The 219911-nt window shown below is 68.2% G+C and carries 242 protein-coding genes, 1 tRNA gene and 1 other RNA gene (1 of these 244 cut by a window edge); 126 read left to right on the top strand and 118 right to left on the bottom strand.

The window, feature by feature from the left end; all coding sequences use genetic code 11:
- Positions 1 to 62: 62 nt before the first annotated feature.
- Complete coding sequence (locus tag ACFVMC_RS11905) at positions 63 to 668, top strand: Uma2 family endonuclease (protein ID WP_379209541.1); 606 nt, start codon at positions 63 to 65, stop codon at positions 666 to 668.
- A gap of 9 nt (positions 669 to 677) precedes the next feature.
- Here ACFVMC_RS11905 and ACFVMC_RS11900 read toward each other — a convergent pair whose 3' ends face one another.
- On the bottom strand, positions 678 to 1805 hold the full coding sequence (locus tag ACFVMC_RS11900) for an epoxide hydrolase family protein (RefSeq protein ID WP_379209307.1): 1128 nt from the start codon (positions 1803 to 1805) through the stop codon (positions 678 to 680).
- 87 nt (positions 1806 to 1892) lie between these two features.
- On the opposite strand from ACFVMC_RS11900, the gene ACFVMC_RS11895 reads away from it, so the two are divergent.
- Complete coding sequence (locus tag ACFVMC_RS11895; RefSeq protein ID WP_379209305.1) at positions 1893 to 2900, top strand: helix-turn-helix transcriptional regulator; 1008 nt, start codon at positions 1893 to 1895, stop codon at positions 2898 to 2900.
- Between the two features lie 54 nt (positions 2901 to 2954).
- On the opposite strand, the gene ACFVMC_RS11890 is transcribed toward ACFVMC_RS11895, so the two are convergent.
- Together ACFVMC_RS11890 and ACFVMC_RS11885 are read right to left on the bottom strand one after the other, a co-directional pair.
- The gene (locus ACFVMC_RS11890; RefSeq protein WP_379209303.1) at positions 2955 to 3911 is read right to left on the bottom strand and encodes an electron transfer flavoprotein subunit alpha/FixB family protein; all 957 of its coding nucleotides are present in this window, start codon (positions 3909 to 3911) and stop codon (positions 2955 to 2957) included.
- A gap of 111 nt (positions 3912 to 4022) precedes the next feature.
- Positions 4023 to 4808, bottom strand: a complete 786-nt coding sequence (locus ACFVMC_RS11885; RefSeq protein WP_379209301.1) for an electron transfer flavoprotein subunit beta/FixA family protein — start codon at positions 4806 to 4808, stop codon at positions 4023 to 4025.
- A 217-nt stretch (positions 4809 to 5025) separates the two neighbouring features.
- Between ACFVMC_RS11885 and ACFVMC_RS11880 the strand changes: the two genes are divergently transcribed.
- From ACFVMC_RS11880 to ACFVMC_RS11870, 3 genes are read left to right on the top strand one after another with little or no spacing between them, the layout of a single operon-like run.
- Entirely contained in the window at positions 5026 to 5823 is a 798-nt protein-coding gene (locus ACFVMC_RS11880) for a class I SAM-dependent methyltransferase (protein WP_379209299.1), read from the top strand.
- Positions 5820 to 7409: a 1,4-alpha-glucan branching protein domain-containing protein gene (locus ACFVMC_RS11875; RefSeq protein WP_379209297.1), complete on the top strand. Its 1590-nt coding sequence runs from the start codon at positions 5820 to 5822 to the stop codon at positions 7407 to 7409. Before ACFVMC_RS11880 ends, ACFVMC_RS11875 begins: the two co-directional genes overlap by 4 nt.
- Positions 7406 to 8668 (top strand): glycosyltransferase family 4 protein, encoded by a 1263-nt coding sequence (locus ACFVMC_RS11870; RefSeq protein WP_379209295.1) that lies wholly within the window; start codon positions 7406 to 7408, stop codon positions 8666 to 8668. The genes ACFVMC_RS11875 and ACFVMC_RS11870 overlap by 4 nt, the downstream gene beginning before the upstream one ends.
- On the opposite strand, the gene ACFVMC_RS11865 is transcribed toward ACFVMC_RS11870, so the two are convergent.
- From ACFVMC_RS11865 to ACFVMC_RS11855, 3 genes are read right to left on the bottom strand one after another with little or no spacing between them, the layout of a single operon-like run.
- Entirely contained in the window at positions 8665 to 9318 is a 654-nt protein-coding gene (locus ACFVMC_RS11865; RefSeq protein ID WP_379209293.1) for a hypothetical protein, read from the bottom strand. The two genes, ACFVMC_RS11870 and ACFVMC_RS11865, sit on opposite strands and share 4 nt — an antisense overlap.
- A 52-nt stretch (positions 9319 to 9370) precedes the next feature.
- On the bottom strand, positions 9371 to 9922 hold the full coding sequence (locus tag ACFVMC_RS11860) for a DUF1697 domain-containing protein (protein WP_379209291.1): 552 nt from the start codon (positions 9920 to 9922) through the stop codon (positions 9371 to 9373).
- Between the two features lie 39 nt (positions 9923 to 9961).
- Positions 9962 to 10711 (bottom strand): acyltransferase, encoded by a 750-nt coding sequence (locus ACFVMC_RS11855; protein WP_379209289.1) that lies wholly within the window; start codon positions 10709 to 10711, stop codon positions 9962 to 9964.
- Between the two features lie 135 nt (positions 10712 to 10846).
- Between ACFVMC_RS11855 and ACFVMC_RS11850 the strand changes: the two genes are divergently transcribed.
- Entirely contained in the window at positions 10847 to 12154 is a 1308-nt protein-coding gene (locus ACFVMC_RS11850) for a PQQ-binding-like beta-propeller repeat protein (RefSeq protein ID WP_379209288.1), read from the top strand.
- A 21-nt stretch (positions 12155 to 12175) separates the two neighbouring features.
- Here the strand turns inward: ACFVMC_RS11850 and ACFVMC_RS11845 are convergent, their stop codons facing one another.
- The 3 genes from ACFVMC_RS11845 to ACFVMC_RS11835 all read right to left on the bottom strand — a co-directional run bounded on the left by ACFVMC_RS11845 (position 12176) and on the right by ACFVMC_RS11835 (position 15228).
- Positions 12176 to 13369: a class I SAM-dependent methyltransferase gene (locus tag ACFVMC_RS11845; protein ID WP_379209286.1), complete on the bottom strand. Its 1194-nt coding sequence runs from the start codon at positions 13367 to 13369 to the stop codon at positions 12176 to 12178.
- 4 nt (positions 13370 to 13373) lie between these two features.
- Positions 13374 to 14339 carry a class I SAM-dependent methyltransferase gene (locus ACFVMC_RS11840; RefSeq protein ID WP_379209284.1) on the bottom strand — a complete coding sequence of 322 codons (966 nt, stop codon included), beginning with the start codon at positions 14337 to 14339 and terminating at the stop codon, positions 13374 to 13376.
- A 121-nt stretch (positions 14340 to 14460) separates the two neighbouring features.
- On the bottom strand, positions 14461 to 15228 hold the full coding sequence (locus ACFVMC_RS11835) for an enoyl-CoA hydratase-related protein (RefSeq protein ID WP_379209282.1): 768 nt from the start codon (positions 15226 to 15228) through the stop codon (positions 14461 to 14463).
- A gap of 83 nt (positions 15229 to 15311) precedes the next feature.
- On the opposite strand from ACFVMC_RS11835, the gene ACFVMC_RS11830 reads away from it, so the two are divergent.
- Entirely contained in the window at positions 15312 to 16139 is an 828-nt protein-coding gene (locus ACFVMC_RS11830; protein ID WP_379209280.1) for a GNAT family N-acetyltransferase, read from the top strand.
- Positions 16140 to 16143: 4 nt separating this feature from the next.
- Here the strand turns inward: ACFVMC_RS11830 and ACFVMC_RS11825 are convergent, their stop codons facing one another.
- The 6 genes from ACFVMC_RS11825 to ctaD form a co-directional block, all read right to left on the bottom strand.
- Positions 16144 to 16914 (bottom strand): NUDIX hydrolase, encoded by a 771-nt coding sequence (locus ACFVMC_RS11825; protein WP_379209539.1) that lies wholly within the window; start codon positions 16912 to 16914, stop codon positions 16144 to 16146.
- Between the two features lie 125 nt (positions 16915 to 17039).
- The gene (locus ACFVMC_RS11820; RefSeq protein ID WP_379209278.1) at positions 17040 to 17873 is read right to left on the bottom strand and encodes an ABC transporter ATP-binding protein; all 834 of its coding nucleotides are present in this window, start codon (positions 17871 to 17873) and stop codon (positions 17040 to 17042) included.
- Between the two features lie 363 nt (positions 17874 to 18236).
- On the bottom strand, positions 18237 to 19004 hold the full coding sequence (locus ACFVMC_RS11815) for an aminoacyl-tRNA hydrolase (protein WP_379209276.1): 768 nt from the start codon (positions 19002 to 19004) through the stop codon (positions 18237 to 18239).
- Positions 19001 to 19450, bottom strand: a complete 450-nt coding sequence (locus ACFVMC_RS11810; protein WP_379209274.1) for a protease inhibitor I42 family protein — start codon at positions 19448 to 19450, stop codon at positions 19001 to 19003. Before ACFVMC_RS11810 ends, ACFVMC_RS11815 begins: the two co-directional genes overlap by 4 nt.
- Positions 19451 to 19539: 89 nt before the next feature.
- Positions 19540 to 20775, bottom strand: coding sequence for a phosphoserine phosphatase SerB (serB, locus tag ACFVMC_RS11805; protein WP_379209272.1), 1236 nt, complete (start codon positions 20773 to 20775; stop codon positions 19540 to 19542).
- A 122-nt stretch (positions 20776 to 20897) separates the two neighbouring features.
- Positions 20898 to 22637, bottom strand: coding sequence for a cytochrome c oxidase subunit I (ctaD, locus tag ACFVMC_RS11800; RefSeq protein WP_379209270.1), 1740 nt, complete (start codon positions 22635 to 22637; stop codon positions 20898 to 20900).
- A 286-nt stretch (positions 22638 to 22923) separates the two neighbouring features.
- Here ctaD and ACFVMC_RS11795 point away from each other — a divergent pair, with 286 nt between their 5' ends.
- The 3 genes from ACFVMC_RS11795 (at position 22924) to ACFVMC_RS11785 (ending at position 25895) form a co-directional block, all read left to right on the top strand.
- Positions 22924 to 23718 (top strand): VOC family protein, encoded by a 795-nt coding sequence (locus ACFVMC_RS11795; protein ID WP_379209268.1) that lies wholly within the window; start codon positions 22924 to 22926, stop codon positions 23716 to 23718.
- Positions 23719 to 23787: 69 nt separating this feature from the next.
- Positions 23788 to 24867 (top strand): ABC transporter substrate-binding protein, encoded by a 1080-nt coding sequence (locus ACFVMC_RS11790; protein WP_379209266.1) that lies wholly within the window; start codon positions 23788 to 23790, stop codon positions 24865 to 24867.
- An 8-nt stretch (positions 24868 to 24875) separates the two neighbouring features.
- Positions 24876 to 25895 carry a TIGR03617 family F420-dependent LLM class oxidoreductase gene (locus tag ACFVMC_RS11785; protein ID WP_379209264.1) on the top strand — a complete coding sequence of 340 codons (1020 nt, stop codon included), beginning with the start codon at positions 24876 to 24878 and terminating at the stop codon, positions 25893 to 25895.
- Positions 25896 to 25901: 6 nt separating this feature from the next.
- On the opposite strand, the gene ACFVMC_RS11780 is transcribed toward ACFVMC_RS11785, so the two are convergent.
- Entirely contained in the window at positions 25902 to 26774 is an 873-nt protein-coding gene (locus ACFVMC_RS11780; protein ID WP_379209262.1) for a glycosyltransferase family 2 protein, read from the bottom strand.
- A gap of 277 nt (positions 26775 to 27051) precedes the next feature.
- Here ACFVMC_RS11780 and nrdF point away from each other — a divergent pair, with 277 nt between their 5' ends.
- Positions 27052 to 28014, top strand: coding sequence for a class 1b ribonucleoside-diphosphate reductase subunit beta (gene nrdF, locus ACFVMC_RS11775; RefSeq protein ID WP_379209260.1), 963 nt, complete (start codon positions 27052 to 27054; stop codon positions 28012 to 28014).
- A 55-nt stretch (positions 28015 to 28069) separates the two neighbouring features.
- Here nrdF and ACFVMC_RS11770 read toward each other — a convergent pair whose 3' ends face one another.
- The 4 genes from ACFVMC_RS11770 to ACFVMC_RS11755 all read right to left on the bottom strand — a co-directional run bounded on the left by ACFVMC_RS11770 (position 28070) and on the right by ACFVMC_RS11755 (position 31070).
- On the bottom strand, positions 28070 to 28492 hold the full coding sequence (locus ACFVMC_RS11770; protein ID WP_379209258.1) for a hypothetical protein: 423 nt from the start codon (positions 28490 to 28492) through the stop codon (positions 28070 to 28072).
- Entirely contained in the window at positions 28489 to 28740 is a 252-nt protein-coding gene (locus tag ACFVMC_RS11765; RefSeq protein ID WP_379209256.1) for a hypothetical protein, read from the bottom strand. The genes ACFVMC_RS11770 and ACFVMC_RS11765 overlap by 4 nt, the downstream gene beginning before the upstream one ends.
- Positions 28741 to 28892: 152 nt before the next feature.
- A complete protein-coding gene (gene mgtE / locus ACFVMC_RS11760; RefSeq protein ID WP_379209254.1) occupies positions 28893 to 30275 on the bottom strand; it encodes a magnesium transporter in 1383 nt (460 codons plus the stop codon).
- 285 nt (positions 30276 to 30560) lie between these two features.
- Complete coding sequence (locus ACFVMC_RS11755) at positions 30561 to 31070, bottom strand: hypothetical protein (RefSeq protein WP_379209252.1); 510 nt, start codon at positions 31068 to 31070, stop codon at positions 30561 to 30563.
- Between the two features lie 117 nt (positions 31071 to 31187).
- Here ACFVMC_RS11755 and ACFVMC_RS11750 point away from each other — a divergent pair, with 117 nt between their 5' ends.
- From ACFVMC_RS11750 to ACFVMC_RS11710, 9 genes are all read left to right on the top strand, one after another.
- Positions 31188 to 31895 (top strand): IclR family transcriptional regulator, encoded by a 708-nt coding sequence (locus ACFVMC_RS11750; protein WP_379209250.1) that lies wholly within the window; start codon positions 31188 to 31190, stop codon positions 31893 to 31895.
- Positions 31896 to 32159: 264 nt separating this feature from the next.
- Complete coding sequence (locus tag ACFVMC_RS11745) at positions 32160 to 33236, top strand: ABC transporter substrate-binding protein (protein WP_379209248.1); 1077 nt, start codon at positions 32160 to 32162, stop codon at positions 33234 to 33236.
- On the top strand, positions 33233 to 34093 hold the full coding sequence (locus ACFVMC_RS11740; RefSeq protein ID WP_379209246.1) for an ABC transporter ATP-binding protein: 861 nt from the start codon (positions 33233 to 33235) through the stop codon (positions 34091 to 34093). Before ACFVMC_RS11745 ends, ACFVMC_RS11740 begins: the two co-directional genes overlap by 4 nt.
- On the top strand, positions 34086 to 34964 hold the full coding sequence (locus tag ACFVMC_RS11735) for an ABC transporter permease (protein ID WP_379209244.1): 879 nt from the start codon (positions 34086 to 34088) through the stop codon (positions 34962 to 34964). The genes ACFVMC_RS11740 and ACFVMC_RS11735 overlap by 8 nt, the downstream gene beginning before the upstream one ends.
- 17 nt (positions 34965 to 34981) lie before the next feature.
- Complete coding sequence (locus ACFVMC_RS11730; RefSeq protein ID WP_379209242.1) at positions 34982 to 36322, top strand: LLM class flavin-dependent oxidoreductase; 1341 nt, start codon at positions 34982 to 34984, stop codon at positions 36320 to 36322.
- Positions 36323 to 36396: 74 nt separating this feature from the next.
- The gene (locus ACFVMC_RS11725) at positions 36397 to 37533 is read left to right on the top strand and encodes an MFS transporter (protein WP_379209537.1); all 1137 of its coding nucleotides are present in this window, start codon (positions 36397 to 36399) and stop codon (positions 37531 to 37533) included.
- Entirely contained in the window at positions 37530 to 39101 is a 1572-nt protein-coding gene (locus ACFVMC_RS11720; protein WP_379209240.1) for an FAD-dependent oxidoreductase, read from the top strand. The genes ACFVMC_RS11725 and ACFVMC_RS11720 overlap by 4 nt, the downstream gene beginning before the upstream one ends.
- Positions 39098 to 39424 carry a 4Fe-4S binding protein gene (locus ACFVMC_RS11715; protein WP_379209239.1) on the top strand — a complete coding sequence of 109 codons (327 nt, stop codon included), beginning with the start codon at positions 39098 to 39100 and terminating at the stop codon, positions 39422 to 39424. The genes ACFVMC_RS11720 and ACFVMC_RS11715 overlap by 4 nt, the downstream gene beginning before the upstream one ends.
- A 53-nt stretch (positions 39425 to 39477) precedes the next feature.
- Positions 39478 to 40470, top strand: coding sequence for an LLM class F420-dependent oxidoreductase (locus ACFVMC_RS11710; RefSeq protein ID WP_379209237.1), 993 nt, complete (start codon positions 39478 to 39480; stop codon positions 40468 to 40470).
- 70 nt (positions 40471 to 40540) lie between these two features.
- On the opposite strand, the gene ACFVMC_RS11705 is transcribed toward ACFVMC_RS11710, so the two are convergent.
- From ACFVMC_RS11705 to glp, 3 genes are read right to left on the bottom strand one after another with little or no spacing between them, the layout of a single operon-like run.
- Positions 40541 to 40969: a molybdenum cofactor biosynthesis protein MoaE gene (locus tag ACFVMC_RS11705; protein WP_379209235.1), complete on the bottom strand. Its 429-nt coding sequence runs from the start codon at positions 40967 to 40969 to the stop codon at positions 40541 to 40543.
- Positions 40962 to 41978, bottom strand: a complete 1017-nt coding sequence (moaCB, locus tag ACFVMC_RS11700) for a bifunctional molybdenum cofactor biosynthesis protein MoaC/MoaB (protein WP_379209233.1) — start codon at positions 41976 to 41978, stop codon at positions 40962 to 40964. Before moaCB ends, ACFVMC_RS11705 begins: the two co-directional genes overlap by 8 nt.
- A gap of 34 nt (positions 41979 to 42012) precedes the next feature.
- Positions 42013 to 43218, bottom strand: coding sequence for a gephyrin-like molybdotransferase Glp (gene glp / locus ACFVMC_RS11695; RefSeq protein ID WP_379209232.1), 1206 nt, complete (start codon positions 43216 to 43218; stop codon positions 42013 to 42015).
- A gap of 158 nt (positions 43219 to 43376) precedes the next feature.
- Here glp and moaA point away from each other — a divergent pair, with 158 nt between their 5' ends.
- The 4 genes from moaA (at position 43377) to ACFVMC_RS11675 (ending at position 46785) form a co-directional block, all read left to right on the top strand.
- Positions 43377 to 44435, top strand: a complete 1059-nt coding sequence (gene moaA / locus ACFVMC_RS11690) for a GTP 3',8-cyclase MoaA (protein ID WP_379209230.1) — start codon at positions 43377 to 43379, stop codon at positions 44433 to 44435.
- Entirely contained in the window at positions 44428 to 44670 is a 243-nt protein-coding gene (locus ACFVMC_RS11685; RefSeq protein WP_379209228.1) for a MoaD/ThiS family protein, read from the top strand. The genes moaA and ACFVMC_RS11685 overlap by 8 nt, the downstream gene beginning before the upstream one ends.
- Before the next feature lie 100 nt (positions 44671 to 44770).
- A complete protein-coding gene (locus ACFVMC_RS11680; protein ID WP_379209226.1) occupies positions 44771 to 45487 on the top strand; it encodes a YciI family protein in 717 nt (238 codons plus the stop codon).
- Positions 45484 to 46785, top strand: a complete 1302-nt coding sequence (locus tag ACFVMC_RS11675; protein ID WP_379209224.1) for an RNA polymerase sigma factor — start codon at positions 45484 to 45486, stop codon at positions 46783 to 46785. The genes ACFVMC_RS11680 and ACFVMC_RS11675 overlap by 4 nt, the downstream gene beginning before the upstream one ends.
- Before the next feature lie 7 nt (positions 46786 to 46792).
- Here ACFVMC_RS11675 and nadE read toward each other — a convergent pair whose 3' ends face one another.
- Both nadE and ACFVMC_RS11665 read right to left on the bottom strand, forming a co-directional pair.
- Positions 46793 to 47617: an ammonia-dependent NAD(+) synthetase gene (gene nadE / locus ACFVMC_RS11670; protein WP_379209222.1), complete on the bottom strand. Its 825-nt coding sequence runs from the start codon at positions 47615 to 47617 to the stop codon at positions 46793 to 46795.
- Positions 47618 to 47623: 6 nt separating this feature from the next.
- Positions 47624 to 48238, bottom strand: a complete 615-nt coding sequence (locus ACFVMC_RS11665; RefSeq protein ID WP_379209536.1) for a TetR/AcrR family transcriptional regulator — start codon at positions 48236 to 48238, stop codon at positions 47624 to 47626.
- A gap of 141 nt (positions 48239 to 48379) precedes the next feature.
- Here ACFVMC_RS11665 and ACFVMC_RS11660 point away from each other — a divergent pair, with 141 nt between their 5' ends.
- The 4 genes from ACFVMC_RS11660 (at position 48380) to nrdE (ending at position 52239) form a co-directional block, all read left to right on the top strand.
- Positions 48380 to 48952 (top strand): NAD(P)H-dependent oxidoreductase, encoded by a 573-nt coding sequence (locus tag ACFVMC_RS11660; protein WP_379209220.1) that lies wholly within the window; start codon positions 48380 to 48382, stop codon positions 48950 to 48952.
- 416 nt (positions 48953 to 49368) lie between these two features.
- Positions 49369 to 49602 carry a glutaredoxin-like protein NrdH gene (gene nrdH / locus ACFVMC_RS11655; protein ID WP_379209218.1) on the top strand — a complete coding sequence of 78 codons (234 nt, stop codon included), beginning with the start codon at positions 49369 to 49371 and terminating at the stop codon, positions 49600 to 49602.
- A gap of 37 nt (positions 49603 to 49639) precedes the next feature.
- Positions 49640 to 50095, top strand: coding sequence for a class Ib ribonucleoside-diphosphate reductase assembly flavoprotein NrdI (nrdI, locus tag ACFVMC_RS11650; protein ID WP_379209216.1), 456 nt, complete (start codon positions 49640 to 49642; stop codon positions 50093 to 50095).
- A 62-nt stretch (positions 50096 to 50157) separates the two neighbouring features.
- Positions 50158 to 52239 (top strand): class 1b ribonucleoside-diphosphate reductase subunit alpha, encoded by a 2082-nt coding sequence (gene nrdE / locus ACFVMC_RS11645; protein WP_379209534.1) that lies wholly within the window; start codon positions 50158 to 50160, stop codon positions 52237 to 52239.
- Between the two features lie 284 nt (positions 52240 to 52523).
- Here nrdE and ACFVMC_RS11640 read toward each other — a convergent pair whose 3' ends face one another.
- The 4 genes from ACFVMC_RS11640 to ACFVMC_RS11625 all read right to left on the bottom strand — a co-directional run bounded on the left by ACFVMC_RS11640 (position 52524) and on the right by ACFVMC_RS11625 (position 55920).
- A complete protein-coding gene (locus ACFVMC_RS11640; RefSeq protein WP_379209214.1) occupies positions 52524 to 52649 on the bottom strand; it encodes a hypothetical protein in 126 nt (41 codons plus the stop codon).
- A gap of 111 nt (positions 52650 to 52760) precedes the next feature.
- Positions 52761 to 53816 carry a CobW family GTP-binding protein gene (locus ACFVMC_RS11635; RefSeq protein WP_379209212.1) on the bottom strand — a complete coding sequence of 352 codons (1056 nt, stop codon included), beginning with the start codon at positions 53814 to 53816 and terminating at the stop codon, positions 52761 to 52763.
- Between the two features lie 151 nt (positions 53817 to 53967).
- Positions 53968 to 55305 carry an N-acetylmuramoyl-L-alanine amidase gene (locus ACFVMC_RS11630; RefSeq protein ID WP_379209210.1) on the bottom strand — a complete coding sequence of 446 codons (1338 nt, stop codon included), beginning with the start codon at positions 55303 to 55305 and terminating at the stop codon, positions 53968 to 53970.
- Positions 55306 to 55440: 135 nt separating this feature from the next.
- Entirely contained in the window at positions 55441 to 55920 is a 480-nt protein-coding gene (locus tag ACFVMC_RS11625) for a sigma-70 family RNA polymerase sigma factor (protein WP_379209208.1), read from the bottom strand.
- Positions 55921 to 56137: 217 nt separating this feature from the next.
- Here ACFVMC_RS11625 and ACFVMC_RS11620 point away from each other — a divergent pair, with 217 nt between their 5' ends.
- Together ACFVMC_RS11620 and ACFVMC_RS11615 are read left to right on the top strand one after the other, a co-directional pair.
- Positions 56138 to 56506: a hypothetical protein gene (locus ACFVMC_RS11620; RefSeq protein WP_379209206.1), complete on the top strand. Its 369-nt coding sequence runs from the start codon at positions 56138 to 56140 to the stop codon at positions 56504 to 56506.
- A gap of 18 nt (positions 56507 to 56524) precedes the next feature.
- The gene (locus ACFVMC_RS11615) at positions 56525 to 57268 is read left to right on the top strand and encodes an SDR family oxidoreductase (RefSeq protein WP_379209205.1); all 744 of its coding nucleotides are present in this window, start codon (positions 56525 to 56527) and stop codon (positions 57266 to 57268) included.
- Positions 57269 to 57428: 160 nt separating this feature from the next.
- Here ACFVMC_RS11615 and ACFVMC_RS11610 read toward each other — a convergent pair whose 3' ends face one another.
- Complete coding sequence (locus ACFVMC_RS11610) at positions 57429 to 57866, bottom strand: DoxX family protein (protein WP_379209203.1); 438 nt, start codon at positions 57864 to 57866, stop codon at positions 57429 to 57431.
- A gap of 99 nt (positions 57867 to 57965) precedes the next feature.
- Between ACFVMC_RS11610 and ACFVMC_RS11605 the strand changes: the two genes are divergently transcribed.
- Together ACFVMC_RS11605 and ACFVMC_RS11600 are read left to right on the top strand one after the other, a co-directional pair.
- Positions 57966 to 58535, top strand: a complete 570-nt coding sequence (locus tag ACFVMC_RS11605) for a TetR/AcrR family transcriptional regulator (RefSeq protein WP_379209201.1) — start codon at positions 57966 to 57968, stop codon at positions 58533 to 58535.
- A gap of 20 nt (positions 58536 to 58555) precedes the next feature.
- A complete protein-coding gene (locus ACFVMC_RS11600) occupies positions 58556 to 58906 on the top strand; it encodes a hypothetical protein (protein ID WP_379209199.1) in 351 nt (116 codons plus the stop codon).
- Between the two features lie 6 nt (positions 58907 to 58912).
- On the opposite strand, the gene ACFVMC_RS11595 is transcribed toward ACFVMC_RS11600, so the two are convergent.
- Both ACFVMC_RS11595 and ACFVMC_RS11590 read right to left on the bottom strand, forming a co-directional pair.
- Entirely contained in the window at positions 58913 to 59638 is a 726-nt protein-coding gene (locus ACFVMC_RS11595) for a sensor domain-containing protein (protein WP_379209197.1), read from the bottom strand.
- A 70-nt stretch (positions 59639 to 59708) separates the two neighbouring features.
- Positions 59709 to 60539 carry a helix-turn-helix transcriptional regulator gene (locus ACFVMC_RS11590; RefSeq protein ID WP_379209195.1) on the bottom strand — a complete coding sequence of 277 codons (831 nt, stop codon included), beginning with the start codon at positions 60537 to 60539 and terminating at the stop codon, positions 59709 to 59711.
- A 233-nt stretch (positions 60540 to 60772) separates the two neighbouring features.
- On the opposite strand from ACFVMC_RS11590, the gene ACFVMC_RS11585 reads away from it, so the two are divergent.
- Positions 60773 to 61660, top strand: a complete 888-nt coding sequence (locus ACFVMC_RS11585; protein WP_379209193.1) for an NmrA/HSCARG family protein — start codon at positions 60773 to 60775, stop codon at positions 61658 to 61660.
- Positions 61661 to 61665: 5 nt separating this feature from the next.
- Here ACFVMC_RS11585 and ACFVMC_RS11580 read toward each other — a convergent pair whose 3' ends face one another.
- From ACFVMC_RS11580 to ACFVMC_RS11560, 5 genes are read right to left on the bottom strand one after another with little or no spacing between them, the layout of a single operon-like run.
- Positions 61666 to 62562, bottom strand: coding sequence for a TIGR03619 family F420-dependent LLM class oxidoreductase (locus ACFVMC_RS11580; protein WP_379209191.1), 897 nt, complete (start codon positions 62560 to 62562; stop codon positions 61666 to 61668).
- Positions 62559 to 63650 (bottom strand): ABC transporter ATP-binding protein, encoded by a 1092-nt coding sequence (locus ACFVMC_RS11575; RefSeq protein WP_379209189.1) that lies wholly within the window; start codon positions 63648 to 63650, stop codon positions 62559 to 62561. Before ACFVMC_RS11575 ends, ACFVMC_RS11580 begins: the two co-directional genes overlap by 4 nt.
- Positions 63647 to 64462: a molybdate ABC transporter permease subunit gene (modB, locus tag ACFVMC_RS11570; RefSeq protein ID WP_379209187.1), complete on the bottom strand. Its 816-nt coding sequence runs from the start codon at positions 64460 to 64462 to the stop codon at positions 63647 to 63649. Before modB ends, ACFVMC_RS11575 begins: the two co-directional genes overlap by 4 nt.
- Before the next feature lie 58 nt (positions 64463 to 64520).
- A complete protein-coding gene (gene modA / locus ACFVMC_RS11565) occupies positions 64521 to 65285 on the bottom strand; it encodes a molybdate ABC transporter substrate-binding protein (RefSeq protein WP_379209185.1) in 765 nt (254 codons plus the stop codon).
- Positions 65286 to 65287: 2 nt separating this feature from the next.
- On the bottom strand, positions 65288 to 65716 hold the full coding sequence (locus ACFVMC_RS11560) for a molybdopterin-binding protein (RefSeq protein WP_379209532.1): 429 nt from the start codon (positions 65714 to 65716) through the stop codon (positions 65288 to 65290).
- Between the two features lie 153 nt (positions 65717 to 65869).
- Between ACFVMC_RS11560 and ACFVMC_RS11555 the strand changes: the two genes are divergently transcribed.
- From ACFVMC_RS11555 to ACFVMC_RS11525, 7 genes are all read left to right on the top strand, one after another.
- The gene (locus ACFVMC_RS11555; protein ID WP_379209183.1) at positions 65870 to 67231 is read left to right on the top strand and encodes a glutamine synthetase family protein; all 1362 of its coding nucleotides are present in this window, start codon (positions 65870 to 65872) and stop codon (positions 67229 to 67231) included.
- Positions 67212 to 67943, top strand: a complete 732-nt coding sequence (locus ACFVMC_RS11550) for a gamma-glutamyl-gamma-aminobutyrate hydrolase family protein (RefSeq protein ID WP_379209181.1) — start codon at positions 67212 to 67214, stop codon at positions 67941 to 67943. Before ACFVMC_RS11555 ends, ACFVMC_RS11550 begins: the two co-directional genes overlap by 20 nt.
- Positions 67940 to 69301, top strand: a complete 1362-nt coding sequence (locus ACFVMC_RS11545; protein WP_379209179.1) for an aldehyde dehydrogenase family protein — start codon at positions 67940 to 67942, stop codon at positions 69299 to 69301. The genes ACFVMC_RS11550 and ACFVMC_RS11545 overlap by 4 nt, the downstream gene beginning before the upstream one ends.
- 10 nt (positions 69302 to 69311) lie before the next feature.
- A complete protein-coding gene (locus ACFVMC_RS11540) occupies positions 69312 to 70076 on the top strand; it encodes a 3-oxoacyl-ACP reductase (RefSeq protein WP_379209177.1) in 765 nt (254 codons plus the stop codon).
- A gap of 50 nt (positions 70077 to 70126) precedes the next feature.
- A complete protein-coding gene (locus tag ACFVMC_RS11535; RefSeq protein WP_379209176.1) occupies positions 70127 to 70348 on the top strand; it encodes a hypothetical protein in 222 nt (73 codons plus the stop codon).
- 84 nt (positions 70349 to 70432) lie between these two features.
- Positions 70433 to 71836, top strand: a complete 1404-nt coding sequence (locus ACFVMC_RS11530; protein ID WP_379209174.1) for an apolipoprotein N-acyltransferase — start codon at positions 70433 to 70435, stop codon at positions 71834 to 71836.
- Between the two features lie 236 nt (positions 71837 to 72072).
- Positions 72073 to 73506, top strand: a complete 1434-nt coding sequence (locus ACFVMC_RS11525) for an MFS transporter (RefSeq protein WP_379209172.1) — start codon at positions 72073 to 72075, stop codon at positions 73504 to 73506.
- On the opposite strand, the gene ACFVMC_RS11520 is transcribed toward ACFVMC_RS11525, so the two are convergent.
- Complete coding sequence (locus ACFVMC_RS11520) at positions 73500 to 74987, bottom strand: bifunctional phosphatase PAP2/diacylglycerol kinase family protein (RefSeq protein ID WP_379209170.1); 1488 nt, start codon at positions 74985 to 74987, stop codon at positions 73500 to 73502. The two genes, ACFVMC_RS11525 and ACFVMC_RS11520, sit on opposite strands and share 7 nt — an antisense overlap.
- 128 nt (positions 74988 to 75115) lie before the next feature.
- Between ACFVMC_RS11520 and ACFVMC_RS11515 the strand changes: the two genes are divergently transcribed.
- Positions 75116 to 75559, top strand: coding sequence for a nuclear transport factor 2 family protein (locus tag ACFVMC_RS11515; RefSeq protein ID WP_379209168.1), 444 nt, complete (start codon positions 75116 to 75118; stop codon positions 75557 to 75559).
- Between the two features lie 58 nt (positions 75560 to 75617).
- Here the strand turns inward: ACFVMC_RS11515 and ACFVMC_RS11510 are convergent, their stop codons facing one another.
- Positions 75618 to 75947, bottom strand: a complete 330-nt coding sequence (locus ACFVMC_RS11510) for a transglycosylase family protein (RefSeq protein ID WP_379209166.1) — start codon at positions 75945 to 75947, stop codon at positions 75618 to 75620.
- A gap of 327 nt (positions 75948 to 76274) precedes the next feature.
- Positions 76275 to 77183, bottom strand: a complete 909-nt coding sequence (locus tag ACFVMC_RS11505; RefSeq protein ID WP_379209164.1) for an NADP-dependent oxidoreductase — start codon at positions 77181 to 77183, stop codon at positions 76275 to 76277.
- 144 nt (positions 77184 to 77327) lie between these two features.
- Between ACFVMC_RS11505 and ACFVMC_RS11500 the strand changes: the two genes are divergently transcribed.
- Together ACFVMC_RS11500 and ACFVMC_RS11495 are read left to right on the top strand one after the other, a co-directional pair.
- On the top strand, positions 77328 to 77519 hold the full coding sequence (locus ACFVMC_RS11500) for a hypothetical protein (protein ID WP_379209162.1): 192 nt from the start codon (positions 77328 to 77330) through the stop codon (positions 77517 to 77519).
- 84 nt (positions 77520 to 77603) lie between these two features.
- Positions 77604 to 78374, top strand: a complete 771-nt coding sequence (locus ACFVMC_RS11495; RefSeq protein ID WP_379209161.1) for an SDR family NAD(P)-dependent oxidoreductase — start codon at positions 77604 to 77606, stop codon at positions 78372 to 78374.
- A 9-nt stretch (positions 78375 to 78383) separates the two neighbouring features.
- Here ACFVMC_RS11495 and ACFVMC_RS11490 read toward each other — a convergent pair whose 3' ends face one another.
- The 5 genes from ACFVMC_RS11490 to ACFVMC_RS11470 all read right to left on the bottom strand — a co-directional run bounded on the left by ACFVMC_RS11490 (position 78384) and on the right by ACFVMC_RS11470 (position 82938).
- Positions 78384 to 79181 carry an RNA polymerase sigma factor SigF gene (locus tag ACFVMC_RS11490; RefSeq protein WP_379209159.1) on the bottom strand — a complete coding sequence of 266 codons (798 nt, stop codon included), beginning with the start codon at positions 79179 to 79181 and terminating at the stop codon, positions 78384 to 78386.
- Positions 79171 to 79605, bottom strand: a complete 435-nt coding sequence (locus ACFVMC_RS11485; RefSeq protein ID WP_379209157.1) for an ATP-binding protein — start codon at positions 79603 to 79605, stop codon at positions 79171 to 79173. The genes ACFVMC_RS11490 and ACFVMC_RS11485 overlap by 11 nt, the downstream gene beginning before the upstream one ends.
- Positions 79606 to 79676: 71 nt before the next feature.
- Positions 79677 to 80498, bottom strand: a complete 822-nt coding sequence (locus ACFVMC_RS11480) for a hypothetical protein (RefSeq protein WP_379209155.1) — start codon at positions 80496 to 80498, stop codon at positions 79677 to 79679.
- 249 nt (positions 80499 to 80747) lie between these two features.
- On the bottom strand, positions 80748 to 81959 hold the full coding sequence (locus ACFVMC_RS11475; RefSeq protein ID WP_379209154.1) for a serpin family protein: 1212 nt from the start codon (positions 81957 to 81959) through the stop codon (positions 80748 to 80750).
- A 10-nt stretch (positions 81960 to 81969) separates the two neighbouring features.
- A complete protein-coding gene (locus tag ACFVMC_RS11470) occupies positions 81970 to 82938 on the bottom strand; it encodes a DNA polymerase domain-containing protein (protein WP_379209152.1) in 969 nt (322 codons plus the stop codon).
- A 132-nt stretch (positions 82939 to 83070) separates the two neighbouring features.
- Between ACFVMC_RS11470 and ACFVMC_RS11465 the strand changes: the two genes are divergently transcribed.
- Both ACFVMC_RS11465 and ACFVMC_RS11460 read left to right on the top strand, forming a co-directional pair.
- Positions 83071 to 83739: a hypothetical protein gene (locus ACFVMC_RS11465; protein WP_379209150.1), complete on the top strand. Its 669-nt coding sequence runs from the start codon at positions 83071 to 83073 to the stop codon at positions 83737 to 83739.
- Positions 83740 to 83835: 96 nt separating this feature from the next.
- Complete coding sequence (locus tag ACFVMC_RS11460; RefSeq protein WP_379209148.1) at positions 83836 to 84207, top strand: plastocyanin; 372 nt, start codon at positions 83836 to 83838, stop codon at positions 84205 to 84207.
- A 2-nt stretch (positions 84208 to 84209) separates the two neighbouring features.
- Here the strand turns inward: ACFVMC_RS11460 and ACFVMC_RS11455 are convergent, their stop codons facing one another.
- The 3 genes from ACFVMC_RS11455 to ACFVMC_RS11445 are packed head-to-tail and all read right to left on the bottom strand — an operon-like array spanning position 84210 to position 85356.
- Positions 84210 to 84470, bottom strand: a complete 261-nt coding sequence (locus ACFVMC_RS11455; RefSeq protein WP_379209147.1) for a hypothetical protein — start codon at positions 84468 to 84470, stop codon at positions 84210 to 84212.
- A 25-nt stretch (positions 84471 to 84495) separates the two neighbouring features.
- Positions 84496 to 85008 (bottom strand): DUF1990 family protein, encoded by a 513-nt coding sequence (locus ACFVMC_RS11450; RefSeq protein WP_379209531.1) that lies wholly within the window; start codon positions 85006 to 85008, stop codon positions 84496 to 84498.
- A gap of 15 nt (positions 85009 to 85023) precedes the next feature.
- Positions 85024 to 85356, bottom strand: coding sequence for an MmcQ/YjbR family DNA-binding protein (locus ACFVMC_RS11445; RefSeq protein ID WP_379209145.1), 333 nt, complete (start codon positions 85354 to 85356; stop codon positions 85024 to 85026).
- Positions 85357 to 85390: 34 nt separating this feature from the next.
- On the opposite strand from ACFVMC_RS11445, the gene ACFVMC_RS11440 reads away from it, so the two are divergent.
- From ACFVMC_RS11440 to ACFVMC_RS11425, 4 genes are all read left to right on the top strand, one after another.
- On the top strand, positions 85391 to 85894 hold the full coding sequence (locus ACFVMC_RS11440; protein WP_379209144.1) for an NUDIX domain-containing protein: 504 nt from the start codon (positions 85391 to 85393) through the stop codon (positions 85892 to 85894).
- A complete protein-coding gene (locus ACFVMC_RS11435; RefSeq protein WP_379209142.1) occupies positions 85894 to 86352 on the top strand; it encodes an SRPBCC family protein in 459 nt (152 codons plus the stop codon). Before ACFVMC_RS11440 ends, ACFVMC_RS11435 begins: the two co-directional genes overlap by 1 nt.
- A gap of 26 nt (positions 86353 to 86378) precedes the next feature.
- A complete protein-coding gene (locus ACFVMC_RS11430; RefSeq protein ID WP_379209140.1) occupies positions 86379 to 86921 on the top strand; it encodes a YaeQ family protein in 543 nt (180 codons plus the stop codon).
- Positions 86922 to 87152: 231 nt separating this feature from the next.
- Positions 87153 to 87356: a DUF397 domain-containing protein gene (locus ACFVMC_RS11425; protein ID WP_379209139.1), complete on the top strand. Its 204-nt coding sequence runs from the start codon at positions 87153 to 87155 to the stop codon at positions 87354 to 87356.
- Positions 87357 to 87443: 87 nt separating this feature from the next.
- Here the strand turns inward: ACFVMC_RS11425 and ACFVMC_RS11420 are convergent, their stop codons facing one another.
- Positions 87444 to 88055 carry a hypothetical protein gene (locus ACFVMC_RS11420; protein ID WP_379209137.1) on the bottom strand — a complete coding sequence of 204 codons (612 nt, stop codon included), beginning with the start codon at positions 88053 to 88055 and terminating at the stop codon, positions 87444 to 87446.
- A gap of 162 nt (positions 88056 to 88217) precedes the next feature.
- Here ACFVMC_RS11420 and ACFVMC_RS11415 point away from each other — a divergent pair, with 162 nt between their 5' ends.
- The 5 genes from ACFVMC_RS11415 (at position 88218) to ACFVMC_RS11395 (ending at position 91800) form a co-directional block, all read left to right on the top strand.
- A complete protein-coding gene (locus tag ACFVMC_RS11415; protein WP_379209135.1) occupies positions 88218 to 88721 on the top strand; it encodes a hypothetical protein in 504 nt (167 codons plus the stop codon).
- Positions 88722 to 88724: 3 nt separating this feature from the next.
- Positions 88725 to 89711, top strand: coding sequence for a hypothetical protein (locus ACFVMC_RS11410; RefSeq protein ID WP_379209134.1), 987 nt, complete (start codon positions 88725 to 88727; stop codon positions 89709 to 89711).
- A 46-nt stretch (positions 89712 to 89757) separates the two neighbouring features.
- Positions 89758 to 90189, top strand: coding sequence for an XRE family transcriptional regulator (locus tag ACFVMC_RS11405; protein ID WP_379209132.1), 432 nt, complete (start codon positions 89758 to 89760; stop codon positions 90187 to 90189).
- A 240-nt stretch (positions 90190 to 90429) separates the two neighbouring features.
- On the top strand, positions 90430 to 91146 hold the full coding sequence (locus ACFVMC_RS11400) for a hypothetical protein (RefSeq protein ID WP_379209130.1): 717 nt from the start codon (positions 90430 to 90432) through the stop codon (positions 91144 to 91146).
- Between the two features lie 78 nt (positions 91147 to 91224).
- Positions 91225 to 91800: a GNAT family N-acetyltransferase gene (locus ACFVMC_RS11395; protein WP_379209129.1), complete on the top strand. Its 576-nt coding sequence runs from the start codon at positions 91225 to 91227 to the stop codon at positions 91798 to 91800.
- Here ACFVMC_RS11395 and fdxA read toward each other — a convergent pair whose 3' ends face one another.
- Positions 91801 to 92139, bottom strand: coding sequence for a ferredoxin (gene fdxA, locus ACFVMC_RS11390; RefSeq protein ID WP_379209128.1), 339 nt, complete (start codon positions 92137 to 92139; stop codon positions 91801 to 91803). It abuts the gene before it with no gap.
- A gap of 131 nt (positions 92140 to 92270) precedes the next feature.
- On the opposite strand from fdxA, the gene ACFVMC_RS11385 reads away from it, so the two are divergent.
- The 3 genes from ACFVMC_RS11385 to ACFVMC_RS11375 all read left to right on the top strand — a co-directional run bounded on the left by ACFVMC_RS11385 (position 92271) and on the right by ACFVMC_RS11375 (position 95841).
- A complete protein-coding gene (locus ACFVMC_RS11385) occupies positions 92271 to 93191 on the top strand; it encodes a LysR substrate-binding domain-containing protein (RefSeq protein WP_379209127.1) in 921 nt (306 codons plus the stop codon).
- Between the two features lie 43 nt (positions 93192 to 93234).
- The gene (locus tag ACFVMC_RS11380) at positions 93235 to 94437 is read left to right on the top strand and encodes a hypothetical protein (protein ID WP_379209125.1); all 1203 of its coding nucleotides are present in this window, start codon (positions 93235 to 93237) and stop codon (positions 94435 to 94437) included.
- Between the two features lie 66 nt (positions 94438 to 94503).
- Positions 94504 to 95841 carry a hypothetical protein gene (locus ACFVMC_RS11375; protein ID WP_379209124.1) on the top strand — a complete coding sequence of 446 codons (1338 nt, stop codon included), beginning with the start codon at positions 94504 to 94506 and terminating at the stop codon, positions 95839 to 95841.
- A 1-nt stretch (position 95842) separates the two neighbouring features.
- Here ACFVMC_RS11375 and ACFVMC_RS11370 read toward each other — a convergent pair whose 3' ends face one another.
- The gene (locus tag ACFVMC_RS11370) at positions 95843 to 96514 is read right to left on the bottom strand and encodes a L,D-transpeptidase (RefSeq protein WP_379209122.1); all 672 of its coding nucleotides are present in this window, start codon (positions 96512 to 96514) and stop codon (positions 95843 to 95845) included.
- Between the two features lie 161 nt (positions 96515 to 96675).
- Between ACFVMC_RS11370 and ACFVMC_RS11365 the strand changes: the two genes are divergently transcribed.
- The 9 genes from ACFVMC_RS11365 (at position 96676) to ACFVMC_RS11325 (ending at position 104818) form a co-directional block, all read left to right on the top strand.
- On the top strand, positions 96676 to 97542 hold the full coding sequence (locus ACFVMC_RS11365; RefSeq protein ID WP_379209120.1) for an alpha/beta fold hydrolase: 867 nt from the start codon (positions 96676 to 96678) through the stop codon (positions 97540 to 97542).
- Between the two features lie 197 nt (positions 97543 to 97739).
- Positions 97740 to 98594 (top strand): alpha/beta hydrolase family protein, encoded by an 855-nt coding sequence (locus ACFVMC_RS11360; RefSeq protein WP_379209118.1) that lies wholly within the window; start codon positions 97740 to 97742, stop codon positions 98592 to 98594.
- Between the two features lie 81 nt (positions 98595 to 98675).
- Complete coding sequence (locus ACFVMC_RS11355) at positions 98676 to 100244, top strand: phenylacetate--CoA ligase family protein (RefSeq protein ID WP_379209117.1); 1569 nt, start codon at positions 98676 to 98678, stop codon at positions 100242 to 100244.
- Positions 100241 to 100684 carry a hypothetical protein gene (locus ACFVMC_RS11350; protein WP_379209115.1) on the top strand — a complete coding sequence of 148 codons (444 nt, stop codon included), beginning with the start codon at positions 100241 to 100243 and terminating at the stop codon, positions 100682 to 100684. The genes ACFVMC_RS11355 and ACFVMC_RS11350 overlap by 4 nt, the downstream gene beginning before the upstream one ends.
- On the top strand, positions 100681 to 101757 hold the full coding sequence (locus tag ACFVMC_RS11345) for a hypothetical protein (RefSeq protein WP_379209113.1): 1077 nt from the start codon (positions 100681 to 100683) through the stop codon (positions 101755 to 101757). Before ACFVMC_RS11350 ends, ACFVMC_RS11345 begins: the two co-directional genes overlap by 4 nt.
- Positions 101754 to 102737, top strand: coding sequence for a hypothetical protein (locus tag ACFVMC_RS11340; RefSeq protein ID WP_379209112.1), 984 nt, complete (start codon positions 101754 to 101756; stop codon positions 102735 to 102737). Before ACFVMC_RS11345 ends, ACFVMC_RS11340 begins: the two co-directional genes overlap by 4 nt.
- A gap of 17 nt (positions 102738 to 102754) precedes the next feature.
- On the top strand, positions 102755 to 103738 hold the full coding sequence (locus ACFVMC_RS11335) for an ABC transporter substrate-binding protein (protein ID WP_379209110.1): 984 nt from the start codon (positions 102755 to 102757) through the stop codon (positions 103736 to 103738).
- A gap of 74 nt (positions 103739 to 103812) precedes the next feature.
- Positions 103813 to 104205 (top strand): hypothetical protein, encoded by a 393-nt coding sequence (locus ACFVMC_RS11330; RefSeq protein WP_379209108.1) that lies wholly within the window; start codon positions 103813 to 103815, stop codon positions 104203 to 104205.
- Between the two features lie 43 nt (positions 104206 to 104248).
- Positions 104249 to 104818 (top strand): DUF4822 domain-containing protein, encoded by a 570-nt coding sequence (locus ACFVMC_RS11325; protein WP_379209107.1) that lies wholly within the window; start codon positions 104249 to 104251, stop codon positions 104816 to 104818.
- Between the two features lie 39 nt (positions 104819 to 104857).
- Here the strand turns inward: ACFVMC_RS11325 and ACFVMC_RS11320 are convergent, their stop codons facing one another.
- Positions 104858 to 105487: a TetR/AcrR family transcriptional regulator gene (locus ACFVMC_RS11320; RefSeq protein WP_379209105.1), complete on the bottom strand. Its 630-nt coding sequence runs from the start codon at positions 105485 to 105487 to the stop codon at positions 104858 to 104860.
- A 126-nt stretch (positions 105488 to 105613) separates the two neighbouring features.
- On the opposite strand from ACFVMC_RS11320, the gene ACFVMC_RS11315 reads away from it, so the two are divergent.
- The 4 genes from ACFVMC_RS11315 to ACFVMC_RS11300 all read left to right on the top strand — a co-directional run bounded on the left by ACFVMC_RS11315 (position 105614) and on the right by ACFVMC_RS11300 (position 110244).
- Positions 105614 to 106975 (top strand): lipase family protein, encoded by a 1362-nt coding sequence (locus tag ACFVMC_RS11315; RefSeq protein WP_379209103.1) that lies wholly within the window; start codon positions 105614 to 105616, stop codon positions 106973 to 106975.
- Positions 106976 to 107023: 48 nt separating this feature from the next.
- Positions 107024 to 107500 carry a MarR family winged helix-turn-helix transcriptional regulator gene (locus tag ACFVMC_RS11310; RefSeq protein WP_379209102.1) on the top strand — a complete coding sequence of 159 codons (477 nt, stop codon included), beginning with the start codon at positions 107024 to 107026 and terminating at the stop codon, positions 107498 to 107500.
- Positions 107501 to 107549: 49 nt separating this feature from the next.
- Complete coding sequence (locus tag ACFVMC_RS11305) at positions 107550 to 108977, top strand: MFS transporter (protein WP_379209100.1); 1428 nt, start codon at positions 107550 to 107552, stop codon at positions 108975 to 108977.
- Between the two features lie 211 nt (positions 108978 to 109188).
- Entirely contained in the window at positions 109189 to 110244 is a 1056-nt protein-coding gene (locus tag ACFVMC_RS11300; RefSeq protein WP_379209099.1) for an SGNH/GDSL hydrolase family protein, read from the top strand.
- A 22-nt stretch (positions 110245 to 110266) separates the two neighbouring features.
- On the opposite strand, the gene ACFVMC_RS11295 is transcribed toward ACFVMC_RS11300, so the two are convergent.
- The 3 genes from ACFVMC_RS11295 to ACFVMC_RS11285 form a co-directional block, all read right to left on the bottom strand.
- Positions 110267 to 111487, bottom strand: a complete 1221-nt coding sequence (locus ACFVMC_RS11295) for a cytochrome P450 (RefSeq protein ID WP_379209097.1) — start codon at positions 111485 to 111487, stop codon at positions 110267 to 110269.
- 70 nt (positions 111488 to 111557) lie between these two features.
- Complete coding sequence (locus tag ACFVMC_RS11290; protein ID WP_379209095.1) at positions 111558 to 112307, bottom strand: peptidylprolyl isomerase; 750 nt, start codon at positions 112305 to 112307, stop codon at positions 111558 to 111560.
- 297 nt (positions 112308 to 112604) lie between these two features.
- Positions 112605 to 113234 (bottom strand): TetR/AcrR family transcriptional regulator, encoded by a 630-nt coding sequence (locus ACFVMC_RS11285; protein WP_379209093.1) that lies wholly within the window; start codon positions 113232 to 113234, stop codon positions 112605 to 112607.
- 103 nt (positions 113235 to 113337) lie between these two features.
- Between ACFVMC_RS11285 and ACFVMC_RS11280 the strand changes: the two genes are divergently transcribed.
- Positions 113338 to 114267, top strand: a complete 930-nt coding sequence (locus ACFVMC_RS11280; protein ID WP_379209092.1) for a zinc-binding dehydrogenase — start codon at positions 113338 to 113340, stop codon at positions 114265 to 114267.
- Between the two features lie 25 nt (positions 114268 to 114292).
- Positions 114293 to 114649 carry a hypothetical protein gene (locus ACFVMC_RS11275; RefSeq protein ID WP_379209090.1) on the top strand — a complete coding sequence of 119 codons (357 nt, stop codon included), beginning with the start codon at positions 114293 to 114295 and terminating at the stop codon, positions 114647 to 114649.
- A 2-nt stretch (positions 114650 to 114651) separates the two neighbouring features.
- On the opposite strand, the gene ACFVMC_RS11270 is transcribed toward ACFVMC_RS11275, so the two are convergent.
- Complete coding sequence (locus ACFVMC_RS11270; RefSeq protein WP_379209088.1) at positions 114652 to 115656, bottom strand: alpha/beta fold hydrolase; 1005 nt, start codon at positions 115654 to 115656, stop codon at positions 114652 to 114654.
- Between the two features lie 67 nt (positions 115657 to 115723).
- On the opposite strand from ACFVMC_RS11270, the gene ACFVMC_RS11265 reads away from it, so the two are divergent.
- Positions 115724 to 116305 (top strand): helix-turn-helix domain-containing protein, encoded by a 582-nt coding sequence (locus ACFVMC_RS11265; protein ID WP_379209086.1) that lies wholly within the window; start codon positions 115724 to 115726, stop codon positions 116303 to 116305.
- Between the two features lie 14 nt (positions 116306 to 116319).
- Here the strand turns inward: ACFVMC_RS11265 and ACFVMC_RS11260 are convergent, their stop codons facing one another.
- On the bottom strand, positions 116320 to 120411 hold the full coding sequence (locus ACFVMC_RS11260; protein ID WP_379209084.1) for a hypothetical protein: 4092 nt from the start codon (positions 120409 to 120411) through the stop codon (positions 116320 to 116322).
- 23 nt (positions 120412 to 120434) lie between these two features.
- On the opposite strand from ACFVMC_RS11260, the gene ACFVMC_RS11255 reads away from it, so the two are divergent.
- The 8 genes from ACFVMC_RS11255 to ACFVMC_RS11220 all read left to right on the top strand — a co-directional run bounded on the left by ACFVMC_RS11255 (position 120435) and on the right by ACFVMC_RS11220 (position 126033).
- Positions 120435 to 120731, top strand: a complete 297-nt coding sequence (locus ACFVMC_RS11255; RefSeq protein ID WP_379209082.1) for a hypothetical protein — start codon at positions 120435 to 120437, stop codon at positions 120729 to 120731.
- Positions 120732 to 120811: 80 nt separating this feature from the next.
- A complete protein-coding gene (locus tag ACFVMC_RS11250; RefSeq protein WP_379209529.1) occupies positions 120812 to 121966 on the top strand; it encodes a helix-turn-helix domain-containing protein in 1155 nt (384 codons plus the stop codon).
- Positions 121967 to 122027: 61 nt separating this feature from the next.
- Positions 122028 to 122582 carry a nuclear transport factor 2 family protein gene (locus tag ACFVMC_RS11245; protein WP_379209080.1) on the top strand — a complete coding sequence of 185 codons (555 nt, stop codon included), beginning with the start codon at positions 122028 to 122030 and terminating at the stop codon, positions 122580 to 122582.
- A 35-nt stretch (positions 122583 to 122617) separates the two neighbouring features.
- Positions 122618 to 124285 carry an AMP-binding protein gene (locus tag ACFVMC_RS11240; protein ID WP_379209078.1) on the top strand — a complete coding sequence of 556 codons (1668 nt, stop codon included), beginning with the start codon at positions 122618 to 122620 and terminating at the stop codon, positions 124283 to 124285.
- A gap of 116 nt (positions 124286 to 124401) precedes the next feature.
- Entirely contained in the window at positions 124402 to 125352 is a 951-nt protein-coding gene (locus tag ACFVMC_RS11235) for a DUF6928 family protein (RefSeq protein WP_379209076.1), read from the top strand.
- Positions 125342 to 125551: a hypothetical protein gene (locus tag ACFVMC_RS11230; protein WP_379209074.1), complete on the top strand. Its 210-nt coding sequence runs from the start codon at positions 125342 to 125344 to the stop codon at positions 125549 to 125551. The genes ACFVMC_RS11235 and ACFVMC_RS11230 overlap by 11 nt, the downstream gene beginning before the upstream one ends.
- Positions 125552 to 125559: 8 nt before the next feature.
- On the top strand, positions 125560 to 125772 hold the full coding sequence (locus ACFVMC_RS11225; RefSeq protein ID WP_379209072.1) for a hypothetical protein: 213 nt from the start codon (positions 125560 to 125562) through the stop codon (positions 125770 to 125772).
- 54 nt (positions 125773 to 125826) lie between these two features.
- Positions 125827 to 126033 carry a hypothetical protein gene (locus ACFVMC_RS11220; RefSeq protein ID WP_379209070.1) on the top strand — a complete coding sequence of 69 codons (207 nt, stop codon included), beginning with the start codon at positions 125827 to 125829 and terminating at the stop codon, positions 126031 to 126033.
- Between the two features lie 63 nt (positions 126034 to 126096).
- Here the strand turns inward: ACFVMC_RS11220 and ACFVMC_RS11215 are convergent, their stop codons facing one another.
- On the bottom strand, positions 126097 to 126741 hold the full coding sequence (locus ACFVMC_RS11215; protein WP_379209068.1) for a hypothetical protein: 645 nt from the start codon (positions 126739 to 126741) through the stop codon (positions 126097 to 126099).
- 154 nt (positions 126742 to 126895) lie between these two features.
- Between ACFVMC_RS11215 and ACFVMC_RS11210 the strand changes: the two genes are divergently transcribed.
- Positions 126896 to 130021 (top strand): BTAD domain-containing putative transcriptional regulator, encoded by a 3126-nt coding sequence (locus tag ACFVMC_RS11210; RefSeq protein ID WP_379209066.1) that lies wholly within the window; start codon positions 126896 to 126898, stop codon positions 130019 to 130021.
- 127 nt (positions 130022 to 130148) lie between these two features.
- On the top strand, positions 130149 to 130631 hold the full coding sequence (locus ACFVMC_RS11205) for a GtrA family protein (RefSeq protein WP_379209064.1): 483 nt from the start codon (positions 130149 to 130151) through the stop codon (positions 130629 to 130631).
- A gap of 12 nt (positions 130632 to 130643) precedes the next feature.
- On the opposite strand, the gene argS is transcribed toward ACFVMC_RS11205, so the two are convergent.
- From argS to ACFVMC_RS11175, 6 genes are all read right to left on the bottom strand, one after another.
- Positions 130644 to 132407, bottom strand: a complete 1764-nt coding sequence (argS, locus tag ACFVMC_RS11200; protein WP_379209063.1) for an arginine--tRNA ligase — start codon at positions 132405 to 132407, stop codon at positions 130644 to 130646.
- Entirely contained in the window at positions 132407 to 133630 is a 1224-nt protein-coding gene (locus ACFVMC_RS11195) for an MFS transporter (protein ID WP_379209061.1), read from the bottom strand. Before ACFVMC_RS11195 ends, argS begins: the two co-directional genes overlap by 1 nt.
- Before the next feature lie 97 nt (positions 133631 to 133727).
- Positions 133728 to 134198, bottom strand: a complete 471-nt coding sequence (locus ACFVMC_RS11190) for a hypothetical protein (protein ID WP_379209059.1) — start codon at positions 134196 to 134198, stop codon at positions 133728 to 133730.
- Positions 134199 to 134362: 164 nt separating this feature from the next.
- A complete protein-coding gene (locus ACFVMC_RS11185; RefSeq protein ID WP_379209057.1) occupies positions 134363 to 135271 on the bottom strand; it encodes a dioxygenase in 909 nt (302 codons plus the stop codon).
- Between the two features lie 183 nt (positions 135272 to 135454).
- A complete protein-coding gene (locus ACFVMC_RS11180) occupies positions 135455 to 136429 on the bottom strand; it encodes a GlxA family transcriptional regulator (RefSeq protein ID WP_379209055.1) in 975 nt (324 codons plus the stop codon).
- A 293-nt stretch (positions 136430 to 136722) separates the two neighbouring features.
- Positions 136723 to 138027, bottom strand: a complete 1305-nt coding sequence (locus ACFVMC_RS11175; protein ID WP_379209053.1) for a DoxX family protein — start codon at positions 138025 to 138027, stop codon at positions 136723 to 136725.
- Between the two features lie 108 nt (positions 138028 to 138135).
- Between ACFVMC_RS11175 and ACFVMC_RS11170 the strand changes: the two genes are divergently transcribed.
- Positions 138136 to 138423 (top strand): DUF1905 domain-containing protein, encoded by a 288-nt coding sequence (locus ACFVMC_RS11170; protein ID WP_379209052.1) that lies wholly within the window; start codon positions 138136 to 138138, stop codon positions 138421 to 138423.
- Here the strand turns inward: ACFVMC_RS11170 and ACFVMC_RS11165 are convergent, their stop codons facing one another.
- A complete protein-coding gene (locus tag ACFVMC_RS11165; RefSeq protein ID WP_379209050.1) occupies positions 138424 to 139512 on the bottom strand; it encodes a sensor histidine kinase in 1089 nt (362 codons plus the stop codon).
- Positions 139505 to 140176, bottom strand: a complete 672-nt coding sequence (locus ACFVMC_RS11160) for a response regulator transcription factor (RefSeq protein ID WP_379209048.1) — start codon at positions 140174 to 140176, stop codon at positions 139505 to 139507. Before ACFVMC_RS11160 ends, ACFVMC_RS11165 begins: the two co-directional genes overlap by 8 nt.
- 87 nt (positions 140177 to 140263) lie before the next feature.
- On the opposite strand from ACFVMC_RS11160, the gene ACFVMC_RS11155 reads away from it, so the two are divergent.
- Entirely contained in the window at positions 140264 to 140800 is a 537-nt protein-coding gene (locus ACFVMC_RS11155; RefSeq protein WP_379209046.1) for a M15 family metallopeptidase, read from the top strand.
- Positions 140801 to 140803: 3 nt separating this feature from the next.
- Here ACFVMC_RS11155 and ACFVMC_RS11150 read toward each other — a convergent pair whose 3' ends face one another.
- Positions 140804 to 141259: a nuclear transport factor 2 family protein gene (locus ACFVMC_RS11150; RefSeq protein ID WP_379209044.1), complete on the bottom strand. Its 456-nt coding sequence runs from the start codon at positions 141257 to 141259 to the stop codon at positions 140804 to 140806.
- Positions 141256 to 141888 (bottom strand): TetR/AcrR family transcriptional regulator, encoded by a 633-nt coding sequence (locus ACFVMC_RS11145; RefSeq protein WP_379209043.1) that lies wholly within the window; start codon positions 141886 to 141888, stop codon positions 141256 to 141258. Before ACFVMC_RS11145 ends, ACFVMC_RS11150 begins: the two co-directional genes overlap by 4 nt.
- 185 nt (positions 141889 to 142073) lie before the next feature.
- Here ACFVMC_RS11145 and ACFVMC_RS11140 point away from each other — a divergent pair, with 185 nt between their 5' ends.
- The 4 genes from ACFVMC_RS11140 to ACFVMC_RS11125 all read left to right on the top strand — a co-directional run bounded on the left by ACFVMC_RS11140 (position 142074) and on the right by ACFVMC_RS11125 (position 145730).
- A complete protein-coding gene (locus ACFVMC_RS11140; protein WP_379209041.1) occupies positions 142074 to 143351 on the top strand; it encodes a C39 family peptidase in 1278 nt (425 codons plus the stop codon).
- 180 nt (positions 143352 to 143531) lie between these two features.
- Positions 143532 to 143855, top strand: a complete 324-nt coding sequence (locus ACFVMC_RS11135) for a hypothetical protein (protein ID WP_379209039.1) — start codon at positions 143532 to 143534, stop codon at positions 143853 to 143855.
- Positions 143856 to 144278, top strand: a complete 423-nt coding sequence (locus ACFVMC_RS11130; RefSeq protein ID WP_379209037.1) for a PIN domain-containing protein — start codon at positions 143856 to 143858, stop codon at positions 144276 to 144278.
- 57 nt (positions 144279 to 144335) lie between these two features.
- Positions 144336 to 145730, top strand: a complete 1395-nt coding sequence (locus ACFVMC_RS11125) for a serine hydrolase (RefSeq protein ID WP_379209035.1) — start codon at positions 144336 to 144338, stop codon at positions 145728 to 145730.
- A 12-nt stretch (positions 145731 to 145742) separates the two neighbouring features.
- Here the strand turns inward: ACFVMC_RS11125 and ACFVMC_RS11120 are convergent, their stop codons facing one another.
- Both ACFVMC_RS11120 and ACFVMC_RS11115 read right to left on the bottom strand, forming a co-directional pair.
- Positions 145743 to 146666 carry an NAD-dependent epimerase/dehydratase family protein gene (locus tag ACFVMC_RS11120; RefSeq protein WP_379209033.1) on the bottom strand — a complete coding sequence of 308 codons (924 nt, stop codon included), beginning with the start codon at positions 146664 to 146666 and terminating at the stop codon, positions 145743 to 145745.
- A complete protein-coding gene (locus ACFVMC_RS11115) occupies positions 146663 to 147052 on the bottom strand; it encodes a hypothetical protein (RefSeq protein ID WP_379209031.1) in 390 nt (129 codons plus the stop codon). Before ACFVMC_RS11115 ends, ACFVMC_RS11120 begins: the two co-directional genes overlap by 4 nt.
- Before the next feature lie 146 nt (positions 147053 to 147198).
- Here ACFVMC_RS11115 and sigJ point away from each other — a divergent pair, with 146 nt between their 5' ends.
- Positions 147199 to 148065 carry an RNA polymerase sigma factor SigJ gene (gene sigJ, locus ACFVMC_RS11110; RefSeq protein WP_379209029.1) on the top strand — a complete coding sequence of 289 codons (867 nt, stop codon included), beginning with the start codon at positions 147199 to 147201 and terminating at the stop codon, positions 148063 to 148065.
- Between the two features lie 164 nt (positions 148066 to 148229).
- Here sigJ and ACFVMC_RS11105 read toward each other — a convergent pair whose 3' ends face one another.
- The 5 genes from ACFVMC_RS11105 to ACFVMC_RS11085 all read right to left on the bottom strand — a co-directional run bounded on the left by ACFVMC_RS11105 (position 148230) and on the right by ACFVMC_RS11085 (position 150955).
- Complete coding sequence (locus ACFVMC_RS11105; protein WP_379209027.1) at positions 148230 to 148673, bottom strand: type II toxin-antitoxin system VapC family toxin; 444 nt, start codon at positions 148671 to 148673, stop codon at positions 148230 to 148232.
- On the bottom strand, positions 148670 to 148900 hold the full coding sequence (locus ACFVMC_RS11100) for a ribbon-helix-helix domain-containing protein (protein WP_379209025.1): 231 nt from the start codon (positions 148898 to 148900) through the stop codon (positions 148670 to 148672). The genes ACFVMC_RS11105 and ACFVMC_RS11100 overlap by 4 nt, the downstream gene beginning before the upstream one ends.
- A 360-nt stretch (positions 148901 to 149260) precedes the next feature.
- Positions 149261 to 150118 carry a helix-turn-helix domain-containing protein gene (locus ACFVMC_RS11095; protein WP_379209023.1) on the bottom strand — a complete coding sequence of 286 codons (858 nt, stop codon included), beginning with the start codon at positions 150116 to 150118 and terminating at the stop codon, positions 149261 to 149263.
- Entirely contained in the window at positions 150115 to 150645 is a 531-nt protein-coding gene (locus tag ACFVMC_RS11090) for a DUF6879 family protein (RefSeq protein ID WP_379209021.1), read from the bottom strand. Before ACFVMC_RS11090 ends, ACFVMC_RS11095 begins: the two co-directional genes overlap by 4 nt.
- Positions 150626 to 150955 carry a hypothetical protein gene (locus ACFVMC_RS11085; RefSeq protein ID WP_379209019.1) on the bottom strand — a complete coding sequence of 110 codons (330 nt, stop codon included), beginning with the start codon at positions 150953 to 150955 and terminating at the stop codon, positions 150626 to 150628. Before ACFVMC_RS11085 ends, ACFVMC_RS11090 begins: the two co-directional genes overlap by 20 nt.
- A 188-nt stretch (positions 150956 to 151143) precedes the next feature.
- Here ACFVMC_RS11085 and ACFVMC_RS11080 point away from each other — a divergent pair, with 188 nt between their 5' ends.
- Both ACFVMC_RS11080 and ACFVMC_RS11075 read left to right on the top strand, forming a co-directional pair.
- Positions 151144 to 151389 (top strand): helix-turn-helix transcriptional regulator, encoded by a 246-nt coding sequence (locus ACFVMC_RS11080; RefSeq protein WP_379209527.1) that lies wholly within the window; start codon positions 151144 to 151146, stop codon positions 151387 to 151389.
- 92 nt (positions 151390 to 151481) lie between these two features.
- Positions 151482 to 151727 (top strand): hypothetical protein, encoded by a 246-nt coding sequence (locus ACFVMC_RS11075; RefSeq protein ID WP_379209017.1) that lies wholly within the window; start codon positions 151482 to 151484, stop codon positions 151725 to 151727.
- A 417-nt stretch (positions 151728 to 152144) separates the two neighbouring features.
- Here the strand turns inward: ACFVMC_RS11075 and ACFVMC_RS11070 are convergent, their stop codons facing one another.
- The 3 genes from ACFVMC_RS11070 to ACFVMC_RS11060 are packed head-to-tail and all read right to left on the bottom strand — an operon-like array spanning position 152145 to position 154796.
- The gene (locus ACFVMC_RS11070) at positions 152145 to 154103 is read right to left on the bottom strand and encodes an ATP-binding protein (RefSeq protein WP_379209015.1); all 1959 of its coding nucleotides are present in this window, start codon (positions 154101 to 154103) and stop codon (positions 152145 to 152147) included.
- Positions 154100 to 154525, bottom strand: a complete 426-nt coding sequence (locus ACFVMC_RS11065) for a hypothetical protein (RefSeq protein WP_379209014.1) — start codon at positions 154523 to 154525, stop codon at positions 154100 to 154102. Before ACFVMC_RS11065 ends, ACFVMC_RS11070 begins: the two co-directional genes overlap by 4 nt.
- A 49-nt stretch (positions 154526 to 154574) precedes the next feature.
- On the bottom strand, positions 154575 to 154796 hold the full coding sequence (locus ACFVMC_RS11060; RefSeq protein ID WP_379209012.1) for a helix-turn-helix domain-containing protein: 222 nt from the start codon (positions 154794 to 154796) through the stop codon (positions 154575 to 154577).
- A 129-nt stretch (positions 154797 to 154925) separates the two neighbouring features.
- On the opposite strand from ACFVMC_RS11060, the gene ACFVMC_RS11055 reads away from it, so the two are divergent.
- Both ACFVMC_RS11055 and ACFVMC_RS11050 read left to right on the top strand, forming a co-directional pair.
- Positions 154926 to 155441, top strand: a complete 516-nt coding sequence (locus tag ACFVMC_RS11055; RefSeq protein ID WP_379209011.1) for a hypothetical protein — start codon at positions 154926 to 154928, stop codon at positions 155439 to 155441.
- Between the two features lie 14 nt (positions 155442 to 155455).
- Positions 155456 to 156631, top strand: a complete 1176-nt coding sequence (locus ACFVMC_RS11050) for a tyrosine-type recombinase/integrase (protein WP_379209009.1) — start codon at positions 155456 to 155458, stop codon at positions 156629 to 156631.
- Between the two features lie 121 nt (positions 156632 to 156752).
- Here the strand turns inward: ACFVMC_RS11050 and ACFVMC_RS11045 are convergent.
- A tRNA-Ala gene (locus ACFVMC_RS11045) sits at positions 156753 to 156825 on the bottom strand.
- A 257-nt stretch (positions 156826 to 157082) separates the two neighbouring features.
- Here ACFVMC_RS11045 and ACFVMC_RS11040 point away from each other — a divergent pair.
- Genes ACFVMC_RS11040 through ACFVMC_RS11030 form a run of 3 tightly spaced genes read left to right on the top strand, consistent with a single transcriptional unit; the run spans position 157083 to position 159204 of the window.
- Complete coding sequence (locus ACFVMC_RS11040; protein WP_379209007.1) at positions 157083 to 157847, top strand: hypothetical protein; 765 nt, start codon at positions 157083 to 157085, stop codon at positions 157845 to 157847.
- A gap of 56 nt (positions 157848 to 157903) precedes the next feature.
- Positions 157904 to 158275: a type VII secretion target gene (locus ACFVMC_RS11035; RefSeq protein WP_379209005.1), complete on the top strand. Its 372-nt coding sequence runs from the start codon at positions 157904 to 157906 to the stop codon at positions 158273 to 158275.
- A complete protein-coding gene (locus ACFVMC_RS11030) occupies positions 158272 to 159204 on the top strand; it encodes a hypothetical protein (protein ID WP_379209003.1) in 933 nt (310 codons plus the stop codon). The genes ACFVMC_RS11035 and ACFVMC_RS11030 overlap by 4 nt, the downstream gene beginning before the upstream one ends.
- On the opposite strand, the gene ACFVMC_RS11025 is transcribed toward ACFVMC_RS11030, so the two are convergent.
- The 5 genes from ACFVMC_RS11025 to crcB (ACFVMC_RS11005) form a co-directional block, all read right to left on the bottom strand.
- The gene (locus tag ACFVMC_RS11025; RefSeq protein ID WP_379209002.1) at positions 159201 to 159941 is read right to left on the bottom strand and encodes a DsbA family protein; all 741 of its coding nucleotides are present in this window, start codon (positions 159939 to 159941) and stop codon (positions 159201 to 159203) included. The genes ACFVMC_RS11030 and ACFVMC_RS11025 overlap by 4 nt on opposite strands.
- Positions 159942 to 160008: 67 nt before the next feature.
- Entirely contained in the window at positions 160009 to 161418 is a 1410-nt protein-coding gene (locus ACFVMC_RS11020) for an MFS transporter (RefSeq protein WP_379209000.1), read from the bottom strand.
- Between the two features lie 19 nt (positions 161419 to 161437).
- Positions 161438 to 163081, bottom strand: coding sequence for a phosphoglucomutase (alpha-D-glucose-1,6-bisphosphate-dependent) (gene pgm, locus ACFVMC_RS11015; RefSeq protein WP_379208998.1), 1644 nt, complete (start codon positions 163079 to 163081; stop codon positions 161438 to 161440).
- Positions 163082 to 163128: 47 nt separating this feature from the next.
- Complete coding sequence (gene crcB, locus ACFVMC_RS11010) at positions 163129 to 163491, bottom strand: fluoride efflux transporter CrcB (protein ID WP_379208996.1); 363 nt, start codon at positions 163489 to 163491, stop codon at positions 163129 to 163131.
- A 55-nt stretch (positions 163492 to 163546) separates the two neighbouring features.
- Positions 163547 to 163987, bottom strand: coding sequence for a fluoride efflux transporter CrcB (gene crcB, locus ACFVMC_RS11005; RefSeq protein ID WP_379208994.1), 441 nt, complete (start codon positions 163985 to 163987; stop codon positions 163547 to 163549).
- Between the two features lie 156 nt (positions 163988 to 164143).
- Between crcB (ACFVMC_RS11005) and ACFVMC_RS11000 the strand changes: the two genes are divergently transcribed.
- From ACFVMC_RS11000 to ACFVMC_RS10975, 6 genes are all read left to right on the top strand, one after another.
- Positions 164144 to 165439 carry a lipase family protein gene (locus ACFVMC_RS11000; protein ID WP_379208992.1) on the top strand — a complete coding sequence of 432 codons (1296 nt, stop codon included), beginning with the start codon at positions 164144 to 164146 and terminating at the stop codon, positions 165437 to 165439.
- A 58-nt stretch (positions 165440 to 165497) separates the two neighbouring features.
- Positions 165498 to 166172, top strand: coding sequence for a TetR/AcrR family transcriptional regulator (locus ACFVMC_RS10995; protein ID WP_379208990.1), 675 nt, complete (start codon positions 165498 to 165500; stop codon positions 166170 to 166172).
- A 50-nt stretch (positions 166173 to 166222) separates the two neighbouring features.
- Positions 166223 to 167521: a D-arabinono-1,4-lactone oxidase gene (locus ACFVMC_RS10990; RefSeq protein WP_379208989.1), complete on the top strand. Its 1299-nt coding sequence runs from the start codon at positions 166223 to 166225 to the stop codon at positions 167519 to 167521.
- A 108-nt stretch (positions 167522 to 167629) separates the two neighbouring features.
- Positions 167630 to 168532: an oxygenase MpaB family protein gene (locus ACFVMC_RS10985; protein ID WP_379208987.1), complete on the top strand. Its 903-nt coding sequence runs from the start codon at positions 167630 to 167632 to the stop codon at positions 168530 to 168532.
- Positions 168533 to 168760: 228 nt separating this feature from the next.
- Positions 168761 to 169171, top strand: coding sequence for an arsenate reductase ArsC (locus tag ACFVMC_RS10980; RefSeq protein WP_379208986.1), 411 nt, complete (start codon positions 168761 to 168763; stop codon positions 169169 to 169171).
- 50 nt (positions 169172 to 169221) lie between these two features.
- Complete coding sequence (locus ACFVMC_RS10975; protein WP_379208984.1) at positions 169222 to 169611, top strand: VOC family protein; 390 nt, start codon at positions 169222 to 169224, stop codon at positions 169609 to 169611.
- Between the two features lie 4 nt (positions 169612 to 169615).
- Here ACFVMC_RS10975 and ACFVMC_RS10970 read toward each other — a convergent pair whose 3' ends face one another.
- Both ACFVMC_RS10970 and ACFVMC_RS10965 read right to left on the bottom strand, forming a co-directional pair.
- The gene (locus ACFVMC_RS10970; RefSeq protein ID WP_379208982.1) at positions 169616 to 170326 is read right to left on the bottom strand and encodes a DUF6597 domain-containing transcriptional factor; all 711 of its coding nucleotides are present in this window, start codon (positions 170324 to 170326) and stop codon (positions 169616 to 169618) included.
- 30 nt (positions 170327 to 170356) lie between these two features.
- Positions 170357 to 170833 carry a hypothetical protein gene (locus tag ACFVMC_RS10965; RefSeq protein ID WP_379208980.1) on the bottom strand — a complete coding sequence of 159 codons (477 nt, stop codon included), beginning with the start codon at positions 170831 to 170833 and terminating at the stop codon, positions 170357 to 170359.
- Between the two features lie 469 nt (positions 170834 to 171302).
- On the opposite strand from ACFVMC_RS10965, the gene ACFVMC_RS10960 reads away from it, so the two are divergent.
- Positions 171303 to 172250 carry a threonine/serine dehydratase gene (locus tag ACFVMC_RS10960; protein WP_379208978.1) on the top strand — a complete coding sequence of 316 codons (948 nt, stop codon included), beginning with the start codon at positions 171303 to 171305 and terminating at the stop codon, positions 172248 to 172250.
- Positions 172251 to 172253: 3 nt separating this feature from the next.
- Here ACFVMC_RS10960 and ACFVMC_RS10955 read toward each other — a convergent pair whose 3' ends face one another.
- The 5 genes from ACFVMC_RS10955 to aztB all read right to left on the bottom strand — a co-directional run bounded on the left by ACFVMC_RS10955 (position 172254) and on the right by aztB (position 178268).
- The gene (locus ACFVMC_RS10955; RefSeq protein WP_379208977.1) at positions 172254 to 172550 is read right to left on the bottom strand and encodes a hypothetical protein; all 297 of its coding nucleotides are present in this window, start codon (positions 172548 to 172550) and stop codon (positions 172254 to 172256) included.
- A 270-nt stretch (positions 172551 to 172820) separates the two neighbouring features.
- Positions 172821 to 174113, bottom strand: coding sequence for a glycosyltransferase 87 family protein (locus ACFVMC_RS10950; protein WP_379208975.1), 1293 nt, complete (start codon positions 174111 to 174113; stop codon positions 172821 to 172823).
- A 102-nt stretch (positions 174114 to 174215) separates the two neighbouring features.
- Complete coding sequence (aztD, locus tag ACFVMC_RS10945; RefSeq protein WP_379209525.1) at positions 174216 to 175364, bottom strand: zinc metallochaperone AztD; 1149 nt, start codon at positions 175362 to 175364, stop codon at positions 174216 to 174218.
- A gap of 19 nt (positions 175365 to 175383) precedes the next feature.
- Complete coding sequence (aztC, locus tag ACFVMC_RS10940; RefSeq protein ID WP_379208973.1) at positions 175384 to 176301, bottom strand: zinc ABC transporter substrate-binding protein AztC; 918 nt, start codon at positions 176299 to 176301, stop codon at positions 175384 to 175386.
- Positions 176298 to 178268: a zinc ABC transporter permease AztB gene (gene aztB / locus ACFVMC_RS10935; protein WP_379208971.1), complete on the bottom strand. Its 1971-nt coding sequence runs from the start codon at positions 178266 to 178268 to the stop codon at positions 176298 to 176300. The genes aztC and aztB overlap by 4 nt, the downstream gene beginning before the upstream one ends.
- Positions 178269 to 178316: 48 nt before the next feature.
- On the opposite strand from aztB, the gene aztA reads away from it, so the two are divergent.
- Together aztA and ACFVMC_RS10925 are read left to right on the top strand one after the other, a co-directional pair.
- Positions 178317 to 178988: a zinc ABC transporter ATP-binding protein AztA gene (gene aztA / locus ACFVMC_RS10930; protein ID WP_379208969.1), complete on the top strand. Its 672-nt coding sequence runs from the start codon at positions 178317 to 178319 to the stop codon at positions 178986 to 178988.
- Between the two features lie 14 nt (positions 178989 to 179002).
- A complete protein-coding gene (locus ACFVMC_RS10925) occupies positions 179003 to 179371 on the top strand; it encodes a hypothetical protein (protein WP_379208968.1) in 369 nt (122 codons plus the stop codon).
- 121 nt (positions 179372 to 179492) lie between these two features.
- Here the strand turns inward: ACFVMC_RS10925 and hutG are convergent, their stop codons facing one another.
- The 4 genes from hutG to ACFVMC_RS10905 form a co-directional block, all read right to left on the bottom strand.
- Positions 179493 to 180470: a formimidoylglutamase gene (hutG, locus tag ACFVMC_RS10920; protein WP_379208966.1), complete on the bottom strand. Its 978-nt coding sequence runs from the start codon at positions 180468 to 180470 to the stop codon at positions 179493 to 179495.
- Between the two features lie 164 nt (positions 180471 to 180634).
- Positions 180635 to 181819: an imidazolonepropionase gene (hutI, locus tag ACFVMC_RS10915; protein WP_379208964.1), complete on the bottom strand. Its 1185-nt coding sequence runs from the start codon at positions 181817 to 181819 to the stop codon at positions 180635 to 180637.
- A gap of 3 nt (positions 181820 to 181822) precedes the next feature.
- Positions 181823 to 183505: a urocanate hydratase gene (gene hutU / locus ACFVMC_RS10910; RefSeq protein ID WP_379208963.1), complete on the bottom strand. Its 1683-nt coding sequence runs from the start codon at positions 183503 to 183505 to the stop codon at positions 181823 to 181825.
- Positions 183506 to 183537: 32 nt separating this feature from the next.
- Positions 183538 to 184977, bottom strand: coding sequence for a purine-cytosine permease family protein (locus ACFVMC_RS10905; RefSeq protein ID WP_379208961.1), 1440 nt, complete (start codon positions 184975 to 184977; stop codon positions 183538 to 183540).
- A gap of 140 nt (positions 184978 to 185117) precedes the next feature.
- On the opposite strand from ACFVMC_RS10905, the gene hutC reads away from it, so the two are divergent.
- A complete protein-coding gene (gene hutC, locus ACFVMC_RS10900; protein ID WP_379208959.1) occupies positions 185118 to 185861 on the top strand; it encodes a histidine utilization repressor in 744 nt (247 codons plus the stop codon).
- Between the two features lie 54 nt (positions 185862 to 185915).
- On the top strand, positions 185916 to 186851 hold the full coding sequence (locus tag ACFVMC_RS10895; protein ID WP_379208958.1) for an ADP-ribosylglycohydrolase family protein: 936 nt from the start codon (positions 185916 to 185918) through the stop codon (positions 186849 to 186851).
- On the opposite strand, the gene ACFVMC_RS10890 is transcribed toward ACFVMC_RS10895, so the two are convergent.
- From ACFVMC_RS10890 to ACFVMC_RS10880, 3 genes are read right to left on the bottom strand one after another with little or no spacing between them, the layout of a single operon-like run.
- On the bottom strand, positions 186852 to 188396 hold the full coding sequence (locus ACFVMC_RS10890; RefSeq protein ID WP_379208956.1) for a tripartite tricarboxylate transporter permease: 1545 nt from the start codon (positions 188394 to 188396) through the stop codon (positions 186852 to 186854).
- Positions 188396 to 188992, bottom strand: a complete 597-nt coding sequence (locus ACFVMC_RS10885) for a tripartite tricarboxylate transporter TctB family protein (RefSeq protein ID WP_379208954.1) — start codon at positions 188990 to 188992, stop codon at positions 188396 to 188398. The genes ACFVMC_RS10890 and ACFVMC_RS10885 overlap by 1 nt, the downstream gene beginning before the upstream one ends.
- Complete coding sequence (locus ACFVMC_RS10880; RefSeq protein WP_379208952.1) at positions 188989 to 189966, bottom strand: Bug family tripartite tricarboxylate transporter substrate binding protein; 978 nt, start codon at positions 189964 to 189966, stop codon at positions 188989 to 188991. Before ACFVMC_RS10880 ends, ACFVMC_RS10885 begins: the two co-directional genes overlap by 4 nt.
- 174 nt (positions 189967 to 190140) lie before the next feature.
- Between ACFVMC_RS10880 and ACFVMC_RS10875 the strand changes: the two genes are divergently transcribed.
- The 7 genes from ACFVMC_RS10875 to ACFVMC_RS10845 all read left to right on the top strand — a co-directional run bounded on the left by ACFVMC_RS10875 (position 190141) and on the right by ACFVMC_RS10845 (position 196174).
- Positions 190141 to 191700, top strand: a complete 1560-nt coding sequence (locus ACFVMC_RS10875) for an ATP-binding protein (protein WP_379208951.1) — start codon at positions 190141 to 190143, stop codon at positions 191698 to 191700.
- On the top strand, positions 191697 to 192368 hold the full coding sequence (locus tag ACFVMC_RS10870) for a response regulator (protein ID WP_379208949.1): 672 nt from the start codon (positions 191697 to 191699) through the stop codon (positions 192366 to 192368). The genes ACFVMC_RS10875 and ACFVMC_RS10870 overlap by 4 nt, the downstream gene beginning before the upstream one ends.
- Before the next feature lie 125 nt (positions 192369 to 192493).
- Positions 192494 to 193381, top strand: a complete 888-nt coding sequence (locus ACFVMC_RS10865; RefSeq protein WP_379208948.1) for an esterase/lipase family protein — start codon at positions 192494 to 192496, stop codon at positions 193379 to 193381.
- A gap of 60 nt (positions 193382 to 193441) precedes the next feature.
- Positions 193442 to 194260, top strand: coding sequence for an SDR family oxidoreductase (locus ACFVMC_RS10860; protein WP_379208947.1), 819 nt, complete (start codon positions 193442 to 193444; stop codon positions 194258 to 194260).
- Positions 194261 to 194354: 94 nt separating this feature from the next.
- Positions 194355 to 194725: a transfer-messenger RNA gene (ssrA, locus tag ACFVMC_RS10855) on the top strand.
- Positions 194726 to 194840: 115 nt separating this feature from the next.
- Entirely contained in the window at positions 194841 to 195359 is a 519-nt protein-coding gene (locus tag ACFVMC_RS10850; RefSeq protein WP_379208946.1) for a helix-turn-helix domain-containing protein, read from the top strand.
- 452 nt (positions 195360 to 195811) lie between these two features.
- Complete coding sequence (locus ACFVMC_RS10845; RefSeq protein ID WP_379208945.1) at positions 195812 to 196174, top strand: cupin domain-containing protein; 363 nt, start codon at positions 195812 to 195814, stop codon at positions 196172 to 196174.
- A 120-nt stretch (positions 196175 to 196294) separates the two neighbouring features.
- Here ACFVMC_RS10845 and ACFVMC_RS10840 read toward each other — a convergent pair whose 3' ends face one another.
- The gene (locus ACFVMC_RS10840; RefSeq protein ID WP_379208944.1) at positions 196295 to 196873 is read right to left on the bottom strand and encodes an excalibur calcium-binding domain-containing protein; all 579 of its coding nucleotides are present in this window, start codon (positions 196871 to 196873) and stop codon (positions 196295 to 196297) included.
- 213 nt (positions 196874 to 197086) lie between these two features.
- On the opposite strand from ACFVMC_RS10840, the gene ACFVMC_RS10835 reads away from it, so the two are divergent.
- The gene (locus ACFVMC_RS10835; protein WP_379208942.1) at positions 197087 to 198850 is read left to right on the top strand and encodes an exonuclease domain-containing protein; all 1764 of its coding nucleotides are present in this window, start codon (positions 197087 to 197089) and stop codon (positions 198848 to 198850) included.
- 120 nt (positions 198851 to 198970) lie between these two features.
- On the opposite strand, the gene ACFVMC_RS10830 is transcribed toward ACFVMC_RS10835, so the two are convergent.
- The gene (locus tag ACFVMC_RS10830; RefSeq protein WP_379208940.1) at positions 198971 to 199336 is read right to left on the bottom strand and encodes a hypothetical protein; all 366 of its coding nucleotides are present in this window, start codon (positions 199334 to 199336) and stop codon (positions 198971 to 198973) included.
- A 227-nt stretch (positions 199337 to 199563) separates the two neighbouring features.
- Between ACFVMC_RS10830 and acpM the strand changes: the two genes are divergently transcribed.
- Both acpM and ACFVMC_RS10820 read left to right on the top strand, forming a co-directional pair.
- The gene (gene acpM, locus ACFVMC_RS10825; protein WP_379208938.1) at positions 199564 to 199869 is read left to right on the top strand and encodes a meromycolate extension acyl carrier protein AcpM; all 306 of its coding nucleotides are present in this window, start codon (positions 199564 to 199566) and stop codon (positions 199867 to 199869) included.
- 3 nt (positions 199870 to 199872) lie between these two features.
- A complete protein-coding gene (locus ACFVMC_RS10820) occupies positions 199873 to 200307 on the top strand; it encodes an SRPBCC domain-containing protein (RefSeq protein ID WP_379208936.1) in 435 nt (144 codons plus the stop codon).
- 3 nt (positions 200308 to 200310) lie between these two features.
- Here ACFVMC_RS10820 and ACFVMC_RS10815 read toward each other — a convergent pair whose 3' ends face one another.
- The 6 genes from ACFVMC_RS10815 to ACFVMC_RS10790 all read right to left on the bottom strand — a co-directional run bounded on the left by ACFVMC_RS10815 (position 200311) and on the right by ACFVMC_RS10790 (position 203014).
- Entirely contained in the window at positions 200311 to 200646 is a 336-nt protein-coding gene (locus ACFVMC_RS10815) for a hypothetical protein (RefSeq protein ID WP_379208934.1), read from the bottom strand.
- A gap of 91 nt (positions 200647 to 200737) precedes the next feature.
- A complete protein-coding gene (locus ACFVMC_RS10810) occupies positions 200738 to 201244 on the bottom strand; it encodes a hypothetical protein (protein ID WP_379208932.1) in 507 nt (168 codons plus the stop codon).
- Complete coding sequence (locus ACFVMC_RS10805) at positions 201241 to 201711, bottom strand: F0F1 ATP synthase subunit B (RefSeq protein ID WP_379208930.1); 471 nt, start codon at positions 201709 to 201711, stop codon at positions 201241 to 201243. The genes ACFVMC_RS10810 and ACFVMC_RS10805 overlap by 4 nt, the downstream gene beginning before the upstream one ends.
- 6 nt (positions 201712 to 201717) lie before the next feature.
- Positions 201718 to 201978, bottom strand: coding sequence for an ATP synthase F0 subunit C (gene atpE / locus ACFVMC_RS10800; protein WP_379208928.1), 261 nt, complete (start codon positions 201976 to 201978; stop codon positions 201718 to 201720).
- A gap of 44 nt (positions 201979 to 202022) precedes the next feature.
- Positions 202023 to 202745, bottom strand: a complete 723-nt coding sequence (gene atpB / locus ACFVMC_RS10795; protein ID WP_379208926.1) for a F0F1 ATP synthase subunit A — start codon at positions 202743 to 202745, stop codon at positions 202023 to 202025.
- Positions 202742 to 203014 carry a hypothetical protein gene (locus tag ACFVMC_RS10790; RefSeq protein WP_379208924.1) on the bottom strand — a complete coding sequence of 91 codons (273 nt, stop codon included), beginning with the start codon at positions 203012 to 203014 and terminating at the stop codon, positions 202742 to 202744. Before ACFVMC_RS10790 ends, atpB begins: the two co-directional genes overlap by 4 nt.
- 212 nt (positions 203015 to 203226) lie before the next feature.
- On the opposite strand from ACFVMC_RS10790, the gene ACFVMC_RS10785 reads away from it, so the two are divergent.
- Both ACFVMC_RS10785 and ACFVMC_RS10780 read left to right on the top strand, forming a co-directional pair.
- Positions 203227 to 204570: an acyltransferase gene (locus ACFVMC_RS10785; protein ID WP_379208922.1), complete on the top strand. Its 1344-nt coding sequence runs from the start codon at positions 203227 to 203229 to the stop codon at positions 204568 to 204570.
- Positions 204567 to 205232 (top strand): class I SAM-dependent methyltransferase, encoded by a 666-nt coding sequence (locus ACFVMC_RS10780; protein ID WP_379208920.1) that lies wholly within the window; start codon positions 204567 to 204569, stop codon positions 205230 to 205232. The genes ACFVMC_RS10785 and ACFVMC_RS10780 overlap by 4 nt, the downstream gene beginning before the upstream one ends.
- Here the strand turns inward: ACFVMC_RS10780 and smpB are convergent.
- From smpB to prfB, 9 genes are all read right to left on the bottom strand, one after another.
- The gene (smpB, locus tag ACFVMC_RS10775) at positions 205229 to 205702 is read right to left on the bottom strand and encodes an SsrA-binding protein SmpB (protein WP_379208918.1); all 474 of its coding nucleotides are present in this window, start codon (positions 205700 to 205702) and stop codon (positions 205229 to 205231) included. The two genes, ACFVMC_RS10780 and smpB, sit on opposite strands and share 4 nt — an antisense overlap.
- 54 nt (positions 205703 to 205756) lie before the next feature.
- Positions 205757 to 205969 (bottom strand): hypothetical protein, encoded by a 213-nt coding sequence (locus tag ACFVMC_RS10770; protein ID WP_379208916.1) that lies wholly within the window; start codon positions 205967 to 205969, stop codon positions 205757 to 205759.
- 101 nt (positions 205970 to 206070) lie between these two features.
- Positions 206071 to 207135, bottom strand: coding sequence for a metallophosphoesterase (locus tag ACFVMC_RS10765; protein ID WP_379208914.1), 1065 nt, complete (start codon positions 207133 to 207135; stop codon positions 206071 to 206073).
- Between the two features lie 155 nt (positions 207136 to 207290).
- On the bottom strand, positions 207291 to 209174 hold the full coding sequence (gene recQ / locus ACFVMC_RS10760; protein WP_379208912.1) for a DNA helicase RecQ: 1884 nt from the start codon (positions 209172 to 209174) through the stop codon (positions 207291 to 207293).
- A gap of 141 nt (positions 209175 to 209315) precedes the next feature.
- Positions 209316 to 210218 carry a permease-like cell division protein FtsX gene (gene ftsX / locus ACFVMC_RS10755; protein WP_379208910.1) on the bottom strand — a complete coding sequence of 301 codons (903 nt, stop codon included), beginning with the start codon at positions 210216 to 210218 and terminating at the stop codon, positions 209316 to 209318.
- Positions 210218 to 210907: a cell division ATP-binding protein FtsE gene (gene ftsE / locus ACFVMC_RS10750; RefSeq protein WP_379208908.1), complete on the bottom strand. Its 690-nt coding sequence runs from the start codon at positions 210905 to 210907 to the stop codon at positions 210218 to 210220. Before ftsE ends, ftsX begins: the two co-directional genes overlap by 1 nt.
- Before the next feature lie 50 nt (positions 210908 to 210957).
- Entirely contained in the window at positions 210958 to 211170 is a 213-nt protein-coding gene (locus ACFVMC_RS10745) for a hypothetical protein (protein ID WP_379208906.1), read from the bottom strand.
- Positions 211151 to 212002: a mechanosensitive ion channel family protein gene (locus ACFVMC_RS10740; protein WP_379208904.1), complete on the bottom strand. Its 852-nt coding sequence runs from the start codon at positions 212000 to 212002 to the stop codon at positions 211151 to 211153. Before ACFVMC_RS10740 ends, ACFVMC_RS10745 begins: the two co-directional genes overlap by 20 nt.
- Positions 212003 to 212191: 189 nt before the next feature.
- Positions 212192 to 213304 (bottom strand): peptide chain release factor 2, encoded by a 1113-nt coding sequence (gene prfB, locus ACFVMC_RS10735; protein ID WP_379208902.1) that lies wholly within the window; start codon positions 213302 to 213304, stop codon positions 212192 to 212194.
- 99 nt (positions 213305 to 213403) lie between these two features.
- Between prfB and ACFVMC_RS10730 the strand changes: the two genes are divergently transcribed.
- Together ACFVMC_RS10730 and ACFVMC_RS10725 are read left to right on the top strand one after the other, a co-directional pair.
- Positions 213404 to 214357, top strand: coding sequence for a helix-turn-helix domain-containing protein (locus ACFVMC_RS10730; RefSeq protein WP_379208900.1), 954 nt, complete (start codon positions 213404 to 213406; stop codon positions 214355 to 214357).
- Between the two features lie 54 nt (positions 214358 to 214411).
- On the top strand, positions 214412 to 215095 hold the full coding sequence (locus ACFVMC_RS10725) for a DUF998 domain-containing protein (protein ID WP_379208898.1): 684 nt from the start codon (positions 214412 to 214414) through the stop codon (positions 215093 to 215095).
- A gap of 4 nt (positions 215096 to 215099) precedes the next feature.
- Here ACFVMC_RS10725 and ACFVMC_RS10720 read toward each other — a convergent pair whose 3' ends face one another.
- Complete coding sequence (locus tag ACFVMC_RS10720; protein ID WP_379208896.1) at positions 215100 to 215957, bottom strand: helix-turn-helix domain-containing protein; 858 nt, start codon at positions 215955 to 215957, stop codon at positions 215100 to 215102.
- Between the two features lie 170 nt (positions 215958 to 216127).
- On the opposite strand from ACFVMC_RS10720, the gene ACFVMC_RS10715 reads away from it, so the two are divergent.
- The 3 genes from ACFVMC_RS10715 to hisN are packed head-to-tail and all read left to right on the top strand — an operon-like array spanning position 216128 to position 218036.
- Complete coding sequence (locus ACFVMC_RS10715; protein WP_379208894.1) at positions 216128 to 216703, top strand: NADPH-dependent FMN reductase; 576 nt, start codon at positions 216128 to 216130, stop codon at positions 216701 to 216703.
- A 50-nt stretch (positions 216704 to 216753) separates the two neighbouring features.
- Complete coding sequence (locus ACFVMC_RS10710) at positions 216754 to 217197, top strand: hypothetical protein (protein ID WP_379208893.1); 444 nt, start codon at positions 216754 to 216756, stop codon at positions 217195 to 217197.
- 56 nt (positions 217198 to 217253) lie between these two features.
- Positions 217254 to 218036 carry a histidinol-phosphatase gene (gene hisN / locus ACFVMC_RS10705; RefSeq protein WP_379208891.1) on the top strand — a complete coding sequence of 261 codons (783 nt, stop codon included), beginning with the start codon at positions 217254 to 217256 and terminating at the stop codon, positions 218034 to 218036.
- Here hisN and ACFVMC_RS10700 read toward each other — a convergent pair.
- Entirely contained in the window at positions 218033 to 218545 is a 513-nt protein-coding gene (locus ACFVMC_RS10700) for a GNAT family N-acetyltransferase (RefSeq protein ID WP_379208889.1), read from the bottom strand. The genes hisN and ACFVMC_RS10700 overlap by 4 nt on opposite strands.
- Positions 218546 to 218727: 182 nt before the next feature.
- On the opposite strand from ACFVMC_RS10700, the gene ACFVMC_RS10695 reads away from it, so the two are divergent.
- On the top strand, positions 218728 to 219636 hold the full coding sequence (locus ACFVMC_RS10695) for an SMP-30/gluconolactonase/LRE family protein (protein WP_379208888.1): 909 nt from the start codon (positions 218728 to 218730) through the stop codon (positions 219634 to 219636).
- Here the strand turns inward: ACFVMC_RS10695 and ACFVMC_RS10690 are convergent.
- Positions 219633 to 219911 carry the 3' end of an ArnT family glycosyltransferase gene (locus tag ACFVMC_RS10690; protein ID WP_379208886.1) on the bottom strand. It continues 1152 nt past the right edge of the window, so the window shows 279 of its 1431 coding nt (coding positions 1153-1431); its start codon lies off the right edge, out of view; the stop codon is at positions 219633 to 219635. The genes ACFVMC_RS10695 and ACFVMC_RS10690 overlap by 4 nt on opposite strands.

The raw sequence follows: 219911 nt of genomic DNA, 5'->3' as shown, positions 1-219911 counted from the left end.
CGCCCAGCCTGCCATCCCCCCCACCGCGCACCGTGGAGCCGAGTAGCCTCTGGACTGTGACGATGACCAACCCGGACGATGGACGGCGATGCAGCGCCGAGGAGTTCCTGACTGCTGAACCCGACGCCTTCAGCAGCGCCTTCGGCGACGTCGAGATCGTGGACGGCCTGGTCGTGCAGTTGATGTCTCAGACCGAGGCGCACGATACCGTGGTTCGCCGGTTGGCATCGGCCCTGGAAGATGCCCGAACCACAAGCGATCCCTGTATGCGCGTCTCGTCCGATGTCGCGGTCCGCTTTCCCGATACCGAGGATTCGCGTCCGGATCATCGACTCAACGTCCGCTACCCAGACATCTATATCCGGGACTGCGAGCCGTATGACGTCAACGCCGTGCGTGATCACATCATGCTGGTGGTAGAGGTCGTGTCCAAGAGCACCGCGGACACCGACACCGGCATCAAGCGTCAACTTTATGCTCGCGCAGGCATTCCGGTGTATCTCATCGTCCATTTCGCGAAGGACTGGGAGACGATCGACCGGATCGAGGAGTACCGGCTCGACTGGTCCGGAATGCGCTACATGCCGCACCAGGTGCATCGCATTGCCCTCGTCCTCGAGCAGCCTGTCACCCTGGCGGTCACCTTCGATCAGTTGCAGCGACTCTGACGTCGCAGCTCAGCGCAAGGGGCCGAAGAACTTTCGCAGGTCGGATACCACGTCGTCGGGGGCTTCCATGGACGGGAAATGCAGGGCGTGGGGGAATTCGGTCCAGTGGGTGCCGGCGGAGGTGGGTAGTACGCGTCGGACGGTTTCGTCGGCGCCGAAGACCGCGTAGCCCTCGGGAACCGTTGTGGGGCCGCCCCATTCGGTGGCATGGGCCTGGTCGTAGAGGGTGTGCGCGGCGGTCGCGCCGGAACCGGTGAACCAGTACAGGCCGACGGTGGTCAGCATCAGGTCGCGATCGATCGGCAGGCTGGTCCACTCGTCGAATTTCTCGGCGATCCAGGCCAATTGAAGCACCGGGGAATCCACCAGCCCGTAGCCGATGGTCTGCGGCCGGGTGTTCTGGATCGCCAGATAGCCGTTCCCGTCCTGCTCGAATTCCGCCATCCGGCTCAGGATGAGCTTGTCGATCGGGTCGTCGGCGTCGAGCCGGTCGGCCATCCCGGGCAGGAATGTGGCCACATTGGCGGCGGTGAGCGGATCGGTGACGGTGTGGACGCCGAGCACATGCGCGTCATCCAGGCTCGCGACCATCCCGGAGATTCCGGCGCCGATATCACCGCCGTGCACGCCGTACCGCTGGTAGCCCAGGCGATGCATGAGTTCGATCCAGGCGCGCGCGGTGCGGCCCATCGTCCACCCGGTGGCGCTGAGCGGGCTCGACAGCCCGTATCCGGGCAGCGACGGCGCGACGACATGGAAGGCGGGCGCACCGGTCGGCGGATCGACCAGCGCATCGATCATGCCCAGGAATTCCACGAACGAACTCGGGTAGCCGTGACTCAGGAGCAGCGGCGTCGCATCGGCGCGCGGCGACTCGACATGCAGGAAGTGGATGTGCTGGCCGTCGATCTCGGTGCGGAACTGGGGGTAGGCGTTGATCTTCGCTTCCTGTGCCCGCCAATCGAATCCGGTCCGCCAGTAGTCGGCCAGCTCCCGCATGGTGTCGCGGGTGATGCCGCGCTCGGCTCCGGTCCCGGGCACCTGCTGGGCCCAGCGGGTCCGTGCCAGCCGGTCGTGCAGATCGTCCAGGTCGGCCTGGGGGATCTCGAGGCGGAAGGGGCGGATGGCGTTCGACATCGTGTTCTCCGATCGTTCGGGCTGATACGACGACGGTAGGATCAATCGCGGAAGGGTTCGTTCCGCAATACGAGGTGGAATCGAAGAGTGTTGGAAACCTCGGCGCGCCTGCTCCGCCTGCTCTCCCTCCTCCAGGCCAGACCGGACTGGACCAGTGGCGAACTGGCCGAACGGCTCGAGGTCAGCACCCGCACCATCCGCAAGGACATCGAGCGGCTGCGCGAACTCGGCTACCCGGTGCAAGCCCGTCCCGGAGTCGCGGGCGGCTACCGGCTCGGCGTGGGCGGCGCCCTGCCCCCGCTACTGCTCGACGACGACGAGGCCGTGGCCGTCGCGATCGGATTGCGCACGGCCGCGGGCGCTTCCCTCGCGGGCATCGAGGAGACCGCGCTGCGCGCGTGGACCAAACTGGAGCGGATCCTGCCCGCCCGCCTGCGCCATCGGGTGAGTGCCTTCGGCTCGCACACCCTGCCGGTGCCCAGCCGCCGGCCACGCGTGGATCCGGAGATCCTGACCGTGCTCGCCACGGCCTGCCGCGACCAGCAGCGGCTGCGCTTGGACTACCGCGCCCACTCCGGCTCCGAATCCCGCCGGGTGGTCGAGCCGTATCGGCTGGTCAGCCATCTGCAACGCTGGTATCTGGTGGCCTGGGATCTGGACCGAAATGATTGGCGCACCTTCCGAGTCGATCGCCTCACGCCGAAAACACCTGCCGGACCGCGCTTCTCGCCGCGACAGCTGCCTCCCGATCACGTGATCAGCTCGCAGGTGGAACGCGGTGTGGGCGAGGCGGTCTGGCGGTTCCGCGCTCGGGTGATCGTGCATGCCCCCGCCGAGTACATCCGGGGGCGACTCCCCATCCCGGCCGACATCGAAGTGCTGGACGAGAATCGGTGCGCCTTCGAGCCGGGCTCCGACGATCCCCTGCAACTCGCCGCATACCTGGGCATGCTCGACGCGGACTTCGAGGTGAGCGATTCCCCCGAGCTGGCGGCGGCGCTGCACACCCTCGCCGAGCGCTACCGGCGCGCCGCTTCCCCCGAAACACCCACGCCCCCGGGCTCTTCCGAGCACCGAGCTGGTCGGTCGAACTGACACGAACGGCCCCGGCCTCTTGCGAGACCGGGGCCGTTTCGAGTGACGAAACCGTCAGCCCTTGTGGGCCTTCACCGCTTCGGTCAGCTGCGGGGCGACATTGAACAGGTCGCCCACGATGCCGTAGTCCGCGATCTCGAAGATCGGGGCCTCTTCGTCCTTGTTGACCGCGACGATGGTCTTCGAGGTCTGCATGCCGGCCCGGTGCTGGATGGCGCCGGAGATGCCGAGCGCGACGTACAGCTGCGGGGAGACCGTCTTACCGGTCTGACCGACCTGGAACTGGCCCGGGTAGTAGCCCGAGTCGACGGCGGCACGCGAGGCGCCGACGGCGGCACCCAGCGAGTCGGCCAGCGCCTCGACGACCGCGAAGTTGTCGGCGGAACCGACACCACGGCCACCGGAGACGACAATGCTCGCCTCGGTGAGCTCCGGACGGTCACCGGCGACGACCGGCTCACGCGAGGTCACCTTGACGACGCCCTCGTCCTGCGCGGGGACCTCGACGGTCACCTTCTCGCCCGCACCCGCGGCCGCGGTGGCCTCGACGGCGCCCGGGCGCACCGAGATCACCGGCACGTCGCCGGTGGCCTTGGCGTCGACGGTGAACGCGCCACCGAAGATGGAGTGCACGACGGAGCCGTCGGACTTGACGTCGATGACATCGACCAGCAGGCCGGAGCCGATGCGAGCCGCCAGGCGACCCGAGACTTCCTTGCCTTCGGCGGTGGCGGCGACGATCACGGCGGCCGGGGAGACCGACTCGACCAGACCGGCCAGCACGTCGACCTTCGGGGTCACCAGGTAGTTGTCGACATCGTCGGACTCGGCGATGTAGATCTTCGCGGCGCCCGCGGCGGCCAGCGCGTCGGCCAGCTTCTCGCCGGTGCCGGCGGTGCCGGTCACCACGGCGGCGGGCTCACCCAGCGCGGACGCGGCGGTGAGCAGTTCGGTGCTGACCTTCTTGATCGCACCGTCGGCGTGCTCGACGAGCACAAGTACTTCTGCCATTTGTGTTCTCCTGTGTCTGATCGGCAGTGTTCGCTACGCCCTGCGTGGTTACGCTCCGCTACCTCCTCCGGGCGCTGAGCTCACACTGCGGCGCAGTCTCGGCCGGGCGAATCAGATGATCTTCTGACCGACGAGGTACTGGGCGATCTTGGTGCCGCCGTCGCCTTCGTCGGCGATCTTCTCGCCGGCGGTGCGCGCGGGCTTCGGGGTGGCGGCGGTGACCGCGGTGCCCGAGTTCGCCACACCCACGGTGGACGGGTCGACACCGAGGTCGGCCAGCGTGAAGGTCTGCACTTCCTTCTTCTTCGCGGCCATGATGCCCTTGAAGGACGGGAAGCGCGGCTCGTTGATCTTCTCGGTGACCGAGACGATGGCCGGGAGGGTCGCCTCGAGCTTGAAGACGCCCTCGTCGGTCTCGCGCTCGCCGGTGATCTTGTCGCCGTCGACGACGAGCTTGCGCAGGTGGGTCAGCTGCGGCAGGCCGAGGTACTCGGCGATGATCGCGGGGACCGCACCGGCGCGGCCGTCGGTGGCCTCGTTACCGGCGATGACCAGCTCCACGCCTTCGACCTGGCCCAGCGCGCTGGCCAGCACCCAGGCGGTCTGCACGGCGTCGGAGCCGTGGATCGCCGGGTCGTTGATGTGGATGGCCTTGTCGGCGCCCATGGACAGCGCCTTGCGGATGGCCTCGGTGGCGCGGTCCGGACCGGCGGCCAGCACGGTGACCTCGCCGCCCTGCGCCTCTTTGATCAGCAGCGCCTCTTCGACGGCGCGCTCGTTGATCTCGTCCAGGACGGCGTCGGCGGCTTCGCGGTCGAGGGTGTAGTCACCATCGGTCAGCTTGCGCTCGGACCAGGTGTCAGGAACCTGCTTGATGAGTACGACGATGTTCGGCATCGGTCTTCGTCGACCTCCTGTTCTGGGGGCGTATATCCGGGTGGTCGCACGAGCTGAGCCGTACGTCCAATGAGTAGCTCGGGCGTGACATTACCCTACGTTAAGTTACTCGTGGGTAACTTAACCGACCAGCTTTCGCAACTATCCTCCCCAGCGCTGGGGACGCAACCTCCGGCCGCAGGTATCGGCCATTTTCGGCTCGACTAACGTCAGGACGATGAGCGAGGCTGTGATCCCTGCCGCACTATCCGAGGATGCTGCGTCCCCTGCTGTCGACCCGCTGCCGCTGACCGGCGAGCGCACCGTCCCCGGCATCGCCGAGGAGAACTACTGGTTCCGCAGGCACGAGATCGTCTACGCCCGCCTGCTCGACCGCTGCGCCGGAAAAACCGTGCTGGAAGCCGGATCCGGCGAGGGGTACGGCGCGGACATGATCGCGGGGGTCGCCGCCGAGGTGACCGGCCTGGACTACGACACCAGCGCGGTCGAGCACGTGCGAGCGCGCTACCCGCGGGTGAAGATGATCCAGGGCAACCTCGCCGACCTGCCGCTGGCGGACGCCTCGGTCGACATCGTGGTGAATTTCCAAGTCATCGAGCACCTTTGGGATCAGAGCCAGTTCCTGCGGGAATGCCTGCGGGTACTGCGCCCGGGCGGCGAACTGCTCATCAGCACGCCGAACCGGATCACCTTCTCCCCGGGTCGCGACACTCCGCTCAACCCGTTCCACACCCGCGAACTCAACGCCGCCGAGCTGACCGAACTGCTGGTCGACGCCGGATTCGAGGTATCGCTGATGACCGGCGTGCACCACGGCCCGTCCCTGAAAGCCCTGGACGCCAAACACGGCGGGTCGTTCATCGACGCGCAGATCGAGCGCGCCCTGGCCGGCGAGCCCTGGCCCGCCGAGCTGACCGCCGACGTCGCCGCGGTCACCATCGACGATTTCGCGATCGCCCCCGAGGACATCGACGCCAGCCTGGATCTGCTCGCCATCGCGGTGAAGCCGGCGTGAACGAGCAGGTCCCCGGCCAGTTCTCACTGGTGCTGCACTCCCATCTGCCGTGGCTGGCGCATCACGGACGCTGGCCGGTCGGCGAGGAGTGGCTCTATCAATCCTGGGCGGCCACTTATCTTCCCGTCGTCGAAGTACTGAGAACACTTGCGGCCGAAGGACGTTCACACCTGTTGAGCCTGGGCATCACCCCGGTACTGGCGGCGCAGCTGGACGACCCGCACTGCCTGGCGGGCATGCACCACTGGCTGGGCAACTGGCAGCTGCGCGCCGACGAGGCCGCCATGGCGGGCAACGTCGCGCTCGGGCGGCACGAACATCGGCTCGCCGCAACGGCTCTGGCCGAATTCGAGCAGCACTGGCGGCACGGGGCGGCGCCGGTGTGGCGGCAGCTCGTCGACGCCGAGACCATCGAGCTACTGGGCGGGCCGCTGGCGCATCCGTTCCAGCCGCTGCTGGATCCCCGGCTGCGGCAATTCGAGCTGGCCGAGGGGCTGGCCGACGCGCGGCAGCGCTGGGGTCACACCCCGAGCGGGATCTGGGCTCCGGAATGCGGCTTCACCCCCGGCATGGAGGTCGAATACGACGCCGCCGGTGTGACGCATTTCATGGTCGACGGCCCGTCGCTGCGCGGCGACAGCAGCCTCGGGCGACCGGTCCGCGACTCCGATGTGGTGGCGTTCGGGCGCGATCTGCATGTCAGCTATCGGGTCTGGTCGCCCAAATCCGGCTATCCCGGACACGGCGCCTACCGTGATTTCCATCACTATGATCACGCCACCGGTCTCAAACCCGCCCGGGTCACCGGCAAGACGGTGGCCGGTCCGGACAAGGCGCCCTACGATCCGGAGCTCGCGGCCGCGGCCGTAGTGCGCGATGTCGACGACTTCGTCCAGACGGTGCGCGACCGGCTGATCGCCGAATCCGCGCGAATCGGCCGTCCGGCCCTGGTCGTGGCCGCTTTCGACACCGAACTGTTCGGGCACTGGTGGCACGAGGGGCCGCAGTGGCTGGCCCAGGTCCTGCGCAAACTGCCCGAGGCGGGCGTGCGGGTCGGCACCCTGGCCGACGCCCGCGCCGACGGCTTCGTCGGCGAGCCGGTCCAGCTGGCCGATTCGTCCTGGGGATCAGGCAAGGACTGGCGGGTGTGGGCCGGCGATCAGGTCAGTGACCTGGTCGAACTCAATGCCGACATCGTCCGCCTGACCCTGGACACCATCGACAAGATGCGCGCCGGCGCGAGCGGTCCGGCGCTCCGGGACCCCGTCGCCGACCAGTTGCTGCGCGAGGCCATCCTCGCCGTGCAGAGCGACTGGGCCTTCATGGTTTCCAAGGACTCCGCGGCCGGGTATGCCCGGGACCGGGCCCATCAGCACGCCCACGCGGTCCGCGAAATCGCGGCCGCCGTCGGCGCGGGCCAACTCGCCAAAGCACACGGTTTGGCGGCAGGATGGGGTGCGGCCGACGGAGTCTTCCCCGGACTGGATGCCAGACGACTCGAGACCGTCGCGCCGGAACAGGCCCTCGCTGTCGGTTCGGAAGACAGCTTCGCGGAACCAGGCTCCGCCTCAGAAGGACTTACATGAAGATCTTGATGGTGTCGTGGGAGTACCCGCCGGTCGTGGTCGGCGGGCTCGGACGCCACGTGCATCACCTGGCTACCGAACTGGCCGCCGCCGGCCACGAGGTGGTCGTGCTCTCCCGACGCCCCTCCGGCACCGACTCCAGCACCCACCCCACCCACTCCTACGTCGCCGACGGTGTTCTCGTCGTCGCGGTCGCGGAGGATCCGCCGTGCTTCGACTTCGGCGAAGACATGCTGGCCTGGACCCTGGCCATGGGCCACGCCATGGTGCGCGCGGGCGTCGCGCTCGGCAAACCCGGCATCGGCGAGGGCTGGACCCCAGATGTGGTGCACGCACACGACTGGCTGGTCGCGCACCCGGGCATCGCGCTGGCCGAGTACTACGACGTGCCGCTGGTCTCGACCATCCACGCCACCGAGGCCGGGCGGCACAGCGGCTGGGTCGCGGGCCGGGTCAACAAGCAGGTGCACTCGGTCGAATGGTGGCTGGCCAACGAATCCGACGCGCTGATCACCTGCTCGACCTCCATGCAGGAGGAGGTCGAGCGACTCTACGGCCCCGAACGGATCCCGATGACGGTGATCCGCAATGGAATCGACGTGGGCGCCTGGGCTTTTCGGCCGCGCGCGCCCCGCAGCGGCCCGCCCCGGTTGCTCTATGTGGGCCGCCTGGAATACGAGAAGGGCGTGCAGGACGCGATCGCGGCGCTGCCCCGCATCCGCCGCGCGCATCCCGGCACTACGCTGACCGTCGCCGGTATCGGCACCCAGTTCGACTGGCTGCGCGAACGCGCCCGCGTGCACCGGGTGGCGCGCGCGGTCACCTTCGCCGGACAGCTGGACCACTCCGAACTGCTGAGTTGGTTGCACGGCGCCGACGCGGTGGTGCTGCCCAGCCGCTACGAGCCCTTCGGCATCGTCGCGCTCGAGGCCGCCGCCGCGGGCACCCCGCTGATCACCTCCACCGCGGGCGGTCTGGGCGAGGCGGTGATCGACGGCGTCACCGGAGCCTCGTTCGAACCCGCCGACGTCAACGGCCTGGTGGAGGCGGCCTGCGCCACCCTGGCCGACCCCGCCGCCGCCCAGTCCCGCGCCTACGCCGCCCGCGATCGGCTGACCGCCGACTTCGCCTGGGATGTCGTGGCCGCGGAAACCGCGCAGGTGTACCACTCGGCCAAACGCCGGGTCCGCAATCCGCTCGGACGGCCGGTCATCGTGGAACGTCCGCTGCCGGAACGGGATCCGAACAACCCGGTCTAGCGCTGCGCCAAGCCCGCGGCCAGTTCGCGGGCGATGGACTCGGCCGCGGTCCGGCGAGCCGTCAGCTCCAGCGGTACGCCGGGCGCGTCCGCTCCGCTCGGAATGACCATGACCAGCATGTTCCCGAGCCGGAACATGACCGCGGCGCTCTTGCGGTCGAACGAGTCCCAGGCGAAGCCACCATCGCCGAGATCGGCGAAATGCTGTGTATTGTCCTGTACCCGTTCGGTTCCGGCCAAACGTTCGGTCGCCTCGCCGACCGGATCGGCGCGGCGGGTGCCGCGCTGCGCGGCCGTCTCGTAACGGTCGAAACTCAGCTTCACCTGCCGCCAGGTGAGCGTGCCATCCCCCGGATCGCCTGTCCGGTAATCGATCTCGCACACCAGCTGCTCGTAGTCGCGGTAGGAATCCCACTCGGGGTCGCCGACCTGTTCCGGCTGCCGCACCGCCACCGCGGGATCGTAGAGCGGACCCGCGAACGCGGCCAAGCCGCCGCGCACCGAGTCGATCGCCTGCGCGCAGGTGACCGGCATGGCCGAATACCGCGGTTCGGGATAGTCCGCGCCGAGACCGACAACCGAACACCCGGTCGCGAATACGGTCAGGACGACCGGCCCGAGCCGGACGATCGGCCGTCTGTGCGGGGTCATCGAGGCCACACCTTCCCGGCGGCGCCCACCACTGTCCTCATGGAACCGCTTCCTACCCTAGGCTTTCCAGCTTCTTCACGATGCGCTGGACGGTGAGCCAGGTCCGGGTGGTGATGTCCTTGCCGTAGGTCTTGTCCAGCCAGGACATGAAATCCGGGGTCTTGCCCGGATCGCTGTTGTCGATGACGGCGAGGAAGACGCGGGCGGACTTGTCGAAGCCGACGACCTGGACCAAGGGGTCGGGCTGGTCGGGCAGTTTCACCGGGACCTTCGTACCGTCCTTGAGGAAGGTGGCGGTGAGGTAGGTACCGCGGCCGTGGGTGAGACCGGGAAACGGGTCGCTGTCCAACAGCTTTCGCAGCTCGTCGTGGCTGCGGATGATGGTGCCGCCGCCGATACCGAGCTCGGCGATCAACGCCTGCTGAACGCGCTCCTCCAGCTCGGATACCTCGGATTCGGCGCTGTGGAACACGATATTGCCGCTGGCCAGGACCGAGGCCACCCGCTCGAAGCCGAGCCGCTCGAAGACTCCGCGCAGCTTGTCGTTTGCCATATTCGGGTTGCTGGGCATGATCCCCCGCAACAGCGCCGCGTATCCGGTCATGCGCCGACCGTACCCGGCTGCACCGACAGCACCGAGAACCTACGCCTCCTGGGCGATGCCGTTCTTCTTGCGCTCGATGTCCTCCAGCGCGGCAAGGTACTTCGCTCGCTCCTCCGCGCCCGCCTCCCAGGCCGCCTTGCGATTCTTGACCACCTTCGCGGGCGCGCCGACGGCGATGCCGTAATCCGGGATCTCACCCTTGACCACCGCGTGCGCGCCGAGCACACAGCCGCGGCCGACACGCGTCTCCCGCAGCACCGTCACCTTGGCGGCGATCCAGGTGTCGGGACCGATCCGGACCGGGCTCTTCACGATGCCCTGATCCTTGATCGGCAGGGTGATGTCGTCCATCTTGTGGTCGAAGTCGCAGATGTAGCACCAGTCCGCGACCAGCGTGGACTCGCCGATCTCGATATCGAGGTAGGTGTTGACGACATTGTCCTTGCCGAACACCACCTTGTCGCCGATGCGCAGCGAACCCTCGTGGCAGCGGATGGCGTTGCCGTCGCCGATGTGCACCCAGCGCCCGATCTCCATCCGGCCCAGTTCGGGCGTCGCGTGGATCTCCACGCGCTTGCCCAGGAACACCATGCCGCGCAGCACGATATGCGGATTGGTCAGCCTGAACTTGAACAACCGGTAGTAGCGGACCAGATACCACGGCGTATACGCCTTGTTGGCGAGCACCCAGCGCAGCGAGGCCACCGTCAGAAATCGCGCCTGCTGCGGATCCCGGCGGCGCGAACCCCGCCACCGTGAGCGCAACGGTGCGCCCCACATGCTCGTCACGATCCGTCTCCCGTCGTGTTCGCAGGGCCGGGCCCTGGTCGTCCATCGGCTGACAGCTTAATGGGGTGCGAAGCAACCCCGGTCGGCTACCGACTACTCTTGCGTGCGGCCATCGACCCGAGGGGAGAAAACCAGGTGCGTACGCGATCCCGGATGCATGCGATGGCCGTGCTCGCCGCCATCGGCGCGGTGACGATCACCGGCTGCGGCACCGACATCGACGACATCACGGTCGGCTCGGGCTCCGGCTGGACCGCCGCGTACCACGACAGCCGCAACAGCGGCGTCTCCCCGGTGGCCGGGGCCCGCAAGGTGACACTGGACTGGACCAGGCCCGCGGGCGGGCCGATCGAGCGGCCCGTCACCATCGGGCCCGAAGGGCAGATGTTCCTGACCGCCCGCACCTCGACCACCTGTGTTCTGCTCTCCTTGCAGATGCCCACCGGCCGCAAACGCTTCTGCAGCAACGAACTGGGCTCCATCGCGATCGCCGCGCCCACGGTGGTCGACGGCGCCACCAACGTCTATGTCGGTGACGACGACGGCGTGTACTCGCTGAACTATCTCGGCCAGCCGCGCTGGCGCACACCGGTTTCGGGCGTGCCGATGTCGATGCAGTTCACCGGTGACGGCAATCTGCTCACCATCACCCAGTCCGGCCAGGTCGACGTGCTCAGCCGTCAGACCGGCGCGCGAGTGGTCTCCTCGCTGCAACTGCTCGGCGAACCCGACTTCCTGGAACTGCCCGGGTTGGTCCGTCCCGCCGCGGGACAGGGCTTGCAGGACTGCGGCACCGGCGGGCCCTACTGCCCGGTCGCCAATATCTCCGCCGTCGACGCCGCCACCGGTCGCTTCTACGTGACGCTGTGGAAGCCGGGAACCCCGAACTCGGCCCTGCTCGCGATGCGGTACGGCGACGGCAAGGTACGGCAGGAGTGGATCGCCGAGATGCTCATCGAGGGCAGCGCCACCAGCCCGGCACTGTCTGCCGACGGCGACACCGTCTACGTGGGCGACAACACCAAGCGGCTCATCGCGGTCGACACCGCCGACGGGCGCACCAAGTGGGTGCACACCCTGGAATGGGCGCCCCGCGGCGGTATCTCGGTCTCCGACGCCGGGCTGATCATCCCGGCCGGCGACGACGGCCACCTCATGGCCCTGCGCGATAAGGGCGATACCGTCGAGATCGTGTGGGAGCGCAAGGATCTGCGCTTGCGCGGCAACCCGGTGCAGACCGCGGGCGGGGTCGGCTACACCACCGCCGCCATCGGCGACGGCCTCAACCTCATCACCTTCGACACCGAAACCGGCAATACCGAGGACTCCGATCCGCTGCCGAACGCCCAGGGCACCACCACCGGCACCTCGGTCGGCCCGAAGGGCGAGGTCGTCATCGCCACCCGGATCGGCGAGGTCTTCACCTTCGAACCGGAGCAGTAGACCCGCTACCGGCCGATCGCCTCATCGGGCGCGGTGAGCGGTGCACAGGAAAGCGGTTCCCGCACGGCCGATTCGGGTGAGGATCAGCGTGAAGGTTTGCGCGCCACGAAGTTTGAGGCGTTTACGCAGGGCGTCGGGGTCGATGTCGACGCCGCGCACCAGGATCTCGAGAGCTCCGCAGTCCCGGCGAGCGAGTTCCTGACGCAGGGACTTCTCGCGGAGTTCGAGGCGGTCGAGGATGCGGAAACCGCGCAGGCCCGCGGGGACCTGATCGCCGGTGAGGTAGGCGATCTGCGGATCCAGTTGCCAGAGGCCGTGTTTCGCGGCGTAGTGGCGGACCAGACCGGCGCGGACGATCGCACCGTCGGGATCGACGATCCACTCGCCGGGCGCACGGACCGGGATATCGTCCGGTTCGGCATCGGTGAGGATGAGCGGGTCACCGTTCGTGGACAGCACCGTGGCGCGGCGGGTCACGCCGGGTTCGGCCAGACCGGGTGACCACAGGCAGGCCTCGCGGACCGCGCCGTCCAACGAGACGACCTCGACCTCACCCGTCCAGTCGAGCGTGTCGAAATCCAGTCCGGGAGCGCACTTCACGGCGATATCGCGACCGGAGTAGGCCGCCAGGAGATCGGGCAGCGGCGGTTGCAGCTTGGCCGGATCATGGGTGCGACGGCCGTCGGCGCGGCGGGCCGGATCCGCGATCACGACGGTCTCGCGACTGACCGGCACCAGGGCGTCCGCCTGCGCCACCAGCAGATTTCGCGGCAGAGCCGACCGCGTGGACGCGCGGCTCAGGTTGTGCGCCGCCATCGACAGGCGCACGTCGTCCAGATCGGAGCCGATCACCGCCGGGCACACCCGCGCCAGTTCGGCCAATTCCGCTCCGATGGAACAGGTCACGTCGTGCACGGCCCGCCCCGCCAACCGCCGCGCGCGAGCGCGCGCCACCGGCGACGGCGTGGCCTGCTGCAACGCGTCGTCGGTGAACAGCCACTCGTCCGCCCCGGAGAGTTTGGCGGCGGCCTTGCGGCGCAGTCGCACCGTCTCGATCAACGCGGGGGCGTATCCCCCGTGGTCGCGACGCACCCGTTCGAGGTCGCGCAGGTGCGTCGCGGGCGTCAGCTCCAGCCGATCCACCTCCGCCAGCGCGGCGCTACCGGCCGCACCGGTCAGGAAGGCGACGTCCGCGCGGCCGAAGCCGTACCCCACCTACTCAGGCCGGCTTCACGCCGGTGATCATCGCGTTGTAGAAGAACTGACGCGGCACCACGTGCTTGAGCACCTTGTCGTCCAGCTTGCTCAGCGCCAGCCATGCCTTGTACTGGGCCATGCGGTAGCCCATGGTCAGCTTCTCGTCGGGCACCGCGGCCTCGAAGGTACGCACCGGCCAGCCCCACAGCGCGGCCGCGAACTCCTCGGTGGTGGCCTTGACGTCGATCGCGCCGGCCGAGGAGGCCATCGCCTCCAGCTCGCGCGGATCGAAGGTGTGCAGGTCGACGACCGCCTCGAGCGCCGCGGCGCGCGAGGACTCGTCCAGCTCGGTCTGCGGACGCCGCCAGCCCGACAGGAACGGCAGCTTGGTGACCTCGGTGGTGAGCTTCCAGGTGGCCTGGCCGAGCTTGCGGGCGTAGAAGTTGCCGACGGTGGTGGGCTCGCCGGCGAAGACGAAGCGACCGCCCGGCTTGAGCACGCGCAGGCACTCCTTCAGCGCTAGTTCCACATCGGGGATGTGGTGCAGCACGGCGTGACCGCAGACGAGGTCGAAGGTGTTGTCCTCGTACGGGATGGTCTCGGCGTCGGCGACCCGGCCGTCCACGTCCAGGCCCAGGTGCTGGGCGTTGCGCAGCGCGACCTTGACCATGCCCGGGGACAGATCGGTGACCGAACCGGATGTGGCGACGCCGCCCTGCATCAGGTTCAGCAGGAAGAACCCGGTACCGCAGCCCAGCTCGAGCGCCCGCTCGTAGGGCAGCGGAGCCGGGCCGACCGCGGCGTCGAACCGGCCGCGGGCGTATTCGATACAGCGCTCGTCATAGGAAATGGACCATTTGTCGTCGTAGGTCTCGGCTTCCCAGTCGTGGTAGAGGACCTGGGCGAGCTTTGTGTCCTTGAGCGCTGCTTCGACCTCGGCCTCGGTGGCGTGCGGGTTCGGCGCGGGGTCGTCGGGGCGTACCGTCATGGTCGGGTAGCCTACCCAAATCCCCAGATGAGGCCAGCAATCGGGCTACCGAATCAGCGCCCGGCCAAACTGAAACCTGTTCCTATCTGCGGCTCTGTCGCAGGCCAGCGGGCCCGCCGTTTCAGCGACCGACGAAAGTGGCCGAGCCCGGACCATCCGCGAGACAGGTCGCGGTGCCGATGCGGGCGTCCTCGGTGTCGAACAGCTCGGCCCATTCCACCCGCGCTCGATCCAGGCCGTGCGGGCCCGCTTCGAAGACCGCCTTGGCCGCGGCCAGCGCCCGGGTCGGGCCCTCGATGAAACGCCGCGCCCAGGCCATGGCGGCATCGAAGACCGTGTCCGGCGCGACCACCTCGTCGACCAGCCCGAGCGCCTTCGCCTCCGCGTGCTCGACGAAACGACCGGTGTAGACCAGATCCTTGGCCGGGCCCGGGCCGATCAGCAGCGCCAGGCGGCGGATACCGGCGAGCGGGATCAAACCCGATTCGATCTGCGGCAGACCGAGTTTGACGTTGTCGCCGATGATCCGGCGGTCCGCGCCCAGCGCCAGTTCCAGTCCGCCGCCCAGACAGTAGCCGCTGATCGCCGCCACGGTCGGCTGCGGCACCCGCGCCAGACAACCCAGCCAGCCCTGCACGTCGGCGGCCAGCGCGGCCGCCTGCTCCGAACTCAGCCCGGACAGTTCGGCGAGCTCGTCACCGGCGCTGAACACCCGCTCGTCGCCGTAGACGACCAGCGCCGCGACCCGCGGATCCGCCGCCGCCACGGCGGCGGCCTCGGCCACCTCGCGGATCAGCTGCACGCTGACCCGGTTCATCGGCGGGCGGTTCATCCGCAGCACCGCCACGCCCCGCGCGGCGGGCAGCTCGAGGGTCACGAATTCGGCCATGAGACGCAACCTACCGCCCGCCGCTCGCACCACCATGCGCGCATCCCGCGACAAGAACCGCCGCGCGCGGTAGAACGGCGTTGATGACCACCACGATTCGGCCTACCCAGCCGCTACAGCACGACGCGGACGGCACCCGTTCCCGCGCCTACGACGTGTGCGTGAACCGCCACCGCGTCGGTCTCGTCCGCATCGCGACAATGCCCCGCTACGGGTCCGGCGTCGGAACCATCCGCGCACTGCGCATCGACCAGGCCGAGCGCCGCAAGGGCCGGGGCGCGATCGCCGTCCTCGCCGCCGAGGAGGTGCTGCGCGAGTGGGGATGCACCCAGGTCACGGTCACCATCCCGGCCGACGCCGAGGCGGGGTCACGCCTGTACACGGCGCTCGGCTATCGAGAACGCAGCCGCAATATGCGCAAGCAACTCGCAGCCGCGCCACCGGAGTTGCGCGCTGCCGATCACCCCCGGCCGATGACCGACACCGAGTTCGCGACCTGGCAGCGCGTGGAACTCGAGGAGTACACGCAGGACTGGATCGACCGCGGGCTCGCACCGGAGCAGGCGCGTGCCAAGGCCGAGGCCGACGACCTCGAACTGCTGCCCGACGGCCAGGCCACACCGGACACCTGGTTCCGGATGCTGGAGCACGGCGGCACGCCCGTCGGCCACATCTGGGTGGCACACCGGAATTCGAGCGGTGCGTACGTCTACGACGTGAAGGTCGAACCGGCGTATCGCGGGCACGGCCACGGGCGCGCCCTGATGCTGGTGGCCGAGCGGCTCGCCCACATCGCGGGGGCGAGCACACTCGGACTGCACGTGTTCGCGGGGAACACCCCGGCGATACGACTGTACGAATCGCTCGGATACGAGGTGACGCAGTACAGCCGATACAAGGTGCTGGCGTGAGTGGTCAGTCGCGGTGCGAGCCGCGGAGTTTGCGCTGGTCCGGCAGATCGGCGAAATAGCGCTTGTTGTCCGGGAAGTGCAGGACCTGGGCCCCGTCGGTCCGGGTCAGCTCCGGCATGATCGGCTCGATGACCACGTCGGCCGCGAGAATCTCCGCGGTGGTGGCGAAGCGGCTGAGGGCATCGAGCTGCGACCAGGTCGGGGGCAGCAGGATGTCCTCGCCCGCGCGCCAGCGGTCGAGCGCCTGCGCCGGTGTCCGCCATTGGACGTCGGCGGCTTCGGAGGTGGCCCCGTCGGCGAGCTGCCCCTCGGGCAGCACGGCGACGAAGAAGCGGGTGTCGTAGCGGCGCTGCTCGACCACCGGGGTGATCCAATTCGCCCACGGCAGCAGCAGATCCGCGCGCAGCACCAGCTCCGATTCGGCCAGGAACGCGGCCAGCGAGAGCTCCCGGCGTTCCAGCTTGCCGCGCGCGTCCCGGTAGGCGGTGGTGTCGGAGACGACGCTGTCCGCGGTCGGACCGGCCAGCAGCACACCGCATTCCTCGAACGTCTCGCGCACCGCCGCGCACACCAGCGCCTTGGCGCGCGGTTCGGTGGTCTGGAAACGCGCGGCCCACCAGGCCGGTTCGGGGCCGGACCAGGCGATGTCGGCGGTACCGTCGGACGGGTCGACGCCGCCGCCGGGGAACACCGTCATCCCGGCGGCGAAGGCCATGGCGCCGACGCGGCGCTGGAGAAACACCTCGGGGCCCGCCGCGCCGTCGCGCACCAGCATCACCGTCGATGCGTCCTTCAGCGGCACCGCAGAATTCTCACTCACCTTTGCACCCTAACGCGCGCTTGGTTCGACCGTGCGTGCGCGTGACCCGCCGGTCAGCGACGCGACGGTCAGCGCGAGCCTCAGCGATGGCGGTGCCGGCCCGCGCGCCGGGCCCGGCGCGCGAAATAGCGCCCGTCCACGCGGTTCAGCGCGATCTTCTGCCGGAACGCGTCACTGAGATTCTCGGCAGTCAGCACATCGTCGAGCAGACCCTGCGCGACCACCTCGCCCTCGTTGAGCAGCAGGCCGTGGGTGAAGCCCGGCGGGATCTCCTCCACGTGATGGGTGACCAGCACCATGGCGGGCGCGTCCGGGTCGGCCGCCAGATCGCCCAGCCGCTCCACCAGTTCCTCGCGGCCGCCCAGATCCAGCCCGGCCGCGGGCTCGTCCAGCAGCAGCAGCTCCGGGTCGGTCATCAGGGCGCGGGCGATCAGGACCCGCTTGCGCTCCCCCTCGGACAGGGTGCCGTAGCTGCGATCGGAAAGGTGTTCGGCGCCCAGGCTTTCCAGCATGTCGATGGCGCGGTCGGTGTCGACGTCGTCGTAGCGTTCCCGCCAGCGGCCGAGCACCGCGTACCCGGCCGAGACCACCAGGTCGCCGACCTTCTCCTCGCGCGGCACGCGGCTGGCGATGGCGGCGGAGGAGAGTCCGATCCGTGGACGAAGTTCGGAGACATCGGTTTTGCCGAGTATCTCGCCGAGCAGGTGGGCCTGTCCCGCCGTGGGGTGCAGTTCGGCGGCGGCCATACGGAGCAGTGAGGTCTTGCCCGCGCCGTTGGGTCCGAGGACGACCCAGCGTTCGTCGAGCTCGACCTGCCAGGTGACCGGACCGACCAGGGTATGGCCTGAGCGTCGGACGGTCACATCGGTGAAATCAATGAGCAGATCGGGATCCGGTTGCGGCACGCGCTCCATCTTGGCCCAAATGCGTGGCGGATGTCCGACCGACCCACGCCGGACGGAGCGAGCGCGGTACCAGGTTGCGTCCGTGCGGGATCCGCGCGCGAGTGCTCAGCCGAGCCGGACGCGGCCGATCGGCGGGTGGGCTGGAACGGAACATGCGGGCGACGAGCAGGGCCAGCGGCAGGGACAACACCGCCCACCCGGCAAGAATCAGTATCAACGTGTTCATGACGACGTGTCCTCCGAACCTGCATGGACCCCGACTGCCAGTGGCACGGCCCTGTTCGGAAACATTTACCCAGATTTGGGAGAGCCACACTCGACGTTCCGGGGATTAATCGGACAAAACACCTGAAAGTACAGTGACGCCGGGGTTTACCACCCGGCCGCGGGCACCGCGATCACCGTCAGCGAACCCGGAGCGACCTCGGTGAACCCCGCGTCGCGCACCGCCACCGCCGTGCCCGCCGCGACCAGGTCCGAGAGCTCCCGCCAGCGCGCCGGGTCGGCCTCGCGGACCGCGCAGTGGAATTCGCGCTCCCGCCACCGCCGGACCAGATCACCCGACAGCGCACCCGCCAGCAGCATGCTCGCGTGCCCCACCTGCGCCGCGGCCTTGCCGACCGTCATGCCCAGGGCCGAATTCACCCACAGCACCGGCAGATCCGGATCGGCCGGGCCGGGCTCGTCCGGCTCGAGATCGGTGCCGCCGATCTGCAGGCGCTTGATCCGCGGATCGACCTCGCGCACCGCACTCGGCGCCAGGGCGCGCGCCTGCGCGCCGTCGACCTCCACCGTGACGCCGTCGACCTCGTTCGCGGCCAGCCACTGCGCCCCGCGCGCCCGCCGGGCCACCTTGCGGATCCGCGACCGCTTCCAGGCGAGATACCGCGGCTCCCAAGTACCTTCGGGTCCGACCCGCGGATCCAGGCACAGCGCGACCACCGCGGTCGCCGCCGCGGCCAGCAACGCGCTGCGCGGCGGCGGATCCGCCTTCGGCAGGTGCAGCACCATCTGCATGGCCTGCACCTGATCCGGATCGGCCGGATCACCGGCGCCGCCGTAACCGCGCGCCAGCTCCGCGTGCCGGACATCGAAACCCGCGTCCGGTACGGCTAGTTCGGACTCCACCGGAAAATTCATCCCTGCACCACCAACGCCAGCGAAAATGTGCGCGCCGGGTCCGCGCCCGGCTCCCACGGCCGTCGATACTCCATCGTCAACCGCGTCACCCCCGCCGCGTCCGCGGCGAAGGTCCACAGCTCGGTCCCCGGCGTACCCGGCATAACCGGTTGATCGGAGACATATTCCCGTTCCCCGAGCGGGCGCACCACGTTCTGGTCGAGCGCGGTGAGCTGCCACCCGTAACCGGTGGACGGATTCGACGCCAGCCGCACGGTCAGCCGCTGCCCGACGCGCAACGTGCGTTCGCCGCCACTGTCGGCTTCGGTGACCGTCACGATATCTCCTTGCGGCACAGAAGTTTCCGATGCCGTGCCGGTCACCGAAGGCGGAACGTCGCCGTCCTCGCCCGAACCGCACCCGGCGAGGGACAGACCCAACAGCAGCACCACCAGGGAATTGCGCACCGCGCCTCCGTTCACCGAATGACCGACGCTGTCGAGCCTACCGCCGCGACAAAGGAGTTACCCTCGGGCAAACTCGTGTCGGCGACCGGTCAGGTCCCGACCAGCGGCACCCGGCGGACACCGCCGTCGCGCGCGTCGGCCGCCTCCACCTCGTCCCGGGTGACACCGAGAATGAACAGCACCGCATCCAGATACGGGTGCGACAGCGCCGCATCCGCGACCTCACGCAACGCCGGCTTCGCATTGAAGGCGACACCGAGCCCCGCCGCGTTCAGCATGTCGATATCGTTCGCGCCGTCGCCGACCGCGACGGTCTGCTCCATCGGCACACCCGCCTCGGCCGCGAACTTGCGCAGCGCGGTGGCCTTGAAGGCGCGGTCCACGATCTCGCCCACCACCCGGCCGGTCAGCTTGCCGTCCTTGATCTCCAAGGTATTTGCCTGCACGAAATCCAGTTCGAGCTCATGCGCCAGCGGCTCGATGACCTGCCGGAAACCACCGGAGACCACCCCGCAGCGGAAACCGATGCGGCGCAGGGTCCGAATCGTGGTGCGCGCGCCCGGAGTCAGCTCGATCCGCTCGGCGACCTGATCGATCACCGACTCGTCCAGCCCGGCCAGCGTCGCCACCCGCTGGCGCAGCGACTCGGCGAAATCGATCTCGCCGCGCATGGCCGCCTCGGTGACCTGACGGACCTCTTCCTCGACACCGGCGTGCGCCGCCAGCATCTCGATCACCTCACCCTGGATCAACGTGGAATCGACATCGAACACGATGAGCCGCTTGCCCCGGCGGGCCAGCCCGGCCCGCTCCACCGCGACGTCGACCTCCTCGGCGACCGCGACCTCGGCGAGCGCGGTCCGCAGCCGCGAATCGGTGTCCGCGCCGGTATCGGTGGCGGTGACCATCAGCTCCATGCCGGTGACCGGATAGTCCGCGATCCCGCGAATGGTGTCGATATTCGCGCCCAGGGTGGCCAGTTGCCGCGAGACCGCGCTGAACGCCCGCGCGGTCACCGGCGCGCCCAGAATGACCACGGCGTGCGTCGACATCGGCTGCCGGCCGATCGCCGCGCCCACCTCCACATCGACCTGCATGCCGACGGTGTTCATCGCCTCCTCGAGCTCGTCCTGCAGCGCCTCGGGATCGTTCGGGCAGGTGATCAGCACGCCGAGGGTGAGCCGGCCGCGGATCACCACCTGCTCCACATCCAGCAGGCTCACCTGATGCCGCGACATCGCCGCGAGCAGGACGGATGTCACGCCCGGCCGGTCGGGTCCGGTAACGGTGACGAGAACGGTGGTGTCAGCCAAGTCCTGCTCCATATGTGTGTGCCCTCCCTGTGCCGCGTCGCCGTTGTCGCCAGAACGTTCGGGGGTAACCAGGTCGTCAAACGAGTGTGCACCCGCTGGGTGACCAGCAGGTGCACACGTCGTCGTTCTGAATACTACTTAGTAGCTAAGGTGTCCTCGGTAACCGCGTGCGCGTGCTTACCGGAACCCCAGCCCACATGCGCTTCGGCGCGCATGCGCTCGACCATGTGCGGGTAGTGCAGCTCGAAGGCCGGACGCTCGGACCGGATGCGCGGCAGCTCGTAGAAGTTGTGCCGCGGCGGCGGGCAGGTGGTGGCCCACTCCAGCGAATTGCCGTAACCCCACGGATCGTCCACCGTGACGACCTCGCCGTACCGGTAGCTCTTGAAGACGTTCCAGATGAACGGCAGCATCGAGGCGCCCAGGATGAACGCGCCGATCGTGGAGATCGTGTTGAGCGCGGTGAAGCCGTCCGAGGGCAGGTAGTCGGCGTAGCGGCGCGGCATGCCCTCGGCACCCAGCCAGTGCTGCACCAGGAAGGTGGTGTGGAAGCCGATGAAAGTGGTCCAGAAGTGCCACTTCGCCAGGCGCTCGTCCAGCATGCGGCCGGTCATCTTCGGGAACCAGAAGTAGATGCCGGCGAAGGTGGCGAACACGATGGTGCCGAAGAGCACGTAGTGGAAGTGCGCGACCACGAAGTACGAGTCGGTGACGTGGAAGTCCAGCGGCGGCGAAGCCAGGATGACACCGGACAGACCACCGAAGAGGAAGGTGACGAGGAAGCCGATGGAGAACAGCATCGGTGATTCGAACGTCAATTGACCTCGCCACATGGTGCCGATCCAGTTGAAGAACTTCACACCGGTCGGTACCGCGATCAAGAAGGTCATGAACGAGAAGTACGGCAGCAGCACGGCGCCGGTGGCGTACATGTGGTGCGCCCACACCGCGATGGACAGAGCGGCGATACCGAGCGTCGCGTAGACCAGCGTGGTGTAACCGAAGATCGGCTTGCGCGAGAACACCGGGTAGATCTCGGAGACGATGCCGAAGAACGGCAGCGCGATGATGTACACCTCGGGGTGGCCGAAGAACCAGAACAGGTGCTGCCACAGCAGAACACCGCCGGTGGCCGGATCGTAGATGTGACCACCCAGGTGACGGTCGACGGCCAGGCCCAGCAGCGCGGCGGTCAGCAGCGGGAAGGCCAACAGGACGAGCACGGCGGTGACGGCGATGTTCCAGGTGAAGATCGGCATCCGGAACATCGTCATACCGGGGGCGCGCAGCACGACGACCGTGGTGAGCATATTGACACCACCCAGGATGGTGCCCAGACCGGACACGGCCAGGCCCATGATCCACAGGTCACCGCCGACGCCGGGCGAGTGCACGATGTCGGTCAGCGGCGAGTAGGCAGTCCAGCCGAAGTCGGCGGCGCCGCCGGGGGTGATGAAGCCCGCCGTGGCCATGGTGCCGCCGAACAGGTACAGCCAGTAGCTGAACGCGTTCAGACGCGGGAATGCCACGTCGGGGGCGCCGATCTGGAGCGGCAGAATGATATTGGCGAAGCCGAACACGATCGCGGTCGCGTAGAACAGCAGCATGATCGTGCCGTGCATGGTGAACAGCTGGTTGAACTGCTCGGCCGACAGGAACTGCATACCGGGGCGGGCCAGCTCGGTGCGCATCAGCAGCGCCATCAGGCCGCCGACCATGAAGAAGGTCATGGCGGTCACCAGGTACATGGTGCCGAGGACCTTCGGGTCGGTCGTGGTGATGGCCTTGTAGATGAACGAACCCTTCGGCCCGGTCCGAGCCGGATACGGCCGAGTCGCTTCCAACTGGACTGGCTGGGGCTCTACCGCAGTCACTGATCCTCCTGAAGGTGCCTTTAGGTCGCTCCGCAGGCTCCGCTGCTCGCATCCGTCCGGAGTAACCCTCCGGCATCCGGACAGACGACAGTTCGCTTGCGCTCCTGAGATCGTAAACCGTGCTGCCGCAGGGGTCCGCACGGGTCCTACTCTGTGTCGTATTTCGTTGACCGCCGCGACTGCACCGTGGGCCGTCGCACCTCGTCTGGCGTGCGACGATGATTTCCGGCGAGGTCAGCCGTCTCTATTCGCAGAGTGTTCCACCACTGAACAGGAGATTGCGCCAATGACTCACCCCAAGCCGGGCGACCCGATCTGGGTCGACCTCTACACCGCCGATCCCGACGCCAGCATCGCCTTCTACGGCGAACTCTTCGGCTGGACGGCCCTGCGCGCCGAGGATTTCGGCGGCTACATCACCTTTCAGAAGGACGGCAAGGCCGTCGGCGGCGGCATGGGCAAGACCGAGGACGGGATCGACGGCCCGGATCAGTGGACCGTCTATCTGTCCTCCCCCGATGCCCGCGCGACCGCCGAGAAGGCGAAGGCGCACGGCGGGACCGTGGTCGTGGAGCCGATGGACGTCGGCGATCTCGGTGTGATGGCCGTGCTCGGCGATATCGGCGGCGCGGGCGTCGGCATCTGGCAGCCGGGCACCCACCGTGGAATCGAGACCGCCGCCATGGTCGAGGGCGGCAAGTGGCGGGACGCGGCGGGCGCGCCGTCGTGGTTCGAGCTGCACACCCGCGCCTACGAGGCCGCGCTGGACTTCTACCGCGACGTGTTCGGCTGGGACGATGTGTTCCCGATGCCGGAGGCGCCCGGATTCCGCTACAGCACCATCCATTCCACCAGCCCGATGTACGGCGGCGTGCTGGACGCGACCGACATCCTGCCCGAGGGCGTGCCGGGCGGCTGGTCGGTGTATTTCGGCAGCGACGATGTCGACAAATCCGTCGCCAGAGTGGTGGAGCTGGGCGGCTCGGTGGTCGCGCCGGCGATGGACACCCCGTACGGCCGCATGGCCACCGTCACCGACGTGACCGGCGCGCGCTTCAATATCGGCGGCGACGCGGCCTGAACAGCCGCCGGTCGCGCCCGGGGTCCGGCCCGCGACCGGCCTCGCCGGAGCCCATGTACCCTCTCCGGCATGCCGGTGAGCGTCGTGGATCGCACCCGAAACCCTGTCGGATACCGCCCTTCCCGCAGGCCGCGCCGACGCGCCGGGCTGCTCGGCGCGCTGGCGGCGGCCGCGTTGATCGCGGGCTGCGGCACCCCGGACGACGCGAGCTCGATCGTCCGCACCACCACGAATATCGCCGGTGCGGGCGTGGTCGGAGTGGAACGCGACACCACCCGCACCTGCCCGCTGCCGAGCACGCCCGATCAGTCGAGCGGCACCCGCGCGGTCACCCACGCCGCCGGGCAGACCCAGGTCCCGGCCGACCCGCAGCGCATCGTGGTGCTGTCCACCTCGGCACTGGACGCGGCGTGCGCGGTCGGGCTGTGGGAGCGCGTGGTCGGCGCCGTCACCCTCGACGGACCGCGCGCGCAGCCGCAGTATCTCGGGTACGGGGTCCTGGAGATTCCGAGCGTCGGCGCGTCCGGCCACCCCGATCCCGCCAAGATCGCCGAACTGCGCCCCGACCTCATTCTCGGTGACATGTCTTCCGGCACTTCGGGTTTCGCGGCGCTCCAGCAGATCGCCCCGACCGTCCTGGTCGGATCCGACGCGGGCTGGCAGGCCGAATTCCTGGGCTACGCCACCGGTTTGAACCGCGCGGCGGCCGCCGAGCACGCCCTGGCCGACTACCGCGCCGAGGCCGAGAGCACCGGGACCGAGATCGCCGCCGCCCAATCGCAGGCGTCGGTGGTGCGCTTCGACGAGGACACCATCCGGATCCAGGGCAACGACAGCTTCAGTGGCCAGGTCCTCGCCGACGCCGGGGTGCAGCGCCCGGCGGCGCAGCGCGCCGCCTCCCGCGAGGTACCCGTGGCCGAGCTCGAACCGGTCGAGGGCGACATCATCTACGTCATATTCGGTGGCGAGGCCGGTAAGGCCTTCGGCGAGAAGACGCTGCGCTCCGACGATTTCAAAGAACTCGGCGCTGCCAAGGACAAGCGGGTGTTCGCGGTCGAGGACTCGGTCTGGCACGGCGCGGGCCTGACCGCCGCCCGCGCGATGCTCACCGATCTGCGCAACACGTTGAACGGGTTCGTCACCGACTGAGTCCCGCTGTGGAGATCGTCACCTCGTTGCCCGCCGACACCCACCTGGCGCAGGTAGCGTCGCGGATCCGGCGGATCGAAGCGCTCGGGTTCGATACCGTGCACATCTCGGAGACGGTGCACGACCCGTTCGCGGTGTGCGCGCTCGCGGTGGAGCACAGCACCCGGCTGACCGTGCGCACCAGCATGGTGGTGGCGTTCCCGCGCAGCCCGATGCTCACCGCCTGCGCCGCCTGGGATCTCGCGCGCTTCTCCGGCGGACGTTTCCAGCTCGGCATCGCTTCGCAGGTCCGCGGCAATATCGTGGGGCGGTACTCGGTGCCGTGGGCCGACCCGGTCGCGCGGCTCGGTGACTACGCCGACGCCCTGCGCGCCATCTTCACCGCCTTCCAACACGGCACACCGCTCGACTATCACGGCAGCCACTACACCTTCACCCGCCTGCAACCGTATTTCGATCCGGGGCCGCTGCCGGTGGCGGCGCCGACGGTGTGGCTCGGCGGGGTCAACCGCCGCATGTGCGAGCTGGCGGGCGCGGTCGCGGACGGGTTCGTCGCGCATCCCACGGGATCACATCCGCGCACGCTCACCGAGCAGGTGCTGCCCGCCCTGGTCACCGGCGCGGCCGCCCGTGATCGCGGGCTCCCGCGAATCATCGTGGTGCCCAAGGCGATCACCGGTCGCGACGACGCCGCGGTGGCGGCCGAGCGGCAGGCGGTCCGCAAGGAACTCGCCTTCCTCTACGCGACGCCCGCCTATCGCGGCACCCTGGACCGGCTCGGCCTCGGCGACACGGCGACCGCGCTGGCCGGCGCGGCCGCCGACAAGCAGTGGGACCGGCTGCCCGAGCTGCTCACCGACGAGATGCTGGCGGCGCTGGTCCCCGAGGCCACCTACGCGGACCTTCCCGATGTTCTTGCCGAGTGGTATCGCGGCCGGTGCCAAGGTCTTTCGCTCGCGATACCCCGAGATCCGGACGACGACAACGCATTCCGCACCATGCTCGATCGACTGCGCGCGATCGACTGACTCGGATCAGCTGCCGCGCCGCGCCCGGATCGTGGTGCGCAGGGCCGCGCTCGCACCGCGCACCACCAGCCCTGCGGCGACCAGGGGCGCGAGAACCAGCCACGGCGAACGCCGGTGATAGTCACAGTAGAAGCGCAACGCGCTGCGATGGTGGGTACGGATCTTGCGCAGCGGCGCGTGCCGCATGCTGCCGCCCTCCCGGTGGCGGATCCGCACACTCGGGTCCAGCACCACCCGCCAGCCGGCGCGATGCAGATCCAGCGCCATCTTGGTCTCCTCGAAGTAGAGGAAATAGCGGTCGTCCATGCCGTCGACGGAGTCGAAGGCGCCGCGCCGGAACAACATGCAGCAGCCCGAGATCCAGTCGACGTCGCCGACGTCGCCGCCGGGTTCCCCGAAATAGGCGCGGGAGGCCGGGTTGCCCGGCCAGACGCCGCCGAGCAGCGCGTGCGCGGCCCCGGTCAGCGGGGACGGGAACCGGCGGCCGCTCGGATACGGCGTCCCGTCCAGCCGCGTGATCCGCGGCCCGATCATGCCGATCCGGTAGTCCGCACTCGCGGTCTCCACCAGCGCGGCGATCGACCCGGGATCGAGCCGGGTGTCCGGATTCGCCACCAGCAGCCATTCCGCATCGCTGTGTGCCGCGCCCTGATTGATCGCCGCCGACAAACCGACATTGCCGGTATTGCGGATCACCCGGCCGCCGAAATCCTCGACGATCGCGGCGCTCTCGTCGGTCGAGCCGTTGTCGACGCAGATCACGTCCAAGGTGTAGGGCTCGACCGCGGCGGGCAGCGACTCCAGCAGCGGCGGTAGATCCTCGGCGGACTGGTAGGTCACGAGAATCAGGCCGACCGTCTTGTCGTCACGGCGAGACATGCGGGCGAACCTACCAAACACCGGCGGAAGCGCTGTCCAGATGCCTTTACGCCGACGCACCGGACCGCTGCCTTCGAGCTCACGCCCGTACCGCACAATAGGGAGCCGCACTCGGTGCCCGCCACCGAATTGAAGCCAGACGATAAGCGCCGCTATGACACAAGGTGTTGTGCTGCATGGACTTGTCACCCACTAGGAGTAGTGTTTCAGTGCGAGGAACTCTGGACAACAGCGTGCTCGGGCAGTGTTGATTTCAACAGAAAGGCGTGGAGGCAGGATGAAGGTCATCGATCGGGTTACCGCCATCAACTGGAATCGGGTTCCCGACGAGAAGGACGCCGAGGTGTGGGACAGGCTGACCGGCAACTTCTGGCTGCCCGAGAAGGTCCCGGTCTCCAACGACATCCCCTCGTGGAACACCCTCACCCCGGACGAGAAGCAGTTGACCATGCGGGTTTTCACCGGCCTGACGCTGCTGGACACGATCCAGGGCACCGTCGGCGCGGTGAGCCTGATCCCCGATGCGCTGACCCCGCACGAGGAGGCGGTGCTCACCAATATCGCCTTCATGGAATCGGTGCACGCGAAGAGCTACAGCTCGATCTTCTCGACCCTGTGCTCCACCCGCGAGATCGATGACGCGTTCCGCTGGTCCGAGGAGAACCGGAACCTGCAGCGCAAGGCCGAGATCGTGCTCGAGTACTACAACGGTGACGATCCGCTCAAGCGCAAGGTGGCCTCCACGCTACTGGAGTCCTTTCTGTTCTACTCCGGCTTCTACCTGCCGATGCACTGGTCCTCGCGGGCCAAGCTCACCAACACCGCCGACATGATCCGCCTGATCATTCGCGACGAGGCCGTGCACGGCTACTACATCGGCTACAAGTACCAGCGCGGACTGGAGCTGGTGTCGGCCGCCGAGCGCGAGGAACTCAAGAACTACACCTTCGAGCTGCTGTTCGAGCTGTACGACAACGAGGTCGACTACACCCAGGATCTCTACGACGAGGTCGGCCTCACCGAGGACGTCAAGAAGTTCCTGCGCTACAACGCCAACAAGGCCCTGATGAACCTCGGCTACGAGGGCCTGTTCCCCAAGGACGAGTGCGAGGTCAACCCGGCCATCCTCTCCGCCCTCTCCCCCAACGCCGACGAGAACCACGACTTCTTCTCCGGCTCGGGCTCGAGCTACGTCATCGGCAAGGCAGTCAACACCGAAGACGAGGACTGGGAGTTCTGACCCGAACACCACGAAGGCCCCGCTCCCCCAGCGGGGCCTTCGCCGTAACGTCACTTCAGTTCTCGGGCCCTCGGCCCTCAAGAATCCGCAGAACCTGGGACATACCCGTCGCGAGCTTGCTGACATCCGACTTCAACGTGCCCACATCCGACTTCAACGTGCCCACATCCGACTTCAACGTGCCCACATCCGACTTCAACGTGCCCACATCCGACTTCAACGTGCCCACATCGGATTCGATCGACCCGAGACGTCCGTTCATCGAATCCATCGATATCTTGATCGAGGCCAGCCGAGTGACGATCGGAATACCTTCGAGTGTGTCGCTCAGGTTGCCGCCGATACTGTCCCGAATGCCAGCGATTCCCCCATGCACCTTGTCGAACTCTTCGCAGATGAGCGTCATAGTGTAACTATTCCGCACAGAGTTCAGTTCAAGCTGATTTTCGAACCACGGCTCCGGGGCTCCGTCGATCACGCGTCAACCTCCCAGTTGTACTGACGAAGGCTGTCGCTGCGCCTGACGATAACGCTAATCGCTGCCTGTACCTCGCGGATCACAGCTCGGAGGGTCGGCCGGGAGTCCCCTTCTTCCAACTGCCGGTACAGGCTGAGCAACTTCTTCTGTAGTTCGTCGAACGCCTGGTTGTCGATCCGGTCCCGAAACGCCAGCAACTTCTCCACCTCGGCCAGCCGCTGCGCCTCGGACTTCTCGCTGCCACTCATGGTCAAGCCCTCCTTCATCCGGGTGACGCTTCGAACAGATGCCCGAAACAATAGCCGGTCGACGTGGACTAGGCCACGACATTGGCCAATGTTCACCGTGGGTGAACTGGACGCCGAGAAAGTTTGCTGGAGAAGGGATTTCAGCAAATCGGTCAGATGCCGAGGACCAGTTTCGCGGTGCTGAAGTAGATGATCAGGCCGGTGGCGTCGACCAGGGTGGTGACCATGGGGGCGGAGACGACGGCGGGGTCGATGCGGAGCTTCTTGGCCAGCAGGGGCATGGTGCCGCCGATGGTCGCGGCCCACCCGCAGATCAGGATCAGGGTGATGGCGACGACCACGGCGATGCCGGGACCGACGAACAGCGCGGCGATCACCAGGCCCGCGGCGGCGAGCAGCGCACCGAGGGTGAGGCCCACCCGACATTCCCGCCAGATCACCTTCAACAGATCCGAGACCCGGACCTCCCCGACGGCGAGCGCGCGGACACAGGCGGTGGCGGCCTGAGCGCCCGCGTTGCCGCCCGCGCCGATCAGCAGCGGAATGAACAACGCCAGGTGCGCGGCCTGTTCGAGCGTGCCGGAGAAGAAATCGGTGACGCTGACGGTCAACGTCGCCGCGAACAGCAGCAGCATCAGCCACAGCGCGCGGTAGCGCGCCAGCTGGAAGACACCGGCCGCCATGTAGTGCCCCTCCCACGGCGCAGAACCGGCCTGGCGGGCCACGTCCTCGCTGTCGGCGGCCTCGATCACCTCGACCGCGTCATCGATGGTGAGCAGACCGACCAATCTGTCCTCGCTGTCGACCACCGGCAGGTTGATGTCGTTGGTTTCGCGCATCAACCGGGCGGCCTTCTCCGCGGAATCGGTGGCGCGCGCGAACGCGGGTTCGGTCACGACCAGCTCGGACACCATCGCGCCGGGCTCGGCGAGCACCAGTTCCCGCAGCTCCACGATGCCGGTCAGGCGCCGCCCACCGTCGACCACGGGCAGCGTGTACACGGTTTCCGCGCCCGTACCCTTGGCGCGCACGACCGCCAGCGCCTCGGCCACCGACAGATTGCGCGGCAGCGCCACGACCTCGGGTGTCATGTACTGCCCGGCCGACCCCTCGGGGTAGCCGAGCAGGGACGCGGTCATCCGCCGTTCTCGCGGGCTGAGCCCCGCGAGCACCTTCTTGGCGACCTTCGCGGGCGCTTCGCGCAGCATGCGGGCGCGGTCGTCCGGGGCCATCTCCTCGACGAGGTCGCGGAAGGTCTGGTCCCGCAATCCCTGCAGGATCTGCTGCTGGTCGACCGGTTCGAGTTCCTCGAACACGGTCAGGGCCGCGTCCTTGTCGAGCAACCGGAACGCCATGCCGGCCTGGACGGCGTCCATCCGGGCGAGCTGGTCGGCGATGAGGTGCGGTGGGTGATTCTCGAGCCACTCCTGGGCGGCGTCGACACGGTGCGTGTCGACGATGTCCTGGAGACTCTCGACCGGGGTGGGCAGGTCGAGCTGCTGCGGGCGTGCTTCGATCAGATCGGTGTGCGACATGGGTGTTCCTCGCGCGGGCGGGAGTGTGAGCTGAGTGGTCGACTACTTCACACCGCGAGGCGCGCGCCCCGGCCGTCGCTACTGGATCACAGCAGGCAAGGGGGCGGCGCCGCGCGGCCTTCGACTCGGAGGTTCACTGCGCATGGCGACCCACCTCCTGCTTGTCGTGCCGCGAATTCGTACGGCTTCGCTACCCCTGCTGGAAAACCTTGACCGGACGCGAATGCGTCCCTGAGAAGGATACATGGCGCGGCGGGTCCCGCTCACCATGTCGGCGGACCACACTCAGCCGGGCATTGTCGCCAGGATCGCCGATTCGGCATCTCCCCAGGTGAGGACGTGCTCGACCCAGTCCGGCGCTGGTTCGGACTGCACGCCGAAAAGATATAGGTGCGGTACGAGTCCGCGCAGCGCGCGATGCACGTCGATCCGGTCGTCGATCATGTGGGTGATGCCCAGCTCGGCGCAGTGCACCGCCTTCTGCGCCCGTTCCAGACAGAACCGCACATTGCCGCGCGGCACCCCGGTCCGGTCGTAGAAGTCGTGCTGGTCGAGCCACTGCCGGGTGCGCTGCTGCACGCGCGGCCCGCATTTGGAGATCACCCACACCTGCCCGTCGAACCGGGCGGTCAATCGGGCCAGGACGTCGAATGCGCCGGGGCTGGGCGGAGTTCGCATCGCCGCGGTGAACCCCCCGCTCAGGAACACCGTATCGGCGTCACCCGGCCGTAGCGCCGCTCCTTGGATCACTCGGCCGAAATCCACACCGAGCCTTTGTATTTCCTGTGTTGTCATCTGCTCCCACTATCGCCCGCGCGTATTCGGAACGCCAGTGAATTCTCGGTGCCAGCATTTGGTGCAGGCGGCGTCGAACCCTTGTCGGCCGGACCGGCGGACGCCGAGAATAGCGCCATGACCAGCACCGATCAGCCACGTTCGGGGTCGCAGGCCGTCGAACGAGCCATTCATCTGCTCCATTGCTTCGAAGGCGACGACCCGGAATTCTCGCTGAGCGAGCTGGCCCATCTGGCGGGTGTGCCGGTGAGCACCGCGCACCGGCTGGCCCAGGCGCTGGTGCGCGGCCGGCTGCTGGAGCAGGATCCGGCCACCGACCGGTATCGGGTGGGTCAGGGCCTGGCGACACTGGCACGCCCCGCACTCGACCGGTTGGGTATCGATGCCGCGGCACCGCACATGTACGCCCTAGCCGCCGGGATCAAGATCACGACCAGTCTCAGCGTCGTCGACGCGGGTGACGCGGTCACGATCCTGCACGCGCGTCCGCCGGTGCTGTTCTGTCACCACCAGGTGCCCCGGCCCCGCCAGCCGCTGCGCTCCAGCGCCACCGGGCATGCCCTGCTCGCCTACGCAGCCACCGGTTTCGACCGGGTGCCGGATCTGGATCTGGTGCGGCGCAAGGGTTTCGCCGTGGCAGACATCGACGAGGACGATCCGCTGCGCTCCATCGCGGTGCCGGTGTTCGGGCCGGGCAGGCAGGTGTGGGGCGCGTTGAGTGTGCAGGCGCGCTCCGCCCGCCTGACCGATGGGCTGGTTCGCGAGATCTTGCCCGCCATACAGCATTTCGCGGCCCGCATCGGCGCCGAATTGCACTCACGGTGATTTTCACAATGTGGAATGGCCGTTGTCCGGCGCCCATCGCGCCCACACCATGAAGACCACACCCAGCACATCGATTCAGATCATGGACGTACCCACGTGTCGACACCCACCGCACTGATCCGCCGCCGCGCGGTCGACCTCATGCGTGTCCCGCACGGAATCTGTCGCGGCTGACGCTCCGCTCTCGCAGAAACCTCAGCTGACCCTGGCCGCCGCATGCCCTTTTCGCCTGCGCGCCAAGTTTTTCCATTCGAAGGAACACCCATGCGCTTCACCGCACACCGGCGACGACACCGTGCGATCGCCGCCACCCTGGCCCTGCTCACCAGCGTCTCCGTGCTCGCCGCGTGCGGGAAGTCCGATGCCGTCAAGACCTCCGACGGCAAGACGGTCCTGCGCTACCAGGGTGCTACCGGCCAGGTGCAGCCGTTCGAGCTGGCCGCCGATCTGGGCTATTTCACCAAGATCGCCTTGCAGTGGGAAGGCGACACCACCAGCGGTCCGGCCAATATCCAGGCGGCGGCCACCAACCAGGTCGAGTTCGGCAGCGCGTTCAACGGCGCGGTGGTCAAACTCATCGCGGGCGGGGCGAAGGTCACCTCGGTGCTCAGCTCCTACGGCTCCGACGACCAGACCTTCAGCGGGTACTACGTCCGCGACGATTCCGGCATCAAGACCGCGCGCGACCTGATCGGCAAGAAGGTGGCCGTCAACACCCTCGGCGCGCACCACGAGTTCATCACCCGGGAGTGGCTGCACAAGGAAGGTTTGACCGAGGCCGAGATCAAGCAGGTGCAACTGCTGGTGGTGCCGCCGGCCAACACCGAGGACGCGCTGCGCAAGGGACAGGTCGAGGTCGGCACGCTGGGTCAGGTGTTCCGGGATTCCGCTCTCGAACGCGGCGGAATCCACCCGCTCTACACCGACACCGCCATCTTCGGGCAGGCCGCCTACGGCACCTACGTGTTCCGCGATCAGTTCCTGGCCCAGAACCGCGACGCGGTAGCCGATTTCGTGCAGGGTACCGCCCGGGCTACCCGGTGGCTCCAGCTCACACCGCGCGACGAGGTGCTGGCTCGCTTCACCTCGATCATCCAGAAACGCGGCCGCAACGAGAACACCGACCTGCTGAAGTACTGGAAGAGCTCCGGCTTGCCGACCCCCGGTGCGGTGGTGCAGGAGAAGGAGATTCAGGTCTGGCTGGACTGGCTGGCACGCAATGGCGAATTGAAATCGGGCCAGCTGAAGGCCGCCGACCTGTTCACCAACGAGTTCAACCCGTATGCCAACGGCACCTATCAGCCCACCAGCGGCCCGACCGGTGAGGCGGTGGCGAAATGAGCGTCACCACAACGAAACTCGCGATCGACCGGGTGAGCAAACGCTTCCCGGTGCGCGGCTCGAACGACACCTTCACCGCGCTCGAGGACATCACACTGGAGGTCCGCACGGGTGAGTTCCTGGTTCTGGTCGGCCCCAGCGGTTCGGGCAAGTCGACCCTGTTGGATCTGCTGGGCGGGCTGACGAAGCCGAGTTCGGGCGAGATCCGATTGGACGGCGTACCGATCACCGGCCCGGGACTGGACCGCGGCATCGTCTTCCAGCAGTACGCCCTGTTCCCGTGGCGCACCGCCCGGGCCAATATCGAATTCGGCTTGGAGGCCAAGGGTCTGCCTCGCCGTGAGCGCCGCGCCCGCGCCGAGGAGTACCTCGATCTGGTCGGGCTCACCGGATTCGGTGATCGCTACCCGCACGAGCTTTCCGGCGGGATGAAGCAGCGCGTGGCGATCGCCCGCAGCCTCGCCTTCGACCCCGAGGTGCTGCTGATGGACGAGCCGTTCGCCGCACTCGACGCCCAAACCCGGGAGTCGTTGCAGGACGAGCTGTTACGGATCTGGCGGACCACCGGCAAGACCATCCTGTTCATCACCCACGGCATCGACGAGGCGGTGTATCTCGGACAGCGGGTCGCGGTGCTGACCTCCCGGCCCGGCCGGGTCAAGGCGGTGCTCGAGATCGATATCGCCCACGACGGCGGCGAGGACATCCGCTCCACCGAGGATTTCCGCGCCCATCGCCACCGGATCTGGTCCCTGCTGCGCGGCGAGGTCGAGCGCGCCCAGGGCCTGGAGCTCGAATCCCGCACCGAGAGCTCCGCTTCCGTCGCATCCCGCACCGAAAGGCCGAGCCATGTCTAGCGCAGTGGAACTCGTCGAACCGCCCGTCCGCACGGATGTCGCCGAGACCTATCGCCCGCCCCGAACCCGTACCGCCACAGCGATTCCGCAACTGCTCCGCCGGTCCGCGACACTGGCGTGGCGGGTGAGCAAACCGACACTGGCCATTGCGGCTCTGCTGGTGCTGTGGGAGCTCGCCCCCGCCGCCGGCCTGGTGGACGAGGTGTTCCTACCGCCGTTCAGCACGGTCGCCGAGGCGTTCGCCGAGCTGGTACGCAGCGGCGAGATGTGGAATCACGTCTCCACCAGTCTCACTCGCTCGGTGAGCGGATTCGGTATCGCACTGGTGATCGCGGTGCCGCTGGGTATCGCGATCGCCTGGTACAAGCCGGTCTCGGAACTGCTGAACCCGATTCTGGAGCTGTTCCGCAATACCGCCGCGCTGGCGTTGCTCCCGGTGTTCGTGCTCATCCTGGGAATCGGTGAGACGTCCAAGGTCGCGCTGGTCGTCTACGCCAGCTCGTTCCCGATCCTGCTCAACACCATCACCGGTGTCCGCACCGTCGACCCGCTACTGGTGAAATCCGCTGTGTCCCTGGGCCTGACACCGGTTCGGCTGTTCCAGAAGGTGATCCTGCCCGCCGCCGTCCCGTCCATCTTCACCGGTCTGCGCATGGCCGCTGCGAGCTCGATCCTGGTGCTGCTGGCCGCCGAAATGGTGGGTGCCCGAGCCGGTCTCGGCTATCTGATCACCGCCGCGCAGCAGAACTTCCAGATCCCGAACATGTACGCGGGCATTCTCGCCATCTCCCTGCTCGGGCTGGCCTTCAACGGCCTGCTGGTCACTCTCGAACGCCGCTTCTCGCGCTGGCGCGTCCCGTCCAACTCCTGATATCCGAAGGAATCTCCATGTCTGGCAAGCAGTTCCATCTCAACGCGTTCCTGATGGGTGTCGGCCACCACGAAGCCGCCTGGCGGCACCCGCGCACCGACGCCCACGCGGTGCTCGATGTGGCCCATTTCCAAGAACTCGGCCGTATCGCCGAGCGCGGCAAACTCGACTCGGTGTTCTTCGCCGACGGGCTCGCGGTCGGCCCGCGGATCAAACGCAACACCCTGGCGGTGTTCGAGCCGGTGACGCTGCTGGCCGCCATCGCCGCCGCCACCTCCCGGGTGGGACTGATCGCGACCGCGTCCACCACCTACAACGAACCCTTCAACCTGGCCCGCAAATTCGCGTCCCTGGACCACATCAGCGGCGGCCGGGCGGGCTGGAACATCGTCACCTCGGGCAGCGAGGAGGAAGCGTTCAACTTCGGCTACGACGCGATTCCCGAGCACGCCCGCCGCTACGAACGCGCGCAGGAATTCGTGGATCTCGCGGTACAGCTGTGGGACAGCTGGGAATCGGAGGCCGTCGTGCTCGATGAGCACGAGGGTATCTTCGCCGACCCGGCCAAGGTGCACACGCTCGACTACGCGGGCCCGCGCTTCAAGGTGCGCGGCCCGCTGAACTCCCCGCGCAGCCCGCAGGGGCGGCCACTGCTGGTACAGGCCGGATCCTCCGAGGCCGGAAAGGAATTCGCGGCCCAGTACGCCGAGGCCGTGTTCACCGCACAGCGCACGCTCGAGGAGGGGCAGGCGTTCTACCGCGACCTGAAGTCGCGGCTGACCAAGTACGGCCGTTCCGCCGATGACCTGAAGGTGCTGCCCGGCCTGGTTCCCTATATCGCCGACACCGAGGACCAGGCCAGAGCGCTGGAGCAGGAATTCACCGACCTGATCTCCCCCGATTACGCCCTGAGTCAGCTCTCGCGCCTGCTCGGCGTCGATCTCACCGAGCACGCCCTGGACGCTCCGCTGCCGCCGCTGCCCCCGGTCACCGAGATCGAAGGCGGCAAGAGCCGGTTCCTGCTGGTCAAGGAACTCGCCGAGAACGAGAACCTGACGGTGCGCCAGCTGATCGGCAAGCTCGGCGGCGGGCGCGGGCACCGCTCGTTCGCGGGTACCCCGGCGCAGATCGCCGATGAACTCCAGGCCTGGTTCGAGGGTGGCGCCGCCGACGGCTTCAACATCATGCCGCCGTTCCTGCCGGGCGGGCTGGAGGATTTCGTGGACCGGGTGGTGCCGATCCTGCAGGAGCGCGGCCTGTTCCGCACCGACTACGAATCCGACAGTCTGCGCGGGCATTACGGTCTCACCCCGGTGGAAAGCCAGTTCGCGGTAGTGCGCACCGAAGCGAGCGCGTGAGTTCCCAGCCGATCGATTCCCTGCGCCCGCTGGTGTTCACGGTCTACCTGCCCACCGTGGCGCGGGGTATCGGAATGGGCGCGGCGGCGCCGGTGATGACGCTGGCCGCCGTCGACCTGGGCGCGTCAACAGCCGTGGCCGGGCTGGCGGTGGCGCTGGTCGGCCTGGGCCAGGTGCTCGGCGGCATTCCGTCCGGACAGTTGGTGGCCAGGCTGGGCGAACGCGCCTCGACGATCTGGGGCACCGCGGTCGGCCTGACCGGGGTGCTGCTGTGCCTGCTGGCACCGAACGTGGTGGTGCTCTGCGCGGGCCTGCTGATCACCGGATTGTCCAATGCCGTCTGGGGACTGGGGCGGATGACCTACCTGGCCGAGGCCGTCACCCTGGACCGCAGGGCCCGCGCCATGTCACTGTTCGGCGGGGCCATGCGGCTGGGGTTCTTCCTCGGCCCACTGCTCGGTGCGGGCGCGATTCTCGCCGTCGGCATCCGGGGCGGCTTCGTGGTGCAGTTCGTGGCCTTTCTGGTGGCCGGATGGATGTTGGCCCGAGTGCCGCTGCCCGCCGGTGCGCTGTCCGAGCCGATCGCGACCGCCCCGATCTCACTACTCGGCGTGGTACATCGGCACCACCTGGTCCTGTGCACTCTGGGCGCGGGGTCGCTGCTCATGGGCGCGGCCCGCGCGTCGCGGGAGGTGATCCTGCCGCTGTGGGCACACCACATCGAGATCGACGCCGCCACCGCGAGTGCGCTGTTCGGCCTGGCGGCCGCGCTCGAGCTGGTCTTCGCCTACCCGGCGGGACATCTGATGGATCGCTTCGGCCGGGTGCCGGTCGCGGTCCCCTCGCTCACCATCCTGTCCCTCTCGTATCTGGCTGTCCCCCTGACCTATTCGACGCTCACACTGGGCGCGGTGGCGGTCGCCCTCGGTGTCGGCAACGGCATCGGCAACGGGTTGATCATGGTGCTCGGCGCCGATATCGCGCCGCCGGGCATCCGCGCCGAATTCCTGGCAGCGTGGCGGCTCACCCACGACTGCGGCGCGTTCGGCGGACCGCTGCTGCTCGGCGTCCTGGCCGGAGCCGCGCCGCTGGCGGTCGCGGCACTCACCATCGGCGGTGTCGCCGCACTCGGCGCGGTCGTCATGGGCCGCTACATCCCCCGCCACATTCCCTGGCCCGCGCAACCACTCCCACAGAAAGTGAACTCATGATCGATGTAGACGTGCTGGTCCTCGGCGGCGGCCCCGCCGGGACCTGGGCGGCACTGAAGGCCGCCGCGACCGGGGCCACGGTCCTGCTGGCGGACAAGGGATTCTGCGGCAGCAGCGGCGCGACCGCCGCGGCCGGTACCGGAATCTGGTACGTAGAGCCGGAACCCGAACTGCGCGAGCGTGCCATGGCCGCCCGCGAGGGACTCGGCGGCTATCTCGCCGACCGCGACTGGATGGCCCGGGTGCTCGACGAAACCTACGCCCGGGTCGGCGAACTCGCGACCGAGGGCCGCTACCCGTTCCCGGTGGGTGCGGACGGCCGTCAGATCCGCACCGGCGTCCAGGGACCGGATTACATGAAACGCCAGCGGCTTCGGGTGCTGCGGGCCGGTGTCCGCGTACTGGACCACACACCCGCGGTGGAACTCCTGGTCGACCCCTACGGCGCGGTCGCGGGCGCGCGACTGCACCGGCTGGCCGACGGCACCACCGTCGAGGTCGCCGCCGATGCGGTCGTGCTGGCCACCGGCGGCTGCGCGTTCCTGTCGAAAACCCTCGGCTGCAACGTGAATACCGGTGACGGAGCACTGATGGCGGTGGAGACGGGCGCGGAACTGTCCGGCATGGAGTTCTCCAACGCGTATGCCATCGCCCCGGAGTTCACCTCGGTCACCAAAACCGCCTACTACTCCTTCGCCACGTTCTACCTGGACAGCGGCGAGGAACTGGCGGGCGCGTCGAGCCGATCCCGCACCCCGATCGCGAAGGCCCTCCTCGACGGCCCGGTGTACTGCACGCTGGACCGGGCCGACGCGCAGCAGCGCCGGGCCATGCGGCGCGGACAGCCGAACTTCTTCCTGACCTTCGACCGGCTGGGCATCGATCCCTTCACCGACCGATTCCCGGTCACCCTGCTGCTCGAAGGCACCGTGCGCGGTACCGGCGGCGTCCGGATCGCCGGACCGGACTGCTCGACCAGCGTGCCGGGCCTGTTCGTGGCCGGGGACGTCGCGACCCGGGAACTGATCTGCGGCGGCTTCACCGGCGGCGGCAGCCACAACGCGGCGTGGGCCATGTCCTCGGGCAGCTGGGCCGGTGCCGGAGCGGGCAGATACGCGCTGCGGCAGGCGGACTCGGTGGCACGCCCGCGCCTGGGCGCCGGTGGTGCGGGTCTGCGCCCGCTCGATCGGCCCGAGTCCGCGCTGCGCCCAGCCGATCTGGTGGCGGCCGTACAGGCCGAGGTGCTGCCGTACGACAAGAACTATCTGCGCCACGGCGATCGGCTGCGCCCCGCTCTGGACACGCTGAACGACTGGTGGCGGCAGGCCCGCTCCGGACTGGGCGGCGAGATCGTCAAGGCGCGCTCGGCCGCCGCGATGACCGCGCACGCCCGCTGGATGTACACCGCCGCGCTGGCCCGCACCGAATCCCGCGGCATGGCGCGCCGCCAGGAGTTCCCCGACCTCGATCCCGCCCAGCACCATCGGCTGATCACCGGTGGCCTGGACACCGTGTGGACCGCGCCGGAGCCGGTCTTCCGCACCCACCGGACGCTGGTGCCGGCATGATCGAACTCGTCTCCGCCGACCGCTGCATCGCCTGCGACCAATGCGTCGAGGTCTGCCCGACCCATGTCTTCGACCGGGGTCCCGACGGCGTCCCGGTCCGCACCCGCCAGGCCGACTGCCAAACCTGCTTCCTCTGCGAGGCCTACTGCCCGGTGGACGCCCTGTTCGTGGCGCCCACCACGACACCGCTACCGGCCGGTCACCCGCACCGCGACGAGACCTACCTCGTCGAGCACGACCTGCTCGGCAGTTATCGCCGGGCCCTGGGCTGGGGTGGCGGGCGACTGACCGCGCGCGACGCCGTCGGCCCGGAATTGCCCTGACATCGCTGATCGATACCACTAGGTTCGGGATCAACCACACGAAGGAGAGATCTGTGCGCTTCGGCATCTTCATCCCGCAGGGCTGGCGGCTGGACCTGGTCGGCATCGAACCGGCCGCGCAATGGCAGGTGATGCGGGATCTCGCCCAGCGAGCCGATGCCGCCGACACCTGGGAGTCGCTGTGGGTGTACGACCACTTCCACACCTTCCCGGTGCCCACCGAGGAACCGACCCACGAGGCGTGGACGCTCATGTCGGCGTTCGCGGCGTCCACCTCGCGGATCCGGCTGGGCCAGATGTGCACCGCCATGCGCTACCGCGAACCGGCCTACCTGGCCAAGGTCGCCGCCACCGTCGACCATGTGTCCGGCGGCCGGGTCGAGATGGGTATCGGCGCCGGCTGGTACGAACACGAGTGGCGCGCATACGGTTACGGCTTCCCGTCGGCGGGGGAACGCCTCGGCCGACTCGACGAGGGCGTCGAGATCTTCCGTCAGGCGTGGTCCACCGGTACGGCCTCGCTGGCGGGCAAGTACTACCAGGTCGACAATGCGATCGTGCGCCCACTTCCGGTGCAGGAAGGCGGGATTCCGATCTGGATCGCCGGTGGCGGCGAGAAGAAGACGCTGCGCATCGCCGCGAAGTACGCCCGGTACACCAATTTCAGCGGCGACCCGGCCGAATTCGCGCGCAAGTCCGAGCTGCTGCGCGCGCATTGCGCCGAGGTCGGTACCGATTTCGAGGCCATCACCCGTTCCTCGAACTTCAACACCGTCATCGGGGCCACGGAAGCCGAAGTGGAGCAGCGTCTTTCAGACCTGCAAGCCAAACTCGCCCCGGTCGCCGGTGCGGATACCGCCAAGGGCTGGATCGACGGCATGTTCCGCACCTCCCCCGCCGTCGGCACCCCCGAGCAGGTCATCGAACGCCTCACCGAGGTCGCGAACCTCGGCCTCGGCTACGCCATCGTCAACTTCCCCGAGTCCGCCTACGACACCTCGGGCATCGAACTGTTCGAACGCGAAATAGCCCCCGCCCTTCGCTGAGCCGGGCACGGTCGGGGTGCGCCGCGGCGACGGCGTACCCCCGGGCGCGTCACGGCATGATTCTCAGCCTTCAGCCGCAGGCGTTGACCCATTCGGAGAGCCCGTCGGCGAACAACTGCCGCTTCCAGATCGGCACCTCGTGCTTGATCCGGTCCACCAGTTCCGCGCAGGTCGCGAAGGCCTCGGCGCGATGCGGCGCGGCGACCGCCACGACGATCGCGAGATCGCCGATCGCGAGCGGGCCGATCCGGTGCACCGCGGCCACCGGCAACCCGGACGCGGCCGACACCTCGGCGCAGCAGCGGTGCAGGAAACGCTCGGCGTCCGGGTGCGCGGAGTACTCCAGCGCCGAAACCTGCTGTCCCCCATCGTGATCGCGGACCTTGCCGGTGAACACGACGACGGCGCCGTGCGCCGGGCCGGTCACCGCCTGCTCCACCTCGGCGGGATCGAGCGGCTGATCGCTGATCCGGGCGACTGTGATCGCTGTTTCACTCATGGTTGCCGCCTCCGGCTACTTGCGCGAGCAGATGATCGAGCAGCGGTTCGAGCACCGCGATACCGTCGTTCACTCCGCCGGGTGAACCCGGCAGGTTCACCACCACCGAGCGCCCGGCCAGTCCGGCGACGCCACGGCTGAGTGCAGCCAGCGGGAACTTCTCGGTGCCGCGCCGGCGGATCGCCTCGGCGACGCCGGGCAGTTCCCGGTCCAGCAGGGTCAGGGTGGCTTCGGGGGTGGCGTCGGTGGGCGAGGCGCCGGTGCCGCCGGTGGTGATGACCAGATCCGGTGCGAACCGCAGTGCGTCGGCCAGGCCGACGGCGATATCCGCGTCGGCGTAGACCAGCGGGCCGCGCACCGAGAAACCCAGTCCGGCAAGCCATTCCGTCAGCCGGGGGCCGGTCGTGTCTTCCCGGGTCCCCGCCGCCGCGCCGGTGGAGGCGACCACGACCGCCGCCGCGCGGGACACCTTCTCGGCGTGCATATCTCGCGGTGGCGCGGAGTGCACCGCACCGTCGGCGCTTTCAGGCTCGGCGACTCCGGGCCGCTCCCAATGTCCGTGCTTGCCACCGTCTTTGGTGAGCAGCCGGACACCGTTCAAGGTGGCCGCCGGATCCACCGCCTTGACCATATCGTGCAGGGTGAGCCCGGCCACCGCGACGGCGGTGAGCGCCTCCATCTCCACGCCGGTCTGGCCGCGGGTCTTGGCCGACGCCTCGATGGTGATGGTGGACTCGGTGAAGCCGAAGTCGACCTTGACCGAGGACAGCGCCAGCTGATGGCACAGCGGAATCAGTTCCGCGGTCTTCTTCGCGCCCATGATCCCGGCGAGACGCGCGGTGGACAGCACATCGGCCTTGGGCATGTCGTCGGCGCGCACCAGCGCCACCACCTCGGCGGTGGTCTGCAACTCGCCCGCCGCGACGGCGACCCGGGTGGTCTCGTTCTTCGCGCTCACGTCAACCATGCGGGCCCGGCCCGAACGATCGACATGCGACAACTCACTCATACTGTCCAGCCTCGCACAGTCCGCGGATCGGTCTTCACAGCGCGCGCACCCCCACGATCGTCCCGGCGGCCACCGCGGTGACCTCGGCCGGGATATCGATCAGCACCTCGGCCCTGGCCATCCCGGCCACCAGGTGTGAGCCCTGCCCGGAGACCGGCTCCACACCGTCGGGGGTGACCCGCCCCCGCAGGAACTGGCGGCGCCCCGCCGGGGAGCGCACCGGCTCGAGCAATGGCAGCTCCTGGATCTCGACCGGCGGCAGCCCGGCGAGTTCGCGCAGGATCGGCCGGGCGAACACCTCGAACGACACCATGGTGCTGACCGGATTGCCGGGGAAACTCAGCACCGGCACACCGTCGACGACACTGAGCCCCTGTGGCCCGCCCGGCTGCACCGCGACCGAGCCGAACGTGCCGCCCAGTGGCCGCAGCACCTCCTTGACCACCTCGAAATCGCCTTGCGACACCCCGCCGGAGGTGAATACCAGATCGGCGGAATCAGTTGCAGCGGAAAGCAATCGGCGGAACTCGACCGGATCGTCGGTACTGTGCGCCACCGACACCACCGCGACGCCGTTGGCGGCCAGCGCGGCGGCGAGCGCGATGCCGTTGGAGTTGTAGATCTGGCCGGGTCGCAAAGCCGTTCCGGCCGGGACCAATTCGTCGCCGGTGGTGAGCACGGCGGCGCGGATCGGCTCGAACACCGGCACCTCGGCCAGGCCGACGGCCGCCAGCGCCGCGATATGCCGGGGTGCCAGCGCCACCCCGGCCGATATGAGCGGCTCGCCGACGCGCACATCGGTGCCCGCCTCACGCACGAATTCGCCTGCGGCACGGCCCTGTTCGACGATGACGGCGGAACCGTCGGAGCGAGTGTGTTCCACCGGCACCACGCAGTCGGCGCCGGGCGGGATCGGCGCACCGGTCATCACCTTCAGCGCCGCGCCCGGCGGCAGCGGCGTGGTGCCGGGTTCACCCGCCGCCACGACGCCCGCGAGCGGCAGCGTCACCGGCGTCACCGCCACCGATTCGGCCCGCACGGCATAACCGTCCATGGCGGAATTGCGGAATACCGGCAGATCCACCGGTGAGCTGATCGGCTCGGCCAGCAGCCGCCCGAGCGCCTCCGGCACCGGCACCCGTGTCACCGCGCGCGCCGCCAGCGGGCGCAGCGTCTGCTCGATGGTGTCGCGGTACTCCTCGACGGACCGCGTCGTGCCGCGCACGGGGCGAGAACTCATGAGAGCAGCCTAGATCCCGTGGACCCGCCGCCGAGCCGCCCGGCAGGCTTTCGGCGGATCCACCGAGATCTGCTCACCGCGCGAACGCCCGCTTGGTGAGATCGTCCGAACCTGTGGCGGATCTGCCCCGCCGCGGGCCGCACGTACATAATGAACAGGTGACGTTGGTCGAAATGGGCATTCCCGCCGTGCGATCAGGGCGCCCGACACTCGACGGACGTCCCGAGACGCCGTTCCTCGTCGATCGCTTCGGGCGCACCGCGCGCGACCTCCGGGTGTCCATCACCGAGAAGTGCTCGCTGCGCTGCACCTACTGCATGCCCGAGGAGGGGCTGCCGCCCATCCCACAGGACGAACTGCTGACCGTCGAGGAGATCGTCCGGCTGGTCGTGCTGTCGGTGCGCGAACTCGGCATCCAGGAGGTGCGCTTCACCGGCGGCGAACCGCTGCTGCGCCGCGATCTGGAACAGATCATCGCGGGCTGCCATGCCCAGGTACCCGACGTGCCCCTGGCCATGACCACCAATGGTGTCGGCCTGCGGCATCGCGCCCGGGCGCTGGCCGAGGCCGGGCTGCACCGGGTGAATGTCTCGCTGGACACCGTCGACCGGCTCGGCTTCGCCCGGCTGACCCGCCGCGATCGCCTGGAGTCGGTGTTCGCCGGTATCCGTGCGGCCCGCGACGCGGGCCTGGCCCCGATCAAGGTGAACGCGGTGCTCATGCGCGAAACCCTGTCCGGCGCAGCCGATCTGCTGCAATGGTGCCTCGATGAACAGTGCGAACTGCGGTTCATCGAGGAGATGCCGCTGGATGCCGATCAGGAATGGGCGCGGACCGAGATGGTCACCGCGGCCGAACTGCTCGAGGTCCTCGGCGCCCGCTTCGATCTGGTCGAGGCCGGGCGCGCCGATCCGTCCGCACCCGCCGAGAAATGGCTGGTCGACGGCGGCCCGGCCACCCTCGGCATCATCGCCACGGTGACCCGCAAATTCTGCGACACCTGCGACCGCACCCGGCTCACCGCCGACGGCATGCTGCGGTCGTGCCTGTTCAGCGATCAGGAATTCGATCTGCGCGCCGCCCTGCGCTCGGGCGCCGACGACACCGAGATCGCCACGATCTGGCGCGGCGCGATGTGGAACAAGTGGGCCGGCCACGGCATCGACGCCGCGGGCTTCGTCCCCCCGGAACGCACGATGGGAGCCATCGGTGGTTGAGATCCGCTATTTCGCCGCCGTCGCCGACGCCGTCGGCAAGGACAGCGAAACGCTCGAGCTGCCGGTCGCGGCCACCATCGCCGACCTGCGCGCGGCACTCGCCGACACCTACGGTCCCGACCTGGACAAGATGCTGGGCGTGTGCGCCTACCTGGTGGGCGACGAGCTCACCCGCGACCCGTCGACCGCGCTGACGCCACGCGTCGATGTGCTGCCACCGTTCGCCGGAGGCTGACCACTCGAGCGCATCCGTGCCGCGATGTAGAGAAGCCCGTGCGGTCTTCGTCGTCCTGATAGAGGGGTATCGGACCCCGTGAATCGAGGGAGATGATCGTATGCACTACCTGGCGACATTGGCCGGACCCGAACACGACGGACCGGAGCCCGGCAGCCCGGAATTCGATGCTGAGGTGGCCCGCTACGCGGAATTCGAGCAGCACGCGGGCGCCGCGATCGCGGGCGGCGCGGCGCTGTATCCCGCCGACGCGGCCGTGACCGTCCGGCACGCGGACGGCGCGGCACTGGTCACGGACGGCCCGTTCACCGAGCAGGCCGAGGTGGTCGGCGGCTTCTACGTGCTGGATTGCGCCGATCTCGACGAAGCGATCCAGCTGGCCCGCCGGATCCCGGTCGCGGAGACCGACAGCATCGAATTGCGTCCTGTCGTCACTTATTTCCCGCACGAGAATCCCGGGGCGGACTGGTGGATGGCGCTGCTCTGGGATCGGCCCGACGCCGTGATCGTCCCGGATACGCCCGAGTGGGACGCGGCTGTGGGTGAGCACAAACGCTTCGGCAACGAATACGGTGCGGTGCTGCGCGGCGGCGCGGCGGTCCAACCGCCCACGACCGCCACTACCCTGCGGGTGCGGGACGGCGAGCTGCTGCTCACCGACGGCCCCTTTCCCGAGTACACCGAGGTGGTGGACGGGTTCTATCTGTTCACCGCGCCCGATCGGGCGGCGGCGACCGAGATCGCGACCCGGATCCCGTGCGGCGCGAAAGGACATGTCGAGGTGCGGCAGATCGTGGATCTGGGCGCTTGGGAATGACGGCGGACCCGGCCGGAATCGACGCGGTCTACCGCGCCGAGTTCGGCCGGACGCTGGCCACGGTGGCCCGGCTGGTCGGCGATATCGGCCTGGCCGAGGACGCGGTGCAGGAAGCGTTCGCCGACGCGGTGCGCAGCTGGCCCGCGCGCGGCCGCCCGGACAATCCGGGCGCGTGGATCACCACCGCCGCCCGCAATCGCGCCCTGGATCGGTTGCGCCGCGAATCCGCGCGGGCGACGAAGGAACAGGACGCGGTGCGAGTCGAGCGGATCGGGTTTCCGGCACCGGAGCAGGAGCTGGACATGTCTCCGGTCGCCGACGACCAGTTACGGATGATCTTCACCTGTTGCCATCCGGCGCTGTCGGCCGAATCCCAGGTCGCACTGACCCTGCGGCTGGTGTGCGGGCTGCGGACCAGTGAGATCGCGCGCGCCTTCCTGCAGTCGGAACACACGGTGGCGCAACGACTCACTCGCGCGAAGGCCAAGATCCGGCAGGCCGGGATTCCGCTGCGGGTGCCGCCCGCGAGCCTGCTGCCGGAGCGCACCTCCGCCGTGCTGGCGTGTGTCTATCTGGTCTTCAGCGAGGGCTACTTCGCCACCTCGGGCAGCTCGGCGGTGCGAGATGACCTGTGCGACGAGGCCATTCGGCTCGGCCGACTGCTGTGCGGGCTGCTGCCCGGGGAGCCGGAGGCTCGCGCGCTGCTGGCACTGATGCTGCTCAACGACAGCCGTCGCGACCAACGGCGTTCTCCCGCAGGTGAATTGGTGCCGTTGGAGGAGCAGGACCGGACGCACTGGAACCGCGCCGCCATCGATGCCGGACTGCGGTGGCTGGTCTCGGCCGCGGCGGACGGTCACAGCGGCCCGTATACCGCGCAGGCCCGAATCGCCGCCGCGCACGCCGGCGCGCCGAGCTGGCCGGAAACCGATTGGCGGGCCATCGTTTCCGCCTACGACGAGCTGGCGCGATACAGCCGATCGCCCGCGGTGCGAGTGAACCGCGCGATCGCCCTCGCCTTCCGCGACGGCGTCGACGCCGGCCTGACGGCATTGGACGAGATCGTCGATCATCCACGCCTGGCCGATTCGCACCTGGTCGTGGCCACCCGCGCGGATCTGCTGCGCCGGGCGGGCCGCCGCACCGAGGCCGCAGTGTACTACCGGCAGGCGATCGCGACCACCGGAAACGATCAGGTACGCCGCTTCCTCGAGCGCCGTCTCGCCGAGGTCGCCGCGGGGGCGGGCTCTGTCCGCGCGGCGACCGCCCGGCCCGAGTCCGCCGGGCCGACGACGTGAAAGATGTTCAGTGCCACCAGGTATCGAGCGGCGTGACCGGCACGGTGCGCTTGTGCCGGGTATTGCGGTAGATGGTCTCGACCTTGGCGGCCACCTCGTCGGTGACGTCCTTGCCCTCGAGGTAGTCGTCGATCTCGCTGTAGCGCAGCCCGAGCGCCTCCTCGTCGGGCAGGGCCGGCCGGTCGTCCTCCAGGTCGGCGGTCGGCACCTTGGACCAGATGCTCGACGGCGCGCCGAGCTCCTGGAGCAGGGCCGCGCCCTGACGCTTGGTCAGGCCGGTGAGCGGGGTCAGGTCCACGCCGCCGTCACCGAACTTGGTGAAGAAACCGGTGACCGCCTCCGCCGCGTGGTCAGTGCCCACGACCAGCAGGTTCTCCTGTCCGGCGAGGGCGTACTGCACCACCATGCGCTCGCGGGCCTTGATATTGCCGCGCACGAAATCGCGGAGCTTGTCCACCTTCACCGCGGTGGCCACCTCGGCGGCGACGGCATTGGCGCTGGGACGGATATTGACCACGACCGAGCGGTCGGGCTGGATGAACCGCATGGCGACGCGCGCGTCGGCCTCGTCGGCCTGCACACCGTAGGGCAGGCGCACCGCGACGAAGGTGGCCTCGAAGCCGTCGGCGCGCAGTTCCTCGGCGGCCAGCTGGCATAGTCGGCCGGTCAGCGCGCTGTCCTGGCCGCCGCTGATGCCGAGCACGAATCCCTTTGCGGGCGTGGACCGCAGATAGTCCTTCAGGAAATCGACGCGCCGTCGCACCTCTTGTTTCGGTTCGATGCTCGGCTGGACACCCAACTCCGTGACGATCTGTTCGCGCAGACTACCCATGACAACTCACTCTACGATGCGGCGCACGAAGGCTTCCCAGTTGTCACCGATTTGTTCGCGCGTGTAACCGAGCGCGGTCATCTGGTACAGCACCATGGGCGCGCCGAGCACGGCGAGCAGACCGTCGGCCAGCAGCGGTATCTCACCGTGCGCGTCCGCCGCGCGCAGCAGCAGCGACACATGCGCTTTGAGCAGACCGTAGGGCGGCCCGCCATAGCGCCCGACACCCTCGCCGATCTCCGCGGCGCGGTGCAGTTCGCCCTCCACCTCGATATCGAGCAGCCGGGCCCGTCCGAAGGCGATGAGGCGATCCAGCGCGGGCGCGCCCGGGCCCAGCGGGGGCGGGCCGAACATGAAGGCGGCCTGGAATTTCGTGTCGGAGTGATCGAGCAGCGCGCGCATGAGGCCGGAGCGATTGCCGAAGCGCCGGAACACGGTGCCCTTGCCGACGCCGGCGCGCTTGGCCAGGGCGTCCATGGTGAGTCCGTCGACGCCCTGCTCCCGGACCAGTTGCTGGGCCGCGTCGAGCAGCAGCTGGCGGTTGCGGGCGGCGTCGGCGCGCTCGTGGGCCTCGGCGCCCGCGGGCTGTCCGGAACGCGGTGGGGGCAGCAGGTTGCGCACGCCGGGGCGGTCCCCGGGCAGTGATGTGCTGTAGGTCACTGTCCTGCTCACACTCTCGTGGGAATGGAACCGGACCAAAGTCCGGTTAGTCTCGGGTGACAGCTTCCCATCACCGCAGCTTCCAGTACATCAGGAGTCATCATGTCCCAGACCCGAATCCTCGCTCTCGTCGGCAGCCTGCGCGCCGCGTCGGTCAATCGCCAGCTCGCCGAGGCGGCCGTGCAGACCGCGCCCGAGGGCGTCGAGATCACCCTCTACGAGGGGCTCGGTGACATCCCCTTCTACAACGAGGACATCGACGTACCGGGCGCGGTGCCCGCCGCCGCACAGGCACTGCGCGACGCGGTCGCGGCGGCCGACGGCGTGCTGCTGGTAACCCCCGAATACAACGGCACCATTCCCGCGGTGCTGAAGAACGCCATCGACTGGGCCTCACGGCCGTACGGCGCGGGCGCGCTGCAGGCCAAGCCCGCCGCGGTGGTGAGCGCGTCGATCAGCGCGAACGCCGCGCGCTGGTCGCACGGCGACGTGGTCAAGGCGCTGGGCGTGGCGGGCAGCACCGTCGTGGAGGCCGCGCACGCGCACTTCGGCGTGATCGGCGAGCGGTTCGGCGCGGCACATCCGCGCGAGGACGCCGAGGCGCTGACGCAGCTGGGCGCGTCGGTGCATGAGCTGGTCGTGGCCGCACAGGGAGCCGGCGTTGTGTCCGCCTGAACTTTCACCCGCCCGCAGGAGAGGCCGTCCGGTACCGACCGGGCGGCCTCTTGTCATCGGCGTGTCGCATGGATCCACATGGGGATGACGAGACGGCCGTGGCAGGTGTGACAGGAGCGTCGGAAAAAGTTTGCTGAGAAAGAGCTGTGCTACGAAATTGTGATCTACGTCATGACCGTGTCGTGTTGCGAATCAATCGTCCAGGTACTTACCGCCAGGGAATTTCATCTTTGTGACTCGCAACATGTCGTGTTGGATGATTCTGTCGGCCACTAGGTGTAGTGTCTTCACTGCTGGAGGACGACGCGAGACACCCGGCGGGGCGCACCGGCTCGAAGCGGTGCGAACAGGGGTTTCGCAGACGGATCCAGGAGTTTGCGCAGCAAGCGTCTACAGACTTGGAGAGAGGGACACCAATGACGATCACCGTGTACACCAAGCCCGCTTGTGTCCAGTGCAATGCCACCTACAAGGCCCTCGACAAGATCGGCCTGGAGTACGACATCGTCGACATCTCCGAGAACGCGGAGGCCCGCGACTACGTCATGGCCCTCGGCTACCTGCAAGCCCCCGTCGTCGTCGCCGGCGAGGACCACTGGTCCGGCTTCCGGCCCGACCGCATCAAGTCGCTCGCCACCGTCGCCGCCTGATCTTCGCGCCGTTCCGCTCGAGGAAGGAGGCCCGACCATGACCGGTCTGGTGTACTTCTCCAGCGCGTCGGAGAACACACATCGATTCGTCGAGAAGCTGGGTCTCCCGGCCACTCGCATACCACTGCACACCGCCGCCGAGACGATTCGCGTCGACGAGCCCTACGTGCTGATCACCCCCACCTACGGCGGTGGTCGGCACGTCCTGGGGGGCACCCGCGCCGACAAGGAATTCGTACCGCGGCAAGTCGCCAAGTTCCTCAACGATCCGCACAACCGTGCCCTGCTGCGCGGCGTCGTCGCGGCCGGGAACACGAACTTCGGCGATACCTTCTGCGCCGCAGGAGAAGTCATCTCGCGTAAATGCGGGGTGCCCTACCTGTATCGCTTCGAACTCATGGGAACCGCTGAGGACGTCGAGCGCGTCCGCGAGGGATTGGGATTGTTTTGGCAACAGCAACGACAGCACCGGCAGGCAAGTCAGCTCGTCTAGAGCAGCCGCCGGTTCGTACCGCGGAAGCCGGTGAGGTCTTGGACTACCACGCCCTCAACGCCATGCTCAACCTGTACGGCCCCAACGGCGAGATCCAGTTCGACAAGGACCGCGAGGCCGCGCACCAGTACTTCCTGCAGCACGTCAACCAGAACACCGTCTTCTTCCACAACCTGGACGAGAAGCTGGACTACCTGGTCGAAGAGAACTACTACGAGCCCGAGGTGCTGGAGAAGTACAGCCGCGCGTTCATCAAGCAGCTGTTCAAACAGGCCTACGCGCACAAGTTCCGGTTCCCCACCTTCCTCGGTGCGTTCAAGTACTACACCTCGTACACGCTGAAGACCTTCGACGGTAAGCGCTACCTGGAGCGCTTCGAGGACCGCGTCTGCATGGTCGCGCTCACCCTCGCCGACGGCGACCAGGTGCTGGCGGGCAAGCTGGTCGACGAGATCATCGACGGCCGTTTCCAGCCCGCCACCCCGACCTTCCTCAACTCGGGCAAGAAGCAGCGCGGCGAGCCGGTGTCCTGCTTCCTGCTGCGCATCGAGGACAACATGGAGTCGATCGGGCGCTCCATCAACTCCGCGCTGCAGCTGTCCAAGCGCGGCGGCGGTGTCGCCCTGCTGCTCAGCAACATTCGCGAGCACGGCGCGCCGATCAAGAAGATCGAGAACCAGAGTTCGGGCGTCATCCCGATCATGAAACTGCTGGAGGACTCGTTCTCCTACGCCAACCAGCTCGGCGCGCGACAGGGCGCGGGCGCGGTGTACCTGCACGCGCACCACCCCGACATCTACCGATTCCTGGACACCAAGCGCGAGAACGCGGACGAGAAGATCCGCATCAAGACGCTGTCGCTGGGTGTGGTGATCCCCGACATCACCTTCGAGCTGGCGAAGAAGAACGAGGACATGTACCTCTTCTCGCCGTACGACGTGGAACGCATCTACGGCAAGCCGTTCGCCGACATCGATGTCACCGAGAAGTACTACGAGATGGTCGACGACAAGCGGATCCGCAAGTCGAAGATCAAGGCGCGCGAGTTCTTCCAGACCATCGCCGAGCTCCAGTTCGAGTCGGGCTACCCGTACATCATGTTCGAGGACACGGTGAATCGGGCCAACCCGATCGCCGGCAAGATCACGCATTCGAACCTGTGCTCGGAGATCCTGCAGGTTTCCACCCCGTCGGTGTTCAACGACGACCTGTCCTACGCCGAGGTCGGCAAGGACATCTCCTGCAACCTGGGCTCGATGAACATCGCCAAATCGATGGATTCGCCGGACTTCGCGCAGACCATCGAGACCGCGATCCGGGCGCTGACCGCGGTATCGGATCAGACCCACATCTACTCGGTGCCCTCGATCGAGCAGGGCAACAACCAGTCCCACGCCATCGGGCTGGGGCAGATGAACCTGCACGGGTATCTGGCGCGCGAACGGGTGCACTACGGGTCCGAAGAGGGCATCGACTTCACCAACATCTACTTCTACACCGTTGTCTACCACGCGATTCGGGCCTCGAACCTGATCGCGCAGGAGCGCGGCAGCTACTTCGGCGGGTTCCCGGAATCGAAGTACGCCAGCGGTGAGTTCTTCGACAAGTACACCGAGCAGGTGTGGGAGCCGCGGACCGAACGGGTTCGGGAGCTGTTCGCCGAGGCGGGCGTGCACATTCCGACCCAGGACGACTGGCGGCAGCTCAAAGCGCTGGTGATGGAGCACGGCATCTACAACCAGAACCTGCAGGCGGTCCCGCCGACCGGCTCGATCTCCTACATCAACAACTCCACCAGCTCGATTCACCCGGTGGCGTCGAAGATCGAGATCCGCAAGGAAGGCAAGATCGGCCGGGTCTACTACCCGGCCCCGTATCTCACCAACGACAACCTCGAATATTACGAGGACGCCTACGAGATCGGCTACGAGAAGATCATCGACACCTACGCCGCGGCCACCCAGCACGTGGACCAGGGCCTGTCGCTGACCCTGTTCTTCAAGGACACCGTCACCACCCGCGACCTGAACAAGGCCCAGATCTACGCCTGGCGCAAGGGCATCAAGACGCTCTACTACATCCGCCTGCGCCAGATGGCGCTGGAAGGCACCGAAGTAGAGGGCTGCGTGTCCTGCATGCTGTAACTCACCGAGAAGGGCGGCCTCCCATGGAATGCCGCCCTTCTCGTTACTCGGTCTGTTTGGGATGGCCGACGAACACTTCGACTATCCACACGATCTGTTTATCCGGCTCCAGGCAGTACCAGATCCGACCTCCGGCTGTCACCTCGTACTGCCATTGGTCAAGGACCTCACCATGGAAGAGGCGAGTTGCGTACGCCCTTCTGAGGTGATGCTGTCGCCAAAACGTGCCTCCCACATGCCGGGTTGACGCGGCGGCGCGACTCGATCCCCTCGTTTTGCCGCCATCATTCGCCCATCGGTGGCGGAACGGGGCCGAAATCACCCTCGATCGGTTCGGACAGCTTCCGGGACAGCACCGGGTCGGCGTAGATCAACGCAGTGGCGTGCCACTCGTGCAGCATCTGTGCCATGGCCTGCCAATTGCCGAGTTCGGCGGAGGCGAGAACGGCGCGGCCGAAGTCGTTGACGAATTCGGTTTGGGCATCCTACTCGCTTGGGTTCATCGGTGGCGAGCACCGGAGTCAGTGTGGGGTATAGCGCCAAACACCCAGTAGTGCTTGTGGATTCAGTGGTTCGGTGCCGGTGTGCACGGTGTCGTGCAGGCGTTTCAGGGCGGTGTCGGCATCCAGGCCCGCTCCGATCAGGACCAGTTGGGTGGCGCGGGGCTCGGCGCGCGGCCAGGCCGCGGGTTCGAAGACCAGGTGCCGTCCGACCAGGTGGAAACCGAACCTGCGCCGTTCGCCCGCGACGGCGAACGCGGCGAAACCCTTGGCGCGGAACAGTCCGGTGGGCGGGTCCTCCAGGAAATCGACCAGGCGGCGCGGGTCGAGATCCTGATCGCTGCGAAACGACACGGTCGTGTAGTCGTCGTGCAGGTGCCGGTGTGCCGGATCGTCGTGGTCGTGGTCGAGCAGCAGCTCGTCGAAACTCAATTGCGTTGCCACCGTGGACTGCTCGCGAACCGGGAGATCGAAGAGCAGCCCGGGTTCGAGCCGGCCGTGCGTGGTCGCGTAGACCGGGACCTGCCCCACCAGCTCGGTGAGCGCACCACGCAGGTCCGCCAGTTCCGCCGCCGATACCCGGTCGGCCTTGTTGAGCACCACCAGATCCGCGAGCCGCAGGTGCGTGGCCAGCTCCGGATGCCGGGTCCGGCTCGCCGGGAACTCCGCGGCGTCCACCACCTGCACCAGACCGCCGTAGCGGATCCGCGGGTTCGCACTGCCGGCCACCATCCGGATCAGATTGCGCGGTTCGGCCAGCCCGCTGGCCTCCACCACGATCACATCGATGCGGGCGCGCGGTTCGGACAGCGCCGTGAACATGTCGTCGAGTTCGGTGATGTCGACCGCGCAGCAGACGCAGCCGTTACCGAGCGACACCATCGCATCGACCTGCCCGGCGACCAGCATGGCATCGATATTGATCGCCCCGAAATCGTTGACCACCACCCCGATCCGGGCGCCCCGGCTGCGCAGCAGATGGTTGAGCAGCGTGGTCTTCCCGGATCCGAGAAATCCCGCCACGATCAGAACAGGAATCGGCTGTGCCCGATTTGCGGCGTTCACTACGCCCTCCATGGTTACGCTTCGCTACCGCCTCCGGGCGCTGAGCTCACGCCGCGACCCACGAAAAGCCAGCCTAGTGGAACCGAAAATGCCGGACGCCATGGTCGGAGGTGTGGGCTCCGACGGCGTCCGGCACTCCGGGCGGCCGGGACAGGTCGCGAATCTAGTCGGCGGGCCCCAGCAGGGTGCTCGCCAGGGTGTAGGCCAGGTTGATCAGCTCCGAGGTGATGGCGGAGTTGTCCATGCCGAACGAGCGGATCAGCGGCATCAACAACTGCATGCCCGCGGTGACCAGGGTGCTGGTATCCGGTTTGTCGGTGTCGGACTTGGTCTTCGGATCGGACTGGGTACCCGGGACCGAGCAGCCCGGAACCTGCGCGGTGTCCGCGGTGGTCGGACAGCCCGGGGCGGCCTGGTACTGCGAACCCGGCGTGCTCGGGGCGGCCTGGTACTGATTACCCGGCGTTGTCGGGGTCTGCGATCCCGGCGCGGCTTGATACTGGCTGCCCGGGGTCGGCGTGCCCGGCGCGGCTTGATACTGATTGCCCGGGGTCGGGCTACTCGGCGCGGCCCGGTACTGCGGGGTCGGCGTGGTCTCGGCTTCCGGCGTCGTCGGCCGCGGGGCGTTGCGCACCACGTTCGGCACCCGCATCGGCTGCGAGAGCGGTACCCCGGCCGTCGCGTTGTCGGCCGATCCGGTACCGCCCGGTGCGACGCCGAGCAGATGGCTGGCCAGCCCGGTGGTGATCGCCATGGCGTGGCGCAGCTGACCGGCTTCGCTCTCCAGGACCGCCGCGTCCTCCGGGTCCGCGCCGTTGCCCATCTCGACGAATACCGTCGGCACCGCGGACAGCGCGGGCCCGGCGATATCGGCCCTGGTCTGCAACCCGTCCTGCACTCCGGCGTACTGGGCGGGGTGAAAACCGGCCTGCAGATAGGCATCACGCACTACCGTGGACGCCGCCAGACCCGCGGTGGACTGGGCTTGATTCGCCGCCGGATCGGGGATCGGCAGCTGCGGCACGATGAGGTGGAAACCGGATCCGGCCTGCGGCGCGCTGTCGGCGTGGATGCTCACCGCTACGGCCGCTCCGGAAGCGCCGGCGGCGCGGGCCCGGTCGTCGACGCAGCCGCCCCAGCCGCTGTCGTCGGCGCGGCTGAGCACGACCTGCGCGCCGAGGTTCTCCAGCGACGACTTGACCAGCTGGGCCACATTCCAGGTAATGGTGTGCTCGGGCACGCCGTTGGCGGTGACCATGCCGGTGGTCTGGCAGGGTTTGGTGCCGCCGCGGCCGTTGTCGACCGGGCGCTCCAGGTTCTCGCCGTGGTTGGCGCCCTGGTGACCGGGGTCCAGGAAGATCGTCTTGCCGAGCAGTTTCGCGGCCAGTTCCGGCGGCACCGGTGCGGCGTGCGCCGCGGTGGGCAGCAGTCCGGATAGCGTGGCCACGATCGCGGCCGTCACGCCTGTGCAGAGCCCGGTCTTCAGAGTTCTTGGCTTCATGTGCGGTGTCGGTGCCCCGGGACGGAGCACCCCTCCCTTCCCACTAGTAACACCAAACTCGCTAGATCACTCTTGCAACATCCGTCACAGCATGACAAGCACCTTTATCAAATTGTGATTGGCTATTACTGCTGGTCAAGCGGCCAGTCGGAGGCGGCGCAGGGCCCGCAGCCCGTAGTGCACGCGGGTCTTCACGGTTCCGACCGGGACACCGAGATCCACCGCCACATCCCGGTAGGCGCGATCCCGGAGGATCACCTCCACCACCGCGTGTCGCTGCACCGCGGGCAGCCGGGACAGCAGCTCGTCCACGACCAGACCGTCGAGCAGTCCGTCGGTGAAATCCGGGCTGGCGTGTCGCAGTTCGATCAGGTCACCGTGCTCGGACCAGTCCGCGTCGATCGGGCGCACCGCCCGCGCCCGGCTCATATCGATCAGCACATTGCGCTGGATGGCCAGCAACCAGGTGCGCACGCTGCCCTTGTCCGCGTCGAAGCGGGCGCAGGCGCGCCACGCCCGCAGCAGCGTTTCCTGAACGGCCTGTTCGGCCAGTCCGACATCGCCGAGTCCGCGCATGGCGCGCCAATGCAGCAGCGCTCGATCGGCTTTCAGCACTGCCGAGAGTCCGCGCTCGGTACACAGGCCGGCGCAAGTGGGGCCACATTCGTTCACGCCTTGGATATCGCGGCGGAGCGTGCGGATGACAACCAAGGCCCATAACCCGCCCTTTGTGCAGGTGATCAGAATCTCTCGAATCACCTGCGGCTATGAATGACCTCTGGTATCACTGACCGCTGAGGTCGGGGCCGATTCACAAGGGAGAGCAGAGATCATGCGTGTACGCGCGTTCGTGGTCGCGGGCGCGTTGGCGTCCGCACTGACCATGGCCATATCCGGTGTCGCGGCGGCCCAGCCCGCCGACACCATGCCCGAGGACGGTCTCTACCTGGTCGGCGTCGACATCGTGCCCGGCACCTACGAGGCGCCCGGCACCCCCGACCCGGCCTTCGGCTGCGACTACCGCCGCCTGTGGAAGGTGGAGGGCGACAACACCGATCAGTTGAACATCATCGGCAACGACTTCACCCGGGTACACCCGGTGCGGGTCCTGATCAAGCCGACCGATGTGGCCTTCAAGACCACCAACTGCGGTCCATGGCGGCTGGTCCCCGCGATCAGTACCGGATCCTTCGGCGGCTGAGACAGTTAGGGTTCTCGTATGAGGACCAAGATTCTGATCACCGGAGCCAGCGCCGGACTCGGCGCCGGCATGGCCCGCGAATTCGCGGCCAGGGGCCGCGACCTGGCCCTGTGCGCCCGGCGATCGGACGCGCTGGAAGCCCTGCGCGCGGAACTACTCGCCGCGCACCCGGACATCACCGTCGCGGTGCGCACCCTCGACGTGGACGACCATGCCGCGGTGCCGCGCGTCTTCGGTGAGCTGCGTGCGGAACTGGGCGGCCTGGATCGGGTGATCGTGAACGCGGGCATCGGCAAGGGTGTGCGGATCGGCGGCGGGCGCGCGGACGCGAATCTCGCCACCGCCACCACCAATTTCGTGAGCGCGCTCGCGCAGGCCGAAGCCGCGATGGAGATCTTCCGGGCCCAGGAGTCCGGACATCTGGTGCTCGTGTCGTCGATGAGCGCGGTGCGCGGTCTGCCGGGCAAGAAGGCGGCCTACTCCGCGAGCAAGGCCGGGCTCGCGGCACTGGGCGAAGGCCTGGCGGTGGAGCTGGCCAGGTCACCCATCGCGGTGACCACCCTGCTGCCCGGTTTCATCGCGACCGATATGGCGAGCAAGGCCGGTGACGCGAAGTTGGTCGCGCCGCTGGACAAGGGCGTGGCCGCGATGGTGCGGGCGATCGAGAAGGAACAGGTGCGCGCCTGCGTGCCGGAGTGGCCGTGGCGGGTGATCGACGTGCTGCTGCCGCGCCTGCCCAAGTCGGTGATCGCCCGGATGTGATCGTTGCCTTAAGGGCGCTTTAAGTCCCTGTCAAGACCCCCCAGGCATTGTTCTTGTCAACCGGCAGGGCCTGCTCCAGGAGGGGGGAGCAGGGCCTCGGGACCGCGAAAAGCTCGGCGACGCAACAGGTGTCGCCGAGCTTTCGCGCTGCCCGGCCCCCTCAGCCCACTGCGACCACAGCCGCCGCGGCCAGGAACAGGCCCTGCACCGCGGTGCGCACCGGCAGCGGCATGGACTTGATGCCCAGGTCGGCCCGGGCGGCACGGATGTTCGCCGGGAACATGACGAGCAGCAGCAGCGCCAGCCCGATGGCGGCGAGCCTCGTGGTCGCCGGAATCAGCAGGCCGATGGCACCCGCGACCTCGAGCACGCCGGTGAGGGTGACCCAGGCCGCCGGATTGGCCAGCCGCGGCGGAACCATCGCGATCAGGCCGCCGCGCCGCGGCTCGAGGAAATGCGCGGAAGCGGTGAGCAGGAACATGGCGGCCAGGCCGAGGGCGGCGGCGTGCGCCCACGAGTCGAGCCAGGTGGGGCCGCCGAGCAGCCCGGCGACGCGGGCGAGCGCGGTGACGACGGCGAGAACGATCAGGGGTGCCATCGGGGATTCTCCTCTATCGGCGGCGGATCTTGACAGTGACTAGATTAGGTCCGGCCTTCAAAACTTGTCAATGACTAGATTCGTGGCCATGATCGAGCCATGGGAAAAAGCACCTACCACCACGGAGATCTGCGAGCCACGATCCTGGCCGCGGCCGCCGAGCAGATCGCGACCGAGGGAGTGGACGCGATCTCGCTGCGCGGACTGGCACGCCGAGCCGAGGTCTCGCACGCCGCACCGGCCCACCACTTCGGGGACCGCGCCGGACTGCTCACCGCGCTGGCCACCGAGGGCTTCGACCTGCTGGCCGCCGAATTGACCGGGGCCGGACCGGATTTCCGGGAGGTCGCGGTCGCCTACGTGCGGTTCGCGCTGCGCCACCCCGGGCACTTCGACGTGATGTACCGGAGCGATCTGCTGCACGGTGACGATCCCCAATTGGCCGCGGCCCGAACCCGATCCGGGGCGGCGCTGCGCGCGGGCGTGGCCGACCTGACGCCCGCGCGGCCGCAACAGCGCCGGCAGGCCGCTCAGCTGGCGGCCTGGTCACTGGTGCACGGCTTCGCATCGCTGTGGCGCGAAGGCGCACTGCGGAACTCGACGCTGGCCACCACCGACGATCCGGAGGCGCTTGCCCGGGAGATGCTGGCGGCCGTCCAACTCGATTGAGGCACAGCGGATTTCTATCTGTGATAGGCAGAACCATGCGCGTCCACGCCTATCCGACCGATGCCGCCGTTCCGGTGGCGCTCGCCGAGGCCGAACGGATCGCGGCCACCCACCTCTCGGATCCCGGTGATTCGACGGCGGGCGTCGAGAACGTGGTCACCGAATTCGACAGCTGCTTCACGGTGGTCCCCGTGACACCCACCCCCGCCGATCGAACGGCCCCGCCGCCACTGGCCCCGGTGTCGGTGATCGACAAGGCCACCGGGGCGATCTCCTTCTGGCCGGCCTATCCGGTCGCCCTGGTCGCCGAACAGTACGCAGCCACCGACCTGGTCATCGAGGACGACTGGCCGGGCGCGGCCGATAGCTGAGACGGCTCACTTCGACTGAACCCGTCGCGTAATCGCTTGCGCCATCGCGTCACTGAGCGGTGCCGCGTCGGCCAGCTCCATGACCGACACGTGCAGCACGACGTTCCGCGCTACACCGACGAAGACCTCGGTGGTGGACGGATCGTGGCGAACCGGCGTGCCTCGGATGACGTACGTCCAGCGCGCGGAGGTCTCGGTGAAGTCCCGCAGCGACACGGAGAAAGGAAATGCCGTTTCCCCTGAATTAGTACGTTCGCGCGGATACAGGCCGGATGAGTTCCCGCAGGCGGCGACACTGTCCTTGATACGGCCGAACATCTCACTCGCGGTGGCCTCGTCCTGGAACGATGCCACCGACTGAGATATCCAGTACTCCTTGCGATAGCCGAGTCCGCTACTTCGATACTGCGTCCACTGCTCGACCTGTAGGTTGTACTCCATCCCGACCGCGCTGTTGCATCGAGCCGGCTCGACCGGACCGTAGGGCAGAGAACGTGCGGGCTTGTCGCCGGCCGACGCGACCCACTCCAGCACGATGTCCGGGCGGGTGCGCAGCGCGCGGATCTCGTCGAGGCCGAGCAGGTAGGACTCGATACCGACGGGTGACTCCGCAGCCGAGCTTCGGCCGGGCGACGACGGACCATCCTCCGCTCCCGGAGAGCAGGCAGCGACGGACATCGTTGCGGCAACAACCATTACGCGGAACATGCGGCCACGCGCGAGTTTCCCCATTGCGATTCTTTCCCCCCACTGAAACTTGCCAGGCGATACGCTATCAGGCAAGCAGCCATGTACGCGCCGTTCACGGTTTCAGCAGCGTCATCACACGGGCGCGATCGTCGTCGGTGGCCGGAAGCTGTAGCACCAGTAGGAGTTCCGGGTTCTCGACCAGCCGCAGCTGGAACAGTTCCAGCTCGACCGGCCCGGCTTCGGGGTGATCGATGCCGATGATCGTGGGCTGGAAGTCCCGCACCGGATACTCCGACCACCAGGTGCGGAATTCCGCGCTGGCCGAACCCAATTCGGCCACCACCCGGGTCAGGCGCGGATCGCCGGGATCGTTGCCCAGCAGCACCCGGAACTGGCTCAGGATCGCCCGCGCCGCCGGTTCCCAGTGACGCATCATCGCCCGGTTACGCCCGTCGGTGAACATCCACCACAGCAGGTTTCGGCGATCCGGCGCCAACGCGGCCGGATCGGTGCGGATGCGGCTGAACGCGGAATTCCACACCACGAAATCCAATCGGGCATCGTGCACCACCGCCGGCGCCGGAACCATCGCGTCGACCATCCGCTGCAAACGTGGGATCCCCTCCCCCACTTGATATTTCACGACCGGATCGGCGAGCCCGGCCAGACGCCGCAACTGCCGGTGCTGCACCGGTTCCAGGCGCAGCGCCCGTGCCAGCGCATCCACCACCTGCGGACTGGCGGCGATCTTGCGCCCCTGCTCCAGCCAGGTGTACCAGGTCAGACTCACCCCGGCCAGTTCGGCGACTTCCTCACGGCGCAGGCCGGGCGTGCGCCGTCGGCCCGGAACCAGATCCTCGGGTAGGCCGACATCAGTGGGCCGCAGCCGGGAGCGATGCGCCTTCAGGAAATCGGCCAGTTCGGCGCGATGGTTGTCGGTCATCCTGGATTCCCTAGGTCCCGCGGCCGCGCGAAGCGGCTGCTCTGAGTGCGATTTCGTCGAAAACTAACTGTGGCATAGTCGGCGAAACTATGGCACATTTCCGATCGTGACGAGTCGCCCCGGCACGCCCGCTTCTGGGTAGCAGTATCGCTGCCAGGACCGTGGTGCCGCCCGTCTCTAACGTTCTTCTCAGCAGGTGATCGGCACCGATCACCACCGACCAGGAGCATGACATGAGCGACAACAAAGGACCCGTTCTGGTGATCGGAGCGACCGGGCAGCAGGGGCGGGCGACCACTCGGCAGCTGCTCGAACGAGGCTGGGACGTCCGGGCTTTCGTCCGCGACCCCGAGGCGCCGGCGGCGGCGGGGCTGCGGGATGCGGGGGCCGAGACGGTCGTCGGTGATCTGGACGACATCGATTCCGTGCGGGCTGCCATGAAGGACGTCTACGGCGTGTTCATGATGCTGACCATGATGGAGGGCGTCCACATCACCGACGCGGGCATCGCGGCCGAAACCCGCCGGGGTAAGGCGGTGGTCGAACTCGCGAAAGAACTCGGCGTGCGGCATTTCGTCTACAGCTCACTCGAGGGCGCGGGCGAGGATTCCGGCGTCGAGTACTACGCGGCCAAAACCGCCATCGAGGGCTACATCGCCGACGCCGGTCTGCCCGCCACCATCCTGCGCCCGGTGTTCTTCATGGACAACTTCAACACCTTCAACCGGCCGGTCCGCACCGATAACGGCGAGCTGCTGGTGAATCTCGCTGTGCGCCCGGATATTCCGCTGGAACTCATCGCGGTCCGGGATATCGGCGCCTTCGCCGCCATCGCCTTCGACCGCCCAGCGGACTACCTCGGCCGGACCGTCCCACTCTCGGGCGACCGGCTCACGCCCCCGCAGATCGCCGCTGTGTTCGGCACGGTCACCGGCCTGCCCGCGCACAGCAACCAGATCCCGATCGAGCAGATCAAGGCCTTCGACGAACAGGTCGGCAAGATGTTCGCCTACTTCAACGAGGCCCCCGGTCACCCCATCGACACTTCCACCCTGCACGCCCACCATCCCGACCTGATGGACCTGGAGACCTGGCTCCAGGCCACCGAGTGGACCGTGTGAGCCCCTCAGGCGAGCAGGTCGAGCAGGCGGTGCGCGTCGGTGAGCGCACCGTCCATCGAGGGGGAGACGTAGGTGAGGTCGATGAAGAAGTCAACGAATCCGGACTGGTCGACGGTGCGCCGGACGGCGGCGGCGACCTGGTCGAGCGAGGTACCGGCTCGAACATTGACGCGGACAATGGTTTCGATGGCGGCGGGATCGCGACCGGCGGTTTCGGCGACGCGGTCGACGATGTCGCGCAGGGCGCGCAGGTGGACGCCCCATTCGGGCGGACCCGGCACCGGGACCACCGGCAGCCAGCCGTCGCCGCGGCGGCCGATGCGCTCCATCGCCACCGGCGTGAATCCGGCGAGATGGATCGGCGGACGCGGCTGTTGGATCGGGCGTAGCTCGGCCCGGTGGCGCGGCACCGACACCAGGCTGCCGGTGTATTCGGCGGGGTCGGTGGTCCAGATCGCTTCCAAGGCGTCGAGGGTCTGCTCGAGTCGTGCGCCGCGCTTGGTGAACGGCACCCCGGCCGCCGCGTACTCCTCCGGCGACCAGCCGATACCGAAGCCGGGAATCAGCCTGCCCGCGCTCGCCACGTCCAGGGTGGTCAGTGCGCGCGCCAGGATCGCCGGCGGATACAGCGGGGCGATCAGCACATTCGCGCCCAGCCGCACGCGTTCGGTCGCCGCCGCGGCCAGCGCCAGGGCGAGGAACGGATCGAGCACCTGGTTGAACTCCGGTGGAATGGTGTCCGTCCCGGCGTAACCGATCCGGGGATCGACGGCGGCGAGCAGGCGATCACCCACCCACAGACTGTCCGCGCCGGCGTGTTCCATGGCGGCGGCGAACTCCGGGATCCGGGCGGCCGCCGGCGCGTGCGCGCCGATCTGCGGTATGGAGAAACCGATCTTCATGGCACTGTCGTACCAGGTTCGCCGCGCGTGCGATCCGCCCAGGCCGGATAGGTATGCGTTTCAGTGGCTTTGACGGCGGCCCACAGAGGGGTGCCGGGGTGCAGGTTCAGTTCGGCGACGGTGGCCGGGGTGATATCGGCGAGGACGGGCGGGGTGCCGTCCAGCCGGACCCGGACGGTGTGGGCATGCTGCTCGATGGCGGCGACGGTCACCGGCCAGGTATTGCGCGGGCTGCCCCCGGGTTGCCGGGTATGCAGGCCGACGGCGCTCGGCGCGAACGCGACATGCACTGTGCCCGAGCCTGGTTCGGCGACGGTGAGCGCGCCGCCACCGTCCAGGACGACGTGGGTTCCGCTGGCGGTGCCGCGATACAGGTTGAGCCCCACCAGGTTCGCGACGTAATCGGAACGAGGCCGCCGGGCCACCTCGGCGGGTGTGCCCTGCTGCACGATGGCACCGTTCTCCAGGATGACCAGTCGATCGGCGAGCACCATGGCGTCGAGCGGATCGTGAGTGACCAGGACGGTATGGCCGGGATAGTCGGACAGGTGGTGGGCCAGATCGGAGCGGACCCGCAGCCGGGTGCTCGCGTCCAGCGCGGCCAGCGGCTCGTCCAGCAGCAGTAGCCGGGGGTCGGTGGCCAAAGCCCGTGCCAGCGCGACTCGTTGCGCCTGTCCCCCCGACAGCGCGCGCGGCTGGGCCGCATGATGCTCGCCGAGGCCGACCCGGTCCAGCCACTGCGCAGCCCGCTCACGAGCCGCCGCCCGCCGCTGCCCGCGGGCGCGCAGCCCGAACGCGACATTGTCGAGCGCGCTGAGATGCGCGAACAGCAGGTAGTCCTGGAAGACCACCCCGACCTCGCGCCGCTCCGGCGGCACGAACGTCCGTGGCGGTGCGTCCCAGCACTTTTCGTCGACACGAAGGCTGCCCGTCGTGAGCGGGGTCAGCCCGGCCAGCGCCCGCAGCGCCGTCGTCTTGCCCGCCCCGTTCGGGCCGAGCAGCGCCACCACCTCACCGGCCGCCACCTCGAATTCCAGGTCGAGGCGGAAGCCGCCGCGAGCGACACCCAATTCGGCATGCACGGTCACGACACACCTCGAATCCAGCGCTCCCGCAACGCGACCAGCACGATGACCGACACCGCCAGCAGCACCAGGCTGAGCACGATGGCCGCATCGGGATCGGTTTCCAGGGCGAGGTAGACCGCCAGCGGCATGGTGGTGGTCTCACCGGGAAAGTTGCCCGCGAAGGTGATGGTGGCCCCGAATTCGCCGAGCGCCCGCGCCCAGCACAGCACCGATCCGGCGATCACGCCGGGCAGCACCGCGGGCAGGGTCACCCGCCGGAAGGTGAGCCAGCGCGACGCGCCCAGCGTCGCCGCCGCCTCCTCGAATCGCGGATCGGCCGCCCGCAACGCGCCTTCGACCGAGATCACCAGGAACGGCATGGCGACGAATGCCTCCGCGAGCACGACCCCGGCGGTGGTGAACGGCAGGGACACACCGAACCAGTCGTGCAGGTACTGTCCGACCAGTCCGCGCCGCCCGAGCACCAGCAGCAGGGCCACGCCGCCGACGACCGGCGGCAGGACCAGGGGCACGGTGATCAGTGCGCGCAACAGCCCACGCCCTCGCACCTCGCCGCGCGCCAGCACCCAGGCCAGCGGGATGCCGAGCACCAGGCAGACGACTGTGGCGAGCGTCGCGCACACCAGCGAAAGCCGCAGTGCGGTCAGCACTTCCGTGCTGAACAGCCGATCCGGCAGACTCGCCCACGGTGCCCGGCCGAGCAGCCCGAGCAGTGGCACCAGCAGGAACGCCAGCCCGAGCAGCGCGGGCACGACCAGCACCAGCGGCCGCCGGGCCCGCACCGATCGGCGACGTATCCGCGACTCGGTCACGAACACAGGTCACCAGGGCGCGGGCGCGTCGTCGGGCAGGCGCGCCGGGGGTATCCGCTCACGGCAGGTCGAATCCCGCGTCGGCGAAGACCGCCCGGGCCGGTTCGGACCGAATGAATTCGACGAAGGCGGCGGCGGTCGCCGGGTTCGGCGCTTTCGTCAGGGGCGCGATGGGATAGTCGTTGACGGCACGGCCCGATTCGGGAAAGTCGATGCCCTCGACCCTGTCCCCCGCCGCCCGGACGTCGGTGCGGTAGACGAGCGCCGCGTCGACCTCGCCCAGCGTCACCTTGGTCAGGACCGCTTTGACATCGGCCTCGCGAGTATCGGGTCGCGGCGTGACCCCGGCGGCCTGGAACACCGTCGTCGCGGCCGCGCCGCAGGGCACCTGCTCCGCGCAGAGCGCGAGTTTCAGCTCGCTCTTCCCGAAGTCCGCCAGCCCGGTGATCCGCCCCGGATTGCCCTTCGGCACCGCGATTTCCAGGCGGTTCCGCACGAACGTCACAGGGGTGGCTGTGATGTCGCCCGCGTCGACGACCTGCTGCATGTTCTTGGGCGCGGCCGAGGCGAACACATCGGCGGGCGCACCCTGGCGCACCTGTTGCGCCAGCGCCGAACTCGCACCGAAGCTGAACACCACCTCGGCCCCGGGATGCGCGGCCTCGAACCGCTTCCCGAGTTCGGTGAACGCCTCGGTCAGCGAGGCCGCCGCGAACACGGTGACCTTCCCGGTCACCTGCCCGGCGGGGGCCGCTGTGTTGTCGATACCACAACCCGACACCAGAGCGGCGGCCACCGCCGCCACCATCGCCATGCGTTTCATCGTCAACTCTCCGGAATCTCCACTACGACATGTGTCGACTTCACCGAGGCGACCGCGATGCTGCCGACCTCGAGCCCGAGCTCGTCCACCGATTCCGCGCTGAGCAGCGATACCAGCCGAAACGGCCCGGCCTGCATCTCCACCTGGGCCATCACCCGGTCCTGCACGATCCGGGTGACGATCCCGCGCATCCGGTTACGCGCCGAGGCGGCGACCGTCACGCCCGGCTCGGGCGCGTCCGCGGTGGCGCGCAGGAACTGGGCCAGCTCGCGTCCGCTGACGCATTTGCGCCCGTTCTCCAGCTGGATCGCGGTGAGTTTGCCCTGCTCGATCCAGCGGCGCACGGTGTCATCGCTGACACCCAGCAGCGCGGCCGCCTCCTTGATCCGCAAATACGACACGAAGAGGACAATACATCCGCAAATGCGGATCTCCACCCGCCATGTCTACGAATTCGAGGACCTGAGCCGACCTGGCGATCGGGTGATGCCACAGCCACCCGCCGAGGATTTTCGTGTCCGTCGCACGCGGCGGCCGGAATTCCTTTAGCGTGAGCACCGGGTTGGACGCCGAGAGGGGCCTGGATGCGATCGGGGATGCTGGGGCTGGCGGAGTTGCGGGTGCGGGTCGAAGCCGGCGATATCGACACCGTGGTCGTCGCAATGACCGATATGCAGGGCCGGCTCCAGGGAAAGCGCTGCGCCGCACAGTATTTCCTCGACGAGGTGATCGGGCACGCCACCGAGGCCTGCAACTATCTGCTCGCGGTGGACGTGGAGATGACCACGGTCGACGGCTACGCCATGTCCTCGTGGGACACCGGCTACGGCGATTTCGTCCTGCGCCCGGATCTGCGCACGCTGCGGCTGCTCCCGTGGTGGCCGGGCACCGCGCTGGTGCTCTGCGATCTCGAGCAGGTGCACCCGGAAGGCGCGCCGGTGGTGGCCTCACCCCGCCAGATACTGCGCGCTCAGCTGGATCGGCTGGCCGAACACGGCTTCGAAGCCTTCGTCGGCACCGAGCTGGAGTTCCTGGTCTTCGACGACACCTACGAGGCGGCCTGGAACGCGGGCTATCGCGGACTTACCCCGGCCAATCAGTACAACGTGGACTACTCCATGCTCGGCACCGCGCGGATCGAACCGCTGCTGCGCCGCATCCGCAAGGAGATGGCGGGCGCGGGCATGTACGTCGAGTCCGCCAAGGGCGAGTGCAATCCCGGCCAGCACGAGATCGCGTTCCGCTACGACACCGCCCTGACCACCTGCGACAATCACAGCATCTACAAGACCGGCGCGAAGGAGATCGCCGCGCAGGACGGCCGCAGCCTCACCTTCATGGCGAAATACGATGAGCGGGAAGGCAATTCCTGCCACATCCATCTCAGCCTGCGCAACCGCGGCGGTGCGCCGATCTTCGCGCAGGACGACGGCCACATGTCGGCGACGATGCGGCACTTCCTGGCCGGGCAGCTGGACTGCCTGCGCGAATTCACCTACCTCCTGGCACCCAACATCAACTCCTACAAGCGATTCGTGCCCGGCAGCTTCGCACCGACCGCGTTGGCCTGGGGCCGGGACAATCGCACCTGCGCGCTCCGCGTCGTCGGCGCGGGCCCCTCGCTGCGTCTGGAGAACCGCATCCCCGGCGGTGACGTGAACCCATATCTCGCGGTGGCCGCGACCATCGCGGCGGGACTGCACGGCATCGAACGACGGCTGCCGCTGGAACCGGCCTTCCAGGGCAACGCCTACCGCTCCCAGCGCCCCCGGGTCCCCGCGACCCTGCGCGAGGCCGCGCGGCTGTTCGGGGACAGCAAACTGGCGCGGGCGGCGTTCGGCGACGAGGTGGTGGACCACTATCGAAACGCGGCGCAGGTCGAGTTGGACGCCTACGACGCCGCGGTCACCGACTGGGAGCGCGTCCGTGGCTTCGAACGACTCTGAGCGGCGGCCGCTGATCGGCCTGCCCACCTATCGGGAGCGGACGCGCTTCGGCGACTGGGACACCGATAGCGCGGTGCTGCCGAGCGGATACGCCACCATGGTGCAGCGGGCGGGCGGCATCCCGGTGCTGTTGCCGCCCACCGGCAGCGCCCGGCCGGAGGTGATCGACCGGCTCGACGGCCTGGTACTGACGGGCGGCGCCGATATCGAGCCGAGCCGCTACGGCCGCACCCTGCAACCGGATCTCGGCTACACCCGGCCAGATCGGGACGAGTCGGAATTCGAGCTGTTCGCACTGGCCCGGGCGGCGAGCCTGCCGGTGCTGGCCATCTGCCGCGGTCTGCAACTGGTCAATGTGGCCCTGGGCGGCACCTTGATCCAGCACTTGCCCGATGTGGTCGGCCACGACGACCATTCGGGCGGCCCGGGCTCCTTCTCCGTCACCCGGGTACGGACCAGCCCGGGCAGCGCCGTCGCCACGTGCCTGGGCCCGGAAGCGAACGCGCACTGTCACCATCATCAGGCGATCGACCGGCTGGCCTCGCCGCTGACCGCCACCGCGCACGCCGCCGACGGCACCATCGAGGCCGCCGAGACTCGGACCGGTTCCTTCCTGATCGGCGTGCAGTGGCATCCCGAGGCCGACAGCACCGATGATCGCCTGCTCCGCGCCCTGGTCGGCGCGGCCAATCGCAAGGGAGTGCATTCGTGACCAGCACCGAGGTGATCAACCCGGCTACCGAAAAGGTGGTGCGAACAGTCGAACTCGTGGACGCGGCCGGTGCCGACACCGCGATCGAGCGCGCCGCGCGCGCCGCGCGGGACTGGCGCGAGGTCGCCCCGGGTGACCGGGCGCGGCTACTTCGGCGCTTCGCCGACGCGGTCGACGCGCACCTGGAGGAACTCGCCCAGCTCGAGGTCGCCAATGCCGGGCACACCATCGGCAACGCCCGCTGGGAGGCCGGCAACGTCCGCGATGTCCTGCACTTCGCCGCCGGCATGCCGGAACGCCTGCTGGGGCAGCAGATTCCGGTGTCCGGCGGCCTGGACGTCACTTTCCACGAGCCGCTCGGCGTGGTCGGGGTGATCGTGCCGTGGAACTTCCCGATGCCGATCGCCGCCTGGGGTTTCGCGCCGGCGCTCGCCGCCGGCAACACCGTGGTGCTCAAACCGGCCGAGCTGACCCCGCTCACCGCGATCCGCCTCGGAGAACTCGCGCTGGCGGCGGGCCTGCCGGAGCATGTCTTCCAGGTGCTGCCGGGCAAGGGTTCGGTGGTGGGGCAGCGCTTCGTCACCCACCCGGCCGTGCGCAAGGTGGTGTTCACCGGGTCCACCGAGGTGGGCAAGCAGATCATGGCGGGCTGCGCCGATCAGGTGAAGCGGGTCACCCTCGAATTGGGCGGCAAGAGCGCCAATATCGTGTTCGCCGACGCCGATCTGGAACGCGCCGCCGCCACCGCGCCCTACGGTGTCTTCGACAACGCGGGCCAGGACTGCTGCGCGCGTTCTCGGATCCTGGTGCAGCGCACCGTCTTCGATCGATTCCTGGAGCTGCTGGAGCCGGCCGTGCAGGGTGTGCGGGTAGGCGATCCCAGCGCCGAGACCACCGAGATGGGTCCGCTCATCTCGGCCGCGCACCGCGAGCGCGTCGCCGGGTTCGTGGAGCCCTCGACCAGGATCGCCATCACCGGCACCCAGCCCGACGGCCCCGGATTCTGGTATCCGCCAACGGTTGTCCTGCCGGACTCCCCCGCCGACCGCGTGCTGACCGAGGAGATCTTCGGCCCGGTGGTCGCGGTGCTGCCCTTCGACGACGAGGCCGATGCCTTGCGCATCGCCAACGACACCGACTACGGGCTGTCCGGCTCGATCTGGACCCGCGACGTCGGCCGCGCGCTACGGGTCTCGCGCGGTGTCGAAGCCGGGAACCTGTCGGTGAATTCGCATTCGTCGGTGCGGTACTGGACGCCGTTCGGCGGCTACAAGCAGTCCGGCCTGGGCCGCGAACTCGGCCCGGACGCCGCCCTCGCCTTCACCGAGACCAAGAACGTCTTCATCGCCACCCAGTAGAGGAGTTCCCTTGCAGCGCTTACAGGATCGCGTGGCCGTCGTCACCGGCGGCGGCAGCGGAATCGGGCTCGCCACCGTACGGCGGTTCGCCGCCGAGGGCGCCCGCGTCGTGGTCGCCGATATCGACGCGAGCGCGGGCGAGGCGGCGGCCACCGAGGTCGGCGGCACCTTCGTCAAGGTCGACGTCACCGACGAGGAGCAGGTCCGGGCCATGTTCCAGGCCGCGGTCGACACCTACGGCGGCCTCGATATCGCCTTCAACAACGCGGGAATCTCGCCGCCGGAGGACGATTCGATTCTCACCACCGGTATCGACGCCTGGCGGCGGGTGCAGGAGGTGAATCTGACCTCGGTCTACCTGTGCAGCAAGTACGCCATCGAGCACATGCTGGTGCGCGGCAAGGGGTCGGTCATCAATACCGCGTCCTTTGTGGCCGTTATCGGCGCGGCCACCTCGCAGATCTCCTATACCGCCTCCAAGGGCGGCGTGCTGGCCATGAGCCGCGAACTCGGCGTGCAGTTCGCGCGTCAGGGCATTCGGGTCAACGCGCTGTGCCCGGGCCCGGTGAACACACCCCTGCTGCAAGAGCTGTTCGCCAAGGACCCGGAACGGGCCGCCCGCCGCCTGGTACACATCCCCACCGGCCGATTCGCCGAGCCCGAGGAGATCGCCGCGGCCGTGGCCTTTCTCGCCAGCGACGACGCCTCGTTCATCACCGCGTCCCAGTTCCTGGTGGACGGCGGCATCACCGGAGCGTATGTAACGCCGCTCTAGCGGCCCCGATTGCACAGAAGAAGGTGAACTACTCGGGGAGGGTGGCCGCCGTGGCCGTTGGGTACTGCGCGGGTGACGGCTGTCGGCGCATGCTGTCGATCTCGGTGATTCCCGGCGGAAACCCGGTGGCGCGCGCCGACCCCGAGCATTTCGCGATCCACTTCCTCACCTGCACCCGTTGCCGCTCCGGTTTCTGCGACCGCTGCCTGCCACCGGAGTCGCCGTTCCACAAGCTGCGTGCCTGCCCCAAGTGCGGAGCCGATCTGCGCTAGCCCGGAATCTGGCACTCCAGGGTGATGCGGCGCGGCGTCGGCCGTCGCGAGGATCCCTCCAGCGAGTGAACTGGAGGTTGGGCGATGAAGTGGTGGTGGGTGGCGGTAGCCGCCGCGGTGTCGGCAGTGCTGTGGCGCTTCGGTTTCCGGCTGGAGCCGGTGGCGGGTCTGGCCGTGCTGGCGCCGCTGCCGGTGCTGTTGGTCGCGGCGCGGGTCGGAGCGCGCGTGGCGTTCGGGATCGGGGCGGGTTCCTGGCTGGCGGGTGGGCTCGGGTTCTGGTCGTACCTGGTCGAGACGGTCGAACAGCCGATACCGAATGCCGCCGCGCTGATCGGTGTTTCGGCGCTGGTTTACGGAGCGGCCGTACTGCTGTGGCGGGGGCTGATGCGCCGGGGGCGCGCGGGCCTGGCGGTCGCGGCGTTCCCGGCGCTCTGGGTGGCGTTCGAATTCCTGCTGTCGCTGACCGACCTGTTCGGCGCGTGGTGGAGTATCGCGTACACGCAGGCCGGGGTGCTGCCGCTGATCCAGACCGCGGCGCTGACCGGGCCGTGGGGTATCAGCTTCCTGATCCTGCTTGTGCCCGCCGCGATTGCCTCGATCGCCGGTGCGCCACGCCCGCAACGGATTCGGATCGGTGCGGCGGCGAGTGCGGTGCTGCTGGCCGCGATCGGGTTCGGCGGGTGGCGACTCGCCCAGCCGCGATCCGAGCAGACGGTGCGGGTGGGACTGCTCGCCCTCGCGCAGCCGCCGGAGTACGTCCCGGTCGACTCGGTCGCGGGCCGCGACATGATCGCACGGGCGGTCACCGAGATCGAGCGGCTGGCCGATCAGGGCGCTCAGATCGTGGTACTGCCGGAAAAGGCTTGGCGCGCCGATGAATCCACGCTGGCGCGGCTGTCCGGGCCGCTGACCGAGGTGGCCGTCCGGCGGTCCGTGCACGTGGTCGCCGGACTGGTTCTGACGCGGGGTACGCGCAGTGTGAACGCCGCCGTCGAATTCCCCTCCGGGGTCGAATACGCCAAGCATCACCTGATCCGAGGACTGGAGGACGACCTGTCGCCGGGCACCGAATGGCAGCGGGTTCCGGGCGAACCCTGGGCTCTCGCAGTGTGTTTCGACCTGGATCGCCCCGGGCTGGTGCGCGAGAACGCGCGCCGGGGCGCGACGCTGCTGCTGGTTCCGGCGCTCGACTTCACCGACGATGCCTGGCTGCACAGCCGGATGGCGGTGCTGCGGGGGGTCGAATCCGGCGTGGCGGTGGCCCGGGCCGCACAGCTCGGCGAACTCGTGGCAAGCGATGCGCACGGCCGAGTACTGGCCACCGCGCCTACCGATATCGGTCGCACCGCCTCGACGATCGCCACCCTCGCGCTGCCGCGCGAGCGCACCGTCTACGCCCGTTTCGGCGACTGGTTCGGCTGGGCGTGCGTCGCGCTGGGGGCTTTGGCGATCCTCGGCGTGGTCCGCCGTGGCGATGCTCACGATTAGCGGTACGCCCGTCCAATTACCGGCATGCACGGACGGTTATGTGACCGGCTTCACAATTCATACCGAAATGGCAGGTCGCTACCGCTCGTCAGGGCCAGCCCCTACCCCACCCCGGGTTTGCTGCCCGGCCGTCCTGGGTAACGGTTTCTTCTGTGTCGTGTACTGCCCGAGATCCGGGAGGCACGGCCGGCGAGAACCGAAAGAGGTCCGTCGGGGGCGGGCCGAAGGAGGTACGAATGACCGCGTCCACAGCCACAGATCCGAGCGGCCCGAGGTCCGGACAACAACTACGCAAGTCGGTCGCCGCATCCGCCATGGGCAATGCGACCGAGTGGTACGACTACGGCGTCTACGCGGCAACCGCCACCTATCTCACCGACGCGTTCTTTCCCGGCGACCTCGGCACCCTGGGCACCATGCTCGGCTTCGCCATCTCCTTCGTGCTGCGCCCGCTCGGCGGCATGGTCTGGGGCCCGATCGGCGACCGGATCGGCCGAAAAGCGGTACTGGGCACCACGATTCTGCTCATGGCCGCCGCCACCGGAGCCATCGGACTGCTGCCCACCCACGCGGCCGTCGGCGTCACCGCGCCGGTACTGCTGATCGCGCTGCGCGTCGTCCAGGGCTTCTCCACCGGCGGCGAATACGGTGGCGCCGCAACCTATCTCGCCGAATGCGCGAGCGACCGCAAACGGGGCTTCCTCGGCAGCTTCCTGGAATTCGGCACCCTGTTCGGCTTCGTCGGCGGCTCGGCGACCGTGCTGGCCTGCCAGCTGGTCCTGGGGTCGGACGCCATGCACGACTGGGGCTGGCGGATCCCGTTCCTGATCGCGGTCCCGCTGGGCCTGATCGGCTGGTACCTGCGCACCAAACTGGACGAGTCCCCGGTGTTCGAGGAGGTCGCCGATCGCCCGCATCCGCCCGGCGGCCTGATCGAGGTGCTGACCACCTACCGGCGCGAAACCCTCACCCTGATCGGCCTGGTCGTCGCCCTGAACGTGGTGAACTACACGCTGCTGACCTATCAGCCGACCTACTTGCAGAAGACCGTCGGCGTCAGTGAATCCACCACCACGGCCATGATGCTGATCGGCCAGCTGGTCATGATGCTGACACTGCCGTTCTTCGGCGCCCTGTCCGATAGGGTCGGGCGGCGCCCGCTGTGGCTGGTCTCGCTGATCGGCCTGTCCGTGCTCGCGCTGCCGATGTACTGGTTGATGGGACAGGGAATCGCCTGGGCCATCCTCGGTTTCATCGTGCTCGGGCTGTTCTACGTCCCGCAGCTGTCCACCATCAGCTCCACCTTCCCGGCCATCTTCCCCACGCACGTGCGCTACGCGGGCTTCGCACTCGGCTACAACGTCTCCACGGCCGCCTTCGGCGGCACCGCCCCGCTGGTCAACGAGGCCGTCATCGAGCAGACCGGCTGGGCACTGTTCCCGGCGGCCTACATGATCGGCGCGTCCCTGATCGGCCTGGTCGCGTGGTCGTTCCTGCGCGAGACCGCGGGCACATCGCTGCGCGGCACCGGCGTCCCCGATGCCGAGACACTGCTGAAACCGCCGGTTCCCGATGCGCCGCTGACGAATACAGCGGTGCTGGATCCGATCGTCGACACCGCCGTCATGGATCCGATCGATCCCGACGCCCCGGCCGCGTCTCGCTACTGAGTGGTCTGTCCCGCGATGCCCGGATGGAAGAGCGTGAGCGCGTCCGGGCGACTGTCGAAGACGAACACGCGGCCGTGGCGGCCCACCTCCCCGTCGGTGGCCAGCGCCGAGGACGACGTGCGCACCACGAGGTGATGGGCCGCCCGGCGGCGGTAGGCCGGGGAGCGGCCGAGCGTGCCGGTGAGGACGGCGTAGCACAGGCGCAGGCGCGAGGCGGGCACGTCGGCGCGCAGCCAGCGGATGTCGAGCGTGCCGTGGTGCAGGTCCGGGCGCGAGCGCGGGATCCGGTCGGACGGGTCGTAACGGCCGTTGCCGACGAACAGCGCCCACAGCGCGGTGGGATGGCCGTCGATCTCGGCGCGTAGCGGTTCGGCGCCGAGCAGGACGCGCAGCAGGGCCAGACCGGCAGCGGGCCATTTGCCCAGCCGCTCCTGCCACTGTTCGCGCAGTCGTACGAAGTCCGGGTAGGCGCCGAGTCCCGCGGTGTTGACGAAGGTGCGGGACTCGGCGTCGTCGACGCGGACGGTAGCAGCGTCACAGGCCGCCAGCCGCCCGCTCTCGACGGCGGTGAGAATGGCGTCGATGTCATCCACACCCGCGTCACGGGCGAAGTGGTTCAGTGTGCCGCCGACGAACACCGCGAGCGGAAGCCGGTGCCGCACGGCGTAATCCGCCACCGTGGAGACCGTGCCGTCACCGCCGAACACACCGATCGCGCGAATACCGTCGCGGTGCGGCGATTCCGCGAGCTGCTTGTCGAGCCCGGCGATCGGATCCAGATCCAGCAGTTTCGCGTCGGGCAGCCGCTGTCGCAGCAGGCCCGCGTCGTAACTCGCGCCACTGCCGACTCCCGCCTGCGGGTTGACCACGACCAGCAGGCCCCGGCCGCGTGGCAACGGCTCGACCGGCGCGGCGGGTCCGAGCCGCGCGGGCACGTTCTCGCGCACCGCCCACCAGCGGCGGGTGGCCAGCGCGATCCCCGACCCGAGCAGCGCGCCCGCCACCACATCCGAGGGCCAGTGCACCCCGATGTGCACACGCGAATATCCGACCGCGGCGGCGATCGGCGCGACCACCAGCGCCGCACGGGGCGACTCGATGGCGACACCGGTCGCGAACGCGGCCGCCGACGCCGAGTGCCCGGACGGAAACGACGACGACACCGGTGGTTTCACCAGCCGGCGCACGAACGGCACCGACTCGTCCGGCGGTCGTCGACGCGGAAACAGCGGTTTGGCGATACCGTTCGCGACCCCGCTGGCCACACCGACCGCCGCCAGACCGCGCGCGCCGGCGCGGCGCACCGCGGGCGGGCCGAGCAGCACCATGGCCGCCCCGACCCCGATCCAGAGCCGATTGTGGTTCGCGCTGGTGCTCAGCCCGCGCAGCATCCGATCGGCCGGGGAGGGGCGCACGCGCGCACTGTGGCGAACCAGCCAGGCATCGAACGCGGCGGGCTGGCGTTTCCGGGCGGCGCGCATCGTCCCAACCTAACCGCACCGCCGCGCCGTTCGCGCGAATTCGACCTCCGCGCGACGAGGTTCGCTCTTGCTTCGGCGGCGCGGTCCTGCTCCGATTACCCTCACGCACCAAGCACTTCGGAGGCACCATGCTGTCGTTGCAGGAGATTTCGGATCGGCTCGAGATCGAGGATCTGATGGTTCGCTATTCTCACGCGGTCGATACCGGGCAGTGGGATCTGCTCGACGACATCTTCACCGCCGACGCCTATATCGACTATTCGGCGATGGGGGGCGCCAGCGGCGATCTCGCCTCGACCAAAGAATTCCTCGCGGCCACCCTGCCGAATTTCCCGGCCTACCAACATCTGGTCAGCAATTCGTCGATCACCGTCGACGGCGATACCGCTACCGCCCGCACCATGTGCCACAACCCGATGGTGATCAAGGACAGCGACGGCAATCAGACACTCATGTTCTGCGGCCTGTGGTATCTCGACGCCTTCGCGCGGGTCGAGGGCCGATGGCGTATCGCGCGGCGGGTCGAGGAGAAGAGCTATATGTATCTGGGCCAGCCCACGCCGGGCCTGTGACAGCGATCGACGCCCACCGCGGCGGCGAGGGGCGTCGATCGAACTGGTTCGGCGAAACTCAGAGGTGGGCGCCGCAGACCGGCCAGGCGCCGGGTCCCTGGGTGGCGAGCACGCTCTCCGCCACGCGGATCTGCTCTTCGCGGCTGGCATCGGCCGGGTTGCCGGTGCCGCCGTTGGCGGCCCAGGTGGACGGCGAGAACTGCAGGCCGCCGTAGTAACCGTTGCCCGTGTTGGTGCCCCAGTTGCCGCCGCTCTCGCAGGCCGCGACCGCATCCCAGTTGTTGGCCGAGGCGGTGGCGGTGGACAGGCCGAACGGAACAGCCACCAGGGCGGCGGTGATCGCGGTCAGGCCGAGGGCACGCGTGCTGACATTACGCATAAACGACATAAGAGGATTCCTGCCCTGCGCGGAGCCGTCCCGGCGCTACGTCAGCCAGGTCTCCGCCCCCAGGGAAACTCGGGGATCCTCGTACCGCGGGGCGGAGATTCCGGTCGTCGGCGGTCGAGTCGCGACTCGTCTGTATTCGAGCCGCCAACGACCGTAGCCAAGAATCGCGGTCGGGTCATTTCCCGATTCTCCACGTTTGACGAACGCGAATTTCGGACATATCGGCATCGCCGCAAGTAGAGCCGCGCGGTACGCGAATTACATCAATGTCGTTATATGCTCGTTATGTGTACGAGATCACTGCGAGATAGTGACGGTCGCTACACCTCAATTGACCAGCAGGACGACCTTGCCCGGCCCGCGCCCCTGCTCCATCTCCTGCTGCGCCAGTCCGGCCTCGTCGAGGGTGAACGTGCGGGCCGCGCCCGGCAGCCGGAACTCGCCGGTGACCACACGCTCGGCGACCTGCTCGACCAGCGCGATCGGACGCGGCCCGGCCGAGCCGCTGGCGAAGGTGACACCCAGCTGCGCGGCCGCGGGGTCGGCGATGGTGATGACGCGATCGGTGCTGCCGCGCAATTCGATGGCGGCCGGCAGCGCGCCGTGCCCGATGTCGAAGACCGCGTCCACCCCGCGCGGAGCAATCGCCCAGACCCGATCCGCCAGCCCGTCGCCGTAGGTGGTCGGGATCGCGCCGAGCGAGCGCACCAGCTCCTGATTACGCGCCGAGGCGGTGCCGATGACCGTGACGCCCTCGGACAGCGCGAGTTGCACCGCCATCGATCCGACCGCACCGGACGCGCCGTTGATCAGCAGCGTCTCCCCGGAACGCAGGGCCAGCTGCTCGAGCACCTTGGCCGCGGTACTCACCGCGACCGGCAGCGCGACGGCCTCGGACCAATCCAGCCCCTCGGGCTTACGCGCGAGGGTGCTGCTCAACGCGTACTCCGCGTAGCCGCCGCTGCGCGCCCACCCGAACACCTGATCGCCGATGGCGTGACCGTGCGCGTCGGGACCGAGCGCGTCGACGAATCCGGCGATCTCCCCGCCGGGGAACTGCGGGAATCGGGGCTCGCCGAAAACCAGTGCGCCGGAGCGCATCTTCCAATCGGCCGGGTTCACCCCGGCCGCGCGGACCGCGACCCGGACCTCGTCGCCGGTGGGCTCGGGCACCGGGACCTCGACGACCCGCAGTACCTCCGGCCCGCCGAATTCGCTGTACGCAATCGCCCGCATAGCGCCCACCCTAGGCGCAGCCGGGACGTTTCCGCGGCCCGACACGGGAAGGAGTTCAATCCCGTTGCCCTAGTGTGCATTACGTTCACGATCCGGGTAGAACCACCGGTACCGGCGGGCTCGTCGCGCGCCTAATCTGGGCGCATGCAGATCCCCCGCCGGAGTTTCGCGGTCGACATCGCGCGAATCCGGAATATCGACCCCGATCCGATCGAGTACACGCCACCGCCCACGCCCGAGTTCCCGAAGCCACCGATCCGGCACCGGCCGCGCACCCGGCGTCCGGCCCGCGATATCTATCGGGGCCGTTTCGGCTGCGAACCCGAGGCCGCCTGACCAAGCACTTGCTTGGCAGCCTGCGCTCGGCTCACAATGACGCCCGGACCGCCGATCCGCGGCCGGTCCGAGGAAGGCAGCGACATGGACGATTTCGCGAACCGCACCGGCGCGGCGCTGATACTCGGCGCCAGCGGCGGACTGGGACAGGCGATCACGTCGCTGCTGCTCGAACGCGGCAGCGACGTCGCGATGACCTACCACCGCTCGGCCGGCCCGCTGGAATCCCTGCGGGCCACCGCCGCGCGGCACGGTCGCCGCGCGCCCGCCTGGCAACTCGACCTGTCCGACGCCGCGCAGACGGCCGAGGTCGTCGCCGAGGTCGCCGCGCGGTGCGCGGGGATACACACCCTGGTCTACGCCGCCGGACCGCACGTGCCCATGGTCCATCTGAGCCGGGTCGCCCCCGCCGAGTTCCGGCGCCAGCTGACCGACGACGCCACCGGATTCTTCAATGCCCTGCACGCCGCGCTGCCGCCGCTGCGCGCCGCGCGCGGCAGCGTCGTCGCCGTCACCACCGCCGCCACCGCGCGCTTCCCGGTGCGCGACAGCCTGTCCAGCGCGCCCAAGGCCGCGGTCGAGGCGCTGGTGCGCGCGGTCGCCGCCGAGGAGGGTCGCTTCGGTATCCGCGCCAACTGCGTCGGACCGGGCATGACCGCCGACGGCATGGCGGAACGGCTGTTCGCCTCCGGCGATCTCGACGAACACGCGCAGGCGGTGGCGCGCGGCAATATCCCGCTGCGCCGCTTCGGCACCGCCACCGACATCGCCGAGGCGGTGTGCTTCCTCGCCTCGGATCGCGCGGGGTACATCAGCGGCCAGAAACTGGATGTGGACGGCGGATACGGCGTATGAATCGCGCGGTCAATCCCGCAGCGCCTGTTCCCGCAACGTACTCAGCGTCTTGGACAGAATCCGCGACACCTGCATCTGCGAGACACCCAGTTGCTCGGCGATCTCGGTCTGCGTCTTGGACTCGAAGAACCGCAGGATGAGCACCCGGCGCTCCCGCTCGGGCAGGGCCGCGATCAGCGGCCGGACCGCGAGATAGTCCTCGACGTGCGCGTACTCCGGGTCGTCGGCGCCGAGCGTGTCCAGCGGCGTGAGCGGGCCGCCGTCGTCGTCGCCATCGGTCGTCGCGTCCAGGGGCGAGGTCTGATAGGCGTTGCGGGCGATCAGCGCCTGGGTCACCTCGACCAGATCGGCGCCGAGTTCCCCGGCGATCTCACTGGCCTTGGGCATGCGGCCCAGCCGCTGCGACAACTCCTCCACCGCCGGGCCGATCAACTGCTGAATCTCCTTGAGCCGCCGCGGCACCCGCACCGCCCAGGCATGATCGCGGAAATGCCGCCGGACCTCGCCCATGATCGTGGGGATGGCGAAGGACAGAAAGGTCGCGCCGTGCGCCGGATCGAACCGGTCCACAGCGGCCACCATGCCGACCCGCGCGATCTGCAGCAGATCCTCGAAGTTCTCGCCGCGCCCGGTGAACTTGCGCGCGATGTGCTCGGCCAGCGGCAGGCACCGCCGGATCAGCTCCTCGCGGACCTCGTGCCGACGCGGATCCCCGGGATCGAGTGCGGCGAGGTCGGCGAACAGCGGCTCGATATTGTCGTAACTGTCACCGCCGCGCCGACGAGGCGAGCGCGCCTCATCGCTCATCGCTGGCCCCACCCCGGAGCCAGGTGAAGACAACGACCGTGGGGTACCCGGAAACCGTTGCGTCGTAACCAGTTTGGGCAACCGAGAGGGTATCGGTCAGGGTCTGCACGATATGCCAGCCGAAATTGCCCCGATCCAGGGCAGTATCGTCGGCCGCGACGCCGGACACCTCGACGGAGATGGCGCCCCCCTGATAGGTGAACGTGGCATCGATCTGCGAACCCGGTACCGCGCCCAGCATCAGGGCGGTGGCGATCTCGTCCAGGGCGAGCCGGATGTCGGTCACCTCGTCGATCCCGAAATCCGCTATGAGCGTGACGGTTTCGGCCAGTGCGCGCAGCATGGTGAGCTGCTCGATCTCGGCCGGAACCCGGACCCCGATCGTGGTCGTCCGCGTCGCGGCTTCCGAAAGCTGCTCGTCCATCCATCACCGCTCTCTGAGATCGTCCGGCACCCGCGGCGGCCAGACTACCTCGAAATCGGGCGTGCGGCGGGTCAGGTCGGCGGGGCGATCCTGGTGATCACCATGGCGCCGTCCTCGACTGCCACCGTGACGAATTGACGGTATGTGCGCACCGAGGCATCGGGGCGCATATCGGTGATGACGACATCGAAGCGACCGTCGGGCATGGGGGTGATCAGCACACAGTGCCGAGTGCCCTCCGGCACCGATGCGATGCCCTTGTCGATCATCGCCGCGGCGGGCACGAGCGCGTCGGGCGCGGTCAGCGCCCGGGCGGCGGCGCCGGACCGCTGTACGTAGTAGGCGTGCTGGAAGGCCAGGATGACATCGGGACCGGACTCGGTGGAGCCGACGCCGTTGCCGCGCACGAACTCCCCGGTGCGGGCCGCCTCGCAGCCGGGCCCGCCGCCCAGCGCCGCGCCGACGACCGTGGGCGAGGACTCGGTCGGGCCGGAGGCCTGCGCGGTGTAGACGGCGACGACCGCGACGGCGGCCAGCGAGGCTCCGCCGGCCACCGACACCATGAACCACGGACGCCGGCCACGCTTGCGGTGACTGTGCGGACGGCTCGCCCGGGCGGGCCACAAACTCTGATGCGGGTCCACCTGCCGGACCGGCCGGCGCGGCTCGATGCGCTGCGGAGTCGCGCGCTGCGCGGTGGCGAACGGCTCCGCGCCCTCCCCGCGAACTCGTGCCGCGGCCGAGCGGGGCGGCACCGCACGCTGCCCGACCTGCTGGTGCAGCGGAATCATGCCCGGCCACAGGGGGACACCGCGGCGGGCCTGGCCGGCGCGCCCCCCGAATTGACGCGCGCCGGTTCGGCCACCTGGCTCGGATGCGTACGCCGACGACATGTTCGCCACACTCCCTTGACCGACGCCTTCACGGCGACCCGCGGCATCTCCTCAATGCCGTTGCGCAGTACCAACATTGCATAACTCGCGGGCAGATGGAGGGTGAATGGGGACAGCCGCCCGCACCGCCGAAGGATCTTCGGTGTGAGATCGGCGAAAGCGGCGTACCCGCAACAGCTCCGCCAACGCGCGGGCCACGGTATCCGCCGGTGCGGACCCGGTCAGCTAATGCCCTGGCAACTCGCCGGCTCAGATCACCGGGTGGCGCACCGGCCGTGGCGCACCCGGTGGATACACGGTGTCGTCCTCCTCCTCCGGCGGTGGCGCGGGCGGCGTGGCCACCCATCCCGCGACAATCGCCAGTCCGGTGGGCCGGTGCACCGCCAGGAAGCCGAACGGGCGATCGAAGGTGGCCTGCACCAGCCGAGTGGTGTAACCGGGCGGGGGTGGCATGCCTCCGGGAGCCATGGCGAAGGCGGTGACGGCCGCCGCCTTGAATCCCTTGGCCGAGAACCGCGCCAGCGCATCCTGCCTGCCCTGGCTGAGGAACAGTGGAATCGGGCTGATCGCCGGGAAGTTGTCGAGCTCGGCTCGGGTCGCGGCATCCAGGCCGAAGCGCCCGGGATGCTCCAGCAGATCATGTGATGATCGGATATCGAAGGGCGGCACGGTGATTCGGAGATAATCGAGCGGAGTCGCGCTGCTCTGCTCGAGGACGGTGAGCCCGGGCCCCTGTGTGCCCGGCGGCAACTCACCCCGGATCGGGACCGCACCGTGCAGGGCGGCCAGACCGGTCGCCAGCACCGCGCCCGGTTCGGCGGCGCCGAGCAGCAGGTGCACATCCAGATCATCGACGCCCTCGACCACGACCCGGGTCACCGGCGCCGGACCGTCCAGGATCGCCGCCGCGCCCGCATCGGCGGAATGCCGCGACAGCGCCACACCGCGATGCCCGGCCCACGGGCCCGCGACCGGCGCGAGTCCGGCGGGCTGGAACGGTGTGCGCCAGGCGGTTTCGGCGAACAGCGCGGTGGCCAGCACCAGCACGGTGGCGTCGGTGATCCGCAGCGGGAACCGCTCGATCATGCCGCGTGTGTGTGCACTCGCCCAGCGATCGAGCGCGTTCTGGCCACCGAGCCGCTGCACCACACCCGCGGGCAGGTTGCCCGCCCAGTCCGCGCGCAACGGCAGATCGGCCTTCGCCCACACACCGAGCGCGGCCGCCGTGGACGATGAAGTCGCCAGCACCTCGAGCAATTCCAGTGCCGATTCGCGAGCGGCAGTGACCGGAACCCCGATGACACGCGCGAGCTCGGCGCGGGCAGGACCCTCGGCCGCGTCGGCGAGGATCGCCAGCAGCGGCCACACGCCGACCCCGGACAGTACGAAATCACCAGCCGGCGCCGACGCGCACCAGTCGGCGGTAACGCGGTTCGAGGCAAGGACATTCGGGGCACGCACGGCCCCCACGCTAGCGCGGCTGGGCCTCGTCCTGTCGCCGTGCGGCCCGGGCCCGGCGCTTGCCCTCGTGCATGGCCTGCACCCGGGCCACCGGAATCGTGTGCCCCTCCGCCAGCAGATCCGCCGGAAGGGTTTGCGGAGCGGGCATCTCGCGTGCCCAGGGATCGTGGTCGCCGAGCAGGCCGGGCGCCGTGCGGATCGTGAAATCGGCGGGGGTGATGTCGTCCAGATCGGACCACGCCAGCGGGAAGGAGACGGGGACGCCCGGGCGGATCCGCGGACTGTAGGCGGCCACCACCGTCGCACCGCCCGCCCGGGTGGAATCCAGGAACACCTTGCCCGCGCGGTCTTCCACGATGAACGCGGTGGTGGCCAGCGCCGGATCCAGCCGTTCGGCACGCGCGGCGACCGCGCGGGTCGCGGCCGCGACATCCTCGATCGACAACCCGGGCACCAGCGGCACGAAGATGTGCAGCCCTTTGGCTCCGCTCGTCTTCACCGCACCGGCCAGCCCGTCGTCGGCCAGCGCCTGCCGGATCAGCCGCGCGGCCAGCACCGCCTGCCGGAACGGCTGCCCCGGCGGCGGATCGATATCGAGGATCAGATGCGTCGGGCCCGCGGAGTGATCGGCCGGTAGCAGGGTCGGGTGATATTCGATGGCGCGCTGATTGCCGAACCACAGCAGGGTGCGGGTGTCTTCACACAGGGCATAGGTGATCTCGCGATGGGAACTCTCCGCCCACACCCGCACCCGCGGCACCCACTCCGGGGTGTACTTGGGCAGGTTCTTCTGCATGAACGGCTCCTGGCCCGGCCGGATCCGGATGACCGACAGCGGGCGGCCCCGCAGCTGGTGCACCAGGCGGTCGCCGACGGAGTCGAGGTAATCGACCAGATCGCGCTTGGTCGCCTCGGCACCGTCGAACAGCGGCTTGTCGAGATTGGTCAGCTTGACGCCGGCACGTTCCTCGTCACCCATCGGCCTGCCTCTCCTGGAGTTCCTGCGGCGCACCCGAGACTACGACGCCGCCCCGACAAGTCTCGTCCGATCCGGAACGGCCGCTGTTCCGAATGTTGGTGTGTAAGCATCGTCGTTCGAATGAGGTCATTCATGGGCGCACAGTCCGAAGTCCCGGTCAGATCCCTCCGCGTCACGCTCACCGTCTGCGCCGTACCCCTGGCGATCGCGGTATTCGGTGCGGGCGCCGCGAGTGCCGAACCACCGCAGCCGAACCAGCAGGTCGCCGAATCCGCGCCCGCGGCGCCGGATCCACTCGCCTTCCTGCGCTCGTTCGTGCCCGCGCCGCCGCAGCCGGCGCCGGTGGCCGAGGTTGTCGAGCCGCCGATCATCCCCGAGCAGAACCGGATTCGCATCGGTGACACCCAGGTCGACCGGCCCGAGTGGCTGCCGGTCGAGACCGCCGCCCAGATCAACGGCGCGGCCACCGATGCCGAGGGCGCGCTCGCCGGCGCGTTGCAGTCGGCCGGGCTCGAACAGTGGCGGGCCGAGCGGGTCGCCGACGACACGCTGGGCTCGGCCGCCGTCGGCGCCGCGGTGGGCAGCGTGGTCGCCTCGCCGGTCGCGTCCACCGGTGCGCTGATCGGCGCGGTCGCCGGGCTGGTAGCGGGCCTGCCGTTCGCGCCGATCGGTTTGGTGGTGGTGCCCGTCATCGGCGCCGCCCTCGGCTACGCCATGGTCGCCGCACCGTTCGCCCTGGTCGGTGCGGCCGCCGGAGCCGCGGCGGGCGCGGTGGAGGGGATGACCGCACCGGCGCCCTGAGCCGAACACAGGTTCGGTCCCGGCGCCGATCAGGGGGCGCCGGGGCCGAACCGGTCTACCATCGATCCGAGGTTCGCCAACGTTCAGGAGGCAGCCATGGCGTTACCCGGACAGCGGATCGCGCTCGCCGCGACAGCGCTCACCCTGGCCCTGACGGCGGCCTGCGGTAAGTCCGCGCCGCCCGACCCGCCCCCGCTGCCCGCACCGGCCCCGGTGGTCGCCATGACCATCACCATCGACGAGCGCAGCTTCAGCGCGAGCCGGCCGATCACCCCCGGCGCGACAGTCACCGTCGTGAACAACGACCTGGTCCGGCACAGTGTCACCAGCAAACGCGCGGGCCTGTTCGACTACGAGATCCTCCCGCGCGAAACCGTGACGTTCACCGCGCCCACCGAACCCGGGGTGCACCCCTACTTCTGCAAATACCACGGCTTCATGTCCCAGGCCCTCACCATCCGGGCCTGAACTCAGAACAGTTCGTCGAACCGATCCGCCAGCCCCAGATACTCCTCGCCCCACCCACTCGACAGCGCGAGCTCCTGCAACGGCCCGGTGGCCAGGAACAACACCCGCAGCATCCGCGGCCGCCCACCCCGCTCGACCTCCCGCACCAGCCCGTCGAACTCCGCCAGCGCCTCATCCACATCATCCCAGGTGGACCAGGCGAAGTCGTTCCCCGGCAGCACCATGAACCGCCGAGTCTCCGCCAACAGCTCCAGCAAACTCACCCCCCGATGCTACGCCCCTGCGCCACTAGGGATTTCGCGCCGAAACCAGCGCGGCCAGATAGCGGCGGCGGTAGTAGCGCTGCGCGATGAGCAAGATCGGGAAGGCGGCCCGCCACGGGAGGGCGGGAGCCGCGCGAGTGAGCGAGCGGAGGGTGAACCGGATGGTGCCGTCGGAGGTTCGATGGACGACGAAGGCTTCCTCGCCGGAGACCGGATGGCCCGGCTCGGTGCCATAGGCGAAGCCACGACGCGACGCAGTGTCCACGACCGCGACGACACGCACCGGCTCGTGGACAGCGAACGGGCCGACGGCGGCCGTTACCCGGTACCTGGCTCCGAAGGTAACCGGCTCGGGCGGTGTCACACGAAACCCGCTGCGCCGCTTGACCGCCCAGTCCAGCACCGCTCGGCTCGCCGCATCCCAGTCGGCCGCGCCGTGCCCGATGACGACCGTGCGTTCGTACCGGCGGAAGCCCGGCGGGTGCGCGGTCCAGATCTCCTCCGCGGGCCGCGTGCGCCCCACCGGGCCGTAGCCGATGTCCTGCACGGCGGATCAGTCCGGGAGCAGGTGGGTGGGGGCGGCTTGGCGCCAGGAGTCGGTGACTATGGCGGTCAGTTCGTCGCGGTCGTCGAGGGCGGCCAGGCGGACGCGCACCCAGGCGTTGTTCGCCTCGTGGCTCGCGATCCAGAATTTCGCCGGTTCCGCGAGCACCAGCTCGTCGCGTTCCAGGATCGGGCAGCGCACCGCCATCGACGTCTCCTCCTCGGGCAACGTCAGGAACAGCCTGCGTGCCACCTTGAAGATCGGCATGCCCCAGGCGAATTCCTCCACCACCTCCGGCAGCGCCGAAACGACGGCCCGCACATCATCCCCAGTCGCACTCACCAGGCAATCTTCCCAACCCCTCTACTGTCGTCGCATGGCAACTCCCGACTTCATCCGCACCCTGCGCGCGTCCGCAGGTCAGCAGCTGCTCTGGCTCCCAGGCGTGGCGGCGGTGGTGTTCGACGACGCGGGCCGCGTGCTGCTCGGCCGCCGCGCCGATACCGGTCGCTGGGCGGTGATCGCGGGCATTCCGGAACCGGGTGAGCAGCCCGCCGACTGCGCGGTCCGCGAGGTGTTCGAGGAGACCGCCGTGCACTGCGTCCCCGAGCGCATCGCGCAGGTACTGGCCCAGCCGCCGCACACCTACCCCAACGGCGATATCTGCCAGTTCATGGACATCGTGCTGATCTGCCGCGCGATCGGCGGCACCGCTCGGGTCAACGACGACGAATCGCTCGAGGTCGGCTGGTTCGCCGTCGACGCCCTGCCCGAACTGGCTCCGCACGATCACCTCCGGCTCGAGCACGCGCTCGTCGCGGGGCCCACCTGGTTCGCACCCGCCCAGCAGGCCCGGCCGGTGCGTGGTTCGATGGAGTGATGACGGATGGGATCGATGTGCCCCGGATCGTGCTCGCCAGCCGGGAGATCGACGCGCCGGCGGCGGTGCTGTTCGAGCTGATCGCGGATCCGGCCCGGCAGCCGGAGTGGGACGGCAACGACAATCTGGCCGAGGCGTCGCCGGGGCAGCGCGTGCGGGAGGCCGGCGCGGTGTTCTCGATGACGCTCACCAACGGCCATGTGCGGGAGAACCGGGTGGTGGAATTCGAAGAGGGCCGCCGAATCGCCTGGAACCCGGCCGAACCCGGAAAGGAACCGCCAGGCCATCTGTGGCGCTGGGAACTCGAGCCGCTGGACGAGCGCCGCACGCTGGTCACCCACAGCTACGACTGGACCGGCCTCACCGACGAGACGCGCCTCCCGCGCGCCCGCGCCACCACCCCGGATACCCTGCGGGCCTCGGTGGATCGATTGGCGGAGCACGCCGAGCAGTCCTGACCGTCGCGCCCAGTAGGCTCCGCTCCATGGCCCTGAGCGCGACCCTGCACACCTTCACCGTCCACCTCGCCGATGTCGACCGCGGTGTCTACGAGGAGCTCGAGTTGCGGGTCGCCCGGCATCCGTCGGAGACCGCCGAGTTCATGCTGACCCGCCTGCTGGCCTACTGCCTGGAGTACACCGACGGCATCACCTTCAGCGAGGGCGGTGTTTCCTCCACCGACGAGCCGGCGGTTCTGGTGCGCGATCTCACCGGCCGGGTGACCGCGTGGATCGAGGTCGGCGCACCCGATGCCGAACGACTGCACCGTGGCAGCAAATTGGCCGGACGGGCCGCTGTCTACACCCATCGTGATCCGGCCAAGGTGCTCGCGCAACTGTCCGGCAAGCGCATTCATCGCGCCGCGGACATCCCGGTGTTCAGCTTCGACCGCACGTTCATCGATGCCGCGGTGCCCGCCATCGACCGACGCAACACCGCCACGGTCTCCATCACCGAGCGGGAACTGTTCCTGGAACTGAACGGTCAAGCGTTCAGTACCCCGGTCGAAGCACACGACATCGGCTGAATCCGGCAAATGCCGCGTACGAAACAATGTGCGCCGCATTGTGATAACACAATCGTTAATCCGGTTAATCAATTGACGGTCGCCGGATCCACGCATTCGGAATTACGCCGGAATCGATAGTGCGCGCGCGGATCGAGTCGTATCGTGGTTCTGCTCAGACCGCCGGGTCTGCGCTGTTGGATGTGGGCGGGGAGGCGCCAACTCATTCGCAGGATCGCAAAGGAGAAGCCCGTGAAATCAGAACTGTCCGCCGCACAGTGGTTCAAGAGCCGTCGCAGCGGCGCGTCCAAGGATTGCGTCGAAGTCGCGTTCCTCGAGACCGGGCGAGTGGGCGTGCGCGACTCGAAGAATCCGTCCGGCCCCGCCCTGGTGTTCACCCCGGGCCAGTGGACGGCGTTCACCGCTTCCGTCGGCTCGGGCGCCTTCGAGCGGTAGTGCCGGCGCGGAGATCCCGCGCCCGGCGGGCGCCGGATCTCCGCGGTTACCGCGTCGAATTCCGCTGCGCCGTCGGCCGATTCGGCGTCATACGCAGTTGATGCACACGCCGGCGCGGGGCAGCTGCATGTAGCACTGCGAGCACACCGCCGGGCGCGCGGGCTGTGCGGGCTCGGCGCCGGCGTGCGCGACCTGCGTGGTCATCTTGGCCGCGGCCGGGCGACGCCGGCTGGCGACCTTGGGAGTCAGCGGCGGAACCGTGAAGTCCTCGGGCATTTCCGCGCCGTGGAACTGGTAGCACTGCCAGCGCGCGTAGGCGGCATGCAGTTCCAGATCGTCCGGGATCGGCAGGGCCGCCAGTTCGAGCACGTACTTGTACGCCTCGCCGACGGTGTGGTTCTGCCGCACGCACAGCGCGGTCAACGGCGGTTCCCCGGCCTTGTGACAGCGGCGGGCCACCTTGCGCAGAATCGCCTCCATCCAGGTGCGGGTCGGGGCGGCGGTGTGCACGCCCGATACCTCCTGCACCTGTTCGGCCAATTCCGTCACGGTGATGAAATGCCCGTATCCGGTGGCGATCTCGGCGAGAGCGGTGTGTGCGGCCAGCGCCCAGGCCACGGTCGCGTCCTTCAATGGCACCGGGGTTCCGTCGCCTGCTTGCCAAGCCGCCGCCACCGTGGATACACCGCTCTTCGTCACCCGAACAAGTTAGCGCCTTACCCCGCCCTGGTACCAACGGCATGGGCGAGGCGTTGCGCGTGTCACTGGTGATTCCGGTTGGCTCTGACCTCGCCGGGCCGAAGCTGTCGGTCGGTTGTGGCAAGATTTTGCTCAGAAGCACTGCCCGGAGGACGCCGCCGAGTGAAGATGACCCGCCGCACCCGCCGCCGCACGTTGACCGCGGTTCAGCGCCAGGCCGCCCTGCTCCAACCGTTCGCACTGGACGAGTTCGGCGCGATTCTGGCCGCCGCCAGTGGAATTCCGGTGCGCATCCTCGCCAGCGATTCGCTTCCGCCCGCGGTGGCGGGTCGCTGGATTCGCACCGGCTCCGGCGACCTCATCGAATACGACGCCGACCTCCCGGATATCGCCCGGATCAATACCGTGCTGCACGAGGCAGGTCATATCCTGCACGGCCACACCAGTCTCGAGGTCGGCCCGGCGCTGTGCTCGATCATCAGTCCCGCCGCGATCAACAATTTCGCGCGGGTCCGCTATCGGTCCGCCTACGACTCCGCGAGCGAACGCGAGGCCGAGACCTTCGCCCGGCAGACCTTGCGCGCCATGCTGTGGAGCGATACCGATATCGGTGAGTCGGCGAATATCCGTGGGGCACTTGGCTTTCCCCGCACCCGGATCGGCTAGCCGATGGGGCAGTTCGTGGGGGTGATGGCCGTCCTGATCCTGGTCGGGGTGTGCGCTCTGCTCTGGCAGCTCACCCCGCAGGGCGCGCGCGGGCAGCGCACGCCCATCGGGATCCTGCTACTGCTCGCGCTCAGCTTCCTCTGCCTGACGCCGCCGGCGGAGGCGCTGTTCAGCGCGGTCCGCGTCAATCTCGGTTACCTGGTGGGTCATCTGGCCGGGTTGTCCGCGATCACGCTGACCACCCTGTACTGGGCGCACACAATCTCCGACGATCCGCGCGATCGGCGGGGTACGCCGATGCTGTACGGCGCGATCGGCGTCCTGCTGATCGCCCTGTTCCTGACCTCGCCGCAGCAACAGGGCGGTGTGGGATTCGCGCGCGAGTTCGCCGACAGTCCCCGGATCCAGCTGTACTGGATGATCCAGGCGCTGCTCATGATGCACACGCTCGGCACACTCGGCACAGCCGTCCTGCGCGCCCGGCGGCGCGAACAGCATTGGCGGCGCGCGCTGCTCGGGGTGCTACTGGGCGTGGTCGTGCTGTACGCGCTGTACGAAGCGTGGGTGATCGTCGTGGTCACGGTGTGGCCGACGATCCCGCCGCTGTGGGCGCGGGTGCTCACGGCGACGGTGCAGGTCGGCGCCAGTCTGCTGCTGGTGGCCGGGAGTATCGGCCCGGCGGTGCTGGGCGCGGTACGCGGTACCCGGCTGGCCCGGGCCTACATCGATGAGCTGACCCCCGTGCACGCGTGGCTGACTCTGCGCTATCCGCAGGTTCGATTCCGCGACCGGATGAGCCGCCGGCGCGAGACCCGGGTGACGGACATGCTGATCGAGATCAGCGACGCACTGCGCCTGTTGCAGCGGGAGGCGCCGGCGCTCGCGGCCGCCCATGGGCTCGACGATGCGGTGATCCGGGCCCGGGCTCGCCTCAGCACCCATTGCGCCGCCTACGAATTGGCGGCTGCCCGTTCGTTTTCGATGCTGTAGCATGACGCTCACTCGACGGTGAGCGCACGATACAAGGGAGAGCGGCATGGGGGACTCGGCCTTCTCGGACCGGCTGGAGTATCTGTTCCGCACCATGCCCAATTCCGACGGCAGGCGGTATACAGCCGATGAGATCTCGCGCCGGGCCAGCGCGCAGGGCTATCCGATCTCGGCCGTGTATGTGGCGCAGCTGCGGTCGGGGCTCAAGCAGAATCCGTCGCTCAAGCACGCCACCGGTCTGGCCGCCGCGTTCGGTGTGGACATCCGGTTCTTCACCGATGACGAGGCGTGGCAGCGTGGCCGCCAGGAGATCGAGTATCTGCGGCTGAGCACCGCGCCCGGCGTGGAGGCGGTGGCCTTCCGCGCGATGGATCTGTCGCAGCAGTCACTGGCCTCGCTGATCGACTACCTGAAGTTCCTGCGCGTTCAGGAAGGTCTTCCGGCGGACCCGCCGGACCTGCCCGAGGCGCACTCCTAGCCGGGATTCAGACCGGAGTTACCAATTCGTGACGCGAGTCACAATTTCGATCAGGTTCGGAAAATCGCGCGCCTACCGGCGGATCAGTCGGCACTTGACCTAGATCACAGTCCGATTCGGGCGCTTATGAAACTGTAAGTTACTTTTCAGCAACATTCTCTTGGACACTTGACCATGGGTACTCGGTCGAGGACCTGCGGCCCGCCAATCGGGACCGCGCCACTGAGGGAAAGCAAAGACATGAAGTTCAGCAAGCTCGCCGCGACCTCGGCTCTGGTTATCGCGGCTCTCGGCATCGCCACCGGCACCTCGCACGCCGAGCCCGCCCCGTCCCCCGTCATCCCGTCGTTCCTCGACGGCGTGGATCAGGGCATCAAGCAGGTGCTGCCCAATATCGGCTGGAAGACCTCGCTCGAGGGCGATTCCGTGGTCGTCGAGACCACCGCGGGCTCGCTCAGCACCGACAACGGCCAGTTCCAGGTGCGTGACAACGCCGGCAACGTGGTCGTCGGCCTCCCGCTCGCCTACACCCTGAACGATCTGGAATACCCGATCAACGCCAGCGTCGAGGGCCTGCGCGCCGTGCTGACCCCGGTCAAGGATCCCGGCGCCGCCACCCCGGTCGGCCTGCGCCACGACGTGGTGCGCCAGGACGCGTTCGACGACGCCGTGTCCGCCGCCGCCACCCAGTTCGGCATCATCACCTCTATCGGCACCCTGATCGGCACCATCGTCGGCGGCGGCTTCGGCTGCGCCATCGGCGGCGCGGGCGGCCTCATCCTGGGCCTGCCCGTCCTGGATCTGGGCGGCGCGACCGGTATCGCCGGCTGCCTCGCCGGTGCCGCGGTCGGTATCCCGCTGGGCGCCGCCGCCGGACTGGTGCTGACCGGCGTCCCCGCCGCGATCATCGTCGGCATCGGCTTCCACAACCGCATCAACGCGCCCGAGAACCAGTAGGCGCCACACGAATCCGGCCCGGTCCGCAACCAAGCGGACCGGGCCGTTCGCGTCTACAGGGCAGCTCGCGGTGGCACGATGACGCAGGTGCCCACGTTGCAGCCCGACTATCCGATCCGCACCGAACGACTGCTGTTGCGTCCCTTGGCCGACGCCGATATCGACGCACTGCTCAGCTACCGCAGTCGGCCGGAGGTGTGCCGATTCGTCCCCTTCGAGCCGATGAGTCGCGAGACCATACGGGAGCGCCTCGCCACGAAATGGGCGAATACCGGACTGAGCGACGAGGGGCAGGAGCTGACGCTGGGCGTCGAGTCGGCCGCCACCGGCGCACTGCTCGGCGATGCGGTCCTGTTCTGGCACAGCCGAATCCACGCCGGCGGCGAGATCGGCTGCATCATGCATCCGGACGCGGGCGGCCACGGCTATGCCACCGAGGCGATGCGCGCCCTACTCCGAATGGGTTTCGAGGATCTGGGGCTGCACCGCATCGTCGCCCGCATCGACGAGCGCAATACCGCGTCCGCCGCCGTAGCCCGCCGCCTCGGCATGCGCCAGGAGGCCCGCCTGGTGCACAACGAGTTCTTCAAGGGCGAATGGTCCACCGAACTGGATTTCGCCCTGCTCGACCACGAGTGGCCGAGCACCCGGTGATCAGTCCTGGACGTACCCCGCGACGAAAGCCGTGTCCGCCCCGACGGTCCCGAGCCGCGACGCGCCGCCGGGGTCGCCGAGTGCACTGTCTCGACCGGGCAGCACCTCGGTGAAGAACCGCGCGTTCTCGGCCACGAACACTTCCTGGCCGGCGGGCATATCGTCCTCGTAGTAGATCGCCTCCACGGGGCAGGCCGGTTCGCAGGCGGAGCAGTCGGTGCATTCGTCGGGATTGATGTAGGCCATCCGCTCGCCGATATAGATGCAGTCGAGCGGGCATTCCTCCATGCAGGCGCGGTCCAGCACGTCGACGCAGGCCGCTCCGATGACGAAAGTCATGATGTCTCCTCGGTTTTCGCTGCCCTGCGGGGGCAGAGTTCCACGATCGCCGCCGACCTCGGGATGCGGTAGACGCCGATCGCCGAGCACCTCATCAGCCGCACTTATGCCCGCTGTCGGATAATCGCCGCATGACCCTCCCACCCGGCACGCCCGACCTCGAGGTGCTCGACCTGCTGGTCTCGGTCGCCGAGCTGGGCAGTCTGGGCGCCGCCGCGCGCCGCCACGGCATCACCCAACCGGCCGCGAGCATGCGCATCGCAGCGCTGGAGCGGCGACTGCGGCTGCGCCTGCTCGACCGCGGCCCGACCGGCTCCGCCCTGACCGGGCCGGGACGAGCCGTCCTCGACCAGGCCCGCTCGGTCCTCGCCGCGGCGCACGCGTTCAATGCCGCCGTGTCGGCGCTGCACGCCGAGGACCGACCGCGGCTGCGCGTGGCGGCCTCGAAAACCATTGCCGACCACCGAATGCCGCACTGGCTCGCGGCCCTGCGCGGGACCCGGCCCGAGGTGACGGTGGCGCTGGAGGTGGGCAATTCCCGCCAGGTCGAACTGTGGGTGCAGCAGGGCCAGGCCGATATCGGATTCGTCGAAGGTCCGCGCGCGCCGGCCGAACTCGCGAGCCGGGTGCTCGGCGGTGACGACCTGGTGGTCGCGGTCGGGCGTGGTCATCCGTGGGCCCGCCGCCGGACACCGCTGACCGTGCGCGAGCTGGCCGCCACCCCCCTGCTGTGGCGCGAACCCGGCTCCGGCACTCGCGACACGGTGTGGGAGTTGCTCGCCGCCACAGCCGAACCACGGCCACCGGCTGGCGAATTCGGTTCCACCGCAGCCATTCTGACGACGGTGCGCACCGGGACCGCGCCGGCGGTGCTGAGCCGGCTGGTCGCCGCCGCCGCACTCACCACCGGCGACCTGATCGAGGTTCCACTCACAGATGCGGTGCTGACCAGGAAGTTTCGCGCCGTGTGGCGGCGCGGGCACCCGCCCGCGGATGCCGGGGAACTGCTGCTCCGATACGCCGAGCTCGCCGAACGGCGGCACCCGGATTGATGTGCCGGGTGCGGAGCGGGACCACGCGGACTACGGTGACCGGGTGGCGGATAACGCGGAAGCAGCTCGGAATCAGTTCGCGGCATTGATCATGACCCGACTACGGGCGCGCGGTCAGCGGGATGTGTCCTACGACTCGGACGAATTCCAGATCACCGCAGGCGATCTGGTGATCAATCTCGGCAATATCTACCGCGAGACGCGCGAGCTGTCGCCGGCCGAGGCCGACGAACGCGTCACCCGATTCCTCTCGGCGATGTCTGATCCCGATCCCGCGCCCGGGTGGCCGGAGGTACGGGCCTACCTGCGCCCGCTCCTGCGCCCCGCCACCTATGGGCTGGGCCCGTCCGAACCGCTGTCACGGCCGGCTTTCCCGTTCATCAACGAACTGGTCGCGGTGGACCGACCGAACTCCCGTTCCATCCTGCTCCAGACCAGCATCGAGGACTGGGGCGTCACCGCCGACGAGGTCTTCGCCGCGGCCCGGGAGAACCTGGCCGCCCTGGTCCGGCCGCACGAAGGCAGCGACGGCAATTCCATCGTGAACTACATCGACAACGGCGACGGGTACTTCACCTCCTGGCTGCTGGAGCCGGGCTGGCTCGCGTCCTTCCGCGCCCGCTACGGCCACCGCCGTCCGGTCGCCTTCATCCCCGAGAACGACAGGCTGATCGTGGTACCCGACGTGCCCGCGATCCTGGAGAAGACCTACGCCATGGTCGAGGAGGAGTTCCAGGCCGCGCCGCGCTCGCTGTCCCCGCAGGGGTACACCCTCGCCGCGGACGACACGGTGATCCCGTTCGATCAGGCCGGACCGCACGAGCAACTGCCTGCCGCGCATCGCGCCCGCTGCGGTCTGGCCGCCACCGAGTACGCCAGGCAGACCGCGTGGCTCAGCGAAACCTACGAGGAGCATTTCGAGATCCCCGCCTACGATCTGGAACCCGCCTTCGTCGCGAAGGTCTCGTTCCTGCTCACCGTGGACGGGCCCTGCACGCTGACGGTCTGGGGCGAGGGCGTGGATTACCTGCTGCCGGAGGCCGATTACGTCGCGTTCCTGCGCAACGACGAATCCGGTGAGCCGGAGCGGCTTTTCGATGTCCCGTTCGCCGCGGTCGCCGAGACCCTCGAGCTGACCCCGATACCGGGCATGAATCCGCCGCGCTACGAGATCCGCAGCTGGCCCAGCGCCGAGCAACTCACCCGGCTGTCCCAGGCCGCGGTCACACTACAGCCTGCGGACTGAGCCGCCCGCGCGCTTTCCGACCGCGAAACACACAGGATCTCCATCAGCGTGTGCTTCGATCAGCCGGTGAGCACCGACGGGATCGATACACAGCTCGCGCAGTGGCGGATCTTCCTGCGCGGCCAGGGCACCGCGGGCGAGGCACTGGATGCCCGGCTGCGGTCGGGCATCGAGGAATTGACCGCGACCGGTCTGCGACCGGACGAGAGCTTCCTCGTCGCGCTGAAACGGCTTGCCGCCGAGGACGGCCGGGCGCATGAGTTCGCTCGCACCCACTCGGCCAGGCTGTGGCGTGAACTCGTCCTGAGTGACCGTGCGGAGCGCACCGGCGACCGTCGCGCGCTGCTGACCATGCTGGTCTGCGCGGTGGCGGCGGCGATCGCGATCAAGCTGCCCGCCCTGCTCGGCGCCGATCTCGACGATCACGGCGAGTTCTATCTGCGTAACCTGGCGCTGTTCACCCTCGCGCCCCTGGCCCTCTATTTCGGGCTGCGCCGCGCGGTGTCGGTGACGACCGGCCTGGTGCTCACCGCGCTGTTCCTGCTCGGCGCGGTCGCCGCGAATGTCTATGCACTGGACACCGATTCGCAGTCACTGGCGCTGACCGCCATCCATCTGCCGGTGGCGCTGTGGCTGGTGGCCGGCGTCGCCTACGCGGGCGGCGACTGGCGCTCACACGAGCGCCGAATGGATTTCATCCGCTTCACCGGCGGCTGGGTGGTCTATCTGGTGCTGATCTATCTGGGTGGCGGCGTGCTCACCGCCATCACGGCCGGCACCTTCGACGCCATCGGCATCGAGGTCGAGACCTTCGTCGGCGAGTGGCTGGCGCCGTGCGGCGCGGTGGCGGCGATCGTGGTGGCTGCCTGGCTGGTGGAGACCAGGCAGGGCGTCATCGAGACGATCGCGCCGATGCTGACCAGGATCTTCACGCCGCTGTTCACCGTCGTCCTGCTGGCCCTGCTGGCCGGTTTCGGACTGAGCAGCACCGGCGTGGAGGTGGACCGCGATGTGCTCATCCTCTTCGACCTGTTGCTCGTGGTGATCCTGGGTCTGCTGCTCTACTCGATCTCCGCCGTCGACCGGCCCGAGCGGCCGACCCTGTTCGACCGGCTCCAGTTGGCGCTGGTGGTGAGCGCCCTGCTGGTCGATGTGCTGGTGCTGGCCACCCTCACTCTCCGGATCACCGAGTACGGCTCCTCCCCCAACAAGGTCGCCGCCCTCGGCGAGAACCTGATACTGCTCACCAATCTGGCCTGGTCGGCGTGGCTGCTGTTCGGATTCCTGCGCGGGCGTATGCCTTTCGCACGCCTGGAACGCTGGCAGTCCGGGTATCTGGTCGTCTACGCCGCCTGGGCCTGGATCGTGATCCTGGCCTTTCCCCCGCTGTTCGGCTTCCGCTGACTCAGGCGGCGGCGATGGCGATCACCGGCTGCCGCGCCGGATCCAGCCACCGCATGACCGCGTCGAGGTCGGCCGCGGGCAGGGCGACGCAGCCCGCGGTCGGCTCGCCGGTGGCCACATGCAGGAAGAAGGCCGATCCGCGGCCGGGCTGTGCGGGCCAGCGGTTGTAGTCGATGACCACCGCGCGGTCGTAGGCCCGGCCGACGGCCCCGAGGCGTTCACTGGCCCGTTCGTCGAACGGGCACAGGCCCGGCGGGCACAGGAAGGGCAGGTTGTAGAGCAGCGAGCGCGAATCCCCGACCCACCAATCCCACTGCGTCACTTGGCGATACGGTAGTCGAGTGCCGTATCCGGGCAGATTTCCGAATGCCTGGCTCAGCCCCCATACCCCCGCCGGGGTGCGCGCGATGCCCTCGCCCGCCGCGCCGACACCGTCGGCTCCGACGAAGCCCGAATAGGGTCCCAATGCGCGAATCCACCTGTTACCCACGCGATCCCATGCCGATATCGACGCGATGGTGGCACTCGCGCCGAAGGTGTGCACCGTGAGTACCTGACCGGCGGGTCCGTCGTAGCGGACGGGCATCTCCGCCGCGCGAGCGGGCGCGCTCGACAGCGCCAGCACGGCCGAGAACAGGCAGAACAGTGTTCGGAGTCGCGTCGCGATGGGCATCGGGCATTGTCTCCGGCCGGGCCGCCGGGCGGGCCGACCGCCCGCACGGGCGGCGTGTCTCCGACTCCGGTAGGTCCGAACATCGTCCCCTGGTAGGTGTCGCGGATCGCCGGCGGCGGGCAGATTGGTGCGATATCTCGATCGAGGGGGACTTCGCAATCATGCCAGCCATCTCCGCCCGCACATTGCGCGCGGGCCAGATCACCACCACCCTGCTGCACTGCGGCGATGCCGAGGCCGAGGAGGCGGTGCTGTTCCTGCACGGGTCGCCGGGTAACGCGGCGGATTGGCTGCACTTCCTGCCCCGGGTCGGCGAATTCACCCGCGCCATCGCCATCGATCTGCCCGGCTACGGCGCCGCCCGCACCTTTCCCGGTTTCGACCACCGCGTCGAAGGCGGCTACCGCGAGTTCCTGATCGCCGCGATCGAGGCACTGGGCCTGCGTCGAGTTCACCTGGTGGGCCACGACTTCGGCGTGCCGTGGGGATTGGCGTGGGCGGCTGCGCAACCCGAACGGGTCGCCTCGCTCACCCTGATCGACGCCGGCGCGCTGCTGGGCTACCGGTGGCACATCTGGGCCCGGATCTGGCAAACCCCGATCCTCGGCGAGATCACCCAGGCGGTGACCAACCGCACCGGCATGCGCTGGCTGCTGCGCCGCGCCAACCCGCGGCTGCCCCGCGATTTCATCGACCACCTGTACGCGGGCTACGACCAGCACACTCGCCGCACCGTGCTCGAGCTGTACCGGGCCGCGCGGGAGCCCTCCGGCATGCTCGCCGAATCCGCCTTCGACCTACCCCGCGACGTCCCGGCCCTGGTGCTGTGGGGCGAAGCCGATCCCTGGCTGCCCGCCCGGTACGCCGACGCCCAGGCCCGCATCTGGCGCACGGCCGAGGTCCGGATCCTCCCGGGCCTGGGCCACTGGCCCTTCGCCGAGGACCCCTCCGCCGTCGCCACCCACCTGCTGCCGTTCCTGCGACGGCACACGGGTAGCACCGTGGCGGGAGCCCCGCTAGCTCCGTAGAGCGATGTCGCACAACGAGTGCGCCACTAGGTTTTTCGATATGCCTGTCGTGTCGTCGTCGAAATCGGTTGTCACCGTGCTGCTGCTCGCCGTCGTCGCGATCCTGAGCGGCGGTGTCGCGAATGCCGCTCCGGCGGAGCAGGTTCCGGTGCGCCACGACGTCGAGTTCGACAGTCACGGGCTCACGCGCGATAACCATGCCTACCGCCCGGTTGTTCGCCGGAACCGGGCTGTTCTCCGAGGTGGATCACGACCCCGCGGCGGTGCTCGAGTCCGTGCGCGTACCGATCCTCGCGCTCTGGGGTGAGCGCGACACCCTGGTGCCACCGGCCGAAAGCGCGCGGATCTTCCAGGCGGCCGCGCGCCGGTCCGGAAATCATTCCATGACAACGCGATTCATCCCGGGCGGCGGTCACAACGGTCACCTCAGCGCCGACGGCTTCGCCTATCAGGGCGGACTCGTGCACAACGGCAAGCCCCTCGGCGCGCTCGGCCCCGGCTACGCCGACACCATCACCGCGTGGGTCGCGGCGGTCACCAGCGGCGATCCCCCGGCCTCGAGCGCCGAACCCGCACCAGTCCAGTCCTTCGACAGCCGCGCCGCGTCCACTGGGGTCTGGTACGAGGCGACCGGGCTGCAACTGGGCCTGCTCGCCGGCTTGCTACTGGCCTTCGCCGCGTACCCCGTCACCGCGCTCGCGCGAAACGCCCGATTCACCGCCGATACCGCGACCCGCCCGCTCCGCCGACTGGCCCGCTGGCTCGCCGGGCTCGGGTTCGTCACGGTATCGGGCACGGTCGCGTACCTGCTGTGGACCTTCACCACTGGCGGCAAAGTCGCGCCGCCCGTGGTCGGCGACCGCTCGCTGCCCTGGTCGCTGTTGCAACTGCTGGCGCTCGCGGCGGCTGTTGTGACGGTGACGTTCGGCGTGGCTGGGTGGCGAGCCCGGGCACTGCTGGGCACCAGGCTGCGAATCAGGCTGATGCTGCTGCTGTGCGCGGCCGTCGTCCTGCTGCCGTGGGCCGGATACTGGCGGCTGCTGGCGCCCTGAACCGGGAATGAGTAGTGACACCTAGTCGAATCGGGTAGGCGCACAGGTTCGGCGGGGCCGCTGTTCGGCGAGGCTTGACGCATGAACAGAACTTTCACCGGGGGAACGCGGCGGGCGACGGCGCGGGAGCGGGCGAGAAGCATCCGGCTGCGGACTGTTTCGGGGACACTGACGGGCGTCTACCACGCGGCGACGGCGCATCCGGCGCTGTGGCGGCGGATGGCCCGGACCTACCATCCGAGCCTGACCCGCCTGGCGCGGGCGCACGCCACGGCGGCCTGCCGCCTCGCGGCGGTGGAGGTGCCCGCCTACCGGGCCTTCCTCCAGCCGTCCGGCTCCGGAAACGCCAAGCGGCTCACCGACTTTCCCGAGACCGACAAGTCCAACTACGCGGGACGCTACGACGAGGAGAGCCGCTGCCGCCGCGGCCGCCTGCACCGCGCGGGTGTCATCGTCGACGAATCGTCGGGTTCGACCGGCACGCCGTTCAATTGGGCGCGCGGACCGAAGGAATTGCGCACGATCTACCGCAACGCGGCCGGCTACGTGCAGCTGGCATTCCCCGGCGATCGGCTGTTCGTCATCAATGCCTACTCGATGGGCGCGTGGGCGACCGGAACCACCACCGGCGCCGCACTGGCCCGGATCGCCATGGTGAAGAACACCGGACCCGACCTGGACAAGATCATCGACACCCTGCGGCATTTCGGCCCGGGCTACGACTACGTCGTCGCGGCCTACCCGCCGTTCCTCAAGCATCTGCGCGACCGGCTCGACGAGCTCGGGTTCGACTGGGACGCCTACCGTTTGCAAGGAATGGTGGGCGGCGAGGCGATGACCGAGGCGCTGCGCGACTACCTGGAGCAGCGGTTCACCCGGGTGCGCTCCGGCTACGGCGCCAGCGACCTGTCGATCGGCATCGGCGCGGAAACCGGCTTCACCGTCTGGCTGCGCAAGCAGCTGGCGACGGACGCCGAGCTGCGCCGCGCCCTGCTCGGCGCCGACGAGCAGCGGCTGCCGATGATCTTCCACTACAACCCGCTGGAGACCTTCCTCGAGGTCAACGAGCGCTCGGAACTGCTGTGCACCATCACCTCCCGGCACTGCCTGCAACCCAAACTGCGCTACAACATCGGCGACGAGGCCCGGGTGCACGCCCTGCCCGCGGTGCTGGGCGCCCTGCGCCGGGATCCGGAGCGCTGGGCCGAATTCCAGCGCCACCGCGGCGCGGACCGGATGAACCTGCCGCTGCTGTTCCTCTACGGCCGTGCCGACAGCACCGTCTCCTACATGGGCGCGAACCTCTACCCGCAGGACGTGGAATACGGCCTGTATCAGGACAATCCGCTGGCCGATCGGATCTCGCGGTTCTGTCTGTCGCTGGAGGAACTGCCGGACCTGGAATCGCGACCGGTGGTGAATCTGGAACTGCGCGACGGCGATCTGGACGCCGCCGAGCGTCTACGGCTGACCGAATCCTGCCGCGACGGCGTGCTGAGTCATCTCGCCCAGGTCTCTCGCGACTTCGCCGCCTCGCTGCGGGAAGACCCTACCGCCGCCGACCTGCGAGTACGGCTCTACGAGCCGGGTGCGGGCCCGTTCGCCGCCATGACCAAGCTGAAGAACTCCTACCTGGTGGAGGCGTCGTGAGAACCACCGATTTCAGTCTGGCTCCGCCGCAGGGGCAGGCGAGCGCCATGTTCGTCGGCGCCACCCGCTACCGTGGCATCCGCTCGATTCTCACCCTGACCCGCACCTGGGTCCGGCTGGTGCGGGATATGCGGCGGATGCGTGGATACCGTTGGCACAAGGTCTATTACGAGTTCCCGTTCACGCTCGGCACCATCGCGTTCTTCGCCGATCGCGACGCCATGCTCGCCTTCGCGCGCAGCCGGCACCATCGCGAGCTGATGGTCTGGGTCACCGACGACACGAAGAACGCCACCGGCGGCTTCATCCGGTTGTACTACGCCGATCCGACGGGCTACAGCAACGGGGTCTGGCGGGCCGAGGACCAGACGATGGCGCACATCCCGACCTTCACCCCGCTGTCCACGGAGCAGGCCGGACCGCCGGTGGTGCGGCGATGACCTTCGAACGGGTGTCGGATTCGCGTGCGCTGCGCAAGTTCCTGGCGCTGCCCGGGCGGCTGCACGATCATCGATATGTGCCGATCCCGCACCAGACCGTGCGGAGCTGGTACCGCGACGGCATCGGGCTGTACCTGCTCCGGGACAGCGCCGGCCGGGTGATCGGCCGCACCACCCTGCACACCGACGCCGCACTCGAGGCCGAACTGGGCAGTCGCGCACAGCTGTTCGGGCTGACCGAATTCCGGCCCGGCGCCGGCGGCGCACTGTTCGACGAGATCTGTTCCGCCGCCGCGGCGAACGGTCGCGCGTCGGTGTTCGGGCCGGTGTCGCTGCTGCCGAACCAGGCGGGCGGCGTCATCACGGCCGGGTTCGCCGAGCGCGGCTTCCTCGACAGCGCCTGGAATCCCGAGCACTATCCGACGGAATACGAAACATACGGATTCACACGGCAATTCGAATCCGATACCTGGATCTGCCCGACCACGGCCGAACCCGGCACGGTCTTCGACTTCGACGACAGCCGGTTGGCCACCGAAGGGCTGCGACTGCACCGGGGCGACAAGAGGCGGATCGCCACGCAACTGCCGATCCTGCGCGAGATGCTGAATGCCGCCTTCGACCGGCTCGGGTACTACACACCGATTTCCGCCGACCAGCTGGCGGCTCAGACCGACGGCCTGGCCTACCTGCTCGACGAATCGCTGCTGCTGTATCTGACCAAGGCCGACCGCCCGGTGGCGTTCGTCCTGTGCGTCCCGGATATCTCCGAGTTCCTGGTCGCGGTGGGCGGCGATCTCGGTCTGCGCAATCAGATTCGGCTGCTGGCCACCCGGTCGCGGTATCGGCGCGAGGCAGTACTCATCATCAAGGGGACGGTGCCCGATGAGCAGGGGCACGGCTATATGCGCTATCTGTCCCGGGAACTGCTGCGCAATCTGCGTGCGGGCGGCTATCAGCGACTGCGCAGCACCTTCGTCGAGCACACCAATCCCGCCTCGGCGGCGCACTTTCGCGCGATGGGCGGGCGGCCGCTGCACGGATACACCTTCTATCGCAAGGATCTCGCGTGAACATCGATGCCGTGCGTGCCCTGGAACCCGCGTTCTGGCGCGCGCCGAGTGCGCACAACACCCAGCCCTGGACGCTGACCTATCATCACGATCACGTCGATGTCGGCTGGGATCCGGCCCGCACGCTACCCGAGAGTGATTCCGGCGCACGCGATCTCATGCTCGCGCTGGGCGCGTTCGTCGAATGCTGTCTGATCGCGTGCGCGGATGCCGGGCTGGCGATCGACTACGAACCCGATCCCGGCGCCCAGCGGATCGGCCGCCTGGTCGCCGCCGGTCTGCCGTACGAGACGCCGTACACGATCGAGGATCTGTTCCGCCGCGCCAGCCATCGCGGCGCGTATCGGCCCGGCCCGCTGGACGCCACGCTGCGCTCGCGGATCACCGGCCTCGCCACGGCAGGTCACGCCGCGCTGCGCTACCTACCCGCCGACACAGCGAATCCGCTTGCGCGACAGGCAGACCGGCACATGTTCGACAACCCGTCCGTCGTCGGCGAACTGCGCGCCTGGCTGCGCCTTTCGGCCGCTCATCCCGACTATCGGCACGACGGCCTCACCGCCACCGCACTCGGCCTGACCCGGGTCGAGGCCAACGGCCTGCGCCTGGCACTCGCCGGCTACCCGGCGCTGCGCCGCCTCGGGCTGCCGCGTCTACTCGCCGCACAGAGCGGATTCGACAGCGCCGGAGAACTTTTCGTCCTCGTCGCGAATCCCGGAGAGCCGATCGAGGCCGGGCGCACGCTGTTGCGCATCTGGCTGGAGCTCGCGCGCCGCGGCCACGCCACGCACCCGCTCAGTCAGATCATCGATTCGCTGACCACCCGCGGCGTACTCGCCGACGCGCTCGGCATCGCCGATCCGGCCACCCTGCTGCACATCGCCCGAGTCGGCAGACCTGCGGCCACACCCGCGCCGTCCTATCGGCGCCGGACCGAGAGTTCCACTAGAAATAAAGTTAGGCTAACCTTCGGTTCGTGAGATTTAGCCTAACCCGAATGACGGCACGCTGGCGCGCCGCCCTCGCCCTGCTCCTGCTCGCGGCACTCGCGGTAGTCACGGGGTGCGGCAGTTCCGACACCGAAACCGCGGCCACCGGCGGCACCCGCGAGGTGCAGACCGCACGCGGACCCGTGACGGTGCCCGCCGACCCGCAGCGCATCGCCGTCGTCAACGGCTCGCTGGCCGGATACCTCTTCGACCTCGGCGCGAACGTGAAATCCGTCGACCCGCGCATCCTCGGCGTCACCCTGGCGCCGGGCGAATTCCCCGCGGCCTGGGCCGAGGACGCCAAGCGCCAGGGCGTCACCATCCTGCCCTCCGGCGACAACCTGAACCTGGAGTTCATCGCCGCCCAGCAACCCGATCTGATCATCGGCGGCGGCCAGGGCTTCCCCGGCCAGCAGTCCATCGACGCCTACGACAAACTGTCGGCGATCGCGCCCACCGCTCTGGTGCCGTCCAACCTCACCGCCTGGCAGGACCAGCTGAAATCGGTGGCCGACATCGTCGGCAAGGCCGACCGGGTACAACCGCTCAGCAACGCCTACACCGCCAAGGTCGCCGAGGTGAAGGCGGCCATCAAGATTCCGGCGGGGACGGTGTCGGTGCTCCAGTCCCGCATGGACGGCAAGCCCTCGCTGATCGCACCCGGCGGCCCGTTGGCGACCCTGCTCACCGATGTCGGTTTCCAGGTCGACGCCACGGTGGAGGCCAAGGCAGGTAACCCGGCCCGGCCCGCCGCGGCCGACTGGGTCACGATCAGCCCGGAAATGCTGTCCGTGGTCGCCGACGCCCCCTCGCTGTTCGTGGTGCGCCTGGACGGCGGCCGCAGCATCGAGCAACTGAAGCAGGATCCACTGCTGGCGGCGCTGCCCGCCTTCAAGTCCGGCCAGGTCTACGACATGCCATCGACCAGCCAGCGACCCGACTACCGCAACTCCATGGCAACCCTGGATCTGCTGCTGAAGCAGTTCGGCTAGCGCCACGGTGGCACTATGGATGGTCTGAGCTTGTTTCCACGATCCACTTCCGCCGACCAGGAGGACCGAGATCCATGGCAACACTTCAGAACATCCGCCGCCGCGCCCTCGTCGTCGCCGCTTTCGGCGCGATGGGGGCGGCTGTCGTCTCCACCGCCGCCCCCGCGCTCGCCGAGACCAGCATCGATGCCACCGCCCTGGGCCCGGAGAACGTCGCGGTCGACTACAGCTGCGATGCCGCCGCGGGCGTGACGGCCATCAAGGTGATGGTCGGCGAACCACAGGCCGACCGCCCCTCGGCCGGGGGCGCGCAATCCGACCTCACCTGCGACGGTGCCCGGCACAACACGGTGGTCATGCTGACCGGCACGCGCCTGGCACCGGGTCAGACCGTCCAGGTGCGGGTGGCGCTGGTCGACAGCACCGACAACGTCGTCACCGGCCAGGCCAAGGTCGCCAGCTTCTGACAATCGAGTCCCCATTTGCCGATAGTTAACTAGCATCGGCGCAATGACCGATAAACAGAAGCTGAGCACAAAGTTCGTGGCGGTTGCCGCGACGGCTGCGGCAGTGGGGTTGTTCGGTGCCTGCAGCAGCGACGACAGTGACGACAAGAGTTCCGTCACCACGTCCATGTCCACCTCCGCCGCGATGCCCACCTCCACGTCGGCGGCAGCGATGCCCTCGGCCGTGCAGCCGGGCACGCCCGCGGCCATCCTCGCCGCCACGCCGTGGGAAACGACCTCGGCGAAGAATGCCTCCGGGGCGGAGGTGCCGCTGACCAACGACAATGTCAAGAACTTCGTCGGCTACGCCTATTTCGAGCCCGACGGCACCTTCACCATGTTCAATCTCGACGACACGCCCAAGATGCAGGGTGACTGGTCGGTGTCGGCCGACGGCAAGACCCGCACCATCGTCGGCAAGAACGACGCGGGCGTGGAAACCAGCAGGCGCGTGGTCGACATCGTCACGCTGACCGACCAGGAATTCACCTACCGCGTCTACCCGAACAACGACGACAAGGCCGTCTACTACGACATCGTGCACACGCCGACGACCCATCCGGAACCCCAGTAGTCCGAGTGCGTGCCGGGTCCGACCGGGCCCGGCCTTCGGTCAGTCCGCGAGTGGCGGACGTCCGCCGTCGAGTGCGTGGGCGAGGGCGGCCTCCAAACCACCCAGCAGATAGATGATCTGCCACTCCACGAGTTCGGGGGTGGCAACTCCCATGGTGTGCGCGACGCGCGTTGCTTCGATCGCCGCGCCCCAGATCATCGCCGCGATCATCCGGCCCAGCGGCCCGGGGTCGCGGCCTTCGCGACGCAGCGTCTCCTCCACGACGCCGGCGATGGCATCGATCAGCCGCTCCAGCAGCGCGCGGCCGAGCGTCGGTTCGGGCCCGCGGCCGTTGATCGCGATGGCCACCACGCGCGCGCCCTCCGGGTGCGCCAGGCCGTAGCGGACGGCCGCGCCGAGCGCCACCTCGAGCATCTCCCGCAGCGGCCGGCCGGGCAGGTCGGCGTATACCGGCAGCAGCGCCGCCTCCATGATGTCGGCTTCGCGGCGGAACAGTCTGCCGAACAGTTCCTCCTTCGATCCGAAATGCGCGTACAGCGTCGGCTTGGTCGAGTTCGCCTCGCGGGCAATGGCTTCCATGCTGGCCCGGCGGTAGCCGGACGCGGCGAAGACGACGCGGGCGGCGTCGAGGAGCTGGTCGTCGGTCGGTCTGCGACGTGTCGGTGGCATCGGAACCAGGCTCTCATGCCGAGCTACCCGGCAGCGACCCACTCCCGATCCAGAGCTTTACTTTCAAGTAAAGCTGTGTCACCGTGTGATGGCTCCAGCAGACAAAGCAGTCACCACGGAGGGCTCGTGCCTCATCCTCAGAAATCCGCGTCCCGGATTCTTCGATTCGTCGCGTGCGCGGCCCTGACCGCGGGTGTCGCGGTGGGGGTTTCGAACGCCACCGCCCACGCCGATCGGTCCGCGACCGACGCGGCCTTCTATCAGCCTCCGGCCGGATACGAACAGACCAGGCCCGGAACGATTCTCGCCAGCCGGACCGTCGACCTGCCCGGACTGCGCACGCTGCCGGTGGCCGCGCGCGCCTGGCAACTGCTGTACCGGACCACCGCCTCGGACGGATCGCCGTACGCGTCGGTGACGACCGTGCTGGTCCCGGACGGCCCGAGTCGGCCGCGGCCGCTGCTGTCGTTTCAGATGGCCTACGACTCGATCGATCCCGACTGCGCGCCGTCGCAGACGCTGAGCCGGCCTGCCTCCGGCCTGTCCGGCCTCGAAATCGCCTCGGCGACAGCCGGATTGACGAAGGGCTGGGCGGTCGCGCTACCGGATCCCGGCGGCATCGACGCGCACTTCTTCACCCCGCGCGAAATGGGCTACGCCACTCTGGACGGTATCCGTGCGGCCGAGAACTTCGCGCCGCTCGGCCTGGCGGGTGCCGCGACGAAGGTGGCGATGTGGGGCTACTCCGGCGGCGCCATCGCCAGCAGCTGGGCGGCCGAGCTCCAGCCCGCCTACGCACCGGAACTGACCATCGCGGGCGCCGCCCTGGGTGCGCCGGTGGTGGATCTGTTCGGCGCCCTGCGCACCGCGAGCGGACAGGCCACCGCCGGTCTGGTACCGCTCGGCATGGCGGCGGTCTCCAAGGACGACCCCGAGTTCGCGGCCCGGCTCGATCGGTACCTCACCCCGTTCGGGCGTCAGGTCATCGCCGGTGTCGCGAATCAGTGTGTGCGTGATGTCGTGGGGCAGAATGTCTTCCGGCCCGTGGCCGAATACTTGAACGTGCCGATCGACCAGGTACTGGCGGATCCCGTGATCGCCGCCGCCACCGCTGCCCGTGGACGCGGCTGGCACGCGCCGACCGCCCCGATCTATGTGTACAACGGCACACACGACGAGGTCAGCACCATCGGCGGCACCGACCGCATGGTGGACGCCTACTGCGCCGGCGGCTCGTCGGTCACCTACGTCCGCGACGAGATGCCCAACGTCGGCAGCGCGCACGGCATCGTCGCCGTCACCGGCCTGGGCGGCGCCTTCGACTGGATCACCCGCGCTTTGACCGGCGACCAGCCGGTCCAGGCTCCCGGCTGCGCCATCCGGACCGTCGCCACCACCGCCACCGATCCGGCCAACGCCGCCGTGCTCCCCGGCTATCTGACCGCGCTGGCTCAGGTGACCCTGAGCTCGCTGGGCGGTAACCGCTGATCCGGTCGGAAATCTGAAGACTATCCGCAACGAAACTATGATGGGCGCATGACCGCACTGGCGCCCAAGCGCGACGAGCCCGATCTGTCCTACCTGCTCGACCACACCAGCCATGTGCTCCGCACCAGGATGGCGGCCGCGCTGGGCGAGATCGGGCTCACCGCGCGCATGCACTGCGTGCTGGTGCACGCGCTCGAGCAGGAGCGGACCCAGATCCAGCTGGCCGAGATCGGGGACATGGACAAGACCACCATGGTGGTCACCGTGGATGCCCTGGAAAAGGCCGGTTTGGCCGAGCGCCGGCCGTCCAGCACCGATCGGCGCGCCCGGATCATCGCGGTGACGCCGGAGGGCGCGAAGGTCGCCGCGCGCAGTCAGGCGATCGTCGACGGAGTACATCGGGAGACGCTGGAATCGCTGTCCAAATCGGGCCGCGACAACCTGTTGCGCGCCCTCACCTCCCTGACGGAAGGACACCTGGCCGCGGCCGTCGAGGCACCGGCGGCGCGTCGCGCCCGCCAATAATCCCCTTACATATTGTCTGCAACAGAACTATCTAGTACGGTCACTTCTCATGACCGGCTCCAAACGACTCGCACTCACCGTCTTGTCGGCGGCGACGCTGATGACCATCCTCGACGGCAGCATCGTGACCGTGGCGCTGCCCGCCATCCAGCAGGACCTCGGCTTCACCCCCGCCGGACTGAGCTGGACCGTGAACGCCTACCTGATCGCCTTCGGCGGACTCCTGCTGCTGGCCGGTCGGCTCGGCGACCTGATCGGCCGAAAGTCGCTGTTCCTCACCGGGAACGCGGTCTTCACCATCGCCTCACTGCTCGCCGGTGCGGCCACGACACCCGCCATGCTGGTGGCCGCCCGGTTCCTCCAGGGCGTGGGTAGCGCACTGGCGTCGTCGGTGGTGCTGGGCATCCTGGTCACGTTGTTCACCGAGAACGGCGAACGCGCCAGGGCCATCGGGATCTTCAGCTTCACCGGAGCCGCCGGCGCGTCCATCGGCCAGGTGCTCGGCGGAGTGCTCACCGACGCCATGAACTGGCACTGGATCTTTCTCATCAATGTGCCGATCGGGGCGCTGACCATAGCCTTCGCCATCAAGTCACTGCCCGCCGACCGCGGGATCGGACTGTCCGCGGGCGCCGACGCACTCGGCGCGCTGCTGGTGACCGGCGGTCTCATGCTCGGCATCTACACGGTGGTGCAGATCGAGCAGTACGGCTGGACCTCGGCGCGCACACTGGGCCTGGGCGCGATCTCGAGCGCGCTGCTGCTCGGCTTCGTCGTCCGGCAGCGGACCGCGCGCACGCCGCTGCTGCAGCTGCGAATCTTCCGCTCCCGCAGCGTCTCCGGCGCCAATCTGGCCCAGATGCTGACCCTGTCGGCCATGTTCGCATTCCAGATCCTCGTCGCCCTCTACATGCAGCGGGTGCTCGGCTACAGCGCGCTGGCGACCGGCCTGGCCATGCTGCCCGCCGCCGTCGCCATCGGCGGCGTGTCACTGTTCGCCTCGGCTCGGCTGATCACCCGGTTCGGCGCACGGACCGTCCTGCTGGCGGGACTGGTGCTGCTGCTGGCCGGAATGGGCTGGCTCACCAGGCTTCCGGTCGAGGCCTCCTACGCGGTGGATCTGCTGCCGATGATGGTACTGATCGCCGGCGGCGGGCTGGTGCTGCCCGCGCTGACCACGCTGGGTATGGCCGATGCCGCCCCCGCGGACGCCGGGCTCGCCTCCGGTTTGTTCAGCACCACCCAGCAGGTCGGCATGGCCATCGGCATCGCCGTACTGTCCACCCTCGCCGCCGCGCGCACCGGTACCGAATTGGTGGCGGGCGCTACCGAGGCAGCGGCCTTGACCAGCGGATACCGGCTCGCCTTCACCGTCGCCGCCGGACTGCTGGCCGCCGCCCTCGTGGTCGGACTGCTCGTGCTGCGCCGTCCCGCCCACACCACCTCCCGGCAACTCGCACCGGCCGCCGCCCACTGATTTCCCCTCTGCTGAACGGACTTTCGCAATGCGCTTCCTATCCGCCCTGATCGCGGTTCTATTCGTACTCGTCGGGGTCACGACCGCCCACACCGCTCCGGCGCAGCCGCCGGGCTGGACCAGCGCCTGGACGACTTCGCCACAGCTGCCCAGTAAGACCATGCCTCCCAACTGGTCTCAGGAGGGATTCACCGATCACACACTGCGACAGGTGATTCGAGTATCGAGCGGCGGCGCCACCACCCGCGTCCGGTTGACCAACCGATACGGCACCGCGCCGCTCACCGTCTCCGGAGCCACCCTCGCGGTGACCGCGGCCGGAGCGGAGATCCGCCCGGAAACCCTGCGCACCTTGACCATCGGCGGCAAGTCCGCGTTCGAGATACCGGCCGGAGCGGATCTCGCCACCGATCCGGCCGCCCTCCCGGTCGCCCCGTTCCAATCCCTGACCATCACCCTCTACCTCGCCGAGCCGACCGGCCCGGCCACCCAGCACGCCCAGGCATTCGAGACCAGCTACCGCGCCACCGGCGACCACCGTGCCGATCCGGCCGGCGCCGCGTTCACCGACACCACCCGGTCCTGGTACTACCTCTCCGGCGTCGAGGTCCTCGACGCGCTCCCGCACCGCGCCGGCGTGGTCGCGTTCGGCGATTCCATCACCGACGGCGTCGGCTCCACCCCGGACGCCGACAATCGCTATCCCGACGAATTGGCCGAACGGCTTGCCGCCGAGGGCAATCCGCGCGCGGTACTCACCCAGGGGATCGGCGGCAACCGCGTCACCGTCGACTCGTCCTGGCTCGGCGACAGCGGCCGACGCCGCTTCCGCGCCGACGTGCTCGATCAGCCCGGCGTCGGCACGGTCATCGTGCTGGCGGGCATCAACGACATCGGCCTGAGCACCGGGGGCGCCGATGCACCCGACACCGTGGTCCCCGTCACCGCCGACGATCTCATCAGCGGCTATCGGAACCTCATCGAGCAGGCCCGCGCCCAGGGTATCCGAATCATCGGCGCGACCCTCACCCCTATACAGGGCTCCCCGTACGACTCCCCCGCCGCCGAAGCGAAACGGCAGGCCGTCAACACCTGGATCCGCACCTCCGGCGACTACGACGCCATCGTCGATTTCGATGCGGCCCTGCGTGATCCGGCCGCTCCGGCCCGCCTGGCTCCGGCCTTCGACAGCGGCGACCACCTGCACCCCAGCGACGCCGGCTACGCCGCCATGGCGGCGGCGGTCGACCCCGCCGCCTTCGCCTGACCGGCTCGCGCGCACGGGCGGACTACTCGTAGGCGACTTCCCAGCGTTTGATGCCGTTGAGCCAGCCCGAGCGCAGATACTCGGGCTCGGCGAGTTGGCGCAGGCCGGGCATGGTGTCGGCGATGGCGTTGAAGATCAGGTCGATCACCAGCCGGGCCAGGTTCGCGCCGAGACAGTAGTGGGTGCCCGCGCCGCCGAAACCGACATGCGGATTCGGGTCGCGCAGGATATCGAAGGTGAACGGGTCGGTGAAGGCGTCCTCGTCGAAATTGGCCGAGGCATAGAACATCGCGACCCGCTGACCCTGCCGGATCGCCTGACCGCCGAGTTCGAGATCGCGAGTCGCGGTGCGCTGGAACACCGTGACAGGAGTGGCCCAGCGGACGATCTCGTCCGGCGCGGTGCGCGGGCGCTGCCCCCGATACAGCTCCCACTGCTCGGGGTGATCGACGAAAGCCTTCATGCCGTGGGTGATCGAATTGCGGGTGGTCTCATTGCCCGCGACCGACAGCAGGATGACGAAGAACGCGAACTCCTCCGAACCCAACTGCTCGCCGTCGATATCGGCGTGCACGAGCTGGGTGACGATGTCCTCGGCGGGGCAGCGCCGCCGTTGCTCGGCCAGCTTCCAGGCGTAACCGCTGAGTTCCATTCGCGCGGTGACCGATTCGTCGGCGAATTCCGGATCATCGGAGCCGATCATCGAGTTGGACCAGTGGAAGATCTGCTTGCGGTCCTCCTGCGGCACGCCCAGCAGTTCGGCGATCGCCTGTAGCGGCAGTTCCGCGGCGACCTGCTCGACGAAGTCGCCGTGCCCGAACTCCTTGGCTTCGTGCACGATTCGCTCGGCCCGCACCGCCAGGGCAGCGCGCAGACTCTCGATGGCGCGGGGCGTGAAACCTTTCGAGACGATCCGCCGGTTCTTGGTGTGCGCGGGCGGATCCATATTCAGCATGATCACCCGCTGCAGGTCCAGGTCCGCGCGAGTGGTGTCCGCGGTGTAGCGCACGATCGCGCTGTTCTCCGCGGAGGAGAACAGCTCCGGACGGCGCGAGATCTCCTTGATGTCCTCGAGTTTCGTGACCGCCCAGTACCCGCCGTCGGTGAAACCGCTGTCCCGCTGTTCACACCACCACACCGGCGCGACCCGCCGCAGCTCCGCGAATTCCGCGGTCGGGCGGCGCCGCGCCCACAGGTCGGGATCGGTGAAATCGAATCCGGCGGGTATCGACGGTGTGACCATGGCTATCTCCCACTGGTCCGTTGAAACACGTTCCAGGTTCGATTGAAGCACCGAACGCCGCGCGGCGGGCTCAGTTGGCCGAGCGCACCGATGCGATCTCGACCGGGATCTTCGGCCGGCCGTCGCCGGGGCCGTTGGAGTCGTCGGTGCCGCCCGCCGCGATTGTGTCCAGGGTGGCCATACTGCTCGCGTCGACGACACCGAACATCGTGTACTGCGGGGGCAATTGGGATTCGCCGTAGACGATGAAGAACTGACTGCCGTTGGTGTCCGCGCCCGCGTTCGCCATGGCCAGGACACCGCGTTCGTAGGCGATCGGAATCTGCGCCTTCGGATCGCCGGCCGGGTAGGCGTCGGTCGGATACTCGTTGGCGAATTCGTAACCCGGGCCGCCCATTCCGGTGCCGGAGGGGTCACCGCACTGAAGCACGCGCAGACCCTCGGAGGTGGTCATGCGGTGGCAGGAGGTGCCGTCGAAGAACTTCTGCTCGATCAAACTCATGAAACTGTTGACCGTGCAGGGCGAGTCGGCGTTGGCGAGCGTCATCGCGATCGGACCGGCGCTGGTGTCCATACGCACCAGGGTGTTCGCGCCCGTTGTCGGAACCAGGGTCCGGACCGGTTTGGTGACCGGTTTGTCGGCGGGGCGGGAGGCATCGTTGTAGACGCACGTGACAGTGGTCGCCTTGGGCGACGCGGACGGCAGGCCGGTCCCGAGCGAGGCGGGGGTCGACAGCGGGACCTTCGTGGTAGTCGGTGCGGCCGCGTCCTCGGCACCCTCGCGCGTCGTCAAGGCGACCGCCGCACCGACCACGATCACCAAAACCAGTACGGCAGCGCCGATTCCACACAGAATCCACGGCAGATTGTTGCGCGGCGGCGGCCCGCCAGGAAACTGCCCACCGGGAAATTGCCCGGCGTTCGGCGGTCCGCCGTACGGCGGATACGGCCCATTCGGCGGACCCCCGTATTGCGGACCTACACCGCCATGCCCGTCGTGCACACCTACCCCCAACCGCTCCCAGAAGCCGACTCGATTCCGCACAGCGTACCGGCGAGCCACCGACCCGGCAGCGGCACACGGACTTCCGCCCTCGTGCACGACACCGCCACCGGGTCAGGTCGGGGTGGGGGTCAGGGTCAGGGCCGCGGGGACCGCGGCGAATGTGGTGCGCAGGGTCGCGGCGAGGGTCGCGGTATCGGGGGTGGTCCAGGTGTCCAGCGCACGATGGAAGGCGGCCACCAGGATGTCGAGGGCCAGGCGGGGGCGGTGATCGGTGATCGGATCCAGGTCGAAACGCTGAGCCAGGATCGTCAGGGCGGCGCCGATCGTTCGATCGCAGAATTGCAGGTTGTGCGCGGCCATGGCGGGAGTGGTGGCGACGAGGCGATGACTGCGCTGGGCGCGGTCGGCCCAGTCGTCGGCGGGCATGCGGTCGAGAGTGGCCAGCAACGTGTCCTGCAAGGTCTCGAGCAGTGGCACCGGACGCAGCGGCCGATCGGTCAACTCGGCCAGGAAGGCGATCCACAGATCCTGGAGCGGGGCCATGGCCACATCTTCCTTGCTGGTGAACGTGCGGAAGAAGGTGCGTTTGGAGACCTCGACGGCGTCGCACAGCTCATCGAGCGTGGTGCGGTCCACGCCGCGCTCGAGGAACAGGTCCAGCGCGGTATCGATCAGCGCCTGACGCGTGCGCTGCTTCTTCCGTTCCCGCAGCGGCAGCCGGTCGGACGCGGTTTCAGCCATGGCCCGAGTCTAGCCCATGGGCCGCAATTGCCATTTGACAGCTTTTGCCACTCAGTGGCATATTAGCGTTCGTTCTCCTGGCCACCCCGAAAGGCATTCGCTCATGCGCGCATTGGTTGTCGACCACTCCGTTCCCGCCGGCCTGCGGGTCGCCGAGGCCCCCGATCCACGACCGGCCCCGAACCAGGCGCTGGTCCGGGTGACAGCGATCTCGCTCAACGACGGCGAACTCCGATTCGGGCTGCCGTCCGCGCCGGACGGGACCGTCCTGGGCTGGGATGCGGCGGGAGTCGTCGAACGCGCCGCCGCCGACGGTTCCGGCCCGGCGGCCGGCACCCGGGTGACCACCCTGGGCCCGGCCGGTGCCTGGGCCCAGCTGCGCGCGGTCGACACCGGCCTGCTCGGAATCGTCCCGGACGACGCGGATCTCGGTGCAATGAGCACGATTCCGGTCGCGGGCGCGACGGCGCTGCGCGCGCTGCACCGGCTCGGCCCGATCCTCGGCCGGCGCGTCCTCGTCACGGGCGCGACCGGTGGCGTCGGGCGTTTCACGGTGCAACTCGCCCGGCTGGGCGGCGCGCACGTCATCGCGACCACCGGTGATCCCGCCCGGCACGGCGACATTGTGCGGAACCTGGGCGCGGCCGAGGTGCTGACCGATCCGGGCGAGCTGACCGCGCCGGTGGACGGCGCGGTGGATCTCATCGGCGGCCCACAACTCGTGTCGGCCTATGCGGCGCTCGGTGAAGGCGCGACCGTGGTCGCCGTGGGGCACGCCGCCGGGCAGGACGAGATCTTCCCGTTCGGCACGTTTTTCGGCGATCAGGGACGCCATGACCGGTCGATCACCAGCTTCTTTCTGCTGAACTGCGCGAGCCTGGCCCCCGATCTGACCTGGCTCGCCGACCGGGTGGCGGCCGGGGTCCTCGATCCCGGTATCGCCTGGCGGGGTGACTGGAGCGGCGTCGCGGACGCTGCGGAGATGCTGCGGTCGCGACGGCTGCACGGCAAAGCGGTGCTCGACCTGAACTGAGACCACACGGCCGTAAGCTGGACAGATGGGACGCCTATTCTTCCTCGTCCTCATCGCGGTCCTGTTGGGGCTGGCTGTGTGGTGGATTTCGCGCGAATGGTCCGGCAACGCCGATCGGGTGGCCCGGGCCAAGTCGGAGGTGCGCGGCTATCTGGAGCGAATGGGAAGCGAATTGGTCCAGCTCGACACCGACGACGGCTCCGCGCTGGACGCGCTCGGCGAGGCGGTGGACCGGATGAATACGGCGCGGGCACAGCTGGCGGCGGCGACCACCCTCGGGCAGGTCCGCGTCGCTCGCGAAACCGCCCGGGGTGGCCTGTATTTCATCCGGAAGGCGCGCATGGCGATGGGTTTGGATCCGGGCCCGCCGCTGCCGCGCTGAATTCACCCGTCGAGGAACCGCCGTAGTTCCGCGAGCACGAACTCCGGGTTCTCCTCCACCAGCCAGTGCCCGGCGCGTGGCACGTCCACGGCCCGCACGATGCCGGTCATCCGCGGAGCCACCGTTGCCCGGACCCCGTCGAGCTGTCCCTGCGCGGTCATGAGCAGGGTCGCCACGGCGACCGGCGCCGCCGCCTCGGTGTCACGGACATCCTGATCGAGCGCGCGGTAGAGCTCGAAGCCGCCCGAGAGCACCTCGGGCCGCCGATAGGTCCGCGCGAATTCGTCGATCTCGGCATCGGAGAACGGGGACCGTTCGGCACTGCCGCCGAACGCCGAGCCGCCGAACGCCACCTGGGGATAGAACAGCGCCAGATAGTCGCGGACATCCGCACCCACCACCGTCTCGGGAATCCGCCGCTGGGAGTGGAACGCGATGTGCCAGCTCAGCGCGCGGTACATGGACGCGTTGACCGCGGGCCCGGGCAGCGGCAGGTCCAGGTAGCCCAGACGTGCGGTGTCGCCGGGGAATTGGCTCGCGTACTGGAAGGCGACGGCCGCACCGAAATCGTGTCCGACGACGCGGGCGTCGCGCACCCCGAGCCGATCGGCGATCAGTGTGTGCACGTACCGGGCCAGGGTCGCCTTGTCGTATCCGGTCGGCGACCCGCTGCTGTCACCCAATCCTGGCAGGTCGACGGCGTAGACGGTGTGGTTCTCGGCGAGCGCGGGCATGATCGGCCACCAGCCGTACCAGGTTTGCGGCCACCCGTGCAGCAAGACCACGGGGCTACCGCTGCCGCCCTTCACATAGTGCATGCGCACGCCGTCGATATCGGCGAACTCGTGCCGGAAAGTGTTGTCGAATCTCGGATCTCCTTGGGTGGCAACGGCATACGGGGCGATCGCGGGCGACTCCGCGCAGCCCGCGGTCCCCGCCGCGAGTAGCAGGCCGAGCACGAGGGCCGCCCAGGATCGAAGAACGCGAGGCGTGGTTGCGGTGATCATCAGGCCAGTCTCGACAGCCACTCGCGCGTTTGGCACGAGTTCTTGCCGTTCTGGCAAGCTGGTCAGCGTGGATCAGCTGACCGAAGCGGTACTCGATACGGTCGGAGGGCGCCTGCGTGCCTTGCGTCGCGACCGCGCGCTCACGCTCGCCGCCCTCGCCGCCACGACCGGAATCTCCGAGAGCACCCTGTCCCGGCTGGAGAGCGGACAGCGGCGCGCCACCCTGGAACTGCTGCTCCCCCTGGCCCGCGCCTACGACGTCCCACTCGACGATCTCGTAGGCGCACCGCGCACCGGGGACCCGCGCATCCATCTGAAGCCGATCCACCGATTCGGCATGACCTTCATTCCGCTGTCTCGGCGCCCAGGCGGAATCCAGGCGTTCAAGATGCTCATTCCCGCCCGGCCGGACCCGCTCGTCCCGGCACCGCGCACACACGACGGATTCGAGTGGCTCTACGTCCTGAACGGCCGCCTGCGGCTGGTGCTCGGCGACCGGGACCTGACGCTGCCGCCCGGCGAGGCCGCCGAATTCGACACCTCGCAGCCGCACTGGCTGGGCAGCGCCGACGGCGGCGCGGTCGAACTACTCATCCTGTTCGGCCCGCAGGGTCTGCGCGCCCACGTAGGGGCTGGTCCGAATCGCTGATACCGCGCAACCATTCAGCGAGTCACCACATGATCATCGTGCAGTCGCGGAGCGAACAGTTCGGGTTCTGCCGATACGAGCCGGGCGAAGATCTGCTGAGCGCGCTCGTTCGACATGGCAGCGGCGGATCGGTCGCGGCCGATCAGCAACCGCGCGGTGGTCTCCAGGATCTCGGCCTGTTCGGGAAGGTAGCGCAGCGGGACGGCCGCGACCGCCGACTCGATGAACTCCGAAGCCGCTCGGGCGATATCGATGGCGTCGTCGATACTGCCGGTCGCGGCCAGGTGGTTCGCGTGGTGGCGCAGGCATGCCGCCAGATCGGCACCGTACCTGTCCGGGTCCGATGTGGCGAGGGACTCGAACGACTCCACGGCTCGGTTCGAGATTTCGAGGGCCTCGGTGTGGCGCTCCAGCCGTGCAAGATGTCGAGCATGGTCGACCAGAGCACCGGCCAGGTACTCCTCCTCCGCCGGGTCCGCCTCGGCCAAGTCGGCATAGAGCCGCAGGGCTTCCTCCGAATCACGCAGTGACGCAGTAGCATCCGATCGAACTTCGGCCTGCCAGGCAGCATGGTGCCACAGCGACCACGCCAGCCGGCCGCGGTGGGCTCGGTCCTCGTCCGCGAGCTGACGCCACACTCCGAGAGCACGAGCGGCATGGGGCAACGCCTGGTGGAATCGCCCGCAATCGGCGAGTGCGTCGGCGAGCCAATCCAGCGCGTCCGCGAGCCGCGCGCGCAGGTCGTCCTCGCTGTCTTCGACAGCCGCTTCCACCAGCGCCAGGATGTCCTGCGCGGCAACGAGGGCGGCCTGACGCTGCCCGGAATCGGCTAGTGTGCAGGCATATTCGTCGAGCAGATCAACGACAGCCAGGCGCTCGCGCACATCGGTAGCCGAATCCGAGCACCTTGCCCAGTCGATGATTTCGCTCATATCGGTCACGGCGGCGGCGGACTCACGACGAGCGCGACAATAGTCGCCGTGCCGGCCGACGGTATCGGCGAGGTCCGGCAGATGACGGCGATCGTGTCCGGCAGCCTCCCACCACAGCCGCATCGCATCGATCGAACGTTGTCCGGCAGTGGGCCACTGCTCGTCCGCGAACAGCCAGGCAGCCAGCGACCGTGTGATGCCCGCGAGCTGCGGCAGGTAGGCGAGGCGTTCGTGCTCGGCCGCATGTTCGACGATTCGCAGCGCTCGTTCCTCCACCTCGACCGCCTCCCGGTGGCGGTCGAGTCCACTCAACGCCGCTGCTTGATTGCTCAGCGCGTAGGCGAACGCCGCCGGGGTTCCGCACGGGTCGGGTTCGTCGAACACGGCGACAGCGCGTAGCGCGGCCTCGAGCGCTTCCTCGGGCCGTTCGAGATCGATCAGCTGGTTCGCCCAGTTGAGCAAGCTGATCCCGACTTCGGGGCGGTGCTGCTCGTCGAGCAGAGCCAGCTCTTCGTTGAGGTCGATCGCCCGTGCTGTGCAGACCACCGCTTCCGCCGGACGTCGGGCATTGGCGAGCCGCAATCCATGGTTGTTCAGGATCGTCGCGACCGTGACGAGGTGCGCGCCGCGATCATCGGCCAATACCTGTTCCGCGTAGGTCAGCGCTAGCGCAGAGGTGTCCAGCGCGGCATCGTGGTCACCTATTCCCGTGAGCGCGCAGGCGTGCCGGTCCAGGATGTCTGCGCACCGATACAGTTCGCGCTCGGTTTCCGGCAGCTCGTGCAGCAAAGCTACCGCGCGCGTGCTGGTTTCGAGCGCTGCTCGCGCCGCACCCAGCTGCGACTGACGCCGGGTCAGCGTCGAGAGGGCGGCGATCAGCTCGGCCTGCGCTGTTCTGCCCTCGTCGACCATCCGCGCGACCAACTCGACCAGGGAGGTCGCGTACTCGAGTGCCGCCCGATCATTGCCGCTGTCCGCCGCGATATCCGACAGCGTACGCAGCGCGTGCGACCGTCGTCCGTCACGCTGATGACCTGGCTCGAGCCGGGCGCAGAGCTCGAGTGCCGCCGCACCGGCATCATGTGCGAGCGAATACGCGCCGACCCTGTGGTGCGCTACCGCCTCGAAGGTCAGCGCATGGGCATGCTTGCCCAGGTATCTGCCAGGATCGATGTCGGCGAGGTGCGCGAAGGTGGTCCGCGCCTGCTGAATACACGTGAACGCCGCTTCGTACTCGGATAGGTCGATGTGGTTCGCGCCCGCGGAACAGAGCACGTTCGCGAGTTCGGCCTGCACGTCGATTCCGTCGGCGGCGATCGTGCGGTACATCTCGACGGATCGCGACAGCAATTCCTTCGCCGCCGTGCGATTCCGCAGTCCCCCCACTGCCAGTGCCCGGTTGTACAGGGCATCCGCTGCGGCACACCGCTGCCCGGGATCGGCCTGCGCCAACTGCCCGGTCAAAGCCACTGCCTCTGCCGATCGCAGGTCGGCAGCAGACAGCCGGTGAGCGTCCCGCGCAAGCGCGGCAGCGCTATTGAGCAGCCTGCAGAGCGTCGCCCGGTGTTCGGCAGGGTCCTGCTCGGCCAGTATTCGTGCGTATGCGAGTCCGCGTTCGGCGGCCTCTGCGGCCTCGCGATCGAAGCCGACCGCATGCAGCCGCCACGCGTGGTCTCGCAGTTCGTCGACCAGAACAGCCAGCTCGGCATCCGGTTCCTGGACTCGCTCGGCGATCGCGAACCGCTCGAATTCGACTGCCAGCTGCGGGTTGTCGAGTCGAGCCGCCAACTGAACCAGTTGTTGGAATGCCGCCACGACGCTGTATTCGACCGCGTCCAGCTCGCCCAGCCGCCGCCTGACTTCGATGAATCGCCGCCAGGTCGACCGGGCGGCCGCACACCGACCGGCGCGGTAACGGAATTCACCATGCTCACGCAGCGCCGTTGCCAGAAGCTGCCACGCTGGAGCATCGTCGGCGACAGCGGCCTCGGTGGCCAGTTCGACGATTCGCCCGGATACCGTCACCGCGTCGTCCCAGCATTGCCGACGGCGCACGACAACCAGCACCCGTCGAAGATCCTGCGCCGTACCGGATTCGGCGATCTCGGCCATACCCGCGTGCAGGACGGCGCGGTGGTTGCCGAACGATGCCTCGGCTCGCGTACTGTCGCCGAATCGTTCGAGCAATCGATGATGAGTGGCCCACACCTTGTCGAGTGCGAGCACGGAATCGACGACCGGGCTGTGCTGGAGGTTTTCCTGGCTCAGGTGCACCCCGCGTTCCGATTCGGCCAGCGCAGACTCCGCCTCGTCGGCGTCTGCCAGAAACCTCGCCGCCGTTGCATGCGCGGCCGCGAGTCGCCCCCGATAGGCCGGCCGGTCCCGGGCGGTCAGTTCAACCAGAACAGCGACCATTCGACCTGACGTCAGAACTCCATGGGCGATCTGCCCGGCAGTCGGCACCTCTACCCGATCCAGCGCCGCGACCAGGTCTTCGAGCGCACGCACGTGCCACACGAGATCCTCGTCCGAGTCGGTGGCGGCCTCCGCGCACACAGCGACAGAGGCGGCGCGCAGTTCGACAACGACATTCTCGGCCTCCTCCTCGCACTCGCGGTTGGCCCAGTACCCCAGTATCCGTACGCGCTGTCGGCTATCCGGGTCCGCTTGCCAGGTCGCCTGCGCCGCACGTACCAGTTCCCGTCGCAACGGCTGCATCTCGAACCCGTCGAATGTGGCGACCGGGAACAGCAGCGCGGCTGCCCGCGATACGGCGGAATCACCGCGCCAGGCCACCAATGCCTCCGTCAGCTCGTCGACGGTTCGGGTATTTCCGTCCTGTTTCACTTCCCATACCGCGTCGGCGACCAGCAGCGGTAGCTGAACGGCGAACTCCGCGCTGTCCAGGCATCTGAAACCCATGGGCCGGAACATAACACCGGGCGAAATGCAATCTGCTCGAGAAATTCTTAATGGTGAGAACCCACTGTGGTCGCGTAGGTCCTCGAGACAGGTCGCGGCGATCCTCAGAACGTCGTCCGCGGAATTGTCGCCTCCAGCAGCGGCACTCCCCCGCTCGCCACCGCAACCGTCTGACCCGCATCGGGCAGCGCAAAAGGTAGTGCGCCCGGGTCGCGGTGTGCCGTAGCCTGACCGCACTGCTCGCGTGGTCACGCCACATTCTCGGGGGAGGAACCATGGTATTTCTCGCGATCATCGGTGCGATCGGAGTGATCGGGGCTGTTCTCGGCTTCGTGGCCGGAAATATCGGCTTCGGCTTCAGCTGCCTGGGGCTCGCGGCCGCCATGGCGATCATCGCCTACTTCGTGCACGCTCCCGACGTCGACAACGTCCGCGCGCGCCGCCGCCGAGGTTCGGAGTCCTGGAGCGCGGGTGGTGGATCCGTCGGGTTCGGCGGTGACAGCGGTTCCAGCGGCGGTGACAGCGGTTCCGGCTGCGGCGGCGGTGGCGGCGGGTGCGGTGGCGGTAGCTGACATCCCACTCAGTCGATCGATTCCGGCGAATCGCACCCGGCGATCGGCGATTCGGTCAATCTGTCCGGATGTCTCGATGCATGCAGCCCGGTAGCGAGCGTTCTGCGAGCGGGCCGGATGTCCGGCTCTCGGCGTTGGCGTTCGACGCCGAGGCGGTATCGCGGGTGGTGGCGTATTTCGACGGATTCGTCGAGTCCGGCGCGAATGCCGACGCGGTGGTGCGGGCGGCGGCGCTGCTGGCCGAATGTCCGGTGGGTGTGCGGTGGCCGTCCGGCGTGATTCGCTACGACGGGGCCGGACGGCCGATCGACGGTGACTGCGATACGGCCGCCGACGTGTGGCTGGAACGCCCCGCGAACCCGCATCCGCTGGACGGTGTCCTGGTGGACCGCCTGCGGCACTGTGTGCGCATGGCCGAGGCGCGCCGCGCGGCGGACCTGGGCCTGGGCGATCCGGCCCTGCTCGAAGTGGTGCTGTCGGAGCAGGCGGGACGCGCGGATCGCGGGCGGGCCCTGCGGCTCCTGGGCGTCGACCCGGCACGGGAGATTCGAATGCTGGCCGTCACCGGACCGGGCGCGGGCGAGGCGGTGCGGATCCTCACGCAGCGTGTGCGTTTCGCGCGATCGGCGGCCCTCGGACCGGTCACCGCCGTGCTGATCCAGGACTCCGGTGCCGGCGCAGATCTCTCCGATGCACTGAATTCTGCTGTGGTGCAGGCATTTCCGGTCGCGAACAACGACATCGCGGGACCGTGGACCGGCATCGGCGAACGCCTGCCCGCGCTCGCCGCCGCCACCTCCTGGGAGCAGGCGGTGCGGGCCCTGCGTTTCGCCTCCTCGACCTGGCAGGGTCGGCGTGTGATCGCTTTCGAGCGCCTCGGCTCGCTCGACCTGCTCGCCGATCTGCCGGTGCAACGCCTGCTCGGCACCGCCGACGTGATGCGGATCAACGACCTCGCCGCGACCGAGACCGGTGCGCTCGCCGTCGACACCCTCGAAGCCTTCTGCGTCTACGGCTCGTTGCGCCGGACCGCGGCCGAACTGCACCTGCACCACAGCACGGTCGCGGCCCGGATCGCGCACGTCGAGGCGGCGATGGGCTGGGATATGGGCGCGGCGATCGACCGGTTCACGGCGACCCTGGTGCTGACGGTGCGGCGCATCGCGCTCTCCGCCACCGCCCTGTCCGACGCGCGTCGGACGGACGGCCCCGTTTCCGCGACGCCCGGCGGGTGATCCAGGCCACAGCTTCGGCGAGGATCGATCACACCCGCTGGTACCGAAGGAGATTCACCGCATGGCCGTCATCGATCCCACTCGCACCTGGGCCCTGGTCGAACAGCGCCTGACCGCCACCACCGACGCACGACAGCGCCGCGTGCTCGGCATCGTGCTCGAACATATGAAGGCCGAGGCCGTGCCGGACCTGGACGGTCTCATGCGCACACTCGTGTCCGAACCGGCCTACCACTTCTGGAATGCCGGGCAGGACATCGGACCGAAGGGATACGACGGCGTGCGCGGCTACTACGCGGATTTCGTGGCCAGCCGCAGCAATGTGCTCGAATTCGAGATCGATCGTCTGGTCGTGGACGACGACTGCGTGGTCACCGAGGGCTATCTCAAGCAGATCTATCCCGGCGCGTACGCGGATCGAATCGGCTTGCCTGTGGACGATCCCGAAGCCGACTATCTGGTCGTCTTCCGGCAACTGCTGCTGTGGCCGGTGACCGCCGACGGGCTCATCCGCGGTGAGGACTCCTATCATTCCGGACCGGTCGAGGTGCGCAAGCTGGCCTTCGACGAATTGCCCGCCGAATACGTCGAACTCGTGCACTCCGGCACCCGCTGAGCGCGAGAATCGGTATCGGGAAGGCGAATTCGGCTATGACACTGGCAAGCGAGCGGCGCACGGACATCGCGACCATGCTGCTGGACCGGCTCGGCGATCAGCGGCCCGGCCTGCGCACCCGGGACGCGGACTGGACCTGGGACGAGGTGGTGCGGGAATCGGCCGCGCGCGCCGAGCTGGCTCGGAAGTTGCGGCGCGCGGGCCCCTTCCACATCGGCGTCCTGCTGGACAACGTGCCCGATTTCCTCTTCTGGCTGGGGGCCGCGGCCCTGGCCGGTGCGACCGTCGCGGGGCTGAACCCGACCCGCGGCGACGCTCAGCTCGCGGCCGACATCCGATTCGTCGACTGTCAGCTCCTCGTCACCGACGCTGCCGGAATGCACCGCCTGCGCACGCTGGATCTCGATCTCGATCTCGACGCGGATCGGTTACTGCTGGTGGATGATCCGTCCTACACCGCGCTGCTCGACGCGCACCGAGTGGAGCCGACAGCCGCCGCGGGCCCGGAAGCGCTACTGCTGCTGTTGTTCACCTCGGGCACCACCGGCACCTCGAAGGCCGCCAAATGCAGTCAGCGTCGGCTGGCCGTGATCGCCTACGCCGCCAGCGACAAGTTCGGCCACGTTCCCGGCGACGTCGACTACTGCTGTATGCCGCTGTTCCACGGCAATGCCATCATGGCGCTGTGGGCGCCCGCCCTGGCCAACGGCGCGACCGTCTGCCTGACACCGAAATTCTCGGCATCGCAATTCCTTTCGGATATTCGCTACTTCGGCGCGACGTTCTTCACCTATGTCGGCAAGGCCCTGGGATATCTGCTCGCGACTCCCGAGGCACCCGACGACGCCGACAACACCCTGGTGCGCGGCTTCGGCACCGAGGCCTCGGTCGCCGATCAGGCCGAGTTCCGCCGCCGCTTCGGCGCGGAACTGCTCGAGGGCTACGGCTCGAGCGAGGGTCCGGCCCTGGCGGCGCTCGACCCCGAGGCGCCGCCCGCGGCCCTGGGCCGCCCGGCCCACCCCGGTGTCGCGGTGGTCGACCCGCACACCCTGGCCGACTGCGCCCGCGCCCGCCTCGACGAGTACGGCCGGGTACTCAACCCGGACCAGGCGGTCGGCGAAATGATCGACCGCGCAGGCGCTCTCGTCTTCGAGGGCTACTACCGCAATGACGCCGCCGACGCCGAACGACTGCGCAACGGCTGGTATTGGACCGGCGATCTCGGCTATATCGACGAGTCCGGCTTCCTCTACTTCGCGGGCCGCCGCGGCGACTGGATCCGCGTGGACGGGGAGAACACCTCCGCCCTGCACATCGAGTCGATTCTGCGCCGCCACCCCGCCGTGCTGGCCGCCGCCGTCTACGCCGTCCCCGATCCCCGCTCCGGCGACCAGGTCATGGCCGCCCTCGAGGTGCCCGATCCCGCCACCTTCGACATCGCCGCCTTCGCCGAATTCCTCACCACCCAACCCGATCTCGGCGCCAAAGGCTCCCCCCGCCTGCTGCGCCTATCGACATCGCTGCCCGTCACCGGCTCCAACAAGATCCTCAAACGCGATCTGCAAACCCAGACCTGGCGCACCGAAGACCCCGTCTTCCACTGGCCCGGCCGCGGCGCCCCGACCTACCACCCCCTGACGCCGACCGCGAAAGACGCCCTGGAAGCCGAATACGCGACCTTCGCACGCCGGCACCTGCTGTAGCTCAGGTGGCGGCTGCCTGAGCAGGATTTTGCAGACCTTTGAGCCGGCCACACAGCATCTCGGACAAACCTCCGACATGCTGACCGGAGCGCAACCGAACTCGGCGAAGGGACGCGATGGGAGCAAGGACCTCGATACTGGTGCATGCCGATACCGATCCGATTCCGGTGCTGCGTTCCGGCCCGGCGCCGGATCGTGACGCCGCCCGCGCCGCGGTCGAACAGCTCTTTCCCGGCCGGGCTATCGAGGTGGTCGATGATGCCCCACTGCACGAGATCGGCATACCCGATGACGATCTGATCTACATCGGGTGCTATCCGGAGGTGCGGGTCGTGTGCGGGGTCTATATCGACCTCCCGTCCACCTTGGCACCACATCTGCTCGACGCGCGGCCGGGACGGCGGGTCTATACGCACTCGATGTACAGCGTGACCGACTCGCTCGCGGTCGGAGTATGGGAGAACAGCACACTGCGCCGGTCGCTGAGCCTATCGCCCGATACCGGAATCCGGGAGGAGTCCGGTATCCGGCTGCCGTTCGAAATCCCTTACTGGGAAGGCGCTTTCGGAGTCGACGCCGACTATCCACTGAACTTCCATCCACTCGAATTGGGCGAGGAGGCGCTGCGCGCCTTCTTCGGATTCGTGCTGGAAGGCTCGGCCGGACCCGAGGAAAGATTGGCCGCGCGGCTCACGCTGTGCGGATTTCGGCTCGGCCCACCCGGATCAGCGCCCGCCGCCGGTGCGACCCTGCGAGCCCGGAGTCAGAACGGCGCCTGCGTGGACGACCCGTCACCCGATACCGTGATCGAGATGCTCGGCGCACTCACCGCCCCGTACAACAACTTCCTGATCCTCGAGCGGCTGGATACCGCTCAGACCTTCATCCAGACCTACCGCCACCGCGGTGGCGAGTTCGACCTGGAGTACCGGGAGGGCAATGCCGACACCCACTTCCACACGACCGCGGCATCGTCGAACGAGGTGAGCGCCGCCCTGATCGGCTGGTCGACAGGCAGGTCCGCATGGCATGACTTGTTCGAGTGGACCAGGCTCGATGAGCTATGAACTGGCGGCTCGCCTCGTCCCCGATCTGCCCGCCATCGAGGTGACGGAGCAGCGCTACCCCGAGCTCGCGCTCCTCGGCTCTCGCGCGCTGACCAGCCCCGATCCCGCCAACTGTGGGAAGTCCGGGATCAGCCCGGTGGGCGATACTTGCGCGGTCAACGGGCGCGACAGCGCCGATCCACACCTTTGCCACGAGTAGGTTGCTCCATGAAGAAGTTCGGAATTGTCAGTGCCGCCACCATGGCCATCGCTGCGGCTGCCGTCGGCATCGGCGCCGGCAGCGCCTCCGCATGCGCCGACTGCGGCGGCGGACCGACGCCCGGTTCGTCGGTCACCGGATCGTCGGCCGGCGGGTTCTTCGACCTGCTGCCCATCCTGATCACCGGAAGTTCCGCCGGTAGCGGCATCCTCGCACCCTGATCCACCCGAACGGCCGAGCAGCACCGATCACCTTTGCCACGAGTAGGAAGCTCCATGAAGAAGTTCGGAATTGTCAGTGCCGCCACTATCGCCATCGCCCTGGGCGTCGTCGGCATCGGAGCCGGTGATGCCAGCGCGTGCGCCGACTGCGGTAGCGGGTCGAGCACCGGTTCGTCCACTGGGTCGTCGTCGAAGCTCCTGATCCTCCTGACACTGCTGGCAACCGGCAGCTCAACCGGTAGCAGCATCTTGGGAGATTGACACGAACACAAGGGCCGGTACCGCCTCTGCGGTACCGGCCCGATCCGCGCGCATCGGTGCCGATCAGACGGTGGCGGGGTGCCCGACGGTGATGTCGCCCTTGGTTGCCTTGGCGTAGATGTGCACGACGCCGCCCTGTTCGGTGGCCGGGGCGATCTGGTCGAGCAGGTTGCGCACGGTGCCGAGCACGGTGGTGGTCTCCAGGCGGACGGCGCTGCCGGGCCGGACGCCGACCTCGAGCGCGCCGAGCGAGGTCTCCACGCGAATTTCCCCGGCGACGGCCTCGCCGATCCGGATATCGCCCTGGGAGGTCTTGGCGGTCACCGAACCCTGCGGGCGCTCGACGACGATATCGCCGAGGGAGATTTCGAGCTCGCAGTCGCCGAGCGCGCCCGCGCCGAGCAGCCGGCCCACACCCGCCGAACCGGCGAACCGGGAGCCGGTGGGCGCCTCGATGATGACCTCGATGGTCGGATTGCCGCCGAAGGGGGCACTGGTACGCCAGGTCTTCGGAGTAATCACCGACAGTGTGCCGTCGGAGAATTCGACCCGGGTCTGCTCGGCGGTGCGTACGTCGGCCTTCTTGGCGGGATCGGCGGGCTCGACCCGGACGACGGTGTCGGCCCGGTCGGTGGCGACCACGGTGACCGCGGCGGAGAGCACGTCGACGGTGATGGCGATCGGGGCGGGGGTCTGGAAGGTGTACATGGGATTCTCCTTGTCGGCCGGTGCTGCGTTGCTGATGGGAGTACTTTCCCGAGCGCCGCTGACAGGGACCTGACATCGCGCTGACGTCCGCGCTGACGCGGGTGCGCGGTCGCCGTCCGGCGCACCGATCCGATGCCGGAGGCATAATCGGGCGGTGCAGATTGCGTTACTCGGACCGCTGGAGATCCGGTCGGCCGACGGCGGATCGATCGAGATCCCGGGAGCCCGGCTGCGATCACTGCTGATCGCCCTGGCACTCGAACCCGGGCGGGCGGTTCCGAAAGCGAAGTTGATCGACTGGATCTGGGACGAACAGCCGCCCGCGGATGCCGCGAATGCCTTGCAGGCCTTGGTTTCCCGACTACGCCGGGCCTTACCGGCGGGGGCGGTCGAGGTGCAGCCGACCGGCTACCGGCTGACCGTGCGACCACACGATGTCGACGCGGTGCGGTTCGAACAGCTCCTCGATCAGGCCCGCGGCGCCGCCGACGCTCACCAGGCCGAGCTGCTGCGCGACGCCCTCGAGCTGTGGCGCGGCCCGTTGACCGGGGACAGCGCCGCCTTCGACGCGGCGGTCACCCGGTTCGAGACCCTGCGGGTAGCAGCCATGGAGGACCGCTTCGAAGCCGAGGTCCGCCTCGGCCGCGGCCCCGACGTGGTCGCCGAACTGACCGAACTGGTCGCCGAACACCCGGTGCGGGAGCGACTGGCCGCCGCGCTCATGCGCGCGCTGGGCGCGGCGGGCCGCGGCAACGAAGCGCTGGCGGTATATCAGCGGGCCCGTGAGGCCCTGGCCGACGAACTGGGCGTCGATCCGTCACCGGAACTGTCCGAACTGCACGTCGCCCTGCTGCGTGGCGAGGTGGGTGGACGTCCACAGGAGCGCAGCACGAATCTGCGCGCCGAGCTGACCAGCTTCGTCGGCAAGCACACCGATATCGCGGTGGTCCGCGAACTCGTCGCGGCACACCGGCTCACCACCCTCACCGGACCCGGCGGTTCGGGCAAGACCCGCCTGGCGGTGGAGACCGCGCGCAGCATGCTCGCCGATCTACCCGACGGCGTGTGGCTGGTCGAGTTGGCCGCCACCGCCGTCGGCGGCGACCTGGCCCAAACCGCCTTCGCCGCCTTGGGTTTCCGCGATGCGCTGCTCGGCGAGTCCCCCAATGCCGAACCGATGGATCGGCTGGTCGCCGCGCTCCGCGATCGCGAAACCCTGCTGATCCTGGACAATTGCGAGCATCTGATCGAGGCGGCCGCCGCCTTCACCCATCGGCTGCTCGGCGAATGCACGCGGCTGCGCATCCTGGCGACCAGCCGGGAACCGCTCGGCATCACCGGCGAAGCCCTCTGGCAGGTCGCGCCGCTGGCCCTGCCCGCCGACGACAGGGACAGCGCCGCCGTCGAGGCGTCCCCCGCCGTCGCACTGCTGCGTGATCGTGCGAGCGCCGTGCGCGCGGACCTGACCGGGGACGCGGACACCCTCGCCACCATGGCCCGGGTCTGCCGCGCGCTCGACGGCATCCCCCTGGCCATCGAACTGGCGGCGGCCCGGCTGCGCACCATGACCCTCGATCAGCTGGCCCATCGTCTCGACGACCGCTTCCGTCTGCTGACCGGCGGTAGCCGCACCGCGATCGCCCAGCACCGCACCTTGCGCGCGGTGGTCGACTGGAGTTGGGAGCTGCTCACCGACGCCGAACGCCTGGTGCTGCGCCGGCTCGCCGTCTTCGCCGGCGGCGCGAATCTCGAAGCGGCCGAGCGGGTCTGCGCCGACGGCGACGTGGTCGAGCAGTGGGAGGTGCTCGAGCTGCTGACCGCGCTGGCCGAGAAATCGCTGCTGCTGGTCACCGCGGACGACGTCCCCCGCTACCGAATGCTCGAGACGATCAAGCAGTACGCGACCACCCGCCTGATCGAAGCGGAGGAGGGGGATGCCGCGCGCGCCGCGCACCTCGGCTACTTCATCGCATTGGCCGCCACCGCCGAACCGCACCTGCGTCGCGCCGAGCAGTTGGACTGGCTGGCGGTCCTGGAAGCCGAGCACGACAATATCGCGGCCGCCATGCGCGGCGCGCTCGCCGCGGCCGACGCGCCCGCGGCCATGCGGCTCGCGGCGGCCGCGGGCTGGTACTGGTGGCTGGCCGGATACAAGGTGGAGGGCACCGAATTCGTGCTCGCCGCAGCCGAATTGGCCGGCGAGGTGGATGACGAGACCAAGGGCACCGTCTACGGGCTGGTCGTGCATTTCCTGACCTCCGGTCACAGCGGCGAACACGAGGTACAGGACTGGATCCGCAAGGCGGATCAGGCCGCCCGCGAGGTGCTGGGCGCCCATCCCGCGCTCCGGTTCAGCAGAGTCCTGGCCCGCATGCTCGAGGGCACGGACGAGTACCTGCCCGCCTTCGAATCACTACTGCCCGACGAGGATCCGTGGGTGCGCGCACTGGCGCGGCTCCAACTCGGCAAGTTGCGCACGGTGCTCGGCCATCCGGGTCCCGAAACCGACGAGCACCTCACCCGGGCGGTCGCGGAGTTCCGGGCCATCGGTGAGCGCTGGGGCATCTCCTTCGCCCTCACCGAATTGGCCAACCGTACCGCTGTGCATGGTGAATTGACCTCTGCCATAGCACTTTTCGATGAGGCCGTGGCCGCCGTGACCGAGGTCGGCACGCTCGAGGACGCTGTCCGCATGCGTTCACGCCAGGCCCAGCTGTACTGGCTGCTCGACGACGCCGACGCCAGCGCGCGGGCCCTGGCCGACGCGCAGCGCTGCGCGGACCGCACCGGCTGGCCGACCGCTCTGGCCCAAGTCGCTTTGGCACGAGCCGAATTGGCGCGCTGGACCGGTGACGCGCCCCTGGCGCACGAACAGATCGACCTCGCCCGCAAGCTGCTCGGCGCCGATGCCGAGCAGCCGGTGATCATCGCCATGGTGCACGACATCCTCGGCTATCTCGCCACCGATCTCGACGCCGCCCGCGAACACCGGGCCACGGCCTACCGGGCGGCGTCGGCCGCGGGGCACGCGATGCTCGTGGCCCAGATCCTCGTCGGACTCGCGGATCTGGCGCTGCGTTCCGGCCGCGACGATCTCGCCGCGCGCCTACTCGCGGCGGGCGACACGACGCGCGGAGTGCCCGACCACGCCCAACCCGATACGCAGCGCATCGAACAGGAAGTCCGCGACCGCCTCGGCGACGTGGCCTGTGCCGCGGCCATGCGGGCGGGCGCGTCGGCCGACCGGGCGGCGCTGGTGGAACTCGCGCTCGCTCGCTGAGCGCGGCCCGCCGCCACCAGCGGTCGGGGTGCGGGCCCGCATCTGACACCGGTGCCGACAGGCCGCGCCAGACGGGTGTCAGGCCGACGTCAGGCCCACGTCAGCGCGTCAGGCGACGGTTCTACTCGTGAACAGCATCGCCTACGCCCCTTTCCGACCTGTCTTCGATTCGAAGCCGGCCCCGGACCTGTTCGCCCTGAGCGTCCGGCTCCGGCGGTTCCTGCGCGGCGATCACGTCCTCGTCCAGTTGCTGCGCTTCGCCCTGGTCGGCGCCGCCAGCAATATCGCCTACCTGCTCCTGTTCGTGCTCTGCTCCGGCATCGGCACGCTGACCGCCAATGTCGTCGGCTCGATCGTGAGCACCCTGATCGCGAACGAACTGCACCGCAGACTCACCTTCCGTGCCGCGGGCCAGGTCGGCTGGTTCGCGGCCCAGTGTCAAGGCAGCGGCCTGGCCCTGGTCGGCCTGGCCGTCAGCACCACCACCCTGGCCGTCCTGGAGTCCTGCGCCCCCGATCTGGCCGCCCTACCGCAGGCCGCCGCCATGCTCGCGGTCATGGCCGCCGTCGGCGGCGCCCGCTTCCTCGCCCTGCGCTACCTGGTCTTCTGAGCGCCTCCGACATCAAATACGCTCCGGCGCGGCGATTCCCAGCAGTTCCAGCCCCTGTGCCACCGTGTCGCCGGTCAGCCGGCACAGCGCGATGCGGTTACCGCGTACGGCCGGATCTTCGGCCCCGAGCACCGGGCAGGCCTCGTAGAAGGCGGTGAATGCCTGCGCCAACGCGTACAGATATCCGGCCAGGCGATGTGGTTCCAGCGTCTGGGCGACATCCGCTACGGCCCTGCCGAATTCGTCGAGCTGCAAACCCAGCGCCCGCTCCGCCGGCTCGAGCGGCACTGTCGAATCCACGCCCGGCACCGGCTCGTCGGCGACATTGCGCAGGATGGAACGGATTCGGGCGTGGGCATATTGCAGATACGCGCCGGTATCGCCGGCGAAGCTGACCATGCGGTCGACATCGAAGACGTAGTCCTTGATCCGGGAGCCGGACAGGTCCGCGTACTTGACCGAGCCGATCCCGACGGCCGCCGCGACCTGGTCCAGGGTGTTGCGATCCAGGCCGGGAGCCTTCTCCACCAGGATCTCGCCGGCGCGTCGCACGGCGGAGTCGAGTAGTTCACTCAGCGGAATGGTCGAGCCGGAGCGGGTTTTGAACGGTTTGCCGTCCGGGCCCAAGACGGTTCCGAAAGGCACGTGCACCGCGTGGACGTCGTCGCCGAGCCAGCCCGCGCGGCGGGCGGTGGCGAACACCATCTCGAAATGCCGAGCCTGGCGGGCGTCGACGACGTACAGGATCCGCGTCGCCTCGAGTTTCCGGATCCGATGCCGGATCGTCGCCAGATCGGTTGCGGCGTAACCGTAGCCGCCGTCGCTCTTGCGCACGATCAATGGCACAGGCGTGCCGTCGGGTCCGGCGAATTCGTCGAAGAACACGCAGAGCGCGCCCTCGCTGGGCACCGCGATTCCCGCGTGCGCCAACTCCGCGGTCACCTCGTCCAGGTAGGCGTTGTAGGTCGACTCCCCCGCGGAGTCCTCGGGGGTCAGCAGCACACCCAGCCGGTCGTAGAGCGCCTGGAACGCACGCTGTGATTCGGCGACCAGATCCGCCCAGACCCGCAGTGTCGCCGGATCTTCCGCTTGCAGGGCCACCACCCGGGCGCGGGCCCGGTCGGCGAATTCCGCATCGGTGTCGAATTCGGCCCGGGCGCGCCGATACAGCGCGTCCAGCGCATCGATCGTGGCCTCGGCGGGGTCGGCGAGATCATCGTGCCGCCACTCGAGTTCGGGATGTTCGTCGATGAACTGGATCAACATTCCGAACTGGGTTCCCCAGTCCCCCAAGTGATTCTGCCGAATCACCTGCGCACCGAGGAACGCCAGCACCCGCGCGAGCGCGTCCCCGATGATCGTCGTACGCAGGTGCCCCACATGCATCTGCTTGGCGATATTCGGCGAGGAGTAGTCCAGCACCACCCGCTGCCCGGCCAGCGGCGCGCCGACGCCGAGCCGGTCCGCACTCAGCCGCGCGGCCACCTGCGCCCAGATCGCGGAATCGGTCAGGGTGATATTGACGAAGCCGGGACCCGACAGCTCACCGGCGGCGATCACCTCGTCCCGCAACCGTCCGGAGATTTCCTCGGCGATAACCCGAGGGGTTCGGCCCAGCCGTTTGGCCAGCGGCAGCGCCACATTCGATTGGAAGTCGGCGTGCTCGGATCGTCGCACCACCGGGTCGGCTCCCGCAGCCTCGGCGGGCAACGCCGCCGTCACCACAGCCGCGACCTGATCCGCCAGGGAATGCACCGCTTCCCGCCCTTGTGCCACTACCGACCCTTCCGTTCGATTGCCTCCGATACGGACTCAGCGTACGAGCGACGTCCAGTCATTTCGGTGCCGGTGAGCGCCGCGGCCAGCGCGATGGCGGTCACGGCGACCATGGTGGTGAAAAGCCAGCCGAACCACTCCACGGCGGCTGCGCCGAACGCGGTCCCCAGGCTGCCGCCCACGAAGTAGACCAGCATGTACACGCTGTTGAATCGCGCCGGTGCCGCCGAATCGATGGCCAGGACGGTGCTCTGATTGGCCACCTGGGCCGCGAACAATCCGGCGTCGAACACCGCGAGGCAGATCAGCGTGACGGCGGTATCGGTGAGGCCGAACCCGACGACGGCCGTCGCCACCCCGGCGAGCACGAGCCCGAGCAGGATCACCCGCCGCGCGCCGACGCGGTCGGTCCATTGCCCCGCGACCCGGGTAGCGAGCATGCCCGACAGACCCGCCAGCGCGTACAGCCCGATCCGCTCCGCCGAGTACGAGAACGGCGGCGCGGACAACGCCACCGCGATACCGGCCCACACGGCGCAGAAAGCGAAGAACCACAGGGCGCCACGCAGCGCGGCGCGCCGCAACGCCGCGTATCGGACCAGTAAGCCGGGCAGCGACCGCACGGTGGCGAGATAGCCGCGCTCCGCCGTCCCGCGCTCCATGGGCATCACTACCAGACAGCACACGGCGACCAGGCCGCACGCGGCAGCGAACACCAATTGTGTTACCCGCCAGCCCAGTTCGTCGACCAGCCAGCCACCCACGATCCGCCCCGCGAGAATTCCGGCCGAGATACCGGCGGTCACCATCCCCAGCACCACCGCCCGGCGTCCGGGCAGCGCCAGCCGCCCCGCCACCGAACTCACCCCCGCCCCGACCGACGAGCACGCGCCGATCACACCGACCACCAGCGCCAGCGAGACCACCGTGGTGACCGCCGCCCCCGCCGCCAGCGCACCGGCCAGCACCGCGAACTGCGCGGCGAGCACACGGTGCGGCGCGAAGCGATCGACCAGCGGCACCAGCAGCGCCAGGCCCGCCATATAGCCGACGGAACCACACGCGAGCGCGATCCCTACAACGCTGATCGGCGCGCCCAGCGACTCCGCCACCTCCGCGATCGCGGGCTGCAACGGATACACCGCCGAGGTACCGAGACCCGCGGCGAGCGACATGAACAGAACAACAGGTCCGGAGAGTCCGGCAGGGAAGGGAATTCGCACCCGACCGACCGTATGGACGCGACCAGCGCACTACCGGCGGGAATCCGTCACGACCGTCCGAACCCGGGGACGCACGGCACAGCGGTCGAGCGCGACCTCAGATCGTGACCTCGCCCGTGCAGGCGGGCGCGGGCAGGCTCAGCAGCGGTCCGCGGTTGACACCGCTCACGGTGACGCGGACGCGCCCGGCGCCGGTGTCGAGCCCGCTGAATTGCATACCGTTCTCGGTGGCGATTCCCTGCCGATACGACCGCGTGACGGCACCGGCGGCCCCGGTATCCAGGTTCTGCCAGCTGACCGTCGCCTCGGTCACGTAACCGAAGACGCTGCGGATCGGCGACCCGATGCCGCCGACATTGAGATAGGCGATCCGACCGGGGGCGTTCGTATCGGTTTGAACGAGGAACCCGCCGTCGTAGGGCAGATCGACGATGTTCGGGCTCAATCCGAGGCACTGCACGCCGTCGACGCGCTGGGTGGCTATCGGCGCGGCGTCGGCGGGCGCCGCCAGCGCGGCTCCGGCCAGTCCGAAGACTGTAAGGGCGACTAGGTATTCGCTGGTCCGCACGGCTCTCCTTCGTTCGTCACGGTCTTTCGATCAGTGCCCCCGCACCGGCCTCAGCCTTTCACATCACGGCGGCCCGTCATCGGGAATACGGGTAGTCCTGTACCCAGCGGCAGGTGCACTACCGGCGGAAATCCGACGCAACCGTTGCCCGCGATGGCGCGACGTCAGCGAGGGCCGGGCGGTTGTTGCCCCGGCGCGTCACCCGGAACCGGGTCGCTCTGCTGGTTCTGCGATTTCTCCGCGACGCCGACTGTGATGGCAATCGTCATACCGGTCGCGGGTGTTCCGGTCACGGTGGCCATTTCGGCATCCCACCCGTCGCCGAAAACATTGTCGGTTTCGAGGGATATCCCGGACAGATTGGAGATGCTCTGCGCATAGCCGGAGTCGTGAGCGTAGACCTCGTCACATGCCGCTTTCGGCAACGCGATCTGAGAGGTGAGGCGGGCATCGGAACCCGCGACGGCCGCTTCGAGCGAATCGAATACCTCGAAATGGATATGGGGCCACCGCCCGGAATAGCAGGCCGGGAATACAGAAGTGAAGACCATCCTTCCCGCGTCGTCGGCGACCTGAACGCCACGCAGATAGTTCTGCTCGGTGATCTCCTTGCCGTACAAGGAGTACTCACCGTCGCGGTCGCAGTGCCAGACATAGACCGCCATACCGGAACCGGGTCCACAGTTCTCGGCCAGATCCTGGAAGGTGAGTTCGATCGTCGCGGGCACACCGTGCGCGGTTCCGGAGTACTGGCCGAAGCTGGTGGTGATGTCCTTGCGCACCACGCCGGACTCGATCAGGACATTCGGCCCGTTCGAGCCGTCGCCCGGGTAGGGCCCGGCGGTTTCCTGGGGCGCGGCGGCATGGCAGTCCGCCGCGGCGGTGCTCGTGCTCGCCGGACCGGCGGATGCCGGCTCCGAGTCCGAGGAGCATCCCGCCGCCACCGCGGCGACGCCCGCCGCTCCGAAGAGCAGGAGCGCGTTGCGGCGCGAACGCATCACCGTCAAATCATGGAGCAGGCCCAGATCATGCTCGTCGGCTGCATGTTCGCCACTGGTCGATTGCGCAGTCAATGAATTATCCTTTCCGCCCTGGCCCATGGTCGATGGCCACGATAATTCGAGCTCCTGTCACAATCCGAAAACGACACTGTGAGATTCCTGCCAGGCGGACATTGCCGCTGGCGACTGGAGCTTATCGAGTCCGACTTCCGATCGACCGACAACAGCTCTGCGAATTACAGTTCTTTGACCGGCCTACCAGTTGAAGCGCGAATCGCGCAGCTCGGTGATGGAGATCCCCCGCCGCCGCCGGACGAGAGCCCGCAACGTGCCCGCATTGAGGTAGCCGACCCGCGCGGCCACTGTATCGACCGTCATGTTCGTGGTGCGCAACAGATGTGTCGCCTGATCCAGTCGGATGTCGTTGACGAAATCCCGTGGCGACATGCCGAGCTCGGCATGGGTCGCGCGTTGCAGACTGCGTTCGGTGACACCGAGTTCGGCAGCAGCCTGCGAGATTCGAAATTGCTCGGACAGGTGGCCACGCACCCAACGCTCGAAGCCGGCGGTCAGTGAATTTCCGCGGGCGATCACCTCGGGTAGCGCGAAGGCGCTCTGGGTTGCCCGGTTGCCGACCGCCAGATACCGCACCACCAATTCCACCAGTGCCGGGCTGACCGAATGAACGAGCGACAGCGCGAGATCCATATGCGACAACGAGGCGCCCGCGGTCGTGACCCGCGGCCCTCGGCACAGGGTTCGGCCCTCGTCCAGGACAACCCGAGGATATCGGCGTCGGAAGGTCGGCCCGAGCCACCAGCTGGTCGTCGCGGGCGAGGCGTCCAACACCCCGGCTTCGGCCAGGAAGAAGGTACCCGTACACGCCGCGGCGAGATACGCGCCGGATTCGTGCACCTCCCGAATCTGTTCCAGGAGTGGTTGATTCGCTGGGGCGGAGACGAGACCGACCAGGTCGTCGGCGCCGAGTACGTTCACGGCGGGGACGATCATCATGCGCGGAACATGCGGAAGATCCGACAGCGGCGTGGTCGGTACGAGGTACCCGTGGCTGGAGCGGATGCTCGCACCGAGCGCGACGGTTCGGATGTGCCACGGCTCCGGTACAGGCGTCAATTCCTCCCGCAGGGCGTTGGCCATACCGAAGGTCTCGAGCAGCGCCGCCAGACCGAAATCCGCAACTTCGTCCATGACGAATACGGAAACATCCATGTCGGAAATGGTACCAAAATTGTCGTACCCGACACTCCCCGTCGACGTGGGACAGACCTAGGCTCGCTTCTACAGCGGCTCATTATGGAAGGCAATGGTCTGAGACATGACCGGTTTGCAAGTGGTAGCCATCGTCATCATCAGTATCGAGATGCTTCTGATCGCCACGGCACTGTGCTGGCCACGACGAGGTACGCCCGACCGAGACAAATCAACTCAGGCGTCGGAGCGCTGACGCTGCCACCCACAGCGGGCCCAGCACCTGAAGGAATTCGCACCTCCCTGCGGCGCAGCTATCGGAAGTACGGGTAATCCTGCACCCAGTGGAATCCGCGACTCTTCAGGGTGAAACTGCCCGGGTCGACCCGCTCCAGATCGACCGCGAGCAGGTGGCCACACAATGTCCCGCGCAGCGACAACCGGTCCGGCACCGCGCGTTCGGTGGACAGTGTCGCGAACGGTTGCCCGGATTCGTCGCGGAGTATCACCTGCCCACCGGGTCGGAATTCGGCGCGCGCCGCCACCAGCTCCCCGTTCATCCGCTGATAGGTCGCTGCCCCGGGATCATCGAAAACTAGTCGCTGCCAGCGATTCTCATCGGTGGTCAGCGGTAGCGACCGTTGCCCGTCGAGCGTGAACTCGCGCACCTCCCAGATCCCGTACAGCTCGGATTTCGGGCTGTCGGGACCGTACTGCTCCTGCCAGACCTGCCAGCGGTCGTAGCCACCGAGCACGACCCACAGGGCGACGGCGATTTGCACCCCTACCGCGATGCGGTTCCTGCGGGCATCGGCGAACAGCGCGGGCGTCGTCAGCGGCGGGCTCGGACGCTGCCTGAGGAACAGATCGAACAATCGCGCGCAGTACGGTCCGAGCAGAATCAGGCTGATCAGCAACAGGTGGCCGGCGAGCAGCTTCTCCGGAATGTCGAACGTCAGGTTCAACAGCAGGACCTGGGCCATGCCGAGCAAACTCGCCAGGGCACCCAGCACCGCGGTACGCGGCACGAACAACAGCAGCCCGGCCACGACCTCCACCGCACCGAGCGCCATTTCGTACGGCTGCGAGCTACCCACCTGGAGCCACAGCACCGAGGCGGGACTCAGCTCTCCGTACGGCTGCAACAGTTGCGCCAGTGTCGGGCCGGGCATCTGCGTCGGGATCAGCTTGGCGATGCCGAACCCCACCATCTGCCCGGCCAGGCACAGGCGCAGGAACAGGGTGAACCAAGCCCACAGACGCGGGTGCGCGGGACGACGATCGAAGGCGGTCCACACGATCGCGGCCACCGCCGCCACCACCAGAACGCAGAACGCCAGCATCCAATTGGCCGTCTGGTCACCGGCTCCGGAGTCCTGGTGCAGCACGGCGTCGACGCCGAAGAACCTCCGGCCCACCCACCCGGTGATCGGGTCGGCCGGCGCGACGGCCCATGTCCCGCCCAGCCGGTGCACCCAGCGGCCCAGCAGCCCCAGCAGCGTGAGCGGGATGAACGTGAGCAGCAGGCAGAACAGGCCGAAGTAGACGACACCGAAACGGAAGGCGATCCGGGTCGGCAGCCGCCAACCCTCGGTGGGTGCAGAATTGCCGGAGTTCACGCATACAGCCAAGACGGCACGGTGTCGTCCGGGCGTATGCGATTTTCGATACGCCGACGATATGCGCCGACTCGTACCCTCGTGTTCGACTTCCCCGACAGGAGTGCCATGACCACCGCACAGGGACCGATCGACATCACCTTCACCGCCGTCCTCGGAAAGGTGCGTGAGGGCGACACGTGGACCTGCGTGCAGCTGCCCGACTCGGCGCGGATCTTCGGCACCCGTGGTCTGGTCAAGGTGAAGGGGACGGTGGACGATGTCCCGTTCACGTCGTCGTTCATGGCCCTCGGCGACGGGACACACAAGCTTCCCGTCGCCGCCGCGATCCGCCGCCGGATCGGAAAGACCGACGGCGACGAGGTCACCGTCCGGCTGACCGAACGTCTGTCCTGATCATCGCGCTGCCGGGAGTCGCACCGTCACACGCAGGCCCCCGCCGGCACGCGGCGTGAGCGTGAGCGTGCCGTCGTGGGCGCGGGTGATGCTGTCGACGATCGCCAGTCCGAGCCCCACCCCGGCATGATCGGCGTGTATGCGTTCGGTGCCGCGCCGGAACGGCTCGACCAGCGTGGAAACCACGGGCGCCGAGAGCATTTCGCCGGTGTTCTCGACCGTCAGCACGACCGCGGCGGGCTGCGTCGTTGTCGTCACCCACACGGCGCCTCCGGCGATATTGTGGACGATCGCGTTGTGCGTCAGGTTCGTCGTCAATTGCAGCAGCAGTGCGCGAGAGCCGACGGTAGTGGTGATGTCGCCGAAGGTCTCTATGGTGATCCCGCGCGCCTCCGCGAACGGAAGCAGCGTCTCGACGGCATCCTCGGCCAGCAGGGACAGATCGACCGGCTCCCGGGTGAACGAACCCCGATCGGCGCGGCTGAGCACGAGCAGCGCCTCGGTCAACTCGATCGCCCGGGAGTTGACGATCTGCAAGCGTTCGACGAGTTCGCCGGTGCGGCGCGCCGGGTCGTCGCGGGCGACCTCGAGCAGGGTCCGGGTGATCGCCAGCGGGGTGCGCAGCTCATGCGAGGCGTTGGCGGCGAACCTGCGCTGTTCGGCGACATGCGCCTCGAGGCGGGCGAGCATGCCGTCGAAGGCGTCGGCGAGTTCGCGGAATTCGTCCTGGCGGCCCGGAAGCCGAATGCGGTGCGCGAGTGAACCATTCGCGGCCGCGCGGGTGGCGTCGGTAATGCGATCCAGTGGCGCGAGCATGCGCCCGGACAGAATCCAGCCGCCCACCAGGCCGAACATCAGCAGGAACGTCAGCACCGCCGCGACGGCCGTGCTGAACACGCCCGGGCCGAAGTTGGACGGGTCGAAAATGAGCGGGAGCTCGGCGGGATTCGGGACAAAATTGCTGACCGGCAGATCACGCAGCAGGAACACCCACACGGCGGTCAGCAGCAGAACTCCCGCGAGCATGAGGAATCCGGTATAGCTGAGCGTGAGTTTGAGGCGAACGCTCAGCCCCGACGCCCTAGCCATGCGCGGATTCATCGATCCGATAGCCGACACCGGGCACGGTGGCGATGAGCCCGGGTTCACCGAGCCTTTTCCGCAAGGCCGACACGGTGATTCGCACCGCATTGGTGAACGGGTCGGCGTTCTCGTCCCACGCGCGCTCCAGCAATTCCTCGGCGCTGATGACACCGCCCTCCGCGGCGACCAGCACCTCGAGCACAGCGAATTGCTTACGGGTGAGCGCGATATAGCGGCCATCCCGATAGACCTCGCGCCGGAACGGATCCACGCGCAGTCCGGCGAGCTCGCGCACGGGCGGCCGGCTGTGTGCGCGCCGCCGGTCCAGCGCGCGGAGCCGGAGTACGAGTTCACGGAGTTCGAAGGGCTTGGTGAGGTAGTCGTCGGCGCCGAGTTCGAACCCGGACACCTTGTCGTCGAGCCGGTCGGCGGCGGTCAGCATCAGAATCGGCATCCCGCTCCCGCACGCGACGATGCGCTCGGCGACCTCGTCGCCGGACGGCCCCGGAATATCGCGATCGAGAATGGCGATGTCGTAGCTGTTGATGCCGAGCAATTCCAGTGCCGCGTCGCCGTCGCCCGCGATATCGGCGGCGATCGCCGCCAAACGCAATCCGTCGCGAATGGCTTCCGCCATATAGGGCTCGTCCTCCACCACCAATACGCGCATGCTCTCGATGCTAGGAGCAGTGGTGTTTCGCCGGTGTATGCAAAACGGCTTACGGGCCGGCAACACCCCCGTGCCTTGACTTGCCGCATGACTACCAGACCTGTCACCCGAAGACTCGTGACCCTCGGCCTGCTCGCCGCCCTCACCTCGATCGCCGTGGCCTGCGGCCGCCCGGCCGTCGACGACGGCGGCCTCCCCCGCGACGCGACAGTTTTCGACGGCCGGTATCCCGGCGTCGCGAACCTCGCCCCCGACCTGCTGCACGCGCTGCGCCGGGCCGCGACCGCGGCCGCCGCCGACGGCGTCACGTTCTACGTCAACAGCGGCTGGCGCTCGCCGGACTACCAGAGTCTCCTGCTCCGTCAGGCGGTCGCGAAGTACGGTTCACCCCGGGCCGCCGCGCGCTGGGTCGCCACCCCGGAGACCTCGGCTCACGTATCGGGCGACGCCGTCGACCTGGCATCGGACGCCGCGGCCTGGCTGTCGGCCCACGGGGCCGCCTACGGACTGTGCCAGATCTACGTCAACGAGCCCTGGCACTACGAGTTCCGTGCGGAGGCGATCGAGAACGGTTGTGTACCCATGTATCCCGATCCGGCGCACGATCCGAGGATGCGGGCGTGAGCGCTATCGATCCGCGTCGGCACCGCGGTGGAGTTGCCGAACCTTCGGTTCGTGGCTGCTGGTGAAGTCCGGGTCCACATAGATATGGACCGCGCTGATGAGCGTGCCACGGAAGGTGAAGACATTGCAGAAGCGGCCCGTCGACACGCGCTGGTCCGGCCAGCGGCGCCCGTCGGCGGTGGTGCCCCATTCACGGCCTTCGACAATGATCCGGTCACCGGCCACCATGATGTCCAGGCCGTCGATATCGTGTTCCAGGCTCGACAGATCCGTCCACAGCCGCTGCGCGAACTCGGCCATATCCCGCTTGCCATGGCCGACACCGAATTTCGGAAAGTACAGCTCCACATCGTCGGTGTAGAGATCGAGCAGCGCGGGATCACCGGCATCGATCAGCTCGAAGGCGCGGCGCACGATCGCGATGCGCTGCTCGGTGTGATCGGGGGCGGTCGAAGTCATCGAGAAACTCCTTGGTGCGTATGAGATGCGGTGAAGAAGTGGCGAATTCCCAGCGCGAAGGCGCGCCGCAATCGGTCCGGGTCCACACCGGCCTGTGCGTCGACGCGCAGCCCGGAAATCACGGTCACCACGAGTAGCGCGGCATCATCGGGGTCGAGATCGCGCCGCAGACTACCGTCGGCCTGGCCTGCTCGAATCGCCTGGGCCAGCAGTGTCAATCGTCGCTCCAGCGACGAGTCCAGCGCCTCGGTTATCCGCGCGTCGCGCTCGCGCAGGCCCGGGGTCATATACGCGCCGACAACCATGCAACCGGCGGCGTGCCCCTGCTGTGCGGCGGCACGCTCCTCGGCCAGCACCAGCTCCGCCAACGCCTCGAGCCGTCCCCGCCCATCCAGACTCTCGTCGGCGAGAATCGCCGCCTGCGCTTCGTCCACGACCGACAGGTATCGCCGCAAGGCCAGGACGAACAGTTCCTCCTTCGAGGTGAATGTGTTGTACAAGCTGCTCCGCCGCACTCCCGCGACTTCACACAGTTGTTCTGTGGAGCTGTCCCCGAATCCGAACACTCGGAACTGCCCTACCGCCGCATCGAGAACCGCTGTCTCGTCGAATGCCCGTGGCCTGCCCATGGGCACGACCGTACCACGGTTTTGTATTTCAAAGTACAAAAAAGCTCGCCGCCGAGAATGCAGACCGGACGGTACGCTTGGCGGGTATGGGTCGACTACCGAGCAGGTCATCGGGACCGAACCACTCCGCGACGCCGGAGGATCGGCACCCACTCACACAGCCGATAGTGAACCGTCGAACCGTCATGCGAGGAACGCTCGCGGCGGCCGCGCTCGGAGCCCTCGGCGTGGCCGCGGCCTGTTCCGACTCCGCCGACACCCCGACGGGCACCTCCGCCACCCGAACGGGCCCCGCCCCCGCTCGACCTGGCGTCGATCTGGCCTACCGCGGTTGGCGCACGGGGTCGGAGCTGGCGGACGGTGACCTGGATGGCACGGTGGCCGAGTCCGACGCGGTGGTGTTCGATCGGCCGACCGGAACCCTCGAATACAACGGCACCCGGTACGAGTACGCCACCTGGACCTCCCCGGAGGTGGAGATCGACTTCTCCGCCACCGAACTGGTCGAATCCTGGACCGCCCGCACGCCCGGCAAATCCTGGATACAGCTGGAACTGCAAGCCGTCACCGATCGGGGCGACACCACCGGCTGGTACAACCTCGGACGGTGGGCCGCCGACGACAACGAGATCCGGCGCGCCTCCGTCGACGGACAGGACGACGCCAACGGCCAAGTCGTCCAGATGGCCTACGTCACCGATCCCGGAGTCGGCCTGCGCTCCTACCGGGTGCGCGCCCTGCTGCTCCGGCCGGTCGACGGAACCGACCGCCCAGCGCTGACCTCACTCGGCGTGGTCGCCGGTCCGCGCCCGGACAAGACCGCCGAGATCGCCCTCAGCGAACCCGGCCCGGCCAAGGGCAAGATCTTGGACGTGCCGCGGTACTCCCAGCTGCTGCACCTCGGCGAGTACCCCGAGTGGGGCGGCGGCGGTGAGGCGTGGTGCAGCCCCACCTCCACCTCGATGGTGCTCGCCTACTGGAAAGCCGGACCGAAACCCGAGGACTACGCCTGGGTGGTCCCCACCACGGATCCGGTCATAGATTTCGCCGCCCGCAACTGCTACGACTACACCTACCGGGGAACCGGCAACTGGTCCTTCTGCACCGCCTACGCGGGCCGCTGGGGTGTGAACGCCTTCGTCACCCGATTGCGTGACCTGCGTGAAGCCGAGGAATTCATCGCCGCGGGCATTCCACTGGTCATGTCGATAGCTTTCGAGCCCGGCGAGGTCCCCGGCCTGAACTACAGCACCGACGGCCACCTGCTGGTGCTCGTCGGCTTCACCGCCGACGGCGATCCCGTGCTCAACGACCCCGCGGCGCCGACCAACGACGCCGTCCGCAAAGTGGCGGGCCGCCGCGAATTCGAAACCCATTGGCAGCGTTTCGGTGTCGGCGGTGTGTACGTCATCCACCCGCCGTCGGTGCCGCTGCCCGAGCCGCCCGAACCCGCCAACTGGTGATCGTGCGCGCGGGAACCCGACAACACCGGCCCGCCCCGTTGAACGCCCGGCGGGCACTGCGACTTGACGCCGACCGAGCACGCAAACGCGCCTCATCGAGTGCGTCGACAGCAGAGGACCAAGTCAATCCACCGAAACAACATGAGTGCACAATGAGTGCACTTTGATAACATTGACATCATGACTACGAAAGTCCCCAAAGCCAAGTCCCGCAAGCCGGTCGGCAAAAAAACCACGGCTGCCGCATCGAACCTGAACGTCCGCAACCTCGACCCCGTTATCAAAGCCACCATCCAGCAGCGCGCCACCCGCCACGGCCGATCGATGGAAGCCGAAGTCCGCGACATCCTGACCCGCGTCGCGAACGAAGACGACGTACCCGGCGCGCTGAACCCACTGTCCGGGGCAGCCCTACTGGCACGTCTCGCAGTCCTGCGCGAAGCCCTCGACGGCAAGGCCCCAGAATTCGATACATCATTTCTCGAAGCGTCCGAAGGCCGCTAGATGCTGATCTTGGACACCAACGTGATCTCCGCCGCGATGGCTCCAGAAAAGCAACCCATCGTCGCCGGCTGGCTCGCGACCCAAAACAGCTACTACACAACATCTATCACCGTGATGGAGGTCGCGAACGGCATCGCCTCGCTGGACGAGGGCCGTAAACGGTCAACGCTCGAGGCTGCCGCCCTAGCGGTTTTCGAACCACTCGAGACAGCCGGGCGTGTCCTGCCGTTCGGACATGCTGCCGCCTATCTGTATGCCGGATTGATGGTGAAGCGCCCGAAGCCGACCGCCGCGGAGATCTTCGATGCCCAGATCTTGGCTATCGCGCTGACCCATGACGCGACGGTGGTTACCCAGAACGTGAAAGACTTCGCTGGGCGCGGCACAGCGATATTCAACCCCGCCACAGGCACCAGTCACTGACAGGCATGGGCCAAGCGGCACCTTATACGACACAATCAACCACACCGAGATCGGCTGGTGTTCCGTCATCCGCTGATCCGCGCGGCCGTCTACCGCAACGCACCGCATCATCTGCGGATCACCGTGCACGGCGGCTTCGCCCAGGTGCTGACCGCGGCCGCGGATGCCGACCGCCGCGCATGGCATCTCGCGGCGGCGACCACCGAACCCGATGAGAGCGTGGCCAGGGCGCTCGAGGAGACCGCGCGACGCCAGCAGCGCCGGGGCGGCGCGATGGCCGTGTCCGCGGCCTACGATCGCGCCGGACGGCTCAGCGTGGACCCCGAACGCAAGGCGCATCGGATTCTGCTGGCCGCCCGTGCCGCCTACGACGCGGGTAAACCCGACCGGGCGACCCGCCTGGCCGCCGAAGCCGAATCACTCACCGACGCGCTCGAAATCCTCGCCGACGCAACGCATATCCGGGCGCAGGCGGCGGACCGAGAACTCCTCCTGCGGGGCACCGCGATGCTGGATTCGCTGCGACTGCCACGCAACTCGCCGCTTATCCCCCATGTTGCCGCGCAGATCTCCTGGGCCGCAATGCTTATGGGAGAGCCCGAGCGGTCCGTTCCGGCGATGACAGCGCAAATCGCGGCGGCGCGGGATGATTCGGTCGATGACCTGCACAAGGTGGTCGCGGCATTCAGTGGGTTGATGCTGGCCGACGACGCGGCCGCGGCGACGATCATGGACGAGATGGTCACGGCCGCGCGCGCGATCGGCGAGTTGCAGTGGATCCCGTACGCACTCGAACTGTCCGCACTGGCCCACCTGTTCGACGGATCCTTCAACGAGGCGAGAGCCGATGTCGCCGAGGGCATCTCGATCTCGGAAGAACTCGGCATGCCGATCGAGGTCGCCGCGCTCGGCCGCCCCGCTCACACCGAGATCGAGAACCGCGTCATCGTCCCGCTCGACCTCCACCACACCCGGTGGCTCGGCGACTCCCCCACCATCCCGCACCCCCACGCCCGCGCCTACCAATTCTTCGGCCCCGGTTCCGAAGTCGACGTCACCGAGCAGCGCGCACTCGAACCGGAAAACCTCTCCTGGATCACCACCACCCAGGACCTGAACACCTTCTTCCGAGCGCTACTCGGCGGCCGCCTGCTCCCAGCCGACCGACTCGCGCAGATGCGACAAACCGTGCCGGTACGCGGCGACCTCGAAACCATGTGGCCCGGCGGCCGATACGGCCTCGGCCTCGCCGAACGCCCCCTGACCTGCGGCGGCACCTACTGGTCCCACGAAGGCGGCGACGGCGGCTACATCACCCTCAACGGCGTCACCAGCGACGGCACCCGCAGCGCGGTGGTCTCCATGTCCGAGGCACTCGGCGACAGCCCGGAACACATCCTGACCCAGGAATCCGCGGCCGCCACCTTGATCGATCACGCGCTGTGCCCGTGACCGCGATGTTGGTCAGAGCAGGGCGGCCAAGCCGTCATGGTAAGAGGGATAGCGGGGTGTCCAATTCAGTTCGTCGACGGCGCGCTGGTTGGACAGGCGGATGCGAGTGGCGACCATCAGGGCGTGTACATACGGCAGCGCGGCAAGGAGATGGCCGGGCACCCGGCGCGGCGGAGGCGCCTCTGCGGCTTGCGCTACGGCGCTGAAATAGGTCTCGAAATCGACCGGGTGGTGATCCACGATGTTGTACGACCGATCGGGTCCACCTCGGTGGAGAGCGGCGACAGTAGCCGTGGCGGCGTCGTGGATGTGGATGAGCGATACGGTCCCGCTGGGGCGTGGCGCGGGCAGCCGGCGTCGCCGGGCGAGGTCGATCAGCCGTCGGGTTGCGGGTTCCGGCCCGTAGAACATGCCGTAACGCAAGGCGATACCGTCGATACCAGGAGCATCGAAGACCTGTTCCTCATTGGCGCGCAGGGAGTTCATGTGCCGGTCGAAACCTCGGTGGCCGGTTCGGACGGCGAAGGGTTGGTCCTCGTCCAGCAACTGCTCTCCGTGATCGCGATAGCCGTACCCCAGGAAGAACGACTGGGTGAGAAAGCGCCGGGCGCCGAGCTCCGCCGCGGCGCGCAGCAGGTGGGCTGTGCCGCGCTCACGCAGTGCGTCGGTGGCATACAGGTGCCGATGCAAGAAGGGCACACCGGTGATCGAGGTCGCCTGGTGGATCACCGTGTCGGCTTGCCGACCGTCCAAGGCGGCCAGTAGATCGTCGGCGTTCATGAGGTCGGCCTGCACCGGCTGCACACCCGACGCGGCCAGCCGGGCTGCTCCGGCGGCAGACCTCGTCAAGGCGAGCACCTGATGCCCCTCGGCGAGCAGCAGTGGGATCAGGACGGAACCGAGCGTGCCGGTCGCACCGGCCAGCAGAACCCTCATGAGCCCCACCCCGCCCGGGCGCGCAGCTGCCGAATACGCACGACCAGGGCAGCCAGCGCTACCGCGGAGATCGTCAACAGCGTCCACGGGTCGGAGGCGTTGCCGCCCAACGGCAGATCGACGGCATGGTTGACGGCGTGAAAGGTATTGGTGAATACGAAACCCACCAAGACCACTACCAGTACGTCACGCCAGAACAGGGCGCACAGCATCATCAACCCGATCCCGATCTGGAACACTCCCGCATCGTGCAGAAAATGCACGTGTTCGGGCCAGTTGGCGAAGCGGGCGAAGCTCGCCGGATCCAGCCGGGCCCAGCTGCCGGCACCGAGCATGGTCGCCGCCGCCAGCACCACCGCGGCTTTGACCATTCCATCCTTGGACATCTCGCATAGTTCCTTTCCTTGCCTGTGCTCATGAGAGGCCCGCGCGTGGCCGCGATGTGACACGCGTCCATGTGACCCGGCGCACATGTCACAGTCGGCAGGGCGAATCGCCTCATATGGATGGAACATGGCATTCGAGGAGATGAATGGGCATCGTGGACAACACCTTCGAACAGCACCGGAACCTGCTGTTCACCCTCGCCTACGACATCCTGGGCAGCGTGCAGGACGCCGAGGACGTGGTGCAGGAAACCTGGCTCGCCTGGTCCGCCGTGGAGGTCGGCCGTCTCGACCACCCCAAGGCGTACCTGGTGCGTATAGCAGTCCGGCAGGCGTTGGCACGCGCGCGTCGCCTGCGCGCCGCGCGGGAAGACTACGTGGGGCCCTGGCTGCCGGAGCCTCTGCTCCCCACCCCGGACCCCGCCGAAACCACCGCTCGGGCAGAGGAACTGACATTCGGCCTGCTGGTGGTGCTGGAAACCCTCTCGCCATTGGAACGAGCCGCGTTCGTCCTGCGCGAGGGGTTCGGCTACGAGCACACCGAGATCGCCCGCATCCTGGAGCGGAGCCCCGCGGCGGCCCGGCAGTTGGTTCATCGTGCCCGCGAGCACGTCCAGGCTCGGCGCCCGCGATTTCCGGCAGACTCCGGCCTCGCACGCCGCGCCGCCGAACGCTTCCTAGCCGCCACCCTCGGCGGCGATCTCGGCGCTCTGATGGAAGTCCTCGCCCCTGACGTCGCCCTGTGGACCGACGGCGGCGGTGCGGTGCGCGCCGCCCTCCGCCCCGTGACCGGAGCGGCCAAGGTGGCACGCCTGCTCGCCACCATCGGCCCCCGCTACGAGCACCTGTCCCCACACTGGCTCCCCGGCAACCAACCCACCGCTCTGCTCATGGCCGACGGCGAGCTCCAGGCGGTACTGGTGTTGGAACTGGACGCGGTCGGCGCCAGGGTCGAAAACCTCTACGGCATCGTCAATCCCGGCAAGCTGACCCACCTGTCACCGGCTCGGTAGCCGACACGCGGGGCAGACACAGAAAAGTCAGGCCCGGTCCAAGACCGGCCCTGACCTGATACTTCTGTGGATCTGACGGACCAGCATACGAACCGGGCGGTGCTGGTCGACGGGCTGGACATCATGATCCGGGCAGTGGGTACCCGATCGCAGGCGTCGGTAGTTCAGTCGCCTTGGAGCACGAGCCGGAACGACGGATGAGTCGGCGTCAGGGGCCGCACGGCGCGAAAATCCTTCTCATCCAACGTCAGGATGTCGTTGGTGAGGTAGCGCTCGGCGAGTACGACCGTCACCGCGTCGGCCAGGGCGAGGCGGAAACCGCGATACTGCTCGATGATCTTCTGGGCGACCCGGAGGTCATCGCGGTCCACCTGCGGCACGAGCACCGCGCCCTCCTCGGCCGAGGTGAGCAAGTCATCGAGGACGAGATCGGCTGTGCGGCGGTCTTTTCCGAACCGGGCCACGAGCAGGTGATCGACCTCGTCCAGCACCAGTGGCGAGACAACCGCGACGGAGGTGGCGAGGAATTCACGCGCTCGCTCGTGCAGTTCCGCGGCACGGTCGTAAGCGGCGATGATCGCCGAGGTGTCGGCGATGAAGAAGCTCACTCGCCGTATGCCTCGCCGAGCAAGTCCCCACTGTTGGCGGCGAACCCGGGATCGCCGGAATCGAACGACGGCCACGGCCGGGTACGGCGAACCCGGTGCGACCGCAACAACACCAACTCGATCCCCTCGCGGATCAAATCAGCTTCCGATCGCCCCGCCGCTTCGGCCGCCTCCTTGAGACGGGCAGCCTGCTCGGGATCCAGGTACACGCTCGTTTTGGCCTTCATGAACGTAGGGTGCTACGTGGGGCGCCTTCCGGGTTCGCGCTTTGCCGGAAAAGTAACAGAGCCACAGGTCAATGACCTGCGGCTCTGTTGGGAAGTGGAGCTAAGGGGACTCGAACCCCTGACCCCCACACTGCCAGTCTGCCGAGACCTGTCCAGCGGGTGGGATTCGGTCTAGATAGTCCAGCTCAGGGGCATTTATCGTCCAGTCCGGTCGACTGAATACAGGCCGTTCGTGCGCGTCTTGGCAAGATGTTGGCAAGATGGCTGGTCATCGCAATTATCGCCTGACCTGCGGCGTAGCAGTCATCTCGGCAAGGCGTACGCGCCGTATCGCGGACGGCTCCTAAGCCCGTACCGCCGCTACTCCTTGGTTGGAATGGCGCGGCGTTGCTCAAGCGCTGAGGCGATCAGGCTGCGCGCCTCATCACCGCCAACCGATTGGGCCACCAGGGTATTGAACAGCCGTCCGTACACGGCGATCTCTCTGGGCTGGGTAATCGACAGTTCCGCGCTCGCGGTCTCGACTATGACCAGTCGCGTGTCGTACAGCACGAATCCGTTCGTGGCCGGTCCTTCATAGCGGGCATGCGCGGGGACGATGCGTAGCGTCACATGCGGCATGGACGCCATTACCGTCAGGAGCCGATCCAACTGGGCGACCATGACCGCGTTGTCCCAGGCAGTCGTCCGCAATGTCTGCTCAGCGATCACGAAGGCGAATCGGTGGTCACGCTGGTAGAGCACTTCTTGTCGCGCGATACGCGCGCTGACTCCCGCGTCTAGGTCGTCAGGGATGCCGTAGAACTCGATGATCCTGCCGAGAATCCACCTGATGTAGTTCTCGGTCTGAAGGAGTCCGGGAATGATCGAGGGTTCATACCAGCGCATGAGGGTCGTTTCGCCCTCGGTGCGTACCAGCGTGCGCTGACGGCGACGGGTGCCAGTGCCGAGCACCCGTTGAAACTCCAAGTACGCGGCCCGGATGTTGCGCACTGTGGCGATCAGGTCGGGTAGTTCGTCAGGGTGGCCCGTGTGGGTGCACCACGCCCGCAAATCGTCTTCGGACGGGGTTTGCTTGCCGTACTCGATTTTGCTGACCTTGGATTCGTGCCAGCCCGCCAGGTCGGCAATCTTGCGGCCGGTAATTCCGGCGTCGCGGCGAAGCTCTCGGAGTCGGAGTCCGAGAGCTTGCCGCGCTTCGTCTGCCGTGCTGGTCACTGTGGAGTAGACGCCGCCGCGTACTCCGTGAATGGGATTGCTAGGTTCCACACGTAGTCGCGAACCTCCTGGCACTGAGCGATGATTCGCGGGTCTGTCGTGAGCGCGCCGCCAGCGAATTGCCCTCCCTGGTCGAACACGGTGAACATGACGGCAGCGTCATCGAGCAACCACCAATCATCGGTTGTGAGCCGCCGCGCGTCCACCACGTGGCGAGGAACGTACCGAATCTCTTCCCCCGCTGCGATGTTCTGCCGCGACACTTCCAGCAGCCACCGCGTGTAGTCGGTGTGCGGTGTAGTCACGACCCGCGCGCGCCGCATCTTCCCGCCCCGGACGGTCAGGTCTTCAACTAGGTTCAGCCACCCGCGCAACCACGCGTAGTCGTCCTCGGTATTGCCGTCGAGCCACGCGCGGAAGTTCTCGTCACCGTCGGCGGTGTAGTCGTCCTGCAATTCCAGGTGGAAGGCTTCGCGCTTGCTAGCGCGGATGAGGCTTTCCAGCGACTCAATCGGCAGCAGTTGCACCGTAGAACGTCCTTTCCAGTTTGGGAACCTCGACGGCTGTTTCGTGCGCCGGTAGGTTCATCTGCGCCAACGCTTCCGGGTCGATGACTGGCTTGCCGACGAGCGTGAAGGTACCCCGCCCGGTATCAGTGAGCGCGGCACCGATGAACGTATCCGGTTCGGCGAAACCTGTTAGAAGATGCGGTATTTCGACAGCATCCGGCTGTCCAGTTATCCAGCCGCGGGCCACGTAGGTGCCGTGGTCGGTTGCGTACAGGGTGGGGCAGCCACCGGATGGCGAGCCGCCATTGCCTAGGAATTTCAGTCGCATGTCTTGGTTCCCGTCTAGCAGTGTGCGCGAACTTTCTTGCTCGTCAATGATGGGCCGTACAGCGGCAATTGGGCCAGATTGGCCCTTGTCGCGCAAGCTCAAGCAAGGTAGTGGAGCGCGGCAGCACGCACCGCCTACGGTCGCCGCATGGCGTTCAGCCAACCATCACCAACCGCGAGGGGGACGAGATGCCGCCAACCGAACTAGCAGAGTCCGAGCCCGTCGCGAGTCCTCCCACACTCGGAGGCGCGATTCGCGCGGCTCGCGAACTAGCCGGATTCACCCGCGCCGAACTTGCCGATTGGGTGGGTGTGAGCGGTAAGCAGGTCGGCAAGTGGGAAAACAACGCCGCGCGGCCGAACGCCTACAACGCCGGAGAGCTTTCGCGGGTGCTCGGTGTCAGCGTTGACGAACTCGGCTGGAGCGCTGAATAGTGTTTATTTGCAATACATCTGACGGTGCGATCTACCGGACTAGCGTTGCTAGCCAATCGGCGACGTGGGAGGTTCGCGACGGCGTTCCTCGTATGCTGTTCGTCAATGTCAACAATGGCCGACCGGCCTATCGGTGGCCGAATCTGCCGATGCCTAATTGCCACACCGGACATATCGCTTTCGGGCCGGAAGCTGACCAGAATCCGACCCTTGCCGAAGCGATCGACCGACTACCGGAGTATGAGACGACCTTGTGGGAGGCCGTTCGACTCGAGTTCCTAGCCACGGTCGGCGAGGCGCGGGCGTTCAGCGTCGGCAGGGCGGCGCATGCTGATTGACAACCAGGCCGATCAACTCGCCATCGCGCGGGCAGCAAGGGCAGGCTACCGGCTCGCGTCAGTCCAAGAACCGTGTGGCGGATGGGCGCTGCACTACGCCGACGATGGCACGATTGCCTTCGTGGCTGAGTCGCTTTAGCGACATCGCGCAGTGGCTCAGCGAGTAGGACGAATGGCCGGGACGGATCAGGTGGCCGCGCGTGCTCGAATCGGTGGCTTGCGGACTGGTAGCCTTGGGAGACGAAGGCCCCATAGGGGCCTGCTTTGGTCATGCGCAGGCGTATAGGTATTACTGCGGCGCGATGTGTCCAGTTGAATCCGATTGTGGCGGTGCAGGTTTCGGAAGGTTTCAAATTCCGGGAAAGAAAGAGCGAAGTCCCGCTCGCGCGTACGCGGGACTACTCAAAAAATCGCAGGTCACATCGTTGAATTGTCGGATGACGTGATGCCAACGGCACGGCGCGACACCATGTCCTGACAGTCGTAATGCATTCCCACGCCAGCGGGAACGCCGTCAAGTCCGCATTCGGGACACGTGAGCGAATCAGTGTTGATGTGAGAAGGCCCGGATGTGATGCCCGCACGCCCGCTGTGCCCGTCATCCCAGGTCAATTGGGTGTTTCCCGGCGGGCATGACGTGATTTGATGCCCGCCGCGATGCCCGCCATCGCCGCCGGGGGCCACGATGGGCGGGCAGACGACGCCCGCCGATTCCATACGCCCGCTGCCACGCCCGCCGAATTCGTCGCCGCTGACCAGGGTTTGCGGGCGATGCGGGCGAACGGGCGTCGAATCGCGGCCTTCTCGCGGCGGTGGGCTCAGTTGCCAACGGACTGTCTTGTTTCGCCCGCCCCGACCGAGATCTTCCAGCGTCCATCCTGCCGCGCGCAGTCCCGGCGCGTTGCGACGCAGCACCGACGACACTGCCCGCGCATCTCTTGGCCATCCGGACGGGGCACGCCAGCGCTCATCGGTTGGCGTGACCAGGCTCCGCAACTCAGCAGCAGTACCTGTAAACGCATCGGCCAGCCGATCGCGCAGCGCGACGACGAACGGGTCGGAATCAAGCGAGTCGACCGCGAGCGCGCGCGATTGATCCAGGTACCGCGCAAGGCCCTTGGTGTCGCCTACTCGATCAACAGCGGCGAGGATACGAGCGAAGTCAGCCATACGCGGACTCGAATCCAATATCACCGCAGGGAGTTCGGCCATCACCGATGCCGCGAGGTCCAACAGTGCGCCCAACACACGCGGGTATTGATCTGTCCAGTACCGAGCCAGCTCGGATTCGGTGCGTCGCGCGGCAGGGGCGATCGGTGCCAAGGTGGCTGGCAAGCAGCGTTCGCCATAGTCGCCGCGTGTCGCACCGACGTCAATTCCGTTGACCAGCAAGCATCGACGGAAAGCGAACACCGCTACGTCGCCATCGGTGTACAGCGCGCGGCGAACATCACCGTCACCGGTCACCGCGCGACACATCGAGTCTGACAACCATTCCGGGATTCTGGACAGATTGTCGATAGCGACCACCCACGAACTTTGTGCGGCCGTCACCCAACTTTCCATATCCTTCGGCGGTTTCCGCAATGGCACCGGGGAAGGATCAACCAGACCAGCTAGGATTCGCGTCGCCGACGATTTGCCCGAACCTTGCTCAGCGAACAGGCTCAGAATCGGGTGCGGGGTGTCGGGGCTGATCAACGCCGCGACCAGCCAGGCCAACACCAAGGGCCGGTCAGGTTCGGTGACGTTGACCACCTCCCATAGGGCCGATAGCGAACCGTTCCGCTCTGGTTGCGGGAACGCGCCGGTCAGTCGCGTGCGGTGAAACAACACTGGGACATCGGAACTCATCACAGACCAACCCGCCGAATCAATGCGGACAGCGTGTTCGCTGTTGTCGCCCAGGTCGATAAATGAGGTGTCTTCGTGTCTGGCGACGCGCAGGTGTATCGGGGTGGGTTCGGCCTCTCGGCACTTGCCCTCAAACGTGAGTAGCGCGTCAGTCAATGCCTGCTGTGTCGCGGTCTTGCCGTAGGCATCGTGGTAGGCGCTGGCCAGTTCCGCCCGTAGTCCGCTCTTACCGGCCCGGAGCATCCGCGCGAGGTGGCTACCACCTTTGCGCACCGCGAACCCGTCGCCGTCGGTGGTCACTCCCGCGTAGTACCGCGAGATTGCCAACTCGTACAACACCGTGGCGAGTGCCTTGCTGGACTTGCGATCTACGACGGCGGCCTTCGTATTACCGTCGTCGGTCGCGCCGTCGACGCCCTGATTGTCGCTGACGCGCGGGGGTTCAGGCCCCGATGCGTTCGTGTCGGGCAATCCGACGCCCAGAACAGCACGTAGCTCGGCGGGCAGCGTCGTGCGACTCATTCGGTCAGCCCTTGAGCAACGGCCAAGGCGTGTAGCCGGGTGAGCGATTGCACCAGCAGAGCCCACACCTCGCCAGCATCGCAACCGCTAGTAACGCTCGTCGCCAGCGATTCGCCGAAAATGCGTACGGCGCAACCGAACTCGTCCGCGCAATCCGTGTCTTGGCGAACTCGACGCGCGCGCTCTGGGTCGTACTCACCATGTCCCGGCAGCTGACCCGACATCGGCGGCAACTCCGTTCGAAGCCGTTTCGTCAGATCGTTGGCCGCGCGCCGCCGAACCGCGCGGCGCGCTCGCTCGATGCGCCATGCCGGATCGGAGGTCACCCCGGCTGTCTTGCGCAGGTGGGGCGCATCGGCGGCTTCCCGCGCGAGTACTCGTCCCGGTAGGGCCTTCTGAGTTGGTTCGTTCTGGGTTGTCATTACGGAACTCCTTATCTGACAGGGCGATTGATCGCAGCTAGGGATCGGGCTACTCAAGGCCGAGCATTCGCCGGAGAGCCGCCGATGGGACGCGCTTGCGTCGCTCGCCAAGCGGAACCGTGGGTAGCGCGCCCGACCGGGCCAACTCATAGGCATGTGCGCGGCTGATCCCCAGTAGCCGCCCGGCAGTCTCCACGGACACCGTGGCGTGTGACCGCACTAGCGCGAGGTCTGATTGTGAATCGTTGGTCTGATCTGTTGTCTTTTCCATATGTCTAAGAGTGCCGCAGTGCCATACAAACCACCAGGATGTATCGTTGCCATTATGCGGAAGCAAATACCCCCAGATACAACGTCCGGCCAAGTACCGCCAGTAGAACCGGGGCACAAACGCGGCGACGTGGCACACGTCGACCCGGAGGGCTACCCGTATCAAGCTCTAGTCACCCTGATGGGTCACGACCTGCGCTATCGCGCCAAGATCAACGGAAGCGATCGAGGACCGGTCGTGTGTGCACTCACCATCGAAAGCGAGTCTGGCCGCGAAATCACCGCCCAAGACCTACGCGCGATCCCGGTTCGCCGAATCGCGGCGGCGGTCGCGCAACGGTGTTCAAGGATGGGCATCGGCGAAATTCGTGAGGATGTCAGCTTCGAGGACATTCCCGACCAACTCAAGGTCAGCGACCTGCAACCCGTTGAGCCGCCACCGCCAGGCGGCAGGCGTCGCATGACCGACGAGTTCCTAATGGAGGTTGCCCAGCTTGCACGCACGGCTTTCGCGAGTGGGGAACTGGTTCGCCCAACGCTGGCGAAACACTTCTACAACTCCCCGTACACCGTCGACAAGTGGCTTGCCGCCGCCCGCGAACGGGGATACCTCAATCCTGGCGAGATCAGCCGAACTCGCAAGTAACACAAGGAGATTCAATGTCAGAACCGAAGAAGCGCGCTCGTCGAGCCGAGCCGATCAACACCTACACCGCCAAGAACGGCAAGAAATCATATTCATTTCAGGTAGACATCGGCACGCGACCGGACGGCACGCGCGTCCGGCAGCAATTCACCTACGACACTTTGAAGGTCGCTCGCAGCGAGCTACGCCGGATCAGCACAGCCGTCGCCGCTGGAACGTTCGTCGGCAGGGTCGACCTCACCGTCTCGCAGGTCGCAGACGAATGGCTCAAGTCGAAGCGAGATATCCGGGCGAACACGCTGCGCAACTACCGCGACTCGCTGAAATACGTCAAACGTGATCTGGGCAAGACGAAGATTCAGGCACTCAAACAGTCGCATGTGGACGAATGGGTGTCGACCATGCTCGAATCCGGTTCGATGGCTGGCAAGGCGTTGGCTCCGTCAACGGTTCGGCTGTCCTTGGTGCTGTTGCAACAAGTCACCGAGCACGCCACGCGGCAAGGACTCATCCCACGCGATCCGGCGGAATACGTACAGGCTCCCCGGCAGCGGCCTGGCAAGGTAAGCGCGTCGGATGTCTGGACCAAGGAACAGGTACATTCGTTCGCGGCGAAGGCCAAGACTGATCGCCTGTACGCGACGTTTCTCCTGGCTACCTACGGGCTGCGTCGCTCAGAGGTGTGCGGGCTGCGCTGGTCAGATGTCGACCTGGCACGCGGCACGCTCAGCATCGAACAGGGCCATGTCGAGGTAGACGGGTCCGAACATGTCGTAGACGAGCCCAAGACCGAACGTTCACGCCGAACGCTGCCGCTGCCAGCCGACGTGGCCACCGCGCTGCGCGAGCTGAAGACCAAGCAGAAGCGCGAACGCATCGCGCTAGGCAAGCCTTGGGACGACGACATGCACGTCTGTTCCACCATCGACGGTCAGCCGGTGCTACCCCGGACGTTCACGGGTTGGTTTCACCGTATCCGCATCGCTGCCGAGTTGCCCAGGATCACCCTGCGCAATCTCCGGCATACGTCGGTGTCGGTCATGCTCCACGCGGGCGTACCGGCGTCGACCTGCGCGGCCTGGCACGGGCACGACGTGCGGATGACTACCGCCGTCTACAACCGTGTTTACGATGAGGGGCTGACCGTCGCCGCGTCGGCGATGTTCGGCGAGACCGAAAAAGCCGTGTAGCGGTTCGGGCTGGTCGAAAATCGCCAGAGTTCTCCCACCCGTTGGCAAGTTCTTGGCAAGATGGGCCGCAAACGCAAAACAGGACCGCTACAAATACCGGTCCTGACCTGCGGTTTTCGAGTGGAGCTAAGGGGACTCGAACCCCTGACCCCCACACTGCCAGTGTGGTGCGCTACCAGCTGCGCCATAGCCCCTTGGTGGACGCTCCCGGGCTTCCCCGTTCGCGCTTGAATGAAGTTACACGAGAGGGTGTTGGTAATCCAAATCGCCTCGATATGAGCTGATGGGAGGGGGTTTCTACGACTTCGCGGAGGCTCGGGTCTTCCCATAAGCGATAAGCCCCAGTTAATGAGCCATCATTTAACGGTACATCAAACATTGATCGATACCTCGGCTCGGCCTGCGGATTCAGTGTCGGCGTGTCGGCGACGCAGATCAACGGAGGCTCCCGATGAACAGAACGAGGCTCATACACACCATCGCGCTGGCCGCCGCGCTCGCACTCGGCCCGGCTCTCGGTCAGCCGGTAGCGCTCGCGTCCCCGAGCGGAGACAGCGGTGCCGCCGCCGGCCCGAGCGATAGCAACACATCGGTCACCAGCGAGCCATCGAACAACGGCGCCGGCGAAAGTAGCCCGTCACCCTCGAACACCCCCGGCAACGGCAACTCCAGCCCAACGCAGAACGACAACCGCCCAGGCGACGACATTCCCGCCTTGGACATCCCGAGCTTCGATGGATTCGGCGACAGCACACCGAATCTCGGCGACGAACCGCCCCGCCCCGACAGCACGTTCCCGGGCGGATGGAAACCCGAACCGCTCCCGAATCCGGATCCCGATCCACTGCATCCGGGCTACGGTTGGCCGCACTACCCGGGCTGGCCCGGACATCCGCTCTACCCGGGTTACCCGCTCGATATGCCCGGCAGCGATCATTCGACCCCGCAGGACGACGAGGACTCCGACGACTGCGACACCGCGGACGCCGATCGGGGCGATAACAGGCCGCCATGGTGCGACCCGCTTCCGAGCCCTCAGACAGCACCGACGCCGCCCCCGGTCGGCATCGATCCGAGCCCGGTACCGGGCCGAGTGTTCGACCTTCCGTCGCTCGAGCTGGCGCCGATCCCCACGCCCTGGGGCCCGGTGCTGATACCGCAGCTGCGGGCCCACCAACCGCTGTTCACGCCGTGGAATTCGTTCGCGCCGAACTGAATTCGCAGCCGGTCACTACACTTTCCGCTCGGAGACAGTCGTCCGGAGGGGTACAAATGAATCTGAACGTCGAGCCAGACAAGCTACGTGCGCACAGCATTTCCGTTGCGACACAGACCGAGTCATTGGCCGAGGCGGTCGAGGCCGCGGCGTATCTGGCGAATGTGAACGATGGGTACGGCCTGCTCTGCCGGGCCTTCGCCGAGATGCTGCTGACCGGCAAGCACGAGGACACCGCGACGGAGTTGCGGCGCACCTTCGACGGCATGACGCCGCTGTCGAAGGCGCTGGAGAAGTGCGCGGACGAGTTCGACCGGGTCGACACCGAGCGATCCGGGACGATGGGTAAGCAGCAGGAACGGGTGGCCGCTGTCGACACCGATCCGAACAAACAGACCGGCACCACGTTCCGGCAGGGGGACAAATGAGCCAGAACTCGGTCGGGAAGTTTCTCAACGAGTCACCGATCAACCTGCCGAATCTGATCTTCAACGATGAGGCCGCCCCGGAGGGCAACGAGCTGATCGATGACGGCTCGGACTATCGGAACCAGTACTACCAGGAGTCCTTCTTCCTGGTCAGCAATGTCGGCAAGCCGAGTCTGGAAGAAGCCGGGATCCTCAAAGGCACTGTCGCCGGAGATGTCTGGGATCTCGCGGAAGCGATCAAAGAGAAGGACTACTCACTCGAGAACATATTCAAGGCCTACGAAACCGGCAGCACGCTGTTGGGCATCATCAAGATGGGCGGCTCGAGCGCGCAGGTCCTCAGCCAAGTCGCCGGGCTCATGTACTCCCAGATCTCGTCCTGGTTGATCGAACATGTCGAACCCGTCCGGAAGGCGGTCGACTCGATCCTGGGCAACCCGGACATGGTCGAGGCCTACGCCAACTCGTGGGGGAAGATCAGTGAGCGACTCGTACTGGTCCATTCCGAGTGGTCCAAGAAGATCGAATCCGAGGTGAACGACTGGACCGGTGCGGCCGGGACCGCTTATCGCAAGCGCGCGGAGGCACTGAAGCTGCGGGTCGCCACTCTGGGCGGCATCGCCTACGGCCTCCAGGAAGCGACCGGAAAGATGAAGGACATGGTCGAGAAGTGCCGTGATGCCGTGATCAGCTATTACACCGGCATGCTCGGCAAACTGGCGGAGTGGACCGTGCTGCTGGCCATGACGCGGATGGCCGCCCTCCCGATCGTCATCGGGGACGCGATCAAAGAACAGGTCAAGAACATCGCGAAGATCGCGATCCTGTTCTACCGGCTGTTCACGCTGCTGAACGACCTGATCCAACTGGCCAAGCCATTGGGTCAGGCGTTGCAGCAGCTGGCCGCCGAGGAGGTCGCGACCGCCTAGCCCGCGATCTCCACGACCCAGTTCTGGTTTTCCAGATCCACCCGTTCGGTGCCGGTGAAGAACGAAGGGGTGGCGACGGTTCCGTCGTTGATGCCCTTCAAGGTGTTCGAGGACGTGGCGGCGGTCGATTCGGCGGACTCGAGTTTCGCGCCGGACGTGATACACGTCAGGGCTTCAGCGGATGCCCCCGAGTCGCGGGCGAGGTCGGCGAGCTGCTGGTTGGAGAGGTCGTCGCCGTCTTCTTCGGGCTGTCTGTCGGTGAACAGGGCGTGCTGGAACTTGGAGTAGGCGGGGCCGGAACCGGCGGCGGCGACGCAGGCGTTGGCGGCGATGGCGCGGGTGGAGTAATCACCGCTGCCGGAACGGTCGTCGAGGAAGTTGAGGTAGTGGTAGCGGATGGCGAGCTTGCCCTCGTCGACCTTCTGGGCGAGCTCCTGGCCGTAGGCGCGTTCGATCCGGCCGCAGGCCGGGCACAGCGGATCCTCGTAGGCGTCGATGGTCTTGGCGGCGGCGGGGCGGCCGAGCAGCACGACACCGTCGGAGCCCAGCACCGAGATGACGGCGGGGTTGCGGACCGGGCCGTAGCCGTCGTTGCGGGTGGGCAGACTCTGCTCGCGCCCCATCCGGGTCATGAGGATGACGATGAGGACGACCACGGCGAGGGCGAGCGCACCGAGCGCGTAGGTGGTCGCGCTGGACATCGGCCGCGGGGTGTAGTTCGAACGCGATTGGCTCACCTCGCCTACTCTGCCCCACCCGCCGCGCGCCGCCGTCGCCGGGCCGCGCCGACACGCGCGGATCCGGTTATGTCCGTTGGGCTTGCACCAGGTCCGGTTCGCCGGCCGGATCGCCTTCGCGGCGCATCGGTTCGGGCACGAGCAGCCAGACGACGGCCGCGGCGGCCAGCAGCGCCCCGGTGACGGTCAAGGCCACCGCGTAGGAGGTGTGCTCGGCCAGCGCGCCGACGGATACCGCGCCGATGACGGTGCCGAGGTCGGCGGACATCTGGAAGCCGGCGAGGACGGGCCCGCCGCGCGCCTTGGGGCCGATGATGTCGGCCAGCGCGGCCTGCTGGGCGGGTGTCAGCATGCCGGACCCGAGGCCCGCGATCACCGAGGTGACCAGCAACCACAGCAGATCCGGTGCGAAGCCGAGCCCGGCGGTGCCGACCGCGCAGATCAGCGCGCCCGCGATCAGGAACGGCCGCCGCCCGAACCGGTCGGAGCCGCGTCCGGCCAGGAACAGCACCGCCACATTGCCCGCCGCGAACGCGGTGAGTGCGACCCCGGCCATGCCGCTGGGCAGTTTCAGCACTTCGACGACGAGCAGCGGCACCAGCGCCATGCGCACGCCGAAGATGGCGGCGCCGTTGGCGAAGTTGGACCACAGCACCGCCCGGTACTCCGATCGGGCCAGCGCCTGCCGGAACGACATGACCTGGAGCACACCGCCCACCTCGGGTGCGGCCAGGGTCGAATTCCGCAAAGCGAGATACACCGCGAGGGTGACGGCGAGCAGGGCGACCGCGTAGATGAGGAACGGCGCCCGCACCCCGAATCCGGCGAACGCGCCACCGAGCAGCGGCCCGCTGATCGAGCCGACCAGGAAGCTGGTCGACCACACGCCGGACACCCGGCCGCGCTGTTGCGGCGGCGACATGCGAATCACCAGCGCCAGCGCGGACACGGTGAACATGGTGGACCCGATACCGCCGACCGACCGCAAGACCAGCAGCTGCCAATAGCTTTGGGCCAGCGCGCTCGCGCCGGTCGACACCGCGACGATGAGCAACCCGCTCAGGTACACCCACCGCTCCCCCAGCCGCTGCACCAGCCGGCCGCTGAACGGCGCGAACAGCAACCGCATCAACGCGAAGGCGCTCACGATCGCCGACGCGGCTGCCACCCCGACACCGAAACTCCGTGCGAACTGCGGCAGTACGGGCGCGACCAGTCCGAACCCGAGCGCGATGACGAACGAGCCGCCGACCAGCACCCAGATCTCGATCGGCAGCGGCTCGGCGCGACGGCGTCCGCTTCGCACCGACACCGTGTGATCGACGAGGCGAGCCCCCGGCGTTCCTGCCGCATCACGCGCCGGACGCTCGGTCGTCGCCGCGCCCTGCGCCTCAGCCTCCGCGCCCTGCTCGTCGACCGCCGCGTCCTTGTGCAGCCGCTCCGGCAATCCCCGGGCGCGCTCGAGCACCGAGTCCATTTCCGAACCCGGCTCGTGTCTACTTCCCACCGGACAGCGCCTGCCCGACCATTTCCTCCGCGGCCGCCTGCACCTGGGTCAGGTGCTCGGGGCCGTGGAACGATTCGGCGTAGATCTTGTACTTGTCCTCGGTGCCCGACGGCCGGGCGGCGAACCAGGCGTTCTCGGTGATGACCTTGAGTCCGCCCAGCGGCGCGCCGTTGCCGCGGGCCCGGGTCATGACGGCGGTGATCGGCTCGCCCGCGATTTCTGTGCTGGCAATCATGTCCGGGTTCAACCGCGCGAGGCGCTCTTTCTGTTCCGGGTTCGCGGGCGCGTCGATCCGGGCGTAGGCGGGGCTGCCGTAGCGGCGCTCCAATTCCACGTAGCGCGCGGACGGGCTCTGCCCGGTGACGGCGGCGATCTCGGCGGCGAGCAGCGCCATCAGGATGCCGTCCTTGTCGGTGGTCCACACGGTGCCGTCGTGGCGCAGGAACGACGCACCCGCGCTCTCCTCGCCGCCGAAAGCCAGGCTGCCGCTGAACAATCCGGGCACGAACCATTTGAAGCCGACCGGTACCTCGTGCACGTCGCGGCCGAGCACGCCGACCACCCGGTCGATCATGGACGAGGTGACCACGGTCTTGCCGATCTTGGTGAGCGCGTCCCAGCCCATCCGGTTGGCCACCAGGTATTCGATGGCGACGGCCAGGAAGTGATTCGGGTTCATCAGCCCGCCGTCGGGGGTGACGATGCCGTGCCGGTCGGCGTCGGCGTCGTTGCCGGTGGAGATGTCGTAGTCGTCCTTGATCGCGACCAGCGCGGCCATGGCGTAGCGCGAGGACGGGTCCATCCGGATCTTGCCGTCGGCATCCAGGGTCATGAACCGCCAGGTCGGGTCGACGAACGGGTTGACCACCTCGAGCTCGAGGTCGTAGCGCTGCCCGATCTCCTCCCAGTAGTCGACGCTGGCCCCGCCCATGGGGTCGGCGCCCAGGCGGATGCCCGCGCCGCGAATCGCGTCCAGGTTCAATACGTTCGGCAGGTCGGCGATGTAGCGGTCGAGGTAGTCGTAGCGTTCGACCATGGCGCGCATGGCGTTGCGCAGCGTGGTGCGCCGCACGTCGGTGAGCCCGGCGCGCAGCAACTCGTTGGCACGCGCGGCGATGGCGTCGGTGGCTACGGTGTCGGCGGGCCCGCCGTGCGGCGGGTTGTATTTGATGCCGCCGTCGCGGGGCGGGTTGTGCGACGGCGTGATCACGATGCCGTCGGCCTGGTGTTTGGTGCGGCGCCGGTTGTGGCGCAGCACGGCGTGACTGAGGACGGGGGTCGGGGTGTAGCGGTCGCGGGCGTCGATCACCGCGGTGACGCCGTTGCCCGCGAGCACCTCGAGCACGGTGGTCCAGGCGGGTTCGGACAGCGCGTGGGTGTCGCGGGCCAGATAGACCGGGCCGGTGATCCCACGCGTGGCGCGGTATTCCACGATCGCCTGGGTGATGGCCAGGATGTGCGCCTCGTTGAACGCGGTGTCCAGGCTGGACCCGCGATGTCCCGAGGTGCCGAAGACCACCTGGTGCGCCGGATCCTTCGGGTCGGGTATGCGGCTGTAGTAGGCCGTCACCAGGTGCGCGACATCTTCCAGGTCGGTCGGACGCGCGGGACGCCCGGCTCGATCATGGGCCATGCTCGGGTCTCCCTTCAGCGTCGGCTGTGCCCGGCTCGTCATCAGGATCATGTCGACAACCCGCGGGCTGTCGACATGGCGGCGAAGACCGCGATCAGGCCGGCCACCACATTGACCACCACATTGCCCAGCGCGGGAGCGTAGGCGCCGTCGGTGACCAACCGAATGGTTTCGTACCCGAATGTGCTGTACGTGGTGAGCGCACCGCAGAAGCCGGTACCGGCGACGGCCAGCCAGGATCCGTCCACCCCGGCGCCGATGAGAGCGCCGAGCACCGCCGAACCGACAATGTTAACGGTCAATGTCCCCCAGGGCAGCAGAGATCCGAAACGGGCTGCCACGGCCCGGTCCAGGAGGTAGCGAGCCGGCGCGCCGAGCATGCCGCCGAGCACCACCAGTACCCAGGTCATCGGTTGGCCCCCTTCGCCTCTCGTCGGTTTCTCAGTTCGCTGCCCGTACCCGCTGTCATCTCGTCACCAGGCGCGCGGTCGTCATGCCGAGCACCACCGCGGCCAGCGCCGCCACCACCGTTCCCCCGAGATAGCCGAGTGCCACGGCCGTTTCATCAGATTCGAGCAGTCTACGAATCTCGAGGCAGTAGGTCGAAAAAGTTGTGAAGCCACCGAGGAATCCGACGCCGGCGAACGGTCTTAGCAGCCGATGAGCAACCCATACCTCGGTGATCAGGAACATCAGTATCCCGATCAGGAAGCAGCCAAACACGTTGATCACGAACGTGGACCAGGGAAAGCGTCCGGGCAGTACCGGCCAGAGTGCGCCGAGGCCGAAGCGCGCCAGCGTGCCGAGCCCGCCGCCGAGCGCGATCGCCACCAGCACCATCGGCTCGACGGCCGGGGTGCGGGTCCGTGAACCCATGTCCTGACCTCCTGCCGCGCCGAATGTCATCGCGCAGCATGGTATCGGTACGACCGCGCGGTACGGTCCCCAGGGGCAGCCCGCGCAGATCGTGAACAATGCCGTTCGCCGACTTGCGCGGTGTGGCCGCGCACGAATTCCCTCGATGGCTCGACCGATCCTCCACCCCTCATGCCGGGAGCGAAGATGACGGTACGACAGGCAGTTCCGAGCACATGTCAAGGCCGGGCGACAGCACGGCCGCAAACCTCCAGCGCGCGCGGGCTGCGCCGAGCGCTGACCCTGCTGGCCGCGACGGCGCTGGCCGCCGGCCTGACGGGCACACCGCCCGCGGGCGCCGCGATCTATCCGGTCGCCGATCCCGACGGGTTCTACTGGGCGCCGCCGGATCTGGCGAACTTCCAACCGGGCGACGTGATCCGGAGCCGGCCGGTGGCCACGCCCGGCTTCCTGGGCGCGACCGGTTACCAACTGCTGTTCCGCTCCAACGATTCCCACGACAATCCGATCGCCGCCGCGACCACGCTGCTCATTCCGGCGGGCGGCGCGGGCAGCAGCGACACCGGCAGCAGCGGCGGGCGTCCGTTGCTGTCCTATCAGCCGTTCGTCAATTCGCTCGGCACCCACTGCGCGCCGTCGCACAGCCTGTTCAACGGCGAGATGCAGGAGGCGGTGGCGCTGAACCTCCCGCTGACCCGCGGCTGGGCGGTGAATGTGCCCGATCATCTCGGCCCGACCAGCGCCTACGGCGCGGCCCAGCTGGGCGGCAAGATCACCCTCGACAGCATCCGCGCGGTCCGGCGTTTCGAACCGGCGCACCTCGCCGACAGCCAGGTCGGGCTGACCGGCTACTCCGGCGGCGGCATGGCGACCGGGTTCGCGGCCGCCCTGGCCCCGGACTACGCGCCGGAACTGCCGATCGTCGGCGTCGCCCAGGGCGGCGTCCCGGCGAATATCGGCAAGCTCGCCCTCGAGGTCGGGCAGACGCCGCACGCGCTGTTCGGGCTCGGCTTCGCCGCGGCGATCGGCCTGGAGCGGGAGTATCCCGCCGAGCTGAACATGGGCCCGCAGCTCAACGACTCGGGTCTGGCGCTGCGCGATCAGATCGCGAATGCCTGTGCGGGCGAGATCATCTCGGCGGGCGCGAACCGCAGCTTCTACGACGTGTTCCTGCCCGCGGCGGCGCAGGCGGGCCTGAACCGGACCGACCCGACGCTGATCCGGGTGCTGCACGAGAACAGCCTGGAGACCTTCCCCGGCGTGCCGCGCGCACCCGTCTACCAGTGGCACGGTGACGCCGATCAGGTCAATCCGGGGCTGGTGCGCGAGCTGGCCGGCCGCTATTGCCACGCGGGGACGCCGATGCTGCTGGAGATGGTGCCGGGCGCCGATCACGCGACCTCGGTGCTCACCGGCCTGCCGCACGCGTTCGCGTACATGTCGGATCGCTTCGCGGGCCTGCCCGCGCCGTCCAACTGCTGAGGCGCCGAGAGCGGAGGCCAACCCTCCGCTTAACCGGTTCCGGGGTTAGCATGAGGACGTGAACCCGGCCAGCACTCCCGCCCCGCCACGGCGCTTGCGCGCCGATGCCGCCCGCAACCAGCAGCGCATCCTCGCCGCCGCGAGCGAGTTGTTCGCCGAGCACGGGTTGGAGATCACCCTCGACGACGTGGCCGAGCGGGCCGGGGTCGGAGTCGGCACGGTCTATCGGCGCTTCGCGAACAAGAAGGAGCTGATCGGCGAGGTCTTCGCGCAGAAGATCGATGAGTTCGCGGTCGCCGCCGAGGACGCCACCCGGCACGCCGACGCCTGGCTCGGGGTGGTGCAGTTCTTCGAGTACGCGTGCACCCACCTGGCGACCAATCGCGGTTTCAGCGATGTACTGCTCGAGCTCGAGGACGATCTCGAGCGGTTCGCTCAGGTCCGGGACCGGATCAAGCCGACGGTCGGCCGGCTGATCGACCGCGCCCAGGCGGCGGGCGCGCTGGCGCCGGGTATCGAACCGTCGGATTTCTTCGCGCTCATCCACATGGTCGACGCCCTGGCCGAGTTCGCCCGTCCGGTCAATCCCGACACCTGGCAGCGCTATATGGCGATCGCGCTGAACGGCCTGCGCTCGGACTCGGTGCCGCGCCGTCCGCTGACCGTGCCGCCGCTGTCCGACGACGAGGTGGAGCAGGCCAAGGGCTGCACCGGCCGCCGCCGCAACCCGTAAACCCGAACTGGGGTAGCGCGCGTCACACTCATGGGCTTAGAGTTGGTCACATGACCAACTCGTGGGTGAACTGGGCCGGGGATCAACGCTGCACTCCGGCGGAGGTCGCCGCGCCCCGTAACCGGGACGAGATCGCCGAGCTGCTCGCCGGCGCCGCCGCCGCTGGGCGCAGGGTGCGCGTGGCCGGCGCCGGACACTCGTTCACCGATACCGTGCTGACCGAGGGCACCCTGCTCAACCTCTCGGCCATGAACCGGATCCTCGAGGTCGACAGTGCCGCCGGCCTGGTACGGGTCGAGGGCGGCATCACCCTGAACGCAGCCAGCAACGCACTGCACGCCGCCGGTCTGGCCTTCCCCAATCTCGGCGACATCGACGTGCAGACGATCGCGGGCGCAACCGCCACCGGCACCCATGGCACCGGCGCTGGGTTGCAGAACATCTCGGCGGCACTGCATTCGGTGGAGCTCGTGCTGGCCGACGGTAGCGTCGTGGAACTCGACGAGGCGAGCGATCCCGACGGTTGGCGCGCCGCGCGCGTCAGCGTCGGCGCGCTCGGCGTGGTCAGCGCGGTGACGCTGCGCCTGGTGCCGTCGTTCGTGCTGGAGGGCATCGAGCGGCCGGTCCCGGTCGAGGAGATCCTGGCGGATCTGGATGCCCACGTCGACGGCAACGAGCACTTCGAGTTCTACATGTTCGCGCACAGCCCGCTGGCGATGACCAAGCGCAACAACCGGACCGAGCTGGCCGAGGAGCCGCGCCCCAAGGCGGTCGACTGGTTCGCCGACATACTCATGTCGAACCACATGTTCGACGGCCTGTGCCGGCTCAGCCGCCGCCGGCCACGCCTGATTCCATGGATCCATCGCGGCGCGGCCTACGCGGGCAGCTACCGTCGTCAGGTCGACCGCTCGTATCGAGTCTTCGCCTCCCCCAGGCTGTTCCGCTTCACCGAGATGGAATACGCGATCCCCCGCGCACATTCGGCCGACGCGATCCGGGAGATCAAGGCACTCGCCGCCCGCTACGAGACGCCGATGCCGATCGAGGTGCGCTGGGTCGCCCCTGACGACGCCTTCCTGTCTCCGGCAGGCGGCCGCGACACCTGCTACATCGCGGTGCATCAATACCGGGGCATGGAGTGGGAGCCGTTCTTCCGCGCCTGCGAGGCGGTCTTCGACCGCTACGAAGGCCGCCCGCACTGGGGCAAGCGCCACTTCCAGACCGCCGACACCCTGCGCGAGCGGTACCCGCAGTGGGATCGGTTCGCGGCGGTGCGGCGTCGGCTCGACCCCACGGGACTGTTCGCCAACCCGTATCTCGATCGCGTCCTCGGCCCGGTCGACTAGGGGTTTCCGACACATTCGGCCAACGGCGGCCGCGCTCGGTCTAGAGAATGAGAGGATGTTGGTCTAATCTTCTCATTGTCTTGATGACGACGATCAAAGGAGATCGCGATGACCGCCGCCCTCGAAACCACGCAACGAGACCTACCCGACCGCAACCAGATCGGCCCCGGCACCCGGATGTGGGACGAGACCGGGCTGGTCACCTTCTCCCTGACCGCAGGATCGGCCTTCCTGCTCCAGACCATGGAACCCACCATCTCCGCGGTGGTCGACGCGCACTCCACCTTCCGCACCGACCCGATGGGCCGGGCGATGCGCAGCATCTCCTCGGTGATGATGTGGGTCTACGGTGGCGACGAGGCACTCGCCGAGGCCGACCGGCTGCGCGCCATGCACGCCTCGCTCAACACCACCGACGCCGCGGGGGTCAAGCACAAGGCACTGGCCTCCGGGCCGTGGGCGTGGGTGCTGCACACCGGCACCTTCGCCTTCACCGAGAACGCGCGCTACTTCGCGCGCCGGCCCCTGACCACCGCGGAGAAAGAAGCGTACTACCGGGAGACCGTGCAGCTGATGCGCAATTTCTCGGTGGCGCCCAAGGAGATTCCCGAGGACTTCGCCGCCTTCGAGGCCTACTTCACCGACATGGTGGACAACCACCTCGAGGCCACCGGCACCGCGCGCGACTATCTGCGTGTCATCCGGTCGGTGGCGCCACCCAAGCAGCTGCCCCGCGCCCTGGCTCCGGTGTGGCGGGCGGCGATCGCGCCGGTCGGTCGGCTCCAATACTTCGTCACAGTGGGCACGACACCGGAACCCGCGCGCCGCAAGCTCGGCCTGACCTGGTCGGAGGCGGACGAGCGCAAGCTACGGGCCCTGGGCTGGATGATCGCGCGCCTGGTTCCGCTGCTGCCCGAGCGGGTGCGCTACTTCCCGATCGCCTACGAGGCCCGGCGGCTGGAACGCGACCGCGCCCGCCTGCGCAAGATGATCGACCTGCGCCCGCTCTGACCGCGTGCCGGGCCCGTCGCGCGCGGGCCCGGTTGCCGGAACCCACATCCGGCCCTGCGGCAACCTTTCGGCAAGCAGACCCGGCGTCGGCGGAACGCGCCGGAACCGGCCCATCTGCATGAAGCGAACACCTGTATCCCTTACGCTACGACAGCGTTTCGGCCCAACACCCATCCGTTGGGCACGTGGCATAGCCCTGGTTCGCTCTCACTTCCCGAAAGGCGCTCGATGACCCACACACCCAGTGTGCTGTTCGTCTGCGTGCACAATGCCGGACGCTCCCAGATGGCGGCCGGCTTCCTGACCGCACTGGCCGGGGAACGCATCGAAGTACGGTCCGCGGGTAGCGATCCCGGCGAGAGAACCAACGCGGTCGCGGTCGCGGCCATGGCCGAGATCGGCATCGATATCTCCGGGGCAATCCCCACCAAGATCACCGACGAGGCCGTCGGCCTCTCCGACGTGGTGATCACCATGGGCTGCGGCGACGCCTGCCCTTACTTCCCCGGCATCAGCTACCGGGACTGGGTGCTGCCCGATCCGTCCGGGCAGTCCATCGAAGTGGTCCGCACGATTCGCGACCACATCCGGATTCTCGTCGAGAACCTCATCGCGGAGCTGGTCCCCGCGCCGCACTGAGTCCGTTTTCTTCAAGACCGGCGCCGGTGGCGGCTCCTAGGGTCGACACCATGACTCCGCACTTGGATTTCCTCAGCATCGTGGTTTCGGACCTGGCCGCGTCCATCGCCTTCTATCGGCGGCTCGGCGTGGACTTTCCGGAGCACACCGACGGCGAATCACATGTCGAGGCAACGATTTCCGGCGGCATCCGGGTCGCCCTCGACACCGAGGACGTGATTCGCTCCTTCTATCCCGACTGGCAGGCAACGCCCGGGAACGGCCGCATCGGGATGGCGTTCCGCTGCGCCGACGCCGCCGAAGTCGACTCGGTCTTCGCCGAGCTGACCGCAGCCGGATACAACGCCGAGCTGAAGCCGTTCGACGCCGTCTGGGGCCAGCGCTACGCCGTCATCCAAGATCCGGACGGCAACGGCGTCGACCTCTACGCCCCACTGTGACGACTCAGGCGGCGCGCCCCAGCAGCGCGCCCAACGGCATGCCCGCCAGCTCACGCACCTCACGGGACAGATGGGCCTGATCCGCGAACCCGGTCAGCGCCGCCGTCTCGGCGAACGATGTACCGGTACGCGCCGCCGCCAGCGCCCGCTGTAGCCGCAGGATCCGCGCCAGGGTCTTCGGGCCGTACCCGAAGGCGGCAAGCGAACGCCGGTGCAGCACACGGACATCCAGCCCAATCGCACGCGCGGTCGCCGCGACCGAGCCGCCGGCGGCGAGCGCGCGTACGACCTCGCGCAGCACCGGATCGGGCGGAGCGAGGCCGGCCGCGCACTCGACCGCGAGCGCTTCCAGCGCCGCCCGGCGATCGGCGGCCGCATCGACACGTTCGGTGAACTCGCGCACCCGCGCGGCGGGCCACAGATCGGCCAGGTCGACCCGGCGGTCGCGCAACTCGTGCGCGGGCACCCCGAGCAGCGCGGGCGCGGTACCCGGATAGAACCGGATACCCGCGACCCGGGAACCCACCGGCAGCGCTGGGGTGTAGGCGGCGGTATCGGGGCCCGCCACCACCAAGCGGCCCTCGCGCCAGATCAGATCCATGCAACCGTCGGGCAGCACCGGCATCGGCGCACCCGTGGCGACCATGGTGCGCTCCCACACCACGGCGCCGCCGAACCGCGACGGCCGCTCCCGGTACCCACTGTCCTCGGCCACGATCCCAGGCTACGTCGGGCGGGTGACAAGCTACCCCGGGAGCAGACCGCGGGGTGTGACACGCAGATAGTCGACCGCGTTCGCGTCGACCTTGGCTTGCGGATCCTTGCATCCGACGGTGACCTCGGTCGCGGGCGAGGAGGAGAACGTCCACAGCGTGAACCACTCGTGGCCCTCGAAGTTTTCACGTTTGCGCTGGTCACCCGAGCGCAGGTCCTCATTGCGGCCGGTGCTGTCGGTGACCGTGCAGCGCAGTCCGGCCACCGGACCGCCCCATGCCGCGGGCACCTTGATGTCCATGACCGCGTCGGCGGGAACGACGACCATCTCGGTCTCCCCCAAGGGAATTCGCACCCCCTCGACCACGGGCGGCGGCGGTGGCGCGGGCGTGCTCGTCGGCGCCACGGTGGTGCTCGTGGCGGGTGTGGCCTCGGTCGCGGTGTCCGCGCCGCACCCCGTCACCGTCGCCGTGAGCAGCGCCGGAACCGTCAGCCAGATCAGCCTCACAGATCAACCTCTCGTCACGCCCGCGCCCGCGGGCGCCGGGTCGGGATCCTTGGTTCGAACCGAGCATGAAACTTCAACAGCGAATGCAGACTACCTGGCCGCGATTATTCGGAATTAATTCCGACCCGCCACGGCATTCCGCGCCCACGATATCTCCCGAGGACGGCACGGGCGGGTAGTTACTCCGCCCGTGTCAGCTGCGGTGCAGATCAGCCCTGGTACGCGACACCGCGAAACGTACCCGATTATTCCGATCGACATGGAAACCATTGCGGCTGAACCTTTCACGACGTCCACACCGGAGCGGCCGCCCTCGGCAGTGCACGCAATTTCGCCCGAAGAAATCAGCGCGGGGACGGCGGCTTATCCGGATTATGTTGGCGCGTCCGAGATTTCTGCGACCCGGGCGCGCCGCGCCGACCGGCATCGGCGAGAATAGTCGGCGGGTCGAGCCACACCGAGGAGCACGATGGAACTGTCGTACGGGGATGTCAAGGCCGCTGCCGCCCGGATCGAGGGCCTGGTCCGCCCGGTCACGGTCGCGCCCGCGGAGGACCTCGGCCCAGCCGGCTCCGCGCCGTTCGCCGCCTGGTTCGCCCTGGAGTACCTACAGCACACCGGCACCTTCAAAGCCCGTGGGGCACAGAACTTCCTCCAGGCGCACCGGGAGGCGGGCGATCTGCCCGCGGCGGGGGTGACGATCGCCTCCGGGGGCAACGCGGGCCTGGCGTGCGCGTGGGCGGCCCGCCGACAGGGTGTCCCGGCGACGGTGTTCCTGCCTGCCACGGCGCCGCCGGTGAAGGTCGAGCGTTTACGCGGCTACGGCGCGCAGGTGCGGCTGGTCGGGACCGAGTATGCCCAGGCGCTGGAGGCGAGCCAGGAGTTCGCGGCGGCCGGCGGCGCGCTGCTGTCGGCCGCCTACGATCACCCGCTGATCGCGGCCGGTGCGGGCACCGTGGCCGAGGAGATCCATGCGCTGCTGCCCGCGCTGGACACCATTGTCGTGGCCGTCGGCGGCGGCGGCCTGTTCTCCGGAGTAGCCACGGCCGCAGGACATTACGGCGTGCGGACGATCGCCGTGGAACCGGCGAACTGCCGCGCCCTGCATGCCGGGCTGGCCGCGGGCGCACCGGTCGATGTCGAGGTGAACTCGATCGCGGCGGACTCGCTCGGCGCGCGCCGGACCACCGCGCTCGCCATCGCGGCCGCGCGGCGGTATCGCGCGGAATCGGTGCTGGTGACCGATGACGAGATCATCGCCGCGCGCCGTCAGCTGTGGTCGGATCGCCGCATTGTCGTCGAGCACGGCGCGGCGACGGCCCTGGCGGCGCTCACCTCCGGCCGTTACCGTCCGGCGCCCGGCGAGCGGGTGTGCGTGGTGCTCTGCGGTGCGAATACCGACCCGAGCGTGTGGTAGCCGTCAGGCGACGAGCGCGTTCATGATGGTGCCCGCGCTGGTGGCGACCACGCCGCCGATCATGGCTCCGGCCACCATCTTCGGCGACTGGAGGCCGCCGCCGCTCCACTTCTCCCAGGCGAATCTGCCGCCCGCGAAAACGATCGCCGTGATGCCGGCCAGCAGGACGAACCAGGTGAAATAGCTGACCATCTGCTGGAACTTGTCCGCGATCGGCGGAGCCAGCGGCTCCGGGTTGCCGACCTGCGCCAGCACCGCCGATCCGACCCATTCCTGCGTGGCGGCGAGAATGATGCTCACAGTGTTTCCCCTTCGGCCGGATCGAATACGCCGGACAAATCCTACTCTGCGACGACGGAAACCCATTGGGGGACAGGGGAACTCACAGAGAGTTCCGACCGGTCGGCTTGATTCTCGGAGTGTGCCCGCTCCGCGATTCTCAGCGGAAATTCATCGAATCACCTGCGCGAACTCAGACTCGGCCGGTTGAATGCCTGGTGGCTGCCCCGCCCGGATCACCTCCCGGGCGGTAGGCAGCGCCAAACCGCTCGCGCGCGCCGTTGCGAGGCCCTACGGAACCGGCTGTAGCCGCGTAGCTTCCGATTCGGCGGGCACCCGGGCCGAGCGCCGGGTCACCACCACGAACAGGATCACCAGGACCAGGCTCAGCCAGACATAGGTGTCGCCCTGGAGGTGTTGCCAGACGGTCCAGGACAATTCGCGGTCGTCGTCGCCCGGCAGCCAGTTCTGCGGGCCGTAGACGAAGACGGCGGCGGTGACCGCGGTGACCGCGAACCAGCGCAGGCGCCGGCGCAATGGGAAGCGCAGCGCGTAGCCGATCATGGCGAACAGGGCGGGCGCGATCATCACCCAGTGATGCGACCACGAGATCGGCGACACCAGCAGGGTGAACACCGCGTTGATCGCCAGTGCCAGCGGCGGGAAGTCGGCGGCGCGGCGCATCGCGATCACGACCAGTACCAGCAGCAGGGCGCTCAGCAGCAGCCACAGGATGGTGAACAGCGGTTTCTCGAACCCGAACCGGGCCAGCACCGCCTGGATCGACTGATTGGTCTGGAACGACGACCCGCTCAGCCCCGACACATTGCCCATGCCGTGGAACCAGTATTCGACCGAGGCACCCGGCAGGATCGCGAAGCTCAGCAGGGTCGCCACCGCGCCGGTCACGGCGGCCGTGGCGGCGGCCTTGTAGTCCTTCTTGACCAGGAAGTAGAGCACGAACGCGGCCGGTGTCAGCTTGATCGCGGCGGCGATGCCGATCAGCATGCCGCGCCGCCACCTGGGCTTGTGGGTCAGCACGTCGGCGGCGACCAGCACCATCAGCAGGAGATTGACCTGGCCGAAGTTCAGGGTCGCCCAGATCGGCTCCAGCAGCAGCGACAGCGGCAGCGCGACGGCGGTCGCGAACAGCACGGTCTGCCGCTGCGAACGCTGCGGCCAGATCCGGCGGGCGACCAGGTACAGCGTGATCGCCAGCGCGGCCACCGAGGACACGAAGAACAGGAACGCCGCCGGATCCCACGGCAGCAGCGCGAACGGACCGAGGACCAGGGCGGCGAACGGCGGGTAGATGAACGGCAGGCTGATACCGGCGTTGGTCTTGGGCAGCTCGCCGTACATGTTGCCGCCGTCCCGCAGCGCCTCGACACCGAGCCGGTAGACCTGGAGATCGATGTAATCGCCGGTGATCGCGACATCGCCGTTGGCTTGCTGGACGGGCCAGAGCGGGCCGGTCAGGAACAGGTAGGCCACCACGGCGAGGAGCGCCGGAAGCAGCCACATGACGGGCCGGAAACGGCGGTCCGGTGACTGGGATGCCTCACGCACGGTGGATCTATTCATCCGCGGCAACTATACCGATAGCGCACGATCGCTTCGAAAGGTGTCGCGGAGCTGGGCGAACCCCGTTGTTCGGCCGGAACGACGGGGTTCGCAGGGCGGCCGTCAGTGCGCGTGCACACCGTTGATCTCGTTCGGGGCGGCGGGCAAGGTGACGCTCGCGGCCACGGCGCCCGCGGCCAGATCGATGCGATGCACCTGCTTGCTGCCCGGATCCGACACGTACGCGGTGCCGCCGCGCACGAACAGCGCGGGGCGTGCCTGCTGCCACTTCAGCGGTTCGGTCCACGGGTCCAGGACCGGAATCGACTTGGTCACCTTCGCCGCGACCGGGTCGATGACGTGGAGCTTGCCGTCGGTGCCGAGTACCAGCGCCGCACCGTCCGGGCCGCGGCCCAGCGACCGGAATGTGTAGCTGGTGCCGAGATCGACCAGCTTCATCGTCGCGGTGGCGGTATCGATCAGCGCCACCTGGGTCGGACGCTCCAGCTCGGCGTCCTTGTCCTTCTTGTAGTCGCCGAGCACGATCGCCGAGACATCACTGCCGGACTGGTTGCCGATGCGACCGTAGGCGTCGGGGCTGGTCACCTTCGTGATCTTCCCGTCGCGGTAGACCAGGACGCCGGTCTGGCAGCCCACCACCACGGTCTCGCCCTGCGCGGTCGCCTCGCCGTGCACGCCGGGGCAGTCCTCGTTGCGTGCGATCTCCTTGCGGTCGCGGTCGAGCACCACGATGCCGGTCCGCTTCTCCTCGGTGCCCAGGGTCGTCACCAGCCGGCCGTCGGCGAGCTCGATCGCGACGCCGTGATGCGGTGCGGCGGACCGGTAGGTGGCGGTCTGTGGTTTGCCGTCGGCCACCTCACCCGAGGCGAAGCTGGTCACCTCGCCGGAGCCGTCCGCGAAGAGCACGGTGCGACCGGCGTGGTGCACCACGTGGCCCGGCTTCGCGGCGGGGAACTCGAGGTCGGTGAATTCTCCGGCGTAGGCATCGAACACCTTGAACGTGTCCTTGTGGGTGACCATCAGGTGGTGCTCGTCGCCGACCGGGTTGAGGCGGTTGAAGCCCTCGAGCTTCACATCCGCCCGCTGCGCGAGGCTCTGGCCGTCCAGGACCAGGATCCCGCCGTCGTAGGTGACGGCGATCGGCTCGGCGCCCGCCGCATGGCCGTGCTCGTCGTCGGAACCGCAGCCGCCGACCGCGACCACGGTGGCGACCAGACCGGCCAGGGCCACGGCCTTTCGGGACCGAATCATCATGTGCTACTCCATCTTTCTAGTGCGGCGTGAGGCCGCGGACGATGTCTTCGGTATTGGCGCGCGCCATTTCCAGGTAGCTGGCGGCACCGCCGCCGGGCGCGGTGAGCGATTCGGTGTGCAACCCGATGACCTGCACATGCAGGCCGGCCCGTTCGGCCAGCACCCGGGCCAGGCGGTCGGGTTGGGAGGAGTCCACGAAGATCGCGCCGACACCGGCGTTGCGGATGGCCTCGGCGAGGGCGCTGAGATCCGCGGCGCTGGGCGAGGCCAGGGTGGTGCCGCTGGGAATCACCGCGCCGATCACCCTGAAGTCGAAACGCTGTGCGAGATAGCCGAATACGTGATGGTTGGTGACCAATTTGCGCTGCGCGGCCGGAATTTCGGCGAACTGCCGTGTCATCCAGGCATCGAGCTGGTCCAGCTCGGCCAGGTAGGCGGTAGTGCGGCCCCGGACGGCTGCGGCGTCGATGCCGTCGACAGCCTCGAGCACCCGGACGCTGATCAATTCCACCGCGCGGCGCACCCGGTGCGGATCGGTCCAGAAGTGTGGATCCGGCGTGCCTTTCGACTCGTCGGAGGTGTACTCGATCGGGTCGAGCCCCTCGGCGACAGCCAAGGCCGGGACTCCGGCGTCCACCGCCGCCGCGACATTGCGTGCGACTCCTTCCTCCAGGCCGAGCCCGTTGTGCACCACCAGCGCGGCTTGTTCGAGCTCGGCGGCCTGGCGGGCGGAGATGCCGAAGGAGTGTGGGTCGGCACCGGCGGGCATCAGCACGGTCACCGGAGCGGCGTCGCCGACGATGCTGCGGGTCAGGTCGCCGAGGATATTGGTCGTGACGACGATGCCGGTGCGATCGCCTCCGTCGGAGGAGCAGGCCGCCAGCGCCGGTAGAACTACTGCGAGGCAGGCGATTACGCGGAGTAGATTTCTCATTGGCCCGTCTCCACCAGCAAGGTCGGCGTGATATCCAGCGTGAAGGTCCGTGCCACGCGCAAGTTGTCGTTGTAATCGATCTCGTGCACCGTACGAGCGGAGCTGTCGCCGCTGTAGGCGCGCGCGCTGTCGACGACCAGGGACGCCGCACCGGCAGGTTGCGCCAGTAGCACGGTGTGCGCTGTGCGAGCGCCGGTTCCGGGATCGAAGGCGTGCAGGCCGCCGTCGCGGGTCAGCGCCAGCAGCGGCGACCCCTCTCCCGCGGTATCGACAGCGAGCACCTCGGTGAGCGGGACCAGTCGCCAGGTCTTCGCGCGAATGTCGAGCGACCACACGCCTCGGGAACCGGCCTTCGCGGTGAGCGTCGTGCTGCCGGGGCGGTGCGTGAACTCGACGGCGCGGTCCGCCTCGGACACCGGGATCGGATAGGGGATCTTCGCACCAGCGAAGCCGTCCTCCTGCTTGCGCACCACCAAAGCGCCGTCCGCGCAGCCGAATACGAGGCCGCGGCGGGTGACCGCCTGCCCCTTGGGCTGCGGGCAGGATTCGGCGATCGCGGCGACCGGAGTACCCTCCCGGGTGCGGATCTCGACACCGGTCGCCGTCGCGACGGCCAGGTGCTCCGCGTAGGGAACCGCGACGCCGTCGACCCTGCTCAGTTCCCGGACGCTCCCCCGATCCAGTTCGGGCCGATCCAACAGTGTCGTAATGCCGTTCGCGAAGGCCAGCGCGACGACCGCCTTGTCGCTGTGCACGGCGGCGAGCTCACCGCCCCCGATCGAGCCGACCTCCCGGATCGGGGCCCGGTAGTAGTGGACGTGGTCTTCGTGGTCGACCATCCAGGCGCCGCTGTCGATGATCCGGACCGAATTCCCGTCCGCGGCATAGCCGTAGCGACCGTCGCCGCGCAGCTGCCGCAGCCCTTCGACTTTGCCCGCGTCGGTGACCTTTTCGCTCGTCAGGTCGAGCACCCGGAGCATGCCGGTGTCGCGATCGCCGAGGATCAGGCGCGCCTGCGCGTCGGCGGTCTCCTCCGCGCCTTCGACATAGCCGTGCGGCGCCTGCACAGGTTCGCTCGGAGCGGTCTGCGTCCCGCAGCCGCCCAGCACGGCCACGGCCCCCAGCACCGCGACGGCTCCCTTACCGCGGCGCAATCGATCCCGAAGCGCCGAGGCCAGGGCCGAGACGAAGAACGACGCCACCGCCACCAGGGCAATGGTCGCACCGGCCGCCGTCTGGGCGTGCCAGGAAATCAGCAGCCCCACCACGGTGGACAGCGCACCGAAAGCCGCCGCCAGCACCATGATCAGCGGAATCCGGTCGGCCCAGAAGGTGGCGGCGGCGGGCGGGGCGATGAGCAGTCCGAACACCAGCAGAGTTCCGACCACATGGAACGACGCGACGATCGCCAGGGTCAGCAAACCCACGAGCGCCACCTGGGCGAGCCCCGGCCGCAGACCCAAGGTGTGCGCCTTGCGCGGGTCGAAGGCCAGGGCCATGAACGCGCGGTGGCCCAGCGCGGCCACCGTCAGCGCGACCGCCAGCGCCGCGACCAGGAATCCGAGATCGCGCATCCGCACGCCCAGCACATCGCCGAACAGGAATCCGGTCAGGTCCACGGCGAACGACTCCGAGCGCGACACGATGATCACACCGAGGGCCAGCATGCCCACGAACAGCAGCCCGATGCCGGTGTCCGCCGCGAACCGCCGATCGCGGCTCAGCGCGGACACCCCGAATGCCATTGCCGCACAGCTGATCGCCGCGCCGATAAGCAGGTTGCCACCCAGCAGCGCTGCCGCCGCCACCCCGGGCAGCATGCCGTGCGCCATCGCGTCCCCGAGAAAAGCCATGCCCCGCACCACAACCCATGTCCCGGCGAGCGCGCAGACGCACGACACCAGCAGGCCGCCCCAGAGCGCTCGCTGTACGAAAGCCACCTCGAACGGGTCCACCAGCCACTCCATGACGCGAGACACTATGATGAAAACGATTATCGTTTCAAGTGAGGTGACATGCAACACACAGCGACCGCGGTTCGACTACACGCGGTGAGCGCGGGGTACGCCGGGACGCCGGTCTTGCACGAGGTGACCGCGACCATCCCGCGAGGCCAGGTCACCGCGGTGGTCGGTCCCAATGGCTCCGGAAAGTCCACCCTGCTCGGTATCCTCGCCGGGATCCTCGAACCGCTGAGCGGAGCAGTACACACGACCGTCCCCGGACGGCCCGCGCTCGTCGTGCAGCACACCGCGGTGCCGACCACCCTGCCGCTGACCGTGCGCGAGACCGTAGCCATGGGCCGCTGGAGTGTGCGAGGTCCCTGGCGTCGCCTTACCCGCGCCGATCGCGACCTGGTGGCCGGCTGCATGGACCGGGTCGGCGTCACCGACCTGGCCGCCCGCCGCCTCGACACCCTCTCCGGCGGCCAACGCCAACGTGCCCTGCTGGCCCAGGCGCTGGCCCAGGAATCCCGGCTACTACTCCTCGACGAACCGGCCAGCGGTCTGGATTCCGATGCGCAGGAGACAATTTCGCGCTGTCTGACCGAACTCGCGGCGGACGGGGTTACCGTGGTCCAGGCGACACACGACCCGGAGGAGGCGCGCCGCGCCGATCACTGCTTGGCTCTGCGCGATGGCCGTCTCATCCTCGAAAGACCCGGTGCGACAACAACCGCGACGTGAAATCGGGAGACCAAGTGAGCGACCGCGACCACAAGTCCCTGCCACCGTCCGTGCGGGCGGCACAGCTCATGTCCTGGCTATACGGAGGCGTCCCGATCGCCCTCGCGCTGCTCGCAGTCGCGACCGAAAGTACAGCGCTCAGCGCCTACGCGGCTGTCTTCCTGCCCGGAGTCATCCTGGCGCTCTTCGCCTTCGGCTTCACGCGCGGCAAGAACCTCCTGCGCGTCGCCGCGATCTACTGTGCGGGCATCGCAATTCTCTGGTCCCTCGGTGCTGTGGCACAGGGCCGACCGGCCGGATTGCTCGGCGCCGCCGCGAGCTTCGCGATCGTCGTCCTGCTCAACCAGCGCACGACGGTCGCCTGGTTCGCCCGCGCCCGCTGAAAGCGCGGCGACAGTGGTGTTTTCCGCTCACGGTCGCTGAGCGCGGTGATGGCGCTGGACGGCGGGCGAGGTACGGTGCGGCGGCCACTATCTTCGGCCGCCCACCGAGCCGCAGCGACGACTATCCGATGCCGGCCGGTCGGCGGGTCGCGATGCGGTGCAACAGCCGGGCGGCCGTGCGAGCGGTGCGGTTGTCGATATCGAGCGACGGGTTCAGTTCGGCGACATCGCAAATGGCGAGCTTGCCGCTGGCGGCCAGGCGGTCGGTTACCGCCTGGACGGTTTCCAAGGGGACGCCGTAAGCAGCCGGGGCGCTGACGCCCGGGGCGACTGCCGCGGGCAGCACGTCGAGATCGATCGTGAGGTAGACCAGATCGACGGCGGCCAGGAAGTCGTCGACGAACTTCAGCACCGCGGCGAGATTCGCTGTGCCGCAGTCATCGTCGAGCAGGTAGCGGACACCCAGCCGGTCGGCTGTATCGAACAAGGCCCTGGTGTTGCTGGGCTGGCTGATCCCGATTACCGCGTACTGCCAGGTATCGGCCCGCTCGCATTCCGCGATCTGCCGGAATGGGGTCCCCGAGCTGGGAACCGGGTCCGAGCGCAGGTCGAAATGCGCGTCCAGGTTGAGGATTCCGAGCCGCGCCCCGGGCCGACGCAGTTCCGAGCGAGCCAGACCGAGGTAAGTGCCGTAGGCGATTTCGTGGCCGCCGCCGAGGACGATCGGAAAGTGACCGCCGTCCAGGATGGCGCTCACCGTATTGGCCAAAGCCTCCTGCCCGGCCTCCAATTCGGTTCCGGTGACGATCACATCGCCCGCGTCGTAGGCGCGCAGCGGAGTGGGCAGTGCCATGGATGCCAGCGCACCGCGCAGCGCCCCGGGTCCGGCGACCGCACCGGTTCGGCCCCTGTTGCGTCGCACGCCCTCGTCACTGGCGAAGCCGACGAAGACACAGGCACCGGGAATGGCTGTTGCCGAATAGGGCTCGACCACCTGATGCCAGCGCAGATACTCCCCTGACGTGCCGTCGACCCGGCCGGTCCACGATGCCGCCACCGCACCCACCTCACTTTCCACCGCGCGATCGAACTCGGACATCACAACGCCACCTGCTCGAAGCGCGGAGTGCCGTCGACCCGGCCGGCCCATGACGCCGCCACATCACCACCCGGCCGACCGCTTCCGAGTGTGCCCTGCACCCACCGCACCATCCGCTCCTGCCGACATAGGGACCACTTTCTCCGCCGCATGAGCATTGCCTCCTACGCCCTCGGGCGCCACGAGGTCGCGACGACTCCGTCCTTCCAGACCTGCCGGACCAGGGGCACACCCGGCCGGTAGGCCAGATGCAAATACGACGGTGCGTCCAGCACGATCGCGTCCGCGCGTTTGCCCGGGGCGAGCACACCGATGTCGTCGCGGCGCAGGGCCCGCGCGCCACCGGCGGTAGCTGCCCAGACCGCCTCCTCCGGGGTCATGTGCAGGTCTCGTACCGCGAGCGCGATGCAGAACGGGATGCTGGTCGTGTAGGAGGTGCCCGGATTGCAGTCCGCGCCGAGCGCCACGGTGACGCCCGCGTCGATCAGCGCCCGGGCGTCGGGATAGGTGTTGCGCGTGCAGAAGTCGGCTGCGGGCAGCACGGTCGCCACGGTGGAGCTGCCCGCCAGCGCTTCGATGTCGGCCGGGCTGACATGGGCCACATGATCGACCGAGGCGGCGTAGTGCGCCACCGCCAGTTGCACTCCGGGCCCCTGGTGCAGCTGGTTGCCGTGCACACGCGGAGTCAATCCGGCCGCCGCGCCCGCGGTGAGTACGGCGTCGGCCTGATCCCGGTCGAACGCACCCTGCTCGCAGAAGACGTCGATCCATTTCGCGTGCGGCGCACAGGCTTCGATCATCTCCGCGCAGACCATGGCGACGTAGTCGTCGGCTCGGCCCGCGTATTCCGGCGGCGGCACGTGCGCCGCCAGCAGGGTCACCTCGTCGGTGAACTCACCGGCGATGCGCACACTGCGCAGTTCGCTGGACACCGATTGCCCGTAGCCGCTCTTGATTTCGACGGTGGTGCTGCCCGAACGCAGCGACTCGTCCAGCAGCCGAGCCACATTCGCGCGCAGGTGCTCGTCGGTCGCGGAGCGGGTGGCGGCAATGGTGGTGCGGATTCCACCGGCGGCGTAGGGCTTTCCGGCCATCCGGGCCCCGAACTCCTCGGCTCGATCACCTGCGAAGACCAGATGCGAATGGCTTTCGACGAACCCCGGCAGCACGGCCGCACCGTCCAGGTCGTGCCGTTCGTCGGCCGAGGGCGCCTGTGCCGCGGCGCCGACCCAGGCGACGGCGCCGTCGTCGAAAACCACGGCGGCATCGTGGATCACGCCCAGCGCTCCCGCTCCCGCGGCGGGATCGTTGGTCACCAGCGTGCCGATATTCGTCAGCAGCACCGACACGAATCAGCCTTCCGTCATGGGGACGCGCACACCACGTTCGCGGGCGACGTCGGCGGCGTGCTCGTAGCCCGCGTCGACGTGCCGGATGACGCCCATCCCGGGGTCGTTGGTCAGCACTCGGGTGATCTTCTCGGCGGCCAGTTCGGTGCCATCGGCGACGCACACCTGTCCGGCGTGGATGGAGCGTCCCATGCCGACCCCGCCGCCATGGTGGATCGACACCCACGACGCGCCGGAGGCCGTGTTGACCAGGGCGTTGAGCAGCGGCCAGTCGGCGATGGCGTCGGAGCCGTCGAGCATGGCCTCGGTTTCGCGGTAGGGCGAGGCCACCGAGCCGGAGTCGAGGTGGTCGCGGCCGATGGCGACCGGCGCGGACAGTTCACCAGAGGCCACCATCTCGTTGAATTTCAGTCCGGCCCGATGCCGTTCGCCGTAGCCGAGCCAGCAGATCCGGGCCGGCAGTCCTTCGAATGCCACCTTCTCCCCGGCCATTTCGATCCAGCGGCGCAGGTGGTCGTTGTCCGGGAAGAGTTCCAGGATCGCCCGGTCGGTGGCGGCGATGTCCTTCGGGTCGCCCGAGAGCGCAGCCCAGCGGAACGGGCCGAGCCCCTCTTCGAACAGCGGGCGGATGTAGGCGGGTACGAAGCCCGGGAATTCGAAAGCCCGGTCGTAGCCGCCTTTTCGAGCCTCGTCGCGGATGGAGTTGCCGTAGTCGAAGACCTCGGCGCCCGCGTCCATGAAGCCGACCATGGCCGCCACGTGCCGGGCCATGGATTCCTGCGCCTGCCGGGTGAACAGCTCGGGATCCTTCGCGGCGGCGGCCTTCATCTCCGCGAACGGGATACCCAGCGGCAGGTAGGACAGCGGGTCGTGCGCCGAGGTCTGGTCGGTGACGATATCGATGGGCGCGCCCATGGCCAGGAGCCGGGGGAAGATCTCGGCGGCATTGCCTTCCACGCCGATCGACAAGGGCCGCTTGGCATCCCGTGCTTCCACGGCCAGGCGCAGTGCGTGCTCGAGATCGTCGGCCTTGGCGTCGAGGTACTTGTGCGCGATCCGGCGATCGATCCGGGTGACGTCGCAGTCGACGCAGATCGCGACGCCCTCGTTCATGGTGACGGCGAGCGGCTGCGCGCCGCCCATGCCGCCGAGCCCGGCCGTCAGGGTGATGGTGCCCGCCAGCGTGCCGCCGCCGCGGCCCGCTGCCGCGAGCTTGCGCGCGACGGCGCCGAAGGTCTCGTAGGTGCCCTGCAGAATGCCCTGGGTGCCGATGTAGATCCAGGATCCGGCGGTCATCTGCCCGTACATGGTCAGCCCGAGTTCCTCGAGCCGCCGGAACTCCACCCAATTGGCCCAGTCGCCGACCAGATTCGAGTTGGCGATCAGCACCCGGGGCGCCCATTCGTGGGTGCGGAACACCCCGACCGGCTTACCGGATTGCACCAGCATGGTCTCGTCGGACTTCAGGGTCCGCAGCGTGCGCACCATGGCGTCGAACGCCGCCCAGCTGCGCGCGGCCCGGCCGGTGCCGCCGTAGACGACCAGGCTGTCCGGGTGTTCGGCGACCTCCGGGTCGAGGTTGTTCATCAGCATGCGCAGGGCCCCCTCCTGCTGCCAGCCCAGGGTGCTGAGTTCGCTGCCGCGGGGCGCGGATACGGGGCGGGCGCCGTCCAGGCGGTCGGACATGAGATCTGCTCCTTCGTGCTCGGGTGGTCGAATCAGGCTCGGGTGTCGGCCATTTCGGTGTCGGCCGGGTAGATCATGTGGTCGGGCGGATTGGCCGTACGCCGCGCGAGCGGGTAGTAGATGGCGGCGGTGAGCAGGATTCCGACGATCCAGGAGATATCCGCGCCGCCCAGCATGGTGGTGATCGGCCCGGTGTAGAGCTTCTGGGCCAGGAACGGGATCTGGGCGAGGACGCCGACGACGTAGCAGCCCAGCGCGGTCGGGTTCCAGCGACCGTAGCGGCCGTTCACGTCGTAGAGCGCCGGAATGTCCACGCGCTCTTTGGAAATCAGGTAGTAGTCGATCAGGTTGATCGCGCTCCACGGGGTGAACACCATGAGCAGCACCAGGACGAAGTTCTTGAAGTTGTTCAGAAAGTCGGCGCTGGCGGCGATCGCGATCACCATCGAGACCCCGGTGAAGCCGACGATGTAGGCGGTGCGCGCGGCGGTGGAGATGCGGGACCGGCCGTTGAACGCGGTCACCGTGGTCAGGATGGACATGAAGCCGCCGTAGGCGTTGAGGCAGTTCACGGTCAATTTGCCGACCACGATGACCAGGTAGATCAGCGTGGCGATCAGCGCGGGCCCGGCCAGTTCGCCGACGAAGCCGACCTGGTCGGCCAGGAATGTCTTGCCCGCGCACGCGGCGATCAGCACGCCGAGCATCATGGCCCACTGCGACCCGATCACCGATCCGGCGAAGGTGGACCAGAAGGTGGTGCGCTCGCTGGTGGCGCGCGGCAGGTAGCGCGAGTAGTCGGCGACGTACGGGCCGAAGGTCAGCTGCCAGCCGGCGCCCAGCGAGATGGCGAGCAGGAACGTCGCGGTGTCGAACGGCTTGGTGCCCACGACGTTCGCGACGTCGTACTCGGTGAACAGGCGCACGCACAGGTAGGTGAACCCGATGATGCCGACCACCGTGGCGATCCGCCCGACCACGTGGATCAGCCGGTAGCCGGTCACGGCGACGAAGGCGGTGAGCCCGCCGAAGACCAGGATGCCGACCACCGGGCTGTCGATGTGCAGGATCTTGTTGACGGCCTGGCCCGCGAGCACGGTGCCGGTGGCCGCGAAGCCCAGGTACATGAGGATGACCAGCAGCAGCGGCACCACCGCGCCCTGCACGCCGAATTGCGCCCGGCTCGAGATCATCTGCGGCAGTCCCATGCGCGGGCCCTGCGCGGAGTGCAGGGCCATGACCGCGCCGCCGACCACGTTGCCGATCAGCAGCCCGAGCATGGCCCACCAGGCGTCGGCGCCGAAGACCACGGCCAGCGCACCGTCGACGATGGCGGTGATCTGCATGTTCGCGCCGAACCACAGGGTGAACTGGCTGCGCGGCGAACCGTGCCGTTCGTGGTCGGGTACGACGTCGATGGTGCGGCGTTCCGGAGTAAGCCCCGCTCCGGACTGGTCTTCGAGTGTCGTCACTGGCTTGTCCTCATCCACTGTGTGCCGCGTCACGCTCGCGGCGCCTGAGGTGTATAGTCCTGTATATACAACCAGCTGTCAAGGGATAGACTTTCGGCCGCCGGTAGGTATCGGCATGACTTCAGGGATGGGTGTTGGACATGGCGGTCGACGCGGAACTCGGTGCGCTGTTCCGGGATTCGGGCCAGTCCGCGCCCGCCTACGAACGCGTCAAGAACCTGGTCATCACCCAGATCAAGTCCGGCAGCTGGGCCGAGGGCGACCAACTGCCGTCGGAGAACCAGTTCGTCGCCGCCCTCGGGCTCTCCCGTATGACGATCAATCGCGCGCTGCGCGAACTCACCGCCGAGGGCCTGATCGTGCGCCACACCGGGGTCGGCTCCTTCGTGGCCGGCACCAAGGCGCCCTCCCCGCTGTTCGAGGTCAGAAATATCGCCGACGAGATCCAGCAGCGCGGGCACCGGCACCGCACCCGGGTGGTGTCGGTCCGCGCGGAAGACCTCGATCGCCGCTCGGTCATGCGAGACCTGCTGCCGCGCACGGTCTTCCACTCCATCCTGGTGCACTACGAGGACGATGTGCCGATCCAGGTGGAGGACCGGCTGGTCAATCCCGCCGAGGCGCCGGACTACCTGGACCAGGATTTCACCACGCTGACGCCCAACACCTACCTGAGCAAGGTCGCGCCGCTGGAACGCGGCGAGCACATCGTCGAAGCGGTGCTCGGCTCCGCCGAGGAGTGCGAATTGCTCGGCATCGAGCGCGGCGAACCGTGCCTGCTCATCCGCCGCCGCACCTGGTCCTCGACCGGCCTGGTGAGCGCCGCCCGGCTGGTGCACCCGGGTTCACGCAATCGGCTCGAGGGCGTCTTCGGAAACCGGTGATCCACAGGTGAATTCGATTGCCCGGACCGCCCGCGATTCGGCAGGATCGACCCCATGAACGCTGACCGCCGCACCCGTGCCGTCGCGTCGCTGCACGGCGTGGCCGTGGGCGACGGATTCGGCTCCTCCTTCTTCGTCCCCGGCAACTTCCGGGGCCTGCACACCCGCACCCTGCCCCGCGCACCCTGGTTCTGGACCGACGACACCGAGATGGCCTGCTCGGTATACGCCGTCCTGGACCGGCTCGGGCGCATCGACCAGGACGCGCTGGCCGCGTCCTTCGCCGAACACCACGACTTCGACCGCGGCTTCGGCGCGGGCGTGAATCGCATGCTGCGCCTGATCCGCCAGGAGGGCGGCGATTGGCGCGCCCTCGCGACCGCCGCGTTCGACGGCCGTGGTTCCTGGGGCAACGGCGGCGCCATGCGGGTCGCGCCACTCGGCGCGTACTTCGCCGACGACCTCGATCGGGTGGTACGCGAGGCCGCGGCGTCGGCGGAGGTCACCCACACCCACCCCGAGGGCATCGCGGGCACCGTCGCGGTGGCCGTGGCCGCCGCGCTCGACCTGCGCGGCGCCGACCTGCTCGCGGCGGTCGCCGAGCACACACCGCCCGGCCTGGTCCGCGACGGCATCCACACCGCGGCCGGGCTGCTGCATCTGCGGGATTCCCGCAGTGCCGCAGCCACGCTCGGCACCGGACGCGAGATCTCCGCGCCCGATACCGTCCCGCTGTGCCTGTGGGCGGTCGCCCGCTACCCGGACGACTTCGCCGAAGCGCTGTGGGCCACGGCTGTCGCCTCCGACGATGTCGATACCACCTGCGCGATCGTCGGCGGCATCCTGGCCGCCCGGGAAGATATCGACATCATCCCGGACCAGTGGATCGGCAACTGCGAACCACTGCCGGCCTGGGCGGGCGTACCCGCCGGACGCGTCGAGATGTGGTCCGGCTGGGCCGCATCCGATGGCCGCTACCGCATCGACTGATCACGCCTGGGCAGTCGCTTCCGGCGCGGCGGGCGTGCCCGAATCATCGGAACCCCCACCGCCCCTCGATTTCCGGAACGCCAGCGCCAGCAGCGGCCACACCAGGATCACCACGATGATCACGTAAACGATTCTGGCGAACCAGGTGTCGACCAGTCCGCCGAGCGCGCCGTCGCTGATCTGCAACGCCCGGCGCATCTGCATCTCCGCGTTCGGCCCCAGGATCACGCCGATGATGGCGGGCAGCAGCGGTAACCCGAAGCGGCGCATCAGAAAACCGATCACGCCGATCACCAGCAGCAGCACCAGATCGACCACGTCACCGGACACCGCGTACGCGCCGACGCTGGCGAAGAACAGGATGCCCGCGTACAGGTAGGGCCGCGGGATCCGCAGCAGCTTCGCCCACACCGGCGCCAGCGGCAGATTCAGAACCAGCAGCAGCACGGTGCCGATGAACAGGCTGGCGATGAGCGTCCAGACCAGCTCCGATTCCCGTTGGAACAGCAGCGGTCCCGGCTGGATCCCGTACTGCTGGAACGCCGCCAGCATGACCGCCGCGGTCGCCGTGGTCGGCAGACCCAGGGTCAGCATGGTGGTCAGCGTGCCCGCGGCCGACGCACTCGCCGTCGACTCCGGACCCGCAACCCCCTCGATGGCGCCCTTGCCCCACTCGTCCTTGTGCTCGGACAGCCGCTTCTCGGTCGCATAGGACAGAAACGTCGGGATCTCCGCACCGCCCGCCGGCACCGCGCCGAACGGGAAGCCGATCAGCGGCCCGCGCAACCAGGCTTTCCAGGAGCGGTCGAAATCCTTGCGGCTCAACCAGGCTCGACCCACCGGTATCGCGCTGCCCGGATTGCGCCGGAGATGTGCGGCCACCCAGAGTGCCTCACCGACCGCGAAAAGCCCTACGGCGACAATGATCACGTCGATGCCGTCGGCCAATTGCAGCGATCCGAAGGTGAGGCGCTGCTGACCGGTGATCGGATCCAATCCGATCAGCCCCAGCGTCAAACCGATTCCCAGCGAAGCGAAGCCACGCACCCGGGAGCTGCCGAGCACCGAGGTGACCGCGATGAACGCCAGCAGCATGATGGCGAAATAGTCGGGCGCGCCGATGTCCACGGCGAACTCCGCCACCAGCGGCGCGGTCAGCACCAGCAGCGCGGTGCCCGCGATGCCGCCCACGAAGTGGCCGATGGCCGCGGTCGCCAGCGCCTGCGCGCCGCGGCCCCGCTTGGCCATCGGGTGGCCTTCGATCGCGGTGACCACCGAGGCGGTCTCACCCGGAGTGTTCAACAGGATCGAGGTGGTCGAGCCGCCGAACATGCCGCCGTAGTAGATGCCGGCGAACATGATGAACGCACCCGTCGGCTCCACGCTGTAGGTGATGGGCAGCAGCAGCGCGACCGCCATCGCCGGGCCGATACCGGGCAGCACGCCGATCGCCGTGCCCAGCAGCACACCGACCCCGGCCAGCAGCAGATGCACCGGAGTCAGCGCGGTACCGAACCCCGTGAGTAGATTGCCCAACGCGTCCATCAGAGCTCACCCACTCCGCCGACTCCTGTCCCCCAGGAAAGAACCCCTTCCAACGGCCCCCCGGGCAGCGTCACACCGAGCAACTCGCCGAACACCACGTAGGTGACCAGTGCGAGGATCACCGCGAGCAGCGGATCACGCACCCAGTGCCGACTGCCGAGCGCGAACGCCGCGCCCCAGAACAGCAGGGTGCCCGCGATCGGGAAACCCGCGATATCGATCAGCACGATGTTCGCGACGAACACCGCGACCAGCAGCGCGACCGTCCGCCATTCCGGCGGGGTGGACAGATCGACGTCCTCGCCGCCCTCGGCCTCGCCGCGGCCGCCGCGCAGCACATCGAAGGCGAGCGCGACGGCGACCACGACCAGCAGGGCGCCGACCACCAGCGGCATCGCCTTCGGGCCGACCGGCCCGCGCTGGGTGAAGGCGGTGGACATGCGCAGCGCGTCGGTGATCACCACCGCGCCCGCACCGGCCAGCATGACCGAGACGACCAGTTCGGAACGGTCCCGGAACCAGCCCGCCACACCGGTTCTCGGTGGCGGTGGCCCGGCGGCCTCCGCGTCGCCGGGCTCGGGAGCGGTGGAACTCATGCCAGCCCCAGATCCTTCAGAATGGCGCCGCACTGCTCGGTCTGCTGCTGGATGAAGGCGCCGAATTCGGCGCCGGTGAGGAAGGCGTCACCCCAGCCGTTGGTGCGAACCGCTTCCTTCCACTGGGCGGAGTCGTGCATGGCGGTGTAGGCGTCGATCAGGGCCTTGCGTTCGTCGTCGCTGATGCCGGGCGGCGCGACCACCCCGCGCCAGTTGGTGAATTCCACATTGATCCCGGCCTCTTTCAGCGTCGGCGCGTTCACGCCGTCGATGCGCTCGGGTCCGGTCACCGCGAGCACGCGCAGTTCACCGGCCTGGATCTGATCGAGGTACTCGCCCACGCCGGACACACCGAAAGCGATCTTGTTGCCGAGCACCGACGCCAGCAGTTCACCGCCGCCGTCGAACGGGACGTAGTTGACGGCCTTGGGTTCGATACCGATGGCCTTGGCGACCAGCATCGGGGCCAGATGGTCCGGGCCGCCCGGTGAGGAGCCGCCGCCGACCGGAACCGCGCCCGGGTTCGCCTTCCACTCCGCGACCAGCTGATCGATGGTGCTGTACTTGGAGTTCTTGGACACCACGATGATGTCGGGCTCGTCCAGCAAACGCGCGATCGGCGTGGTGTCGGTCAGCTTGGACGGCGACTTGTTGGTGTACACGCTGCCCACCACGCCCAGGCCCATCTGCATGATCAGCTTGCCGTTGCCCTTCTCCCCGACCAGGCGGCCCAGGCCCACCGTGCCGCCGGCACCCGGCAGGTTGAAGACCTCCATCGAGCGGGCGATGCCGGCGTCCTCCATGACCTTCGCCGAGGTGCGGGCGGTGATGTCATACCCGCCGCCGGGCGAATTCGGGACCATGATCCGCACGCCGGACAGTGTGTCGGCCGAACCGCCCGCGCCATTGCAGGCGGTGAGCGCGACCGCGGCGCAGACACCGACAACGGCAGTCAGCAACTTCCGAGTTTTCACTGGGGATCCTCATCTCTCCTCATCGAGTTGCACGAAAGTGTGAGCTGGACCACCGCAGCCTGTCTGCTTTGCGTCCACAACGTTTGTTGTGGTCATAGTGTTCACACCGAACACGGCCCATTTCGCCAGGAAGACGAGGACACTGACTGCGGGCCGGCGGCACAGGAGGTACACGTGGGCAAGAAGGGCTCACTGGCACGGCAATTGCTTGCCCTGCAATTGCTGATCGTCTTCGTCCTGCTCGCGGCGGTCGCCGCGGTGGTGGTCGCCCAGGTGAGCGAGACCTTCCGCAATACCGAATCCCGGCGCATGCTCGGCATCGCGGAGGACGTGGCCGCCAATCCGAGCCTGCGCGTGCTGCTCGCCGACCCCGCACAGCACCTGCTGCTGGCCCCGTTCGCCACCGCGGCGCAGGTCGCCTCCGGCGCCGACGAGGTCGTCATCGCTCGCGCCGACGGCAAGGTGCTGACCTCGCAGGATCCCTCCGAGATCAACAAGCCGCTGCGCCTGGCCGATTCGACGGTCACCGAGGGCCGGGCCTGGGTCGGCCGGATCGAGGACGAGGTCGTCGCGCACGTACCGGTGATCGGCCAGGGCACCCACGAGGTCGTCGGCTACGTCGCGGCGAAGAAGCAGCAGCCCGCGATCTGGCACACGCTGACCGACTCGTTCCCGGGTCTGCTCAGCCTGCTCGGCATCGCCACCGCCGTCGGCGTCGCCGGATCGCTGTCGCTGTCCTGGTGGGTGAAACGTCAGACCTTCGGGCTCGAACCCGCCGAGATCGCCGCGCTGGTCGAACACCGCGAGGCCATGCTGCACGGCGTGCACGAGGGCGTGGTCGGCCTGGATCAGCAGCACCGGGTCACGTTGGTCAACGACCAGGCCAAGGACCTGCTGTCGCTCGGCGATGTGGTCGGGTGCAGCGTCTACGATCTCGGCCTCAACGAACGCCTGCTCGACGTGTTCACCGGCACGGCGCAGGGCACCGATCTGATCGGCCTGCGCCGCGGCAAGGTACTGGTGATGAACCGGACCCCGATCCGGTGGGACGAGCGCACACTGGGCGCCGTGGTGACACTGCGGGACCGCACCGAACTGGTGCGGCTCCAGGATCAGCTCACCGAGAACCGCAATGCCGCCGACACCCTGCGCGCGCAGGCACACGAATTCAGCAACCGGCTGCACACGATCGCCGGTCTGATCGAACTCGGCGAATACGACGAGGTGGCGCGCTATATCACCAGGGTCAGCGCCAACCGGGACCAGTGGCAGGCCGAGGTCACCGCGCGGATCGGCGACACCGCGGCCGCGGCCCTGCTCATCGCGAAATCCAGTCTGGCCGCCGAACAGGGTGTGGGACTACGCCTTTCGGTGGACAGCTGCCTTCCCGAAGTCGACGCGGGACTGTCCGGCGATATCGTGACCGTGCTCGGGAATCTGGTCGACAACGCGCTCGACGCGCTGTCCGGACCCGGCTGGATCGAGGTCGACATCCGCATGCACGACGGCGCTGTGCACGTGGTGGTCCGGGATTCCGGGCCCGGCGTCGCGCCCGAACTCGCCCGGGAGGTATTCCGGCACGGATTCACCACCAAGGCCGCCGCGGGCGGTCGGCGCGGACTCGGCCTGGCCATCACCCGGCAGGCCTGTGTGCGACGCGGCGGCACCGTGTCCGTGCACAATGCCGACGGCGCGGTCTTCACCGCGACCCTGCCCGTGCAGGTGCGCGCGTGATCCGGGTGCTGGTCGTGGACGACGACTTCATGATCGCCAAGGTGCACAGCGGATATGTCAGCAAGACACCGGGTTTCACCGTCGCCGGCGTGGCCCGCACCGGTGCCGAGGCGCTGCGCCTGATCGGTGAGTTGCGCCCGGATCTGGTGCTGCTCGATATCTATCTGCCCGACCTGGACGGGCTGTCGGTACTGCGCGGCATCCGGGAAACCGCCGAGGCGACCGATGTGATCGTGATCAGCGCGGCCGATGATGTCGACACCATTCGCGCCGCCATGCGCGGCGGCGTCCTGCACTATCTGATCAAGCCCTTCACCTACGGTGCGCTCTACGACCAGCTCCAGCATTTCGCCGCACTGCACGCCAAGCTCGGCGAACTGTCCCGCGCCGCGCAGTCCGATATCGACCAGGTGTTCGCGGGGCGGCCGCGCACCGCCGTCACCCTGCCCAAGGGATTGACCGCACAGACCGCGCAACTGGTCGAGAACGTGCTCCGAGCAGCCGAAACCGACCTGTCGGCGCAGGAATGCGCTGACGCCACCGCGCTGTCGCGAGTCAGCGCGCGCCGCTACCTCGAGCATTTCGCCGAGACCGGCAGCGCGGAGGTGCGGCTGCGCTACGGCGGCACCGGACGGCCCGAACGGCGCTATCGCTGGACCGCCGCCTAGGTCCATTCCCGAATCACCCGGCGCGGGTGTTTGGCACCCGCCCACACCGGTGCTTACATGAGGCCACCTGGTGTACGGATTGGCAGCCGATTTCGCGAAGCACCGAGCGGAAGGGCTTTCTCCTCATGTCTGCACTGCGTCGCCGGGTCCGCGCCGCCATGGCGGCGGTGGCCGCCGGGATCGTGCTGGCCGCGCCCGCGCACGCGGAGACCGACGACGGGGCCGCCGCACCGGGCGGGGCCAACGACTGGGCGTGCGTACCGTCCGAGCGGCACCCCGAGCCCGTGGTGCTGGTGCACGGCACCTGGGGTAACCAGAGATCGTGGGACACGCTGGCACCGCAGCTCAAAAGAGCCGGAGCGTGCGTGTTCTCACTCAATTACGGCCGAAAACTGTTCAGCCTCAGAGGATCCGAGCCCGGCGTTTATGGCACCGCGGACATGCGCACCTCCGCCAGGGAGCTCGCCGCGTTCGTCGACCGGGTGCGTGCGGCCACCGGGGCCGCGCGCGTCGATATCGTCGCCCACTCCCAGGGCGGCCCGCTGACCAGACAGTACCTGCGCTTCGAAGGCGGTATGCAGCCGAAACCCGAAGTGCGGCACCTCGTCTCGATCGCCGCCACCAATCACGGCACCACCGCCGACGGCCTCGGCGCCCTGCTGCCGACCGGCAGCGCGGCCGCCGCCGCCGATATCGCGATCGCGAAGGTCCTGGGCACCGCCGCCGTCCAGCAGCTGGCGGGCAGCGAATTCCTGCGCCGCCTCAACGCCGCCGGCGACACCGAACCCGGCATCGCCTACACCGCCATCGCCACCCGCGTCGACCGCGTCGTCACCCCACCCGAAGCCACCTTCCTGCACCCCGGCCCCGGCGCCACCGTCACCAACCTGTGGGTTCAAGACCTCTGCCCCACAGACACTTTCCACCACGGCATCCTCCCCGATTCCCCCGCGGTGGCCCACCTCGTCCACGCAGCTCTCGGCCTCCCACACACCGGTCCTCGCTGCGCGTGATTTGACCTCGAGATTTGTTGAGGTTTTAGCGTCGTCTCCAGTCGTCGACAGGAGATGCTCATGTTGCTCATCACCGGAGCCACCGGAAATATCGGGAGCGCGCTGCTCCGCGAGCTACGTGCGGTGCAGGCGGGCCCGCTGCGGGCGCTCACTCGCGACGCGCGGGCCACAATTCCCGAGGCGTTCGAAGCCGACCTGGGCCACAGCGCGGGGCTGCGGCGGGCACTCGACGGAGTGCGATCGATGTTCCTGGTGACCGGGCTCGGACCGGACACCGAAATCATCTCCGCCGCACGCGATGCCGGAGTCGAACAGGTAGTACTGGTGTCCTCGATCACCGTACAGACGCATCCGCACCTTGGTCCCGCAGCCGAAAAAGCCGCCATCGAAAAGGAATTGATGGCCAGCGGGATGAAGTGGACCATTCTGCGACCCACCCAGTTCGCCTCCAACACCCTGCTGTGGGCCGAGGCGATCAGCAGTGGCCGACCGGTTCGAGCACCCTATGCCGACATCGCGCTACCCACCATCCACCCCGCCGATATCGCGTCCGTGGCGCGCGTGGCCCTGACCGAGCCCGGCCACCACGGCCGGACCTACGCCCTCACCGGCCCCGAGGCCGTCACCCCGCGCCAGCAGGTCGCCGCGATCGGCGCCGCAGTGGATCGCGACCTCCCCTTCACCGAGAGCACCCGAGACCAGGCCCGCGCCGACCTGCTGCCGTACTTCGGAGCAGCGGTGGACGCGGTACTCGACGTGACCGGCGGCGATATGACCGACGAACTGCGGCAGGTCCGCGACACCGTGCCCGCGCTCACCGGCCGCCCCGGCCGGACGTTCCGGCAGTGGGTCGCGGAGAACGCCCACCTCTTCCAGTGATGCCATCCCGCCCGGTCGGATCGCCGAAATAATGGGAATGAGTCGCACCCTCGAGAGTGTTAGCATGACTAGCCCGCACGGTGCGGGCACGTACGGGGCTGAACGGTTTCGACTGCGTACGTTGACTCAGGGGAAGCGTGTCGGTGCAGGCAAGAGACCACCGTAAGCGTCGTTGCAACCAATTAAGCGCCGATTCTCATCAGCGCGAGTACGCTCTCGCCGCCTAAGCCGCGAAGCGTCTCTGTCGGCCCGGGATATGCCCTCGATCCCGGTGCCGGCATCAGCTAGAGGGCTAACCGTCACACTCGGTCGCGGAGTATGACGGGACATCCAACAGCGACTGGGATCGTCATCCGAGCTTGTTCGCGAGACCCGGAGATCCAAGCAGAGACACAGCGAACTGCACACGGAGAAGCCCTGAAGACACGGCGGAGGACCCGGGTTCGATTCCCGGCAGCTCCACTCGAGAAATGCCCTCGTGACCAGCTGAAACGCTGAGATCGAGGGCATTTTGCTTGTGCACAGCGCTGACCGCTCCAAACCGAACGCTGAGTATAGTGCATCACGCTATAGTTGATACATGTCCAGTCGGAGTGACCTGCTGCGCGAAGTAATGCTCGAAACGGGCACCTCTCAGTCTCAGCTGTCCCGGGTAAGTGGCGTCCGTCAATCGAGTATCAGTCAGGCGTTGTCGGGCAAGCTGAATCTGAGCGACGATCAGCTCGAGCGGCTGCTCTCGTGCATGGGGTTCCGCTTGGAGGTTGTGCGGCGCCGCGTAGTCCCCGAGTTGACCCGGTCGGAGCGACGTTCTTGGCTGCTGCATCGCCGGCTCTCGACGCATTTGACCCGACCCCGTCTCGAATCGTGGCGACCACAGGTCGAGCGCAACCTAGGGCGGCTGCGCGATGGCGTATCCGGTCAACCGCACGTGCGAAATCTCGGTCGATGGGAGGTGTTGATCGAGCGCGGAGACCTGCCAGGGATCCACCGCGTACTGACCGGTCTCGATCGCGACTCGATCGGGATGCGTGAAGTCTCCCCCATGGGCGGACTACTGCCCCAAGACGAGCGCGCCGACGTACTGGGTTTGGCCGGCTGATGCGGCGCGACCAGTTGGAACACGCCATCCGGACGGCGTGTCAGATCATCGGTCATCCGGAAGTGATCGTGGTCGGATCCCAGTCGATCCTCGGCACGTTCGACGAATCTTGTCTGCCGCCGGACGCCACCAGGTAACTGGAGATCGACACCCCGACCGTTCCACCACACCATCGCCCGGCATCCGAGGTCGCGCTCGGATGGATCCGTCGGTGGTCGAAGTAGTCGTTTCCCGTTTCCTGACAGCTACCTTGCCAGCCCAGCCACACCGGCCTAGCATGTGATGCACATCACAAGAGAACAAGATGATGCGGACAGGCACTTTCGAGAAGTAGGTGGGGATAGAAATACGTCATGGCGGCGGCCGCGAGCGCTACGCAACGGGGAGCGTCTGGGGGTGAGCGAATTTCTGGCGATCGTCGGCTGTCGCGAACCGAGCTCAGGAGAACGGTCATGGCCGGTCTGGTACGGAGAACATTCGATTCACCCGATGAAACGCGGCCCTTCGAGCAGGGCAAGGGACAACTCGATCTGGTCAACCTCGACGGCGGCGCGGTCGGGCGCGCGGTATTCGAACCCGGTTGGCGCTGGTCCGAGCATGTCAAGCCGATCGCACAAACCGACAGCTGCGAAGCGGCCCACATCGGATACTGCGTGTCCGGACGAATCCATGTCGTCATGAACGACGGCGAGCAACAGGAGTACGGCCCAGGCGATTTCATGATCGTCCCGCCGGGACACGACGCCTGGGTGGTGGGCGACGAATCCTGCGTGGTGCTCGACTGGCAGGGTTACGACGACTACGCCAAGCGCTGAACTCGGCCACCCGGCCGCGGGCGCGTCCGCGGCCGGGGCGAGACACCGCCGTAAAGGTATGAACTACAGGGCCTTCGCGTTCAGCGGCGAGGCGGCCGACGTGACGCTTGCATGCGTACCCTATTTGTCGCAGGCGATTCCGTCGTTGTCGCGGTCCAGACCCTTCCGGTAGCCAGGCTCACCTCGATGCAGCGGTGCCGCGCCGGCTGCTCGGACTGCATCGCAATCCGCGTAGTACACATTCGGGGCGCTCGCGGTGGACGACGAGGGAACTGGTTGACGGGTAGCCGGCGGAGGCGCGAATGGCATCGGATCGGGGATGCGCGCCGTCGTCGGCGTAGGCACCGGTGGCAGTTGGGTCGCACTGTCGGGAACGACGGGAGCCGTCGATCGGCTTGGGACAGCGGGCGCGGCCACTGTCGAGGAGGTGCTGGTGGGCACGATCACCGTCGATGGGGTCGTCGGCGGCAGCGTCGCGGTGGAGGTGACTACGTTCCGCGGTCCCGTCTCACGGGCCGAATCGGCCGGAGAAAGGACGCCGATCAGTATCAACACGATGAACGACGCTGCTAGCAGCAGTCCGGCCTGCTTGCGGTTACGAATGCGGGCTGGACTCAGATGTCCCCGCACTAAACCGATAACCGCGATGATCACCATCACGAGCCATACCAGAACCAGCACCCCTGCTGCTGCGGACATCAACGTCTCCGACTTTCTGCCATCGAGACCGCCGAAGCGGCAGATAGCGGCCCCACCGGTCTCGTTCGATACCGCTCCTATCGGAATCGTCCGAGCTTCGTTTCAGCCTTTGCCCTGGCTAATTTTCGACTGCACGAAGCTGGTCGCCTCGATGATCCTTCGGTCGGCCCGAGGTGATGCAACGCTCATGGCGCTAGTGGCGATCATCAAGCCGTGCGAACGAATTCAAGTGTCTGCGCAACATCATTCGAAGCCGGGTTCAGCGCCTTCACCGTTGTCGATGTGGAGACATCAGGGCTACAGGCGGGGGCGCATCGGGTGCTATCGGTGGCCGCGCTGTCCTTGGATGCGGACGGGCGAATAGCCGACGAGTTCCATACCTTGCTCGATCCGGGGTGCGACCCCGGCCCGGTCCACATTCACGGGCTGACTGCGGAGATACTGCGTGGCTCACCAAGATTCGAGCAGGTGCGCGAAACACTGTCGACGCTGCTGACCGGGCGGGTGATGGTGGCGCACAACGCGCAGTTCGACTACGGGTTCCTGGCCAGCGAATTCGACCGAGCCGGCACGAATCTCCCGGTCAGCCGCAGGCTCTGCACCCTCGCGCTCGCCCGTCGGGTCGCACCGCCGACACCGAATTGCCGGCTCGATACCCTCGCCGCCTACTACGGCGTGCCGCGCACGAAAGCCCATGATGCGCTGGACGATACGCGTGTACTGGCAGGCGTACTGCGTGCGCTGGTCGCCGACGCGGCTCGGCTCGGCATCGCGCCACCGCTGCTGCGCTGTCCTCCGAAGGAGAACTATCAGAGCGCTTGGGGCCTGCCGACCGAACGCACCGGCCCGAAACCCCCGTGCCCGTATACGTATCCGGGGCGACTCGCTACCGGCGGCGGGCTGATACAGGGCATGAAAGTCGCCTTCACGGGGGACACGGCGACTGAACGAGAAGACCTGGTGGCTCGTGCCGAGGCGGCCGGACTCGAAGTCATGAGCGGGGTGAGCGGGCGCACCAGCCTGCTGGTGACCAACACACCCAACGCGGCAACTGGTAAGGCGCGCAAGGCGGCCGAGGTCGGGACGCCGATTGTCGCTGAGGGTAGATTCTTGTCCCTGCTCGAGAACGTGTTGCCGGGCCGACGTAAAGACGAAGCGAGGCCGGCACCGGTCCGCCAGGGCCCCGCGCCTACCGGCCCGTTGGCCGGGCGACGCGTTCTGGTCGTCGGCGGTACCCACGATCAAGCCGCCGAGGCACGCGCCCGCATTCTCGAACTCGGCGGGTCGGCGGCGGTGAACATGTCGGCCGGAGTCACCGATATCCTCGCCCTGCACGATGGACGGACCGACCGCCGCTGCAAAAAGGCCGCCGAGCTGGGGATACCGATTCACGGCGTCGAATTGCTCACGGCTACACCATCATCCGCGGCCGCGCCGACCGAGCTCGAGCCGGCGTCGCTGGCTCGCGGCCAGGTGATGGACCTTCCGATAGCCGACCACGGGGCGAGCTGGACGGTCCGGGCATCGTGGGTGCAGAACGGCAGCTGGGAAGTGGATCTGGTCGCATTCCTCGTCGATTGCGACGAGCGGGTCGCGGGCGACCACGACTTCGTCTTCTACAACCAGCCCGAGACCAGCGGAGCACGGCTGACCATCGACGGACCGAACGAACAGTCGATCTCGATCGGGGTGGATCAGGTGCCCGAGCACTGTCGTCGAATTGTGGTGGCCGCCGCCCTGGATGGCGTCGGTGTCACCTTCGGCGAGGTCGGCGCCCTGGAGCTGGAGGTCGCACCGGGCAACGATGCCGGTGTCATCGCCCGCGCGACGCTGGACGCGGCGACCGAGGAACGCACGCTTGTCTTGGCCGAGATCTATCTGCGCGGCGACGACTGGCGACTGCGGGCGGTCGGTCAGGGGTATCCGACCGACCTCGCCGCGCTGGCGTGCGCCTACGGAGTGCACATCGACGAATGACCCAGCTGCTCGACCCGAACAGCGCGAAGCCTGTACGTGTGGCCCCGGCCCGGCACCGCCGGGCCGGGGCTGCCTATTGCAGTGCGTGAATCCGCTTACACCACAGTGGCTTCGACCAAATCAGATGCCGGTGCCGCTGCCCGTCGAAGGGCCGATGCGCAGGGGCGGCAGGGCGCGGATCAGGGAGGCGATCTGTGCGCACATCTTCATCGTCGGCGGGGCGCCGATGCTGTTCACACAAGCGCCGGCGCCCGTCTTGTCGTAGACGTTCGTCTGCCAGGCCCGGCTGAGGTCGGGCGGAACGTAGAGCTCCCACACGATGCCGTCGGATGAAGGCCGGTATTCGCATTCGGCCTCGGATTTACCCTTGCACGGGCCTTCGATTCCCCAGGGGCCGACGGGGTATGCCTGTGCTGTCGGGGCGAGGGCGAGAGTGGCCAGCAGGCCCGTGGCGAGGGCGGTCGACACTCGAACTACTGAGAACATGTTTCCTTTCCGGTCGGGTTGGGTTCGCGTGCAGCACTTCTCGTGTTTCCTAACGCGAGTTCCCAAGTGAGCCATACGATCCAGTTCCCGATTTCGTTCACATCGAATCCTCGCAACGTGAGACTCACCTCAATGCGCTGTGCCGTCCGTCACATTCGCTTGAATCTCCACCACACTGGAGCTTTTAGCGTGGGGCAACCGACAACCGATCCATGGAGTGTGAATACGTGACCACCACGCAGGAAGAAATCGTCGCCGGCATCGCGGACATCGTGGAGGAGGTGACCGGCATCGACGCCGCCGAGGTGCTGTTCGAGAAGTCCTTCGTCGACGACCTGGATATCGACTCGCTCTCGCTGGTGGAGATCGCCGTGCAGTTGGAGGACAAGTACAGCGTGAAGGTTCCCGACGAAGATCTGGCGAGTCTGCGGACGGTCGGTGACGCGGTCGCCTATGTCCAGAAGATGGAGGCCGAAGCACCGGCGCTCGCCGCCGAGCTGGAGGCCAAATACAAAGAGGGCCAGGGAAACTAGAGCATGGTGATCGCTGATCCGCGGCTGGACCCCGCCGCGGTTGAGCTCGGCGCGTTCTTCGCACAGCCCGCTGCGGTGGTGTGGGACGCGTTGACCCGGCCGGATCTCCTGGAGCGCTGGCTGCTTCGGCCGACCGGCTTCGCTACCTCGGTCGGTACACGCTTTCGATTCACCGTGCCCACCACACCGGACGACACCATCGATTGCGAGGTCCTGGCGGTCGGGCCGCGCGAACGGTTGACCTACAGCTGGCGCTACCGCCACGCCCACTGGACCGTCGACTGGCGGCTACGACCTCAGGGCCGCGGTACTCGGCTGTTGTTGACCCAGACGGGTTTCGACATCGGCGACCGCCGCGAGAAGATGGCGCGCAACGCCGCCGAACGCGGCTGGAAACGCAATGTTCTGCCGCGTCTCGGCGAGGTCATCCATCATTGACGCTCAGAGCAACTGCGGCAGCATGATGATCGCGACGGCGAGCCCGAGCAGGGACAGGGCGATTCCCGCCGCGGCGAAACCCTTGCCACGGCGTTGGCCGACGCATCCGAGGGTGCCGAGCACCAGCCCGCACACGGTGAACGCCAAGCCGATGATCGGGCGGATGCCCGCCAGATCGACAGGCAGGAAGGGCAGAACGACGCCGAGAATTCCGAAGATCAGGGCGACCACGCCGAACGCCGCCCCCGACCGCTGCTCGGCGGGCGGCGGCCCGTATCCCCAGGATTGTGGCGATGGTGGACCGGGGACGGGCGGTCGCTGGGGCGGCGGGTAGGACATCGGAATTCTCGCTCACTAGGTAAGGCGGGCAGCGACACCCAACCTACCGACACGGAAGGGCCCGGTCCGCGCGGACCGGGCCCGGGTGGGTTCAGCGCACGCCAGGGCGTTCGGGTATCTGTTCGAGTTCGTCCAGAAAACGATCGATACCGGCGGTTCGGGCGTGCGGCACGGTGAGTCGTCGGCGCACCGTGTGTTCGGTTCGATCCAGCACGGCGGTGTGCAGGCTCGCCTGCAGACCGTCCACCAGTTCGCGGCGGAGCTGGTGGATCCGAACCCGGCCTCGGCGCCGGATCCTGGTCGCGGATTCCTCGGCTTCGACGCGCATGTCGTCGAGCAGGCCCGCGGCGGCGGCGTCGGCCTCCGCTTTCAGCTGGGCCTTGGCGAGTTCACCTTGGGCCACCGCCGCTTCACGGGCTTCGGCGGCCGCGACCACCTGGTTGGCGGCACGTGCGCTGTCCTCGAGCTGGGTTCGAATCGTGTTCTGCGCCTTGGACATTGCCGAGCGCAGCGGCGGAAGCACCTTGCGGACGAGGACGTGAACGACCACCGCGAACCCGAACAGCTGGCTGAGGAAGATCGGCCAATCCCAGATCATCGCCCCGCCTTGGTGATTTCGGCTCCGAGCACCCGGTCGGCCAGGGTGCGCGCCAGCGGATCGACGCTCTGCTCGAGCTCCCGGGTGACACGATCCGCGTCCGCGCGTAGCTCGGTGAGCGTCCGCGCGACCTCGGCGTCGGCCTGTTCCTGAGCGACTCGCTGTCGTTCGGCGACGATCGAGCGGCCCTGCGCCCGTGCCTGTTTGCGAATTCCGTCGGCCACCACCCGCCCTTCGGCGAGCGCCGCCTGGTAGGTGGATTCCGCCTCGGCACGGCCCTGCCGCGCCGCCGCTTCGTCCGCCGCCGTCCGGGCTACCCGGGCCTCGCGCTCGGCCAGGATCCGGTGGATCGGCGGAACGACGAAGCGCCAGATGACGCCGAGCACGGTCAGGAAGATCAGCAGTTCGGCGAAGAACGTGCCGTTGGGGAGCAGGAAGTTCTCTCCGGCATGGTTTTTCGTCGACATGGCCCGCTACTTACCTGGCGTCGCGAACACGAACAGCGCCATGAACGCGAGATTGATGAAGTAGACCGCGTCGATCAGACCCACGGCCATGAGGTAGTTGCCGCGCAGTCGCGACTCCGACTCCGGTTGCCGGGCAACGCCATTGATCAGCGCAGAACCGACCAGACCATTGCCGAAACCCGCGCCGATCGCGCCGCCCAGCAGAATGAACCCACCGCCGATGAGCGCGGCCATCTGGATCATGCCGGCGTCCGTGATATCAGCCATTGCTGTTTCCCTTCTCTGTGAAACTCGAGGTCTTGTGGTGCCGGTCAGTGTTTTTCGTCGGCACGGGTCATCGCCTGACCGAAGTAGAGGATGGTCAAGAGGGTGAAGATGAAGGCTTGGATGAACCCGACGAACAGGTCGAGCAGCTTCCAGACCGCGTTGGGGCCCCAGCTGATCCACGCGGGCAGCAGGGTGATGACCGACAGCATCACGCCGCCGGCGAACATGTTCCCGAACAGCCGCAGTGAGAGCGACAGCGGTTTCGCGATCTCCTCGATGATGTTGATGACCACCATCGGCCCCCAGCCGCCGTGGCCTTTCAGCAGCATTTTCAGGTGGGTCAGTGGTCCACGACGGACCACGCCGGCGACCTGGTAGCCCAGGAAGACGAAGACCGCGAGCGCGTAGACGAAGTTGATGTCCGCTGTCGGCGGGTGGATGAGTTCACCGTCGCCGTAACGCATCGGCAGGACCGCCAGCCAGTTCGACAGCAGGATGAAGGTGAACAGGGTGACCGCGAGCGGCAGCACGAATGGCGCGATCCGCATGCCGATGGCGGATTCGACCTGCTGTCGCATCTGCACCGTGACGGTTTCGAAGAACAGCTGAACCCCGTTCGGCACACCGGAAGTCACGGTGGCTCGCAGGTAGAACGCCAAAGCCAGCACGATCGCCGCGGCCACCGTGGTCGACACGATCGTGTCGATATTGAACTCCATACCGAGCCAGCGCGCCGTGTGGTGGTCGCCCACCTTGACCGTGGTCATGTCCGCACTCGAGCCACTCGAAGCAGAGCCATGGCCTGAAATACCGCCAGCCCCAACAGGATTCCGACTCCGCCCGGTCGAACCAGGAAGGCGAACGCGACCGACACGGCGGTCAGGACGAACAATCTGGCCAGCGCGAGCGCGGCGAGTGCGCCGACACCCCCGGTCGCCGAGCCCGCGATCCGGGCTACCGATAGCTGGGTGAAACGAGCATTCCCCCAGCCCAGCGCCAGTCCGGCGCAGATGAATACTGCCAGCGATATCGCCATGAGGCCTCCTCATCGAGGTCGTGATACTACGTAGCATAGTTGCTACATTTCATCGCAACAAGGCTATTGACTGCGGGGGGTGTTGTGCGGTGGAATAGAGAGATGCGCTCGGCGCGGGTACTGCCGCGCCCGCAGGCTGAGTAAGTTCGGCCCGGCCCGCTCGAGTAGTTGTGCTCAGCAATTCCGAGCCGCGCTCCAGCAGGCTCGCTGACATGGCATTTCACCCGCTCACCGCCCGCCGACTGGCCGCGGCCACACCCGATACCCGCGATCGCTACCTGGATCTGTTGCGGGTGTTCTCGCTGGCGACCGTGGTGCTCGGACACTGGCTGATGGTGGTCCTGATCCCGGGCCCCGGCGGTGTAGGCGTCGACAACGCGCTCGCGATCATGCCCGCGCTCCAGCCGTTGACCTGGGTATTCCAGGTGATGCCGCTGTTCTTCTTCGTCGGCGGCTTCGCCCATGCCGCGGCACTGCGGCGCGGCCCCGGCTATGCGGGCTTCGTGCGCGGCCGCGCGGCCCGCCTGGTGCTGCCGACCGCGGTGTTCGTCGCCGTCTGGCTGGCCGTCGGCCTACTGCTCGAGCTGACCGGATTCGACTCGGGCCTGCTGCGTACCGCGACCCGGCTGATCGGCCAGCCACTGTGGTTCGTCGGGGTATACCTGGGCATCGTCGCGTTGGCGCCGATCATGTGGGCGGCGCACCGGCGATTCGGGATCGCCGTACCCGGCGCGCTGATCGCCGGCGTCGCGGGTGTGGATCTGATTCGATTCGGCCTGGGGCACAACGGTTTCGGACTCGTCAATGTGGCGCTGGTCTGGCTCGCGGTGCATCAACTGGGCTTCTGCTATGCCGACGGCCGACTGAATCGGAGAGTCGCCGTCGCGCTCACGCTCGGTGGGCTCGTCGCGGTGGCAGCCCTGGTGACGTTCGGCCCCTATCCCCTGTCCATGGTGGGCATGCCCGGCGCGGCGGTGTCCAATATGTCGCCGCCTACGGCCGCCCTGCTGGCGCACGCGCTCTGGTTGATCGGCGCGGCGCTGCTGCTGCGCGCACCGATCAGCCGATGGCTCGCCCGGCCCCGCGTGTGGTTCACCGTGGTGGCGGCCAACGGCATCGCCATGACCGCCTTCCTCTGGCACCTGACCGCGCTGTTCCTGGTCAGCGGCCTCCGATTGGCAATCGGCGGCACGACGCCACCGGTCGGCTCGGCCGCGTGGTGGTGGAGCCGACCGCTCGAGCTCGCGCTGTTCGCCCTCGCCACCGCCGGGCTGATCCTGATCTTCCGGCGCGCCGATCAGCCCAGGCTGCTCGGGCCCGCGCCCATGGCCACCGGCCGCGCGGCCCTCGGCGCCACCCTGTGCCTGTCCGGCACCCTCGGCATCTCCGCCGCCGGATTCGGCGGCGCGCTCGCGGGCCGCGCCGCTCCCCTGCTCATGTTCGAGGTCACCCCCCTGCGCTGCGCAGCCCTGCTCGCCACCGGCATTCTCCTGCTGCGCCTGCCGCTGCGCCGCCTTGACCAGAACCTTGGTCGAGGATGCATAGTGGAGGCATGAGCGTACCGTTGGAGACCTGGAATGCCGTGTACGACAACGACTCCGCGCCGTGGGTGATCGGAGAACCGCAGCCCGCAATCGTGGAACTGGAGCAGGCGGGCCGGATTCGGGGGCGGGTGCTGGATCCCGGCGCCGGGGCCGGGGAACACACTATTCTGCTCACTCGCCTCGGATACGACGTGCGCGGCATCGATGTCTCGCCCAGCGCCGTGGAATACGCGCGGCGCAACGCGGCCGCGCAGGGTGTGAGCGCCGCGCGGTTCGATGTCGCCGATGCGCTGCGCCTCGCCGACGCCGAGGCACTCGCCGACGACGGCGGCACACCGCAATTCGACACCATCGTCGACAGCGCGCTGTTCCACGTCTTCGGCGAAGACCCCGAATCCCGTGCCGCCTATGTGCGCAGCCTGCACGCGGTGTGCAAGCCCGGCGGGCTGGTGCACGTGCTGGCGCTCTCGGATCGCGAACCGGGCATCGGCCCTCGGATCAGCGACACCGTCATCCGCGAATCCTTCACCGACGGATGGGAATTCGAAGACCTGCAACCCGCGCGCTACATCGGCCGGGTGACCGACTCGGTGGCCGAACAGGCCGCCGGGCTCGAGCAGGTGAACGGCCGGGTCAGTGTCGCGGCCTGGCTGGCCCGCTATCGCCGGATCTAACGCATCCCCTTCACGCGGCGGCCGATCTCGCGGGTGACCTCGCGTTCGGCCGTCCGCTTGGCAATGTCCTGGCGCTTGTCGTAATCCTGCTTACCCTTGGCCAGAGCCAGTTCGACCTTCACCTTGCCGTCGGAGAAGTACATCGACAGCGGCACCAGGGTCTGATTGCCCTCGCGGGACTTACCGACCAGTCGCTCGATCTCCCGCTTGTGCAGCAGCAGTTTGCGGACGCGGCGCGGCGAGTGATTGGTCCAGGTGCCGTGACTGAATTCGGGGATGTGCAGGCCGCGCAGCCACACCTCGCGGTTGTCGACCGTCGCGAACGCGTCGACCAGCGAGGCCTTGCCTTCTCGCAGGCTCTTGACCTCGGTACCCACCAGCGCGATCCCGGCCTCGAAGGTCTCCAGGATGGTGTAGTTGTGCCGCGCTCGGCGGTTGGTCGCGATGACCTTGCGCCCCTTCTCCTTCATTCCGTCCACTTTATGTGACGCGGCAAGCGGTTATTTCCGCGGCCGGGCCGCGAGTCAGTGCAGGTTGAGGTACAGCACCAGCAGACCGACGAACAGGGCCAGCATCAGCAGCGTGGATACCCGGGGCCGACCGAGATGTCTGGTGTAGCGACGTCCAAGCCAGATCGAGTCCACCATCGAGTCACCTCTCCTGCGTCCGTCGGTGTCGGCATCGCCGCCCGCAGTGGGGTCGATACCGGACACCTCGGACTCGTCCTCGGATGCCATGCGATGAACGGTAGTGGGCCCCGGCAGCATCCCGCGCGGTTTGGTACGGGAACGGACGCGCCGTTGTGATTCGGTAATGTTGCGGCGCAGAGTTATTGCGGTCAGGTCAAGCGGCGGCGGAATGCCTCGGTGCCCGCGCCTGTCGCCGGGTCGACGGTGACGACACGCAGGTCGATGGCCTCGGCAGACAGGTCGAGCACCATGAATCCGAGCTGATGATGGTTCTCGAACAGCGCCGCGTTCGGGCCGGTGGCGGCTTCGTGACCCGAGGTCTTGGCGGCCGCGCCGGAAACCAGCTGGCGCGTGCCCTTGGATGCCGGGGTCGGGTCGAGCACCTGGAGGTCGTGGTCGTGGCCGGACAGGATGAGCTGCGCCTTGCCCGCGACATGCTCCTCGAAGAAGCGCTGAACGTGCACGCCGTTGATCGGTTCGATGGACAGGCCCTCGTAGCGACCGGCATTGCCGTGGTTGCCGTTGCTCAGATACGGGTGGTGGGTGCAGACGATCTTCCACGTGGCGGTCGATTCGGCCAGCGCCCGATCGAGCCAGGCGCGCTGTTCGTTCATGAAGGTGCCGTCGACCGACCAGTACTCCGACAGCAACGGCGGAATGTAGGAGGCGAGCGGATTGAGGTCGAGAATGAAGAACTCGACCACCGGGGTGGGGCGGATCGAGTAGTAGCGGCTCGGCATCCACCAGCGCGGCGAGACCGCGTGGTATTCGACCTCGGCATTACCGCGCAGCAGCCAGCCGCCGTCACCGGGGAAGACGGAGCTGTTGTCGTGATTGCCGAGCACCATGGCCCAGGGGAAATCCAGTCCGGCATTGGGGTTTTCGAACTTCTCGGCGAACTGGACGTCGTGCACGCCGTTCGGCCCGGATTCGTAGATATTGTCGCCGAGCCCGAGCGCCATGGTGAACGGCTCGCGGCGATGGAATTCACGCGCGGCGTCGGCGACCGCCCACTGGGTGCGGGTTCCGGTGCCCGCGTCACCCGTTACCAGGATGCGCGCGTTGTGCCCGCCGCTCGCGACGGCGAATTTGTCGACACCCGAGGCGACCGGGACCGCCTGCGCGGGTGACAGGCCGACCAGGGTCGCGCTCGCGGCCACCGCCGCCGCACCGGTCAGCAGTTCCCGGCGTCCGATGCCCTGTGCGCCACTCATTAGCTTGCCTCCAGCTGTCTCAGGCGACCGTCCCCGGACATCCTGGTCGATTGACCAAGAGCTGTCCAGGGGCGCACCGACCGTTCACGACTCGTACACCGACGCATCCTGCCGCACCGGCTCCGGCGCGGACGGGATATCGGTGCGCGCCATCCTCACTGCCCCTCGGCCAACACCTCCAGCACGCCCTCGCCATACTTGGCGAGCTTGGCCTCACCGACACCGGCGACCCCGCCGAGTTCCGACAGAGCGGCGGGCTTACGGCTCGCGATCTCCCGCAGCGTCGCATCGTGGAAGACCACGTAGGCGGGAACGCCCTGCTCCTTCGCGGTCGCGGCGCGCCAGGCCCGCAGCCGCTCGAACAGCGGCACATCGGCCGCGGCCAGATCCGGGGCAGCCTTGCCCGCCTTGGCTTTCGCCACGCGGGCCGGCTTCGCGGCACGTTCGGGCTCCCGGCGCAACCGCACCTGGCGGCCGTCGAAGAGCACCTCGTTGCCCGCTTCGGTCAGGGTGAGCACGCCGTAGTCGCCGTGCACGGCGAGCAGACCCTGCGCCAGCAATTGCCGCGCCACGCCGCGCCATTCGATATCACGTAGATCGCTGCCCACGCCGAACACCTTCAATTCGTGGTGATCGTATTGCAGCACTTTGGGATTGGACTTTCCGAGCAGAATGTCGATGACGTGCCCGGCCCCGAAACTCTGCCCGCGCTCCCGCTTGAGCCGCAACACCGCCGAGAGCATCTTCTGGGCGGCGACGGTGCCGTCCCAGGATTCCGGTGGGGTGAGGCAGGTATCGCAGTTCCCGCACGGCTCACCCGGCTGCCCGAAGTACGCGAGCAGCTGGGTACGGCGACAACTGACCGTTTCGCACAGCGCGAGCATCGCGTCCAGGTGCAGCTGCAACTGACGACGATGAGCAGCGTCGCCCTCGGAGGAATCGATCATCTTCCGTTGCTGCACAACATCGTTGAGCCCGTAGACCATCCACGCGGTGGACGGCTGACCGTCGCGACCGGCGCGGCCGGTCTCCTGGTAGTAGCCCTCGACGGATTTGGGCAGATCCAGATGCGCGACGAACCGCACATCGGGTTTGTCGATCCCCATGCCGAACGCGATGGTGGCGACCACCACCACACCGTCCTCACGCAGGAACCGCGCCTGGTTCTCGGCACGGGTGCGATTGTCCAGACCGGCGTGATACGGGACGGCGGCGATGCCGTTCTCGGTCAGGAAGGACGCCGTCTTCTCCACGGAATTGCGGGACAGGCAGTAGACGATGCCCGCATCACCCGCGTGCTCGGCGCGCAGGAATTCGAGCAGCTGCCGCTCGGGGCGGTTCTTCGGTTCGATCCGATACTGGATATTCGGCCGATCGAAGCTGGCCACGAACTGTTGCGCGGCACCGAGATCGAGCCGCTGCACGATCTCGTCGCGCGTCTTGCCCGTGGCCGTGGCTGTGAGCGCGATGCGCGGCACCTCCGGCCAGCGCTCGTGCAGCATGGACAGGGCCAGATAGTCGGGCCGGAAATCGTGGCCCCACTGCGAGACACAGTGCGCCTCATCGATCGCGAACAGCGCGATCTTGCCGCGGTCCAGCAGCTGCGCCGTCGATTCCAGGCGCAGCCGCTCGGGCGCCAGATAGAGCAGATCGAGTTCACCGGAGACGAACTGGGCCTCCACCATGCGGCGCTCATCCGGGTACTGCGTGGAGTTCAGGAACCCGGCCCGCACGCCGAGCGCGCTCAACGCGTCCACCTGGTCCTGCATGAGCGCGATCAGCGGCGAGACCACCACGCCCACCCCGGGACGCACCAGCGCCGGGACCTGATAGCACAGCGACTTACCGCCGCCGGTCGGCATGAGCACCAGCGCGTCGCCGCCGCCGATCACCTGCTCGACGATCTGCTCCTGCTGGCCGCGGAAGCTGTCGTAGCCGAACACACGACGCAGAACCTCTTGCGCCGCACTGGATTCCGCGCCCGGACGGGCGCCGTCATCGGTCACGGGGAATGCTTCGGAGAGGGTCACCCGGCCCATCCTACGAGCGGCGCCGGGACACCGCGCCGTCGTCGCGTAGGTCGTCCTGGGCGGACACCGAGGTTGTCCACATGTGGACAACCCGAATGCGGCGCGACACCGGTGTCCCGGCGGAAAGCCCGCCGGGACACCGCCTCCGGATCATTCACGCACGTAGTAGCGCAGCGTCGCGTAGGCCGTCACGGCCGCGACCAGCACGCCCACCGGCGCGATCGTCAACGCCACCACGGCGATGTCGTCGCCGGTGACGCGCGGGAACACATTGCTGTCGAACAGCGGGCCCAGCGCCCGATCGATCACCAGCGGCCGCGCGATCAACAGACCCAGGATCGCCATGAACGACCCGGCCAGCGCCGCCACCACGGCCTCCATCAGGAACGGCAGCTGCGTGTACCAGCGCGTCGCACCCACCAATCGCATGATGCTCACCTCGGTACGCCGGGTGAACGCGGCGATCTGCATCATGTTCGCGATCAGCAGCAGCGCGGCCAGCGCCATCACGATCGCCAAGCCGAACGCGGCATTGCGCAGGCCGTCGAACAAACGCAGCAACCGATCCACCAGTTCGCGATCGTTCGCCACCGTCCGCACGCCCTCCCGATCATGGAAGGACGCGTAGATGCGGTCGTACTCGCTGCCGTCACGCATCTTCACCCGCATGGACGCGGGCAGCGGCGTCTCGGAGATGTATTCCACCATCTCGGGCTGATCGGCGAAGAGCTTCTTCGCCTCCTCCAGCGCGGCCGCGCGATTGAGGAACTGCACGCTCACCACGCCGTCGGTGCTCTTCATATCGGTGAGCAGCGACTTGCACGGCTCGGCCGCGCAGTCCGGGTCGGTCTCGGAGACGACCTCGTCGAGATAGAAGCGCACCTCCAGCCGGCTGGTGAAGAACTGCTCGGTCTTGTCGGCCATCCGCACCGACAGCAGCCCGCCGCCGAGCATGGCCAGTGATACCGCGGTGGTCAGCACCATCGCGACCGTCATGGTCACATTGCGGCGCAGACCGGTGAATACCTCGTTGAACAGAAAGCTCAGCCGCATTACCGATCCACTCCGTAAACGCCGTAGGCATCGTCGCGCACCATGCGACCACGGTCGAGTTCGACGACCCGCCGGCGCATCGCGTCCACGATGTTGTTGTCGTGTGTGGCCATCACCACGGTGGTGCCGATCCGGTTGATCCGTTCCAGCAGCATCATGATGTCGGCGCTGGTATCCGGATCCAGGTTGCCGGTGGGCTCGTCGGCCAGCAGCACCAGCGGCCGGTTGACGAACGCGCGCGCGATCGCCACACGCTGCTGCTCACCGCCGGAGAGCTCGCCCGGCAGCCGGTCGGCCTTGCCGCCGAGCCCCACCATGTCCAGGGTCTCGGGGACGGTGCGCTCGATGAACTGGCGTCGCTTGCCGATCACCTCCAGCGCGAACGCCACGTTCTCGTAGACGGTCTTCTGTTGCAGCAGCCGGAAATCCTGGAATACACAGCCCATTCGCTGGCGCAGCTTCGGGACCTTGCGTCCGGGCAACCGGTCGACCTGGAAGTCGGCGACCTGGATCTGCCCGGTGGTCGGCGCCTCCTCTTTGAGGAGCAGTCGCATGAAGGTCGACTTGCCGGAACCGGAAGGTCCGATCACGAAGACGAACTCACCCTTGTCCACCTGGAGTGAAATATCCTGGAGCGCGGGCCGCGTCGACGTCTTGTACAGCTTGGAGACGTTCCGCATGGTGATCACGGGAAGCCAGTGTAGCCAGCAACGCCCGCGCACACACGGTGTGGCAATAGCTATCGACCAGCTGGCTCGGCGTTCTGCGTCGTAAAGACCGTGTCCACGAACAGTCCCGCACCCGGCTTGGCGGGTTCATCAGGCTTGACGAACAGCCACAGCGCGAAGGTCCCGACCCAGGCCGCCATCAGGATTGCGGTGGACTTTCGGGGTTTCATCTCGACCGTCCGCAGCTGCGCGATGGTCGGCGACTTACGAAGTTGAAGTTTCACTGATTCCCTCTCGTCGCAGCGCGGCGGCCACGCGCACCCGCAGCTCGCGACTGACCTCGAATTGCTTGCCCGGCAATGTCCGAGCAACCATTCGGATATTCATCTGCTCCATGGTCAGATCGTCCACACCCATCACGCTGGGCTCGTCGAGCAGCAGCTTCTCGAGCTTGCGATCACGGTAGGCCTCGGCGCCCACCTGATGCAGCACCTCGTTGATCCGGGTGATGTCGGCCGTGGCCGCCACCGGCACGTCGATCGCGGCGCGCGCCCAATCCTTGGACAGATTGGTCACCTTCACGATCTGACCGTTCGGGACGGTGATCACCTCACCGTCGGCATTGCGCAACGTGGTGATCCGGAGTGTGACGTCCTCGACCGTGCCCTCGGCCACCTCGGCCGAACCCGTCACCGAGATCCGCACCACATCACCGAAGCCGTACTGCCGCTCGGTGATCAGGAAGAACCCGGCGAGGATGTCCTGCACGATCCGCTGCGCACCGAAACCCAGGGCCGCGCCGAGCACGGCGGCGGGCGCGACCAAGCCGGTGACCTGGAACCCGAGCCGCCGTAACACCTCCATGCCGACCAGGACATAGACGATGGTCAGCACCACCCAGGTCAGCACCTGCGCCAGCGCATGCCGATGCTTGGCCGCCTCGGTGCGCACCAGCGCGTCGCTGCTGCGGAACCCGGCGTCGATCTTGCTGGTCACCCGGTCTCGCACGAAGGTCGCGAAGCGGCTGAACAAGATCGCGCCCAGGATGAGCAGCACGATCTCCAAGCCCTGCGACCGCAGCCAGTCCGTGGTGCCCGGGGCGATACCGAGAGCCATCACCACCGGCCTCCCGGCGCCAGATTCGTACCTTCCGAAACACGCACGCCAGACAGGCTACCGCGCAGGGGCGTCCGGCACGAGCGGCGTGGCGCAGTAGCGAAATCGGCGCTGGAGCGAAATCCAGCGAGCCACAAGCTAATTCGCCCGTGTCCGAAATCACGGGTCGAGCGGGCCGCGGTCAATTCGTCAGTTGCTTTCGCGCATCCGCCAGCGGATCCCGCTCTCGACGAAGGCATCGATCTCGCCGTCGAGCACCGCCGAGGGGTTGTTCACCTCGTAATTGGTGCGCAGATCCTTCACCATCTGGTACGGATGCAGCACATAGGAGCGCATCTGGTTACCCCAGGACGCGCCCTCGTTGGTCTTGAGCGCGTCCATCTCGGCGCGCTCCTCCTGCCGCTTGCGCTCGAGCAGCTTGGCCTGGAGCACCCGCATGGCCGAGATCTTGTTCTGCAGCTGGGACTTCTCGTTCTGGCAGGTGACGACGATGCCAGTCGGGATGTGGGTCAGGCGCACCGCGGAGTCGGTGGTGTTGACGCTCTGACCACCCGGCCCCGAGGAGCGGTACACATCGACGCGGATCTCGTTCTCCGGGATCTCGATGTGGTCGGTGGTCTCCACCACCGGCAGCACCTCGACCTCGGCGAAGGAGGTCTGGCGGCGGCCCTGGTTGTCGAACGGGCTGATCCGCACCAGGCGGTGCGTGCCCATCTCCACCGACAGGGTGCCGTAGGCGTAAGGGGCCTTCACCGCGAAGGTGGCGCTCTTGATCCCCGCCTCCTCGGCGTAGGAGGTGTCGTACACCTCGACGGAGTACTTGTGGCGCTCGGCCCAGCGGATGTACATGCGCATCAGCATCTGCGCCCAGTCCGCGGCATCCACGCCGCCCGCGCCGGAACGAATGTTGACCAGCGCGTCACGCTTGTCGTATTCGCCGGAGAGCAGGGTGCGGACCTCCATCGCCTCCACGTCGACGTGCAGTGCGGCGCGTTCGGCGTCGGCGTCGGCCAGGGCCTGGACCTGGGCCTCGCCCTCTTCGCCCTCGGCCAGTTCGTAGAGCACCGGCAGATCCTCCAGGCGCTGGCGCAGATCTTCCACGCGGCGCAGCTCACCCTGGGCGTGCGACAGCTCGCTCGTCACCTGCTGGGCGTGGTCCTGGTCGTTCCACAGCTCCGGGTCGGCGGCCTGGTGCTCGAGCTCATCGATGCGGCGGCGCAGTTCCTCGATGTCGAGGACCGACTCGACCGTCTTGAGCGTGGTGTCGAGTTCGGCGAGATCAGCGGAAACGTCAGGATGCACGATGTTCAAGACTAGCGGGCGTCCCGCCCCAGCGGCTCTTCAGGCCGGGTGAGCGGATGCCGCGTGCGATGCCTTCGAAAAGTATGTCGATTTCCCCATGTGTCGAGGGTAACGCTGGTGGCCGCGATCGGGCGAGCGGTTTTCCTCGCCGCCCATCCCCTACGCCAGCAGAGCCCAGCCGATCCGGCGCCCAGTAGCCTGGGCCGGGTGGAGGTCGAGAACGCACTCGGTGCGGGCTGGGATTTCGCGGGGCCGTACGCGGCCGCGCCGGACGCGGCGATCATCGGCTACCGCGACCTGGGTGGCACCGGGGTGGATCTGCGGGTCGCGGCGTCGACGGTGGTCACCGTGGTGATCGAGTTCGGGGGCCGCGAGCTGATCGTCGACGACACCGGCGGGCGACAGCACCTGGGGGCGTTCGCGGTGGGACTTCCCATGGCGGCCATGCGGGTTCGCGGCGAATACGCCGAATGCGTGGAGATTCGCATGTCGCCGATCCGGGCGCATTCGCTATTGGGTGTCGCCGCAACCGATCTGGGTTGTGGCGCGGTCCCCTTGGCGGAGCTGTGGGGGCCGGGGGTCGAGCGACTCCGTGAGCAACTCGCGAGCGCGGCGACCTGGGAGGAGCGGTTCGCGCTGACGAGATCGATGCTGGCGCACCGTGCCACGCCGCTGCGGGCGCCGGACCCCGAGGTGATCGCCGCCTGGCAGCGCATACTCGGCTCCGGTGGTCAGGCACGGGTCGGCGAGCTCGCCGAATCCCTCGGGTGGAGCCGAAAGCGGCTGTGGGCCAGGTTCGAATCCCAGATCGGCCTGACGCCCAAGCGGGCGGCGATGCTGGTCCGTTTCCGTCGCGCGGCCCGCGGTTTGCTGGAAGGCCGGCCGGGCGCGGAGGTCGCGGCGGTCTGTGGTTACACCGATCAAGCGCATCTGAGCCGGGACGTGGCGATCTTCGCGGACCGCACCCCGGGTGCCTTACACGCGGGCGATCTGCCGGGCATCGCCGTGGATCGGTACCGGGCCTGGGGAACATTTTTCCAATCCCCCGCGTGACCGGTCGGTCGATAGTGGGTGCCTACCCCGATCGACGACGAAAGGACACGTGTCGTGACCGACATCCTCAGCCCGGAAACCACCGCCCGAAGTAGCGAAAAACGCTCGGCGACAACGCGAATCCTGCTGGCCTGCGGCATCATCGCTCCGATACTCAATATCGTCGTCGTGCTGGTCCTCGGAGCACTGCGCCCGGATTACAACGCCATGGTGGTCCCCGACAGCAACCTCGAACTGGGGCCCGGCGGATGGATGCAGATCACCAACTACATCGTTACCGGATCGCTCCTGCTCGCCTTCGGCCTCGGCGTGCGGCGCATGCTGCGCACCGGGCGCGGATCTACCTGGGGACCGATCCTGGTCGCCACCTACGGCTGCACCTTCGTCGCGATCGGGCCGATCCTGCCGGACCCGTCGCTGGGATATCCGGTGGGAGAACCGGAGACGCTGACCGTGCACGGCGCCGTGCACACCCTGCTGGGCCTGGTCCAGTTCGGCTCGCTGACCGCGGTGGCCTTCGTGCTCGCACGACGCGGCGCGGCACTCGGCAGCGGCGGCTGGTCCTGGTATTCGAAGGTCACCGGCCTGCTGGTGCCGACCTCGTATGTGGCATTCGCCCTCACCGCCAAGCTGTGGGACGGCGGGCCCGCGGGCCTCATCGAACGGATCGGGATCGCCTTGTGCGGCACCTGGATTGCTGTGCTGGCGATCCGCCTGCTGACCGCCCGGCGCAGGTAGGCGGTCAGCCCGAGACCGCGCGCAGGCCACCGGGCTGGCGGCCCGCGAGTTTGTCCAGGGCCGTCGCGGTCGCCGCATCGGCCGGGAGATGGACGACCAGCTGCTGGTCGTCGTCCGCGGGCAGGTCGAGGGTTTCGTAGGTCAGGCGCAGCGGCCCGGCTATCGGATGCTCGATCCGGGTGGTGCCGGTCGCGGCGGGCAGGTTCGGCACGGTGGCGACCCGCTGGGTGAATTCCGCGCCGGCGACGATCTCGAGTTCGGCGGCGAGGGCGGCGATGGCCGGATCATTGCGGAACGGGCCCTGTTTGAGCGCGGCGACCTGCTCGTCGGCGCGATGCTCCCAGTCGGGATAGAAGTCGCGGGCACGGCTCACACCGAAGGTGAACCGTGCGAGATTGGCCGTGGCCGGATCGTCGAGCAGACCGGTCGACGACATCAGCCGGGCATACCCGTCGGTGTAGGCCAGCACATCGCTGAGCCGGTTCACCACCACCGCGGCGGCGGGCTCCAGATGCTCGAGGATCGCGCGCACCGACGGGCGAACCACCCGGGCCGGGCCCGCGGCGCCCATGCAGTTGAACCCGGCGTCGGCGGCTTTGGTCAAGCGGTGCAGGTGAATCCGCTCGCTCGGCGCGAGGTGCAGTGCATCGGCGATGGCCGACAGCACCGACGGTGACGGGCGGCGATCGCGGCCCTGCTCCAACCGGATGATGTATTCGACACTGACACCGGCGACGGTGGCGAGCTCGGCGCGCCGTAGACCGGGTGTGCGACGACGCGGCCCCGCGGGCAGACCGACATGCGCGGGCGTCACCGCCTCCCGCCGACTGCGCAGGAACAGGCCCAGTTCGTTGTCGCTCACGTGCCTCACTCCTCGTGGCGGGTCATTCCCGCACGCGTCGAACCTAACAAGAACCGGTGGCCGGATGGTGACCCTGGCACTACCACCCTCGCCGCGGTCTTCTTCGGCGCGGCGCGATACCGCAGATTCGAGGAGCGGCCGAATCACGGCCGGACAGTCAGGAGGATTCCATGAAGCTCGCAGTGATCATCGCCAGCGTCCGCGAGGGCCGCTACGGCCCCACCATCGCCCGCTGGTTCGCCGAGCGGACGGTCGCGCACGGCGGATTCGACGTCGACATCATCGACCTGGCCGACTTCGAGCTCCCGCTGGCGCTACCCGCCGTGGCGCCGATGATGGATCCGCAGGGTCCGCGCCCCGCCTCGATCGCCGCGCTCGGCGAACGGCTCGCCGCCGCGGACGCTTTCGTCATCGTCACCCCCGATTACAACCGCGCCTATCCGGCCTCGCTCAAGGCCGCCATCGACTGGTTCGTCACCGAATGGGATGCCAAGACCATCGGTTTCGTCGGCTACAGCGGCGCCAGCGGCGGGATTCTCGCCATCGAGGGCCTGCGCCAGGTCTTCAACGAACTCAACGCGCACACGGTCCGCGAGTACGTCTCGTTCCCGCGCTACTACCTGTTGTTCGAGGACGGCGAGTTGATCGAACCCGCCGGGCCGAATGCCGAGGCGGCCACCATGCTGGACCGATTGCACTGGTGGTCGACCGCTTTGACGGCGGCGCGCGGCGTGGCGGTCGGTTGATCGGCGGCAAGGGCGGGCGTACACGAGCGGTTCGGGCTAGCGTGGCCGACATGGCCGACATCTACCCGCACGATCTCGCCGAAGCCACTCTCGCCGTGCTGCGCCGCCGCGCGCGGACCGCCGGGCTGCCGCTCGGCGGTTACCTCCGCCAGGAGCTCATCGCCCTGGCCCGCCGCCGCAATTCGATCGACACCGTGGTGGAGTTCCTCGACGAGCAGGGGCGCGCCACCGCACCCACCGTCGATACCGGCGCGCTCACCTTGCTCCAGGTGTACGACCTGCCCAGCGATGTCCTCGCCATCTGGTCGCGGCGCGCCCTGGCCGCGCAACTTCCGATGGAAAGCTATGTCCACCAGGAACTGACCGCTTCCGCCCGGCGCACCACCCTCGAGGATTCGCTCACCGAGATCGCCGAGATCCAGTCCCGCAACCCCGAGGTGGACGTCGATCTGGCGGCCGTCGCCGCGGCCGTCCGCTACGCCCGGGGCATGTGACCTCGAGCTCGTGTGCCGAGCGGTGGCGGCGCGGTGCGAGCGGATAGGGTTCGGGCGTGGATGCGCACTCCTCTGACCTCGAACTCGCACTGCGGCTGGCCGACGAAGCCGACTCGATCACCACGGCACGGTTCGGCGCGCTGGACCTGAAGGTCGATTCGAAGCCGGACCTGACGCCGGTGTCGGATGCCGACCTGGCGGTGGAGCAGGCGATCCGGGGGCTGCTCGAGCATGCGCGCCCGGGTGATTCGGTGCTCGGCGAGGAGTTCGGGGGCGACGTCGAATTCACGGGGCGGCAGTGGGTGATCGACCCGATCGACGGCACCAAGAACTTCGTGCGTGGCGTGCCGATCTGGGCGACGTTGATCGCGCTGCTGGAGGACGGTGTCCCGGTGCTCGGCGTGGTGAGCGCCCCGGCGCTGGCCCGCCGCTGGTGCGCCGCCGCAGGCGACGGTGCCTGGTCGACGTTCGGATCACAAGCGGCGAAACAGATCTCGGTGTCCGCGGTGGCCGATCTCGGTTCGGCGAGCCTGGCCTTCTCCAGCCTGTCGGGGTGGCGGGATCGCGGGTTGCGGGAGCAGTTCATCCAGCTCACCGACGACGTCTGGCGGGTGCGGGGATACGGTGACTTCCTGTCCTACTGTCTGCTCGCCGAAGGGGCGGTCGACATCGCGACCGAACCCGAGGTGTCGCTGTGGGATCTGGCCGCGCTGGACATCCTGGTCCGGGAGGCCGGCGGAGCCTTCACCGCGATGGACGGCACACCCGGGCCGCACGGCGGTGACGCGGTCGCCAGCAATGGGCGGCTCCAGGACGAGGTGCTGGGCCGCCTGCGCTAGTCGCTCAGGTCCTTCTCGAACAGGACGACCGTGGCGGTGCCGCGAAACCAAGGCGGTAGCGGCGCTTCCCGGAGTTCGGTGAAACCCTGGGCGTTGTAGTACTTGCGCAGCACCTGGTTGTCGGCGGCGGTGTCGAGTCGCTGCCGGGTGAGGCCCCGCGCCCGGGTGTGATCGGCACAGAACCCGATGACGCGCGTCCCGAGTTCCCGGCCGCGCTGCTCCGGGGCGACCATCAGACCGTGGATGTATCCGGCCTCGGCGTCGTCGGCGCCCCAGAAATCCGGGTCACGCCAGATCAGCCGCACGGTGGCGATGAGCGCGCCGGCCTCGCGCCAGATGAACCATTCGCCGCGCGCAACCTCGGCGCGCACCATCTCGACCGTGTACTCGCCCGGCAGCCACTGCGCGATCGCGTTGTCGACCATCCACCGCGCCAGCCGGTCGCGCAGCGCGACGATATCGGCCGCGTCGCCTGCCCGCGCCACCTCCATCGGAGCCACTTCGACCATCACCTCTCCTTCCACCCGTGTTCGACAGTACCGCGCGTGGGATCGAACGAAAGCGGCTGGCGAAGGGCACATTTCAGCAGCCTGTCGCGTGGTGGCCGGATGAGCGTCCGGCTGTTAGGTTGACTCGCATGACACAGGGGCTGGGGAGACGCCGGATTCGAGCGATCGGGGTGGCGTGCGCGATGACTGTCGGATTGCTCGCCGGACCGCCTTCGGCGGTGGCGGATCCCGGAACCTGTTCGGCGGGTTGGACGGTCGATCGCGTCGTCAGTGGCATCGGTAATCTGGAGAACCTGGATTCCGACGGGGCGGGCGGCTTCTATGTGACCGGGATCGTCGATGGATATCTCGCGCACATCGATGCGCGCGGGCAGGTCGAGAAGCTGGTGACCGGACTACAGAATCCGGCCGGTGTGCGGGTGGCCGGGAAGTACGTCTATTTCGTGACCGGCGACGGACTGACCGCCGGTCCGGGCACCCTCGAACGCTACGACCGCGAAACTCGCGAGGTGACAACACTGCTCACCGGGCTGAACGGACCGAACGGCCTGCTGTTGCTGCCCGACGGCGACCTGCTCTTCACCACCATCGGTGTGACCGGCGTGCCGACCGGCATCTCGCGGTATCGGCCGAGCACCGGCGAATACACCAGGACCTGGGCCAATGTGCCACTGTCCAACGGTATCGCGCTCGCACCCGACGGCAAGTCCATCTTCACCGACAATATGACGTTGCGGATCTTTCGTGTCTCACTGGATCGGCCCGCCGAGCAGACGGTGATCGCGGGCGCGCCGCGCCTGATGGGCCTGTTCGACGATATGGAGGCCACCCGCGCGGGTCAGCTCTTCGTCGCCGACCACATGCAGGGCGCGATCTATCAGATCGACACCGCCAGCGGCGACTCCTGTTCGATCATCACCGGCCTGATCAAACCGGCCGCCACCCGCACTCCGCCGGACGGCGCGACCTCGGTGCGCATCGCGCGGGACGGCGACGCCTGGACCCTGTTCGCCACCAGCATGGACGGCACCCTCTACCGCCTGCGCCCGCCCGCGGGCCTCGACCTCACGCCCGCCACGCCGCAGCGTTAGCCGAGACGCCGGGCCCGGGGCCAGAGTTCGGCCCACGGCCCGCGCGGATCGCGGCAGATGTGGATGGGTTCGCCCTGCTCGTCGTTGTCGATGCCGAGCCCGTTGTCGATGTGGCCCGCGGGGCGACAGTCGGCGAAGAACTCGGCCAGCCGGACACCGTCGATGCCGACGGTGATCACTTCGACGGCGGCATCCGACGGCGGACCCCACCACCAGTAGGCATTGTGGCCGGAGTGTGGGACGGGCAGATCGTAGGCGGCGCCGAATCGCTCGAT

Source organism: Nocardia sp. NPDC127579, from assembly GCF_042672005.1.
Classification (GTDB): domain Bacteria; phylum Actinomycetota; class Actinomycetes; order Mycobacteriales; family Mycobacteriaceae; genus Nocardia.
This window is presented reverse-complemented; position numbering and strand designations above follow the sequence as displayed.

Excerpts from the sequence above, each read along its gene's own strand:
- ACFVMC_RS11905 (WP_379209541.1), top strand. The coding sequence starts at position 63 with ATGACCAACCCGGACGATGGACGGCGATGCAGCGCCGAGGAGTTCCTG.
- ACFVMC_RS11900 (WP_379209307.1), bottom strand. The coding sequence starts at position 1,805 with ATGTCGAACGCCATCCGCCCCTTCCGCCTCGAGATCCCCCAGGCCGAC.
- ACFVMC_RS11890 (WP_379209303.1), bottom strand. The coding sequence starts at position 3,911 with ATGGCAGAAGTACTTGTGCTCGTCGAGCACGCCGACGGTGCGATCAAG.
- ACFVMC_RS11885 (WP_379209301.1), bottom strand. The coding sequence starts at position 4,808 with ATGCCGAACATCGTCGTACTCATCAAGCAGGTTCCTGACACCTGGTCC.
- ACFVMC_RS11880 (WP_379209299.1), top strand. The coding sequence starts at position 5,026 with ATGAGCGAGGCTGTGATCCCTGCCGCACTATCCGAGGATGCTGCGTCC.
- ACFVMC_RS11870 (WP_379209295.1), top strand. The coding sequence starts at position 7,406 with ATGAAGATCTTGATGGTGTCGTGGGAGTACCCGCCGGTCGTGGTCGGC.
- ACFVMC_RS11865 (WP_379209293.1), bottom strand. The coding sequence starts at position 9,318 with ATGACCCCGCACAGACGGCCGATCGTCCGGCTCGGGCCGGTCGTCCTG.
- ACFVMC_RS11860 (WP_379209291.1), bottom strand. The coding sequence starts at position 9,922 with ATGACCGGATACGCGGCGCTGTTGCGGGGGATCATGCCCAGCAACCCG.
- ACFVMC_RS11840 (WP_379209284.1), bottom strand. The coding sequence starts at position 14,339 with ATGACGGTACGCCCCGACGACCCCGCGCCGAACCCGCACGCCACCGAG.
- ACFVMC_RS11835 (WP_379209282.1), bottom strand. The coding sequence starts at position 15,228 with ATGGCCGAATTCGTGACCCTCGAGCTGCCCGCCGCGCGGGGCGTGGCG.
- ACFVMC_RS11830 (WP_379209280.1), top strand. The coding sequence starts at position 15,312 with ATGACCACCACGATTCGGCCTACCCAGCCGCTACAGCACGACGCGGAC.
- ACFVMC_RS11825 (WP_379209539.1), bottom strand. The coding sequence starts at position 16,914 with ATGCTGGTGCGCGACGGCGCGGCGGGCCCCGAGGTGTTTCTCCAGCGC.
- ACFVMC_RS11820 (WP_379209278.1), bottom strand. The coding sequence starts at position 17,873 with ATGGAGCGCGTGCCGCAACCGGATCCCGATCTGCTCATTGATTTCACC.
- ACFVMC_RS11815 (WP_379209276.1), bottom strand. The coding sequence starts at position 19,004 with ATGAATTTTCCGGTGGAGTCCGAACTAGCCGTACCGGACGCGGGTTTC.
- serB (WP_379209272.1), bottom strand. The coding sequence starts at position 20,775 with ATGGAGCAGGACTTGGCTGACACCACCGTTCTCGTCACCGTTACCGGA.
- ACFVMC_RS11795 (WP_379209268.1), top strand. The coding sequence starts at position 22,924 with ATGACTCACCCCAAGCCGGGCGACCCGATCTGGGTCGACCTCTACACC.
- ACFVMC_RS11790 (WP_379209266.1), top strand. The coding sequence starts at position 23,788 with ATGCCGGTGAGCGTCGTGGATCGCACCCGAAACCCTGTCGGATACCGC.
- ACFVMC_RS11780 (WP_379209262.1), bottom strand. The coding sequence starts at position 26,774 with ATGTCTCGCCGTGACGACAAGACGGTCGGCCTGATTCTCGTGACCTAC.
- nrdF (WP_379209260.1), top strand. The coding sequence starts at position 27,052 with ATGAAGGTCATCGATCGGGTTACCGCCATCAACTGGAATCGGGTTCCC.
- ACFVMC_RS11765 (WP_379209256.1), bottom strand. The coding sequence starts at position 28,740 with ATGAGTGGCAGCGAGAAGTCCGAGGCGCAGCGGCTGGCCGAGGTGGAG.
- mgtE (WP_379209254.1), bottom strand. The coding sequence starts at position 30,275 with ATGTCGCACACCGATCTGATCGAAGCACGCCCGCAGCAGCTCGACCTG.
- ACFVMC_RS11755 (WP_379209252.1), bottom strand. The coding sequence starts at position 31,070 with ATGACAACACAGGAAATACAAAGGCTCGGTGTGGATTTCGGCCGAGTG.
- ACFVMC_RS11750 (WP_379209250.1), top strand. The coding sequence starts at position 31,188 with ATGACCAGCACCGATCAGCCACGTTCGGGGTCGCAGGCCGTCGAACGA.
- ACFVMC_RS11745 (WP_379209248.1), top strand. The coding sequence starts at position 32,160 with ATGCGCTTCACCGCACACCGGCGACGACACCGTGCGATCGCCGCCACC.
- ACFVMC_RS11740 (WP_379209246.1), top strand. The coding sequence starts at position 33,233 with ATGAGCGTCACCACAACGAAACTCGCGATCGACCGGGTGAGCAAACGC.
- ACFVMC_RS11735 (WP_379209244.1), top strand. The coding sequence starts at position 34,086 with ATGTCTAGCGCAGTGGAACTCGTCGAACCGCCCGTCCGCACGGATGTC.
- ACFVMC_RS11730 (WP_379209242.1), top strand. The coding sequence starts at position 34,982 with ATGTCTGGCAAGCAGTTCCATCTCAACGCGTTCCTGATGGGTGTCGGC.
- ACFVMC_RS11725 (WP_379209537.1), top strand. The coding sequence starts at position 36,397 with ATGGGCGCGGCGGCGCCGGTGATGACGCTGGCCGCCGTCGACCTGGGC.
- ACFVMC_RS11720 (WP_379209240.1), top strand. The coding sequence starts at position 37,530 with ATGATCGATGTAGACGTGCTGGTCCTCGGCGGCGGCCCCGCCGGGACC.
- ACFVMC_RS11715 (WP_379209239.1), top strand. The coding sequence starts at position 39,098 with ATGATCGAACTCGTCTCCGCCGACCGCTGCATCGCCTGCGACCAATGC.
- ACFVMC_RS11705 (WP_379209235.1), bottom strand. The coding sequence starts at position 40,969 with ATGAGTGAAACAGCGATCACAGTCGCCCGGATCAGCGATCAGCCGCTC.
- moaCB (WP_379209233.1), bottom strand. The coding sequence starts at position 41,978 with ATGAGTGAGTTGTCGCATGTCGATCGTTCGGGCCGGGCCCGCATGGTT.
- glp (WP_379209232.1), bottom strand. The coding sequence starts at position 43,218 with ATGAGTTCTCGCCCCGTGCGCGGCACGACGCGGTCCGTCGAGGAGTAC.
- ACFVMC_RS11680 (WP_379209226.1), top strand. The coding sequence starts at position 44,771 with ATGCACTACCTGGCGACATTGGCCGGACCCGAACACGACGGACCGGAG.
- ACFVMC_RS11675 (WP_379209224.1), top strand. The coding sequence starts at position 45,484 with ATGACGGCGGACCCGGCCGGAATCGACGCGGTCTACCGCGCCGAGTTC.
- nadE (WP_379209222.1), bottom strand. The coding sequence starts at position 47,617 with ATGGGTAGTCTGCGCGAACAGATCGTCACGGAGTTGGGTGTCCAGCCG.
- ACFVMC_RS11660 (WP_379209220.1), top strand. The coding sequence starts at position 48,380 with ATGTCCCAGACCCGAATCCTCGCTCTCGTCGGCAGCCTGCGCGCCGCG.
- nrdH (WP_379209218.1), top strand. The coding sequence starts at position 49,369 with ATGACGATCACCGTGTACACCAAGCCCGCTTGTGTCCAGTGCAATGCC.
- nrdI (WP_379209216.1), top strand. The coding sequence starts at position 49,640 with ATGACCGGTCTGGTGTACTTCTCCAGCGCGTCGGAGAACACACATCGA.
- nrdE (WP_379209534.1), top strand. The coding sequence starts at position 50,158 with ATGCTCAACCTGTACGGCCCCAACGGCGAGATCCAGTTCGACAAGGAC.
- ACFVMC_RS11640 (WP_379209214.1), bottom strand. The coding sequence starts at position 52,649 with ATGGCACAGATGCTGCACGAGTGGCACGCCACTGCGTTGATCTACGCC.
- ACFVMC_RS11635 (WP_379209212.1), bottom strand. The coding sequence starts at position 53,816 with ATGGAGGGCGTAGTGAACGCCGCAAATCGGGCACAGCCGATTCCTGTT.
- ACFVMC_RS11630 (WP_379209210.1), bottom strand. The coding sequence starts at position 55,305 with ATGAAGCCAAGAACTCTGAAGACCGGGCTCTGCACAGGCGTGACGGCC.
- ACFVMC_RS11620 (WP_379209206.1), top strand. The coding sequence starts at position 56,138 with ATGCGTGTACGCGCGTTCGTGGTCGCGGGCGCGTTGGCGTCCGCACTG.
- ACFVMC_RS11615 (WP_379209205.1), top strand. The coding sequence starts at position 56,525 with ATGAGGACCAAGATTCTGATCACCGGAGCCAGCGCCGGACTCGGCGCC.
- ACFVMC_RS11610 (WP_379209203.1), bottom strand. The coding sequence starts at position 57,866 with ATGGCACCCCTGATCGTTCTCGCCGTCGTCACCGCGCTCGCCCGCGTC.
- ACFVMC_RS11605 (WP_379209201.1), top strand. The coding sequence starts at position 57,966 with ATGGGAAAAAGCACCTACCACCACGGAGATCTGCGAGCCACGATCCTG.
- ACFVMC_RS11595 (WP_379209197.1), bottom strand. The coding sequence starts at position 59,638 with ATGGGGAAACTCGCGCGTGGCCGCATGTTCCGCGTAATGGTTGTTGCC.
- ACFVMC_RS11590 (WP_379209195.1), bottom strand. The coding sequence starts at position 60,539 with ATGACCGACAACCATCGCGCCGAACTGGCCGATTTCCTGAAGGCGCAT.
- ACFVMC_RS11585 (WP_379209193.1), top strand. The coding sequence starts at position 60,773 with ATGAGCGACAACAAAGGACCCGTTCTGGTGATCGGAGCGACCGGGCAG.
- ACFVMC_RS11580 (WP_379209191.1), bottom strand. The coding sequence starts at position 62,562 with ATGAAGATCGGTTTCTCCATACCGCAGATCGGCGCGCACGCGCCGGCG.
- modA (WP_379209185.1), bottom strand. The coding sequence starts at position 65,285 with ATGAAACGCATGGCGATGGTGGCGGCGGTGGCCGCCGCTCTGGTGTCG.
- ACFVMC_RS11555 (WP_379209183.1), top strand. The coding sequence starts at position 65,870 with ATGCGATCGGGGATGCTGGGGCTGGCGGAGTTGCGGGTGCGGGTCGAA.
- ACFVMC_RS11530 (WP_379209174.1), top strand. The coding sequence starts at position 70,433 with ATGAAGTGGTGGTGGGTGGCGGTAGCCGCCGCGGTGTCGGCAGTGCTG.
- ACFVMC_RS11525 (WP_379209172.1), top strand. The coding sequence starts at position 72,073 with ATGACCGCGTCCACAGCCACAGATCCGAGCGGCCCGAGGTCCGGACAA.
- ACFVMC_RS11520 (WP_379209170.1), bottom strand. The coding sequence starts at position 74,987 with ATGCGCGCCGCCCGGAAACGCCAGCCCGCCGCGTTCGATGCCTGGCTG.
- ACFVMC_RS11515 (WP_379209168.1), top strand. The coding sequence starts at position 75,116 with ATGCTGTCGTTGCAGGAGATTTCGGATCGGCTCGAGATCGAGGATCTG.
- ACFVMC_RS11510 (WP_379209166.1), bottom strand. The coding sequence starts at position 75,947 with ATGTCGTTTATGCGTAATGTCAGCACGCGTGCCCTCGGCCTGACCGCG.
- ACFVMC_RS11505 (WP_379209164.1), bottom strand. The coding sequence starts at position 77,183 with ATGCGGGCGATTGCGTACAGCGAATTCGGCGGGCCGGAGGTACTGCGG.
- ACFVMC_RS11500 (WP_379209162.1), top strand. The coding sequence starts at position 77,328 with ATGCAGATCCCCCGCCGGAGTTTCGCGGTCGACATCGCGCGAATCCGG.
- ACFVMC_RS11495 (WP_379209161.1), top strand. The coding sequence starts at position 77,604 with ATGGACGATTTCGCGAACCGCACCGGCGCGGCGCTGATACTCGGCGCC.
- ACFVMC_RS11490 (WP_379209159.1), bottom strand. The coding sequence starts at position 79,181 with ATGAGCGATGAGGCGCGCTCGCCTCGTCGGCGCGGCGGTGACAGTTAC.
- ACFVMC_RS11485 (WP_379209157.1), bottom strand. The coding sequence starts at position 79,605 with ATGGACGAGCAGCTTTCGGAAGCCGCGACGCGGACGACCACGATCGGG.
- ACFVMC_RS11480 (WP_379209155.1), bottom strand. The coding sequence starts at position 80,498 with ATGTCGTCGGCGTACGCATCCGAGCCAGGTGGCCGAACCGGCGCGCGT.
- ACFVMC_RS11470 (WP_379209152.1), bottom strand. The coding sequence starts at position 82,938 with ATGGGTGACGAGGAACGTGCCGGCGTCAAGCTGACCAATCTCGACAAG.
- ACFVMC_RS11465 (WP_379209150.1), top strand. The coding sequence starts at position 83,071 with ATGGGCGCACAGTCCGAAGTCCCGGTCAGATCCCTCCGCGTCACGCTC.
- ACFVMC_RS11460 (WP_379209148.1), top strand. The coding sequence starts at position 83,836 with ATGGCGTTACCCGGACAGCGGATCGCGCTCGCCGCGACAGCGCTCACC.
- ACFVMC_RS11440 (WP_379209144.1), top strand. The coding sequence starts at position 85,391 with ATGGCAACTCCCGACTTCATCCGCACCCTGCGCGCGTCCGCAGGTCAG.
- ACFVMC_RS11435 (WP_379209142.1), top strand. The coding sequence starts at position 85,894 with ATGACGGATGGGATCGATGTGCCCCGGATCGTGCTCGCCAGCCGGGAG.
- ACFVMC_RS11430 (WP_379209140.1), top strand. The coding sequence starts at position 86,379 with ATGGCCCTGAGCGCGACCCTGCACACCTTCACCGTCCACCTCGCCGAT.
- ACFVMC_RS11410 (WP_379209134.1), top strand. The coding sequence starts at position 88,725 with ATGGGGCAGTTCGTGGGGGTGATGGCCGTCCTGATCCTGGTCGGGGTG.
- ACFVMC_RS11405 (WP_379209132.1), top strand. The coding sequence starts at position 89,758 with ATGGGGGACTCGGCCTTCTCGGACCGGCTGGAGTATCTGTTCCGCACC.
- ACFVMC_RS11400 (WP_379209130.1), top strand. The coding sequence starts at position 90,430 with ATGAAGTTCAGCAAGCTCGCCGCGACCTCGGCTCTGGTTATCGCGGCT.
- ACFVMC_RS11395 (WP_379209129.1), top strand. The coding sequence starts at position 91,225 with ATGACGCAGGTGCCCACGTTGCAGCCCGACTATCCGATCCGCACCGAA.
- fdxA (WP_379209128.1), bottom strand. The coding sequence starts at position 92,139 with ATGACTTTCGTCATCGGAGCGGCCTGCGTCGACGTGCTGGACCGCGCC.
- ACFVMC_RS11385 (WP_379209127.1), top strand. The coding sequence starts at position 92,271 with ATGACCCTCCCACCCGGCACGCCCGACCTCGAGGTGCTCGACCTGCTG.
- ACFVMC_RS11370 (WP_379209122.1), bottom strand. The coding sequence starts at position 96,514 with ATGCCCATCGCGACGCGACTCCGAACACTGTTCTGCCTGTTCTCGGCC.
- ACFVMC_RS11365 (WP_379209120.1), top strand. The coding sequence starts at position 96,676 with ATGCCAGCCATCTCCGCCCGCACATTGCGCGCGGGCCAGATCACCACC.
- ACFVMC_RS11360 (WP_379209118.1), top strand. The coding sequence starts at position 97,740 with ATGCCTACCGCCCGGTTGTTCGCCGGAACCGGGCTGTTCTCCGAGGTG.
- ACFVMC_RS11355 (WP_379209117.1), top strand. The coding sequence starts at position 98,676 with ATGAACAGAACTTTCACCGGGGGAACGCGGCGGGCGACGGCGCGGGAG.
- ACFVMC_RS11345 (WP_379209113.1), top strand. The coding sequence starts at position 100,681 with ATGACCTTCGAACGGGTGTCGGATTCGCGTGCGCTGCGCAAGTTCCTG.
- ACFVMC_RS11335 (WP_379209110.1), top strand. The coding sequence starts at position 102,755 with ATGACGGCACGCTGGCGCGCCGCCCTCGCCCTGCTCCTGCTCGCGGCA.
- ACFVMC_RS11330 (WP_379209108.1), top strand. The coding sequence starts at position 103,813 with ATGGCAACACTTCAGAACATCCGCCGCCGCGCCCTCGTCGTCGCCGCT.
- ACFVMC_RS11325 (WP_379209107.1), top strand. The coding sequence starts at position 104,249 with ATGACCGATAAACAGAAGCTGAGCACAAAGTTCGTGGCGGTTGCCGCG.
- ACFVMC_RS11320 (WP_379209105.1), bottom strand. The coding sequence starts at position 105,487 with ATGCCACCGACACGTCGCAGACCGACCGACGACCAGCTCCTCGACGCC.
- ACFVMC_RS11310 (WP_379209102.1), top strand. The coding sequence starts at position 107,024 with ATGACCGCACTGGCGCCCAAGCGCGACGAGCCCGATCTGTCCTACCTG.
- ACFVMC_RS11305 (WP_379209100.1), top strand. The coding sequence starts at position 107,550 with ATGACCGGCTCCAAACGACTCGCACTCACCGTCTTGTCGGCGGCGACG.
- ACFVMC_RS11295 (WP_379209097.1), bottom strand. The coding sequence starts at position 111,487 with ATGGTCACACCGTCGATACCCGCCGGATTCGATTTCACCGATCCCGAC.
- ACFVMC_RS11285 (WP_379209093.1), bottom strand. The coding sequence starts at position 113,234 with ATGGCTGAAACCGCGTCCGACCGGCTGCCGCTGCGGGAACGGAAGAAG.
- ACFVMC_RS11280 (WP_379209092.1), top strand. The coding sequence starts at position 113,338 with ATGCGCGCATTGGTTGTCGACCACTCCGTTCCCGCCGGCCTGCGGGTC.
- ACFVMC_RS11275 (WP_379209090.1), top strand. The coding sequence starts at position 114,293 with ATGGGACGCCTATTCTTCCTCGTCCTCATCGCGGTCCTGTTGGGGCTG.
- ACFVMC_RS11270 (WP_379209088.1), bottom strand. The coding sequence starts at position 115,656 with ATGATCACCGCAACCACGCCTCGCGTTCTTCGATCCTGGGCGGCCCTC.
- ACFVMC_RS11255 (WP_379209082.1), top strand. The coding sequence starts at position 120,435 with ATGGTATTTCTCGCGATCATCGGTGCGATCGGAGTGATCGGGGCTGTT.
- ACFVMC_RS11250 (WP_379209529.1), top strand. The coding sequence starts at position 120,812 with ATGCAGCCCGGTAGCGAGCGTTCTGCGAGCGGGCCGGATGTCCGGCTC.
- ACFVMC_RS11245 (WP_379209080.1), top strand. The coding sequence starts at position 122,028 with ATGGCCGTCATCGATCCCACTCGCACCTGGGCCCTGGTCGAACAGCGC.
- ACFVMC_RS11240 (WP_379209078.1), top strand. The coding sequence starts at position 122,618 with ATGACACTGGCAAGCGAGCGGCGCACGGACATCGCGACCATGCTGCTG.
- ACFVMC_RS11235 (WP_379209076.1), top strand. The coding sequence starts at position 124,402 with ATGGGAGCAAGGACCTCGATACTGGTGCATGCCGATACCGATCCGATT.
- ACFVMC_RS11230 (WP_379209074.1), top strand. The coding sequence starts at position 125,342 with ATGAGCTATGAACTGGCGGCTCGCCTCGTCCCCGATCTGCCCGCCATC.
- ACFVMC_RS11225 (WP_379209072.1), top strand. The coding sequence starts at position 125,560 with ATGAAGAAGTTCGGAATTGTCAGTGCCGCCACCATGGCCATCGCTGCG.
- ACFVMC_RS11220 (WP_379209070.1), top strand. The coding sequence starts at position 125,827 with ATGAAGAAGTTCGGAATTGTCAGTGCCGCCACTATCGCCATCGCCCTG.
- ACFVMC_RS11215 (WP_379209068.1), bottom strand. The coding sequence starts at position 126,741 with ATGTACACCTTCCAGACCCCCGCCCCGATCGCCATCACCGTCGACGTG.
- ACFVMC_RS11180 (WP_379209055.1), bottom strand. The coding sequence starts at position 136,429 with ATGGATGTTTCCGTATTCGTCATGGACGAAGTTGCGGATTTCGGTCTG.
- ACFVMC_RS11170 (WP_379209052.1), top strand. The coding sequence starts at position 138,136 with ATGACCACCGCACAGGGACCGATCGACATCACCTTCACCGCCGTCCTC.
- ACFVMC_RS11165 (WP_379209050.1), bottom strand. The coding sequence starts at position 139,512 with ATGGCTAGGGCGTCGGGGCTGAGCGTTCGCCTCAAACTCACGCTCAGC.
- ACFVMC_RS11160 (WP_379209048.1), bottom strand. The coding sequence starts at position 140,176 with ATGCGCGTATTGGTGGTGGAGGACGAGCCCTATATGGCGGAAGCCATT.
- ACFVMC_RS11155 (WP_379209046.1), top strand. The coding sequence starts at position 140,264 with ATGACTACCAGACCTGTCACCCGAAGACTCGTGACCCTCGGCCTGCTC.
- ACFVMC_RS11150 (WP_379209044.1), bottom strand. The coding sequence starts at position 141,259 with ATGACTTCGACCGCCCCCGATCACACCGAGCAGCGCATCGCGATCGTG.
- ACFVMC_RS11145 (WP_379209043.1), bottom strand. The coding sequence starts at position 141,888 with ATGGGCAGGCCACGGGCATTCGACGAGACAGCGGTTCTCGATGCGGCG.
- ACFVMC_RS11140 (WP_379209041.1), top strand. The coding sequence starts at position 142,074 with ATGCGAGGAACGCTCGCGGCGGCCGCGCTCGGAGCCCTCGGCGTGGCC.
- ACFVMC_RS11135 (WP_379209039.1), top strand. The coding sequence starts at position 143,532 with ATGACTACGAAAGTCCCCAAAGCCAAGTCCCGCAAGCCGGTCGGCAAA.
- ACFVMC_RS11130 (WP_379209037.1), top strand. The coding sequence starts at position 143,856 with ATGCTGATCTTGGACACCAACGTGATCTCCGCCGCGATGGCTCCAGAA.
- ACFVMC_RS11120 (WP_379209033.1), bottom strand. The coding sequence starts at position 146,666 with ATGAGGGTTCTGCTGGCCGGTGCGACCGGCACGCTCGGTTCCGTCCTG.
- ACFVMC_RS11115 (WP_379209031.1), bottom strand. The coding sequence starts at position 147,052 with ATGTCCAAGGATGGAATGGTCAAAGCCGCGGTGGTGCTGGCGGCGGCG.
- sigJ (WP_379209029.1), top strand. The coding sequence starts at position 147,199 with ATGGGCATCGTGGACAACACCTTCGAACAGCACCGGAACCTGCTGTTC.
- ACFVMC_RS11100 (WP_379209025.1), bottom strand. The coding sequence starts at position 148,900 with ATGAAGGCCAAAACGAGCGTGTACCTGGATCCCGAGCAGGCTGCCCGT.
- ACFVMC_RS11085 (WP_379209019.1), bottom strand. The coding sequence starts at position 150,955 with ATGCGACTGAAATTCCTAGGCAATGGCGGCTCGCCATCCGGTGGCTGC.
- ACFVMC_RS11080 (WP_379209527.1), top strand. The coding sequence starts at position 151,144 with ATGCCGCCAACCGAACTAGCAGAGTCCGAGCCCGTCGCGAGTCCTCCC.
- ACFVMC_RS11075 (WP_379209017.1), top strand. The coding sequence starts at position 151,482 with ATGCTGTTCGTCAATGTCAACAATGGCCGACCGGCCTATCGGTGGCCG.
- ACFVMC_RS11070 (WP_379209015.1), bottom strand. The coding sequence starts at position 154,103 with ATGAGTCGCACGACGCTGCCCGCCGAGCTACGTGCTGTTCTGGGCGTC.
- ACFVMC_RS11065 (WP_379209014.1), bottom strand. The coding sequence starts at position 154,525 with ATGACAACCCAGAACGAACCAACTCAGAAGGCCCTACCGGGACGAGTA.
- ACFVMC_RS11060 (WP_379209012.1), bottom strand. The coding sequence starts at position 154,796 with ATGGAAAAGACAACAGATCAGACCAACGATTCACAATCAGACCTCGCG.
- ACFVMC_RS11050 (WP_379209009.1), top strand. The coding sequence starts at position 155,456 with ATGTCAGAACCGAAGAAGCGCGCTCGTCGAGCCGAGCCGATCAACACC.
- ACFVMC_RS11040 (WP_379209007.1), top strand. The coding sequence starts at position 157,083 with ATGAACAGAACGAGGCTCATACACACCATCGCGCTGGCCGCCGCGCTC.
- ACFVMC_RS11035 (WP_379209005.1), top strand. The coding sequence starts at position 157,904 with ATGAATCTGAACGTCGAGCCAGACAAGCTACGTGCGCACAGCATTTCC.
- ACFVMC_RS11030 (WP_379209003.1), top strand. The coding sequence starts at position 158,272 with ATGAGCCAGAACTCGGTCGGGAAGTTTCTCAACGAGTCACCGATCAAC.
- ACFVMC_RS11020 (WP_379209000.1), bottom strand. The coding sequence starts at position 161,418 with ATGGACTCGGTGCTCGAGCGCGCCCGGGGATTGCCGGAGCGGCTGCAC.
- pgm (WP_379208998.1), bottom strand. The coding sequence starts at position 163,081 with ATGGCCCATGATCGAGCCGGGCGTCCCGCGCGTCCGACCGACCTGGAA.
- crcB (WP_379208996.1), bottom strand. The coding sequence starts at position 163,491 with ATGACCTGGGTACTGGTGGTGCTCGGCGGCATGCTCGGCGCGCCGGCT.
- crcB (WP_379208994.1), bottom strand. The coding sequence starts at position 163,987 with ATGACATTCGGCGCGGCAGGAGGTCAGGACATGGGTTCACGGACCCGC.
- ACFVMC_RS11000 (WP_379208992.1), top strand. The coding sequence starts at position 164,144 with ATGACGGTACGACAGGCAGTTCCGAGCACATGTCAAGGCCGGGCGACA.
- ACFVMC_RS10990 (WP_379208989.1), top strand. The coding sequence starts at position 166,223 with ATGACCAACTCGTGGGTGAACTGGGCCGGGGATCAACGCTGCACTCCG.
- ACFVMC_RS10985 (WP_379208987.1), top strand. The coding sequence starts at position 167,630 with ATGACCGCCGCCCTCGAAACCACGCAACGAGACCTACCCGACCGCAAC.
- ACFVMC_RS10980 (WP_379208986.1), top strand. The coding sequence starts at position 168,761 with ATGACCCACACACCCAGTGTGCTGTTCGTCTGCGTGCACAATGCCGGA.
- ACFVMC_RS10975 (WP_379208984.1), top strand. The coding sequence starts at position 169,222 with ATGACTCCGCACTTGGATTTCCTCAGCATCGTGGTTTCGGACCTGGCC.
- ACFVMC_RS10960 (WP_379208978.1), top strand. The coding sequence starts at position 171,303 with ATGGAACTGTCGTACGGGGATGTCAAGGCCGCTGCCGCCCGGATCGAG.
- ACFVMC_RS10950 (WP_379208975.1), bottom strand. The coding sequence starts at position 174,113 with ATGAATAGATCCACCGTGCGTGAGGCATCCCAGTCACCGGACCGCCGT.
- aztD (WP_379209525.1), bottom strand. The coding sequence starts at position 175,364 with ATGATTCGGTCCCGAAAGGCCGTGGCCCTGGCCGGTCTGGTCGCCACC.
- aztC (WP_379208973.1), bottom strand. The coding sequence starts at position 176,301 with ATGAGAAATCTACTCCGCGTAATCGCCTGCCTCGCAGTAGTTCTACCG.
- aztB (WP_379208971.1), bottom strand. The coding sequence starts at position 178,268 with ATGGAGTGGCTGGTGGACCCGTTCGAGGTGGCTTTCGTACAGCGAGCG.
- aztA (WP_379208969.1), top strand. The coding sequence starts at position 178,317 with ATGCAACACACAGCGACCGCGGTTCGACTACACGCGGTGAGCGCGGGG.
- hutG (WP_379208966.1), bottom strand. The coding sequence starts at position 180,470 with ATGTCCGAGTTCGATCGCGCGGTGGAAAGTGAGGTGGGTGCGGTGGCG.
- hutU (WP_379208963.1), bottom strand. The coding sequence starts at position 183,505 with ATGTCCGACCGCCTGGACGGCGCCCGCCCCGTATCCGCGCCCCGCGGC.
- hutC (WP_379208959.1), top strand. The coding sequence starts at position 185,118 with ATGGCGGTCGACGCGGAACTCGGTGCGCTGTTCCGGGATTCGGGCCAG.
- ACFVMC_RS10895 (WP_379208958.1), top strand. The coding sequence starts at position 185,916 with ATGAACGCTGACCGCCGCACCCGTGCCGTCGCGTCGCTGCACGGCGTG.
- ACFVMC_RS10890 (WP_379208956.1), bottom strand. The coding sequence starts at position 188,396 with ATGGACGCGTTGGGCAATCTACTCACGGGGTTCGGTACCGCGCTGACT.
- ACFVMC_RS10885 (WP_379208954.1), bottom strand. The coding sequence starts at position 188,992 with ATGAGTTCCACCGCTCCCGAGCCCGGCGACGCGGAGGCCGCCGGGCCA.
- ACFVMC_RS10865 (WP_379208948.1), top strand. The coding sequence starts at position 192,494 with ATGTCTGCACTGCGTCGCCGGGTCCGCGCCGCCATGGCGGCGGTGGCC.
- ACFVMC_RS10860 (WP_379208947.1), top strand. The coding sequence starts at position 193,442 with ATGTTGCTCATCACCGGAGCCACCGGAAATATCGGGAGCGCGCTGCTC.
- ACFVMC_RS10850 (WP_379208946.1), top strand. The coding sequence starts at position 194,841 with ATGTCCAGTCGGAGTGACCTGCTGCGCGAAGTAATGCTCGAAACGGGC.
- ACFVMC_RS10845 (WP_379208945.1), top strand. The coding sequence starts at position 195,812 with ATGGCCGGTCTGGTACGGAGAACATTCGATTCACCCGATGAAACGCGG.
- ACFVMC_RS10840 (WP_379208944.1), bottom strand. The coding sequence starts at position 196,873 with ATGTCCGCAGCAGCAGGGGTGCTGGTTCTGGTATGGCTCGTGATGGTG.
- ACFVMC_RS10830 (WP_379208940.1), bottom strand. The coding sequence starts at position 199,336 with ATGTTCTCAGTAGTTCGAGTGTCGACCGCCCTCGCCACGGGCCTGCTG.
- ACFVMC_RS10820 (WP_379208936.1), top strand. The coding sequence starts at position 199,873 with ATGGTGATCGCTGATCCGCGGCTGGACCCCGCCGCGGTTGAGCTCGGC.
- ACFVMC_RS10815 (WP_379208934.1), bottom strand. The coding sequence starts at position 200,646 with ATGTCCTACCCGCCGCCCCAGCGACCGCCCGTCCCCGGTCCACCATCG.
- ACFVMC_RS10810 (WP_379208932.1), bottom strand. The coding sequence starts at position 201,244 with ATGATCTGGGATTGGCCGATCTTCCTCAGCCAGCTGTTCGGGTTCGCG.
- ACFVMC_RS10805 (WP_379208930.1), bottom strand. The coding sequence starts at position 201,711 with ATGTCGACGAAAAACCATGCCGGAGAGAACTTCCTGCTCCCCAACGGC.
- atpE (WP_379208928.1), bottom strand. The coding sequence starts at position 201,978 with ATGGCTGATATCACGGACGCCGGCATGATCCAGATGGCCGCGCTCATC.
- atpB (WP_379208926.1), bottom strand. The coding sequence starts at position 202,745 with ATGACCACGGTCAAGGTGGGCGACCACCACACGGCGCGCTGGCTCGGT.
- ACFVMC_RS10790 (WP_379208924.1), bottom strand. The coding sequence starts at position 203,014 with ATGGCGATATCGCTGGCAGTATTCATCTGCGCCGGACTGGCGCTGGGC.
- ACFVMC_RS10785 (WP_379208922.1), top strand. The coding sequence starts at position 203,227 with ATGGCATTTCACCCGCTCACCGCCCGCCGACTGGCCGCGGCCACACCC.
- ACFVMC_RS10780 (WP_379208920.1), top strand. The coding sequence starts at position 204,567 with ATGAGCGTACCGTTGGAGACCTGGAATGCCGTGTACGACAACGACTCC.
- smpB (WP_379208918.1), bottom strand. The coding sequence starts at position 205,702 with ATGAAGGAGAAGGGGCGCAAGGTCATCGCGACCAACCGCCGAGCGCGG.
- ACFVMC_RS10770 (WP_379208916.1), bottom strand. The coding sequence starts at position 205,969 with ATGGCATCCGAGGACGAGTCCGAGGTGTCCGGTATCGACCCCACTGCG.
- ACFVMC_RS10765 (WP_379208914.1), bottom strand. The coding sequence starts at position 207,135 with ATGAGTGGCGCACAGGGCATCGGACGCCGGGAACTGCTGACCGGTGCG.
- recQ (WP_379208912.1), bottom strand. The coding sequence starts at position 209,174 with ATGGGCCGGGTGACCCTCTCCGAAGCATTCCCCGTGACCGATGACGGC.
- ftsX (WP_379208910.1), bottom strand. The coding sequence starts at position 210,218 with ATGCGGCTGAGCTTTCTGTTCAACGAGGTATTCACCGGTCTGCGCCGC.
- ACFVMC_RS10740 (WP_379208904.1), bottom strand. The coding sequence starts at position 212,002 with ATGGCTCTCGGTATCGCCCCGGGCACCACGGACTGGCTGCGGTCGCAG.
- ACFVMC_RS10715 (WP_379208894.1), top strand. The coding sequence starts at position 216,128 with ATGAAGCTCGCAGTGATCATCGCCAGCGTCCGCGAGGGCCGCTACGGC.
- ACFVMC_RS10710 (WP_379208893.1), top strand. The coding sequence starts at position 216,754 with ATGGCCGACATCTACCCGCACGATCTCGCCGAAGCCACTCTCGCCGTG.
- ACFVMC_RS10700 (WP_379208889.1), bottom strand. The coding sequence starts at position 218,545 with ATGGTCGAAGTGGCTCCGATGGAGGTGGCGCGGGCAGGCGACGCGGCC.
- ACFVMC_RS10695 (WP_379208888.1), top strand. The coding sequence starts at position 218,728 with ATGACTGTCGGATTGCTCGCCGGACCGCCTTCGGCGGTGGCGGATCCC.